At 36.6% G+C, this 170,122-nt stretch carries 175 protein-coding genes, 1 tRNA gene, 4 pseudogenes, 2 riboswitches and 4 other annotated features (1 of these 186 only partly in view); of the genes and pseudogenes, 38 read left to right on the forward strand and 142 right to left on the reverse strand.

Features of this window, described 5'->3' with window-relative positions; translation table 11 throughout:
* The 3 genes from AC3WVA_RS02735 to AC3WVA_RS02745 all read left to right on the forward strand — a co-directional run.
* Positions 1-122, forward strand: the 3' end of a protein-coding gene (locus AC3WVA_RS02735; protein ID WP_098088693.1) for a helix-turn-helix transcriptional regulator. 574 nt of this gene lie to the left of the window's left edge; only the last 122 of its 696 coding nucleotides appear in the window; the start codon falls outside the window, past its left edge; the stop codon is at positions 120-122.
* A 125-nt stretch (positions 123-247) separates the two neighbouring features.
* A complete protein-coding gene (locus AC3WVA_RS02740; protein ID WP_000440714.1) occupies positions 248-490 on the forward strand; it encodes a DUF2626 domain-containing protein in 243 nt (80 codons plus the stop codon).
* Positions 491-597: 107 nt separating this feature from the next.
* A complete protein-coding gene (locus tag AC3WVA_RS02745) occupies positions 598-1,992 on the forward strand; it encodes an L-cystine transporter (RefSeq protein ID WP_001094339.1) in 1,395 nt (464 codons plus the stop codon).
* A gap of 156 nt (positions 1,993-2,148) precedes the next feature.
* On the opposite strand, the gene AC3WVA_RS02750 is transcribed toward AC3WVA_RS02745, so the two are convergent.
* Entirely contained in the window at positions 2,149-2,556 is a 408-nt protein-coding gene (locus tag AC3WVA_RS02750; protein WP_048531153.1) for a hypothetical protein, read from the reverse strand.
* A gap of 87 nt (positions 2,557-2,643) precedes the next feature.
* Complete coding sequence (locus AC3WVA_RS02755; RefSeq protein WP_141539416.1) at positions 2,644-2,859, reverse strand: DUF3912 family protein; 216 nt, start codon at positions 2,857-2,859, stop codon at positions 2,644-2,646.
* Positions 2,860-3,112: 253 nt separating this feature from the next.
* On the opposite strand from AC3WVA_RS02755, the gene AC3WVA_RS02760 reads away from it, so the two are divergent.
* Entirely contained in the window at positions 3,113-3,424 is a 312-nt protein-coding gene (locus AC3WVA_RS02760; protein WP_001093241.1) for a hypothetical protein, read from the forward strand.
* 38 nt (positions 3,425-3,462) lie between these two features.
* Here the strand turns inward: AC3WVA_RS02760 and AC3WVA_RS02765 are convergent, their stop codons facing one another.
* The 6 genes from AC3WVA_RS02765 to AC3WVA_RS02790 form a co-directional block, all read right to left on the reverse strand.
* Positions 3,463-3,951 carry a hypothetical protein gene (locus AC3WVA_RS02765; protein WP_141539417.1) on the reverse strand — a complete coding sequence of 163 codons (489 nt, stop codon included), beginning with the start codon at positions 3,949-3,951 and terminating at the stop codon, positions 3,463-3,465.
* A 79-nt stretch (positions 3,952-4,030) separates the two neighbouring features.
* The gene (locus AC3WVA_RS02770; protein ID WP_098344869.1) at positions 4,031-4,405 is read right to left on the reverse strand and encodes a nucleoside 2-deoxyribosyltransferase; all 375 of its coding nucleotides are present in this window, start codon (positions 4,403-4,405) and stop codon (positions 4,031-4,033) included.
* 97 nt (positions 4,406-4,502) lie between these two features.
* Positions 4,503-4,763, reverse strand: a complete 261-nt coding sequence (locus tag AC3WVA_RS02775) for a DUF3966 domain-containing protein (protein ID WP_000817964.1) — start codon at positions 4,761-4,763, stop codon at positions 4,503-4,505.
* A 96-nt stretch (positions 4,764-4,859) separates the two neighbouring features.
* Positions 4,860-5,918, reverse strand: coding sequence for an undecaprenyldiphospho-muramoylpentapeptide beta-N-acetylglucosaminyltransferase (gene murG / locus AC3WVA_RS02780; protein WP_098519988.1), 1,059 nt, complete (start codon positions 5,916-5,918; stop codon positions 4,860-4,862).
* Positions 5,919-5,936: 18 nt separating this feature from the next.
* Complete coding sequence (gene metH, locus AC3WVA_RS02785; protein ID WP_098519989.1) at positions 5,937-9,335, reverse strand: methionine synthase; 3,399 nt, start codon at positions 9,333-9,335, stop codon at positions 5,937-5,939.
* Positions 9,335-11,167 (reverse strand): bifunctional homocysteine S-methyltransferase/methylenetetrahydrofolate reductase, encoded by a 1,833-nt coding sequence (locus AC3WVA_RS02790; RefSeq protein WP_098345062.1) that lies wholly within the window; start codon positions 11,165-11,167, stop codon positions 9,335-9,337. The genes metH and AC3WVA_RS02790 overlap by 1 nt, the downstream gene beginning before the upstream one ends.
* 70 nt (positions 11,168-11,237) lie before the next feature.
* Positions 11,238-11,347, reverse strand: a riboswitch (SAM riboswitch).
* Positions 11,348-11,550: 203 nt separating this feature from the next.
* Positions 11,551-11,660: riboswitch (SAM riboswitch) on the forward strand.
* Between the two features lie 93 nt (positions 11,661-11,753).
* Here AC3WVA_RS02790 and metI point away from each other — a divergent pair.
* The 4 genes from metI (at position 11,754) to AC3WVA_RS02810 (ending at position 15,429) form a co-directional block, all read left to right on the forward strand.
* Positions 11,754-12,866 (forward strand): cystathionine gamma-synthase/O-acetylhomoserine thiolyase, encoded by a 1,113-nt coding sequence (gene metI, locus AC3WVA_RS02795; protein WP_098344867.1) that lies wholly within the window; start codon positions 11,754-11,756, stop codon positions 12,864-12,866.
* Positions 12,863-14,026, forward strand: a complete 1,164-nt coding sequence (gene metC / locus AC3WVA_RS02800) for a cystathionine beta-lyase (RefSeq protein WP_492321775.1) — start codon at positions 12,863-12,865, stop codon at positions 14,024-14,026. Before metI ends, metC begins: the two co-directional genes overlap by 4 nt.
* Positions 14,027-14,192: 166 nt before the next feature.
* Positions 14,193-14,705, forward strand: coding sequence for a cysteine hydrolase family protein (locus AC3WVA_RS02805; protein ID WP_071757277.1), 513 nt, complete (start codon positions 14,193-14,195; stop codon positions 14,703-14,705).
* Positions 14,706-15,138: 433 nt separating this feature from the next.
* On the forward strand, positions 15,139-15,429 hold the full coding sequence (locus AC3WVA_RS02810; protein ID WP_000894375.1) for an ArsR/SmtB family transcription factor: 291 nt from the start codon (positions 15,139-15,141) through the stop codon (positions 15,427-15,429).
* A gap of 144 nt (positions 15,430-15,573) precedes the next feature.
* Here AC3WVA_RS02810 and AC3WVA_RS02815 read toward each other — a convergent pair whose 3' ends face one another.
* Complete coding sequence (locus tag AC3WVA_RS02815; protein WP_098344866.1) at positions 15,574-16,686, reverse strand: class I SAM-dependent methyltransferase; 1,113 nt, start codon at positions 16,684-16,686, stop codon at positions 15,574-15,576.
* A 9-nt stretch (positions 16,687-16,695) separates the two neighbouring features.
* Entirely contained in the window at positions 16,696-17,325 is a 630-nt protein-coding gene (locus AC3WVA_RS02820) for an MBL fold metallo-hydrolase (protein WP_098344865.1), read from the reverse strand.
* A 170-nt stretch (positions 17,326-17,495) separates the two neighbouring features.
* Here AC3WVA_RS02820 and AC3WVA_RS02825 point away from each other — a divergent pair, with 170 nt between their 5' ends.
* Positions 17,496-17,669 (forward strand): DUF2759 domain-containing protein, encoded by a 174-nt coding sequence (locus AC3WVA_RS02825; protein WP_000524846.1) that lies wholly within the window; start codon positions 17,496-17,498, stop codon positions 17,667-17,669.
* 81 nt (positions 17,670-17,750) lie between these two features.
* On the opposite strand, the gene glcK is transcribed toward AC3WVA_RS02825, so the two are convergent.
* The 14 genes from glcK to AC3WVA_RS02895 all read right to left on the reverse strand — a co-directional run bounded on the left by glcK (position 17,751) and on the right by AC3WVA_RS02895 (position 32,115).
* On the reverse strand, positions 17,751-18,734 hold the full coding sequence (gene glcK / locus AC3WVA_RS02830; RefSeq protein WP_048531179.1) for a glucokinase: 984 nt from the start codon (positions 18,732-18,734) through the stop codon (positions 17,751-17,753).
* Positions 18,735-18,753: 19 nt separating this feature from the next.
* Complete coding sequence (locus tag AC3WVA_RS02835) at positions 18,754-18,954, reverse strand: YqgQ family protein (RefSeq protein WP_000253699.1); 201 nt, start codon at positions 18,952-18,954, stop codon at positions 18,754-18,756.
* Between the two features lie 102 nt (positions 18,955-19,056).
* Complete coding sequence (locus tag AC3WVA_RS02840) at positions 19,057-19,635, reverse strand: 5-formyltetrahydrofolate cyclo-ligase (protein ID WP_098344864.1); 579 nt, start codon at positions 19,633-19,635, stop codon at positions 19,057-19,059.
* A gap of 104 nt (positions 19,636-19,739) precedes the next feature.
* On the reverse strand, positions 19,740-19,889 hold the full coding sequence (rpmG, locus tag AC3WVA_RS02845; protein ID WP_001265616.1) for a 50S ribosomal protein L33: 150 nt from the start codon (positions 19,887-19,889) through the stop codon (positions 19,740-19,742).
* Positions 19,890-19,958: 69 nt separating this feature from the next.
* Positions 19,959-22,313 carry a sugar phosphate nucleotidyltransferase gene (locus AC3WVA_RS02850; protein WP_087956957.1) on the reverse strand — a complete coding sequence of 785 codons (2,355 nt, stop codon included), beginning with the start codon at positions 22,311-22,313 and terminating at the stop codon, positions 19,959-19,961.
* A gap of 354 nt (positions 22,314-22,667) precedes the next feature.
* Positions 22,668-23,324 carry a phosphate signaling complex protein PhoU gene (phoU, locus tag AC3WVA_RS02855; RefSeq protein WP_195755949.1) on the reverse strand — a complete coding sequence of 219 codons (657 nt, stop codon included), beginning with the start codon at positions 23,322-23,324 and terminating at the stop codon, positions 22,668-22,670.
* A gap of 315 nt (positions 23,325-23,639) precedes the next feature.
* Positions 23,640-24,455, reverse strand: coding sequence for a phosphate ABC transporter ATP-binding protein (gene pstB, locus AC3WVA_RS02860; RefSeq protein WP_000226683.1), 816 nt, complete (start codon positions 24,453-24,455; stop codon positions 23,640-23,642).
* A 28-nt stretch (positions 24,456-24,483) separates the two neighbouring features.
* The gene (gene pstA, locus AC3WVA_RS02865; protein WP_195755948.1) at positions 24,484-25,350 is read right to left on the reverse strand and encodes a phosphate ABC transporter permease PstA; all 867 of its coding nucleotides are present in this window, start codon (positions 25,348-25,350) and stop codon (positions 24,484-24,486) included.
* A gap of 1 nt (position 25,351) precedes the next feature.
* Positions 25,352-26,302 (reverse strand): phosphate ABC transporter permease subunit PstC, encoded by a 951-nt coding sequence (pstC, locus tag AC3WVA_RS02870; RefSeq protein ID WP_195755947.1) that lies wholly within the window; start codon positions 26,300-26,302, stop codon positions 25,352-25,354.
* A 27-nt stretch (positions 26,303-26,329) separates the two neighbouring features.
* A complete protein-coding gene (gene phoX / locus AC3WVA_RS02875; protein ID WP_195755946.1) occupies positions 26,330-27,247 on the reverse strand; it encodes a phosphate ABC transporter substrate-binding protein PhoX in 918 nt (305 codons plus the stop codon).
* A gap of 330 nt (positions 27,248-27,577) precedes the next feature.
* Positions 27,578-29,704: a peptidoglycan D,D-transpeptidase FtsI family protein gene (locus AC3WVA_RS02880; protein ID WP_195755945.1), complete on the reverse strand. Its 2,127-nt coding sequence runs from the start codon at positions 29,702-29,704 to the stop codon at positions 27,578-27,580.
* Positions 29,705-29,813: 109 nt separating this feature from the next.
* Positions 29,814-31,091, reverse strand: coding sequence for an MFS transporter (locus tag AC3WVA_RS02885; protein ID WP_492321776.1), 1,278 nt, complete (start codon positions 31,089-31,091; stop codon positions 29,814-29,816).
* Positions 31,092-31,208: 117 nt separating this feature from the next.
* Complete coding sequence (gene sodA, locus AC3WVA_RS02890) at positions 31,209-31,820, reverse strand: superoxide dismutase [Mn] (RefSeq protein ID WP_001052031.1); 612 nt, start codon at positions 31,818-31,820, stop codon at positions 31,209-31,211.
* Positions 31,821-32,041: 221 nt separating this feature from the next.
* Positions 32,042-32,115: transfer RNA gene (locus tag AC3WVA_RS02895), tRNA-Ile, on the reverse strand.
* 241 nt (positions 32,116-32,356) lie between these two features.
* Here AC3WVA_RS02895 and AC3WVA_RS02900 point away from each other — a divergent pair.
* The 3 genes from AC3WVA_RS02900 (at position 32,357) to ispG (ending at position 34,815) form a co-directional block, all read left to right on the forward strand.
* On the forward strand, positions 32,357-33,115 hold the full coding sequence (locus AC3WVA_RS02900; RefSeq protein WP_048531197.1) for a DUF1189 domain-containing protein: 759 nt from the start codon (positions 32,357-32,359) through the stop codon (positions 33,113-33,115).
* A 72-nt stretch (positions 33,116-33,187) separates the two neighbouring features.
* On the forward strand, positions 33,188-33,553 hold the full coding sequence (locus AC3WVA_RS02905) for a hypothetical protein (protein WP_098344858.1): 366 nt from the start codon (positions 33,188-33,190) through the stop codon (positions 33,551-33,553).
* A gap of 164 nt (positions 33,554-33,717) precedes the next feature.
* Complete coding sequence (gene ispG, locus AC3WVA_RS02910; protein WP_013246550.1) at positions 33,718-34,815, forward strand: flavodoxin-dependent (E)-4-hydroxy-3-methylbut-2-enyl-diphosphate synthase; 1,098 nt, start codon at positions 33,718-33,720, stop codon at positions 34,813-34,815.
* 78 nt (positions 34,816-34,893) lie between these two features.
* Here the strand turns inward: ispG and AC3WVA_RS02915 are convergent, their stop codons facing one another.
* The 4 genes from AC3WVA_RS02915 to AC3WVA_RS02930 form a co-directional block, all read right to left on the reverse strand.
* Positions 34,894-35,307: a Fur family transcriptional regulator gene (locus AC3WVA_RS02915; RefSeq protein WP_001054512.1), complete on the reverse strand. Its 414-nt coding sequence runs from the start codon at positions 35,305-35,307 to the stop codon at positions 34,894-34,896.
* 13 nt (positions 35,308-35,320) lie between these two features.
* Complete coding sequence (locus AC3WVA_RS02920; RefSeq protein WP_048531201.1) at positions 35,321-36,154, reverse strand: metal ABC transporter permease; 834 nt, start codon at positions 36,152-36,154, stop codon at positions 35,321-35,323.
* Entirely contained in the window at positions 36,154-36,924 is a 771-nt protein-coding gene (locus AC3WVA_RS02925; RefSeq protein WP_195755943.1) for a metal ABC transporter ATP-binding protein, read from the reverse strand. Before AC3WVA_RS02925 ends, AC3WVA_RS02920 begins: the two co-directional genes overlap by 1 nt.
* A 234-nt stretch (positions 36,925-37,158) precedes the next feature.
* On the reverse strand, positions 37,159-38,037 hold the full coding sequence (locus AC3WVA_RS02930; RefSeq protein WP_000435958.1) for a YitT family protein: 879 nt from the start codon (positions 38,035-38,037) through the stop codon (positions 37,159-37,161).
* Between the two features lie 149 nt (positions 38,038-38,186).
* On the opposite strand from AC3WVA_RS02930, the gene AC3WVA_RS02935 reads away from it, so the two are divergent.
* Positions 38,187-38,441, forward strand: coding sequence for a DUF2624 domain-containing protein (locus tag AC3WVA_RS02935; RefSeq protein WP_048531205.1), 255 nt, complete (start codon positions 38,187-38,189; stop codon positions 38,439-38,441).
* A 26-nt stretch (positions 38,442-38,467) separates the two neighbouring features.
* Here the strand turns inward: AC3WVA_RS02935 and AC3WVA_RS02940 are convergent, their stop codons facing one another.
* Together AC3WVA_RS02940 and AC3WVA_RS02945 are read right to left on the reverse strand one after the other, a co-directional pair.
* Positions 38,468-39,364 (reverse strand): deoxyribonuclease IV, encoded by an 897-nt coding sequence (locus AC3WVA_RS02940; RefSeq protein WP_048531206.1) that lies wholly within the window; start codon positions 39,362-39,364, stop codon positions 38,468-38,470.
* A gap of 134 nt (positions 39,365-39,498) precedes the next feature.
* Complete coding sequence (locus AC3WVA_RS02945; RefSeq protein WP_048531209.1) at positions 39,499-40,809, reverse strand: DEAD/DEAH box helicase; 1,311 nt, start codon at positions 40,807-40,809, stop codon at positions 39,499-39,501.
* A gap of 180 nt (positions 40,810-40,989) precedes the next feature.
* On the opposite strand from AC3WVA_RS02945, the gene vrrA reads away from it, so the two are divergent.
* Together vrrA and AC3WVA_RS02955 are read left to right on the forward strand one after the other, a co-directional pair.
* Positions 40,990-41,721, forward strand: a complete 732-nt coding sequence (gene vrrA / locus AC3WVA_RS02950) for a VrrA/YqfQ family protein (RefSeq protein ID WP_195755942.1) — start codon at positions 40,990-40,992, stop codon at positions 41,719-41,721.
* 89 nt (positions 41,722-41,810) lie between these two features.
* Complete coding sequence (locus AC3WVA_RS02955; RefSeq protein ID WP_048531213.1) at positions 41,811-42,761, forward strand: 4-hydroxy-3-methylbut-2-enyl diphosphate reductase; 951 nt, start codon at positions 41,811-41,813, stop codon at positions 42,759-42,761.
* Positions 42,762-42,801: 40 nt separating this feature from the next.
* On the opposite strand, the gene AC3WVA_RS02960 is transcribed toward AC3WVA_RS02955, so the two are convergent.
* From AC3WVA_RS02960 to gpr, 32 genes and pseudogenes are all read right to left on the reverse strand, one after another.
* Positions 42,802-43,923 (reverse strand): Nif3-like dinuclear metal center hexameric protein, encoded by a 1,122-nt coding sequence (locus AC3WVA_RS02960; protein WP_098344856.1) that lies wholly within the window; start codon positions 43,921-43,923, stop codon positions 42,802-42,804.
* A complete protein-coding gene (locus AC3WVA_RS02965; protein ID WP_098519992.1) occupies positions 43,920-44,627 on the reverse strand; it encodes a tRNA (adenine(22)-N(1))-methyltransferase in 708 nt (235 codons plus the stop codon). The genes AC3WVA_RS02960 and AC3WVA_RS02965 overlap by 4 nt, the downstream gene beginning before the upstream one ends.
* A gap of 165 nt (positions 44,628-44,792) precedes the next feature.
* Positions 44,793-45,149 (reverse strand): cytochrome c550, encoded by a 357-nt coding sequence (gene cccA / locus AC3WVA_RS02970; protein ID WP_048531220.1) that lies wholly within the window; start codon positions 45,147-45,149, stop codon positions 44,793-44,795.
* A 385-nt stretch (positions 45,150-45,534) separates the two neighbouring features.
* Positions 45,535-46,662 (reverse strand): RNA polymerase sigma factor RpoD, encoded by a 1,128-nt coding sequence (rpoD, locus tag AC3WVA_RS02975; RefSeq protein WP_000764060.1) that lies wholly within the window; start codon positions 46,660-46,662, stop codon positions 45,535-45,537.
* 59 nt (positions 46,663-46,721) lie between these two features.
* Positions 46,722-48,518: a DNA primase gene (gene dnaG / locus AC3WVA_RS02980; RefSeq protein WP_000528216.1), complete on the reverse strand. Its 1,797-nt coding sequence runs from the start codon at positions 48,516-48,518 to the stop codon at positions 46,722-46,724.
* A gap of 139 nt (positions 48,519-48,657) precedes the next feature.
* Positions 48,658-48,738 (reverse strand): annotated as a pseudogene (locus tag AC3WVA_RS02985) (DUF188 domain-containing protein); the annotation flags it as partial.
* 634 nt (positions 48,739-49,372) lie between these two features.
* Entirely contained in the window at positions 49,373-50,185 is an 813-nt protein-coding gene (locus tag AC3WVA_RS02990) for a pyruvate, water dikinase regulatory protein (protein WP_000368943.1), read from the reverse strand.
* A gap of 29 nt (positions 50,186-50,214) precedes the next feature.
* Complete coding sequence (gene ccpN / locus AC3WVA_RS02995) at positions 50,215-50,847, reverse strand: transcriptional regulator CcpN (protein WP_000583758.1); 633 nt, start codon at positions 50,845-50,847, stop codon at positions 50,215-50,217.
* A 107-nt stretch (positions 50,848-50,954) separates the two neighbouring features.
* On the reverse strand, positions 50,955-51,701 hold the full coding sequence (gene recO / locus AC3WVA_RS03000) for a DNA repair protein RecO (RefSeq protein WP_000487010.1): 747 nt from the start codon (positions 51,699-51,701) through the stop codon (positions 50,955-50,957).
* A gap of 33 nt (positions 51,702-51,734) precedes the next feature.
* Complete coding sequence (locus AC3WVA_RS03005) at positions 51,735-51,878, reverse strand: YqzL family protein (RefSeq protein WP_000883924.1); 144 nt, start codon at positions 51,876-51,878, stop codon at positions 51,735-51,737.
* 176 nt (positions 51,879-52,054) lie between these two features.
* Positions 52,055-52,960 carry a GTPase Era gene (gene era, locus AC3WVA_RS03010; protein WP_048531222.1) on the reverse strand — a complete coding sequence of 302 codons (906 nt, stop codon included), beginning with the start codon at positions 52,958-52,960 and terminating at the stop codon, positions 52,055-52,057.
* The gene (locus tag AC3WVA_RS03015; protein ID WP_001086293.1) at positions 52,953-53,351 is read right to left on the reverse strand and encodes a cytidine deaminase; all 399 of its coding nucleotides are present in this window, start codon (positions 53,349-53,351) and stop codon (positions 52,953-52,955) included. The genes era and AC3WVA_RS03015 overlap by 8 nt, the downstream gene beginning before the upstream one ends.
* A gap of 99 nt (positions 53,352-53,450) precedes the next feature.
* Positions 53,451-53,804, reverse strand: a complete 354-nt coding sequence (locus AC3WVA_RS03020; protein WP_048531224.1) for a diacylglycerol kinase family protein — start codon at positions 53,802-53,804, stop codon at positions 53,451-53,453.
* A complete protein-coding gene (gene ybeY, locus AC3WVA_RS03025) occupies positions 53,801-54,271 on the reverse strand; it encodes an rRNA maturation RNase YbeY (protein ID WP_048531226.1) in 471 nt (156 codons plus the stop codon). The genes AC3WVA_RS03020 and ybeY overlap by 4 nt, the downstream gene beginning before the upstream one ends.
* Positions 54,268-56,412, reverse strand: a complete 2,145-nt coding sequence (locus tag AC3WVA_RS03030) for an HD family phosphohydrolase (protein WP_048531228.1) — start codon at positions 56,410-56,412, stop codon at positions 54,268-54,270. Before AC3WVA_RS03030 ends, ybeY begins: the two co-directional genes overlap by 4 nt.
* A 192-nt stretch (positions 56,413-56,604) precedes the next feature.
* Complete coding sequence (locus AC3WVA_RS03035; protein ID WP_071757260.1) at positions 56,605-57,564, reverse strand: PhoH family protein; 960 nt, start codon at positions 57,562-57,564, stop codon at positions 56,605-56,607.
* Between the two features lie 3 nt (positions 57,565-57,567).
* Positions 57,568-58,767, reverse strand: a complete 1,200-nt coding sequence (gene yqfD, locus AC3WVA_RS03040) for a sporulation protein YqfD (RefSeq protein WP_048531232.1) — start codon at positions 58,765-58,767, stop codon at positions 57,568-57,570.
* A 181-nt stretch (positions 58,768-58,948) separates the two neighbouring features.
* Entirely contained in the window at positions 58,949-59,242 is a 294-nt protein-coding gene (gene yqfC / locus AC3WVA_RS03045; protein ID WP_000732266.1) for a sporulation protein YqfC, read from the reverse strand.
* A gap of 108 nt (positions 59,243-59,350) precedes the next feature.
* Complete coding sequence (locus AC3WVA_RS03050) at positions 59,351-59,794, reverse strand: GatB/YqeY domain-containing protein (protein ID WP_048531234.1); 444 nt, start codon at positions 59,792-59,794, stop codon at positions 59,351-59,353.
* Positions 59,795-59,809: 15 nt separating this feature from the next.
* Positions 59,810-59,983 carry a 30S ribosomal protein S21 gene (gene rpsU, locus AC3WVA_RS03055; RefSeq protein WP_000048061.1) on the reverse strand — a complete coding sequence of 58 codons (174 nt, stop codon included), beginning with the start codon at positions 59,981-59,983 and terminating at the stop codon, positions 59,810-59,812.
* Positions 59,984-60,467: 484 nt separating this feature from the next.
* Positions 60,468-61,820 (reverse strand): tRNA (N(6)-L-threonylcarbamoyladenosine(37)-C(2))-methylthiotransferase MtaB, encoded by a 1,353-nt coding sequence (mtaB, locus tag AC3WVA_RS03060; RefSeq protein ID WP_098344853.1) that lies wholly within the window; start codon positions 61,818-61,820, stop codon positions 60,468-60,470.
* Positions 61,821-61,826: 6 nt separating this feature from the next.
* On the reverse strand, positions 61,827-62,576 hold the full coding sequence (locus AC3WVA_RS03065) for a 16S rRNA (uracil(1498)-N(3))-methyltransferase (RefSeq protein WP_048531237.1): 750 nt from the start codon (positions 62,574-62,576) through the stop codon (positions 61,827-61,829).
* A gap of 144 nt (positions 62,577-62,720) precedes the next feature.
* Complete coding sequence (gene prmA, locus AC3WVA_RS03070) at positions 62,721-63,659, reverse strand: 50S ribosomal protein L11 methyltransferase (RefSeq protein ID WP_088314367.1); 939 nt, start codon at positions 63,657-63,659, stop codon at positions 62,721-62,723.
* A 28-nt stretch (positions 63,660-63,687) separates the two neighbouring features.
* Positions 63,688-64,803, reverse strand: coding sequence for a molecular chaperone DnaJ (gene dnaJ / locus AC3WVA_RS03075; RefSeq protein ID WP_098344852.1), 1,116 nt, complete (start codon positions 64,801-64,803; stop codon positions 63,688-63,690).
* A gap of 203 nt (positions 64,804-65,006) precedes the next feature.
* Entirely contained in the window at positions 65,007-66,842 is a 1,836-nt protein-coding gene (gene dnaK, locus AC3WVA_RS03080) for a chaperone protein DnaK (RefSeq protein WP_000034700.1), read from the reverse strand.
* Between the two features lie 26 nt (positions 66,843-66,868).
* A complete protein-coding gene (gene grpE / locus AC3WVA_RS03085; protein ID WP_492321777.1) occupies positions 66,869-67,435 on the reverse strand; it encodes a nucleotide exchange factor GrpE in 567 nt (188 codons plus the stop codon).
* Positions 67,436-67,549: 114 nt separating this feature from the next.
* The gene (hrcA, locus tag AC3WVA_RS03090) at positions 67,550-68,566 is read right to left on the reverse strand and encodes a heat-inducible transcriptional repressor HrcA (RefSeq protein ID WP_061658308.1); all 1,017 of its coding nucleotides are present in this window, start codon (positions 68,564-68,566) and stop codon (positions 67,550-67,552) included.
* A gap of 133 nt (positions 68,567-68,699) precedes the next feature.
* Positions 68,700-69,839, reverse strand: coding sequence for a radical SAM family heme chaperone HemW (gene hemW, locus AC3WVA_RS03095; RefSeq protein ID WP_071757253.1), 1,140 nt, complete (start codon positions 69,837-69,839; stop codon positions 68,700-68,702).
* A gap of 51 nt (positions 69,840-69,890) precedes the next feature.
* Entirely contained in the window at positions 69,891-70,265 is a 375-nt protein-coding gene (locus tag AC3WVA_RS03100) for a winged helix-turn-helix transcriptional regulator (protein WP_001293536.1), read from the reverse strand.
* A gap of 151 nt (positions 70,266-70,416) precedes the next feature.
* The gene (lepA, locus tag AC3WVA_RS03105; RefSeq protein ID WP_001030955.1) at positions 70,417-72,240 is read right to left on the reverse strand and encodes an elongation factor 4; all 1,824 of its coding nucleotides are present in this window, start codon (positions 72,238-72,240) and stop codon (positions 70,417-70,419) included.
* Positions 72,241-72,450: 210 nt separating this feature from the next.
* Positions 72,451-72,813, reverse strand: a complete 363-nt coding sequence (locus AC3WVA_RS03110) for a YqxA family protein (RefSeq protein ID WP_048531249.1) — start codon at positions 72,811-72,813, stop codon at positions 72,451-72,453.
* Positions 72,813-73,916, reverse strand: coding sequence for a GPR endopeptidase (gene gpr / locus AC3WVA_RS03115; RefSeq protein WP_048531252.1), 1,104 nt, complete (start codon positions 73,914-73,916; stop codon positions 72,813-72,815). Before gpr ends, AC3WVA_RS03110 begins: the two co-directional genes overlap by 1 nt.
* 181 nt (positions 73,917-74,097) lie before the next feature.
* Here gpr and rpsT point away from each other — a divergent pair, with 181 nt between their 5' ends.
* A complete protein-coding gene (gene rpsT, locus AC3WVA_RS03120) occupies positions 74,098-74,355 on the forward strand; it encodes a 30S ribosomal protein S20 (RefSeq protein WP_001274011.1) in 258 nt (85 codons plus the stop codon).
* Between the two features lie 84 nt (positions 74,356-74,439).
* On the opposite strand, the gene holA is transcribed toward rpsT, so the two are convergent.
* Complete coding sequence (holA, locus tag AC3WVA_RS03125; protein ID WP_098344850.1) at positions 74,440-75,450, reverse strand: DNA polymerase III subunit delta; 1,011 nt, start codon at positions 75,448-75,450, stop codon at positions 74,440-74,442.
* 346 nt (positions 75,451-75,796) lie between these two features.
* On the opposite strand from holA, the gene AC3WVA_RS03130 reads away from it, so the two are divergent.
* Positions 75,797-75,931 carry a YqzM family protein gene (locus AC3WVA_RS03130; protein ID WP_000997609.1) on the forward strand — a complete coding sequence of 45 codons (135 nt, stop codon included), beginning with the start codon at positions 75,797-75,799 and terminating at the stop codon, positions 75,929-75,931.
* Positions 75,932-75,960: 29 nt separating this feature from the next.
* Here AC3WVA_RS03130 and AC3WVA_RS03135 read toward each other — a convergent pair whose 3' ends face one another.
* From AC3WVA_RS03135 to AC3WVA_RS03145, 3 genes are all read right to left on the reverse strand, one after another.
* Positions 75,961-78,282 carry a DNA internalization-related competence protein ComEC/Rec2 gene (locus AC3WVA_RS03135; RefSeq protein ID WP_098880557.1) on the reverse strand — a complete coding sequence of 774 codons (2,322 nt, stop codon included), beginning with the start codon at positions 78,280-78,282 and terminating at the stop codon, positions 75,961-75,963.
* A gap of 14 nt (positions 78,283-78,296) precedes the next feature.
* A complete protein-coding gene (locus AC3WVA_RS03140; protein WP_048531258.1) occupies positions 78,297-78,854 on the reverse strand; it encodes a ComE operon protein 2 in 558 nt (185 codons plus the stop codon).
* Between the two features lie 63 nt (positions 78,855-78,917).
* The gene (locus AC3WVA_RS03145; RefSeq protein WP_492321778.1) at positions 78,918-79,517 is read right to left on the reverse strand and encodes a helix-hairpin-helix domain-containing protein; all 600 of its coding nucleotides are present in this window, start codon (positions 79,515-79,517) and stop codon (positions 78,918-78,920) included.
* Between the two features lie 77 nt (positions 79,518-79,594).
* Between AC3WVA_RS03145 and comER the strand changes: the two genes are divergently transcribed.
* Entirely contained in the window at positions 79,595-80,422 is an 828-nt protein-coding gene (gene comER / locus AC3WVA_RS03150; RefSeq protein ID WP_098344846.1) for a late competence protein ComER, read from the forward strand.
* A 172-nt stretch (positions 80,423-80,594) separates the two neighbouring features.
* Here comER and AC3WVA_RS03155 read toward each other — a convergent pair whose 3' ends face one another.
* The 8 genes from AC3WVA_RS03155 to AC3WVA_RS03190 form a co-directional block, all read right to left on the reverse strand.
* On the reverse strand, positions 80,595-81,344 hold the full coding sequence (locus AC3WVA_RS03155; protein WP_048531264.1) for a class I SAM-dependent DNA methyltransferase: 750 nt from the start codon (positions 81,342-81,344) through the stop codon (positions 80,595-80,597).
* A complete protein-coding gene (rsfS, locus tag AC3WVA_RS03160) occupies positions 81,341-81,697 on the reverse strand; it encodes a ribosome silencing factor (RefSeq protein WP_048531266.1) in 357 nt (118 codons plus the stop codon). The genes AC3WVA_RS03155 and rsfS overlap by 4 nt, the downstream gene beginning before the upstream one ends.
* Positions 81,694-82,263, reverse strand: coding sequence for a bis(5'-nucleosyl)-tetraphosphatase (symmetrical) YqeK (gene yqeK / locus AC3WVA_RS03165; protein WP_098344845.1), 570 nt, complete (start codon positions 82,261-82,263; stop codon positions 81,694-81,696). Before yqeK ends, rsfS begins: the two co-directional genes overlap by 4 nt.
* The gene (gene nadD, locus AC3WVA_RS03170; RefSeq protein ID WP_048531269.1) at positions 82,253-82,822 is read right to left on the reverse strand and encodes a nicotinate-nucleotide adenylyltransferase; all 570 of its coding nucleotides are present in this window, start codon (positions 82,820-82,822) and stop codon (positions 82,253-82,255) included. The genes yqeK and nadD overlap by 11 nt, the downstream gene beginning before the upstream one ends.
* Positions 82,823-82,959: 137 nt before the next feature.
* The gene (yhbY, locus tag AC3WVA_RS03175) at positions 82,960-83,253 is read right to left on the reverse strand and encodes a ribosome assembly RNA-binding protein YhbY (RefSeq protein WP_000955224.1); all 294 of its coding nucleotides are present in this window, start codon (positions 83,251-83,253) and stop codon (positions 82,960-82,962) included.
* 5 nt (positions 83,254-83,258) lie between these two features.
* Positions 83,259-84,092, reverse strand: coding sequence for a shikimate dehydrogenase (gene aroE / locus AC3WVA_RS03180; RefSeq protein WP_088314377.1), 834 nt, complete (start codon positions 84,090-84,092; stop codon positions 83,259-83,261).
* Between the two features lie 15 nt (positions 84,093-84,107).
* Positions 84,108-85,214: a ribosome biogenesis GTPase YqeH gene (gene yqeH / locus AC3WVA_RS03185; protein ID WP_000140795.1), complete on the reverse strand. Its 1,107-nt coding sequence runs from the start codon at positions 85,212-85,214 to the stop codon at positions 84,108-84,110.
* A gap of 3 nt (positions 85,215-85,217) precedes the next feature.
* Positions 85,218-85,730 carry a YqeG family HAD IIIA-type phosphatase gene (locus AC3WVA_RS03190; protein WP_000765309.1) on the reverse strand — a complete coding sequence of 171 codons (513 nt, stop codon included), beginning with the start codon at positions 85,728-85,730 and terminating at the stop codon, positions 85,218-85,220.
* A gap of 247 nt (positions 85,731-85,977) precedes the next feature.
* Here AC3WVA_RS03190 and AC3WVA_RS03195 point away from each other — a divergent pair, with 247 nt between their 5' ends.
* Complete coding sequence (locus tag AC3WVA_RS03195) at positions 85,978-86,133, forward strand: sporulation histidine kinase inhibitor Sda (RefSeq protein WP_000850094.1); 156 nt, start codon at positions 85,978-85,980, stop codon at positions 86,131-86,133.
* Positions 86,134-86,279: 146 nt separating this feature from the next.
* On the opposite strand, the gene AC3WVA_RS03200 is transcribed toward AC3WVA_RS03195, so the two are convergent.
* Together AC3WVA_RS03200 and sigK are read right to left on the reverse strand one after the other, a co-directional pair.
* The gene (locus AC3WVA_RS03200) at positions 86,280-87,068 is read right to left on the reverse strand and encodes a phosphatidylserine decarboxylase (RefSeq protein WP_098344844.1); all 789 of its coding nucleotides are present in this window, start codon (positions 87,066-87,068) and stop codon (positions 86,280-86,282) included.
* 290 nt (positions 87,069-87,358) lie between these two features.
* Positions 87,359-88,072 (reverse strand): RNA polymerase sporulation sigma factor SigK, encoded by a 714-nt coding sequence (gene sigK / locus AC3WVA_RS03205; RefSeq protein ID WP_000051382.1) that lies wholly within the window; start codon positions 88,070-88,072, stop codon positions 87,359-87,361.
* A gap of 187 nt (positions 88,073-88,259) precedes the next feature.
* On the opposite strand from sigK, the gene AC3WVA_RS03210 reads away from it, so the two are divergent.
* On the forward strand, positions 88,260-88,946 hold the full coding sequence (locus tag AC3WVA_RS03210) for a hypothetical protein (protein WP_492321779.1): 687 nt from the start codon (positions 88,260-88,262) through the stop codon (positions 88,944-88,946).
* 55 nt (positions 88,947-89,001) lie between these two features.
* Here the strand turns inward: AC3WVA_RS03210 and AC3WVA_RS03215 are convergent, their stop codons facing one another.
* Both AC3WVA_RS03215 and rpmG (AC3WVA_RS03220) read right to left on the reverse strand, forming a co-directional pair.
* A complete protein-coding gene (locus tag AC3WVA_RS03215; protein ID WP_098345276.1) occupies positions 89,002-90,501 on the reverse strand; it encodes a YcdB/YcdC domain-containing protein in 1,500 nt (499 codons plus the stop codon).
* An 89-nt stretch (positions 90,502-90,590) separates the two neighbouring features.
* Positions 90,591-90,740, reverse strand: a complete 150-nt coding sequence (gene rpmG, locus AC3WVA_RS03220) for a 50S ribosomal protein L33 (protein ID WP_001265617.1) — start codon at positions 90,738-90,740, stop codon at positions 90,591-90,593.
* Positions 90,741-91,077: 337 nt separating this feature from the next.
* Between rpmG (AC3WVA_RS03220) and AC3WVA_RS03225 the strand changes: the two genes are divergently transcribed.
* Positions 91,078-91,728 carry a GTP pyrophosphokinase gene (locus AC3WVA_RS03225; protein ID WP_000456215.1) on the forward strand — a complete coding sequence of 217 codons (651 nt, stop codon included), beginning with the start codon at positions 91,078-91,080 and terminating at the stop codon, positions 91,726-91,728.
* Positions 91,729-91,853: 125 nt separating this feature from the next.
* On the opposite strand, the gene AC3WVA_RS03230 is transcribed toward AC3WVA_RS03225, so the two are convergent.
* Together AC3WVA_RS03230 and AC3WVA_RS03235 are read right to left on the reverse strand one after the other, a co-directional pair.
* A complete protein-coding gene (locus AC3WVA_RS03230; RefSeq protein ID WP_048531282.1) occupies positions 91,854-92,321 on the reverse strand; it encodes a hypothetical protein in 468 nt (155 codons plus the stop codon).
* Positions 92,322-92,375: 54 nt separating this feature from the next.
* Positions 92,376-93,761, reverse strand: coding sequence for an alkaline phosphatase (locus AC3WVA_RS03235; RefSeq protein WP_492321780.1), 1,386 nt, complete (start codon positions 93,759-93,761; stop codon positions 92,376-92,378).
* 260 nt (positions 93,762-94,021) lie between these two features.
* On the opposite strand from AC3WVA_RS03235, the gene AC3WVA_RS03240 reads away from it, so the two are divergent.
* Positions 94,022-94,855, forward strand: a complete 834-nt coding sequence (locus AC3WVA_RS03240; RefSeq protein ID WP_098345274.1) for a GNAT family N-acetyltransferase — start codon at positions 94,022-94,024, stop codon at positions 94,853-94,855.
* 15 nt (positions 94,856-94,870) lie between these two features.
* Entirely contained in the window at positions 94,871-95,755 is an 885-nt protein-coding gene (locus AC3WVA_RS03245) for an alpha/beta fold hydrolase (protein ID WP_048531289.1), read from the forward strand.
* Between the two features lie 41 nt (positions 95,756-95,796).
* Here AC3WVA_RS03245 and AC3WVA_RS03250 read toward each other — a convergent pair whose 3' ends face one another.
* From AC3WVA_RS03250 to AC3WVA_RS03260, 3 genes are all read right to left on the reverse strand, one after another.
* Positions 95,797-96,297, reverse strand: a complete 501-nt coding sequence (locus AC3WVA_RS03250) for a DoxX family protein (RefSeq protein WP_048531291.1) — start codon at positions 96,295-96,297, stop codon at positions 95,797-95,799.
* 263 nt (positions 96,298-96,560) lie between these two features.
* A complete protein-coding gene (locus AC3WVA_RS03255) occupies positions 96,561-97,097 on the reverse strand; it encodes a delta-aminolevulinic acid dehydratase (protein ID WP_048531294.1) in 537 nt (178 codons plus the stop codon).
* Between the two features lie 18 nt (positions 97,098-97,115).
* A complete protein-coding gene (locus tag AC3WVA_RS03260) occupies positions 97,116-97,718 on the reverse strand; it encodes a histidine phosphatase family protein (RefSeq protein WP_098345273.1) in 603 nt (200 codons plus the stop codon).
* A gap of 170 nt (positions 97,719-97,888) precedes the next feature.
* Here AC3WVA_RS03260 and AC3WVA_RS03265 point away from each other — a divergent pair, with 170 nt between their 5' ends.
* Positions 97,889-98,227 (forward strand): hypothetical protein, encoded by a 339-nt coding sequence (locus AC3WVA_RS03265; RefSeq protein ID WP_000871278.1) that lies wholly within the window; start codon positions 97,889-97,891, stop codon positions 98,225-98,227.
* 69 nt (positions 98,228-98,296) lie between these two features.
* Positions 98,297-98,419 (forward strand): DUF4023 domain-containing protein, encoded by a 123-nt coding sequence (locus AC3WVA_RS03270; protein ID WP_000071861.1) that lies wholly within the window; start codon positions 98,297-98,299, stop codon positions 98,417-98,419.
* A 41-nt stretch (positions 98,420-98,460) separates the two neighbouring features.
* On the opposite strand, the gene AC3WVA_RS03275 is transcribed toward AC3WVA_RS03270, so the two are convergent.
* Positions 98,461-99,699 carry a TolB family protein gene (locus tag AC3WVA_RS03275; protein ID WP_098345272.1) on the reverse strand — a complete coding sequence of 413 codons (1,239 nt, stop codon included), beginning with the start codon at positions 99,697-99,699 and terminating at the stop codon, positions 98,461-98,463.
* Between the two features lie 229 nt (positions 99,700-99,928).
* Here AC3WVA_RS03275 and AC3WVA_RS03280 point away from each other — a divergent pair.
* The 3 genes and pseudogenes from AC3WVA_RS03280 to AC3WVA_RS03290 all read left to right on the forward strand — a co-directional run bounded on the left by AC3WVA_RS03280 (position 99,929) and on the right by AC3WVA_RS03290 (position 105,471).
* Positions 99,929-102,682 (forward strand): annotated as a pseudogene (locus AC3WVA_RS03280) (S8 family serine peptidase).
* Between the two features lie 69 nt (positions 102,683-102,751).
* Positions 102,752-102,980: a binding site (T-box leader), on the forward strand.
* A 51-nt stretch (positions 102,981-103,031) separates the two neighbouring features.
* Positions 103,032-103,259 (forward strand) — a binding site (T-box leader).
* A 162-nt stretch (positions 103,260-103,421) separates the two neighbouring features.
* Positions 103,422-105,176: an aromatic amino acid hydroxylase gene (locus AC3WVA_RS03285; RefSeq protein WP_098345271.1), complete on the forward strand. Its 1,755-nt coding sequence runs from the start codon at positions 103,422-103,424 to the stop codon at positions 105,174-105,176.
* On the forward strand, positions 105,157-105,471 hold the full coding sequence (locus AC3WVA_RS03290) for a 4a-hydroxytetrahydrobiopterin dehydratase (protein WP_098345270.1): 315 nt from the start codon (positions 105,157-105,159) through the stop codon (positions 105,469-105,471). The genes AC3WVA_RS03285 and AC3WVA_RS03290 overlap by 20 nt, the downstream gene beginning before the upstream one ends.
* Before the next feature lie 16 nt (positions 105,472-105,487).
* Here the strand turns inward: AC3WVA_RS03290 and AC3WVA_RS03295 are convergent, their stop codons facing one another.
* Positions 105,488-106,345: a VOC family protein gene (locus AC3WVA_RS03295; protein WP_098345269.1), complete on the reverse strand. Its 858-nt coding sequence runs from the start codon at positions 106,343-106,345 to the stop codon at positions 105,488-105,490.
* A gap of 21 nt (positions 106,346-106,366) precedes the next feature.
* The gene (locus tag AC3WVA_RS03300) at positions 106,367-106,771 is read right to left on the reverse strand and encodes a DoxX family protein (protein WP_048531309.1); all 405 of its coding nucleotides are present in this window, start codon (positions 106,769-106,771) and stop codon (positions 106,367-106,369) included.
* 157 nt (positions 106,772-106,928) lie between these two features.
* Between AC3WVA_RS03300 and AC3WVA_RS03305 the strand changes: the two genes are divergently transcribed.
* On the forward strand, positions 106,929-107,474 hold the full coding sequence (locus AC3WVA_RS03305) for a helix-turn-helix domain-containing protein (protein ID WP_001020700.1): 546 nt from the start codon (positions 106,929-106,931) through the stop codon (positions 107,472-107,474).
* Between the two features lie 33 nt (positions 107,475-107,507).
* On the opposite strand, the gene AC3WVA_RS03310 is transcribed toward AC3WVA_RS03305, so the two are convergent.
* The 13 genes from AC3WVA_RS03310 to AC3WVA_RS03370 all read right to left on the reverse strand — a co-directional run bounded on the left by AC3WVA_RS03310 (position 107,508) and on the right by AC3WVA_RS03370 (position 119,344).
* The gene (locus tag AC3WVA_RS03310; protein WP_048531311.1) at positions 107,508-107,885 is read right to left on the reverse strand and encodes a hotdog family protein; all 378 of its coding nucleotides are present in this window, start codon (positions 107,883-107,885) and stop codon (positions 107,508-107,510) included.
* Positions 107,886-107,995: 110 nt separating this feature from the next.
* Complete coding sequence (locus AC3WVA_RS03315) at positions 107,996-108,454, reverse strand: GNAT family N-acetyltransferase (RefSeq protein ID WP_048531313.1); 459 nt, start codon at positions 108,452-108,454, stop codon at positions 107,996-107,998.
* A gap of 56 nt (positions 108,455-108,510) precedes the next feature.
* Entirely contained in the window at positions 108,511-109,017 is a 507-nt protein-coding gene (locus AC3WVA_RS03320; protein ID WP_048531315.1) for a GNAT family N-acetyltransferase, read from the reverse strand.
* Positions 109,018-109,326: 309 nt separating this feature from the next.
* Positions 109,327-109,722: an ankyrin repeat domain-containing protein gene (locus tag AC3WVA_RS03325; protein WP_001258431.1), complete on the reverse strand. Its 396-nt coding sequence runs from the start codon at positions 109,720-109,722 to the stop codon at positions 109,327-109,329.
* The gene (locus tag AC3WVA_RS03330) at positions 109,689-110,507 is read right to left on the reverse strand and encodes an ABC transporter ATP-binding protein (RefSeq protein WP_048531317.1); all 819 of its coding nucleotides are present in this window, start codon (positions 110,505-110,507) and stop codon (positions 109,689-109,691) included. Before AC3WVA_RS03330 ends, AC3WVA_RS03325 begins: the two co-directional genes overlap by 34 nt.
* Positions 110,494-111,522: a FecCD family ABC transporter permease gene (locus tag AC3WVA_RS03335; RefSeq protein ID WP_071757236.1), complete on the reverse strand. Its 1,029-nt coding sequence runs from the start codon at positions 111,520-111,522 to the stop codon at positions 110,494-110,496. The genes AC3WVA_RS03330 and AC3WVA_RS03335 overlap by 14 nt, the downstream gene beginning before the upstream one ends.
* 5 nt (positions 111,523-111,527) lie before the next feature.
* Positions 111,528-112,475, reverse strand: a complete 948-nt coding sequence (locus AC3WVA_RS03340; protein ID WP_492321781.1) for a helical backbone metal receptor — start codon at positions 112,473-112,475, stop codon at positions 111,528-111,530.
* Positions 112,476-112,632: 157 nt separating this feature from the next.
* Positions 112,633-112,860, reverse strand: a complete 228-nt coding sequence (locus AC3WVA_RS03345) for a YrhC family protein (protein ID WP_048531321.1) — start codon at positions 112,858-112,860, stop codon at positions 112,633-112,635.
* A gap of 126 nt (positions 112,861-112,986) precedes the next feature.
* On the reverse strand, positions 112,987-115,590 hold the full coding sequence (gene adhE / locus AC3WVA_RS03350; protein ID WP_098345267.1) for a bifunctional acetaldehyde-CoA/alcohol dehydrogenase: 2,604 nt from the start codon (positions 115,588-115,590) through the stop codon (positions 112,987-112,989).
* Between the two features lie 261 nt (positions 115,591-115,851).
* Positions 115,852-116,985 carry a bifunctional cystathionine gamma-lyase/homocysteine desulfhydrase gene (locus AC3WVA_RS03355; RefSeq protein ID WP_048531325.1) on the reverse strand — a complete coding sequence of 378 codons (1,134 nt, stop codon included), beginning with the start codon at positions 116,983-116,985 and terminating at the stop codon, positions 115,852-115,854.
* A gap of 3 nt (positions 116,986-116,988) precedes the next feature.
* Positions 116,989-117,912, reverse strand: a complete 924-nt coding sequence (locus tag AC3WVA_RS03360) for an O-acetylserine dependent cystathionine beta-synthase (protein ID WP_048531326.1) — start codon at positions 117,910-117,912, stop codon at positions 116,989-116,991.
* 82 nt (positions 117,913-117,994) lie between these two features.
* Positions 117,995-118,690 carry a 5'-methylthioadenosine/S-adenosylhomocysteine nucleosidase gene (gene mtnN / locus AC3WVA_RS03365; protein ID WP_048531328.1) on the reverse strand — a complete coding sequence of 232 codons (696 nt, stop codon included), beginning with the start codon at positions 118,688-118,690 and terminating at the stop codon, positions 117,995-117,997.
* 15 nt (positions 118,691-118,705) lie between these two features.
* Entirely contained in the window at positions 118,706-119,344 is a 639-nt protein-coding gene (locus AC3WVA_RS03370; RefSeq protein WP_048531330.1) for a class I SAM-dependent methyltransferase, read from the reverse strand.
* A gap of 136 nt (positions 119,345-119,480) precedes the next feature.
* Between AC3WVA_RS03370 and AC3WVA_RS03375 the strand changes: the two genes are divergently transcribed.
* A complete protein-coding gene (locus AC3WVA_RS03375; protein ID WP_000010984.1) occupies positions 119,481-119,696 on the forward strand; it encodes a YrzA family protein in 216 nt (71 codons plus the stop codon).
* A 35-nt stretch (positions 119,697-119,731) separates the two neighbouring features.
* Here the strand turns inward: AC3WVA_RS03375 and AC3WVA_RS03380 are convergent, their stop codons facing one another.
* The 12 genes from AC3WVA_RS03380 to alaS form a co-directional block, all read right to left on the reverse strand.
* The gene (locus AC3WVA_RS03380) at positions 119,732-120,379 is read right to left on the reverse strand and encodes a YrrS family protein (RefSeq protein WP_098345266.1); all 648 of its coding nucleotides are present in this window, start codon (positions 120,377-120,379) and stop codon (positions 119,732-119,734) included.
* 116 nt (positions 120,380-120,495) lie between these two features.
* Positions 120,496-122,250: a peptidoglycan D,D-transpeptidase FtsI family protein gene (locus tag AC3WVA_RS03385; RefSeq protein WP_098345265.1), complete on the reverse strand. Its 1,755-nt coding sequence runs from the start codon at positions 122,248-122,250 to the stop codon at positions 120,496-120,498.
* A gap of 92 nt (positions 122,251-122,342) precedes the next feature.
* A complete protein-coding gene (greA, locus tag AC3WVA_RS03390) occupies positions 122,343-122,819 on the reverse strand; it encodes a transcription elongation factor GreA (protein ID WP_000179964.1) in 477 nt (158 codons plus the stop codon).
* 279 nt (positions 122,820-123,098) lie between these two features.
* Positions 123,099-123,737, reverse strand: a complete 639-nt coding sequence (udk, locus tag AC3WVA_RS03395; protein WP_000537078.1) for a uridine kinase — start codon at positions 123,735-123,737, stop codon at positions 123,099-123,101.
* A 17-nt stretch (positions 123,738-123,754) separates the two neighbouring features.
* A complete protein-coding gene (locus AC3WVA_RS03400; protein WP_000217970.1) occupies positions 123,755-125,035 on the reverse strand; it encodes a peptidase U32 family protein in 1,281 nt (426 codons plus the stop codon).
* 18 nt (positions 125,036-125,053) lie between these two features.
* Positions 125,054-125,983, reverse strand: a complete 930-nt coding sequence (locus AC3WVA_RS03405; protein WP_098345264.1) for a peptidase U32 family protein — start codon at positions 125,981-125,983, stop codon at positions 125,054-125,056.
* A gap of 7 nt (positions 125,984-125,990) precedes the next feature.
* Positions 125,991-126,632, reverse strand: a complete 642-nt coding sequence (locus AC3WVA_RS03410; protein WP_000389094.1) for an O-methyltransferase — start codon at positions 126,630-126,632, stop codon at positions 125,991-125,993.
* Between the two features lie 202 nt (positions 126,633-126,834).
* Positions 126,835-127,905: an endolytic transglycosylase MltG gene (gene mltG / locus AC3WVA_RS03415; protein ID WP_098345263.1), complete on the reverse strand. Its 1,071-nt coding sequence runs from the start codon at positions 127,903-127,905 to the stop codon at positions 126,835-126,837.
* A gap of 217 nt (positions 127,906-128,122) precedes the next feature.
* A complete protein-coding gene (locus tag AC3WVA_RS03420) occupies positions 128,123-128,401 on the reverse strand; it encodes a DUF1292 domain-containing protein (protein ID WP_000392245.1) in 279 nt (92 codons plus the stop codon).
* A gap of 12 nt (positions 128,402-128,413) precedes the next feature.
* On the reverse strand, positions 128,414-128,827 hold the full coding sequence (ruvX, locus tag AC3WVA_RS03425; protein WP_001221193.1) for a Holliday junction resolvase RuvX: 414 nt from the start codon (positions 128,825-128,827) through the stop codon (positions 128,414-128,416).
* Positions 128,828-128,830: 3 nt separating this feature from the next.
* A complete protein-coding gene (locus AC3WVA_RS03430) occupies positions 128,831-129,097 on the reverse strand; it encodes an IreB family regulatory phosphoprotein (protein ID WP_000348590.1) in 267 nt (88 codons plus the stop codon).
* A gap of 76 nt (positions 129,098-129,173) precedes the next feature.
* A complete protein-coding gene (gene alaS / locus AC3WVA_RS03435) occupies positions 129,174-131,816 on the reverse strand; it encodes an alanine--tRNA ligase (RefSeq protein ID WP_098345262.1) in 2,643 nt (880 codons plus the stop codon).
* A 40-nt stretch (positions 131,817-131,856) separates the two neighbouring features.
* Positions 131,857-132,073, reverse strand: a binding site (T-box leader).
* 222 nt (positions 132,074-132,295) lie between these two features.
* Between alaS and AC3WVA_RS03440 the strand changes: the two genes are divergently transcribed.
* Positions 132,296-132,640 (forward strand): PH domain-containing protein, encoded by a 345-nt coding sequence (locus AC3WVA_RS03440; RefSeq protein ID WP_098345261.1) that lies wholly within the window; start codon positions 132,296-132,298, stop codon positions 132,638-132,640.
* Positions 132,641-132,678: 38 nt separating this feature from the next.
* Here the strand turns inward: AC3WVA_RS03440 and AC3WVA_RS03445 are convergent, their stop codons facing one another.
* On the reverse strand, positions 132,679-133,746 hold the full coding sequence (locus tag AC3WVA_RS03445; RefSeq protein ID WP_048531346.1) for an AI-2E family transporter: 1,068 nt from the start codon (positions 133,744-133,746) through the stop codon (positions 132,679-132,681).
* Between the two features lie 176 nt (positions 133,747-133,922).
* Here AC3WVA_RS03445 and AC3WVA_RS03450 point away from each other — a divergent pair, with 176 nt between their 5' ends.
* On the forward strand, positions 133,923-134,135 hold the full coding sequence (locus AC3WVA_RS03450) for a hypothetical protein (RefSeq protein WP_048531348.1): 213 nt from the start codon (positions 133,923-133,925) through the stop codon (positions 134,133-134,135).
* Between the two features lie 35 nt (positions 134,136-134,170).
* Here the strand turns inward: AC3WVA_RS03450 and AC3WVA_RS03455 are convergent, their stop codons facing one another.
* The 7 genes from AC3WVA_RS03455 to cymR form a co-directional block, all read right to left on the reverse strand.
* Positions 134,171-134,299, reverse strand: coding sequence for a YrzQ family protein (locus AC3WVA_RS03455; protein WP_001053553.1), 129 nt, complete (start codon positions 134,297-134,299; stop codon positions 134,171-134,173).
* A gap of 18 nt (positions 134,300-134,317) precedes the next feature.
* Positions 134,318-134,506, reverse strand: a complete 189-nt coding sequence (locus AC3WVA_RS03460; RefSeq protein ID WP_000469281.1) for a YrzR-like zinc ribbon domain — start codon at positions 134,504-134,506, stop codon at positions 134,318-134,320.
* A 127-nt stretch (positions 134,507-134,633) separates the two neighbouring features.
* A complete protein-coding gene (gene recD2, locus AC3WVA_RS03465; protein WP_071757229.1) occupies positions 134,634-136,970 on the reverse strand; it encodes an SF1B family DNA helicase RecD2 in 2,337 nt (778 codons plus the stop codon).
* A gap of 96 nt (positions 136,971-137,066) precedes the next feature.
* Positions 137,067-137,726 carry a tetratricopeptide repeat protein gene (locus AC3WVA_RS03470; RefSeq protein ID WP_098345259.1) on the reverse strand — a complete coding sequence of 220 codons (660 nt, stop codon included), beginning with the start codon at positions 137,724-137,726 and terminating at the stop codon, positions 137,067-137,069.
* A 110-nt stretch (positions 137,727-137,836) separates the two neighbouring features.
* Entirely contained in the window at positions 137,837-138,952 is a 1,116-nt protein-coding gene (mnmA, locus tag AC3WVA_RS03475; protein ID WP_048531354.1) for a tRNA 2-thiouridine(34) synthase MnmA, read from the reverse strand.
* 16 nt (positions 138,953-138,968) lie between these two features.
* Positions 138,969-140,114: a cysteine desulfurase family protein gene (locus tag AC3WVA_RS03480; RefSeq protein WP_098345258.1), complete on the reverse strand. Its 1,146-nt coding sequence runs from the start codon at positions 140,112-140,114 to the stop codon at positions 138,969-138,971.
* A 35-nt stretch (positions 140,115-140,149) separates the two neighbouring features.
* Complete coding sequence (gene cymR, locus AC3WVA_RS03485) at positions 140,150-140,566, reverse strand: cysteine metabolism transcriptional regulator CymR (protein ID WP_000704116.1); 417 nt, start codon at positions 140,564-140,566, stop codon at positions 140,150-140,152.
* A gap of 292 nt (positions 140,567-140,858) precedes the next feature.
* Here cymR and AC3WVA_RS03490 point away from each other — a divergent pair, with 292 nt between their 5' ends.
* Together AC3WVA_RS03490 and AC3WVA_RS03495 are read left to right on the forward strand one after the other, a co-directional pair.
* The gene (locus tag AC3WVA_RS03490) at positions 140,859-142,145 is read left to right on the forward strand and encodes a replication-associated recombination protein A (RefSeq protein ID WP_098345257.1); all 1,287 of its coding nucleotides are present in this window, start codon (positions 140,859-140,861) and stop codon (positions 142,143-142,145) included.
* Between the two features lie 37 nt (positions 142,146-142,182).
* Positions 142,183-142,824, forward strand: coding sequence for an RsfA family transcriptional regulator (locus AC3WVA_RS03495; protein ID WP_098345256.1), 642 nt, complete (start codon positions 142,183-142,185; stop codon positions 142,822-142,824).
* Between the two features lie 442 nt (positions 142,825-143,266).
* On the opposite strand, the gene AC3WVA_RS03500 is transcribed toward AC3WVA_RS03495, so the two are convergent.
* The 13 genes and pseudogenes from AC3WVA_RS03500 to AC3WVA_RS03560 all read right to left on the reverse strand — a co-directional run bounded on the left by AC3WVA_RS03500 (position 143,267) and on the right by AC3WVA_RS03560 (position 158,796).
* Complete coding sequence (locus AC3WVA_RS03500) at positions 143,267-144,034, reverse strand: tRNA threonylcarbamoyladenosine dehydratase (protein WP_048531362.1); 768 nt, start codon at positions 144,032-144,034, stop codon at positions 143,267-143,269.
* Between the two features lie 501 nt (positions 144,035-144,535).
* On the reverse strand, positions 144,536-146,311 hold the full coding sequence (gene aspS / locus AC3WVA_RS03505) for an aspartate--tRNA ligase (protein WP_098345255.1): 1,776 nt from the start codon (positions 146,309-146,311) through the stop codon (positions 144,536-144,538).
* A gap of 12 nt (positions 146,312-146,323) precedes the next feature.
* Positions 146,324-147,595, reverse strand: coding sequence for a histidine--tRNA ligase (hisS, locus tag AC3WVA_RS03510; protein ID WP_000027087.1), 1,272 nt, complete (start codon positions 147,593-147,595; stop codon positions 146,324-146,326).
* Between the two features lie 69 nt (positions 147,596-147,664).
* Positions 147,665-147,895 (reverse strand) — a binding site (T-box leader).
* A 54-nt stretch (positions 147,896-147,949) separates the two neighbouring features.
* Positions 147,950-148,126 (reverse strand): hypothetical protein, encoded by a 177-nt coding sequence (locus tag AC3WVA_RS03515; RefSeq protein WP_098452440.1) that lies wholly within the window; start codon positions 148,124-148,126, stop codon positions 147,950-147,952.
* An 85-nt stretch (positions 148,127-148,211) separates the two neighbouring features.
* A complete protein-coding gene (locus AC3WVA_RS03520) occupies positions 148,212-148,403 on the reverse strand; it encodes a hypothetical protein (RefSeq protein WP_048531370.1) in 192 nt (63 codons plus the stop codon).
* Between the two features lie 78 nt (positions 148,404-148,481).
* Positions 148,482-148,810: pseudogene (locus AC3WVA_RS03525) on the reverse strand (DUF2568 domain-containing protein).
* 266 nt (positions 148,811-149,076) lie between these two features.
* A complete protein-coding gene (locus AC3WVA_RS03530; RefSeq protein WP_071757225.1) occupies positions 149,077-149,517 on the reverse strand; it encodes a D-tyrosyl-tRNA(Tyr) deacylase in 441 nt (146 codons plus the stop codon).
* 17 nt (positions 149,518-149,534) lie between these two features.
* The gene (gene relA / locus AC3WVA_RS03535) at positions 149,535-151,718 is read right to left on the reverse strand and encodes a GTP diphosphokinase (protein WP_001262809.1); all 2,184 of its coding nucleotides are present in this window, start codon (positions 151,716-151,718) and stop codon (positions 149,535-149,537) included.
* 210 nt (positions 151,719-151,928) lie between these two features.
* Positions 151,929-152,441 carry an adenine phosphoribosyltransferase gene (locus AC3WVA_RS03540; RefSeq protein ID WP_000346214.1) on the reverse strand — a complete coding sequence of 171 codons (513 nt, stop codon included), beginning with the start codon at positions 152,439-152,441 and terminating at the stop codon, positions 151,929-151,931.
* Between the two features lie 47 nt (positions 152,442-152,488).
* Positions 152,489-154,828 carry a single-stranded-DNA-specific exonuclease RecJ gene (gene recJ, locus AC3WVA_RS03545; RefSeq protein ID WP_492321782.1) on the reverse strand — a complete coding sequence of 780 codons (2,340 nt, stop codon included), beginning with the start codon at positions 154,826-154,828 and terminating at the stop codon, positions 152,489-152,491.
* Positions 154,829-154,929: 101 nt separating this feature from the next.
* Positions 154,930-155,823, reverse strand: coding sequence for a cation diffusion facilitator family transporter (locus tag AC3WVA_RS03550; protein ID WP_098345253.1), 894 nt, complete (start codon positions 155,821-155,823; stop codon positions 154,930-154,932).
* A gap of 153 nt (positions 155,824-155,976) precedes the next feature.
* Complete coding sequence (secDF, locus tag AC3WVA_RS03555) at positions 155,977-158,241, reverse strand: protein translocase subunit SecDF (RefSeq protein WP_078417872.1); 2,265 nt, start codon at positions 158,239-158,241, stop codon at positions 155,977-155,979.
* Positions 158,242-158,511: 270 nt separating this feature from the next.
* Complete coding sequence (locus AC3WVA_RS03560) at positions 158,512-158,796, reverse strand: post-transcriptional regulator (RefSeq protein ID WP_048531380.1); 285 nt, start codon at positions 158,794-158,796, stop codon at positions 158,512-158,514.
* Positions 158,797-158,968: 172 nt separating this feature from the next.
* Between AC3WVA_RS03560 and spoVB the strand changes: the two genes are divergently transcribed.
* Complete coding sequence (gene spoVB, locus AC3WVA_RS03565; RefSeq protein WP_048531383.1) at positions 158,969-160,528, forward strand: stage V sporulation protein B; 1,560 nt, start codon at positions 158,969-158,971, stop codon at positions 160,526-160,528.
* Positions 160,529-160,557: 29 nt separating this feature from the next.
* On the opposite strand, the gene AC3WVA_RS03570 is transcribed toward spoVB, so the two are convergent.
* Positions 160,558-161,205, reverse strand: coding sequence for a DUF421 domain-containing protein (locus AC3WVA_RS03570; RefSeq protein WP_048531385.1), 648 nt, complete (start codon positions 161,203-161,205; stop codon positions 160,558-160,560).
* 103 nt (positions 161,206-161,308) lie between these two features.
* On the opposite strand from AC3WVA_RS03570, the gene AC3WVA_RS03575 reads away from it, so the two are divergent.
* Positions 161,309-161,692, forward strand: coding sequence for a TIGR04086 family membrane protein (locus tag AC3WVA_RS03575; protein WP_098519954.1), 384 nt, complete (start codon positions 161,309-161,311; stop codon positions 161,690-161,692).
* Positions 161,693-161,728: 36 nt separating this feature from the next.
* Here the strand turns inward: AC3WVA_RS03575 and yajC are convergent, their stop codons facing one another.
* The 6 genes from yajC to ruvA are packed head-to-tail and all read right to left on the reverse strand — an operon-like array spanning position 161,729 to position 166,062.
* Complete coding sequence (gene yajC / locus AC3WVA_RS03580) at positions 161,729-161,989, reverse strand: preprotein translocase subunit YajC (protein WP_048531388.1); 261 nt, start codon at positions 161,987-161,989, stop codon at positions 161,729-161,731.
* A gap of 27 nt (positions 161,990-162,016) precedes the next feature.
* Positions 162,017-163,156 (reverse strand): tRNA guanosine(34) transglycosylase Tgt, encoded by a 1,140-nt coding sequence (tgt, locus tag AC3WVA_RS03585; protein WP_000125362.1) that lies wholly within the window; start codon positions 163,154-163,156, stop codon positions 162,017-162,019.
* A gap of 12 nt (positions 163,157-163,168) precedes the next feature.
* On the reverse strand, positions 163,169-164,221 hold the full coding sequence (gene queA, locus AC3WVA_RS03590; RefSeq protein ID WP_048531391.1) for a tRNA preQ1(34) S-adenosylmethionine ribosyltransferase-isomerase QueA: 1,053 nt from the start codon (positions 164,219-164,221) through the stop codon (positions 163,169-163,171).
* Positions 164,222-164,240: 19 nt separating this feature from the next.
* Positions 164,241-164,441 carry a DUF2905 domain-containing protein gene (locus tag AC3WVA_RS03595; RefSeq protein WP_000138162.1) on the reverse strand — a complete coding sequence of 67 codons (201 nt, stop codon included), beginning with the start codon at positions 164,439-164,441 and terminating at the stop codon, positions 164,241-164,243.
* Positions 164,438-165,439, reverse strand: coding sequence for a Holliday junction branch migration DNA helicase RuvB (gene ruvB, locus AC3WVA_RS03600; RefSeq protein WP_048531393.1), 1,002 nt, complete (start codon positions 165,437-165,439; stop codon positions 164,438-164,440). Before ruvB ends, AC3WVA_RS03595 begins: the two co-directional genes overlap by 4 nt.
* A gap of 5 nt (positions 165,440-165,444) precedes the next feature.
* Positions 165,445-166,062 (reverse strand): Holliday junction DNA helicase RuvA, encoded by a 618-nt coding sequence (ruvA, locus tag AC3WVA_RS03605; protein ID WP_000464511.1) that lies wholly within the window; start codon positions 166,060-166,062, stop codon positions 165,445-165,447.
* Between the two features lie 188 nt (positions 166,063-166,250).
* On the opposite strand from ruvA, the gene AC3WVA_RS03610 reads away from it, so the two are divergent.
* Positions 166,251-167,195, forward strand: a complete 945-nt coding sequence (locus tag AC3WVA_RS03610) for an iron-hydroxamate ABC transporter substrate-binding protein (protein WP_098345251.1) — start codon at positions 166,251-166,253, stop codon at positions 167,193-167,195.
* 11 nt (positions 167,196-167,206) lie between these two features.
* Here AC3WVA_RS03610 and AC3WVA_RS03615 read toward each other — a convergent pair whose 3' ends face one another.
* Positions 167,207-167,737, reverse strand: a complete 531-nt coding sequence (locus tag AC3WVA_RS03615) for a BofC C-terminal domain-containing protein (protein WP_098345250.1) — start codon at positions 167,735-167,737, stop codon at positions 167,207-167,209.
* 441 nt (positions 167,738-168,178) lie between these two features.
* Between AC3WVA_RS03615 and AC3WVA_RS03620 the strand changes: the two genes are divergently transcribed.
* Positions 168,179-168,613: a branched-chain amino acid ABC transporter substrate-binding protein gene (locus AC3WVA_RS03620; RefSeq protein WP_141539409.1), complete on the forward strand. Its 435-nt coding sequence runs from the start codon at positions 168,179-168,181 to the stop codon at positions 168,611-168,613.
* A 33-nt stretch (positions 168,614-168,646) separates the two neighbouring features.
* On the opposite strand, the gene AC3WVA_RS03625 is transcribed toward AC3WVA_RS03620, so the two are convergent.
* Both AC3WVA_RS03625 and exsA read right to left on the reverse strand, forming a co-directional pair.
* Positions 168,647-169,294 (reverse strand): YhcN/YlaJ family sporulation lipoprotein, encoded by a 648-nt coding sequence (locus tag AC3WVA_RS03625; RefSeq protein WP_048531401.1) that lies wholly within the window; start codon positions 169,292-169,294, stop codon positions 168,647-168,649.
* Between the two features lie 179 nt (positions 169,295-169,473).
* Positions 169,474-170,122, reverse strand: a pseudogene (exsA, locus tag AC3WVA_RS03630) (spore coat assembly protein ExsA); the annotation flags it as partial.

Below are 170,122 nucleotides of genomic sequence, written 5' to 3' on the forward strand. Positions count from 1 at the left end.
GTAATATGCACGGAGATATGATGAAAGGGATTTTTGAAATCCTATTCCCTAACACGGAATTAACACGAAACGATAGTCTACTAGATGGATGTAAATCTTGTAATTATAAACTAACAATTTAATTTCTCATATAAAAAGAAGCCAGTTATAATTGGCTTCTTTTTATATGAACGAATATTTACAATAGTAAGAAAAATAAACTATAATGAAGTGAGGTTTACTTTTTTTAGAAAAGGAGGGAGATGGCATGGAGCGCATGTTTCGCGTTCTCGGCTTTTGGACTGGAATTTTCTCGGTTATGTTTTATGTAGGGGATATGCATTCGACCGCACTACTATTTTTAGGACAAACAGGATTCTTCGTACTTTTAAGCTATTTAAATTTAACAGAGCGTATGTATATATACGTATTTGGGGCATATTTAACTGTTTTCTTCATAGGATTTACATACTACACGACGTTTTTACTTGTCCCTGGGGCTGGACATTAAAAGATGGCATTTTGCCATCTTTTTTTTAATCCCGCAATTTCCTAGTTGACTTATAGGTTTTATTACTTTATATTCTATATAACAGATTGGAATTAGGGGGAATCAACATGAATACACTGCTTGTCGGAATTAACGTTGCAGTCATGCTCATCTTAGTTGGCGTATTATATTATATGCAACGTAAGCATGTATCTTTTAATAAACGTGTATTTACTGCTTTAGGAGTCGGAATTATATTCGGTCTTATATTACAATTTATTTATGAACCAACTTCTAAAGTAATTATTGAATCAAATACTTGGTTTGGCTTAATCGGTAACGGTTATGTGAAATTACTTCAAATGATCGTTATGCCACTTATTTTAGTATCTATTATTTCAGCCTTTACAAAATTACAGTTAACGAAAAACCTTGGTAAAATTAGTGGTCTTATTATCGGAATTTTAATTCTTACTACAGGAATCGCTGCAGCTGTCGGTATCGCTGCAAGTGCAGGATTTGATGTATCAGCAACAGGCCTGCAACAAGGTGATGCAGAATCTGCTCGTCTGAAGCTAGTTGAAGAAAGATTTACTTCTATTGAAAAAACAACAATTCCAGATAAATTATTAGAGCTGTTACCTACAAATCCGTTTCTTGATTTAACAGGTGCTCGTCCAACATCAACAATTTCTGTTGTAATATTTGCAGCCTTTATCGGTATCGCCTTTATAGGTGTAAAACGAAAATATCCAGAACAAGCAGAGCTATTTAAGAAAATGCTTGATGCTGTATATGCAATCGTAATGCGTATGGTAACATTAATTTTACGTCTTACTCCATACGGCGTATTAGCTCTTATGGCAAAAACAGTTGCTGGTAGCGACATAAATGCTATTTTAAAACTTGGTAACTTCGTGTTAGCGTCTTACGTAGCACTTATCGTAATGTTCGTTATCCACTTATTATTAATTGCTCTATCTGGTTTAAATCCAATTCAATATTTGAAAAAGGTATTCCCTGTATTAACATTTGCATTCACATCTCGCTCTAGTGCTGGTGCAATGCCATTAAATATTGAAGCGCAAAAAGAAAAACTTGGTATTTCAGAAGGAATTGCCAACTTCGCAGCATCATTTGGAGTATCTATCGGTCAAAACGGTTGCGCAGGTATTTATCCAGCAATGCTTGCAATGATGGTCGCTCCAACTGTAGGAATTGATCCATTACAACCACAATTTATATTAACTTTAATCGCTGTCGTTGCTATTAGCTCATTCGGTGTTGCCGGTGTTGGTGGCGGTGCAACATTCGCAGCGTTAATCGTACTATCTACAATGAACTTACCAATCGGTATTGTCGCTCTTGTTATCTCAGTTGAACCATTAATTGATATGGGTCGTACAGCTCTTAACGTAAGTGGTTCTATGACAGCAGGTCTTATTTCTAGTAAATGGCTTGGTGAATTAGATCAAGATACGTACAATCAAGATGATACAAAAACTGGTGAAATTGCTTCATAATGAAAAGGACGCTAACAAAAACTGTTAGCGTCCTTTTTTAGTTCTTTTCATCTTTCTCTTTGTCTTTTAATACATAAGGCATCACGTATAGATATAACAAAAATATACCATTTTTCATTTTTTAATAACTATTAATTTTAAACTAAAGACTAACTATTATTCCTCATCTGCAAACTGTAAAAACTCTTCCAACCGCTCCTTTAACTCCTCCTCTATCTCACAATAAGATTCATCAACAAGTTCACCACTTAACTTACTTCCCCAAATCCTTATTTGAAGCGGTACTCCTAAAAAATAATTACAACATTCCCAGATAGGAACTGTATAAAATTCAATCATCTTCCCTTCTTCATCTAATACAGCTATCGAAATGGATGAAGAATATCCTGTTTCAAAAGGATATTCTTTATCTCTGATGAGTTCTATAAATAATTCCATGTTTTTTTCTATGTACAAATGTGAATGCTCTTTAAAAAGTTTAAATGATATTCTCTCTATTTCCTTCTCCATGCATTGAATTTTCTCTTTCAATTCCAATGTAAAATCTCGTTCTTTATACTTCATTGCTATCTCCTTACACATAGAAAAAGAGAATACAATTACATATTCTCTTTTCTCAAATATATTTCATTATCTCACAGCCCGTCCTTTTCACAAATAACCATTTTGTTCGCACCATTTATGAAATTGTCCTACGTCCACCCCAACTAACACGATATCCTTTAGCTCTACATCAATGATTTGCTCTCCAATTGCAATAGCAAACTGTGATTCTAATTTTGTCTCGTTTTTCTTTACAATTCCAATTCGGTTCCGATGCGGTCCATTTTTTATATATGCTTTTTGTCCTACAATATCAAAGTTCAAGATTTTCACCTCTTTTACTGCGCTCAAATTGGAAATACGATCTCCACCTCGGAAAATTTCCTTTCATTGCACTATTTCTCTATATATATGACGAAACAATAAAAGAGTCCTCCCTTCTTTACAATTATTTTTTCTTTGTTTCATTTTTGTGATTGAAACGTAAAGTTTATAATAAAATACACTTGGAAGCGCTTTCCCTGTAATTTTTTATGGTATAATGTATAAGTAGAACTTCGTAAAGAGGGTTAAAAAAATGAATACAAAAATGATTAAAAAAGTAATTGAAGCATTAAAAGTATATGGCTTTCAGAATGTATCATTCTGTGATAAAACGAAACAATTTTTATTTCATAACGAAATGGATATTATGAGCGGCTATGCAGAAATAACATATAGTAGTCAATTTGAAAAATTCAACGTACAAATTCATCCGATTGAAACACATCACCAAGCAGAGTTGCAAGAGGTTGAAAGACATATACAGGCTTGTATAAGAAAAGTAGAATATTTAAACGCACTTCTTAGCGGGCAAACAAAACTAGATGACAAAATTATTATAATGTAAAAAAAAGAACGTGAGGTAATCACGTTCTTTTTTTTACATTATACGTTCATCTTTTCCTTCAGTTGTAATCCTGTAATGGACTCTAATACATCCATTGCTTCTCCAAATTTCATATCAAAAATTGTCTTGTCCTCTATGTATGGAAATTGTCTAAAACGCTTTTCTAACGTTTTCACGGCGTCTGACGTAAAGTTTGCACTATCAATGCCAAATTCTGTTTCAAGAAGAACGATCCAATCTAACACATGAAAACCTAATCCATTTACGAATGAAATAAGTTTTTCTTCTGGCTGTGAAGATAAGAATACGTATCGTTCCATCTCACTAAAAAGTTCTTCTCCTAAAATATCAGCTAATTCATCATCATGTTCGCGGTTAATGATTTCTTCATAGCCATAATCATCAACAAGCTCCTCAACTTCTTCACTATCCTCACAAAGCAATTGACTAAGCTGTGCATCTTTCTTAAATTCACTATTTTGTACGACTTCTAAAAAGCTCGTTTCCCATCCATGTTCTAATTTCATATTATGTACTCCTTTATATATGTTTCTTATCATCACTGTACCCAAAAGATCCCTTTTATAACCTTTTAGGTGGTTACTATTATTTCACATGATTCACAACATAAGATGCAAATTCAGTTGCATCTCCTTCAAAAATATTTATTTCTGGCAAATGATAGAACGTTGTTTGGAGCGGATTTCTTTCATGATATACATATATCTTTTTCTCTAGCGCAATCGCCATTCCAAACTCTGTATGGCTCCCGTTTCCACCATCTAATATAAGTAAAAATACATCCGCTTCTTTAATAGCATTCTTTTCTGCCTGACCAATTTCTCTTAATTGTTCTTGATTCAATGCTCTTTCGTTTTTAGTCCAATCATATGTATGGTTCCATCCTGCATGTTCCAGTTCATTTGCTATAGAACGTACAAGGTGTTTATTTTGGAATCCTGAGGCGATATAAAAATTCATTTATATACACTCCTTCATTATATAAGGGGGAAACTCCATTTTAGCGTTATTTGCTATAAACATAATAAAGAACAACTTCAAAAAAAAATCCCCACCTTTAAAACTTATTTGCGTTTAAATGATGGGATGCCTCATGGTCTTCTTTTATTTTTTGTTTTTTATAACTTTCATCAGCTAACATTTCTAGTTCAGCTGTTATTTCTGATTTTTCAAGCTCTCTTTCTTGCGAAAACTTCCTTGAAATATAAACAATAACACTACCAACGTACAACACAAAGCATATAATAAGTGCAGTATTTTCATAGAGACTTAGCTCCAACACAGTCACTCCTAATCCATTCGTATTTTCACGCTTCATTAATTGGAATTTCCCTACTAATCCATTTGTTATTGTAACATAAAAACACCGTTTCTTGGAATCTTTCATCCTAGTAAAAGAGGCATGATTGTTTCATCATGCCTCTGAAATATGTTGAATGATTGTTTGAATTGCTTCTTTTCCATTATATTTTTTTAGAGCTGTTTTATACATCTCATTATTTTGATTTAATTCTTCGACATGCTTTATAAGAGAGTTCACAGTCACATCTTCCTCATACAATACGGAAGCATATCCTTGTCTTTCAAAAGACTCTGCATTTAGTATTTGATCTCCACGGCTTGCAAATTTTGATAGAGGAATTAAAAGCATCGGCTTTTGCAATGTTAAAAACTCAAAAATGGCATTAGAGCCCGCACGTGAAATAACAAAATCTGTTACCGCTAATATGTCTGGTAGTTCTCCATGTACATATTCAAATTGTCTATATCCTTCTTTATTTTGTAAGCTTTCATCAAGATTACCTTTTCCGCAAAGATGAACAATTTGATACTTTTTCAGAAGTTCTGGTAACGCTTCTCGAACCGTTTCATTAATTTTCTTCGCGCCCAAACTTCCTCCCATAATTGTAATAACTGGCTTTTTACGTGAAAAACCTAAAAATGCTAAACCTTTTCCCAAATTTCCCTTTAGCACTTCTTCACGTACAGGAGAACCTGTATAGATTACTTTTTCTTTCGGTAAATGTTTCGCAGCTTCTTCAAATGTAACAAATATTTTCGAAGCAAAACGGAGCGCAATTTTATTCGCTAGTCCTGGCGTCATATCAGATTCATGTAATAAAACAGGGACTCTATTTAGCCATCCTCCAATTACGACTGGTACAGATACGAAACCACCTTTTGAAAAAATCACATCCGGTTTTAGTTTTCGAATCCTTACATATGCATCCATAACACCCTTCATTACAAGAAAAGGATCTTTTATATTTTTTAAATCAAAATAACGGCGTAGCTTTCCGCTTGCAATACTATGATACGGAATGCCTTCCTTTTCTATAATCGTTTTCTCAATTCCTTGATGAGAACCAATATAAGAAATATCCCAATTTTGTTCTTGTAAATGCGGAATGATGGCTAAATTAGGTGTTACATGACCTGCTGAACCGCCACCTGTAAAGACTATTTTTTTCATACGTCTCCCCCTTCTACACTATAATACACTAAAATATCTTGCCTCAGGGTGAGAAAATACCATAGCCGTTACAGATGCTTCTGGCTCCATCATAAATCCTTCCGTTAATGAAATACCTATTTCTTCTGGATGAATAAGGCGGAATAATTTTTCTTGATCCGCAAGTTCTGGACATGCTGGATAACCGAAGGACACGCGTATTCCTCTATATTTCGTACGGAAACGTTCTTCCATCGTCAGTTCTGGTGAATCCGGAATACCCCAGCGATCACGAATAAGCATATGTGTTTTTTCAGCAAGGCCCTCTGCTAGTTCAAGTGCTAACGATTGAATGGCATGACTGCGTAAATAATCACCCTTCGCTTTCCATTCTTCAGCAATGTCCCTAACACCTTCCCCAACCGTAACAGATAGGAAAGCAACGTAGTCCATTTCATCTCCAACCGGGCGTAAATAATCACCTAAAGTACGGTATGGTGCTTTTCCTTGTCTCGGGAATGTGAAACGTTCTATAACACGCGTATGATCTTCTGGGTCATATATTACAATGTTTTGTCCATCACTTTGCGCAGGGAAAAATTGATACACTGCTTTCGGCTTTAACCAAGATTGTCCTTCCTGCAATAATTCGTCAATTAAATCATTTAATTCATGCGCTCTTTTATCTCCCTCTCGCAAAAGCTTCTTCACACTTCCTTTTAATCCAAGGTGATGTCCAAGTAGCATTTGTCTATTTAAAAATGGAGCGAGATGAAGGGCTGGGATATCGCGTAATACGATTCGTTTTGTTGAATCAGGCACTATAACTTCGGCCTTCGGTAATGGTTCAATTACTGCTGGAATTTCTACTTTCTTCTCTTCTTTTGTTACGATATGAAGATGACGTTCTTTCTTATCTTGTTTCATCTTCTCACGCTCTTCTTCTTTTTGAAGCTTATTAATAATATCAAGACCAGTCATCGCATCACTCGCATAACATACGAGCCCTTTATATGATGGTGAAATACGATTATCTGTAAATTTTCTCGTTAACGCTGCCCCGCCTACAACGATTGGAATATCAATATTTGCCGCTTTTAAATCTTCAGCAGTCGTTACCATTTGTTGCGCTGATTTTACTAATAAACCAGAAAGACCAATAATGTCAGGCTTCTTTTCTTGTACTTCTTGAACAATTCGATCCGAGCGAACATTGATCCCTAAATTAATAATCTCATATCCGTTATTCGATAAAATAATTTCAACAAGGTTTTTCCCGATATCATGTACGTCACCTTTAACAGTTGCTAATAACACCTTCCCTTTTTTCGCACTATCACTAGATTCCATATGTGGCTCTAAATAACTTACAGCAGCTTTCATACTTTCAGCACTTTGCAATACTTCAGCAACGATAAGCTCATTATTATTAAATAATCGTCCTACCTCATCCATTCCTGTCATAAGGGGACCATTAATAATATCCAAAGGTTTTCTTTCTTCTGTAAGCGCAAGACTTAAATCTTCGTGTAACCCTTGTTTCGTACCTTCTACAATGTAATTTGCGAGCCTTTCATCAAGAGTTAATGTTTCTTGGATAACGATATCTTTCTTTTTTGCCACGCGATAAAAGTTTGTAAATTTTTCTAACGTCTCTTGCGTTGTTTCAAAAAGTAATGCATCTGCAAGACGTTTTTCTTCATCAGGAATTGACGCATAGCGCTCTAATTTTTCCGTATTCACAATCGCGTAATCTAATCCTGCTTTCGTTGCATGATATAAAAAGACGGAATTTAATACTTCTCGTCCAGCTGGTGGTAAACCAAATGATATGTTACTTACACCTAAAATCGTTAAACACTCTGGTAACGCTTCTTTAATAAGGCGAATCCCTTCTATCGTCGCGGCCGCCGAGCCAATATATTCTTCATCACCTGTACCTACAGGAAATACAAGTGCATCAAAAATAATATCTGACGGGCGTATACCATATTTCGTCGTTAATAACTCGTAACTTCTTTTCGCAATTTCTAGTTTTCGTTCTGCACTTACTGCCATACCATCTTCATCAATTGTTCCAACTACAATTGCAGCACCATATTTCCGAAGAAGCGGTGTCACTTTTTTAAATCGTTCTTCTCCATCTTCTAAATTAATTGAATTAATAACAGCTTTTCCTTGAATATAAGTAAGAGCTCGCTCCATCACATTTTCATCTGTTGAGTCAATCATGATCGGGACTTTTAATACTTTCGTAACTTCTGCCAAGAAGTTTTCCATATCTTCTATTTCATCCCGGTCCGGGTCTGCCATACAAATATCAATAATATGAGCATTTTTCTTCACTTGCGCTCTAGCGATTTCAGCAGCCTCTTCGAATTTCCCTTCTGCTACTAATCGTTTAAATTTGCGTGATCCAATAACGTTTGTTCTTTCACCAACAAATAACGGTCTCATAGAATCATCATATTGAAGTGCCTCTAATCCACTAACCCCGTGTCCAGCTCTTTCGTGGTGTTCACGCGGCTTAAGAGACGCTAGCGCAGATTTCATTGCTTTTATATGTTCTGGTGTTGTACCACAACAACCACCGATAATATTAACCCAGCCTTCTTCAGCGAATCGTTTCACTTTCTCAGCGAGAGAAGATGGAGATTCATGATAATGTCCATCTTCATCAGGAAGACCTGCATTTGGATAGCAAGAAATGTAACACTCCGACAAATCAGATAGAGAACGAATATGGTCTCTCATAAACTCCGGACCAGTCGCACAGTTTAATCCAACAGATAATGGCTTCATATGCTCTATCGATAAGTAAAAAGCCTCAATTGTTTGCCCCGCCAAAGTCGTTCCCATCGGTTCAATCGTTCCCGAAATCATGATAGGTACTACTTTATTTAGTTCGTCAAAAGCTGCTTGAATTCCAATATAAGCAGCCTTCACGTTACGCATATCTTGACTCGTCTCAACGAGTAATACATCTACTTCTCCATTCAATAATCCTCTTGCCTGCCGCGTATAAGCTTCAATTAATTCTTCAAATGTCACACCTCCAGTAACACTAATCGCTTTCGTTGTCGGCCCCATCGCTCCCGCAACATATACTTCCTTCCCGCTTTCTTGGACCGCTTGCTTCGCTAAACGTGCTGCCTTCTCATTTAGTTCCTCATCTAAATGAGACAAATCATAATCACTTAATACAATATTTGTCGCCCCAAATGTATTTGTTTCAATAATATCCGCTCCAGCTTCAATATAAGCTTTATGAATCTTTAAAATAACATCAGGCCTTGTTTCTACTAAATATTCATTACAACCTTCGTACTCTTCTCCTCCGAAATCTTCCGCCGTTAAGTCCTCTTGCTGGATCATTGTTCCCATTGCACCATCTAATATTAAGATGTTATTTTGTAATTTTTCTTCTATACTTTTCATCAATTAATACCTTCTTTCACTTCTTGCTTTTCTCTCACATATTTAACGAGGTGTTCTGTAATTTCATATTTTAGAAATGGTGTAATAAGATAAATGCCGTTAAAATATTTCATCGCCGCGTCGATCAATTCTTGTGAAATACGAATCCCTTCCTCAATTGCTGCTTCTTTCGTTTCATGTCCATCCATTCTCTCTCTTACTTCTTCAGGTAGCGTAATACCTGGCACCTCAAAATGAAGGAAATCTGCGTTCCGTTTACTTATTAATGGCATAATCCCAATAAACATAGGTTGTTCTAAATGCTTTGTCGCTTCATACACTTCTTCAATTAACGCGATATCATAAATTGGCTGCGTTAAGAAATATTCCGCTCCAGCATCTATTTTCCGTTCCATCCGCTTAACCGCCGCTTTTAAATGTCTTACATGCGGATTAAAAGCACCTCCCACTGAAAACCTTGTTGCTGGCCCTATTGATTTCCCTAAAATGGAGCGCCCATCGTTCATTTCTTTAATCATTTTAATGAGCTCAATAGAGGACAAATCATATACAGAAGTGGCACCTGGAAAATCACCGACGCGTGCTGGATCACCAGTTAAAGCTAACACTTCTTCCATGCCTAACGCCGATAAGCCTAGTAAATGAGATTGTAGTCCGATGACGTTATGGTCTCTACACGTTAAGTGCGTCAATACCGGAATATCGTGCTTCGTTAATAATGCTCCCATTGCCATATTCGAGACGCGAGGCGACGCCAATGAATTATCTGCTAGAGTAATAGCATCTGCTCCAGCTCTTTTCAATGCTCTTGCGCCTTCAAAAAACCGCTGCGTATCTAACGTTTTCGGTGGATCTAATTCCACTACTACTGTCGTTTGTTTTTTTGCTTTCTCTGCTAAAGTGACATGAGCTTTCGAACGTTTCTCGTGTGTATGAACTACTTTCGGCCTTTGAATCGTATCCTTCTCTATTACAGGCGTAACATTTAGAGCAGCACGTTTCATGCTTTCAATATGTTCTGGCGTAGTGCCACAACAACCACCCAATAAACGAATACCTTGCTCAATAAATTTCGGTGTCATCGTTTCAAAATAAGCCGGACTTCCCTCATATACGTAACGTCCCTCCACATAATTCGGGAGACCTGCATTTGGGTATGCTGATAAATAACCATCTTTCGGAATCGATATCATTTTAAAAGCTTCTGTCATATGAAGCGGCCCTAGTTGGCAGTTCAATCCAACGACATTTGCACCATAATCTAAAAGCTGTTTTAATATTTCATTTACATCATTTCCATTTTGAGTCGTACCTGCCTCATGTAACGCTAATTGAGCTACAATTGGAATATTCGTTTGTTTTCGTAACACCTGAACAGCATGAAGTAATTCAAACTCATCATAGAAAGTCTCTAACAGCAGTCCATCCACCTGTTCTTCTAGTAATGCACTTGCCTGTTCCAGTAACATAAATTCTCGCTCCATATCAGTTGTCGTAACAGCTCCGATATGTTTCATACCACCAATTGTTCCTAAAATCGCATTTTTTTCTGTAACAGATGCTTTCGCCAGTTTGACTGCCGCTCTATTAATTTCAGTAACTTGATTTTCTAAGCCATACATACGTAATTTCGCTTCATTTGCTCCGTACGTATTTGTTTGAATTACATCTGCCCCAGCAGCTACATATTGCTTATGAATCGATATAATTAAATCTGGATCAGATATATTCAATTCTTCAAAACTGCTTTGCAAGCCATGTGAATGTAATAACGTTCCAACCGCACCATCACCTATTACAATTCCTTTTGATAATAAATCTAGTAATTTCACCAATCTCCCTCATTTCTATCAATATAAAAACCCCCTCTTCACTTTGAAGAGGGGGACATAATCGATCCTCCTCTTATTATGCAAAACATTCGTTTTGCAGGTATTAGCACCGTTTCAAACATTTCGTTTGAAGGTTGCCGGGTTTCACAGGGCCTTTCCCTCCACCGCTCTCAATAAGAGTTTGTCTTTATTATTTTATTTATGTAGCTAAAAGGAAATGCGTTCCCCTTTTAACAATGTTTGTTAATTTTTTAATAAATTTAGCACGCACAAATGCAAAAGTCAATGACACTTGCGGAAAAATAAAAATTATTTAAAATAAAGTTGCAATTCAATTATCTTTTGTTGTAAAGTTAAAAACATAATAAAATTTCATACGAACATTCTTATCTAGAGAGGTAGAGGGACTGGCCCTATGACGCCTCAGCAACCATTAACATTTGTTAATAAGGTGCTAATTCCAGCAAATTGTGAAAGATTTGACAGATGAGAAGAAGACTCTATTCAAACCGAAAGCCTTCTTCTTAGAAGGCTTTTTTTATTTTACATTCACTTAATTGTTCATTTAAAAAGGAGGAATTTTTACATGTCAACTATTGAAACAAAACTAGCACAAATCGGAAATCGGAGCGAAACTACAACAGGAACTGTTAACCCGCCTGTTTATTTCTCAACTGCTTATCGTCACGAAGGAATTGGTAAATCTACTGGCTTTGACTATTCAAGAACTGGAAATCCAACCCGTGGTCTTTTAGAGCAAGCAATCGCAGACTTAGAATACGGCGAACAAGGTTATGCCTGTAGCTCTGGAATGGCGGCTGTTCTCCTCGTCCTTTCGCTATTCCGTTCTGGAGACGAACTTATTGTATCTGAAGATTTATACGGCGGGACTTATCGATTATTTTCTGAGCATGAAAAAAAGTGGAATGTTCGATGTAGATACGTAAATACACAATCTATTAAACAAATTGAGCAAGCTATCACAACTGAAACGAAAGCTATTTTCATAGAAACTCCAACTAATCCATTAATGCAAGTTACTGATATTGCCGCTGTCGCAACTGTAGCGAAAAGACACGGACTACTTCTTATTGTAGACAACACATTCTACACACCTTATATACAACAGCCATTAACAGAAGGCGCCGACATTGTAATTCATAGCGCAACGAAATATTTAGGAGGACATAACGACGTACTAAGCGGACTTGTCGTTGCAAAAGGAAAGGAACTTTGTGAGGAAATCGCCCATTATCATAATGCATCAGGTGCGGTCTTAAGCCCATTTGACTCATGGTTATTAATCCGCGGTATGAAAACATTAGCGCTTCGCATGAGACAACATGAAGAAAATGCAAAAGCAGTTGTCGCTTATTTAAAGGATGAAGACGGTGTGACAGACGTATTTTATCCTGGAAGAGGCGGCATGATCTCATTTCGTCTAAAAGATGAAACGTGGATTAATCCATTCTTACAATCTTTATCCTTAATTACATTTGCTGAAAGTCTCGGTGGTGTAGAGAGTTTAATGACTTATCCAGCAACGCAAACACATGCTGATATCCCTGAAGAAATCAGAACAGCAAACGGTGTATGTAATCGTCTTCTTCGATTTTCCGTTGGCATTGAAAATAGTAACGATTTAATTCAAGACTTACAGCAAGCCATTAAACTTGTAAAAGAAGGTGTAAGAATATGAGTTATTCTATAGATACACTCTTACTACACAACCAATATAAACATGACTCGCAAACAGGAGCTGTTAACGTTCCCATTTATAATACATCAACATTCCACCAATTTGATGTAGATACGTTCGGGAAATATGACTATAGCCGCTCTGGTAATCCAACACGTGAAGCGCTTGAAGATATCATTGCTTTATTAGAAGGCGGAACAAAAGGTTTTGCCTTCGCATCAGGAATTGCAGCAATTTCTACTGCATTCCTCCTCCTTTCACAAGGTGATCACGTACTCATTTCAGAAGACGTATACGGAGGGACTTATCGAATCATAACTGAAGTTCTCTCCCGTTACGGTGTTTCACATACATTTGTTGATATGACCAATTTAGAAGAAATAAAACAAAACATTAAGCCAAATACAAAACTCTTTTATGTGGAAACACCTTCTAATCCACTTTTAAAAGTGACAGATATTCGTGCTGTTTCTAAACTTGCAAAATCTATTGACGCCCTTACTTTTGTTGATAATACATTTTTGACACCACTATTCCAGAAACCACTTGATCTTGGCGCCGATGTCGTTCTTCATAGTGCTACAAAATTCATTGCCGGGCATAGTGATGTTACTGCCGGATTAGCGGTTGTAAAAGATGCCGAACTCGCTCAAAAACTTGGATTTTTACAAAATGCATTCGGCGCGATTTTAGGCCCGCAAGATTGTTCTCTCGTACTTCGCGGTCTAAAAACATTGCATGTACGCCTTGAGCATTCAGCGGCTAACGCCAATAAAATTGCACACTATTTACAAGACCACACTAAAGTTCAAAATGTCTATTATCCTGGCTTACAAACACATATGGGATTTAATATTCAACAATCTCAAGCTACATCAGCAGGAGCTGTCCTATCTTTCACTTTACAATCAGAAGACGCACTCCGCCAATTTTTATTAAAAGTTAAATTACCTGTCTTTGCGGTTAGTTTAGGAGCTGTCGAATCAATCCTTTCCTACCCAGCTAAAATGTCACATGCAGCACTATCGCAAGAAGCTCGTGATGAAAGAGGGATTTCGAATTCATTACTTCGGTTATCCGTCGGCCTTGAAAATGTTGACGATTTAATATCTGATTTTGAAAATGCCCTTTCTTATGTAGAAGAACCTGTAAATGCATAGAGCGAAAAAAGATATGAAATTAAGTTTTCATATCTTTTTTATGTTGTCTATCCTATTCGTTTTAGCCCTTTTCTAACTATATAGTTCATTAAAAAATAAAATTATATTATCTATTTCGGAATAGTGGATTAATTGATATATTAAGAAATAAAAAGGAGTGAAAATAATGGATACTTGTGCAGATGTTTTAATCGTTATCGATTTACAAAATGGAGTATGTTATAGCGGGGAGCATTTATTCGATTTACAAAAGCTACTTACAAAAGTAAATAAAAGAATTTCTTCATACAGAAAATCAAATAAACCAATCATTTTTGTTCAACACTGTGATGATGATTTAGTTCCCGAAAAAGAACTTTGGGATATTCACGCTGATTTAGATGTTCAAGAACAAGATCTTTTTGTAAGAAAAACACATGCCAATTCATTTTATAAAACAAACTTAAAAGAGATTTTAGAGCAATTATCTGTACAACGTATTGAATTTTGTGGTGCCCAAACAGAGTACTGCATGGATGCTACGATTAAGTTTTCCCATGGACTAGGATACGAAAACTTTATGGTACAGAAAGCTACCTCTACGTTAAATAATCCATTTATGTCCGCAAAAGAGACAATTGATTTTTATGAGAATATATGGAACCACAGATTTTTAAAGTTGATGCAAGATGAAATCTAGAATACATAATTAATGTATTGGTAATTCTAAGATTTATCAGCTATATTCAAACATTTCATTTTCACCATAAAGAAGCTGATTACATTCAGCTTCTTTTCTTTTAACCTGTTTTATATTCTATATATAACATTATAATTCCTTTGTCATATTATTTTAAAAATTTTGTATATTCATTTGAAAGAATAAGAAAATCATGATAAAATTGTGTTACAAATATATCTATATCTTTCAATTTTTAAAACGCATCGAAATTTTCACCCAAAAATGTCATTTTACAAAACCATGCTAAATCATCTACTTTATTTACATCAGGGTCTCTTTTCTTACAATTTCTTTACTTTAGGACTTTTTTTCTGCAACAACTGTTTCCTTTTCTTTAATTTTTTGGTATGTATAATATGGTATAACAGCTCACACGGAGGTGGAAAAGAACATGTTAGAAACCTTTCAAAAAGAAATTGAACTATATGAAAGCAATGCAGAATTATTGAAAGTACTTGCTCATCCTGTTCGCTTATGTATTGTAAAAGGATTAATTGAACGTGGTCCAAGCAACGTTTCTACAATGTACACTGGCTTAAACATGCCACAATCTACAATTTCACAGCATTTAGCAAAATTAAAAAGTGCTAAAATCGTTTCAAGTGAAAGAAAAGGATTGGAAATTTATTACAAAGTAGAAAACGAGACTATTATTCAACTCGTTCGCGTATTATTGGGTTAGGGACTCATAAACAGAGAAAAAGGACGTATTCTATATTTTTCATCTCATATCTTTAATATAAATATATATCATGAGAGGAAATATATGATGCTACATAAGTCGTATTAAAAAACAAGACACAGAAATATGCTGTGTCTTGTTTTTTTATATTTTCAAATACCGATTCAATTGTAACTGTTCCATATGTTTCGTATGTATAACAACATCAAATGCACTCCCTAACCCTCCGCTCAAAATCATAGAACGAACTGCTCGATTTTGTTTTTGAGTTTCAGAAAAAGGATTCCTATCTTGATGATTCGTAAGCTGCTCTAATATTCCTGCTGCCAACAAAAACTCAGATTGCTTCTTATGCCATACTGTATGCATACCTTGCAAGCTAAACATCTCTTTCAGTTCGTCCCAATGAATATGAGTAGTAAGATCCATTTCACCTGGATGTACTAAAGGATTACGGATTAACTTATGATCGTAATATCCTCTTAAACTTCCTTCCTGATGTGCAGGATGCATCCATTCTTCTTTTGTATATCCATAATCAACTGTAATACATACACCTCGTTGAAACCATTTCGCCATTTCTTTTATATATTCTTCCATCGCAATTGGCACTTCAAAACGTTGGCCTTCAGCAAGATGAATATTATATTTCAATAAGTATCGACCAATTCGTTTATGTAACGGTCTACATACTTCTGCAAGTTTCCCTTCTTCTGTGTACGTAACACGTACTTCATACAATATTCCATTTCTCTTCTCAATTACTTCAACAGGAAATGCATCAAATAACTCATTCGAAAAAAGAATCCCTTCGAACGATTCTCCCATTTCACTATGCGACGTATAATACGAAACATTAGAAAACGAATAAAGATTTTCCTGCTGTAATTTTCTATGAAAAGGGCTCATTTCAATCATTGAATAGTTTAAATCCATAAAGGTTTCTGGAGATAATTGCTTCCACTCTTGTAAAACATCATAGGCAAACCTTCCTGTTCCCCCACCAATCTCACAAATATTCGGAGCAACTTCACCACTTTCAACAAGACGAATAAAAAACTTAGCAAAGGTTTTTGCAAAAACAGAGGATACGTTGCTACTTGTAAAAAAGTCCCCTTGTCTGCCGATTTTTTCACGTTCTTTCATATAATATCCATGTTCCTCTGCGTATAATGCGAGGTTCATATATGTACTGTATGAAATTGAATAATCCTTTTCTTTTTCCATCCACTTTTTTAAAACGAGCTCCATCTCCATATTAGCTCCTTACTGTAAAAATGGATTATTTTCTTTTTCAAAACCAATGCTTGTTTCTGGACCATGTCCACATAGCACCGCTGTTTCATCAGGTAATACAAATAATTTTTCTTCAATACTTCCAATCAATTCAGCAAAACTTCCACCAGGTAAATCTGTTCTTCCGATGCTCATCTGGAACAATACATCTCCAGAAAATACAGCATTCACCTCTTTACAGTAATACGAAATACTACCTGGAGAATGTCCTGGCGTTTCAAAAATTTCAAAATTAAATGAGCCAATTGCTAATGCACCTTCTGCATCAATAATATGATCTGCTGGTTTTGCTGTAATGCTGCGATTCATCATAAAAATTTGAGACCCATTTACAGTTGCATCTCCTAACCAATCTGCTTCTTCTTTATGTACGTACACAGGAATATGAAAAGCGTCTCTTACCGCATCAACAGCTCCAATATGATCAAAGTGAGCATGTGTTAATAAAACAGCCAGTGGCTTTAATTGTTCTTCTTTTAAATATGTAACGAGCTTCTCTCCTTCATGACCAGGATCAAAGATAATACACTCATTTTGATCATTCATTAAAATATAAGCATTCGTTTGTAATGGGCCTAACGGCATTTGTATCCACTTCATATGAAAATCTCCTCCAATTATTAAACTTACTTTCAATGATACAACATTTTTTTCTCTTAGGAAAAGAAAGGATGCTATCTCGACAATCATTTTTAAAACATGTACAATATAAAAGAGTTAATATTCTAAAAACTCATATTTAGGAATGGGTAGACAGAGGAGGATATTGTATGGGCCTTGTTATTATTTTTGCACTAGTCACTCTGTTAGCTGTATTTGCTACGCTTAGAACACTTCGTGAAAAGAATTTTTTCGCAGGCGGCTTTGCAATTGCAACTGTACTCGTTTTCGGATGGTTTACAATTATGACTGTTCTATATAACGGGTACCCACCAGCAGCTTAATTCATTTACATGTTATTCTTCATCAAGATCTCACACAAAAAGAGGAAGGGGATTCCCCTTCCTCTTTTCATAGTTCACAACTTATATCATCTTCGCTTCGTATTTGTGCTTTTTTACAAGCCAAGCTCCTCCGATAACACCTGCATCGTTACCAAGTGTTGCAATCGCTAACTTCGTGCTCTTTACAGCACGTGAGAAAGCATATTGCTCGAAATAACGTTGAATTGGTTCTAATAGTGCATCTCCAGCTTTAGAAACGCCTCCACCAATAACAATTTTCTCTGGGTTCAACGTGCTAGAAAGGTTCGCTACAGCTAAACCTAAATAAGAAGCTACTTTTTCTACTACTTCGCCTGCTAGTTCATCGCCTTGTCCATGTGCTTCAAATACGTCTTTTGATGTAATACGTCCTTCTTCTGCTAACATAGAACGTAGAACACTTTCTTTATCAGTCTCTTGTATTTTTTGCATAGCAACACGCACAATACCCGTAGCAGATGCTACAGTTTCTAGGCAACCAGACTTCCCGCAATTACATGGGAAAGCATTCTCTGTAACGACTGTAATGTGTCCAATCTCACCAGCAGCACCGCTTACGCCGTGTACAATCTCACCATTGGCAATTACACCGCCGCCAACGCCAGTACCAAGAGTCATACAAATTAAATCTTTCGCTCCTTCACCAGCACCTTTCCACATTTCACCAAGTGCTGCTAAGTTTGCATCATTATCAATAACAACAGGTAATCCTGTTTCTACTTCTAATAAATCTTTTAACGGATAGTTTTTCCATCCTAAGTTAACCGCTTCATAAATCATTCCAGACGCCACGTGTACAGGACCAGGAGCTCCCATACCAATACCGATTAACTTACTTTTTAATTCGCCTAACTCTTCTAACTTTTTATCAATAGCTTTCGCTACATCAAGTGTAATATGTTTTCCTTGCTCATTTGTATTCGTAGGGATTTCCCACTTATGTAAAATTTCACCGTACACATTAATAAATGCTAATTTAATCGTTGTACCACCAAGGTCAACACCAACTAACCATTTCTCTTCCATGTTGCTTACCTACCTTTATCTAATTCTTATTTAGCTCTTTTTGAATTTCTTGCTTCAATAAAAATAAAGCTGTTTGATAGTCTTGTGGATCGATTAGCTGTGATTGATTTAATTCACGCAATTCATCTTGCATTAATTGTAAATCTGCAATTCGATCACCCGTATAAATAATCGTACCAAATTTCTTTAGCAATTGCTGAATATCATAAATAGATACCATTTCATCACCCTCTATGCTCACTTACTATAAAAATTATAATAAGAAAACGTTCACATATTTTATTATAATCAAGAAGAAAAAGTCCCGTCAATTTTTATTTGTCTATACAAGCCCATTTTTAACCATCGTTCCTTTTTCTGTAATAATTTTTTCTACATTTTTATCAAACGGCTCTACTGGAATATGATCTACCATTTGAAAACTATAAGCTAATGATAGCGTTTTCCCTTTATAATGCACGAGATAACGATCATAATAGCCACCACCATATCCAATCCGTTCTCCTCGCGCTGTATAAGCTACGCCCGGCACGATTTGAAGATCAATTTCATCTGCATTCACTTCTTCCGTAAGTGCTGGAATTGGTTCACGTAAATTCATATACACCGTTTCTAATTGATCAAAATTACTAATTTGCCTAAAGGACATTGTTCGTGTTCCTTTATTACACTTCGGGACAACAACTTTCTTGCCCTCTTCCCAAGCTTTTTCGATAATAGGATATGTATTCACTTCATTTTCCATTGAGAGAGTGATTCCGATTGTTTTAGCTTCAGTCCACTCTTTTTGCGCATACAACGAACATGCAATTTGCTCTGATAAAGTTGTATACCGTTCTTCTGATAAAGAATTCATGTGCTCTATTATTCGTTTACGTAAACGTACCTTCTCTTCTCTCACACATTTTCCCCCTCACAGTGATACTTTTCTCTACGATGATAGTGTATCACTTTTAACAGAGGAATCGAATAAAAAAAGAAACAGTAGGAAAATATTCCTACTGCTTACTTTGTTTCACGGTGTAACGTAGACTTCTTGTCACGCTTGCAATACTTTTTAAGCTCGATACGCTCAGCGTTGTTACGTTTGTTTTTCTTTGAGATATAGTTACGATCTCCGCATTCTGTACATGCTAGAGTAATATTCACACGCATTCTTATTTCCCTCCAGTACTAATAACTTAAATCAGACTATACTATAATACCACTTTTAAAATAAAAATTCTACACCTTTTGATATTGTCTAATTTTTTCTATAAGATTTTTCATGTTTTCCCTTGCTATTACTGGGTTTCTAGCATGTGAATACACTAAAAATTTCGGTTGTTTTGTGTCAGAAACGATATAAGACCACTCTTTTTCCGTATATTTGAACTGTACTCCTTCAAATATACCGTCTTCCTTTCTTTCCATATCAGCCAATAATTTCCTCATCACTTTCCCTTTTTCATTCCATGAACATACAACTTCATCACAAAGTAGATAGAGCGGAGGCGATTGCTCTACTATGCTGAGAAACGTTTTTCCCTGCAATGCTATTAGCTCAAATAATTTTCCTATTCGATATAAAATATCTCGTTTCCATCTCGCTTGAAACGACTTTTTTTCATCCTGCGTATAAAATAGAAGGTAACACTCTCCTAATTTCAAAGACATTGGGTAAATATTTCCTGTTGATTCAAGTAATAAATCTGGAATATCTACCTCTTCAAAATCTGTCCCTTGGTAAATATTACTATGATTATCATATAACTCGAAATAATTTCCTTGCTCTGAAAACATAAGCGCCATATTTGCTTTACTTGATTTCATCAAAGCTTTCACATGATCCTTTTGTTCGCCCGCGTAAATCCACGTAACTGTACATCCTAGCCTTTGTAAAAAGAGCATAAGTAAATGTTGTAACATATCATTTCTCTTATTAATAAGAAGATGAAACTTCTGTTTTTGTATTTTCTCAATATCAATGCGTTCTAATACAGCCTCTATATAATCATGTAAAGAAACGTGGACTAGCTTATTCCGCCCCATTTCCTTCTCACATACGTAATAAAACGACTCAGACATATATACTTGTTCTATCGCTTTTTGCTGCTTATACGTTAATTGTACCCCATCCTTGCCATACAACTTTATAACAACCTCTTTTTCATTTTCTACTTGAATGAAAACCCCGCCTGCACATTGTAAATCCTGAATACTATACTGAAAAAGAGACTCGTTCATTTCTTTGCATTCCATCGTATGAACTCCGATACCATGAATCGCATGAAGAAAGAGATTTTTATAAGAGGTCGTTTCTATATGTTCTTGACTCCCGATTAATATACTTTCTCCTTTGGCAAAAAGAGATCCGTACGCCATCGCAACCTTTACAATAAATTGAGGAGTGATTTCAACATTACCTCTTCCTACAATGCGGCTTTTTTGCAACCATCCTGCACTCTTTTCACTTTCTTGAACACCAGCCGACCCTACTACCGAATAGCTGTCAATCGCCTTATATGGCCATAGTTTTCCCTTTTGCTTAATTACCGTACTCTTCCCTATATGACAATGATCCGCTACAATGCTTTTTTGAAACAATGTAACGTCATCTTCCACCATTGTATGCTCTCCTATTGTCGTTTCTAATAACTCGCAATACTGTCCTATGTGAGCATTTGCAAAAACAATACTTTTTTGAAGATGAGAATAGCTTGAAACAATACTATTTTTCCCGATAATAGAGTACGGTTCAATTACAGCTCCAGCACCAATCTTTGCTCCTTCTCCAATAAAAGAGGGACCGTGAATTTTCGTTCCTTTTCCAATCGTCACCCCTTCTCCCATCCATACCATCGGCAATACTTCCGTGTAAGGAATAGGTACTTGTAATTTTTTCGTTAACAAATCAAATTGTGCTTGTCGATATTGATCAAATGTACCGATATCTAACCAATAGCCTTCTGACAAATATGCAAATAACGCGTTCTTATTTGCCAATAATGGAAACACATCTTGACTGAAATCAAAAAATTCTCGGGGCGGTATGTAAGAAAAAATTTCTGGCTCCATAATATATATACCTGTATTCACAATATTAGAAACTACCTCATTCCAACTCGGTTTTTCTATATATCGTGTAACCTCTTGTTCTTTGTTCATTACAACTAAACCGAATGAGAGTGGATTTTCTACTTCCTTTACAAACATAGTTACCATTCTTTTCTTTTGTTCATGAAACGCAATGCCTTCTGATAATTGAAAATCAGTTAACGCATCCCCGCTTATGACAACAAACGTTTCATCCAAAAATTTTTCCGCTTGTTTAATACTTCCTGCAGTACCAAGCGGTGGAGAGTCTTCAAAGTAGTACAAATTGACGCCCCATTTGCTACCGTCACCAAAGTATTGTTTAATGGCCGTACTCATATACTGAACAGTAATGGCAATCTCACGAATACCATGCTGACGTAATAATTCAATATTGTATTCCAAAACTGGCTTCTCTAATAATGGCAACATCGGCTTTGGAGTATTACATGTTAATGGTCTAAGACGTCGTCCTTTTCCTCCAGCTAAAATAACCCCCTTCATATACTTCAGCCTCCACTTATATAATGTTCAGTAACTTCATATACGATATGTATATTATCTATCCCACATTAAGTAGCAGTATAAAATGAAACTTTAAATAGTAGAGATTTTTTCATCTCCCGTTGATGGCTGACAAGCAGTATAGCTCCCAATATACACGTACCTTTTAAACACAAGAGAAAGCGCTTACTATTAACTTAGTAAAATATTACCTACTAAACGAACAACATATATGTCCTATTTTTTCCATTATATTATGATACATCTTATCATCATAAACTAAAGTAAACAATGAGCTTTTTTTGTCATGTTTTGACTAAAAAAAGCAGGTGATGTTTCACCTGCTTTTTTTCTTTATTCATTTAATAAGTAATGCTTTCCTTTTACTAAATAAAAAACATTTTCAGCAATATTTGTAATATGGTCTGCTACACGCTCAATATATCTCGCTACAAATGATAATTGCGTGATTTGCGTAATTGCTTCTGGTTGTTCTGGGACTGATGATATAAATTCACGAATCGCTTTCCCATATATTTCATCAACTGAATCATCCATTTCGGCAATTTGTTTCGCAAAAGTTAAATTTTCTTGCTCATATGCATCTAATGCTAACTGTAACATCTTATTTGCAATTGCAAACATTTCATCAAGATTGTGTAAACTAACAACCACTTCTTTTTCCCCAAGACGAATTGTTGATTTCGCAATATTAACGGCATGATCTGCAATACGCTCTAAATCTGTCGCTGTTTTAATTGAAATAAAAATCCTTCTTAAATCACTTGCTACAGGTTGCTGCTTCGTAATAAGCATAAGTGCAAGATCATTTATTTCTTCTTCTAAATTATCCATACGATAATCACCATCTATTACCTCTAACGCTTTCTCTACATCCCTTTTATGAAGACCTTCCATAGCAAGCAATAAAGCTTCCCTCGCTAGTTCACCAAGATCAATTACCTTTTGCTGTAACGTTTTTAAATCACATTGAAATTGTTCTCTTACCATTGTGTCTTCCCCCTCAATATTGTGTGCCATTATATATAAATCTCCTATGTAAGGCCTCTTATCTCTGTAATCAACCTTACATAGGAGAAATATTCCTTCTCAATAAAGTGAAACTTTAATCAGTGAGGATTTTGTTCATCACCCACTGATTATCAGCCCTCACCAATCGGGCTTTTACGGGCAGCCCGTCCCCCGCCTAACTTCTTTGCTTTCGCTGAATTTTGAGGTGGGGGGCTTACTGCCCGGCGAATAGCGGGATAAAACAAGAAATACCCTCTGTTAAGAGGGTATTTGCTCTTAGCCTTGCTAGCGACATCAACCGAATCGGCCTGTAATATAATCTTCTGTACGCTTATCTGAAGGTGTCGTAAATAATTTATTTGTATCTGTATACTCCACAACTTCTCCACTTAAGAAGAAAGCAGTTTTGTCTGAAATACGTGCTGCCTGTTGCATGTTATGCGTTACGATAACGATGCTAAAGTCTTTCTTTAATTCTTGAATTAATTCTTCTACTTTTAATGTTGAAATTGGATCTAGTGCCGATGTTGGCTCATCCATTAAAATAACGTCTGGTTCAATCGCTAAACAACGTGCGATACATAGACGCTGTTGCTGTCCACCAGATAAACCGTATGCATTATCGTGCAAACGATCTTTTAACTCATCCCAAATTGCTGCTCCACGTAAACTTTTTTCAACAATTTCATCCAATGTTTTCTTGTCGCTAATACCATGAATTTTCGGGCCGTATGCTACATTTTCATAAATAGATTTTGGAAATGGATTTGGCTTTTGGAACACCATTCCTACATGTGTTCGCAATTCTTCAACTGGGTATGATTTATCAAATATATTGCGCTCTCTATATTCAATTACGCCTGTAGTTCGCACGATTGGTACTAACTCTACCATACGATTTAATGTTTTTAAGTACGTAGATTTACCACAACCACTTGGTCCGATAATTGCTGTAACTTCATTCTCATGAATGCTTAAATTAATATCTTTTAAAGCATGGTCTTCTCCGTACCATAAATTTAAGTTTTTCGTATCAAATACTACTTTCTTTGGCGCAGTCTCGATTTTCTCCTCGTTTTTCACCTGTACATTTACTACTGTTGCTACCATTTGAATTCCCCTTTCATCCATTTCCAACTTATTTTCGATTTCGTAACCATAGGACAAATATATTGATAAAGAGCAACAAACCTAACAAAACAATCATTCCAGCAGCTGCTACATACTGAAATTCTTCTTGTGGTCTACTCATCCAATTAAAAATTTGAATTGGTAAAACTGTAAATCTATCAAACATACTAAATGGAACATAATTTGCAAATGCAAGTGCCCCAATAACTAATAGCGGTGCCGCTTCTCCAATCGCTCTTGATATCGCTAACGTACAACCCGTTATAATTCCTGGGAAAGCATATGGCAATACAACTTGATACATCGTTTGCCACTTCGTAGCACCTAATCCGTAAGAAGCTTCTAATAATGAACTTGGTACAGATCGTATCGCTTCTTGACTTGCTACTACAACTGTAGGTAAGACGAGTAAACTCATCGTCAGTGCCGCCGCAATAATACTCTCACCTAGATGAAAAGCATATACAAAAATAGTTAAGCCGAGTAATCCAAATACGACGGAAGGTACTCCTGCTAACGTTTGATTATTAATTTCTATTACCTTTTTAAATATAGATTCCTTCGCATATTGCTCTAAATAAAGAGCAGTCCCGACTCCAAATATAAAGGAGACTGGTATAACAATGCTCATAAATAATATCGTTCCTGACAATGCTGCAGCAATCCCAGCTTCTTTCGGATTACGCGAAGCAAAGTTTGTAAAGAAATCTAACGAAAGATAACTTATACCTTTTTCAAAAATTTGAAAAAGCAAAATAAGCAGTATTACTATTGAAAACAAAATAGCTATATAAAATAACATTTTGTAAACTCGATCTTTAAAAAAACGTGATGCCATATTTTCTTGTATTTTTTTATGATTCAACATTCGCATATTATGTCACCTTCCTAAAGCGGCGCATAATAAACTGCGAAATGATGTTCATGATAAAAGTAAACAAGAATAAAGTTGCGCCTACAGCGTACATGCTGTAATACGTAATTGTTCCATGCGGAGCATCACCTAAACTCACTTGCACAATATAAGCTGTTAGCGTTTGAATAGAGTGTGTCGGATTAAGCGATACGTTCGGCGTAGATCCCGCTGCAATTACAACGATCATCGTTTCACCAATTGCCCTGGAAGCAGCTAATATGATCGCTGCCATAATCCCTGTAAAAGCTGCAGGAAACACGACTTGTTTTACCATCTCAAACCGAGTTGCTCCAAGTGCTAACGAAGCTTCTTTCGTTCCTTTCGCTACAGCTCTCATCGCGTCTTCAGATAGAGACGCAATTGTAGGTATCATCATAAAGCCAATAACAATACCTGGACTGATCGCATTAAAAAACTGTAAATCTGGTATAATCCGTTGTAAAAGCGGTGTGACAACTGTTAATGCAAAAAAACCATATACAATTGTCGGAATACCTGCTAATAGTTCTAACATCGGCTTTAATACTTTCCTTGCACCGTTTGAAGCATATTCGCTTAAAAATACGGCACACGCTAAACCGATAGGAATTGCTACGAACATAGCGATTGCTGTTACAAGTACCGTTCCACATATAAGTGGTAATATACCGAATTTAGGATCTTCAAAAAAAGGTAACCATTCTTTCTCTGTCAAAAAGGAGAGTAATGGTATTTTTTGAAAAAACATCAATGTTTCATTTGCCAATGTAAAAATAATTCCAAGTGTCGTTACAATAGACACGCTAGCAATTATTTTTAGTAATAATGGAACAATTTGATTGATTCGCTGCGTTTTTTTTCTTTGTTTTGTATTTCTTTCAATCAAATGTTGTACAGAAAATGTAATTTGACTTTTGTCATTATGAGCCAAAGATGAAAACCCCTTTCCACCCTGACATTACCTTTTTATTTCTGTTAACATCCGCAGCTGTTCATTGTATTTTTCTTTTGGTAATTTTACATATCCTACTTCTTCAGCAAGATTACCAACATGCTGAATCATAAACTCAACATAATTTGCTACATTCATTTTATTTCGGATAGATGCATCATTCACATAAGCAAATAGCGACCTAGATAATGGCTTATACTTACCTGATTGAATGGTATCTTTCGTCGGAAGTACACCATTCACTTTTATTGCTCTCACCTTATTTCGATTGGCCATATAATAAGCATATCCTACAAAAGCAATGGCATTTTTATCATTCATTACCCCTTGCATAATAACTTGATCATCTTCAGACAAAGAGACTTTTTTTACAATGCGAATATTTTGTAAGATGACGTTTTGAAAATAATCATACGTACCAGAGTCTACACCTGGCGCATAAAACTTCACCTGTTCACGTGGCCATGATGAATGAATTTGTGACCATCGCTTTTCGCTTCCATCTTCACTCCATAATAGACGTAACTCGTCTACCGTCATATTGTCTACCCAAGTATTTTGGCGATTTACAACGATCGTAAGACCATCGTAAGCGACTTCAAACGGTGTAAACTGAATGGAGTTTTTCTTCATTTCATTTTCTTCCACTTGTTTCATTGCTCTCGAAGCATTATTTATATCTACTTCTCCTTTACTGAAACGATTAAATCCTCCTCCTGTTCCAGAAACACTGATGGAAATTTTCACGTTCGGATGCACCTTTGTATATTCCTCCGCTACCGCTTCTATAATAGGAAAAACCGTTGAGGATCCATCAACTCTCACTTCTCCCATTTCATTCACAGCAAATGCAGTAGACGTGCCAACATAAAGGAAACATGTCGACAGTATGAAAACTTTAATCGATGCACTTATCCATTTCACGTGTTCTTCCTCCTAGAAGTAACCGGAAATAACAGGATTACAGATATAAGAATACTGCTAAACTATTAATTCGGTTTTAATTGTTTGTAAAAGTTTTGTAAAGTTCCACAAGAATCAACATAAAGTAAACTTGAATCCATATCCACCGTTCCTCTTCACAGATAATTTGCCCCGTAAAATCGGTATCCTCTAGGTGCTTGTGTAAGTATCATTTGTGAGATTTCTTATTTTTTTCGATATAATATGCTTGTCCACCTTATTAAAACGTATGCATGAATCATAAAAAAAGCACACTATCTTTTCAGATAGTGTGCTTTTTTTACAACTTTTTTATTCATCATCTTGCTCTTTATTTTTCTTATCTATTTCCTCTTGTGTAGCTTCGCCATTTTCTACTTTTTTCAAATCAAAGTACGCATCCATAATGTCACGGCTAATATATCCGTTAATACCTGATTTATCATCTACCCAAGGTACAACAACAGAAAATGCTACTTCAGGGTCTTCAAGTGGCGCATAACCTACTAATGTTAAGTTATATGTCTCTTTACGCTCACCCTTTGCATTTCTACCAATCTCTTTATCTCCGCCATACACAGTTTGAGCTGTACCTGTTTTACCAGCAGCTTTATATTGTGCGCCTGTAAAGTATTTCGCAGCTGTACCACCAGACTCATTAAATACTTGTCTAAATCCTTCCTGAACACGTTTAATTTGTGATTCAGGCATATCAACACGATTTAGTACTTTCGGCTCCATTGAATGAACAACTTTTCCTACTTCATCTGGTTTCGTTGACGGTTGACGAATTTCTTTTACAACTTGCGGCTGCATACGGTAACCACCATTTGCAATTGTTGAAACATATTGTGCTAATTGAAGTGGTGTATACGTATCATACTGTCCAATTGATAAATCTAATAAGAAACCTGGCATTTTATCTGTTTTACCTCTTTGTCCAGCCGTTTCATTCGGTAAATCAATTCCAGTTTTTACACCAAGTCCAAATTGACCGAAATAGTAACGCATCGTATCGTATGATTTTTGTTGTATATCTAACGTACCGCCTCGTACATAAGGAACACCAGCGATATTCATCGCTGTTTTAAACATATATACGTTAGAAGACATTTTTAACGCTGTAAGATCATTAATATAGCCCATTGTCTTCCAAGAAGATTTTTTTAGCGGTCCTTTTAATACAATTGGTTCATCGAGTTGAACGGAACCTGGCTGAATCGCGCCTGTTTGATATCCTGTAAGGATTGTCGCACCTTTTACAGTCGATCCCATCGGATAAGAACTTGTCATCGTTCCTAATGCGAAATCTTGTACTTTCGTTTCGCCATTTTCTTCCACTAACTGTTTCCCTGCCATAGATAAAACTTCACCATTTTTTGGATTCATCATTACAACGAATGCACGATCTAGAAGCGGTTGCCCACCTTTATATCTCAATAAACTTTTCGTGATAATTTCTTCTACACGCTTTTGTAATTCCATATCAATTGTTAAATTCAGATCATTACCACTTTTCCCTTTTGATACATTAATCGTTTCTAAAATATTACCGTTTTTATCTGTAATATTTTTCACTTCTGCTTTCGTACCGTGCAAACTATCTTCATATTGCTGTTCAAGATAACTTTTTCCTACTCGTTCATTTCGATTATAATCACGAACAAGATAGTAATCTAGTCTTTCTCTCGGTAAACCTTCATCAGACGTTGACACCCCGCCAAGTACACTTCGGAATAAATCACCATCATATGCATATTTTCGTTCCCAATCGACACTTGTATCTACACCTGGTAATGTTGCTAGGTTTTCACTAATAATCGCATATTCTTTTTCTGTGGCATCCTTCTTAATGACTTGTGGCGTCATCGCATATCCGCCGTCCATTTTACTTTTAATCGCTAGTACTTCTAAATCTTTTGCGGATAATTGATTCACTTCTTCTTCTGTCACGCGATTTCGTTGACGCTCGTCTAATTCTTTATCGTCAATTTTTTTATCTTTAAACGCTTGACGATCTTTATCCGTAATTTTTTCTTGCGCTTCCTCTTTATGAATAGCAAGCCAATAATCTTTTTTATCGCGATCTGTTAATTTATCTGTCGGTACTTCAATCAAATCTGCTAGCTTTTTCGCTGTTTCTAAGCGAGCCTCTGCAGTTGATCCTTTCATTTTTGTAAATGTAATCGTACGTACAGCTGCATTATCTACTACAGCTCGCCCATAACGGTCAAATATTTTCCCACGTGGTACAGGATTACTGATCGTCGAGTTCTCTTTCCTCTCCACTTCATTCTTATATTCCTCACCGCGAACAATTTGTACATAACCAAGCCTTACAATAACCGCGGAGAACATTAAAAACACGCAGAAAAACAGCACGTTTAACCGAAAAGGAACGTGAGTCTTTTTCTTTTGTTGTTTCTGCTTCTTGCCCATACAAACCCCCTCTACCAACAGCTATGTAATGTGAAAGGGACACCTTCATACAGGTGTCCTCACTGCTGTCTTACATCTTTTTCTATTCTAGCATAAAACAACCGAGAAGTTAACCTTCTGGTTCTGTTTGATTCTGCGTGGTTCCTTGCGTTACAATACTTGTTTTACTCGCAGTTCCCTCATTATATTTGACATTTTTAACTGCAAAATAAATAAGAAAATGTCCTGCACCTAAAATACATAATAAGTAAGGTAAACTTTTTTCAGGCGAGAAGAATAGTACAGCACATAAAAAACTTAAAATCGAGCAAATTCTTCCTGCATTTAACCACAATTCCCGGACAACTACATACTCAACTCGCCACTCTCTCGCATTTTTCGCTCTACCAATTACATCATATGTCATGGATCCGTACGGAACGAGTAAAATGGGGTATGCAATCGCGATACACGCTGCATAAATAAGTAATTTTGTGTATGTAACGTTGAATATAACTAAAAATACGACAGCATATAAAATAATGCCTCCAAGCAAAATTGCTTTTTTCCGCCATTCCTTCTTTAACATACGAGTGACTAAGTAGTAACATACAAATGATACTGCCGAATTTACTAAGCTATATTTCCCTAATGCAAGCTCGCTATCAGTTGCTAAATACACGTACACTGAAATAACAAAAATAAACGTTCCCTCTCTTAACCCTTGAAAAAAATGTGCACGTGTAATTCTTCCCCAATTTTTATCAATTTGCCGCTCTTTCAATACTTGTACAATTTCATACCGACCTTCACATTCTCTCTTAGATACAAAAAAGCTTAAAATGACAGCAATTGCAAATAACAGTAACGAAAGAAAGAATATGACCGTATAGCCACTCCATTTTTCCATACGTGAAATTGTGTATCCAGCTGCTATCGGTCCAATCATGCCAGAGAAGGATGTAAGAAGTCCTAGAAACCCGTTAAAGAAATCTCTTGTTTCTGGTTCTGTAATCTCAAATGTTAATAAGTTAAACGCGAGCCAGTAAAAACCATATCCGACTCCTAAAAGAGCCCCCATTAATAAAATATAGTGAGAAGCGCTTTTTCCCGTTACTAAAACAACGATAAAAAAAACTGCTAACGTGCCTACGCCTATTCGCAACAAGATTGAGCGATCAATACGCTTCGCTAATTTCCCACCTATAAGAAATGTGAGAGGCTGTAATATAACGCTGGCCAAATTATATAAGCCAAGATTCACATAATTTTGCGTTTGTTTCCATAAATAAATGTTAACAAACGTATTCGATAAAGAAATTGCGAGCGTGTATAAACCTCCAATAAGGAGCAATAACACTAAATCCCGATTCACTTCAACGTCACCAATTACATGTTTCCACTTCATACACAACTCTCCTTTACTTCATGTTCTAGTCTTCCAAAGACAAGCACAATTATGTAAAAGGAGAGCATAGAAAAAAGCTAGGAGCATTCTCCTAGCTTTTTTCTATCGTTATTGCAATTATTTTGCTTCTTGGTAACGTTTTTCAGCAGCGTTCCAATCTACAACATTCCAGAATGCACCGATGTAATCTGGACGACGGTTTTGGTAATTTAAGTAGTAAGCATGCTCCCAAACATCTAAACCGATAACTGGAGTTTTACCTTCAGTTAGAGGAGAATCTTGGTTTGGCGTGCTTGTTACTTCTAACTCACCATTATTTACTACTAACCAAGCCCAACCAGAACCGAAACGAGTTGCGCCAGCTTTTGCGAATTCTTCTTTGAATGCATCGAAGCTACCGAATTTCGCTTCAATTGCAGTTGCAAGTTCGCCTACTGGTTGTCCGCCACCGTTTGGAGATAAGATTGTCCAGAAGAATGTATGGTTAGCATGTCCGCCACCATTGTTACGTACAGCTGTACGGATTGCTTCTGGTACTTCGTTTAAGTTTGCAACTAATTCTTCTACGCTTTTGTCAGCTAATTCTGCATGACCTTCTAAAGCAGCGTTTAAGTTTGTAATGTACGTGTTATGATGTTTTGTATGATGGATGTTCATTGTTTCTTTGTCAAAGTGAGGCTCTAAAGCATCATACGCATAAGGTAAATTTGGTAATTCGTGTTTTGCCATTGTTATATTCCTCCCAGTTTATGTATTGCCACTTAAGTGACATACAACTTCATTCTACCCTAATTGCCATAGGGTGCAAACAAATAAATCACATTGTCTTGCTATCATTAAAGTAGCAAAATTCCCACTTCTTTTCAATTAAAATGCTCATATATTCCGTAAAAAAAGCTCCCTTCTACAAGGAAGCTTCCTGCTGACATAATAAACATGTGAAATGGATATGGACCCTGTAGGACTCGAACCTACGACCGGACGGTTATGAGCCGTCTGCTCTAACCAGCTGAGCTAAGGGTCCACAATTATGTATGTAACAATATATCAAATATAGAATTCCTATCGGATATATTCTTCAAGAAATGTAAGATAAATTTACCATATAGAAAAGAAAAGTGTCAATTGTATTTTTCTCTTTTAAAAGAAGAAAAATAATAAAAAGAAATTTAGTTATCTCTACTATATGTAAATATAATATATCTTGAGCTTCCCTAGATTCCTACGTTACAATGATTTTATACATACATAAAGGAAGTGAGTCTATGTCCATATTTACCCAATTAGCCAAAAGCGTATATTCGCCTAAAGATATGGCGTTATTCCGTTTTCAAAAAATCGGAAAAACCATTTTGTATATTATGCTACTTTGTCTAATCACTACTATTCCAAGAACGTTCTTTTACGGTAGCTTTATACAAGATAGTGTTACCATGGTAAATCAAGCAATTGAAAAAGATTTACCTGATTTTAAAATCGAAAATGGTGAACTAAAAGCTGATATTGAACAACCTATTCAAAAAGAAGAGGGAGATGCTCTTTTCGTATTTGATCCAAATACAACAGATATAGAACAATACCAAAATAAAACTGGTTTATTTATTTTAAAAGATAAAGTAGTTTCTATAGGAAATGGTCAAACACAAACATACTCCTACAATGATTTATTAGGGACATCTCTTGAGAAGAAAGATTTGCAAGATTTCATTTCTGTATTCGATAGTATTTATCCAATTTTATTAGCTGTTATCGGCGTGTTAGTGTACCTATTCCAACTGTTTATTACTTTCTTAGGAATTACTTTACTTGCGTTTATAGGTTCCGCTATGAGTGGTCAACGTAAATTATCTTATAAGCAAGTATGGACTTTAACTGCTTACAGCTACACAATCCCAACCATCTTCTTTATGATTATGGATTCATTCAAAATTGTTGTACCTGGTTCAACATTCATTTATATCGCAGTTGTTTTAATTGTTCTATACTTAACGATTAAAGAAGTTCCAAAACCGAAAGAAAAATAATAACGAAAAAAATGCCTAAATAGGCATTTTTTTTTTGGACAAGCATATATTCCTAGCAAAGGAGTGAAGAATATGAAAAGATTAGGTGTATTCTTATTCGTGCTTGTTCTTGGTTATATATTTTATTACGATATAAAAATCGGCACTTTACCGATGTTAAGTTCATATAAAAAAACAACTGCAGCCCAAACGATAAAACAAGAAAGTACAGATACAAAACAAAAGAAAGAGAACAAAGCAGAAAAAGAAACAGATGTCTCCTATAAAACAATTGAAGTCAAAACAGGTGAGACAGTTCTTTCTATTACCGAACAAATTAACAAGAAAAAAATCCCTTCTATTGAAAAGGTAATTGATGACTTTAAACAGCTGAACAAAAGTACATCTGCTACAAAAATCCAAATTGGAAAGTCTTATAAATTCCCGTTATATCAATAAGCAATCACTTAATCCTTGTCAATTACATAAAGGCGCTGATACAATAGTAAAAGTGAAACCGAGCACTTCGGTTTCTATAGCCCTGTGTCACGTGTACTATCCTTGATATAAGGGACTAAATAAGAAACTTCTTTTATAAGGAGAGCGATCTATTCGTGAATGAAATGACTCATCGTACAAAAACACGTCCAGTTAAAGTCGGTAATTTAACAATTGGCGGTAATAATGAATTAATTATACAAAGTATGACAACAACAAAAACACATGATGTTGAAGCAACAGTTGCTGAAATTAAACGTTTAGAAGAAGCTGGCTGTCAAGTCGTGCGTGTTGCTGTTCCAGACGAACGCGCAGCAAATGCTATTGCTGATATTAAAAAACAAATCAACATTCCACTTGTTGCTGATATTCATTTTGATTATCGCCTTGCTTTAAAAGCAATTGAAGGTGGCATTGATAAAGTACGTATCAATCCAGGTAACATTGGTCGTCGCCATAAAGTAGAAGCTGTAGTAAATGCAGCAAAAGAACGCGGTATTCCAATCCGTATCGGTGTAAACGCAGGTTCGTTAGAGCGTCACATTTTAGAAAAGTACGGATACCCAACTGCAGATGGTATGGTCGAGAGTGCCCTACATCACATTAAAATTTTAGAGGACTTAGATTTCCACGATATTATCGTATCTATGAAAGCCTCTGATGTTAACTTAGCAATTGAAGCATACGAGAAAGCTGCACGTGCTTTTGATTACCCATTACATTTAGGTATTACAGAATCTGGAACATTATTTGCTGGAACTGTAAAAAGTGCCGCTGGTCTTGGAGCAATCTTAAATAAAGGCATCGGAAATACATTACGTATTTCATTAAGTGCTGATCCAGTTGAAGAAGTAAAAGTTGCGCGTGAACTATTAAAGTCATTCGGCCTTGCATCTAATGCAGCAACACTTATTTCTTGTCCAACTTGTGGTCGTATTGAAATTGATTTAATTAGCATCGCTAACGAAGTGGAAGAATATATCTCTACACTACAAGTACCAATTAAGGTTGCAGTACTTGGCTGCGCTGTAAACGGTCCTGGTGAAGCTCGTGAAGCTGATATCGGTATTGCTGGTGCACGTGGAGAAGGACTATTATTCCGTAAAGGGCAAGTCGTTCGTAAAGTACCAGAAGAAATAATGGTAGAAGAACTGAAAAAAGAAATCGACGTAATTGCTGCTGAAATGGCTGCTGAACGAGAAAAAGAAACACAAGAACAATAAAAAGAAGGTTGCCACAGTATTTGTGGCAACCTTCTTTTTTACGTAAAAAAGCTCGTCAGTTATGTAACTGACGAGCTTTTACTTTGCACATTTTGGACAACGGCCATATATTTCAAACTTATGACCCGTTACTTCATAACCGTTAAAATCTTTATTCATAAAATCCATCGGGCAGGAAGTAATCTCTTTCGTCCCTCCGCAATCTAAACAAATAAAATGATGATGATGTTCCATAATAGAACATGTAAAACGAAAATGTTTTTCACCGTTTAATTCTGTTTGTTCTAAAACACCGATTTCAGCAAACACCGTTAAGTTACGATAAATCGTATCAAAGCTAAGACCTGGATAATCATCCTTCATATGCTCTAAAACGTCTTTCGCCGTTAAATAACGATTGTGAGCTGCAAATAACCTGAGCATTTCTTCCCTTTTCCCAGTATGTTTGTATCCTTTATCTTTCATTAGGCGTAAAGCTTCTGTTAGATTCATATCTATCCCTACTTTATGCAGTTTTTTTCTTCTTCCATAAAATCGCACCAATTAAAATAAGAACTGCTATCATAACAATTGTACCACCTGGTGCTAGATCAAGTTGATACGAAGCAAACATTCCACCAATTACTGCAATTTCCCCAAATAAAATGGAGAAGAAAATTGTTTGTTTAAATCCATTCGCAATACGAATACTTGCTGCAACTGGTAACGTCATTAATGATGATACGAGAAGAACCCCTACTACACGCATTGATACTGCAATGACAAGAGCAACCAATATAATGAAAATAAAGTGAATCCACTTTGCACTCAAACCAGTTGATACAGCATATTCCTCATCAAACGATAGTAAAAATAACTCTTTGTATAATAAAGTAATCGTTACAATAACGGCAATTGCTACAATACCAATAATGATTAAATCTGTACTTGTTACAGCACTTACACTACCGAATAAATAACTAAATAAATCTGTGTTAAATCCATTTGCAAGTGAAATAAAAATAACGCCAATCCCCATTCCTGCTGAAAGAATAATTGGAATTGCTAATTCTTGATAATGTTTATATACAGTACGTAGTTTTTCAATTAGTAACGCCCCGCCAATAGAAAAAAACATTCCCATATATAACGGATTTAAAAATCCCCCTGTGAAAATTGTTTTTTCTAGTAGTAAACTTGCAGCAATACCCGATAATGTCACGTGACTTAATGCATCTGCAATAAGCGACATACGACGAATGACAACAAATACACCGATAAGCGGTGCAACAAGTCCTATTAAAATCCCTGCATATAAAGAGTTACGTAAAAAGTCATATTGTAAAAAATCTTGTATCATTATACCCTCCCGTGATGCTCATGCTCGTGTTCTAAACGATGAACATGATGTCCATATAAGACGGACATTTCTGCATCTTCTAACTCTCGGAACTTCTCTACATTTCCATGGAAATGTAGATGTTGGTTTAGGCATGCAACATGTGTTACTTTCTCAGTAACAGCTCCCATATCATGCGTAACGAGAATTAATGTGATTCCTAACCTTTTGTTTAAATCCTCTAATATCTCATAAAAACTTTCTACATTCTTCACATCGATTCCAACAGTAGGCTCGTCCAAAATAAGTAATTCAGGATCACTAACGAGCGCACGAGCAATAAATACACGCTGTTGTTGTCCACCAGAAAGTTCTCCGATATTGCGCCCTTGAAACTCATTCATTCCTACATCAGCAATTGCTTTTTCTACTTTTTCCTTATCGCTTTTCGTGAAAAAGCGAAACAGCCCTTTTTTCGAAACGAGTCCCATTGACACAACTTCAAACACAGTTGCCGGAAAACCAGAATTAAAGCTATTTGCCTTTTGCGACACATAACCAACTTTGTTCCATTCTTTAAACTTCTTACTATCAACACCAAACAAACGAATACTTCCCTGTTTTGGCTTTAAAACACCTAATAAACATTTTAGTAACGTTGATTTCCCAGAACCATTTGGTCCAACTAAACCTAAAAAAGCTCCCTTCGGAACTTGCAAGTTAATATCTTCTAACACATTTCGATCTTCATATCGAAATGACAATCCTTCTATTTCTAATATATTATTCATAGCATCTCACCTATTTTAATTCAGAATGATTCCGATTTATATCTATTTGAATTATAGTATAGCTTATTATAGTTGTAAACCAATCTGCCTAAAATATATCTACTTTTTCAAGAAACCTTATTATTATAACAAAAAGCAGAGAAAAATTCTCTGCTTTCGAAAAATATTCCTATAAAGTGCAACCTTAATGAAATGAGTCCATCCGATGGGCGAAGGCTGTTACCGAATACATTTTTAGTGAATAGCCGATTTAAACTTACCACCATTTGTCTCTTGTGTACTCATAATTGTAACAAACGCATTCGCATCAATTTCATACACAATTGATTTCAGCTTTGTCACTTCTAGACGCGTTACAACTGCATAAATCACTTCTTTTTCTTTATCCGTGTAACCGCCTTTCGCTACAAGCTTTGTCGTTCCACGACCAAGACGATGCAAAATCGCATTTGATACTTCCTCATATTGATCTGATACAATTAAAACTGCTTTCGTTTCATCTAAACCTTGAATAACTGTATCAATTGTTTTGAATGCGATATAGTACGTCATAACAGAATACATAGCTTGTTCCACACCAAATACAAATGCTGCCCATGCAAAAATAAATAAGTTCACAAACATTACAAATTCGCCAACGGAGAAAGGTAATTTCTTCGTTAATAAAATACCCATAATTTCTGTTCCGTCCATTGATCCACCGTGACGAATAACAAGCCCTACACCAAGGCCTAAAATAAGACCACCAAACACTGTTGCTAAAATCGGTTCTGTTGTAAATGGCGGAACAGCATGTAACGTTGATTCAATAAACGCTAAAGCTACAATACCGAATGCCGAAGATAACATGAACGTTTTTCCGATTTGCTTATAACCCGAATACATAAATGGGATATTGAGAATAACGACTAAAGTAGAGAAACTTAACCACCAAATATTAGGAGTAAGATAATCTAATATAAGAGAAATACCAATAATTCCACCATCAATAATTTTATTTGGCATTAAGAATAGTTCAATCGCTACCGCTGCGCATGCTGCCCCAAAAATAATCATAACTAAACGATAAATAAGATGGATAACACTTTCTTTTCGATGTTGCTTCTGCTCCATAAGTCCTCCTTATACTCTTTTTCTATATTTTTGTTCTTATATTATAACATACGCTTCTTTTTCTCATGAAAAAAGAAACTCTATACGAATATGTACAAGCTACGTACTCATATATTTCGATAGAAGAACGAGTGAAGGAGGATAACTCGATGAATCTCATTAAACAACTTGTAAATAAAAAATTAAATCATATTTCTACAAAAGAGTTATTGAAATATAGTAAAGAGTATGAGGTTTCTATTACGACTGCACAAGCTGATCAAATTGTTGGACTTATGAAAGGAAAGAATATTAATATTTACGATAATGACGAACGACTAGAGCTCTTAAAACAAATAGCAAAAGTAACCTCCCCTGCTACTGCCCAACAAGTAAATACTTTATTTCAGCAACTACTAAAATAAGGAGGGGAAAATCCCCTCCTTATTGCTTATTGCGCTTTAATTTTCTCAAGAATTCCTTCATCAAAAGTACCATTTTTCAGCATTTCGATTTCTAATTTATATGGCGGCTTCTTATCTTTTTTATCTTCACCTACATATGGCGTTTCAAGAATTTTTGGTACGTGCATTAACTGTGGATGATGTACAATATGATGCAACGCTTTATAACCGATATGACCGAAACCGATATTTTCATGACGGTCCTTTCCTGCGCCGCGTACATTTTTACTATCATTAATATGAAGTACTTGTAAACGATCAATACCAACAATCTTATCGAATTCGTTTAATACACCGTCAAAGTCATTTACGATATCGTATCCTGCATCGTGCGTATGGCACGTATCAAAGCATACGGATAGTTTTTCATTATATGTTACACCGTCAATAATCTTTGCAATTTCTTCAAAGCTACGACCGCATTCTGTCCCTTTACCTGCCATCGTTTCTAACGCGATGTTAACAGTCTGATCTGGCGTTAATACTTCATTCAACCCTTTAATAATTTGTTGAATACCAGCATCCGCTCCTGCACCAACGTGCGCACCTGGGTGAAGAACGATTTGTTTCGCTACACCTAATGCAGATGTTCTTTCAATTTCCATGCGAAGGAAGTCTACACCTAATTGGAATGTTTCTGGTTTCGTCGTATTTCCGACATTAATAATATATGGCGCATGTACGATAATTTCCTCAATACCGTTTAGTTCCATATGTTTTCTTCCTGCTTCTATGTTCAATTCTTCAATTGGTTTTCTTCTTGTATTTTGCGGTGCACCTGTATAAATCATAAACGTTGTTGCACCGTATGAAACAGCCTCTTCACTTGCTGCTAATAACATTTTCTTACCACTCATAGAAACATGAGATCCAATCTTTAACATACAATCACCTCTTCAATATACAATAGATATAATGATAGCATAATTTGTAGAAATATGTAGCGAATTGTTTTTCCATTCTCCACTCATTATTATCCCCCGTAAATAGCGGGATAAAAAAAGATAAGGGAAATCCCTTATCTTTTTTTATTGCTATATTTTTTCTTCACTTTGTCACGTTCTGTTGCAAGTTTACGTTTATAGTTTGGTTTTACTTTTTTCGGCTTTTTAATAACTTTCGTTGCCATAACGTCAAGTTCATCATTTGGTTTCTTACGGCTCTTACGACGACGGCGTTCACCTAAATCCGCCCACTCATCTCCGCGTAAATCTACATGTTTGAACTCAATATGACGTTGTTTTTCTAAACTATCTAACGCTTCTTCGTTTGCTGGATCATAAATCGTCACTGCAATACCTGAATGTCCTGCACGTGCTGTTCTTCCAACGCGGTGAACGAAGAAATCTAAATCTGATGGAAGTTCGTAGTTAATAACATGACTAATTCCTTCAATATCAATACCACGTGCTGCTAAATCAGTTGCAACAATATATTGGAATTCAAGGTCACGAATTTGTTTCATCATTTTTTTACGGTCACGTGGTGATAAATCACCGTGAATTCTTCCAACTTTTAAGCCACGTTCCATTAATCCGTCAGCAACCTGATCCGCCATCTTTTTCGTATTCGTGAAAACAACTGCTAAATACGGTTTAAATTGTAGCAACATTTTGTTCACTAAATCGATTTTGTTTCGATGTTTAGAAGGTACTAAATAATGCTCAATATTTCCAGCCGCAACTTGTTTTGGATTGATATGAATATGCTCTGGATTCTCCATATATTTCTTCAGAAACGGTTTTAGTTTTTGAGGAATTGTTGCAGAGAAAACTAGCATTTGCAAGTTTTTAGGCATGCGTGCTGCAATTTTGTCTACATCATGAATGAATCCCATATCAAGCATTAAGTCTGCTTCATCGACAATGATCGTATTTGCTTTATGAACAAATAGTGCTTGTTCTTCTACTAAATCTTTAATACGTCCTGGTGTTCCAACTACAATATGAGGTTGTTTTTTCAACTTTTCAATTGAGCGTTGTTTATCAGTTCCACCAATTAAACAACGTGCTGTAATCATTTGATCTTCCGCACAGAACTTTGTTAATTTCACGATTTCTTCGTAAATTTGTTGTGCTAACTCACGAGTAGGCGCTGTAATAACAAGTTGTACTTCTTCACGACTTGCATTAATTCTGTTCAATGTAGGAAGTAAGTATGCATGTGTTTTCCCAGAACCTGTTTGGGATTGTCCAATTACACTTACACCTTTTTTCACGACTGGGAAAATTTTCTGTTGAATTCCTGTCGGCTCTGTAAAGCGTAGTTCACGAACTGCATCTATTAAAAATGGTTTAAAATCATACTGTGTAAAAGTTTGTTGTGTCATAAGTTACACCTTCTTTCTAAATTTCTACTGCGCGCACAAATCAGTCAAGTCTACATTATATCGAAATCTACAAGTAAAATCCATCTTTAGTTTAGGTTTTTCCTTCAAAAACTAACCTTCTTCCCCCTTATTGCATATTGTATGTGTATATACCTAACTGAAGAAAGGAGGATTTCTCACATGTTTCCAAAATCTCCCGCAAGACAAATGTATCCGAATCAAGGACAGCAACCTTATACACCATATCCAATTCCACAGCTACCACCGATGGCACAAAAAAAGAAAGGGTTCCTTGCTAAACTCTTTAAAAAGCACGATCCAACCGAACCTTACATGCAAATGGTTCCGCCTTATCGACAAATGGAAGGAGCACCGCCAACGATGCACCAGCACCAGCAACCGCCACCACAATATCGACAGTACTATCCACCACAATACCAACAGCAATACTCACAGCAATATCAACCATATATGCAGCATCAAGAGCAAATGATCCCCCCTCAAATGTATGAATCAAATGAAACGCGTGGTGGTGCAGCCACTACAGCGGCATCAAGCAGTGGTATCGGCAGTTTTTTTGCGAATTTGATTTCGAATCCAACTAATATGATAAACAATATTGAAAAAGTATCCCAAGTTGTTCAATCTGTAAGCCCTGTCGTCGAACAGTACGGTCCCATTATGCGTAACCTACCAAGCATTGTTAAAATCCTCACCTCCGGAAAAAGTACGGAAGAAGATCAAGCCGAAGATCAAACGGAAGACGTAGCAGAGAAGGTTGAGGTAGCAACTCCACCTCCTCCACCAAAAAAAAGAAAAAGAAAAAAAATAGTGATTGAGCCCGTCATAGAAAAAGAAGTACGAGAGGAGCCTGTGCAAAAAATAGCAACAAAACCAAAACTATATGTGTAACAATCCTTTGTTTTCTATCCACTCCTCCTTTATAATGTAAAAGACTATGCACAAAAGTATCCCTTGTTTAGAAGGAGAGGATTACTCATATGAAAATTGTTAAAATTTCCCCTCGTGGTTATTGCTACGGTGTTGTGGACGCGATGGTTATTGCACGTAACGCCGCATTAGATACATCATTACCAAGACCTATTTATATTTTAGGTATGATTGTTCACAACAAACATGTAACAGATGCGTTCGAAGAAGATGGCATCATCACACTAGACGGCCCAAGTCGATTAGACATTTTAGATAAAATCGATTCTGGTACTGTTATTTTCACTGCACACGGTGTTTCTCCAGAAGTTAAACAACGCGCAAAAGAAAAAGGTTTAACAACAATCGATGCCACTTGCCCAGATGTTACAAAAACACATGACCTTATTGAGGCAAAGAAAGCTGAAGGTTACCATGTCATTTATATCGGCAAAAAAAATCATCCAGAACCAGAAGGCGCAGTTGGTATTGCACCTGATATCGTTCATCTAATTGAAAGAGCTGATGATTTAAAAACATTAGAAATTCCAACGGATAAAATTTTAGTTACAAATCAAACAACGATGAGCCAATGGGATGTTCAACATTTAATGGAGGACATTCAGAAGAAATTCCCAACAGCAGAATTCCATAAGGAAATTTGTTTAGCAACTCAAGTTCGCCAAGAAGCTGTTGCTAAGCAAGCTGATGTTGCAGACTTAACAATTGTTGTCGGTGATCCGAAAAGTAACAACTCAAACCGTTTAGCACAAGTATCACAAGAAATCGCTGGTACGAAAGCATATCGCGTTGCAGATGTAAGTGAAATCAAACTAGAATGGCTACAAGGTGTAGAAAACGTAGCTGTTACAGCAGGTGCTTCTACACCAACGCCAATTACGAAAGAAGTTATCGCTTTCTTAGATCAATATGATCCAATGAATCCCGCTACATGGGAAAGAGTTCGGAAAGTACCTTTACAAAAAATATTACCTCGTGTAAAAGTGAAAAAAGAACAATAATAAAAACCGTTGCCCATATGAGCAACGGTTTTTAATTTTCTTATACAAATGTAAATGGATCTGTATGTAACTGCGAAGCATGAATGTGCACATTCAGTTTCTTTGCATCTACTTTTTCTTGTAATTGCTTCTGTACACCTTGCTTCATTACCTTTTCAACGTTATGTCCTGGGTCGACTATATTTAAACCTAGCATCATCGCATCATGGGCAACATGGTAATACATGTCACCTGTTACATATACATCCGCTCCTTTAAATTTAGCTTGATTGATATATTTGTTACCATCGCCACCAAGTACAGCTACTTTGCGCACTTTATCATCTAATTTCCCAACAACACGCGCACCCTTTACATCTAATGATCGTTTTACATGTTCTGCAAACTGCCCAAGTGTCATTTCTTCTTGTAAATAGCCTATTTTTCCAAGCCCTAACGTTTCACCTTTATTATCAAGTGGATACACATCATACGCTACTTCTTCATATGGATGTGCCGTTAATATTGCCTTAATCACTTTTCGCTGTAGTGAAGCTGGAATAATCGTTTCGATTCGCACTTCTTCTACGCGCTCTAACTGCCCAGTTTCCCCGATATAAGGATTTGTCCCCTCTTGAGGTACAAACGTACCTGTACCCTCGCTATTAAACGTACAGTGGCTATAATTGCCTATATGACCCGCACCTGCATCTCCTAATGCTTTGCGTACTTCTTCTGCATGAGTTACTGGCACAAACACAACAACTTTTTTCATTTCTTCTGCATATGTCGGTGCCAACACTTCTGTATTTTGCAACCCTAACGCCTCAGCAAGTAAATCATTTACCCCGCCCTTCGCAACATCCACATTTGTATGTGCTGCATAGATTGCAATATCATTTTTAATACTTTTTTCAATAATTTTCCCATACACCTTATCTGTATGAATCGCTTTTAACGGGTTAAAAATTAAAGGGTGATGTGCAATAATGACATTTGCTCCTAATTGAATTGCTTCATCTACCACTTCTTCCGTTACATCTAACGCAATTAATACGTGCTGCACGGGTTTATTAAGCGCTCCAATCTGCAGGCCAATCTTATCTCCTTCCATCGCCAAATGCTTTGGATACATACTTTCAAATAAAGAAATAATTTCATGGCCATTTGGAATTTTACTCATGATAAAACCTCCTCTATCATTTTCATTTTCGCTTCTACTTCTGCACGCTTCGCTTTTGTTTCTTCAGAATCAGTCGCACGTTCTAACTGCTTTAAAATATTTTGGAAATTTTTCAATTCTCCTTCCCATTTTTCAACGAAAGCTTCGCTTTTTTCTTTTATTAAAAATGGTCCCATAAATAATTCAGCTTGTTTATTTTTAGAATAAGGCGACGCGATGTTTCCTCGCTCTCCTACTAAAATCTCGTAAATTTTCCCATCTTCTTTTACGATTTTTTCATGGATAAGCTCCCATCCATTCTCAATAAACCATTCACGAATATGATGCGCTGCAATATTCGGCTGTAAAATTAAACGCGTTACACCTTCTAACTTTTCTTTACCACTTTCTAAAATGTCACGAATTAACGCTCCGCCCATTCCGGCAACCGTAATTACATCTACTTCTCCTGGCGTGATAACAGCTAAACCATTCCCTTTACGCACATCTACTTTATCTTGTAAGCCACTTTCAGTTACAGTTGCTTGCGCAGAGCGAAATGGCCCCTCTACAACCTCTCCTGCAACTGCTTTTGTAGCAATATTATTTATAATTGTATAACACGGTAAATACGCATGATCTGATCCAATATCAGCAACTGTAGATCCTACTGGTATTTCACGCACAACTTCTTCTAATCGTTTTGAAAGCTTTACTTCATTCATGTATTTCCATTACTCCTTCTCTTGTCAGTCTGTCTCCATGATAATGAATTTATAGTAGTTGTTGCAAGCCCATAACAACAATTCACTTCTCTATCATTTATCGTATTTTAGAAAATATAGAAAAACAAGCCCTTTGCATAAGCAAAAGACTTGTCATACGGAACTTTATTTTTTCTTTGATAACCAATCAGCTACTTTAGCGGCTTGATCAGCTGGAACTAAATTAGGTGGCATGTTTCCTTTTCCTTTCGAAATAACTTCTTGAATCTCTTCTTTCGAAAGTTTTCCACCAATTTTTTGTAAATTAGGTCCTACTGCCCCTTGTAGCTGATCACCGTGGCAGCTCGTACAGCTTTGCTTCACAATATCCTCTGGCTTTGATGCTGTTTGCGTTGGCTTCCCGCCATTTTTTGCATCAGCTAACTCTTTAGATTTATTTAGCCCCTGAAATGAAAATACAAACATAACGATAATACCTAATGCTGCAATAAGAGCGAACGGAATCAGCGGATTACGTTTCATATCTCTTCTCCCCCCTCTATACCCCTAAATAGTTAGATGATTCAGTCATTTCCATTGTACTTGAAAACGCTCTATCAGAAAAGAGCAAACTAATAATCGTTAAAAATATTCCATAAATTCAGTTTATTGTTTTTTATTGTTATATCGCTTATTATTTCGATAATTATTAACGTTTCTCATCATATTTTTCACTTTTCTACATATATTTTTGTATAGAATAAACAAAATTAATCGAAAAATCGAAAAATGAGCATTTGCAAATCAAAAGACAATTCTGTAAAATAAATTACAAGAAATTGTAATCGTTGCTGATAGCTAAATTTTAACAAAAATTAACAAAATAAAAAAGTTTACTTCACAAAGGTGAAGTAAACTTAAAAGTAGCCTATTCTAAGAAATCCTTAAGACGCTTACTACGGCTTGGATGTCTTAATTTACGAAGTGCTTTTGCTTCAATTTGACGGATACGTTCTCTCGTTACGCCGAATACTTTCCCAACTTCTTCAAGCGTACGAGTTCGTCCATCATCTAAACCAAAACGAAGACGTAGAACATTTTCTTCACGATCTGTTAGTGTATCTAACACATCTTCTAGTTGTTCTTTTAGCAATTCATACGCTGCATGGTCCGCAGGCGATGTTGCTTCTTGATCTTCAATGAAATCACCTAAATGGGAGTCATCTTCTTCACCAATTGGTGTTTCAAGAGAAACTGGCTCCTGTGCAATTTTTAAGATTTCGCGTACTTTTTCTGGAGCAAGATCCATTTCTTCACCAATCTCTTCAGGAGATGGTTCACGTCCTAAATCTTGTAATAATTGACGTTGTACACGAATTAACTTATTAATCGTTTCAACCATATGAACTGGGATACGAATTGTTCTTGCTTGGTCTGCAATCGCACGTGTAATTGCTTGGCGAATCCACCAAGTTGCATACGTACTAAATTTGAAACCTTTACGATAATCGAACTTTTCAACTGCTTTAATTAGACCCATATTCCCTTCTTGGATTAAGTCTAAGAAAAGCATACCACGGCCGACGTAGCGCTTTGCAATACTTACTACTAGACGTAAGTTTGCTTCTGCAAGACGACGTTTCGCTTCTTCATCGCCTTCTTCAATACGCGTTGCAAGTCGAATTTCTTCTTCTGCAGATAGTAAATCTACACGTCCAATTTCTTTTAAATACATACGAACTGGATCGTTGATTTTAACCCCTGGTGGTACACTTAAATCATTGAGGTCGAATTCTTCTTCCGATTTTGCTATTTGGCGATTATTAGGGCCTTCGTCGTTGTCATTGTCGCCAACTAAGTCAATCCCTTGTTCACCTAAATATTCATAGTATTCATCCATTTGATCGGATTCAATTTCAAATCCATTCATGCGTTCTGCAATCTCTTCATATGTAAGAACGCCACGTTTTTTTCCGAGCTCAGTGAGTTGTTCTTTCACTTGCTCAAGGGTCATTTCAGTTTCAATTTGTTTAGAACGAGCTGGTTTGTCAGCCATCTGTTCCCCTCCTTACGCGAGATACAAACATTCATTATACTAAAAATTTATCAAAAAAGCTATTTTCTCGCTTTTTGATTTTGTAAATATGCTACATAATATTTAGCAGCCTCTACAGGATCTGTTTTTTCCATTTGTTTTATCTTGAAGATGATTTCCATCTTTTCAAGTTTTTCTTGATGACGTCTAAGCGTCTCCAAATGACCTTGTAACACTTCTTCTGTGTATTCTGGATTAATAAATTCATCCGTCGAAATATCAGTAATAATATTTTTCAACTTTTCATCAGAGAGCCAACTTAAAAATGTTCCGACTGAAGGTTCATTTCCCTTTTCATAATATGCGTATAGTTCATATAAAATCCCTTTATGTTCTTCTGTATGAAAATCTTCTATGTGGGATTCCATACGAACGGCCACTTCCGGACTTTGCAACATATGGTAAATAATTTCTCTTTCTGCCCTTTCAAAACCTGTTAACTTCGGTTTTGTTTGAACAATTTGAGACGGCTTAGAAACCTGCTTTACTTGTTTTTGCTGTACCTTTTGTTCTTTGCGATATTGGTGCAATTGATTCAAAAGTGTTTCCATTGAATACGAAAATTCTTGCGATAATGACTTCAAATATGATTCTGCCTGCATCGCATCTTGTAACAACGATAACTCTTTTAAAACACTTTTCACATACTCTTCTTTGCCAGACTCATCTTGCAAATTTTTCCCTAAACGCAAATAATTTATTTTAAAACCAACAAAACTTATACTTGATTTCACAAGATTTTCAAAAGCAGTTGTCCCATATTGTTGCACATATTCGTCAGGATCAAGCTTATCTGGCAAGGATGTAACTTTCACTTGGCAACCAACTTGCAACAATAATTGCCCTGCTTTCATCGTTGCTTCTCGTCCTGCTTTATCACCATCATAGCAAAGAACAACAGTTTCAACGTTACGTCGCAGAAGTTTTGCTTGTTCTTCAGTTAAAGCTGTTCCCATTGTCGCAACAGCTTCTTCCACACCACTTTTCACCGCAGCTAGTACGTCGGCATATCCTTCAAAAAGAACCACTTGCCCACGTTTTCTAATAAACGGCCTCGCTTGGTGGAAGTTATACAACAATTTACTTTTGTGAAAAATCGGTGTTTCTGGGCTATTTAAATATTTCGGAGTGTCATCTCCTAACGCCCTTCCACTAAACGCTATCACTTTACCTTGTAATGTATAGATTGGAAACATAACCCTTCCACGGAAGCGATCATAATGACTACCATCTTTCTCGCTTCTTATGAGAAGACCAGCTTGTTCCATACTAGACAGCGATAAACCTCTTTTTTGTAAAATTTTCGTCGCTGCATCCCAAGCAGGTGAGGCATAACCAATTTCAAACTTCTCAATCATCTCTTTTGTAATACCGCGTTTTAACAAATACGAAAGTGCTTCATTTCCTTCTTCTGTATTTACTAATAAATGATGATAATACTTTTTCAAAAGTTCATGAGCCTGTTGCATGATGACAGTGTCATCAGATATGTCTTCTTGTTGTCCTTGCCCTGATGTATACTCTGCAACCGCAATTCCATTTCTTTCACCTAGCTTTTGAACAGCCTCAGTAAAAGCCAGTCCTTCCATTTTCATTAGAAAGGAAAATACATTTCCGCCTTCTCCACATCCGAAGCAATGAAAAATTTGCTTATCAGATGAAACAGAGAATGAAGGAGAATTCTCACCATGAAACGGACAAAGGCCGAAATAGTTACGTCCCTGTTTTCTAAGTTGAACGTATTCACCAATTACTTCGACAATATCGGATGATGTCCGAATCTGTTCAACAACTTCTTCGGGAATTCTGTTCCCCATAAATCCATCTCCGTGTCGTATTTTGTATTCGATATAAATTAAAAAATTCCTTTATAATTCGACAATATTTTTTCTAAACTTATTAGAAAGTGTTGTCGATTACGTTATCAAGCGATTTTGCAGGCCCTTTTCTGCGTCATTTCGCAGATACGTACCTACTATATAAAATTGTATCCATTTGCTCATCTGTTACAAATGTATCTCTTTTGAAACAATACATATGCACTTTTTTCACAAGAAGACTAACAAGCACCTTATCCTATGTGATCACGAGATCTGTTTCTTTTGCAAGTTGTTACGTATGTAAATATCAACTTGCGCTTATTCAGCATCTACATAGATCCAAATTCCCTTGTTGCTTCCTTAAATGATGAGCATACGATGTGATAAACAAAATTTCGACATGAAATTTCGTCCCAACTTGCACAATTTTCAGCATTCACAGTATATGCATTTGCATCAATTAATACGATATTGATGTTTTGCATATTTCTGTATTCTACATCCCTTCTGCGAATCCTTCCATAATGTGCGTTTTCTTGTATAGATTTTGTCGATTTAACGTAATTACATGTCTTTTCGTAAATCCTATCCCTAGTTTATTCTGAAAAATTAAAGTCTAAACGTAAAATATAGGTTTTTATCACAATTTTTTATTATAATATATTTTCTTCAACTACGCTACATATCCCTTTATTTTTTCATCTTCTATTTCAGGATAACGAAACCATGCTTTAACATAATAAAAATCGAGAAGAATATAAGTATAACCACTTCGCTATCATCTATTACGAAATCAACAGGCATCGTGTTTCTCACGAGCGAAAAAAGCACATTCACCTTTGGTAAATGTGCTAAAACATTTTTTGGTTTTGCACTGCATTCACAATAATGTTAGCCGTTTCTTCAATCGCTTTGTTCGATACATCAATTACTTGACAATTTATTTTACTAACTACATTCTCAAAGTGATCAATTTCTTCTTTAATACGATTAATATTGGCATATGTTGCACCGTCACTTAGTCCAAGTGATTTCAATCGCTCTTTTCGGATATGATTCAACTTCTCTGGTGTAATTTTCAAACCGAAGCATTTTTCTTTAGCCACTTGATATAATTCTTCAGGCGGATCTACTTCTGGTACGAGTGGTACATTGGCAACCTTCAAACGTTTGTTATGAGCTAAATATTGAGAAAGTGGTGTTTTTGATGTGCGCGAAATGCCAATCAATACGATATCTGCTTTCAAAATACCACGTGCATCTCTACCATCATCATACTTTACAGCAAACTCAATCGCTTCAATCTTTTTAAAGTATTCTTCATCTAATCTACGAACAACACCCGGCTCATATCTCGGCACTTGCCCTGTAATTTCTTCGATTTGATCGATAAGAGGCCCGATAATATCATACGCCTCTACGCCTTCTTTTGCAGCCTCTGTCACTAAATACTGACGCATGTCAGGCTTTACTAACGTAAAACAGATAAGCGCTTGATTGCTCTTAGCAATCGAAATCACTTCTTTTAATGTCCCTGTATCTTCAACATACGGTACACGTCTAATATCAGGAGCAAATGGGAATTGCCCCATTGCCGCTCGAACAACCAAATCAGCCGTTTCTCCAACAGAATCAGATACGACATATACGATTTTATTATCCATTACATTACCTCACTTTAAACAAATTACACTTACTCGTTATTTACTAAGTTTACAAACGCACGTGTAATATTTGTTTTTGTAATTCGTCCAATCACTTCTAAACCTTGTTTCGTATCTTTTACAACTGGCATCGCATCAATCTGTCTTTCTATTAATTCCATCGCAATATCATATAAAGAATCTTCTCTACGACACATCGCAATGTTTGGCATCCTTGTCATGATAATATTAACCGGAAGAGAGGTTAAATCCTGCTTTCCTAGGCTAGCTCGTAATAAATCTTTACGAGATACAACACCAACTAATAGAGTCGATTGATCTACAACGAATAATGTACCTACGTCCTCTAAAAACATAGTACAAATCGCATCGTATACTGATACATTTTTATCAATTACAACTGGTCTAGATTGATAATCTTGCACTTTAATTTTCTTAACAGCTTCAGATAATAGCTGCCCCCCAGTTTTACCCGTATAAAAATAACCTACGCGTGGACGCGCTTCTAAATAACCAGCCATCGTTAAAATTGCTAAGTCTGGTCTTAGCGTTGCACGTGTTAACCCCAATTGCGCAGCAATTGACTCCCCTGTAATAGGACCGTGATCTTTTACAATCTGAATGATATGTTCTTGCCGTTTATTCAGCTCTATGATAATCACCACCTTTAATGCACAACGAAAAAAGTTATACTATCTCTTAAATATTATATACTAAATATGCTATTCGAAAAAGATAGGATGTAAAAAGGACCGTATACGGTCCCAAATTATATTTGAAACTTATCAAGTTGTTCTAAGAAACGTCTTGATTTCAAATAAATCCCGCAATATTCATCATAATATGTATTCAATACTAAACGCATTTGTTTTTTTGTGCTATCCTTCACTGATACATTGCCAAGTCTATGTAGATCGAAGTGGTAAAAAAGACGCAATAATTTATGAACAGCTTCCCCCACCGGTATACGATACTGATCTTGTTCAGCATGACGAGAGCACAGAAAACCGCCTTCCCGGACAGAGAAGGCGACAAAATCTGTTTCTTGATGACAAATCGCACATGTATCAAAGTACGGGCGCATCCCTAATACCGGAAGCATTTTCGTTTGATAAATCAATGATAATACTTCTGGGTCAACACCCTCACACATATAATGCAACGTTTGATATAACATTTCAAATAAATACGGATTATGTTTTTTATCTTCTGTTGCTTTATCAGTTAACTCAACAATAAATGATGCATAAGCAGTTAAAAATATATCCTCGCGAATTTCTTTCATGGTTGAAATAATCTCGCCTTGTTGCAGAGTTCCAAGTCCAGATCCCATTTGAATAAGGAAATGACCATGTGTCATAAGTTGCGAAACAGATGCTAACCGGCTTTTCGGTTTTTTCGCTCCTCTTGCCATCGCACTTACCTTACCCAATTCTCTTGAGAATATTGTAACAATCTTGTTCGTTTCTCCGTAATCTGTCGTACGGATAACGATGCCCTCAACTTTTTGAAACATGTTCGTCACCATCCAAGGTTTGAACAAAACGGGTCAAGAAATTGGAGAGTCTAGATGCGCTAGCTCCTCTTCATGTTGATCCATCTCATCGTTTACGTCTTTTTCCATTTCTTTCAAAAGCAAGTACGTCTCAATGCTTCCTGTTTTGGAGAAAAACTTCCAGGTAAAATCTAGCATAAGAATCCACCTTTCTCAATAAGCGTAGCCTATAAACCAATTTCCTTTGTTGTTATTAAATTGACCCATTTTGTCCATTTTCATGTGAGAAAAATTTTTCCTAATTTATCAAAACTCATAAAAACCAATAATCAGCGGATGAACAAAGCATCCGCTGATTACAGCTTTACTCTATTTTAATACTCGTCTTCGCGGAAACCAAGGTCACGAAGCTGAGACATTTTATTACGCCAATCTTTTTGCACTTTTACCCATACTTCTAAAAATACTTTAGAACCAAGTAATGCTTCAATATCAAAACGAGCTCGCTTACCGACTTCTTTTAGCATCTTCCCTTGTTTCCCGATAATAATCCCTTTTTGCGATGGACGTTCAACAACAATCGTTGCATTGATATAAACTGCGCCGCCTTCGCGTTTTTGAATTGCATCGATTACAACAGCCACAGAATGCGGCACTTCTTCACGTGTTAAATGTAGTACCTTCTCACGAATAAGCTCTGCAATAATAAATCTCTCCGGATGATCCGTTACTTGATTATCTGGGTAGTATTGTGGTCCTTCTGGTAAATACTTTTTAATTGTTCCAATTAAAGCGTCCACATTATTACCGTCTAATGCAGAAATCGGTACAATCTCTGCAAACTCATGTAGTTTGCGGTATTGGTCAATTAACTCTAATAACTGCTCTGGATGCAATTGGTCAATTTTATTAATAACTAAAAATACTGGTTGTTTCGTCTCTTTTAATTTCTCAATGATGAATTCCTCACCACGACCAAACCCTTCAACCGCATTAACCATAAACAGAACGATATCAACTTCTTTTAATGTCGTTTGCGCCATTTTTACCATGAAGTCGCCTAGCTTATGTTTCGGTTTATGTATTCCTGGTGTATCAATGAAAATTACTTGTGAATCATTTTCTGTATATACGCCTTGAATTTTATTACGAGTTGTTTGTGGTTTATCACTCATAATGGCAATTTTTTGGCCGATAATACGATTTAAAAATGTAGATTTCCCAACATTCGGTCTGCCAATAATAGAGACAAAACCTGATTTATAACCTTTTCTATTCATGTAAATCCTCCGCTAAAAATGCTCCTGGTAACAATTCTCCGACTGTCGTCTCTTGAACGTCACCATGTAAGTTTGATAGGTATACTTTCGTATCCTGTTTACATAATTCTACCATAACTTGTCGACATGCTCCACAAGGAGGTACTGGACGCTTTGTATCCGCCACAACTGCGATAGCTACAAACTCTTTATCTCCTTCAGAAATCGCCTTAAACAAGGCTGTTCTTTCTGCACAGTTACATAAGCCATATGATGCATTCTCAACATTACATCCACGATACACTTTTCCATCCTGTGTTAATAATGCTGCACCTACTTGAAATTTAGAATATGGTACGTACGCTTGTTTACGCGCTTCGATTGCTTCTTGAATTAATTGTTTACTATTCATATTCCCGCATCCTTCCTGTTCACAGCTGTGAATAGATACACTCTCTGATTAAAGGCCTTTACGGCACTTCCAAAGCTTAATAAAAGCTTTGGAATGCAACTATACCACATACGGTAAAAAGATAATAGCACCAATTATAACAGCTATTATCGCAAACAATAAAACCGCTCCCGCTGCGACATCCTTTGCAATTTTTGCAAACGGATGTATATCCGTAGTCGCTAAATCTACTGTTTTTTCCACAGCCGTATTTACCATCTCTAAACTCATTACAATTCCTATTACAATAAGTACTACCATCCACTCTACTTTCGTAATATGGAAATAAAAACCGCAGCATATAACAATGACTGCGGCTAAATAATGAATTTTCATATTTCGTTCATGACGAAGACAAAAGAATATACCTGCTATAGCATATCCAAAACTATTTATAAGTTTTCCTTTTTTCATCGTCCTAATCCAAATGCTTCTAAAATTTCTTTTTGTCTTCCGAACATTTCTTTTTCATCCTCTTCTGTCATGTGGTCATAACCAAGCAAATGTAAAAAGCCATGTAACGCTAAAAAGCCAAGTTCACGATCAAAAGAATGTCCATACTCTTCAGCTTGTTCTTTCGCTCTCGGAATAGAAATAATAAGGTCACCTAACATGCGAGGCATCTCTGCGCCTACAATTTCCATTTCTCCTTCTCCCATTTCTTCCATAGCAAAGGAAATGACATCAGTAGGCTGATCCTTATCTCGGTAATCACGATTAATCTCGCGAATGCGTTCGTTATCTACAAATGTCACGGATAACTCAGCACCATCCTCTATTTTTTCCATTTGAGCCGCTGTTCCTAATATCTCACGAATTAAATTCACATATTCTTCTTTCACTTCTTCTGTTTCATCAATGAAATCAATTAATAAACTCATTCTTTCTCCTTCTCTTCCGGTGGTTCCGGATATGTAATACGCGAATGGAAAATACCATTTAACGTTTCACATAACGTTTTTCCAACGATTTGTAGTTCCTTAAATGTCAAATCACATTCACTAAATTGCCCATCTTGCAGGCGATCTTTAATAATACTTTGTACTAAATTATTAATTTGATCTGGCGTTGGGTGATTCATAGAACGTACCGCCGCTTCAACACTATCAGCAATACCAACAATTGCCGATTCTTTAGAAGTTGCTTTGGATCCTGGGTAACGGAACATCTCTTCTGTATATTTTTCTTTATCTTCTTTAATCGCTTTATAATAAAAATATTTAAGGAGCGTTGTACCATGATGTTGTCCAGCAATATCGATAATCTCTTGCGGAATATGGTATTCTTCGAGCATTTTCACTCCATCTGTTACATGAGCAATGATAATATCTTTACTCGTCACAGGATCTAATTTATCATGCGGATTTTCAATTCCCATCTGGTTTTCAATAAAGAATTGTGGTTGTACCGTTTTTCCTACATCATGATAATACGCTCCTACACGTGCTAATACACCATTTGCTCCAACTGCTTCACAAGCCGACTCAGAAAGGTTCGCTACCATTACACTATGGTGATATGTTCCTGGCGCTTCTAACAAAATTCTACGCAAAAGCGGATGATTCGGACTTGATAGTTCCATAAGTTTCATGCTTGATACTATTCCAAGTCCACTTTCTAAATATGGTAATATTCCCATAGCCAAAACAGATGAGATAATCCCTGAAACGGAAGCCATCAATAATTGCGTACCAATTTCAAGAGGTGAAAAATTCCCATTACGTAATAATAATAACGCCGCCAAGACGACTACATTTAAGATAGAAACGAGTATACCAGCTTGCAAAATCATCGTACGACGATTTTTTTCTCGTAAGAAAATACTTACTGATAATGAACTTAATAACACATAAATACCTACACTATAATTCAGTGTACTTGTTACCCCTTCATTAAACATAATACTTCCGCACACAGAAAAAATCATACTTGTTAAAAATACAAATCGATCACCAATCATTAGTTTTACAAGTATTGTTCCCATCGCAACAGGGACAACATACGCAATTCCTGCATATTCAAGCTTTTGAAACAAACTAATAATTTTCATTAAAACAATCGTGATAGACAAAATTGTAATATATGCTAAAATGTACGGTCTGTCTTCTCTTTTCCGCTGTAAAAATACTTCAAACTGCTTATGCATAAAGTATAGTAACACACCAATGAGCACCGCTAATCCAACGTAAGGCTGAAAACTATTACCTTTCTCTAATAAACCGACTAATTTCAACTGATTATACATATCACTTGAAATTGTTTCACCTTCTCTAACGATAACTTGTCCTTGAAGAATATAAACAGGTGGAACTAAATCTTCTTCTGCTTTCTTCTTCTCTTTCGTTACAGCTGGATCATAAAAGTAATTTGCTGTAATCGCATAGGATCCTAGCGCATTCACAGCTTCCTTTAATCCGCTATTCACATTAAGGCTCTTCATTTCATTAACAAATCGCTCTTTCGCTGCCATTTCTTCGGACATTTTAATATTTCCACCCATAATAACACTAACAGACGTTAAAGCCGCATTCTTTGCTAATTCTAATTGATCCGGTTCTGCATTGATAAAGTACAATAAATTCTCATCCGATAATTCCTTTGTTAAATTAGATGGCAACTTCTTCTTCAATTTTTCTAATTTATTAGCATCGGTCATCTTTTTTTGCTCTTCAGGTCCAGCAGCTTTCATCTCCTGAATGACTTCATTTACCTTAGCAAAAACATCATTTACAATATCTACTCTATTTTGTTTATATTCACTTCTATATGTATATTGATCCCCGACTTTTTGAGCGGCCTCTTGTTTTTTCCTGTCCGTTATAACCTTATCTTCAATTTTAATAGGAGAATGAATTGTTTTTTTCGCAATAGAATACATATCAACATCTAATTGCTCTGGTTTCACATTATTCATCAGTGCAAAAAACAGCACTGCTCCTAATAAAACGTAAGAAATCCAACTTAGTTTTTTCGAATGTTGTAAATTACGAAACCACTTAGAAATTTCTTGAGATCTTAACATGATTTCAATACCTTCTCCTCTCCAGAAATAAAGTGAAACTATTTATAGCTTTCATTTCTTTTAGCCAACGATACTTTTAGGTAACATTTTATACACCAGTACCTATAGTTTATTTCTCTTATCTTTTATGATAGTAAAAAATATGCCGTTCGCCAACCTTAATACAAAAAGAAATGATCCTGACAAATAGGATCATTCCATTTTATCATATGCCTCAATAATACGTTGCACCAGTGGATGCCTTACAACGTCCGTTTGTTCTAATGTAATGAATGAAAGACCAGATACACCAGATAAAATGTTAGAAGCTAGCGTAAGCCCTGACTTTACTCCTTTTGGTAAATCTACTTGTGAAGGGTCTCCCGTAATAACCATTTTAGAACTAAAACCTAATCTAGTTAAAAACATTTTTATTTGTGCACCCGTTGTATTTTGCGCTTCATCTAAAATAACAAATGAATCATCGAGCGTACGTCCTCTCATATAAGCAAGAGGCGCGATTTCAATTACACCTCGTTCCATCATACGCTGCGTATATTCTTGTCCAAGAATATCGTGCAGGGCATCATATAATGGACGTAAGTACGGATCTACCTTCTCTTTCAAATCACCTGGTAAAAACCCTAAACTTTCTCCAGCTTCTACAGCTGGTCTCGTTAAAATGATTTTCTTTACATACCCTTGCTTTAAAGCCCTTACAGCCATTACTACAGCTAAATATGTTTTCCCAGTTCCGGCAGGCCCTATTCCAAATACAATATCATTTTTCTTCATTGCATGAATATATCTTCTTTGCCCCATTGTTTTTACACGAATGGATTTACCTTTTGCCGTTTTAAAGATTTCTTCTTCATATAACTCTTCAAATTGAGCAATTTTCCCTTGTTGTGCGAGCTGAATTGCATACGCAACATCTCTTTCTGTAATTGATACACCTTTTCGAATAACAACAAGTAATTGCTGTAAGATTTTTTCTACGAGTGCCACAGTTTCAACTGCTCCAGATGCATGAACAGTTTCACCTCTAGTTACAATCGATACATTCAGTTCACGTTCAATTACTTTCAAATGAGCATCATTGACTCCAAAAAGAGCGATTGCTTCGTTAGTATTTTCCAATTGTTGGTTCATTTCTACTAATTGTTCTGCCATTACTCAGTCTCCTTGAATATCGGATTCGGATATTGGTTGTGACTCTGCAATATTTTCAATCACAGTATAATGCAATGTGACTTTTAGTTGATCCGCCTCAACCTCTTTACTCAAAATCTTATCACTTACAATCATAGCATGTTCATCCAATTTTTTCTTTAGTTCTTTTTCAGCCATCTCTTTCGCTACTTTTATTGCCTGTTTTTCTGTATATTCTCGATTTGCTTCTTCCTCTTCCCGTACTATATCTTTTTCGTATGCAATCGGTAATGTAAAACCAAATAATTTCACATCATGCTTTACACTTTCAGTACGAGAGCGTTTATACTTATCATGCTGAAATCCCCATATTTTTATTTTCGTACTCCCAAATGTAAGGTAATGCTCATTATATGCATTTCCCGTATATACTTGAAATTGTGTCTTTAACGGCACAGTTACATTAGATGTATACCACGTTTCCCCATATACAATACCTTTCGCCGAAACAATCGTCGGACTCTCCTCATTACCGTATATCCCTGATACGAGAAGTTGCCCTTTTTCTACATGATCATTTTTTAAAACGACTGGTTTTCCTACTTCAACAAATGTTTTTGTAACAATCGCCTCTTTTTTCGCCACTAAATTTTGCGGTCTTTGTTCCTTTTCTTTTTTCGGCTCGTTTTTTTCAACTATTTTAAAATGGTACGTCGTTCCTCTTATTTCAAGTCCCGCCCAAGTAATCGCATTAATATTATCAGTCAAATGACGCTGTACATCTTCTACATTAGGCATTTGGAATTGTAATTTTCCCTTTTTAATACCCATTTTGTCCAATTCTTTCATCAATATATATTCTGTTTCAGGTTTCGCTCCTGTAATTTCAATTTTCCAAACCATATTCGATAATGCAATCATACCAAAAAAGAAAATTAAAAAACCAATTAAGAATCCACTATTTTTAATTAAACGCTTATTCCAAAAAGGAAAGCCATAGCGCCCAATAAAATATAATTTACATTCATTTTTTCTATAAATCGGCTTGATTTTTTTCACATCTCGTAATAGCATGCAAAATACTAACGTTTCATCAGCTATTTTCTTAACGTCCCAAACTAGTAATTTCCTACGCACACATTCGTTAACGAACCGTTCCGCTCCTCTACCTTCAATTCGTACCTTTACATATCCAAGCCACTTTATAAACCATTTATTTTTCATCTACCACCTTCACTACCTTTCCAAAAGTAGACACACTACTTTTCACTTTAATTAGCAAAATAGCTCGTACGAAAATGAAATAAAGAGTTTTATTTTCCATAACATAAATAGCGGGACAAACTAAATAGTAGGTTCATATCATTAGAATAAAGAAGAAAAACTTCACATACGGAAGTTTCCCTTACTTCTCTTTCTGTTCGTCTTCTAAAAACGTTACTTGCTCAATGATCCCTTCAAGCAAAAGTTCTTCCGGAAGGATTGTTTTAATAACAAAGGACTGCCCCTTAATTAATAACTGACCATGCTTTAACAACAATCTTACTTCTTTATCTGAAAACACTAATAAACCTCGATGATTTTCTATATAGATATGCACTTGCCCAACAAGCGTGATCCGAGGTAGATCCATTAGCACATCCACTGGTAGGTCTATTTGCTTTGTTAACCAATTCTTCATTTGTTCTAATTTTTTCATCCCAAAAGACCCCCTCTCATCCCATATGTATGAAAAAAGAGCTTGTAATATCACGTCCAAACTGAAAAAAAGCATAAAAAAACGTCTCATACGAAATGAGACGTTTTTTTATGCTAATAGCTGGACAACCAGCTTATTCACAAGTGATCCGTCTGTTTTACCTTTTACTTTCGGCATAACAGCAGTCATCACCTTACCCATATCTGCTTTCGAAGTTGCACCAACTTCAGAAATAACTTGCTTGATTATATCAGCTAATTGTTCTTCCGTTAATTGCTCCGGCAAATATGCGCTTAAAATCTGAATTTCACTTTGCAGTTTATTAACAAGGTCTTCACGACCAGCTTTTTTAAATTCAAGGAGGGAGTCCTTATGCTGTTTTACTTCACGAGCTAAAACTGTTAGTTCCTCTTCTTCAGTAAGAGTATGCTGTAGTTTAATACCTTCATTTTGTAAAGCAGCCTTAACCATACGAATGACGGTTAATTTTTCTTTTTGTTTATTCTTCATCGCTTGTTTCATATCATCGTTTAAACGACCGAGAAGACTCATAACTTACACCCTCTCTTAGAATTTACGCTTTCTTGCCGCTTCAGATTTCTTCTTACGTTTTACACTTGGTTTTTCATAAAACTCGCGCTTTCTTGCTTCAGCAAGTGTACCAGTTTTAGAAACCGATCTTTTAAAACGGCGAAGTGCATCCTCCAAAGACTCGTTTTTACGAACGACTGTTTTTGACATTCTCTTTCCCTCCCTCCGAAACATCACACTTACATACTAACTTCAGCATGCAAAAAGAAACACTTCTTCAGCATGTCTTTTACGATTATAATACATTTTATCACTTCAGGTCAACTATTTGGCAGAATAAAAGCAGAATAGATGCTCTTCCTTTTTCAAAAACTATGCAGATATCTGTTATCCTTTCACCTAAAGCCAACTATATTTTTATCATTACACCTTTTTTCATGCAGGAATGTACGAAAAAACTTCTCATTTCTCACATTTTTTAGTACTTAACTTCTCCACTAAAAAAGAAAGCATGCAAATCGTTTCCATTTGCATGCTTTTTTTACCCCGCTATTCGCCGGGCAGTAAGACCCCCACCTCAAAATTCAGCGAAAACAAAGAAGTTAGGTGGGGATCAGGCTGCCCGTAAAAGCCCGATTGGTGAAGGCTAATAATCAGCGGGGGGATGAACCCCCCCGCAGATTAAAGTTTCACTTTATGCGCTTGCTGATTCCTTTTTCACATCATCTTCAAGGACACGAACAAATTGCGCTTCGTTATATGGATAACCGGCTTTAGTAATTTTCACTTTCACTAGTTTACCAATTAATTCTTCTGATCCTTCAAATACAATCTTCAAGTAGTTATCTGTATAACCTACATATAACCCTTCGCGGTCGCCCTCTTTAAATTGCTCTTCTGGAATGATTTCAAGTACTTCACTTTCAAACTGTGACGCATACTCTTTCGCTAATTGATTAGATAGTTCAATTAAACGATGAACACGATCATTCTTCACATCTTCAGGAACTTGATCTTCCATACGCGCTGCAGGTGTTCCTGTACGTTTTGAGTACGGGAATACGTGTAATTCAGAGAAGCGATTCTCTTTAATGAAATTGTATGTTTCCATGAATTCTTCTTCTGTTTCACCTGGGAAACCAACGATTACGTCCGATGTAATCGCAAGACCTGGTAACGCTTCTTTCAAACGATCTAAGCGCTCTTGGAAAAATTCCATCGTATACTTACGACGCATACGCTTTAATACAGTATTAGATCCAGATTGCAGCGGAATGTGTAAGTGACGTACAACTACTTCAGACTTATCTAACACTTCAATTACTTCATCTGAAATCTGACTCGCTTCAATAGAAGAAATACGAAGACGTTTTAATCCGCCTACTTCCGCTTCCATATCACGAAGTAATCCAGCTAAGTTATAATCTTTAATATCTTCACCGTATCCACCTGTATGAATACCTGTTAATACGATTTCTTTATAACCTGCATCTACTAATTGCTGCGCTTGTTTAATAACTTCTTTCCCATCACGAGAACGCATTAAACCACGCGCCCAAGGAATAATACAGAATGTACAGAAATTATTACAACCTTCTTGTATTTTTAAAGATGCACGTGTACGATCCGTGAAGTAAGGTACATCTAGTTCTTCGTATACACGTGTTTTCATAATGTTGCGGACAGCATTAATTGGCTGACGCTCTTTACGGAATTCTTCGATGTATCCTAACATCTTTTCACGATCTTGTGTACCAACTACAATATCTACACCTGGAATCGCCATAATTTCCGCTGGAGATGTTTGTGCATAACATCCTGTTACACAAATAACCGCATCCGGGTTTTGACGAACAGCACGTCTAATAACTTGACGACTTTTCTTATCTCCCGTATTCGTTACTGTACACGTATTAATTACATATACATCAGCTTTCTTTTCATATTCTGTTCTTTCATATCCACCTTGTTTAAACAATTGCCAAATGGCTTCTGTTTCATAGTGGTTTACTTTACAACCTAACGTATGGAACGCAACAGTTGACATTGATCATCACCCCATCAATTCAAAATGATACGAAGCAGCACTTAACGCGTATAACGGCGCCGTTTCTGTTCTTAAAATTCTTGGTCCTAAACTACATGGTACAAATTTATGTTCACGAAGCGCTGTAATCTCTTCCTCAGCTAAACCGCCTTCTGGGCCAAATACAATCAATAGCTTTTGACCTGGTTTCATAGTCGTTAAAGCTTTTGCAAAGTTAGATTTCTCACCTTGTTTTGCTTCCTCTTCGTAAGCAACAAGACAAACATCATACTCACCACTCATTGAAAGTAATTGTTTAAACGATGCTGGAGCATGTACTTCTGGAACTTCGCTTCTATGTGATTGTTCCGCAGCTTCTTTCACAATTTTTCTTAAACGCTCAACTTTTTTATCAGCTTTTTTCGCATCCCATTTTACGATAGAGCGAGATGCTTGAAATGGTAAGAATGCAGCTGCCCCAAGCTCAGTTCCTTTTTGGAAAATTAACTCTAGCTTGTCTCCTTTCGGCAGTCCACTTGCAATCGTCACGAAAACAGGAAGTTCACTTGACGCCTCTACCCATTCTACAATAGCTGTATTAATAAATTCACTGGTAATTTCATCAATTGAACATACGGCTGTTTTTCCATTTACACAGCAATAAATGTGATCACCAGCTGACATACGCATCACTCTTGCGATATGATGTACGTCATCACCTACAATGCGAATATTTGTCTCATTTACATATTTCTCTTCTACAAAATAACGTTGCATATAATCACCTTAGTAGAGTTTCGTTCCTTTCGTAAGTCAACACTTACGAAAAGAACGAAACGTTATCATTTTTCATATAACAAACGGCAAGTCCCTCACCTTATAGTGAGAGACTCCCCTTTTCATTATAGACTAAAACCTATATTACGCATTTCGTGCAATAATTGCTACCCAATCTTCCATTCGTAACACTTCTTCAATTGTAAATCCGGCTTTTTCTAACGCTTCAGAAATTACTTTTTCCTTCGCAGCAATAATGCCCGATGTAATAAATAATCCACCTGTCTTCACAACTCTCGCTGCATCTTCAGGGAATAATAAAATAATTTCTGCTAATAAGTTAGCTACGATTAAATCAACAGGACCTTCAATACCTTCTAAAAGACTATTTTGCCCAACAGACACGATATCATCTGTTTTATTTAAACGTACATTCATTTCTGCACTTTCAACCGCAACCGGATCTAAATCATACGCTTGAACAGAAGACGCACCTAATTTTGCTGCTGCAATACTAAGTACACCAGAACCTGTTCCTACATCAATGACAGTGTCACCTGGCTGAACTGTTTTCTCTAAAGCACGAATACACATCGTTGTTGTTGGATGCGTTCCTGTTCCAAACGCCATACCTGGATCTAATTCAATAATTTTTTCTTCCGGAGAAGACGGTGTATATTCTTCCCACGTCGGCACAATTGTGAATGTATCAGAAATTTGTACTGGATGGTAATATTTTTTCCAAGCAGTAGCCCAATCTTCTTCATTGACTTCGTTAACGGTAATATTTCCAGTACCAATTTCGATGTCGTAAGATGGAAGCACATCAATAGATGATTTTACACCTGCAATCGTTTCATGTAAAGAATCCGTTTGCGGGAAATATGCTTTTATTAATACACCTTCCGCCGGATATTCATCTGGGTTCAATGCATAAATTTCACCGTATTGTTGCTCGCGCTCTTTCGTCAACTCTGCTGGATCCTCAATCGCAACTCCACTAGCACCAGCTTCATGTAAAATATGAGAGACAGCTTCTACTGCTTCTTCTGTTGTATGAATACTAATTTCTGACCATTTCACAATTTACCAACTCCATTTTTCATTTCCATTATTCCCCTTTGAAAGCACGTTTAAGCTTTCCAAATAAACTATCATCCTGCTCTTCTTGTCCCGCAAATTCACGCAATAAATCTTTTTGATGTGAAGTTAATTTCGTCGGTACAACAACACGAACGACTACATATTGATCTCCTTGACCGTATCCACGTACGTTCGGAGCACCTTTCCCTTTTAAGCGGAATTCTGTTCCTGTTTGTGTGCCTGCTGGAATTTTCAGCTTCACTTTCCCATGAACAGTAGGAACTTCCACTTCAGCACCAAGTGCCATTTGTGCGAATGTTAATGGCATTTCGCAGATAATGTGATCTCCTTCACGTTCAAAGAATTCATGATTTCTTACATGAACAACAACATATAAATCTCCTGCCGGTCCGCCATTTACGCCCGCTTCACCTTTTCCAGATACACGGATTTGTTGACCATTATCGATACCTGCTGGAATTTTAACGTTGATTTTTTTACGTTTACGTACTTTACCAGAACCGTGGCATGTCGTACATTTTTCTTTAATCATTTGACCAGTTCCTGAACAATGACCACAAGCTTGACGGTTTACGATACGACCAAATGGTGTATTTTGTTCTACACTTACTTGCCCTGATCCTGAGCAATGTTTACATGTTTCTTTTGAAGTTCCTGGTTTTGCCCCGCTACCTTTACAAGTATCACATGGATCTTCTACCGGAATCTCGACATTTAATTCTTTACCAAAAATAGCTTCTTCAAAATCTAAAGTGACTTGATATTGTAAGTCAGCACCTTGGCGCGGAGCATTTGGATCACGACGTCTGCCGCCACCGCCGCCAAAGAATGAACTAAAGATATCTTCAAAACCGAAACCACCGCCGAAGTCTCCTCCGCCGCCAAAGCCACCGAAGCCTTGATTAGCACCAGCATGACCAAACTGATCATATTGCGCGCGCTTTTGATCGTCGCTTAACACTTCGTATGCTTCTTGTACTTCTTTAAACTTTTCAATTGCATTTTCTTCTTTACTTACGTCTGGATGGTATTTTTTAGCCAAACGACGATACGCTTTTTTTATTTCATCTTTTGAAGCACCTTTGCTAAGTCCAAGGACCTCATAATAGTCTCGTTTACTCATAAATTTACAACCCCCGAATCTTTCACATAAACGTAATTTTAACACCGAAAGAAAGTGCTTTGCAACAAAGTTTCCTCACTTACAGTATGCAAAGTAAAAAATTAAGAACCTCACACTTTTCTTCTCATTCGTGAAAAAAGCCAAAGTCAAGGCACGCTTGACTTTGACTTTTTGTCATCTTACTTATTATGTTTACAGTTGAATTACTTGTCTTCTTTTACTTCTTCAAACTCAGCGTCTACTACATTGTCTTTCTTAGCGCCAGCATCTTGTGCTCCTTGTGCACCTTCTGCTTGCCCTGCAGCTGCTTGAGCTTGCTCGTATAATTTAACAGTTAATTGTTGTACGATTTCTTGTAAAGCGTCTTTTTTCGCACGGATTTCCTCAAGCTCGTTTTTCTCAATCGCAGCTTGTAATGCTTCTTTCGCTTCTGTTGCTTTCGCAACTTCAGCAGCATCCACTTTACCTTCTAAGTCTTTTACAACTTTATCTGTTTGGAATACAAGTTGGTCAGCTTCGTTACGAAGTTCAACTTCTTCCTTACGTTTTTGGTCAGCGTCAGCGTTTGCTTCTGCTTCTTGTACCATACGTTCTACTTCTTCATCAGAAAGACCTGAAGAAGATTGGATCGTAATAGCTTGCTCTTTGCTTGTTCCTAAATCTTTTGCACGTACGTTAACGATACCGTTCGCATCAATATCGAATGTTACTTCGATTTGTGGAATACCACGTGGTGCCGGTGGAAGGTCTGTTAATTGGAAACGACCTAATGTTTTGTTGTCAGCTGACATTGGACGCTCACCTTGTAATACGTGAATGTCTACTGCTGGTTGGTTATCAGCAGCTGTTGAGAATACTTGTGACTTACTTGTTGGAATTGTAGTGTTACGCTCGATTAATTTCGTGAACACGCCACCCATAGTTTCAATACCTAAAGAAAGTGGAGTTACGTCTAATAATAGTACGCCTTCTACATCACCAGTAAGTACGCCACCTTGAACTGCAGCACCTAATGCTACAACTTCATCAGGGTTTACACCTTTATATGGTTCTTTACCAGTTTCACGTTTAATAGCTTCTTGTACAGCTGGGATACGAGTAGATCCACCAACAAGGATAACTTTATCTAATTCGCTTGGAGCAAAACCAGCGTCTTTTAATGCACGGCGAGTTGGCTCTAACGTTCTTTCAACAAGACCAGCTGAAAGCTCTTCAAATTTCGCTCTTGTTAATGTTAATTCTAAGTGTAATGGACCAGCAGCTCCAGCACTAATGAATGGTAATGAAATTTGTGTTTGTGTTACGCCAGAAAGATCTTTTTTCGCTTTTTCAGCTGCATCTTTCAAACGTTGAAGTGCCATTTTATCTTGGCTTAAATCAATGTTATTTTCTTTTTTGAACTCAGCTACTAAGTGGTCAATAATAACTTGGTCAAAGTCATCTCCACCAAGACGGTTGTCACCAGCAGTTGAAATAACTTCGAATGTTCCGTCTGCTAACTCAAGGATAGATACGTCAAATGTACCGCCACCTAAGTCATATACTAAGATTTTTTGCTCTTCATCTTGTTTTTCTAAACCGTAAGCAAGTGCTGCTGCTGTTGGTTCGTTGATAATACGCTCAACTTCTAAACCAGCGATACGACCAGCATCTTTCGTTGCTTGACGCTCTGCATCGTTGAAGTATGCAGGTACTGTAATAACAGCTTTCGTTACTGTTTCACCTAAGTATGCTTCAGCAGAAGCTTTTAAGTTTTGTAAAATGATTGCAGAAATTTCTTGAGGTGTATAATCTTTACCCTCAACTTCTACTTTGTAGTCTGTACCCATATGACGTTTAACAGACATGATTGTATTTGGGTTTGTAATTGCTTGACGCTTTGCAACTTCCCCAACTTGACGCTCTTCATTTTTGAAAGCTACAACAGAAGGTGTTGTACGGTTTCCTTCTGGATTTGGGATAACCTTTGGTTCTCCACCTTCCATAACAGCTACACAAGAGTTTGTTGTACCTAAGTCAATACCGATAATTTTACTCATGGCGAATCCTCCTACTTTTATGTAAATTATTGATTTACTTTTACCATTGATGGGCGAATCACACGGTCTTTTAGTTTATAACCTTTTTGGAATTCTTCAACTACCGCGTTTGATTCAAATTCATTGTCTTCTACTTGCATAATAGCTTGGTGCTCATTAGGATCAAACTGGTTACCAACAGCTTCAATCACTTCAACACCTTCTTTAGACAAAGCTTCTAGCAATTGACGATGTACCATTTCCATACCTTGTAATAAGGATTTCGTTTGCTCATCAGTTGCTTCCACTTGCATCGCTCTTTCAAAATTATCAAGAGCTGGCAAAATATCTGAAACTAGGCTTTGTGCTCTATATTTTTCAGCAGCCTGTTTATCCATTTGGACACGGCGCTTATAATTTTCAAAATCAGCTTGTAGACGTAATGTGCGACCTTCCGTTTCCGTTAGTTTCGCTTGTAGCTCATCTACTTTTTCTTGTAAAAGAGCAGCCTCACTTTTTTCTTCTACAGTTTTTTCACTGTTTTCTGTCGTGACAGCTTCTTCAACTTGCGCTTCTTTTACTTCTTCTACCACTTGTTCGTTACGCTCTTCCACAATATTCACCTCCTTAAAAGGTATTAGGTATTATGCATAGCACAATTACCTAAGCATTATATATTACACACAGCAATGAAAAGTTCATCGCTTGAGCGAATGTATTACTCTCATTTACTTTTTAAGCCCATCTGTAAATTGTCTCGTAAATAACTGTAACAAACTAATTACCCGAGAGTATTGCATTCTTGTCGGACCTAAAATAGCAATTGTTCCAAGTTGTTCTTCTCCAATCGAATATGTTGCAGAAATTAAACTACAATCTTCCATGGCTGTCGCAGAGTTTTCCCTACCAATTTTCACTTGAATACCTACTTGTTTATGACGCAAAATGTCATAGAACTCGGCTTCATTATCAATCATCGTCAGCAAGGATCTTACTTTGTGAATATCATGGAACTCTGGTTGCGAAAGCATATTTGCTTTTCCTCCAAAGTATATCTTTTCCGATAAAGGAACTTGAAATGTACCATCTAACATTTTTATTGCACTATCGTAATTATGAACATACCCACGTAAAACTGTAACAATCTCTTTAAAGATTTTGTTATGGAGTTCCGACATTGGTACGCCTGATAGCTTTTCATTTAAAATATTAACCATTTTTTCTAAATCTGATAAATCAACAGATTCCGGAACGGTAATCGTTTTGCTTTGTACATGCCCTGTATCCGTTACAATAATAGCGACTGCAGTTTGACGATCAAGCGGAACAATTTGTACGTTTTTCAATTTATTTGTGCTTAACTTCGGTCCAAGAACAATGGCCGTATAATTTGTAAGCTCTGATAAAATTTGAGCCGATTGCTGTGCAATCTTTTCTGCTTCAAAAATTCTTTCAGCAAATAAATCTTTAATTTGTACAATTTCATCGTTCGGCAAGTTTTGTGGTGCTAAAAGATGGTCTACATAAAATCGGTATCCTTTCTCAGAAGGAACACGTCCAGAAGAACTGTGCGTTTTCTCAATAAATCCTAGCTCCTCTAAATCAGCCATTTCGTTTCGAATAGTAGCTGAACTAAACGTAATTTCATCTTTCTTAGCCAACGTCCTTGACCCAACAGGTTGCGCTGATCCAATAAAGTCATCAATAATTGTTTGTAAAATTAAGAGCTGACGTTCCGTAAGCATCTCATCATCACCTCTGTTAGCACTCTTTGTCTTCGAGTGCTAAATCTATTAATAACTTACCAAAATTGACATTCAATTGTCAACGGAAACGTCACGAAATAATGAAACTTTTTCACGTTAATGGAACATTTAATTAGTCAATCAAAAATGATTGGAATACTTCATTCCCTAATAATTTTCCTTTTCGCGTTAAACGGACATATCCATTGCTCTCTTCAAGCAACCCTTGTTCTTGGTTATTTTGTAACTGCTTCGCGAAAACTTGATCCATCTCCATATTAAATTTCTTTTGAAACGCTATTTTAGATACACCTTTTGTTTTTCGAAGCCCTAAGAACAACTCTTCTTCCATTTTTTCTTTCTCCGTCACCACGTGAACATCTAAATATGGAAATCCGGTTTCATCGATTTTATTGAAATATTGCTTGAGTGGCCCTACATTTTGGATACGTTCTCCATTTACATAACTATGCGCTCCAGCTCCAAATCCATAATACTCTTCATTATTCCAGTATGTGAGATTATGTCTACTTTCATTATCACCTTTTGAGAAATTACTAATTTCATACTGGCTATAGCCGTGTTTCTCCATTTCATCCATTACCATTTCGTACATTTTTGCTTCATGGTCTTCACCTGGAAGTCTTAATTTCCCTTTATTCATTAAGTTATAAAATACTGTTTTCGGTTCCACAATTAATGAATAAGCCGAGAAATGTTGTACACCAAGCGTAAAAGCAATATCTAACGTTTCTTTCACATCTTCTATCGTCTGCCCTGGCAGAGCATAAATAATATCTACATTTATATTTTTAAAGCCTACTTCCTGCGCTTCTCTAATTGCTACAAAAGCATCTTCCCTCGTATGCTTACGTCCAATTTTCTCAAGCAATTCATCTCGAAATGTTTGCACACCAAAACTAATTCGGTTTACTCCACCTTCTAGCAATACATTTAACTTCTCTTTCGGTAAATCACCCGGATTCGCTTCAAATGTTAATTCACAATTCGGGGCAAATGGACGTAAACGACGATTTATAATATCGAGTAATTTTTTTGTCTGTTCCATATTTAACGCTGTCGGAGTACCCCCGCCAACAAAAATCGTTTTCATACTATCAAACGGTACCTTTTGAACTGTATTTATTATTTCTTTCTCTAAATACTCTAAATATTGATCGACCGGTTGGCGTTCAATAAACACTTTATTAAAATCACAATAGTGACAAATATGCTGACAAAAAGGAATATGAATATATGCAGCTTGCACCAAAAATAACTCCTACCTTTCTAAAAAGAAAACCTCCGCGCTCGGGAGGCTTCTTTACTTCTCTAACGTATTACGAATTTGTTCCATTCGCATTTTTCCCCAATCATACATCATTTCAACGATTGGTAAAAGCGACATGCCTAATTCCGTCATATAATACTCCACTCGCGGAGGAATTTCTGGGTATACTGTCCGGTCAACAATCCCATCTTCCATTAACTCTTTTAATTGATTTGACAAAACTTTATGAGAAATGCTTGGGAACAATCGTTGTAATTCACTAAAACGATGAGGCCCTTCCACACCAAGATGCCACAGTATTACAACTTTCCACTTTCCACTAATAATAGAAAGCGTCAATTCCTTTTCACAATTAAAATTTCCATTTTGTATTTTCTCGTGAATATCTTTTCGAATATTTTCGGACATTAACAAACTCCTAACTCTATATGAACTAAAAAGCTCTCTCACCATTGTAAATGAGAGAAGCCACGTTGTCTAAAAAGTAATCGATATAAAAAAGAAGCCGTATAAACGACTTCTCTTTTTATATCGATTCGCATGAAATAACAATCAATTATTAGTTGTCATCCATTTTCAGTACAGCCATGAACGCTTCTTGCGGTACTTCTACAGAACCAACAGACTTCATACGTTTTTTACCTTCTTTTTGCTTATCAAGAAGTTTACGTTTACGAGAAATGTCACCGCCGTAACATTTCGCAAGTACGTTTTTACGCATCGCCTTAATTGTAGAACGCGCTACAACTTTGTTTCCGATTGTCGCTTGAATTGGCACTTCGAACTGCTGTCTTGGAATTAAATCTTTTAATTTTTCTACAATCACTTTACCACGGTCATACGCTGAATCACGGTGTACGATAAATGATAGAGCATCGACTTGTTCGTTATTTAAAAGAATATCCATTTTCACAAGTTTAGATGGTTTGTAGCCAATTAACTCGTAATCAAATGATGCATATCCTTTTGTATTTGATTTCAATTGATCGAAGAAATCATATACAATTTCTGATAACGGGATTTCATATGTTAATGTAACACGTGTTTCATCTAAATATTGCATATCAATAAACGTCCCACGTTTACCTTGGCAAATTTCCATTACAGCTCCAACATAGTCATTTGGAACCATAATTGAAGCCTTAACAAACGGCTCTTCTACACGATCGATAGACTGTGGATCTGGCATATTAGATGGGTTATCAACAATAACATCTTCACCATTTGTTAAATACACTTTATAAATAACGCTTGGCGCCGTTGTAATTAAATCAATTTTAAATTCACGTTCAATACGTTCTTGAATGATTTCCATGTGAAGAAGTCCTAAGAAACCACAACGGAAACCAAATCCTAGCGCTTGAGATGTTTCTGGTTCAAACTCAAGAGCAGAATCATTTAACTCTAATTTTTCTAACGCATCACGTAAATCATTGTAACGTGCAGAATCAATCGGATATAAACCACAGAATACCATTGGGTTTAATTTACGATAACCTGCTAACGGCTCTGCAGCCGGACGTTTCGCGTGTGTAATCGTATCACCAACGCGTGTGTCACCAACATTTTTAATCGATGCTGCTAAGAAGCCTACATCACCTACTGTTAACTCATCACGTTGCGTAGTTTTCGGTGTGAATACACCTACTTCTGTTACTTCAAACTCTTTTCCAGTTGCCATCATACGTACTTTATCGCCAACTTTTACCGTTCCGTTAACAACACGAATATATGCAATTACACCACGGTATGGATCATATAAAGAGTCAAAGATCATACATTGTAACGGCTCTTCTGAATCTCCTGTTGGTGCTGGTACTTTTTCAACGATTTGTTCTAAAATCTCTTCAATACCAATCCCAGCTTTTGCAGAAGCAAGTACAGCTTCTGATGCATCTAAACCAATTACATCTTCTACTTCTTGGCGTACACGCTCTGGGTCTGCACTTGGTAAGTCGATTTTATTAATAACTGGTAAAATCTCTAAATTGTTATCAAGCGCTAAGTATACGTTTGCTAACGTTTGTGCTTCAATACCTTGCGCTGCATCTACTACAAGAATCGCACCTTCACAAGCCGCTAAACTACGAGATACTTCGTACGTAAAGTCGACGTGTCCTGGTGTATCAATTAAGTGAAGAATATATTCTTCACCGTCTTTTGCTTTATAGTTTAACTGTACTGCGTTTAATTTAATTGTAATACCACGCTCACGCTCTAAATCCATAGAGTCAAGCAACTGAGCTTTCATTTCACGTTGTGTTAACGCGTTTGTTTTCTCTAAAATACGGTCTGCTAACGTTGACTTTCCGTGGTCAATATGAGCAATGATAGAGAAGTTACGAATTTTGGACTGTCTTTTTGCTCTTTCTTCTTTGTTCATCTATGTTCTCAACTCCTAATAGTCTCGCCAATATACACTAGCACTGATTATATCAATAGAGCAGCAAAGATTCAATGAAAACTCGTGCTGCTTACAATACAAATCATTCTATCTATATCTTATGCGAACAAACCATAAGAGACAAACCTTTTTCAAATTAAAAAACGGCTGTCTTACAAATCTGTAAAACAACCGTCCCCCGTTTGACTCTTAACTAAAAATTTCTTTTACTTTCCCGACAACTATATCTGTTCCAAACTTTGTTATTTCATAGGCAACACTTGCTATCGCCATACCCATTCCTTCTACAACATTAAAACTTCTTAAGCTTTCTAATTGTTTTTGTTTTTCAGTAGCAGAAAACGAGCCTTCCAAAATTTCTGATTCAGCAGCCTCACCTTTTGTTCCTGTCATATGAGCGATTTGTTCATACGACATTTGCTGATAACCTTTCATACTTTTCAAACCGTGATTAGCAAGTGCCACCCCCGCTATCACCATAAGTAAGCATATGGCCGCACTACATATACATAAAAGCGAAAAGCGGCTTAAATCATTACCCTCTCTTCCCATCAATGTGTATATGCTCCTGTATTATCTTGGTCAATTTGATGATGCAGCGCTGCATTTAAACCACTTGCTATTACATTTGCCATATCCTCTATGAAAGCATCCACTTCTTTCGGAGTCACCATTAAATTATGTCCAAGAGGAGATAACACTTCATAAATTAATTTTCTCTTCTCTTCATCTTCCAGTGTACCTACAGCACCTAAAAACATATTTCGGCTCTTTTCATCCGGCATATCTTCTTCTGTTAATTTTTTCTTTTCTCCAAATGTAAAGCCAGCTGGTAACAAAGATTTTGAAGGTTTGTTTCCTTCTTTCATCTCCCGGCCAAAATGTTTCAAAATAAAATCAATTGTATCGCTTGTAATCGAAACGGCATCCACCACAGTCGGAACACCAATCGCGATAACAGGTATGCCTAATGTTTCTTTACTGAGTTCCTTACGTTTATTCCCAACACCTGATCCAGGATGAATCCCCGTATCAGAAATTTGTATCGTACTATTTACTCGTTCAATAGAACGGGCAGCTAAAGCATCAATTGCAATGACAAAGTCTGGCTTCGTCTTCTCAATGATTCCATAAATGACATCACTCGTTTCGATTCCTGTAATTCCCATTACCCCTGGCCGAATTGCACTGACAGGCCTAAACCCTTCTTCTACACTTTCAGGCTGCAATTGAAACAAATGTCTCGTTACCAATACATTTTCTACAACTATCGGCCCAAGCGCATCTGGCGTTACATTCCAATTCCCAAGCCCAACAATTAAACAACTCGCTTCTTTCGTAACGCCAACCTCTTCTAAGAAATAAGAAAATTCTTTTGCAAAAATGCGCTCTACTTTTTGTTGCAGCTCTGTATCTTGTTGACGTATACCTTGTACTTCAAGCGTTAAATAATTTCCAGGTTTTTTACCCATCGAGTCAGAGGCAACTTCATCAATCGTTACTTTCGTAATGGTGATACCTTCTTCTTCCCTCTCTTTTACAATAACTCCTTGTATTCCTTGTTGCTCTTCTTGACGCTCTTGCAACATTTGATGTGCCTCTACAGCAAGGTCCGTTCTAACACTATATTTACTTAAATCTAATGGTTCTTTCATCGTATCTCCTCCGTAATTCATAGTAAATATCGTTAGATTTCCCAAAGTTATATAAGGTCATTCTTTCCTTTACGTGAAATTTCATGGATATACTATTGCAATTCTCTTCACCGTTTGATAGAATATCACTTGTTCTATGTTATGAATCGAGTCATTCGATTGCACCAGGGAGGTGAAAAGTATGGCAAACATCAAATCTGCTATCAAACGCGCTAAACTTAGCGAAGAGCGTCGTGCACATAACGCTTCTATCAAGTCTGACATGCGTTCTGCTGTTAAAACTGTTGAAGCTTTAGTTACTAATAACGATCTTGAAAATGCTAAAGAAGCTTTCAAAACTGCTTCTAAAAAACTTGACAAAGCAGCTCGTAAAGGTCTTATCCACCAAAACGCTGCAGCTCGTCAAAAATCTCGCTTAGCGAAACAAGTAAACGCGTAAGGCGTTTAAAAAACGATCCATTTGGATCGTTTTTTTATATACAAAAAAGTTCCCGCGCTAAGCACGTGAACTTTTTTTGTTTCATTACATATGATTTAACCGCATTAAGAAAAACTCAAGCACAAGTTTCTTATCCATTTTTCCTGTCTTCATACTATAATCAGCTTCCGCTAATTCTATAATCACTTTTTTTAATTCTTCAAAAGAGAAAAACTTCGTTTGATTCATCGCTAACTTTACACGATAGGGATGCACACCAATATGAGACGCGACTTGATTCTGTCCATAACCACGTTGCTGTAACTCTTTCACTTGATGGAGCAAACGGAATTGACTTACTAATAATGCAAGTAGTTTAATCGGTTCCTCTTGCTGCGTAAACAATCCATCCAAAATTTGCATTGCGCCCGCAATATCTTTTTTTACCACTTTTTCTGTCAAAGCAAACACATTTTGTTCAACTGATTTTGGCACAAGCTCCGCAACAAGTTTTTGGGTAACCTCTCCGCCCATACCAACGTATAACGTTAACTTGTCCATTTCCTTCGCCAACATCGTTACATTACTTCCCACAAGCTCTAGCAACAAACTAACAGCCGCATGATCAATATGTACATGTACTTCATCCGCACGAGCCACAATCCACTTCTGAACATCTTGCACTTGCATCGCATTCGCTTCTACTACATCCGCTGTTTTCTTTAATAGTTTTGTAATTTTTTTTCGTTCATCAAGCTTTTCGTAAGGCGCAACAAAAACAAGAATAGAAAAAGGAGAAGGCTCCCCAATATATTCTTCTAAAATTTTTATATTTTGTTCTAACTTTTCTTTTTGTGAAGTTAGAAATAGTGGTGATTTTATTAATAGTACTTTACGCTCTCCAAAAAAAGGAAGTGTACGTGCATCCTCAACCACATCTTCTAAATACGCTTCTTCTAAATCATATGTCACAACATTAAACTCGCGATCTTCCTCTTCAAGCGCTTCTGTTGTAATAAGCTTTATCGTTTCATTTATAAAAAACGCTTCCGTTCCATACAGTAAATACAACGGCGAAAACTGCTTCTTTTTAATCTTTTTATGTATATCACTCATACTTTTTCCTACTCCCTAACTTGGCAATATATATTTATACTAATGCCCTAGCTTTTGTTTTACAAGTACAAAGGAACAGGCTGTATAACCCGTCCCTTTATTTATATTAAACGCCACGCAATAAGCCCCGGGTTTCTTATTGGTGTGCGGTAATCACCTTCCCTTTATTATTCACAATAAAAATTCGAGTATAAGTGCCAACTGTTAACATGCTTGGAAACAAAAAACTCACATTACTTCATGATCTAAAAGTAGTAAAAACGCTCTATTTCTCTTCCTATATAAATTGTAGATTTTTTTCTGACAATATTTTATACTAAAGTGGAATGTTGGGGAGGGATTCTAAATGAATGATTTTGAACAAAATGTTCAAAGTAAACGCAATGACGCTATTGATTCAGGGGTAGGATTTATCGTCTCATTTGGTTTTTTCGCAACACTTTTCATCATTGCAACTGTTATTAAATTTATTGGTTCTTAAAGACTGCTGCTTACTGGCAGTCTTCTTTTTTATCGATTATGTGTTTCATCATATGTGATTTTGCTACGAAAGGTTCCGTTTTCCCCTTTAAAAACATAGGAAATAGCACCTTGCTTATCCGTGCGCCATATTTCAATCCCCATCTCCTCCAAACGCTCTATAACTTCTTTATGAGGGTGTCCATACCTATTACGCTCACCGGCAGAAATAATCGCCATATTAGGCTGTACAGCGCTCAAAAAAGGCGTTATAGATGACGTGTTACTCCCGTGATGAGCAACCTTTAAAACGTCCGCCCGTAGTTCTGAATACGTAGCTACTAAAAACTTCTCTCCTTCTTCTTCTAAATCACCTGTAAACAACCACGTTAGTCCTCCTAATTTTGCCCACACTACAATTGAAGCGTTATTTTCACCTCTTTCCTTTCCTGTTGGGGCTAATACGAAAAATTCCGCTCCATTTATGCTCCAACTCTCTCCTTCTCCCACTTCTCTTATTTTCACTTCCTTTTCTAACGCCTGTTTCTTTACTACTTTTTCTAATTCCGCATCTTGTTCCTTTCGGCCAAATACGACTTCTTTTACGATTATATTTGATAATAACTCTTGCGCAGCACCTATATGATCCGCATCACCATGCGTTACGATTAATTTATCGATTTTTTTAATACCTTCCTTTTGTAAATACGGAATCAAAATATCATTTCCGACAGAAAATTCATGTTTTTTCTGTTGCCATTCTTCCTTGTTTACACGAATTGTTCCACCAGTATCGATGAGGTAAACCTCTTTATCGTACGGGAGACGAATTAATATCGCATCCCCCTGTCCAACATCAAGAAATGTAACACTTCCGCCTTCCCGAAAATACGGATATACATAATGACATGTACTAATAAATAGAAATATACCCGAAGCTATACACATAATCCCTTTCGACATTCGCCTTTCCCAAACCATCAATACACTAATAATACTCACACAATATAGGGTTACAAGAAGTATAGGTGTTTGCCCAAAATTAAGACGGGTAAATGGCAAGTTTTCACAATAACTTAAAAAATAATTAGAAAGATTCAAACCTATTGATAGTACATTCGCAAGTCCTTTTGCAAGAAACGGAATGATCGGTATACATACCAAAATAACAATGCTACATGGCAATACAATAAGAGATAAAAACGGAACGTATAGGATATTTAGAAAAATACTATATGGAGAAAAATAACCGAAGTGATATAACAAAATTGGGGTACTAACGAGCTGTGAAATAAAAGAAATATAAATAGAATTTCGGATTACCCCATTACTACTCTCTAGTAACAGCGGGGCAGATAAAAGTAGAGCAAAACTACCAACGAAAGAAAACTGAAAACCAATATTAAACACGAGATATGGATCAAATATAAGCATACATATAGCTGTTACACTTAAAGCATCTAAGCTAGATAAACGAATAGAACACATAAAAGCAATCAACATTAAAACTCCTGTTATAGAAGCTCTTATCACAGACGGTGACGCTCCTGCTAAAATCATATATAGAGGAATACAGAAGATAAGACATACTGTAGCTACCTCCCTCGTCACACCACTTCTTAGCAAAATAAAATACACGATCACCATTAACAATACGATATGCGATCCTGAAATCGCCAACAAATGTACAAGACCAAATTGTTGATATTGCTCTTCAACTTCATATATCATTTGTTGTCTATCACCAAATACTAATGCATTCATAAAAGCACCTGATTGTTCCGGAAACATTTCTGTAACTCCCGAGATAGCTTGCTGCCTTAAAAGAAGGATCCATTGCACGGATGACAATGATGTTTTATAGCATTCAGAAATATATGTAGCTTCCAATATGAAATGAATATTTTGCTTATACAAATAATCACGATAATTAAAACCATGAAAATTCCGAGCTATTGGTGGTTCTTTCCTCTCACCTTCGAATACACACGATGCTCCTGCATGTAATCGTCGCAGTTGTTTCTTTTCCGAGGCTGATTTAATTTTGTAACTTAACTGCACTATATTTTTATACTGATCTTCAACTTGAAATGATAGGCGATCCCCGTCAATAAGAGGTGTATTGTATATCACCCCTCTTATAGCTTCGTAGGACTCTCCTAGAGGTTTGTTTTGCCCTTGAACATACGCAGTGTACATAGCGCCACTAAAACACGCTATCATACAACAAAGGAAGGTTTTACGCGAAGTACGATACAAACAAAAGATAACATATAGAACGAGACAACACATCAGCAATAAAACCGAAGAGGAGAAGGCAATTGCAATCCCTATTATAAATGAGATTGCAACATAGCCCCATTGTCCATGCAACCTATACTCACTCCTTATAGCATCATTTTTGCTTTCGTGAATACATGCTGTAATTCTTCCATTGATAAATTCTCTTTTTCTAAAGATGCAAATAGTTCTTTTAACTCCATATGACGCTTTTGATCCTCTAATGCCGCAATATCATATTCTAGCGGAACGTGTTTCACTGTTACATTCGCTTTTTCAAATAACTCTATGGCATATGGATGATTTTTATAATCCTGTGCATAATAAACCGCTGTAATACCACTTTGAATAATCGCCTTACAACATTGTAAACAAGGGAAATGCGTAACATAAATTTCCGCTTCCTCCGTTTTCACGCCAAACTTTGCACATTGTAATAAAGCATTCATTTCTGCATGAATTGTACGAACACAATGATTATCAATAACGTAGCATCCATCATCTATACAATGTACGCCACCTTTAATTGAACCATTATATCCACCAGCAATAATTCGTTTATCACGAACGATTGTCGCGCCTACTGCAAGCCTTGTACATGTACTACGTAAAGATAGTAAATGGCTTTGCGTCATAAAATATTGATCCCATGAAATTCGTTCCATATTCTTCACCTACTTTTTTGTCTACTTGTAGTGTAGCGAATGAAGAAAAACTTCGTCAATCTTTTACGGAATAATAATTTGATCTTTTATTTTTTCCAAAGACTTCGCACCAATCCCATCAATCTCTAACAAATCCTCTATTTTTTGAAATGGACCATGCTCCTCTCGATATTTCAAAATACTTTCTGCTTTCCGAGAGCCGATACCTGTAATTTTTTCAAGTTGTTCTTTAGAAGCTGCATTTATTTGAACTTTCCCCTCTCCCTTTGAAACAGCAGCTTCTCCTTGCACTTGTTCGCTTTTATTCGGTACGTAAAGAAGCATTTGGTCTTGTACCATTTGTGCTAAATTTACCTTTATCCTATCTGCCTCAGGCAAAAAACCACCTGCCTTCTCAATGGCATCCTTGACCCGTTCCCCTTCTTTCATTTCATACACTCCCTCTTTAACAACAGCCCCTTTCATATCAATTACAATTATTTTTTTCTGCTGCTTTGTATCCGATATTTTCGGTTTACTTTTTTTCTCTATCTCTTTCGCTTGAACATCCGTTGCAATGATTGATCGCTCTGTATGCCCATTCATTTTCCAGAAAAAAAGAAAAAGTACAGTTCCAATAATAGCTACTAATCCTAACCATTTCTTTGGAAAATCCCACATCATTTTTCACCTCTAATCATAATTTTATAAAATCATTCATATTGTTTAGGAGAAAGCTGTTACGAAGGAGGGATGAAACATTGAACATAGGAATTATAGGGACAGGAAACATGGGGAATATACTAATCGATGCATTTTTAGAAACCCGTGCTGTCAAACCTTCGTGCCTTACAATCATTAATCGAACGCCCGCCAAAGCATATCATATAAAGGAAAAATACCCTTCTGTTCATATAGCCAAAACTATTGATGAGGTAATTGAACGATCACATCTTATTTTTATTTGCGTAAAGCCGATAGATATATACCCGATCCTACAAAAATACGCTGAACATTTTTCTGATGAAAAGTGCTTAGTTTCTATCACAAGTCCAATATCCCCATCACAATTAGAGACACTTGTACCTTGCCATGTTGCACGTATTATTCCGAGCATTACAAACCGCGCCCTATCTGGCGCATCACTATTTACATTCGGAAGTAAATGCTCTGAAGAGTGGCAACAAAAACTATTTCGCCTATTCAAAAACATTTCTACTCCCCTTGTAATAGAAGAAGATATAACGCGCGTTTCATCTGATATAGCAAGCTGCGGCCCTGCATTCTTTAGTTATTTATTACAATGTTTCATTAACGCTGCTGTAGATAAAACAAATATTACACATGAAGAAGCCACTACTTTAGTAAGTGAAATGGTCGTCGGAATGGGGAAACTACTCGAAAAAGGGATTTTCACATTGCCTACTTTACAAGAAAAAGTATGTGTTAAAGGCGGCGTTACAGGAGAAGGTATTCGTGTTTTAGAAGAACATGTTGGGGATATGTTTCACAAATTAATTGAGCGGACACACGAAAAATTTGATGAAGATTTAAAATGCGTTGATCAGCAATTCAATAAACACACATAATAAATACGTCATCGTCATTCCAAATCCTTTTTATAAATACTTAATTTTTTCACATTACAAATTCACTTAACCTAGCATTTTTACAATTCACGTATATCATCTTCGTATTATGCTAGAGAAAAAATTACAGTTTCTTTACAAAACAAAAGCAACCTTCTCGGTTGCTTTTGTTTTATCCATTTTTCTTCGCCATGAAGAAAATACGCTCTGTTTGTTCTGTAACTTCAAGTCTCTCAAAGTCACCAGTTACGCGAAGCACTGTAAAACCAGCTGCTTCAAGCCATTTCGTTAACTCTTCAACCGGATATGCACGTTGCACGTGACATTCGTCAAAGCGATGGTACACATCTTCTTCTGGATCTTGAACAAAGAATGTTAAATCATGTTCTACACTATTTGATTCTTCACCAGGGAAGCAATTCCAAATAAGAGATATTTCTTCTCCATTTACTGTGTATGTTTCATTTTGAAATACATGATGTATTTTATATAAAGAATGTACATCAAATAAAAACAAACCATCTTGACGTAAATGGTGAAACACTCTTCGAAATGTTTCTTGCACTCCATCTTCTTGCAATACATAATTTAATGAATCACAAAAGATCGTTACACAGTCAAACTCACCCGGAACATCAAGCTCTCGCATATCTTGTTGATAAAAAGGAATAAAATATCCTTCCCCGCCTAGTTTTTGCTGAGCAACTGCTAACATTTCTTCTGAAAGATCGACACCGATTACATCGTAACCCTTTTGTACAAGCGGAAGTGTTACATTACCAGTACCGCATGCTACATCAAGAATTTTCGCCTCTTTCATATCCGCTTGCTGTAAGCTTTCCTCTGTGAATTCTACCCATTTATCATAAGGGACATCATTCATTAGTTCGTCGTACAGCAATGCAAATTGTTCGTAATTCATTGGCCTAGCTCTTCTGTAATGTCTTCACGTGGCACATCGCCCCATAGACGCTCTAAATTATAGTGATTACGCTCATCTTTATGGAATACATGAGCAACTACATCTCCAAGGTCAACTAATACCCAGCGCGCTTCGTCAAAACCTTCCATACGTTGTACGTCGATTTGGAACTCGTGTGCTTTTGCTTTGATTTCACGTGCAATTGCTTGCACTTGCTTATCTGAGTTACCATGACAAATAATGAAATAATCTGCAATTGGTGAAATACCTTGCATATTTAGGACAACCATATCTTCTGCTCTCTTATCATCAGCTGCTTTTGCCGCTAATACTAACAAATCTTTATCGTTCATTTACTAATTTCCTCCTTGATAACTGCGTTGTATGTTTGGAATGTTAATGGATAAATCGTTTGATTTTTTTCCATTAAAAATTGAATTGTTCTCTTTAATGCAAATACTAAAGCTTGATTTATATCCGTATATGCGAGTTTTCGAGCTTCCTCCACTCCTGGAAACTTTCGACCAGGCTCAATGTAATCAGCTACATAAATTACTTTATCTAACATCGTCATTTTCTCATGACCACTTGTATGATATGTAATAGCTTGCAGGATTTCAGGATCCGTAATGCCTACTTCTTTTTCTACTAAGTATGCCCCAACAGGTGCATGCCATAACTCTTTGTTATAACAAAGTAAATCTTTCGGCAAACCTTCACGTTTAATAATCTCTTCCATCTCTGGAATCGCTCTACACTTCGCATAATCATGGAATATAGCTGCAACTTCAGCCTTTTTTTCATCCACACCGTATAACTTAGCAAGTTCAATTGCTGTTTCCATTACACCAATTGTGTGTACATAACGTTTTTCATGCATTTGTTGTTTGACAATATGAAGTGCTTTCTCACGATTCATACAACCCATTCCTCTCAATATATACCTGTACTTTTTCAGGAAGTAAATATTTGCATGTTTTCTTCTCTTTATATCTCTCGCGTAATAAAGATGAAGAAACGGCAAACTCCGGAATTTCCACAGTGGTTATAGGATAAGGTGTATGCAATGTATAACCAGGTCTTGCAACCCCAACAAACGTCACAAGATCAAGCAACGCGTCAATGTTATACCACTTCGGTAAATACTCAACCATATCTCCACCAATAATAAAGTGAAACTGCACATCCGGATGCTTCTTCGTCAATTGTAGCATAGTGTCATACGTATAAGATGGGCCCTTCCTGCTTAGCTCTTCTAAACAAATAGAAAAATGTTCCTCTGCCTCAGTCGCAAGCTCTAACATTTGTAAGCGACTTTCTACACTTGTAATATTTCGCCCTTGTTTATGCGGCGGAATTTGGTTCGGTAAGAACCATACTTCTTCTAAATTCAAAGCATGATATACTTCATTTGCAATGAGCAAATGTCCATAATGTGGCGGATCAAATGTACCGCCAATGATGCCAATTTTCCTCAAAAGAAACGCCCCTTCCTTTTACGTACAGCAACTCTCTTCGGTTAGGAATGAAGAGAGTTGCTATTAATAAAAGTTCAATTGGTTTCGCTCTCTACATCATTACGCATCTGCGATAAAAATAGCTCATGCTAATCTTTTTATCGAGGAAGCTTAATTTGTTTATTTTCTCTTGATTCTTTGTATAAAACGATCGTGCTTCCAATTACTTGAACGATTTCAGCACGTGCACCTTTTGCAAGTTCTTCTGCAACTTCACGGCGATCGAATTCACAGTTCTGTAGCACACTTACTTTAAATAGCTCACGAGCTTCTAAAGTATCTGCGATTTGTTTAATCATATTTTCATTTACTCCGCCTTTTCCTACTTGAAAAATTGGTGTTAAATGATGTGCTTGTGCACGTAAAAATCTTTTTTGTTTTCCTGTTAACATATATGTTAGCCTCCAAGCTTTCTTATAACTAATTGTTTCATTCGTTCGATATTTGGCGCGCGGCCTGTCCACATTTCAAACGCAAGTGCACCTTGATAAACAAACATATCAATACCATTTTGAATGATTGCACCTTGCTCTTTCGCCTCACATAAAATTTTCGTTTCAAATGGGTTATAAATTATATCTGATACAATCGTCCCTTTTTTTAACGAAGAAATTTGTAATGGCGTATGTTCAACACGTGGATGCATACCTATCGTTGTCGTCTGAATGATAATATCATAATTTCCTTGTTCTTCTGTTGCTTTTTCTAAAGATAAAGGAACAGAATGAACAGTAGCCGTACATGCAGCAATAAGTTCTTTCGCCTTATCCACTGTACGATTAGCTACATCAATCTCTTTCACACCTACATCGGCAAGAGAAAAATAAATCGCTCGACTAGCACCACCTGCGCCAAGTAATAAAATACGTTTCTCTTGAAGTGGTTCACTACTAATGGACTGCAATGCTCGGACAAAACCAATTCCATCTGTATTGTAGCCAATCAACTTTCCATCCTTATGAACCACTGTATTTACCGCACCAATTTGTTTTGCTAGCGGGTCAATCTCATCCAAATAATCCATAATCGCAACTTTGTGCGGAGTTGTTACATTAAATCCTGAAATACCTAATGCTTTTAAACCTCTTACTGCTTCCCCTAGCTCTTCCTCTTTAACAAGAAAGGCATGATAATGGGCATCCATATTCAAGTGTTCAAATGCATCGTTATGCATAACGGGTGATAATGAATGTCCAATTGGATTTCCGATTACACCATATAATTGTTTCATAAATCCCTCTCCATATTAAATTAAAGATTTACGCAATGAAACACTTACTCCTTTTGGTACGTGTGCAACAATTTTTGCTCCCGGTTCGTTCACAGTAACCCATCCTAATCCAGAGAATACAACATCCGTTTTTGGTTCACGAATATTAAACTCGTATTTCACTAGCTCTGGCATATTTTCTAATTCTTCTGGTGTTGGCGGGCTTAGTAAATCTCCAGCATGATTTTTATACAATTCATCTGCTTTCTCAAGCTTTGTACGATGGATTGTTAAACGATTCGAGAAGTGACAAGTAAATGCACGACGACCGCCACTTACATAATCAAAACGTGCCAGTCCACTAAAGAACAATGTTTGTTCTTCATTTAATTGGAACACCATTGGCTTAATTTCTTTTGTTGGTGTAATAAGCTTTAAGCTTTGTTTTCCAACATAATGAGCCATTTGGTGGTGGTTAATAATACCTGGCGTATCATATAAAGAAGATTCTTCGTCTAACGGAATATCAATTAAATCCAGCGTTGTTCCTGGAAAATGAGATGTTGTAATTACATTTTCAGTCTCATCACTAAACTCTTTAATCATACGATTAATAAATGTTGATTTCCCTACATTTGTACATCCAACAACGTAAACATCTTTTCCGCCGCGGTAATACTCAATCGCATCTGCCAGCTCAGCAATTCCCTGTCCCTTCGCTGCACTAATTAAAAAGACATCTTCTGGCTTTAATCCTAGCTGCTTTGCACTATAGCGCATCCAATGCTTTACTTTATCATGTTTTACTGACTTAGGAATTAAATCAGCTTTATTCCCAACAAGTAATACTTTATTATTTCCCACAAAACGATGTAAGCCAGGTAACCAGCTACCATTAAAGTCAAAAATATCTACAATCTTAACTACTAACGCATCCGATTTTCCAATACCGTTTAGAATACGTAGGAAATCATCATCTGTTAATGATACATCTTGAATTTCATTATAATGTTTCAAGCGAAAACAGCGTTGGCAAATTACTTGTTCTTTTTCTAAAGATGAGGCAGGAGCATATCCCACTTCATTTTTATCTTCTGTTTGAATTTCTACACCGCAACCAATACATTTAATTGTTTCAGTCAAACTTTATTCCTCCCAGTTAATTAAACCTTTTTTCTTCATATTTCTCATAATTCTTCGTTCAATTTTTCGATTAAAGCGCGTTACTAATCCGTCCGTTTGTGCTACCGGTACAACTAAAATCGTATGAAGTCCTACTCGATTTCCACCTAAAACATCCGTTAGTAACTGATCCCCAATTACTACAACTTCATCTGGTTGCAATTGCATCTCTTGTATCGCACGCTTAAATGCACGAACAAATGGTTTACGCGCACTATGAATAAATGGAATGCCTAATGGATCAGCAAAGTCTTTTACTCGTTGCTCATTATTATTCGAAACGACCGTTACTTGAATGCCTTGCTCTTTCATTTTCAAAAACCATTCTTCAAGTTGTGGCGTTGCATTTGGACGATCCCATTCAATTAAAGTGTTATCTAAATCAGTAATAACACCTTTAATTCCGCGCTTTTTCAAATCTTCTGGTTGAACATGATATACATTTTTCACATATTCATTTGGTAAAAATAGTTTCAATTTCTTTCACCTCTTTGAGGAGTTTTCATAAAAATTTTTCGACAACATATTTCGATATATGACCTGTGGATAAAATTGTACACATTTTCCACATTAATCTTTCAGTCAATTTGGAATTTACTAACAATCTATACACATTTTATCCACCTAGGTATGTGGATAACCACTCATTTGTGACTGTCATATTTTTTTGGTACATTAAATGCAACAACGAATCAATCCTTATATTATTAGGAGGTGACTCACCTTGAAAACAAAACATATGGAACAGTTATCTACTGAGTTACTCACTGAGTCTTATTATAAAGCAAAAGAACTAAAATTAAATCCCGACTTCATTTTACTTATAAAACAAGAAATTATTAGACGCTCATTAGAGGACAAGCTTGTCAAATCGTCTTGATTACATATAAAGTGAAATTTTAATTAACTAACTTGTAAAAAGAGCCATCCTGCGATGGCTCTCGAATAAACAAGTACTCCCATCTAGGGAATTTCATCATTACGCATCTTTGTCCATAAATCTTGCTTACAGTTATGAAATCTTTTTTAATTATGAGCCAATCGAGTAGCAATCTTTTCACCAAGGCGAAGCTCTTGTCCACTCTTCAATTCTTGCACTACTTCTATCATATCTTTTTCAAACAATAACACAACTGTTGAACCGAATGTAAAGTATGCCATTTCTTCACCTTTTTGAACAGTGTCTCTTTCATGCAGCAGCTCAATACTATTTACAAACATAGCTCCTACTTTTACAAGCGCCATATGTTCACCGTCACTATTCACTTCTGTAACAGAGCGATAATTTTTTGACAATGGTTCTTTCCCGTATTCCATACCAGCTGCATTTACCGGATATGATTTTCTACCGAGTACAAATCTTTCAGTCACAGAACCAGAAAGCGGACTATGAATACGATGATAATGACTTGGGCTTAAATAAATAACCATGTATGTACCACCTGCATATCGCTGTGCACGTTCTTCATTACCTAGCATATCCACAATCGAATAACGCTTGCCTTTAATGTCAAATGTTTTTGTGTCCTCAATAGGACCGTGATCAGCAAAAACACCATCAACCGGACTAACGATACTTGATGCATGTGTATCAATACTACGCTTTCCTTCTTTTAGCTTACGCGTAAATAATTCATGCAATGTTCTATATTCCTTCAAACCCTTTTCCATCTCATCTTGATTAATTTGAAACACTTTCGCATACGATGGAATAATGATAGAGCTCAAACGAGATTGTGCAAATTTACGTAATATATAAGAAGTAAAACGACCATTTGTAAGTTCGATCATAAGTCGATATAATGTACGTCGCAAATTGCGGAACCTCCTAATCAGTCTATAACTTTAGCTTCCCCTTCTTTACCTTCTATATCATATGTAAAATTGGTTCTTATTCCCATATAACATATAGAACTGTTTCAGTATACATGCAGAAAACTAAGTATGGTATTATTCTTAAATTGTTTAGCACCTTCTAATATTACAGATAGAATCCGTCATTTTCAACAGTGAACATGGATTTCTTCTGAACACCACTCTTTTTCTTTCCTTATTTACAAAAAGGAAAGCAGCCTATTTTAAAATAAGGCTGCTTGCAATGTACATTATTCTTTTGCTTTTTTCTCTTTCTCTGCTCTTACAAATTCATGGAACATTTTCATTAAAGCACGCTTTTCAATTCTTGATACGTAGCTTCTAGAAATACCAAGTGCCTTTGCAATCTCTCGTTGCGTTTTCTCCTTATCAAGCCCCAGTCCAAAACGCTTCACGATTACTTCTTTCTCCCGTTCGTCTAAAATATCGATATACTCTTTAATCTTTTCTAACTCCATACTAAGCTGAATCATATCAATTACATCTTCAGACTCTGATTTTAATATATCAATAAGCGATATTTCATTCCCCTCTTTATCTTGCCCGATCGGGTCATGAAGTGAAACGTCCTTTTTCGTTTTCTTTAGTACACGTAAATGCATCAAAATTTCATTTTCAATACAGCGTGCTGCATACGTTGCAAGTTTCGTTCCTTTTCCTGCCGAATAACTCTCGATCGCTTTAATGAGCCCAATTGTACCAATTGAAATTAAATCTTCTGCATCTTCCCCAGTATTTTCAAATTTTTTAACGATATGAGCTACAAGCCGTAAATTATGTTCAATTAACAAATTCCTCGCTTGAGCATCACCTTGCTCCATTAACTCTAAGTACTTTCTCTCATCGTCTGATGATAACGGCTGCGGAAACGCATTGTTCTTCACATAAGAAACAAAAACAAACACTTCTCGAACCATATATCCAATTGCGGCGAATAGACTCAAACCTTTCACCTCCGCCAAAATAGTGGTCTTTACTATGTGTATGTGGGCGTAAGGTTGTTTGTGTCTGTACGATATAAATATGGATTCCTTAGCTTTTTGTCGAGCGAAATAAGTCTTTTATACCTTGCATATTTTTTCCAATGTATTACAATATGTAAGATTCCAAAATTTTGAAAGAGGTGTTTTCATGCGATACGCTACATCACAAATTAGAAACCTTGTAATACTCACATCATCATTTTTCTTACTTTCAGCTTGTGGACAACAAACGTCTCCTACAAAAACTGAAGCTACTAAACAAGATACTGCCGTATCAAAAGACGGTACAAAAACGGAAGATAGCCAAAAAACTGAAGACAGTGCAAAAGCTGAGAACAACGCAAAAACCGAGAACAACGTAAAACCTGAGAACAACACAAAACCTGAGAACAACACAAAACCTGAGAACAACACAAAACCTGAGAACAACACAAAACCTGAAAACAACACAAAACCTGAAAACAACACAAAACCTGAAAACAACACAAAACCTGAAAACAACACAAAACCTGAAGCAGAATCTAAAAACACGCAAAAAGAGCAACAACCAGCTAAGCAACCAAATAAACAAACCGATACTATTACATTCACAAGTGAAGATGCTATAAAAGTTCTAGAAAAAAGAATGGGAGCTCGCTCAAATGAAATCCGTTACAGCTCCAGCGAAGACAAACTAATTGGCACAATAAATGGCATTAAGCTATACGACGTATTATACGGACGCGAATCTGCTGAGAACTCTCGTGCGCTAAATTTTGCAGTGGGATCTGATGGAAACCTATATAATTGGTCAAAAGCCCAAGATGGTATTCTTCAACCACTTAACGGCAATTAATAAATAATTGTAAGAACATAGTAAAAGCCAATCGATACGTATCGATTGGCTTTTATTAATATGCACTCCAAATTTTCTTCCCTGTATTGGCATCAATATAACGCAGTTCTCGTCTACAATCGAAGGGTTCTTTATAATTTTCATCCGTTGTTTGTTTATACAGTAGTTCATAGCTTGTTTCCTCCACATCATTCTCTAAAAACCATTCTAAATGAACTCGCATGGCCCCTCTGTATATTTCTAACGCTTTTTCCTTTGTTACTTTTGGTGTTGTTTCATATGTGGGTAATTCTTTTATAATGTTGCTAGATTCTCCTGAATAATGCATCACAGCACCATTTTCTGCATTGATGTTGATCATAATATATTTTCCCTCTACTTGAATGTCATTTACATATATTGAAAAGGAGAATCTCTCAATTCCATCTTCCTCTTCTTCACGTTCTTCCCAAAGACGTAAATATTGTGTAACATTTGGAATAACTCGTTCCAAAAATTGAAGTGCTTTGTCTAAACATTGCTCTCTTGATAAGATTGTTCTTCTTTTTTTCTCATCCTTCCACATAAAAAAAGAAAGCAATTGACTTGTTTCTTTATCTAGAGTAATTACAACAAATTCATCATGCTTCAGCATTGGAACATGCTTTTTATAGAACTCATCCATTGAACATGGATCCTTCTCTTTTATTTCTTTTTGTAATTCTTCTTTTAATACAAATTTTATCCAGACTTCATCCTCATCTACTTTTTTATCTAATTTTACAAATTTCTCCTTGTCCCAATCAAATAGATCAAGCACGTCTTTTTTCGGACTACTCTTTAGCGGTTTATCAATAAGTACTGTAGAAGGTAATTTATAATGATCAGGCCCATATAAATCTTTACCTGTACTTGCTTTAATAAACGCATGGCTAGGTTCTGGTTCATATACAAGATGGTACCCTTTTACTGCCTCTCCATTTTCATACTCACATGAAGAGTGTGTTAAATCCACAAATATAAGTCTCATATCTTGTCTAGCTTTCAAATTTTCTAAGACGACGTTCTCCGCAACAATTCCACTTGGCCATACCGTTTTTTCATCAATAGCTTTTTGTCCATTATAATGAAAATGCATAACATTCCCTGAAGGATGAACTTGCACGACACACCCTGTGTTCGGCAATGGATAGCCATTCACTTCTTGCATATAATTTACTTCTTTCCAACCACGCCTGTCGTCCTTAACCGTTACATATGTATAAAATTCATATCCTTCTTTTGTATATTTTTTTAAAAATACATTTGCAATCTCTCTGGATTTATTTTCCTCTATCGCTGCCTTACCACTTGAAAAATAATTTTCATCACCTATCCTAAACTCTATTAAATTACCAGTATGTCTATTCAGCGTAATTTGTATCGTTCTCTCCTCATCCTCTTTATGCTCCCACCATAATAGATGATACGGGTCATCTACGCCTTCTTGATCGTCTACTACAAGTCTATAATCATCTGGAATGTTAATTATATGAGACACTTGTTCTTTTCTTCCTTTATCTTTTGGATTCATCATACCGCTCCCCTTATTACAATTTAAGGTAATTATAACAAACACAACCAAAAAATATATAAACAAAAAAGACTAGAGATATGTCTAGTCTTCTACTTCGTTTCACGATGTAACGTTACTCGCTTTAATCGTGGACAATATTTTTTTAGTTCGATGCGCTCTGGATTGTTTCGTTTATTCTTTTTAGAAATATAATTACGATCACCGCACTCTGTACAAGCTAATGTAATATTTACACGCATACGTAATTCTCCTTTCTTTTAAAGATCGCAAACTAAATCGTAATGATTACGGTTTATATATTATATAACTTCATTCTATTTGTCAATTGCAAAAAAAGACAAAAAGCTGAAACAATTAGTTCATACGAAATTCACACGAATCTATTACTATAGGAATTGTACATAGTGAACTTATTAACAATCACGTTTATTTATATAGAATTTTAATCGAAAGGAGCTGAAATTATGAAAACTAAATATCGTTTTATGATCTCATCATTTGCTGCTTGCGCCTACATGATTTGGTGTTTAGTATAATAACAACCTCACTTGTAAATAGGAAAAGGTGTGTATATAAATGGAATATAATCAATCAACAGTTAACTACTGGAAAGCTTTTGTACTACCATATACATTTGCTTTAGAAGAGTTAAAAACTAAATTTGAAATTATGAACCGGGAAGCCCAATTTTTAGAGGATTACAACCCGTTTGAACATATAAAAACAAGATTAAAACAACCTGAAAGTATTATTAAAAAGCTTGAGCGTAAAAATTTATTACCGACAGTTGAAAATGCACAAACGCATTTACAAGACATCATCGGCATTCGTATTACATGTTGCTTCGTCGAAGATATCTATCATTTGAAAGAAGTCATTCAAAAGCGTGAAGATATGGAAATCATAGAGGTAAAAGATTATATCGCTAATCCAAAGGGAAACGGCTATAAAAGTTTACACATGATTATTAAATATCCTTTATCACTGAATTCTGGTACAAAAGAAGTCTTTGCAGAGATTCAATTACGTACGCTAGCAATGGACTTCTGGGCGAGTTTGGAACATAAACTTTATTATAAATATGAAGGGAAAATACCTGAGTATTTAAAAGATGAACTACATGATGCAGCAATGAAAGCTGAAGATCTTGATAATAAAATGGCAACCATTCGCCAAGATATTGATGATATCGAAGCATGCTCAAATCAAATTATGTTACCACTATAAAGTGAAACTTTAATCAGCCCTCACCAATCGGACGTTAACGCGGGATAGAAAAAGGTTCTCGCCAATGAGAACCTTTTTTATTTCACTATTTACAGGCAGCAAGACTCCCAGATTAAAGTTTCACTTTATTTCTTCTCTATCGTGCGAACCTCTTCAATTTTCCAACCATCCTCTTCTTTCCCAAGTGCGTACTGTACTTTTTTCTGAAGAGTGATTTCTCCATCTATTTCCTTTTCTTTTGTTTCAACAACAACATACCCTGCTTTACTAGCTTTTATGTCTATATGTTCCAATTCAATATTCTTATTTCCCTTTTGAAAAGCTGCTTCTTTTTGCGTTTTTAAGTCTTCAGCACTTGGCATCTTCTTTGAAAATAACTCCATATGTTCAGCAAGATTTTTTTCATTTGTCGTCAGTACAAATTTCTCCATAACATCTTGAATCAATTTTTCTTCTTCTTTCGTTATTTGTACCTTTTCCTCAGCTTTTGTAGTAGTAGCTTTTTGTTCTATCTTATTCTCTTCGGATTGACATCCAACTAGCAATAATACACCTATTAGAAGGGATCCTATTCCCATGAAAAAAGCCCTCATCTTCCCATCTCCTAAAAAGAAAAGTGAGGCATTTCGCCTCACTTTCATTTATAATTAGCGTCTTCCTTTATTCGGATCGCCACCGCCAACGATATCAAAGACACGTTTAGCGATATTTGTATTCTCTTGAACGCCAGAGAACAAGTATTTACCAGGTCCAAATGCATATACGTTTACATCTTCCCCTGTATGTCCACCTGTTGTCCATCCTGTAACTGAACGCTTATTGAAAATATCCTCAATCGCATTATCAATCTTTGTTACATCTTTTGAAGGAGCAATATCATTTACCGCTTTAATTTCTTCAGGTGTTAATTGTAAATCAATATATTTTTTCAATGTTTCTTCTACATTTGCACCTTTTGCAATCTCATTTGCCATGAAGTCCGGTGTGCGTTTTGCAGCTTTAATTGGATCTACTTTAAAGTTGTACTCACCATTCGCACCTAAAGATAACCCGCCTGTAGCGTGGTCTGCCGTTGCAACGACTAACGTATTTTTATCTCTTTTCGCAAACTCAATCGCAGCTTTAAATGCTTTTTCAAAGTCTTCCATTTCACTCATTGCACCAACGATATCATTATCATGTCCTGCCCAGTCAATTTGACTTCCTTCAACCATTAAGAAGAAACCTTTTTTATTTTTGTTCAAACGCTCAATTGCTGCATTTGTCATTTCTTCTAATGAAGGTGTCTTCTCATTGCGGTCAATCATTTTATCTAAACCGCCTGGTGCAAATAAACCAAGGATTTGATCATTTTTATCATTTAACAATTGATCTCGATCTGTTACGTAGCTATAACCAGATTTCTTAAACTCTTCTGTAAGATTACGATCTGTTCTAACAAAGTTTTTTACGCCGCCGCCAAGCATAACATCTACTTTATGCTTCCCTTTAACTTTCTCATCAAAATAATCATTTGCAATTGCATCCATATTTTTACGACTAATGTCATGCGCACCGAAAGCAGCTGGTGTTGCATGTGTAATTTCAGAAGTAGCAACGAGTCCCGTTGATTTCCCTTTTTCTTTCGCTTGTTCAAGAACAGTTTTCACTTCTGCTTTATCATTATCAACTGCAATTGCCGCATTATATGTTTTAATTCCTGCTGACATAGCTGTTGCTGCTGATGCAGAGTCTGTGATATTTTCATGTTCATCTTCCGGATATGTCTTTTGTGTTCCTACAAGATGTTTATCGAACTCTGTAGATTCCATCTCGAATGTTTTCGGATTATCTTTCATATAACGATGAGCCGTCATGTATGAAGGACCCATACCATCCCCAATTAACACAATAACATTTTTAATTTTTGCATTGCTTCCGCTCTCATCTGCATTTACTTCACTAGAACGTGTAAAATTCCATGTTGCCACCGAAGTAACTGCTAACGACGCCACAACTGCAAATGGCCATGCTTTTTTCACAAACTTTTTCACTGTCTTGTCCCCCTAATTAGGTTATTCATTTCCCACTATCAAATTTAATAGAAGACTATTAAGAGAAAATTAGTTATATGTAAATTTTTTGTTAACTTATGTAAATATCAGTTATAATTTGTATAAGTTTGTCTGTTCGTATCAGCCTTCTTTCCCTTTACAATTAAATATAAACAAGTTGGATTTCATTTAACGTAAATCTCTTATTTAACATTTTCAATCTACTTTTATGAAAATTAATAGAAATGTGGGGAGTATTCATGAAAACAATAAAGCTAGATGAATCTTTTATTTTTGATTTACTCGACCTTTGTAAAGCTATTGGATGGTTACAAGATAAAACATTTATGAAAAAACAATTCGAAATGTATCTTTCCCTTGGCACACTTATCGGTTATATGCATGAAAATAAACTGATTGCAGCTGGAGGTGTATTTCCTTTTAAAGATAGTTTTTCTACTATTGGCATGTTAATCGTCCATCCTAATTTTCAAGGCCAGGGCATCGGGCGTATTTTGCTTAATCGTTGCTTAGAACAAACCCATCCAAAACAACCAATTGCACTTATTGCAACAAAAGCTGGCGAGCCTCTTTATACATCATGCGGATTTCAAACAGTAACGACGATTCATCGTTTTGAGAAACAAACTACTAAAACACATATTACTCATACGCAACAAGTGAAAGAAGAAGATCTTGTATCACTTATTTCTCTTGATCAAATTACAACTGGTACTAATCGTTCTTTCCTTTATTCATCGCTATTACCAAGAACTAGCCACTCTTTTAAAATTGAGAGAAATAACTGTATAGAAGCTTTTTCCTTATGTATACAAAAAGGTAATATATTATGCGTCAATCCACTTATCGCAAAGCAAGGGAAGGATGCTATTCAATTATTCAAGACGATCTGTGAATGTTGGAGTGGCACAGTAAGGATTGATGTCCCCCATTCACAATTTTCATTTCGTAAATTTCTTCAAACAGAAGATTTCCAAGAAATGCTCCTTTCACCTCTTATGATAAAAAATGGTAGCCAACTTCCTGGAAATCGTAATATGCTATTTGCTATGATAGATACAGCGTTATGTTAGAAAGGGGACACCTAATTGAAGCGATTTAGCTATTTTATGGTAGGTTGTCTTACTCTTACACTATTAGTAGGATGTAGTGCAGCAGAAAAGCCAGTAGAACAAGTAAAACAAGTTAAAAATACACTTACAGCGAAACTAGCTACCGAGGAAAAAATGGTAGAAATAGATGGGCAAACCATTTACTTTAAAAAGATTGGTAATGAACAGCCACCTTTACTTATGATCCATGGATTTGGAGGATCGTCAGATGGTTTTCAAAAGATTTATTCAGACTTAGCGAAAGATCATACAATTATTTCTGTAGATGCTTTAGGATTCGGACGCTCATCTAAACCGATGGATTTTTATTATTCTTTCCCAACCCATGCAAATTTGTATTATAAATTAATGAAAAAACTAGGTTATGATTCGTTTGCGATACTAGGACACTCAATGGGCGGAGAAATCTCCCTTAATTTAACATATTTATATCCTGAAGCCGTTACCCACCTTATTTTAACTGATGCTACAGGCGGTCCTCATACATTCGTTAATAAACAAGGTTCACCAAAACCACAGTTGTCGACCGATTTAAATACCGTTTCTGCTATTGCAGATTATGATGAGAGCAAAGTGAAATTTAAACGTAACGATGAAGAGCATTACAATAAAATGAAATTATGGCCGAGACGTCTTCAAATCAATGCAAATGAACTGAAACAACCAACCTTAATTATATGGGGAAGACATGATAGTAGTGTTTCTTGGAAAGAAGGAGAAACGTATCATCAATTCTTAAAAAATAGTACTTTCCATATTATCGAAAAAGGTTATCATGCACCATTTCGTCAAGAGCCACAAGAATTTGTAGGATATGTAAAAGAATTCTTTAAGAACAATCCAATCAAAGTTGAAAAATAACATAAGCGGGTATCTCATTTTGAGATACCCGCTTTCATATATTAAGCAGCTTGCTTTTGGCGTTTTTGAGTTTTTGACCCTAATACTTTCGGAATAACGAAACCATCTATTCCAAATTTACCAGCATTCATGCCAGAGACTAGAACGAACATTGATAGAATAACCATTTCAGGGTTTACACCAATTGACCCACTAAGCATATAGGAAAAGTTCATTACAAGGCCGAAAAAGACCGCCGTTTTTGTTAAACAGCCTACAATTAAACCAATTCCAACTAAAATTTCTCCCCACATTACAAGTGTATTAAATAGATCAACGTTTGGAATTGCGAAATCTTGTAAAAATGATGCCCACCAAGATTGAACAGCCGGTTGTGCTCCTTTAGATTTTTCAATTGCACCTTGTAAATAACCAGTTGCATCGAATCCTTTTCCTTGTAGTTTACCGATTCCAGCCATTAACCATGTGTAACCAAGATACACTCGAATTACTGCTAACACAAAAGAAACTGCTTTGTTTTCTCTTAAAAATTGAATAACCATATCTTCCTCCTAAAGTTGTAATTAAGTTAGTTACAGTTAATATAATAACATTAGTTACTTATTTTACAAACGTTAATTATGAATAATTCGTGACATGTGTATGAAACATTGAAAACTAACGTTTATATAGTAACTTCTATTCCCCGTAAAAACTTGAACATATCATACCATAAGTGATAATGGTTTTCATTGAAGAAAATGTAAAAAAATTGTGAGTTAAATGTGAAACACGTTTATTCGAATATAGAATAAACGTGTTTTTTCTATTTATAGAATTGAAATGTACGTGTCTCCTCATCGATTAATTTCGCCTCTTGAAAAGCATCTTCTAACGTTTTTTCATAGCTAATAAGCCCATAAAATAAGCGTATTGTAAACATAAGTGCTGCATTCCCATCTACATAATCTATCGATCCAATATACGATTTCGCCCCACTACGCAAAAAAGATTCTGCTAGTTTTTGCTCCCCTAACGTACACCCGCTATTTACAATATGTGTATTATGCAATTTTGCATATTTATAAATTTCTTCTGCACCAAAGTATCCTCTCGGTTCATCTTGTTCATATATATCTTCACCTAACTCCTCCATGACAAACTTTCCTTCCTCACCATGAAAGCAAAAAACCAAATAATTTATATCGTTATACAAAGCATTTCCAGAAAGAACATCTATGAAATCTTTTGGCCTACCAATCCAATATGTAACAACTTTTGCCCCAAAATATTCAAGTGATGCCCGGATTGATTGCGCCTCTAAATCAGAATTAAAGCCAACTACTAATGCAATATTCAACATACAACCCCCATCCTATAATCAGCCCTTATCAATCAGAATTTTATGAGATAAATCCATTTCATATATGCCCGTTTCTTTCAAAAAATCTGATCTAGTTAAAACGACTTTCTGTAAATATTGCCTATATGCTGTAATTGTCCCGTCGTGAGATACAATGCAAATTCTTTCAGCGCCTAGCTCACAACACCAAAGAAGAAATTCATCTACGATTTGCTGAAAACGATTCTCTGAAATAGTATTTATACCTTCCGTCCATAGCTGTTTATTTGTACTTTTCTCTATCGAAAAATGTGGAAATAAATTTGTTATTACCCCCTGATCTACTATGTGGTCACATGGTAATGTTTTTGCTCCTTCTCGATAAGGAAAAATACGTGGAGATGCATATGGATGGACGATTTTTTGACAAGCTACTTTCTCACTCCATATCGCCGCCGTTTGTAAAGTTCTAAGTGTAGGGCTAACGATTAATATATCCGTTTCCTGTAATGGTACATTGTATTGAATGAATCCAGCCTGATCCCTTCCCTCATCCGTTAATGATGGATTCAGCATTTGTAAACTTGCCGGCAAATCTTTTGTATGTTCTCCTTCACCGTGCCGAACAAAGACGAGTTTCATACCCATTCTCCTCTCACTATGAAATCCTCTTACATATTTCTTCCCTATTTGATCCTTTATTCCTGCTATATACAAAACTGATATGTAAAAAAGGTTTGACACAACAAATTGGAAAACATTACAATTATATATGTAAAATACTTTTTACAAGAGAGAGGAGAAGCATACATATGAAATGGATAACCATCTTAATTGGCATGATTATATGGGGATATATAAACGGATTTTTTAGCAGTGATAAAACTGCTAATCCTTGGATTACAGATGATGAACGTGAAACAAAAATTAAACAGAAAGCAATTATTGCAAGCTGGTCCGGTGTTTTTATGTTTTGTACCATTAACCTCTTAAACAAATGGTTAGGTGTAGAAACAAACAATACATCACCTTACTTACCATCTTCTATCGCAACTATTTTAAAAGAAAATATAGAGTTACAAATTTTATTTATGCTATTTATTACGTATGGCATCTTTTACATATACTACCGAAGAAAATTAAGCGCTTAACTTTTATCTCATGATTGTCCTCCTAAATGGTTATAGTAATTAGGACGAAATGAAAGGAGGGATAGAAAAATGAGTAACTCGAATGATTTTTTAGATACGCTGCATGAAAAACAAGCAAAAGATGAACAAAATAGAAAACGCCAGGGGAACGGAAACCCAGCGAAAAAGAAGCCAAATAAAACACATAAATAACAATAAAAAACCTGCCTAAAATTATCTTTTAGGCAGGTTTTCTATTCTTCTTTCACCGAGATAACATGTTGCCAATTCCATTTCTCGTAATACCACTCTGGTACATCTATATTTTCAATCCACTTCATTTCATGCTTTCCATCTTTATGAGCAAGCCATACATCCGCTTTCTTACGGTCTGAACGTATCCATATTAATTGATTACTCTTATTCATGAAGAGCGGATGATAATCTCCTTGCCTATGAGGTGGCTTTGTGATTCGATGTTGTTCGTCGCTTGTACTATCAATCTCATATAAAGATGGTAGTGGTCTTTTTTCTGGTGGAGTTTCTATCCCCGCCTCTTTTGCTCGTGAAACGATAATTACGTTATCGTTCTTCCATGTAAAATCCCAATCGACATATCCTTTCGGTGTAAATGCGTTCTGCTGAAGTGCTGGCAATTCTTTTACTTTTAAATGTTTATTCTCTAACGCAACTCTCCCGCTTCCTTCAATATAGGCCAATATATTGTTGGCTGGCGCCCATTTGAACCATTGTGTGTTTAATAACATTTGATCTACCTTTTCAAAACGACTACCATCTGCACAAACTAAGCAAAGCGTATTGCTATCAGCTGACCATGAAGCTGTCGGTACTGCTAAAAATGAAATCCACTTTTGATCTGGCGACCACTGAAAGCCACTTGCAACTAATGCTAGGAAATCATCATGTTCATTTGGTAATGCATACAAATGCTTCATTTTGTGAGGATTCATATGTGCATCTTTTTGCACTTCATATAGCTGAGCCCCTGTCCATCCTGTTGGAAGTAAGTGTGCTTCAGAGGATACAAAAAACTTCTTTCCATCAGGATACCATGCATAATCTCCTACACCTGCCGATACATTTTCAAAATCTGTATTCTTTTTTTCTACATCAAATGTATTTAATGTACCTGTAGATATAAATGCAATTATATTTTCTGTTGGTGACCATTGATAATTGGATGCTTCTGAGTGAAACGGCGTAACTTTCTTTCCATCTTTCAGCCGATATAACTCAAGACTACCTTGTTTCTTTCCTTTTACATATGCCAACCACTCTCCATCATGAGACCACTTTGGCCCTGTTATATACTCTCCTTTTGTAAGTTGTTTTTCTTTTCCATCAACTTTAATCCAGAGGTCATGATGACGAATAAAAGCAATTTTCGCTTCATTATTTTCTGCGCTACTATTAATGGTTGAACATAAAAATACGACTAACATTGTACCAACGCTTACTATGAACCGTTTCATAACACCCCTCCATTTCCCTCATAGCATTCCTCAATGTCCACCTACAATATGTAAAACATACCTATTCGACATAATCAGAAAAAATTTCCCAGGAAATTTTAAATTCATAGAGGATTGGTATGAATTATGTCGAAAATATATTTTAGCTAACATCCGATTATGTAATTCGAGAGAAATTTGTAAGATTATTTTTCGGAATATTAGCACTTTTTTATTAGGGGGAGTTTCAATGAAAAAAACTACATCTACACTATTAAGTATGGCGCTCGTCTTTTCCAGTTTTGGAGCTTTAAGCGCACATGCTGAATCGCTGCAAAAGGAGAAGCAATTTAGTCCACAGTTAAAGGCCAATATTGAGCAATGAGGAGAAAACAAAATCGCGCAAAATGTTGAAACAAAAACATCAAAAGAAATTTCAGTCATTGTAGAATTGCAACATGCTCCGCTCGCTTCACAAAGTAACATTCAGCATGCTCCAGATTTACAAAATAATAATGCACAGTCTTATCATGCCGAGCTTAAAAAAGCACAAGAAGATACGACTAAGAAAATAAAAGAAAAAGCACTTGGTGCAAAAATTAAAGAAGTGTATAATACATTATTTTCTGGATTCTCTATTTCAGTTCCTGGAGATCAAATTACCGCTCTTGCTTCTTTACCCGAAATAAAAGCAGTCTACCCGAACTTAACATATAAATTACATGAAACATCAAAAAGCACTACTAATGAAGAAGCACCAAATATCGGCGGACCGACAATTGGTGCAACTGAAGCATGGAATTTAAAAGACCCATCTGGCAAACCGCTTGATGGAAAAGGTATGAAAGTAGCGATTATCGACTCTGGTGTAGACTATACACATCCTGACTTAAAAGCAAATTATATCGGTGGATATGACACAGTTGATGAAGATAACGATCCAATGGATGGTAACGTACATGGTACTCATGTAGCTGGAATTATTGCTGGTAACGGAAAAATTAAAGGCGTTGCTCCAAATGCTTCTATTCTAGCCTATCGTGTAATGAATGATGGTGGAACTGGTACAACTGAAGATATTATTCAAGGTATTGAACGAGCAATCCAAGACGGTGCTGACGTTTTAAATTTATCTCTTGGACAAAGCTTAAATACACCTGATCAACCTGTAACATTAACATTAGAACGTGCAGCAAAACTTGGGGTTACTGCAGTTGTTTCAAATGGAAATGATGGCCCACACCCTTGGTCTGTTGATGCACCTGGAAATGCAAGCAGCGTTATATCAGTTGGAGCATCTACTGTTTCTATCCCGTTTCCAACGTTCCAAGTAGCTGGTTCCAGCAAAACATATCAAGGGTTACCGTTATCAAAGTCCGATTTCCCAATAGGAAATGATTCCCCTCTTGTATACGTTGGCTATGGTAATCCAAGTGATTATGCAAAACAAGATGTGAAAGGGAAATTTGCACTTGTTTTACAAGGTACTTCTAGTACGTTAGTAAAAGCAGAACAAGCGAAACAAGCTGGTGCAGTTGGTGTACTATTAATTTCTACAGAAAAAGAAACCAATATTATGCCAGAATATTTTATGCGTGAAAATCTAGCTCTTCCTGTTATGCAATTATCAAATGCAAATGGTGAAGAATTAAAAAACTTAATTACAAAACGTAAGAAAAATATAAACATTGGCCAACCAAATCCAACTGAACTGATTGCTAACTTTAGTTCTAGAGGACCGTCACAAGGAAGTTGGCTTATAAAACCAGATATAATTGCACCTGGCGTACAAATTACGAGTACAGTACCGAGAGGTGGCTATGAATCTCACAACGGAACCAGTATGGCTGCGCCTCAAGTAGCTGGAGCGGTTGCCCTCTTGCGTCAAATGCATCCTGATTGGACGACAGAGCAATTAAAAGCATCCCTTGCCAATACCGCAAAAACTTTAAAAGATGTGAATGAAAATACATATCCTATTATGACACAAGGATCTGGTTTAATTAACATCCCGAAAGCAGCTCAAACAGATGTATTAGTCAAACCTAACAATGTGAGCTTCGGTCTTATTAAGCCAAACAGTGGTAAAGTAAAACTGACGCAAAATATTACGTTACAAAATCTATCTAGTAAAAAGAAAAGTTTTTCAACTCGTGTGGAATTGCTAGATACAAACACAAAAACAAAAGTAAAAACTTCTGTACCTTCATCGATTAGCATACAGCCGAATAGTAGTACAGAAAAACCATTTACTATCACTGTCGATAGTTCGCTACCCCAAAGTGTCTATACTGGGAATGTGTATGTAAAAGAACAAGGTAAGAAGGAAGAAACTCGCATTCCATTTACATTTAGTATCGATCCTAAAGATTACAAACGTATAGATGGGCTCGAAATTATTAATTCTACGTTTAGTCCAAATGGTGACCAAATATTAGACGATAATCTCATCAACTACTATTTAGTTGCACCTGTGGATGATGTAACATTGCATGCAAATTTAGTTACAAAAGAACGTGTAACGTACCAAGGGATTATCCATCAAGCTAAAAATGAAAAAGCTGGATACAAACCTTTCAAATGGAATGGTACAAAAGCAGATGGTACTCCGTTAGCTGACGGTCTATACCAAATCGAAGCAGTTGCCTCTAATTCTGGTGGGGAAACAAAACAAACAGCTGCTGTATTTCTTGATAGAACTGCACCTAAGTTAACATACGAAGTTGACCAAGAAAACCTTGTAATCACAGGAAAAGTGGATGATATCTTACTAGATTGGATGACAGAATCTGGTTGGGTAGCACCTGGAATTCCAGTGAGACTACAGTATGAAATCAACGGAAATGGTGTATGGGAACAGGCATTCCTAAACCCTTGGGAGAAAAGCTATGACATTTATTTAGATCGTACTCAATTACAAGAAGCTAAAAATACAATTCACATTGTAGCAACAGATGCAGCTGGAAATACATCTAATTTAAATGTTGATTTAGATGTGAAATAAAAAATTATTGTTGACAATTTTTTAAATATAGTTTTATAATACAAAACATAGTTTAGTTGAACGAATTATATATCGGCTTTGAAGGAATACTAGTAGCGACTTATATCCCTGTCTCAGAGAACTGATGGTTGGTGCAAATCAGTACATATACAAGCGTGAATTACAATTCTGGAGCTTCTTTCCCGTAATGCTTTTTATGCATGAAGAGAAAGACGGATCTTTCCGTTATCCTAAAGTGAGTGGTAAACAATTACTTGTTTACAAATAGGGTGGTACCGCGATTTTTATCGTCCCTATCGGATTTTCCGATAGGGACTTTTTTGCGTCCATCCTTTTACATAATTTCATAATATACGCATTGAAAGAATCGCAGTAGTATCTTATATCCCTGTTACAGAGAGCTAATGGTCGGTGGAAATTAGCACATATATAAGTATGAATTACAATTCTGGAGCTTCTTTTTCGTAGTGCTTATAGGCATGAAGGAAAAGACGGAGTTTTTCCGTTATCATTAATTGAGATGTAAGTATATTTTCACTTACAAATAGGGTGGTACCGCGATGCTTTCGCCCCTATCGGATTTTCCGATAGGGGATTTTTCTATTTCTCACAGAAACAAATGTTAAATAATTCCGAATCTTATGATAAAATTTTATAAGCGCTTACAATTTTGAAAGGGGGTGATACAAGCTATACGAAACCGATACTTAATTTTATTTAAAAAAAGGAGGATGTCTAAATGACAAAGAAAACAGAAATTCCATCGCATTTAAAACCATTCGTATCCACACAGCATTATGATCAATACACACCGGTGAATCACGCTGTGTGGCGTTACATTATGAGACAAAATCATAGTTTCTTAAAAGACGTTGCTCATCCAGCCTATGTGAACGGATTACAATCATCTGGTATTAATATAGATGCAATTCCAAAGGTAGAAGAAATGAATGAGTGTTTAGCACCAAGCGGCTGGGGTGCTGTAACGATTGACGGGCTTATTCCTGGCGTAGCCTTCTTCGATTTTCAAGGACACGGATTATTACCAATCGCAACAGATATTCGCAAAGTAGAAAACATCGAGTATACACCTGCTCCAGATATTGTACACGAAGCTGCAGGACACGCACCTATTTTACTTGATCCTACATATGCAAAATATGTGAAACGATTTGGACAAATTGGTGCAAAAGCTTTCTCTACAAAAGAAGAACATGATGCATTCGAAGCTGTTCGTACATTAACAATTGTAAAAGAAAGCCCTACTTCTACTCCTGATGAAGTTACAGTTGCTGAAAATAATGTACTTGAAAAACAAAAGTTAGTTTCTGGCTTATCAGAAGCAGAACAAATTTCACGTCTTTTCTGGTGGACAGTAGAATATGGATTAATCGGAAATATAGATGCTCCAAAAATATATGGTGCTGGTCTCCTTTCTTCTGTTGGCGAAAGCAAACATTGCTTAACAGACGCTGTAGAAAAGGTTCCATTCTCTATAGAGGCATGCACAAGTACAACTTATGACGTAACAAAAATGCAACCACAACTATTTGTTTGCGAATCATTTGAAGAATTAACAGAAGCACTTGAGAAATTCTCTGAAACGATGGCCTTTAAAACAGGTGGTAAAGAAGGATTAGAAAAAGCAATTCGCTCTGAAAATCATGCAACTGCTGAATTAAATAGCGGATTACAAATTACAGGTACATTTACCGAGACAATTGAAAACGATGCGGGTGAATTGATTTATATGCGAACAAGTTCGCCAACAGCATTAGCCATTCACAATAAACAGTTAGCGAATCATTCTACGGCTGTACACAGTGACGGCTTTGGAACACCGATTGGATTACTCACTGAAAATATTGCATTAGAAAATTGTACAGATGAACAACTACAAGTATTAGGAATTACAATTGGAAATATTGCTGAGTTTACTTTTGAAAGTGGTATTCATGTAAAAGGAACAGTAACAGATATTGTAAAAAACGATAATAAAATCGCTCTTATTTCCTTTATCAATTGTACAGTTACTTATAACGACCGCATTTTATTTGATGCTTCATGGGGCGCATTTGATATGGCTGTTGGTTCAACAATTACTTCGGTATTCCCAGGTGCCGCAGATGCTGCAGCATTTTTCCCAATGGATGAAGAAATCCAAGAAATTCCTGCTCCACTTGTACTGAATGAACTTGAACGTATGTATCAAACAGTTCGCGATATCCGAAATGAAGGTATTTTACACGACGCGCATATCGAGCAATTAGTAGCAATTCAAGAGGTATTAAATAAATTCTATACGAAAGAATGGTTACTTCGCCTTGAAATATTAGAATTGCTTTTAGAACATAACAAAGGGCACGAAACATCAGCAGCATTATTACAACAACTTTCTACTTTCACAACGGATGAAGCTGTAACACGTCTTATTAACAATGGTCTTACGCTACTTCCAGTAAAGGATGTGAAAAATGATGCTACGATTAACTGAAGAAGAAGTTCAAGAAGAATTATTGAACTTAGATAAATGGGTAGTAAAAGATGAAAAATGGATTGAAAGAAAATATATGTTTTCCGACTACTTAAAAGGAGTCGAATTTGTCTCTGAAGCCGCCAAACTATCAGAAGAACATAATCACCACCCATTTATCCTTATCCAGTATAAAGCAGTCATTATTACTTTGTCATCTTGGAATGCAAAAGGTTTAACGAAACTCGATTTTGAGCTTGCGAAGCAATTTGATGAACTATTTGTCCAAAATGAAAAAGCCATTATAAGAAAGTAAAAAAGAGAAGCCTTTATTAGGCTTCTCCTTTTATTTTGAAATGGATACAATGTCCAAATGGATCCTCTACTTGTAATATTCCATCTTTGTACGTAGCAATCTTGCCAATATTTTTTAAGCTTTTACATACTTGCTCTTTTTGTTTTTCATCCGCTAGTACAATTGTGAAATATTTCAATCCAACGGAATTTGGCATTTGCGGTGGTATCCCTTCACCTTGCCACGTATTTAAACCGATATGGTGATGATAGCCGCCTGCTGATACAAAGAGCGCTCCATTGCGAGCTGGGATTGTTACTTCAAAACCAAGACCATCCACATAGAAACGTTTCGCTTCTTCTAAATCAGCTACATGGAAATGAACATGCCCCATCACAGTACCAGCTGGGAAACCATTCCATGCACTTCCTTGCTGTAATAATTCTTCACCAGCTAACGGGTTACTAACAAATGGTAGTTCTCCATTCTCATTACGCCAAACTTCTTTTTGGCGATCATGATAAATTTCAATCCCGTTTCCATCTGGATCAGCTAAATAAAGGGCCTCACTAAAGTAATGATCGGCTCCGCCGTGCAGTGGATACACCATTTCTACAAGATGACGAAGGATATTCGCTAAATCTTGTCTGCTCGGTAATAACATTGCGTAATGATATAACCCCGTTCTCCCTCTTTGTTTTGGTAAAGCTTCTTTCTTTTCTTCAATGATAAGGAGTGGTTCGTTATTTTCATTACCAAATGTAACGGCCATTTCATCTTGTTTTAATACTTTCATACTTAGTACTTCTGTATAAAACTCTAGTGATTTCTTTATATTTGATACATATAAATGAACAACATCAAGTGTTGTGTCGGGATGAAGTTGAAAACTCATCTTGTTAGCCCCCCATGTAATTTAGTTCTTCTTTGACATTTTCTCTTTGATGAAATTATCTACAAAACCGTCTGCTTTCGCAACAAATAAGTACGCACCCATCGCTAACAATGCAAGCTCTAATTCGAAGCCAGGATTTTTCCCATCTCCTAATAAACCAGCTGACCATTTTACTTTTACAATTGCGCCAACCATAACAAGTGCGAATAATAATCCAATATATCTTACACCTAAACCTAGAATTAATAATAGACCACCAACTACTTCCGCTGTTGCTACACCGTATGCAAGTCCTCCTGGTAAACCAATGCTTGTGAACCACCCTGCAATATTGTCAATCCCCGATTGGAATTTTGTTAAACCGTGCATAAAGAACGTTACCCCTAACACGATACGAATAATTAAGTTACCGATATGTTGATTCATTTCTTTCTCTCCTTTATAGTTTTCTTATACAAAACTTTTATTTACATTACAAAACATACACTAATTTTTTTTATTCGTCAATTCATTTTCACTGGGAAAAAATATATTTTTTTTGCTATGATACAAATAGTTGTTTACAAAAAAGGAGCTTGATTTTATGAATATTGGTTCTGCAATACGTGAAATTCGTCAACGTAGAGGCATAACAATCGCACAAATTTGTGAGGGAACAGGTCTTTCTAAAGGATTTATGAGCCAAGTTGAAAATAATAAAACCTCACCATCTATCTCAACTTTAGAAACGATCTCCAATTTTTTAAACGTTCCCCTTCCCTATTTATTATTAGAACAAAAAGATCGACTGAAAGTTGTCAAAAAGGTAGAGCGTAAATACAGTGTATACGGAAAAGATGAACAGAGAATTGAACATGTGGCAGAACAAGGTGGCCTTCGCCTAAATCTCGTAGAAATTCCTGCTGGGTTTCCAAAAGAAAACACACCAAATGCCCATGAAGGGGAAGAGTGTCACCTTGTATTACGCGGAAAACTAGAAGTTCAACATGGAGAAGATATTGCAATTGTAGAAGAAGGTGATTCTTTCTCCTGGAATGCATGTGTTCCTCATATCGTTCGTAATATAGGGGAAGAAACTGCATTATTACTCATCTCTAGTCATGCAGAAAATCGAAAACGTGTTTATTAAATAAAAAAGAAGCCTGCAAATCAGGCTTCTTTTTTATCCCCTTATAACTCCATAGCTTGTCCCAACTAGTACAGTTTTTTCGTCTTGATTGCGATAAACTGACTCGATTGAAACCTTTTTGTACCCTTCCATCTGTTCAATATTTGTTAAAGTTAATTCACAAGTGATCGTATCTCCTGTAAAAACTGGTCTAATAAACTCACTTACTAATTCTCTTGCTATGTAATGTAATTCTTCGCCTACTTTCGTTCCAATGCTAGCAGTCAATAAACCATGAACCATTAAACGTCCATTTTCATCATATTCCATATGATGTCTGCCTTTATCTCCTGTAATATTTGCAAATTCAAAAACCTCTTCTTCAGTAAATCGTCTTTCGTATTTAAATACATCCCCAATTTTTATACTCATTTTTATCCCCCTAATAATAAACAGAATTTTCTTTTATTTTATCATAAAATGAGCCTCAATTCAGTTTATATTATTAAAATATCGAGCTTTTTCCATGCTACTTTTTCTCTTTATCGATGCCCATCTTTTTTTGCTATTTGATACCCATAATACGCACATGTTCCATTTCTCGATAGCTCTCTCACCTCAAAACCACAACTTCTATAAAAATCAAAATTACTCGCGGACGTATGTGCAAACCAGTCGCCATGCGGCAATTTTTGCAAACAAAGAGCGACAAGTTTCTTGCCTAATCCCTTCCCTCTATATTCATATTTCACAACTAAATTTACTATGTTCGCGACCATGATTCCATCAGAAATGACCCTAACCATCGCAACCATCTCTTCCTCATCCCATATCGTAAATGCCCATGTTGAATTTTCAAATGCTATCGTAAATTTTTCAATTTGCCAAGAAGGGATATTATCATTGCTCCAACCGGCATCTTCGAATAAGGTTTTAATTGCATATGCAGGTACACCATTCGTTCCCTCGCGAATAATAAGTCCATTATGATAAATATACATGTAATCCCTCCTTTATTTTTATATACCATTCTTCAAAAGATGCAATTTACCTTTTTTCATCCAACACGCTTAATGGAATAAACGAGAACATCCATCCCATGAAATGAAGTTGTTTTCTCATAACTAAGTCCTGTTTTTCTAGCAACAAATATTGAGGCGGGGTGGTCTGGATTAATAAGAGAAATTAATTTATTCATTCGTAACGCTTGGAAGCCATAGTCTCGAAATGCTGCCGCAGCTTCTTTCGCATACCCTTTTCCCCAATACTGAGGTAATAACCAATAACCAATTTCAATTTCCTCTTTTCCATCTATTTGCTGCTTTACTAATCCTGCATGACCAATTCGTATTCCCGTTTCCTTTTCAATCAATACAAATAAACCGAGACCGTTTTTATAGCTAGGAATCACCCACTCCTCCAAACTTTTTTTACATTGCATATATGTTTTTAACGTCCCATTTCCAATATATCGCATTACCTTCTCATTTCCCCATAGTGAGGCGTAGAACTGTAAATCATCCATCGTATATTTGCGAACTTGTAAACGATCTGTATGAAACATCTCTACACTCCTTCCCACGAATTTGTACTTACCTACACGATCATGTTTTGGATATATACTAAATGTTACTATCTATTATAAAGGAACCAAAGACTAAATACAGAATATTCAATCTCGAAAGAATTAAAAAAAGACAGTAGACAAATGTTGTCTACTGCATCCATATCATAACTAGCATAAAGAAAACTACAATTGAGGGGGGTGTAGGATTTTCAATTATACTAGATACTTATCCCGTTCTAACGGGCGGTAAACTTTTCAATTATATGAAAGTGAAAAGTTTACCGCACATAAGAACTTTTGCGGTCATTAAGAGAGCACTGTTAAATACTCAAATACACGCTGTGCTTTTTCTCCACCCATTCGTGCATGCTGAAGAAGGGAAATACCATGTGGACCAGATGCACGTAATGCTTCTGGTTGTGCTACTAAAATAGCTTGTACAACTTCTAATTCACCAAGCATAGCCGCCGCGAAAATATCCATTCGAGCGCCCTTTTCTAATAAATAAAGAGCAATATCTTTACGACCTACATGTGCCGCTGCTCCTAACGCACTTTCCCAATCTGATCCTCCCCAATTGTAAGAGGCATGAAGTAAGCTTGGCGATTCAGCCAACAGTTCTTGTACTTTTTCTAAATCTCCGTGAGCTGCCATAACAAATTCCCTTACTAACTCAGTGGTAATACATTCTTCTGTTCGCATCTTGCTTCTCCTCCTTTAGAAATTCGTTTCGGTGTAAAAAATGGCTTGTCGCTTCCTTGAAAAATATCTACCTCGATGCCGAACACACGTTGAAACATTTCATGACATAACACTTCTTCTGGTATACCGTCATACTGAAGCTTCCCTCGCTTTAATACGAGTAAACGATCACTATATTGAGCCGCTTGGTTAATATCATGTAAAACCATTATAATTGTCATACCAAACTCCTCGTTTAACCGTTTCACAAGTTCCATTACTTCCAACTGATGCACGATATCTAAAAAGGTTGTTGGCTCATCCAATAATAAGACATTTGTACGTTGTGCTAACGTCATTGCAATCCAGGCCCGTTGTCTTTCTCCTCCTGATAAAGATTGTAAAAGACGATATTCATACCCTTCAAGATTTGTAACAGACAATGCCCAATCAACAATTTCTTTATCTTCTTTATTTAAGTGACCTCTCCATGATTTATGAGGACCTCTTCCAAATTCAATTAACTCTTTCACTGTTAAATCTAATTGATGATCATGCATTTGTGGTAACATCGCTAATTGCTTCGCTACATCGGCACTTTTCATCGTATGAATACTTTTTCCATCTAAAATGATATCCCCTTCGCTTTGTTTAAGTAGTCTTGCCATTAAACGAAGCAAAGTAGATTTCCCCGATCCATTCGGCCCAATTAAACTAACGACCTCTCCAGCTTTAATATGTACATTCATGTTTTGCATTTGAAATCTTTCAGAATGTGCGTAAAACACTTTGTTAACGGAAATCACGCTGTTTTCCTCCCCTATGAATTAAATATAAGAAGAACGGGCCGCCTAAGAAGGATAATAGAATACCAACAGGCAATTCAATTGGATCGAACCAACTTCGGGCTATCGCATCCGCGAAAACAAGTAATATCCCTCCGCCAAGGCATGATAATGGCAGTAAATATTTATAGTCATTTCCAACTAATAAACGTAACATATGTGGTACGACAAGACCGACAAATCCAATAAGACCAGAAACACTAACTGCAATTCCAGCTAGTAACGTACTTACTACTATTAAATAAAACCGGCTTCTCTCCACGTTATGACCTAATAACTTCGCCATTTCATCTCCTAGCATTAATACTCGAATATGCTTAATACCAAAGAAGGCTAATATAATAGCGAATATTGCATAATAAACAATCATGTTTAAATGTGCCCAGCTTACACCACCAATGCCGCCCGCTAACCACGGTAACACGGATTGCACTTTGTCACTATGTAATAACATTAGCGCTGACGTTGCTGCACCAATTAATGCATTGATTGACACACCTACTAAGACAATTCTTGAAGGTGGTGCCCCTTTTTGCCATGATAAAGCATAAATGACCATCGCCGTTATGAAAGCCCCTAAAAATGCCCCGAGTGGTAAGAAAGCCATATGCTGAGGAAATAAAATCATAATTACAATTGCTACAAGTCCTGCACCAGATGAAACGCCGATAATACCAGGGTCTGCAAGAGGATTTCTCATAACCCCTTGCAGCAGTGCACCAGATGCAGCTAAACATGTTCCTACTATAAATCCAACGAGCACTCTCGGTATACGAAGGTCCCATACAATTCGATGAACTGTCGAATCTTCATCTTGTATCCCCGTTAGAATATCTCGTAAAGAAAAGGATAGGCTTCCTGCGAAAAGACCGTAAAAAAGACCTAGAATCGTTAATACAACTAATGTAACTGCTATTATCCACCTTTTTTTCGCAAAAGGATGTTCCTTTTCCCTTACTACTTCACTACTATCCATACTTATCATTTCCTTACATCTTGTATACTTTTATACATAAAGTCCATCGCTTCTGTAACTTTTGTTCCAGGATTTGATCCGAATAAATCTGGTGGCAAAATAACTACACGATTTTGTTTTACTGCATCTAAATTTTTCCACGCTTCATTTTTCATCATTTCGCCTTCAAATGCCTTTTTAACGCTATTTGGATCTCCATGTGTAATTAAATAAATCACATCTGGATTCGCCTCAATAATACGTTCTACACTTAGCTGCGCATATTGCGGATATTCCTTCATTTCTGGAAAATTAGCTGCAATATTTTTTCCACCTGTTTTTTCTAAAATATCACCTGATAAAGATGTTGGTAATGCCGCTAAATAAGTACCCGGTGCTCCATACACTAGCAATGCTTTCACATCACTCTTTTTCTCATATGTCTTCATTTGATCCGCAATTTTTTGGTTAAGTTCTTTTGCTTTATCTTCTTTCTTCATTATCGTTCCATATAGTTCAATATTCTTTTGAATATCTTGTACGGAATTCGCAGAAGAAATCATTACTTTCGTTCCTTGTCCTTCAACCGTTGGAACATTCTTTTGGAACCCATTGTTAGCAATAAGTACATCCGGCTTTAAGCTAGCAATTTGCTCAAAATTCGGTTGATGTGCATTCCCGATTACTTGTACTTTCTTTATATCCTCTGGAAGAGTTATTTTTGCATCCGGACGACCTACTATTTTCCCGCCTAACGCATGAATAATATTCATATCTCCCATACTTAATGTCGCAAAAGTCTCTGGTACTTTATCGAACGTTACCTTTCTTCCTGACAGGTCGGTAACTTCTATTTTCTCTTCTCCTTTCTCTGTTTTTGTTGCAGATGCTTTTTCGTCTCCTTTTGCACTGCAACCTATTAATAAGAAAAAAATAGATAAAATCGCTGTGAATAGCGTAATAGATTTTTTCATTCTTCCACCTCTAACTGATAATGATAATCATTAACTACTACTCTACTTTAATTGATAAGGATTATCATTGTCAATATAAACCGCATACATTTTCTAGAAAAAAACAAAAAGCGTTACAAAAAGATCCCTTCTTTTTGTAACGCTTTATTTACCTATATTATTCACATTCGTTTCCCTCTAACTCGTCTCGCATTACTTTCACACGCTGAAAGAAAAAGAAAGATAAACTTAAAAATATAACGATGCTCCCCATCATAACAAAAGGTTGTATTGCTTCTTTTGCTTCATTCGGAATCAATAAGCCAACCATTAACAATGTACTTACAGCGAGAAGAACTTGTCCGAAACGAGTATAATCTTCTATTTTTTCTTGTAATTCTTTCATTATATTCTCACTCCTCCATTTCACTGTATCATATTCTATTACACTTAAAGACAAGTAAATACAGCCATTCTGGGAGATGTTTTCCAAAAGAAAAAGAGCCGCTTTATGGCGGCTCTTTCATAACCATTACTCACCTTTATATGCTTTCATATAAATTTCTTTCAGCTCTGAAATGAGAGGGAGTTTTGGATTAGCTGTTGTACATTGATCTTCAAAAGCTCTTTCTGCTAATAATCCAACAACCTCTTCAAATTGGTCTTTATCTACTCCTTGTCCTGCAATACTCATATTAATATTTAAGCTTTTTCCAAGTTCAATAATTGCTTGGACGAGTGATTCCACACCTTCTGCCGCCGAACTTGCTGGGAGCCCGAGCATTCTCGCAATATGTGCATAGCGTTCATCAGCTACAAAGTGCTCATATTTTGGGAACAATGCGTGTTTTCTTGGCTTAATAGCATTATAGCGAACTACGTGCGGCATAAGGATTGCATTCGCACGACCATGCGGAATATGGAATTCTGGTCCAATTTTATGTGCTAAACTGTGATTGATACCTAGAAAGGCATTGGCAAATGCCATCCCTGCGATTGCAGAAGCATTATGCATTTTTTCTCGTGCTTCTTCGTCATTTCCATCTTTAAACGCTCTTGGTAAATATTTAAATACGAGATCGATGGCCTTTAATGCTAATCCATCTGTATAGTCATTTGCCAGAACAGACACATACGCTTCAATTGCATGCGTTAGTACGTCCATCCCAGTGTCTGCTGTTACATGTGGTGGTACTGTCATTACAAATTGCGGATCAACAATTGCTACATCTGGCGTTAATTCATAATCTGCAAGTGGATACTTTATATTATTTTCCTTATCTGTAATTACCGCAAATGGTGTCACTTCTGATCCTGTTCCTGATGTTGTTGGAATGGCAACAAACTGTGCCTTACTTCCTAATTCCGGATATTTACATGTACGTTTTCTTATATCTAAAAATTTCTGTTTGATTCCATAGAATGTTGTTTCTGGATGCTCATAGAAAAGCCACATCCCTTTGGCTGCATCCATCGCTGAACCCCCACCAAGTGCAATAATTACATCTGGCTTAAAACTTCTCATCATTTCCGCACCTTTAAACACAGTTTCATCTGATGGGTCCGGCTCAACCTCAAAGAAAACTTCCACTTTCACATCATTTACATGTTTACGTAAATAATGCGTAACCGTATCTACATATCCATGCTCAACCATTCCTGGATCCGTTACAATAAATGCTCGTGAAATGTTAGGCATATTTGCTAAATATGCTGTCGCATGTTTTTCAAAATAAATTTTTGGTGGTAATTTGAACCACTGCATATTCTTTTTTCTATTTGCCAACCTTTTTATATTTAATAAATGCGTCGCTGTTACGTTTTGAGAAACTGAATTTTTCCCATACGAGCCGCAACCAAGCGTAAGTGATGGAATAAATCCATTATATATGTCACCGATTCCACCTTGTGATGAAGGAGCATTTACAATAAGGCGGCAAGCTTTCATACGTAACCCAAATTGCTTTTGCACTGCTTTATTTACAGAATGGATGACTGCTGAATGTCCTAAACCACCGAGATTTAACATTTCTTCGCAATATGCAAATCCTTCTTCTAAGGAATTCGCTTTTACACAAGCTAATACTGGGCTCAGTTTCTCACGAGATAGTGGATACGCTGCTCCGATACCTTGTATTTCAGCTACAAGCATTTTTGTATTTTCAGGTACAGTAATCCCAACTAATTCGGCAATATACTGTGCTGATTTCCCAACAATATCACTATTTACTGCACATGTATTTTCGTTAATAACAAGCTTTTCTAATTGCCTTCTCTCTTCTTCTGTTACAAAGTAACAATTGTTTGCAATCATTTCTGTTTTCACATCATCGTAAATTTCCTTATCTACAATGATTGCTTGCTCAGATGCACAAATCATACCGTTATCAAATGTTTTTGATAAAATTAAATCATTAACTGCTCTTTTTACATGCGCCGATTTCTCTATGTAGCATGGTACATTACCAGGGCCTACACCTAGCGCTGGTTTCCCAGTAGAATAAGCCGATTTCACCATACCAGCCCCTCCAGTTGCCAAAACAAGTGCAACTCCTTCATGATTCATTAATTGTTTCGTTGCTTCGACAGAAGGTTTTTCAATCCACTGAATACAATGTTTTGGTGCTCCCGCCTTCACTGCTGCATCATATACTGTTTTCGCCGCTGCAATGGAACATTTTTGTGCGGAAGGATGAAATGCGAAAATAATTGGATTTCTCGTTTTTATCGCGATTAATGCTTTAAACATCGTTGTTGATGTTGGATTCGTTACTGGCGTTACCCCAGCTACTACACCGACTGGTTCCGCAATTTCTATTATTTCTTCATGAGGATCTTCGTGAATAATCCCTACTGTTTTATCTTTCTTTATGCTATGCCAAATATATTCAGTAGCAAAAATATTTTTAATGCATTTATCTTCGTATACACCACGCCCTGTTTCTTCAACAGCCAACTTTGCAAGTAGCATATGTTGATCAACACCCGCTAATGCCATTTCATGAACAATGTTGTCAATTTGCTCTTGTGTAAAACTTTCTAATGCTTGTAAAGCCTTCCGACCGTTATTCACTAACGTATCAATCATCTCTTTTACTTCCTGCATTTCATTTACAACTTTCTCTTTGACTACCATGTAAATTCCTCCTATTCTGCTATCTTGGACTAAATAAGACCCTATAGGTCATCACAAGTCCCGATTAGCGCAAAAAAAATAGAGTTGCTTTCCTACATGAACTTCATTGTTTGTGAAATATTTCACAAGTTTGTTCGTGAGTAACACTTCATGAATTCAATATACATGAAATCATTTCATTTGTGTATGTCTATTTTGTGAAAACTTTCACAAAAATAGTGTAATAAAAACGCACTGCTCTATATTAGCAGTGCATTTTTACTATGCTAGCGCTTGTGCTAAATCTTCAATTAAATCTTCACCGTCTTCAATACCGACAGAAATTCGAATTAATGTATCTGTAATTCCTAACTCTTTACGACGATCTGCTGGGATTGATGCATGTGTCATTTGAGATGGAATAGAAATTAAACTTTCTACTGCTCCTAAACTTTCAGCAAGTGTAAAGTATTGTAATTTCTCAAGTACTTTATTTAATGTTTCTTCACTATCTACATCAAATGAGATAATAGCACCAAATCCATTTGCTTGTTCTGTTGCAAGTTCATGGTTTGGATGTGATGCAAGGCCTGGGTAATATACTTTATTTACTTTTGGATGGTTATTTAAAAACTCAGCAATAGCGCGTGAATTCGTTTCATGCTCTTCCATTCGAATTCCTAATGTTTTTAAACCACGAAGTAGTAAGAAGCTATCTTGTGGGCCAAGAATGCCTCCTGTTGAATTTTGTACAAAGTGAAGGTCTTCTGCTAATTGCGGGCTATTTACAACTACTAGACCTGCAACTACGTCACTATGACCTCCTAAATATTTCGTTGCACTATGGAGTACAATGTCTGCTCCTAAAGAAATCGGCGACTGCCAATATGGCGTCATGAATGTGTTATCAATAATTGTTAATAAATCTTTCTCTTTAGCAAGAGTAGATATTTTCTTAATATCAGTAATTTTCAGTAATGGGTTCGTTGGTGTTTCCACGTAAATCGCTTTCGTGTTTGGACGAATTGCTTCTACAACTTCCTCTAAGTTTGTTGTATCTACAAATGTATGCTCAATACCGAAGCGGTTTAATACTTTCGTGATAACTCGGTACGTTCCGCCATACACATCATCTGTTAAAATAACGTGGTCACCTTTTGAGAACAGCATAATTGTAGCTGTAATAGCAGCCATTCCTGAACCAAATGCAAAACCAGCATGACCGTTTTCTAATACAGCAATCATTTCTTCTAAAGCTGCACGTGTTGGGTTGCCTGTACGTGAATATTCATATCCTTGATGCTTACCAACTGCTTCTTGTTTGTACGTACTTGTTTGATAAATCGGTACATTTACAGATCCAGTTGAAGGTTCTCCTATGCGAATACCATGAATTAACTTTGTCTTTGCTCTCATTTTTTATTCCCATCCTTTGTATATGTCTTTACTTAAATAGCGCTCACTACTATCAGGAAAAATCGTTACAATATTTGTACCTGGCGCCGCTTTCTCAGCCTCAAGCAAACTTGCATGAAATGCTGCTCCTGAAGAGCTGCCAACGAGCAGTCCTTCTTTTTGCGCTAATTCCTTCACTCTTAAAAAAGCATTTCGATCAGAAATTGTATGAATGTCATCAAAATAAGATGTTTTCAAAAATGGCGGGATAAATTCCAGGCCAATCCCTTCTGTTTCATGCGATCCAGCTTTACCACCATTCAAAATGGATCCTTCTGGTTCTACAATAACCGTTTTTATATCTATATTTTTTTCTTTCAAATAAGATGCAGTCCCCATGAATGTACCACCAGTTCCTGCTCCTGCAACGAATATGTTAATCTCTCCGTTAAGTGCCGACCACAGTTCAGGACCTAGTGTTTTGAAATAAGCACGCGGGTTTGCTTCATTCGCAAACTGACTTGGAGAGTATGAATTCGGTATTTCATTCACTAGTTCTTTTGCTTTTGCAATTGCACCAGTCATTCCTTGCTCAGTTGGTGTATGCACAACCGTTGCGCCTAGCGCTTTCATTAATTCTTGTTTTTCAATACTAAATTTCTCTGGTACACAAACGATAACGTGTAAATCATGTTGTAACGCTGCAAGTGCCAGTCCAATACCAGTATTCCCCGCAGTCGGTTCAATAATTGTTCCGCCCTGTGTTACAAGCCCTTTTTCTAGCGCATCTTCGATTAATTCTCTTCCTAGCCGGTCCTTAACGCTTCCACCTGGGTTATAAAATTCAAGCTTTGCAAATAAACGGACCCCTTCTGGAAGTGAAAAACGAGTAATTTCTACAATTGGTGTATGACCAATTAATTCATGAACTCCACGATATATATTCATCGTGTTCTCCCCCTTATTTGCCAATAAAGAAAAGGCAACTGTATGTATTTTCTTTATATGAGACAGTTGCCTTTTTGTTACATTACTTTAACTCTTCTAGTACTTTTACGATAAAGTTTGTAGAATGAAGAGCTGCTTGATCTAAAAATTGATCAAATGAAACATTTGATTCTTTACCAGCAATATCAGAAAGTGCACGAATAATAACAAACGGAACTTCATATTGGTGGCATACTTGCGCAACAGCTGCTGCTTCCATTTCTACTGCATAAAGATCTTCAAATTTATCACGAATTGCTGCAACGCGGTTCGGATCACTCATAAATGAATCGCCTGTTGCAATCATACCTTTTACAACTTGAATATTTTCTTCAGCTTGCATACATTTCTCAGCTAATGTAACTAATGCTTCATCAGCCTTGAATCCAGGCGGCATTCCTGGTACTTGACCATACTCATAGTTAAATGCTGTTACATCTACGTCATGATGACGAACTTCTGTTGAAATAACTACATCTCCAACATTTAGAGAATGATGGAAGCCACCAGCTGAACCAGTATTAATTACTTTTTCAGGCTTATATCTTTCTAATAAAATTGTCGTTGACATCGCTGCATTTACTTTACCAATACCAGACTTTAACAAGATTACTTCATGTCCTGCTAATTGTCCTTTCGTAAATTCACAACCCGCAACCGTTTCTGTTTCTGCTTGTTCTAATTTGTCACGTAAAATACGTACTTCTTCTTCCATTGCTCCAATTACAGCAATTCTCAATCTAATTCCCTCTTTCTATCGCTTAGTTGCCTCCATTATCCAAACGAAATGATTTAATCTCGTAAACGTTACATGGAAGCCATTGTTTTCAAAAATAGATTGCATGACCGGAATACGTGTATAGTATTCTGTTTGCAAATCGTTTGCTAAATCGTGAAAACCTCTTTGTTTTGCTGCTTCAACAGTTTTATCATATGCATCTTGATCTGCAAATATCGTATCAGCAAACACTATTTTACCACCTTTGTTTAGTAATTGACTATACTTCGCAATCGCTACATTTTTTTCATCATCTGTTAAATGATGAAATGCATAGGTGCTTACAATGGTATCAATTGAATTTGGGACTTCAAACGAAAGAAAATCACCTTCTGTAATGGAAAACTCTTGCGGCAATTTCTCTTTTGCAATCATGCGCATTTCACGTGACGGCTCTATACCGTAAACTGTGCGGCCAGCAAGTAATAATTTATTTGTTAAATTACCAGTACCAACACCAAATTCTAATACATTACCAAATGACTTGTTAACTACATCCTCTAGAATGTCCTCATAATGGGCGAAAACTTCTTTATATTGTATATCTTCGCCTTGTACAAATGAATCGTACGTATGAGCCCACTCATCAAATAAACCATTAAATTCTGTACCCATAAAAATCCCCCTTTTTCTTATCGGTTTTATCAGTATGATATTCCCTCTTTCTAAAAATGTCAATTGAAATGTACATGGTATTTCCTTCTTTTCTTTGTTACACTATAGTTGATTACATAGGAGAGGGGCCGTCTTCATGTCATTTACCTTTGAAATGTTAGAAGATAAAGTAGAGTTTTTTGAAGCGGGAGACTTAGCTTCTTTAGAACGAAAAATTAGTGAACAAATTGATAATAATAAAGCACTTATGCTTGAAGTTCATCACATCTCACATCAAATGGTTATGGATCCCGAAAGTAAAAGACCGTATTATAGCGCAGTTGTTCATTTTAAATTAAAGAAATTACGCTAATAAAAAAGAGAAGCTCCTAAGGAGCTTCTCTTTTTTTAGTTTAGAGTTTGAACAAGTACTGGTTTCCAGCCCTCATTTTCTACCCAATCAATATTTACGTAATATCTTTTACCTGATTGTTTATCTTGTACGTTACCGTAAGCTTTATTTTTACCGTTATTTCCGATTCGATGAATAACTAATTGCTCTACTGGAACGTCAATTGCAGCTGAAATTGCTTGGTTCATCTCATTCCAATCTGCTGTACCTTTTTTAAACGTCATCGCAGGTGTTGCACCTTGCTCTGTACCTACTGGCTTCCAAGAAGACTTCGTATAAGCGTCAGTTGCCTTTGGCTGTGTTTTTTCAGCTGGTACTTTCTCGTTAGCTTTCGCTTCTTCCTCAGCTTTTTTCTGTTCTTCTTCAGCCTTTAGCTTCTCTTCTTCTTTCGCCTTAGCCTCTGCCTTCTCTTGCTCGTTCTTCTTCGTCTCTTCTTTGCCCTTAGTTTTCTCAGACTTATTCTCTTTCGTTGTTTGCTGAGATACTTTTTTGTCACTAGGAGACGCTTCTTCTTTTCTTTCAGGAACAAACAATTGATAGGATACAATAGCTACTAATATTAATACAATTGCAATTGCAATATTTAAAACACCGTTTTGACGACGTTTTTGTTGTTTCTGTTGGAATCTAGATCCTCCTGCCATTCTTCAAACCTCCATGCAGTTTTTCATACTTGCTATTGTAACATTAAATCTAGAAAGGTTGAACATTTACAATAATATTTTCATGAAATGAAAACATTTCACTATGAATTGCAAGATTACTTTTCCTTCTCTAATCGATAGATTGATTCTACGATAGCTTTGAAAATAGGTGTAACTTTATTTACATTGCTATTCGTTTCTATATCCACGACAACTAAAGCGTATCTTGGATTTTCATATGGAAAGTAACCTGCAAACCAACGATTCTCTTTCGTCCCTTTTCCTGTTTGCGCTGTCCCAGATTTTCCAGCGACAGTTAGTGGTAACGACCTGAATGCTGCTCCTGTTCCTTTCTCCGTTGTTACAACGCTCCTTAATAACTGTTGTAATGTTTTCACTGTTTCATACGGAAGCTGTTTTCCACCTAATGCATGGTTTTCAAATGTATAAAAGTCCGTTCCATTTTTATACATTATCTTTTCAACAGCTTTCACTTCCATCTTTTCTCCATCTCTAGCAATTGTCGCCATCATATTTGCGATTGCTAGAGGTGACATACGTACATCTTTCTGCCCAATTGCTGTTTGTGCTACCGCTTTTTTACTATTCTTATTCCCTTCATTCCCCCAAATCGTAACACTCTTCTCCTCTGGCATTTGCTCAAAATGAGTTGTATGAAATACAGAACCTCTCCATCCAACCTTATCAGCGGCTCCTAAAGCTGCTACGTAAGTTTCTAACACCATCTTATCCTTTTGTATTAACTCGTTACCTAACTCTGAAAATGCCCTATTACAGCTTCTAGCAAAGCTCTCTTTAAAACTAAGTGTCCCCATCATAACTTGTGGGTGGTCTTCGCCATATAAATCTTTATTACAATTAAAACTGCGATTAAAAACATTTTCATTTTGATCGATCATTGCGGCTGCAACTATTGTTTTAAAAACAGAACCAGGAAAATGTGGTGTTAACATTTGATTTTCAAGTGTAGTTTTATATAGCCTTTCATCTTTCACCTGTACAGATGGTTTGCTGACCATCGCTAAAATTTCATTTTTCTTTACATCAAGTAACACTAATCCCCCCTTCTTTATTTCGTTTGCTTCAACTACTTCTTCTGCTTTTCGCTGTAACTCGTTATGTAAAGTAGTTTGAATCTTAACTGGGTAAAACGGATTTCCAGGCGACGTATATTTCGCTTGTTTTCCAAAAATCGGTTCTCCTTGCCGATCCACCTGATACAATACTTTCGTCTCTCCATCAGTCAAAAGAAACTCATCAAATGATTGTTGCAATCCTGAAATACCAATTGGCGTTTGCTTTGAAATTTTTCTTACTTCTCCGTATCGTTTTTGAAATTCTCGTTCATTCTCACCCACATTGCCAATTAAATGATTCACCCTGCCAGTTTGCTGTAAACGAACTTCAGCCGCTACAATACCTAATACATTTAATTGATTTACCTTCTCCATCTGCTCGCGTGCCAATCGAAATGGTCCATCTCCCCTTCGCATGATAAATGCACTTTTCTTATCTTTCATTTGACTTTCAATCTCTTGTCTCGACACACCAATGATATGCGCAATTTTCTCTAACATGTCATTTTTTATTTGTAGAAATGGAAAAACAATTAAAACGGGGTACTTTTTCTCGCCTATTTCCTTACCGTTTCGATCTATAAAATGACCTCGTCCATCATCTACCGTAATGGATTGCGTCCGTTGTGTAACACTTTTTTCAATTAAATTAATCTTACGATCCGTAAATGACTCCGTATCTATAATTTGTATTTGAATTAAACGACAAAGTAATATAAACATGACACTTATAAAACAAATTAAAACAATTATAATTCTCCGGTTTATTTTCATCAAAAAACACCTCGTCTACTATAGTTTGGACGGAGTGTTTCATCTTTTATACAAATAAAAAAATCACTCGCTTTTATACGAGTGATTTTTAATTATTTTACAGAGATAATCTCTACTTGCATTTCTCCACCTGGAGTTTGGATTGCTACCTTCTCACCAATTTGCTTACCTAATAAGCTTTTTGCGATTGGAGAATCGTTAGAAATTCTTCCTTCAAATGGGTCTGCTTCTGCGCTACCTACGATTGTGTAAGATTCTTCATCTCCACCTGGTAACTCTTTAAATGTTACTGTTTTACCTAATGTAACAACTGTAGATTCTTCACCATTATCTGTGATGATAACTGCGTTACGAATCATGTTTTCTAATTGTGTAATACGTCCTTCTACGAATGCTTGCTCATCTTTTGCTGCATCGTACTCAGAGTTCTCAGAAAGATCTCCGAAGCTACGTGCAATCTTAATGCGCTCTACAACCTCTTTACGTTTTACCGTTTTTAAATCCTCAAGTTCGTTCTCTAGCTTTTGCTTACCCTCTTGCGTCATAGGGTATGTTTTTTCTGTTGCCATATTTTCCACTCCTTTTATATACCAATCCCCCGAAAAAAAAGAGGAGTTCCATATGAAAACTCCCCCGCTTATATGTAGAGCGGAGGTTTCTAGCACGCCTGTACTAGCGGAGTTGTCACATACAACCCCGTATTCCCAATTCTTCTTTATATAAAGAAGATATGTATGGAAAGTTGATATAAATATGCCCTCACCTATATATAGATGAGGTTGCATGTTTCATTGTATTCGATAGGAAGGGAAAAAATCCCTTCCTACCGCATATCTTTTACTATGCTATTACAAATTTACTTTTTGTTCAAGAATTGTTGCAATTTTTGTAACCATAATATCAATTGCAACGTGGTTTTGTCCACCTTCAGGGATAATAATATCCGCAAATTTCTTAGAAGGCTCAATAAATTGATTGTGCATTGGACGTACAACGTTTACGTATTGATCAATAACTGAATCCATCGTACGACCGCGTTCTTTAATATCACGCTGCATGCGGCGTAAAATACGAAGATCTGCATCTGTATCAACGAATAACTTAATGTCCATTAACTCACAAAGACGTGGGTCTTCTAAAATAAGAATTCCTTCTAAAATGATTACATCTTTCGGCTCAACTGGAATAATTTCTTCTGAACGCGTATGCAATGTATAGTCATATACAGGCTTATCAATTTGCTCATATGCAAGCAACTGCTGCAAATGTTCAATTAACAGATCATTATCAAACGCAAGCGGATGATCATAATTTGTTTTTAAACGCTCTTCCATTGGTAAATGGCTTTGATCTTTGTAATAATAATCTTGCTCCAAGATTAAAATAGAATGACCTTTAAAATGGTCAAAAATCGCTTTCGTTACACTCGTTTTACCTGATCCCGAACCACCAGCAATTCCAATTACAACAGGCTTATTCGTCCCCATTCGACTACCACTCTTTCTTATTGAAGTATGCTTTTGCGCATCATATTATTCACATACACTCGTTGATCCACTTTGAATTTCACGATTTGCAACGGATGTCTCGCTGCATCTAATTCGTTTCCATCCTCATCCCAAATTTTCTCCACCGTTTGTGTAAAGTTTTCTATTTCTGGTCCAAAGAACTCCACTTCATGTCCTGGTTTGAAATGATTACGTTGCTCAATCGTTACGATGCCCGTTTCTTCATTATAATCTAACACTAAACCAGCGAAATCATACGTTGTTTTCTTACTATGATTTCCAAACATTTGCTCTTGATGTCCTGGAACCCCTTCAAAGAATGCAGGAGCTGTATCACGATTTGCACATTTATCAAGCTCATCTAACCACTCTTGTTTAAACTCAAAGTTATCAGGATCCGCACAATATGCATCAATTACTTTACGATATACTGTCGCTACAGTCGCTACGTAATGAATTGATTTCATACGTCCTTCAACTTTTAAGCTATCTATTCCAATTTCAATCATTTTCGGAATTGATAAAATTAAATTTAAGTCTTTTGGACTCATTGCAAAGTGAGCATCTTCTTCTTGGAATAAAGGAAGCTCTTTTGCATCTTTATGTTGTGATACTGTTTGAACTAAATCATAGTCCCAGCGACACGATTGACAACAACCACCACGGTTAGAATCACGCGCCGTCATATGGTTACTTAACGTACATCTTCCTGAATAGGCGATACACATTGCACCATGGACGAATGCTTCAATTTCAATATCCACTTTTTCTTTAATTTCTTTCATTTCTTCATAGCTTGCTTCACGAGCTAATACAAGACGATGTAAACCTTCTTCTTTCCAATACTGTGCTGCTTTCCAGTTGGATAGTGATTGCTGTGTACTTAAATGCACCTCAACAGAAGGCGCTACACGTTTACACGTCTCAATAATAAGCGGATCAGCAACGATAATTCCCGTTACGCCAGCTTTTTCAATCCCTTTTAAATATTCCTCTAGCCCGTCCATATTTTCATTATGTGCAAAGATATTTGTTGTTACATATATTTTTGCTCCATATTTCTTTGCAAATTCCACACCTTCTGCCATTTCTTCCAGTGTAAAGTTACCTGCATTCGAACGAAGACCAAATTCTTGTCCACCTAAATATACAGCATCTGCCCCGTAATGGATAGCTACTTTTAATTTTTCTAAGTTACCCGCAGGGATTAACAGTTCAGGTTTCTTCACAATAACGCGTTTGCCATCGATCACTCGTGAAATTTCTTGTACAGTCATTTCCTACACCCTCCTCGTTTAGTAAACCGTCTCTTTAAAGAAGAATCCCGTATCTAACGGACGATTTACTGGTTGCATTTCTTCTATCTCTTTATATAAATCGTCTTTCACGTCATAATACGCATCACGATCTTCTACACATAAATCAATTGCTTTACGATATTTCTTCGTTACCTCAATAATGTATGCAGAGCTTTTTAGTACACCATCAACTTTTAAGCTATCAACTTCAGCATCAATTAACTCTTCTAACTCATCAATGAAACAAATATCGTTTGGACTCATAATGTGAGTACCATTTTCATCTTCATAAATTGGATATTTGTTGTTACGCTCTGGGTCATATAAGAACATATTCTCTTCATATTTTTTCTTTTCAATGTCAAGATTACGTCCTTGATATTCAAAGTAGTTTCCTACTAATGAACGCTTCGATTGGAACATACAAGTCATACCGTGAATTTGCACTTCAAGTTCCACTTCAGCATTTTCTTTTAATTCAACAATTTCATCTAAGCTAAGCTCACGAGCTAATACAGCACGTTTTGCTCCTCTTTGTCCCCAGTAGTTACAAGTAAACCAGTTTGTTGCTGTCGTTTCTGTATTCCAGTGCAATTGCATATTTGGCGCTACTTCGCGAACCGCCATTAATACTGCTGGATCTCCGAAAACAATTGCATCTACATGTACTTCGTTTAAAAATGCAACATAATCTGTTAATTCTTCTACTTTATCATTGTGGAACATTGCGTTCATTGCTACGTATACTTTTACACCATTTTCATGTGCAATCTTCACAGCTTGTTTCACATCTTCACGTAAAAATTCCCCTGCTAAACGTAAACCAAACTTTTGCTCACCGATCATTACCGCATCTGCTCCTGCTTTCGCAAGAGGTTCGATATCCGCCACTGCTTTTGGCGTTACTAACAATTCAGGTTTCTTCATACCTTGGTCACCCTCTCTTTTTACTAACAGCTACTCCATCACCAATTGGGAAAATCGTTGTATCATATCCTTCATGGTTCATAAGCCATTCATTGTACGTCTTAATACGACGGATTAAACCACGTGTACGTCTGTTTTCAATTTTCTCTTTCGTCGTTACAAGGCCATGGTACATAACATTATCTGAAATAATTACGCCACCAGGATTTAATAACGGTTCATATAAGTCAAAAAAGCGACGATATTGTCCTTTTGCTGCATCAATAAAAATAACGTCAAATGTTCCGTGTTCTTCTACTTGTTCGCCTGTTTCTAACGCATCACCGTAAATAACGGAAATACGCTCTTTAACTGGTGAACGTTCTATATATTCAAGTGCTTTTTCATATCGCTCGCGATTGCGCTCAACTGTCACAATGCGAGAATTTGGAATAGCTTGCATCATACGAATACTAGAATAGCCAATTGCTGTACCAAGCTCTAAAATGCTTTTTGGTCCAATTAAACGTAAAAATTGCAACATAAATTCCATTCCAAGTCGATCCATAATCGGCACATGGTTTTCTTTCGCATAATCTTCCATTTCAAGAATTAATTTATCTTTCGGATCAATAAATGATAATAGGTACTCGTTAACTGCATCCTCCATAATGGTCCTCCTTATTTACATGGAGAAGTGCCTCTATGACGTCTTTTCACACATAGAATGCAATAAAAATACAAGCCAGCTTTACCCTTAGCTTGTACGTCCCGTTTTGATATTAAAAACGATTCTTCTGCCAGTTTTTAACCCGATATATTTTACCACAAAAAAGAGGGATGTGCGACCTTTTTCGCTATCCCTCCCCATTTCACTGTTTTTTCGTAATATATTTTTGCTTTAGTGCATTATGCTCTTCCAAAGTTTTCGCATAGTACACTTCACCAGTTGGTGCAGCTAAGAAATAATAATAATCTGTTTGAGCAGGCTCTAACGCTGCTTCCACTGAATGTTTACCAGAATTTGCAATCGGGCCAACTGGCAATCCTTTTACAACATACGTATTGTACGGTGAGTTTATCTTTAAATCTTCGTATAATACACGTTGCTTATGCTTTCCAAGTGCGTATAATACCGTTGGATCAGTTTGCAGAGGCATACCTTTCGCTAAACGATTATAAAAGACACTAGAGATCTTTTGACGATCTGTAAAGCCTGTTGCCTCTTCTTCAATAAGTGAAGACAAGGTTAGAAGCTGATGAACATCCCAGTTCTTTGCTTTCATTTTTGCCTCGTTTTGAACAATGATTGCATTCGTTTTCTCAAGCATTGGAATTACAATTTCTTCTAACGTCGTATCTTTTTTATAGAAAGAGTACGTCGCAGGATATAAATAACCTTCTAATGGATATTTAATATTGCTATCAAAGATTTTATCCGTTAACAACTTCGGATACTTTTGCTGCATTTTTTGAATAAATGCTTTATCGTTCAATTGACGTACAACATCATCTTTATTCCACTTTAATTCGTTTGCAACCGTATTTGCAATTTCAGTTACTTGCGCACCTTCTTTTATCGTCACTTTATAAAGAGCTGGACGATGTACATTACCCGATGACATTTGCTCAATAACATCTGAGGCACTCATTGAAGGATTTAATAAATATGTACCCGCTTGTAAATTTTTAGATTTAGCCTTTGTATAAAAACTAAAAACTGTACTGTTTTTCACAGCACCTTTTTCTTCTAAAATCTCACCAATTTTACTAGTAGATGATCCCTTTGGAATTTCTACTTCAATCTCTTTTTTATTCCCGCTATCAACTGGTCCTAATGCGGATGAAATATACGCATAGACTGAACCACAAACTAAAAGCAGTGCAATAATCGAAAATAAAAAAATGCGTCTACGCTTCTTTTTCACTTGATTCTCTACCAAAACTCTTCCTCCTTATTCAATTGTAGGCCATATGTACATCTTTCTATACAACACAATGAAAAATCACAATAAACTTACCTATCATTTTTGACAGATACTTTATTTTTCTACAATCCGTCTCATTATACTACAAAGGATTGCGCAGTTTCGACAAAAAATCTTTCATTTTACATATAAAAAAAGGTGGACGATATATCGTCCACCTTTTCAGTACTTATTATTCAGCTTCTTGCTCATCAGCTAGAGTGTTGAACATTTCTTGTACCATTTCCCACTCTTCTTCAGATTCGATTGGAAGTAAACTTCCGCCCTCTTCTTCATTTTGCTCATAAGCCATTGCATCATAAATTGGGTCTCCATCTTCGTCTACTTCACCGATTGGAGAGAAGACTACGTATGATTTTTTGCCAAATTTTTCAGCATCAAAAGTGAAAATAATTTCACATAAATGTTCGTTACCTTTTTCGTCTACAATTGTAATTTGATTTTCTTCCATTTTGGTCACCTCTTATTTACTATCTAAAAATCCTTGTAAGATTACGACTGCAGCCATCTTATCGATTACTTGCTTTCGCTTCTTACGGCTTACATCAGCTGAAATGAGTAAACGTTCCGCTGCCATCGTTGACAAACGCTCGTCCCACATTACAACGTCTAATTGTAACAGTTCTCGTAGGTTTTCTGCAAATTGTTGGCATGCTTCACCACGCGGGCCAATTGTACCATTCATATTTTTAGGTAAACCTACTACTATTTTGTCCACATTGTACTGCTTTACTAATTCAGAAATACGGTCAAAACCAAAGTGACCACGTTCTTCGTTAATCTTGATTGTTTCAAGTCCTTGCGCTGTCCAGCCCATTTCATCGCTAATTGCAACTCCGACTGTTTTTGTACCTACATCTAAACCTAATATCCGCATAAATTACTCCTCACGATGATGTTTCAAGTAAGACTTCACAAGCTCTTCAATTAATTCATCACGTTCAAGCTTGCGAATGATGCTTCGTGCATCTTTATGGCGAGGTATGTATGCTGGGTCTCCACTTAATAAATAACCGACGATTTGGTTAATCGGATTATAGCCTTTTTCTTGAAGTGCATCATACACAGTTAAAAGTACATCATTAACATGGACACTCTGTTTTTCATCTTGAATGCTAAACTTCATTGTTTTATCAAAACCGTCCATTTCAAGCACCTCACTTATATAGTAAGTATAGGGAGAAGAACTTCTCCTCTCCCTACCATTGTACACTACTATCTCTTTATTTTGAAACAGATTTAACGTACTCTTGTACAAATGCTAAAGCTTCCTCAACTTGCGCTGGGTTTTTACCGCCCGCTTGTGCCATATCAGGACGGCCACCACCGCCACCGCCACAACGAGAAGCTACTTCTTTCACAAGTTTACCAGCATGGTATCCTTGGCTAATTAAATCTTTCGTTACGCCAGCTAAGATGTTTACTTTGTCATCATTTACAGACGCTAATACGACAACTGCAGATTCTAATTTATTTTTTAGGTCATCCATCATCGTACGTAAGTTGTTCATATCTGCAACATTTACTTTTGCCGCTAATACGTTCACGCCATCAACTGTCATTACTGAATCAGTTAAGTTTCCAGCTTCAATATTGCTTAATTTCGCTGCAAGAGATTCGTTTTCTTTTTGAAGTTGTTTTACTTCAGCAAATAAACCATCTACTCTTGTTAAAATGTCTTTCGGATTTGTTTTCATTTTTCCTGCTGCTTCTTTTAATAAACCTACTTGGTCGTTCATTAATTCATAAGCAGACTTACCAGTTACCGCCTCAATACGACGAGTTCCTGCACCGATACCAGACTCAGCAACAATTTTGAAAATACCGATAGAAGCTGTGTTATCAACGTGACAACCACCGCAAAGCTCTAAGCTGTAATCGCCAACTTGTACAACGCGTACGACATCACCGTATTTTTCACCGAATAATGCCATTGCACCCATTTCTTTCGCTTCTTCGATTGCTTTTTGAGAAATCTCAACATCAATACTTTCCCAAATTTTCTCGTTTACGATACGCTCAATTTTTTCTAATTCGTCAGCTTGTACTTGACCGAAGTGAGAGAAGTCAAAGCGTAAACGTTCAGAAGTTACTAGAGAACCTGCTTGGTTAACGTGCGTTCCAAGTACATCTTTTAATGCTTGGTGTAGTAAGTGAGTTGCTGTATGGTTTTTCACAACGCTACCACGGTTTTTCGTATCGATAATAGCTTTCACAGCTGCATCTTTCGTTAATGTACCTTCTTCAACAACAACTTTGTGCAAGTTTTGACCGTTTGGTGCTTTTTGTACGTCTTTTACAAGAACTTTCACACCGTCAGCTAGAAGGTAACCACGGTCTGCAATTTGTCCACCGCTCTCAGCATAGAATGGTGTTACATCAAGCATTAATTGTCCTTCTTCACCAGCTTGTAAGCTGTCTGTGTATTCGCCGTTTTTCACAAGTGCAACAACATTACTTTCTGTTGCAACTGTACCGTAACCAACGAACTCACTCGCTACTTTCACTTCTCCAAGGACACCGCCTTGAACTTGCATAGAATCAACGTCTTGACGAGCAGCACGTGCACGCTCACGTTGTTTTTCCATTTCATTTTCAAAGCCTTCCTGATCAACTGTCATACCAGCTTCTTCTGCATATTCTTCTGTTAATTCAATTGGGAAACCGTATGTGTCATATAGACGGAACGCATCTACTCCAGAAATAACAGTTGTTTTTTCTTCTTTTGCTTTTGCGATAACTTCAGCTAAAATTGCCTCACCATCATGAAGTGTTTCGTGGAAACGCTCTTCTTCATTTTTCACAACTTTTGCGATGAAATCTTTCTTTTCAAGTACTTCTGGATAGAAGTCTTTCATTACTTCTCCAACAACCGGTACTAATTCAAACATGAATGGACGGTTGATGTTTAATTTCTTAGAGTAACGAACAGCACGGCGTAATAAACGACGTAATACATAACCACGGCCTTCGTTAGATGGAAGAGCGCCGTCACCAACAGCGAATGTTACTGTACGGATATGGTCAGCGATTACTTTAAACGCCATATCTTTTTCTAAGTCACCATTGCGATATTTCTCACCAGAGATTGTTTCTGTTGCACCAATCATTGGCATGAATAAGTCTGTGTCAAAGTTTGTAGGTACATCTTGAACGATAGATGTCATGCGCTCTAGACCCATCCCTGTATCGATGTTTTTCTTAGGAAGCGGTGTATATGAACCATCTGGATTATGGTTAAATTGAGAGAATACAAGGTTCCATACTTCTAAGTAACGCTCGTTTTCTCCGCCTGGATATAATTCTGGGTCACTAAAGTCATTACCGTAAGCTTCTCCGCGGTCATAGAAAATCTCTGTATTCGGTCCACTTGGTCCCTCACCGATATCCCAGAAGTTTTCTTCTAAACGGATGATGCGCTCTTTTGGAACTCCCATTTTCTCATTCCAAATTTTGAATGCTTCTTCATCTTCTGGATGGATTGTAACCGATAGTAATTCTTTATCGAATCCGATCCATTTGTCGCTCGTTAAGAATTCCCAAGCCCAAGTAATTGCTTCTTCTTTAAAGTAATCACCGATTGAGAAGTTTCCTAACATTTCAAAGAATGTATGATGACGAGCTGTTTTCCCTACGTTCTCAATATCGTTTGTACGAATTGATTTTTGAGCATTTGTAATACGAGGATTTTGCGGAATTACACGTCCATCAAAATATTTCTTTAATGTTGCTACACCACTATTAATCCATAAAAGAGATGGATCTTCATGTGGAACTAGTGATGCACTAGGTTCTACTGCATGCCCTTTTTCTTGGAAAAAGTCTAAAAACATTTGACGAATTTGTGCGCCTGTTAGTTGTTTCATTGTATTTTCCTCCTTAAATATAAAAAACTCCCGCCCCTATAAAAGGGACGAGAGTTAACTCGCGATACCACCCTAATTATGAATTGATTATAACAATCAATTCATCACCTCATGGTGCCGTAACGTGGCAAGACGGCAGTGATTAGCTGCTCTCAGGATTAGCTTTCTGTTACCCTTCATTTAAAGCTTCTTTCAGCCATATGGAAGCTTCTCTCTATAAATGGACTGTAACGTACTTGTTCCGTCATTGATTTAATGTATTATATGACTAAATATAATAGAATTCTCTTAAGTTTGTCAATGTAGATAATCATTTATATTATATCAATTGCTTATTAATCATAGCTATTCTACTATTCATTCTTAACAGCCTTTTCATATATTATGCATGTATTACTAAATTGTACTATCTCTACGAACTTTTCTGAACATTACATTTTTGTTATAATTAAATTATTAATAATAAAGGAGCGATTATAATGACAACCTTATTGAACAAAGCTAAAAATATGTTAACGACTGACGAAAAAATATTATTTTACGTGGCCTGTTCATTAGATATATATATTTATCGTTCCGTCGCAAGACCAGGACTGTTAATTTTAACGAACAAACGCCTCTTCTTTTATGGACGAGATATAGGTAAGAATCCATTATTTGAGGAGTACTCTTTCGAAAAAATTTCTGACCTAAAAGAACAAACGCGTCTTTTCAGCAATCAAATTATCTTTATGTATGATAATGAATGGAAAAGAATAAAACATATTCAAACAAATGATATAAGCACTATCGTTCAACAAATACACGAGCAACTCTCTAAATAATCATAGCCCTCTACTCTTATAAGTAGAGGGCTTTCCTATTACACATTTTCTTTTTTCCAAAGAGGCCTTACATGAACAATCACTGTACGAATGACCGCTAAAATTGGAACTGATATTAATAATCCTACAATCCCTGCCACTTCTCCCCCAACTAGTAATGCAAGCATAATAATAACAGGATGCATGCGAAGCGACTTACCAACGATATAAGGTGATAAAATGTTACTTTCCAAAAATTGCAAAATAGCGATTGTAATCCCCGCCTTAATAAGTAAACTCGTTGATACCGTTGCTGCAATCATTAATGTCGGGATCGCCCCTAAAATAGGACCGAAGTACGGGATTATATCCGTTACCCCAATAATAATGCCGAGTAATAATGGATATTTCATACCGATAAACCAAAAAGAAAGAACAGATACGCCCCCTAATACTAAGCAAACAAACAACTGTCCTCGAATATAACTTCCGAGTGATTTATCAATTTCTTTCGCCAGCATTTGCCCCGTACTCCGCCACTTACTTGGGACTAGTTTCCAAAAGATATGATAAAACTCACCGTAATCTTTTAATATGTAAAATACAATGAACGGAATTAAGAAAATAATGAGTAACGAATCTAGCACACCACGAGCTGTGCTCATCACTTTATTTAAAAGTGCCTGTATCTTCGTTTCTACCCCGACAAAAATTTGTTTCACCTTTTCATGAATAAAGGACGGGAAATTCGCTGTTTGTTCCGTAACGCCATCCATCCAAGAATCATACATTTTTGTAAACTGCGGGAATTGTTCATTGATTTCTTGTAATTGCTTAATCACAACTGGCGTTCCTTTATAAATGCCATAACCAATTCCGCCAAAGAAAAGGATGTAAATGAGCAAAATAGCGAGTGTGCGCGGCATCCCTTCCTTATGAATTTTTTCAATTAAAGGGTGCAATAAATACGCGATAAAACACGCAATAAGGAACGGTGTAATGGCCACTTTACATACAAAAATAATCGGTGCCCATAGCGGCTTAATTTTTAAAAAGACGAGCAAACAAAGAAATACAAGTAATAATAATCCTAAACGATATATCCAAATGATTTTAAGATTCTTCACACGAAAAACCTCCTCCACCTTTATTTTGAAAATAAATAGGGTAGGTTATGTGCAAAAGTTTTAAAATCTTTTCGTGCAGACCATACTGTTTTGTAAAGACATACATATACATAACATAATAAGGACAACCACCCCTGAGAATGCAGCTTGAAATAATATAATCAGGAGGGCTCATAATGGTTTTATTTATGCTCGTATTATCAGCACTTTTTATGATTCTTGAATGGGTTTGTATCGGGTTTGGTATTTGGAAAGGTTTCTTTATTCGTTCCTCACGAAAAGAAAGAGCGAAGCAATTATTTCATTACGGGATGCTTGGCGTTGGATGTTACGGTCTATCTTATCTCTTTTCTGAAATTGGACTTTTATATTTGCATACAAGTGTATAAAAAAACTCCCTTATGATAAAGGGAGTTTTTTACGCTTATAAATAAGATTTAATCATCTTACGTGCTTTTTTCATATTGCGTTTTGAAAATACATCTTGTTTGCGCGCATATTGATACGCTGCTGCTCCAACACCTAATGCGATTAATGAATTGCGTAGATTCAAAGTAAATCCCCCTTTTCGTTATCCGATCGTTCTTTCGTTCTCATCAAATAAATCATCAAGAGAGCTTAATGAACCATCTTCTTCTACTTGATGCGTATGGATTTTCCCTTTTGAAACCGATAATTCGATATAACAATTCCAGCAATAAAATTGGTTGACACCTATTTTTCCAATGTCTTTCCCTTTGCAATTTGGACAAATGAACATATGGCTTTCATCTCCTTACAGTCTCCCAGATTCTATTCGCCATTATGTCCAAACCGCATTCATTTATACATTGCTGGAGCCTTTCAACGTTATACGTTTGAAAGTTTCACTATATAATTTCACCTTGTTACATGAAATCATACGGTGAAATGTTTTCCACGTCCATTTCTTCGCCATTAACTGTTACCATTTGTACTTCTCCTTGTGATTCTTGCAAGCGATTTGCTAAAGTCGTTTGACGCATTGCATCATCAAGGCGATTTACACCAGATTGGAAAGCCGCTTCCTCTCCGCAAATAATAAGGAACTTCTTACTTCTTGTAATGCCAGTGTAAATTAAATTACGACGTAACATACGATTGTAACTTTTTACTATCGGCATAATCACGATCGGAAACTCACTACCTTGCGATTTATGAATCGAACAGCAATAAGCATGTGTAATTTGATTTAAGTCCGGCTTTGTATATGTTACCTCAATTCCATCAAATGAAACGATAATCATATCTTGTTGCTCAACGTTTTCTTTCGCATAAAACACCGAAACAATTTCGCCGATATCACCATTAAACACTTGGCTCTCTGGCTGATTAACGAGTTGCAATACTTTATCGCCTCGTCGGTATACGACATCACCGTAAGCAATTTCTTTACTCTTTTCCCTTTTCGGATTAAACACTTCTTGCAACGCTTCGTTTAGTACGTTAATACCGGCAGGGCCACGATACATCGGCGCCAATACTTGTACATCTCTTGCGCTAAAGCCTTTTGTCTTAGCATTCTCACAAACCTTCTTAACAACCTCAACAATTTGAGCTCCTGTACAACCGATAAATGAACGATCTTTTTGATTTTGCGCTAAATCTGGCGGGAGCGTTCCATTTTTTATCGCATGGGCAAGTTGAATAACTGATGAGCCCTCCGCTTGACGATAAATTTCAGTAAGCTTTACCGTTGGAACTGCACCTGCATTCAATAAATCTTTCAGCACTTGTCCAGGTCCTACAGATGGTAATTGATCTTCATCGCCTACAACGATAACTTGAATGTTAGTCGGCAATGATTTAAACAACTGATTGGCAAGCCAAATATCAACCATTGAAAATTCATCAATAATGAGCAATTTCCCTTGTACCGGATCCGTTTCATTACGCTGGAAAGACCCTTCTGGCGTCCAGCCAAGTAAACGGTGAATTGTACAAGCTGGAAGCCCTGTTGATTCACTCATTCGCTTCGCAGCTCTTCCTGTTGGAGCCGTTAATAATATCGGAAATGGATTATCATCACTGTATTCATTCGGATTTAACGATAGCCCGTGAAGTGACGCATACATTTCAACAATTCCTTTAATAACTGTTGTTTTCCCTGTTCCTGGTCCACCTGTTAATAACATCATCGGTTTATGAAGTGCCGTTTGAATTGCTTCTTGCTGAAATGGTGCATACTGTACATTCAGTTGTTCTTCAATTTCACCTAACGTCTTTAACACTTCTGCTTCAGGAAATGAAGGTGTTTCCTCTTGATTCATAAGCCTACGAATAGACTTTACAACACCTTTTTCAGAGTAGAATAACGATGCTAAATATATCCGTTCTTCTTCTATGATGACTTTCCCTTCACTTTGCATCATTTCAATGCAACCTATAATGTCTTCCTCTGTCACTCTTCCTTCTTGATTATTTAAAAGTGACATCGTTTCTCTTACAAGTTGATCTTTTCCCATATAAACATGGCCAAGCTGCAATGATACATTTTCTAGCGTATAAAAACATCCCGCACGTACACGGTCGTCATGATTACCCGATATCCCTAACGCACGTCCTATATCGTCGGCTCTTCCAAATCCAATCCCATCCACTTCTTCAATAAGCTGATATGGATTATTACGAATTACTTCTAACGTCATCTCTTTATATTGCTGGTAAATTTTAATAGAAAGCTTCGTTCCAAAACCGTAACCATTTAAAAAACTCATTACTTTCTCTAGTCCTTGATGTTCAACAATTGTCTCATATATTTCTTGTGCTTTTTGCTTGTTGACAACACCATTTAACGCGTCAGGATCATCCATAATTTTAGAAATAGCATGTTCCCCAAGATGGTCCACAATTTTTTCAGCTGTACGCTTTCCTATCCCTTTAAATAAATCACTCGCTAAATATTGCACCATACCAGCTTTTGTTTGCGGCAATTCTTTCTTAAACGTTTCAACTAAATATTGTTTCCCGTACTTTGGATGATCTTTAAAATGGCCTGTTAATGTAAACACTTCATCTTCATGCATGCGGGGAAAATGACCGTTTATCATCACTTTTTTTTCGTCGTACGTTTCATTTGTTTCAATGACTTTCATACTAACAACGGAATAGAGGTTTTCTTCGTTGTGGAAAATGGTATGAAGAACTTGTGCTTTTATAAACTTTTTCTCTTCTTCAAACAAATCCATTGCATGTTGATTTCCCATCTTTCCTCTCCTTCCCGGTTTCATTTCACTTTAATGAGCAGTACATCCCCCACCTCTTTAGATGAGGGATAACTACCCATTAACTATATTTTCATCTTATTCAGCTTCTTGCTCTAATAAACGAACACCATTACCAGCTAAAAAGTGATCTGGCTGAATTTCAGTTGCTTTCTTAAATAAAGCAAGAGCCTTCTCGTTATTTTCTTCAAATACGTACGTAACGCCTAAATTATAATACGCATCTGCATGCTCTTCATCCATTTCTAATACCTTTTCAAAATAAGGTTTTGCCTCTTGAATATGTTCTAGTCGTGCAAAGCAAAGTCCACACTGGAACACAGCTTCTACATCGTTTTCATCTAATTCTGTTGCTCTTTGTAAAAACGGCAGTGCAAGACGATCATTTCCAAGTTGCACATGTGTAATACCTAGCATAAATGTTACATCAGCTGATTGTAATCCAGCTTGCATCGCCTGTTCAAATACAGCTTTAGCCTCTGCAAATTGCTCTTGACCGTAATATACGTTTCCTAATCCATAATAAGCAGCCGCAGATTTATCATCTAACTCTAATGCACGTTTATAAAACAAAATGGCTCTCTCACTGTCACCTAGTACATCTAATAAGTTTGCAAAATTAATATATCCAAGCGCATCTTTCGGATTTTCTTCGATTGCTTCTGTGAAATTTTTAGCAGCTTCTTCCCAGTTTCCTTCTTGCATATATTGAATACCTGTTTCAAGTTTGTTTGACATGTCCTTCACCTCTACAACAAATTATAACAAAGAATGTATTTTCCAAGCGAACGAAAATTCGCTTTATGTAAAAGAAACCTCTAACCGCGAATCGGCAGAGGCTTCTCGTTTTATCCTAAATAATCCAATTTCTTACCGCTACGGTACACTTCATCAATTGTAGCACCGCCTAAGCACTCATCTCCATCATAGAAAACGACTGCTTGTCCTGGTGTAATTGCACGAATTGGCTCATCACAAAGAATACGAACTGTATTTTCATCAACGATTTGAACCGTTACTTTATTGTCTTCTTGACGATAACGGAATTTCGCTGTGCATTTAAATTCTTTTTCTTTCGCTTCATTACTTACCCAACCAATATTCGTAGCAATAACTTCATCACCATATAGAAGTTCGTTATGGAATCCTTGATCAACATATAAAATGTTTTCTTTCAAGTTTTTCCCAACAGCAAACCACGGATCCCCGTTACCACCAATACCAAGGCCATGACGTTGTCCAATTGTATAGTACATTAAACCGTCATGCTTTCCTTTCACTTCACCAGATAATGTTTGCATCACACCTGGTTGTGCTGGTAAATAGTTACTTAAGAAATCTTTAAAGTTACGCTCACCAATGAAGCAAATACCAGTACTATCTTTTTTCGCTGCTGTCGCTAAACCGGCTTCTTTCGCCATTTCACGAATTTGTGGTTTCTTCAGTTCACCAAGCGGGAACATTGTTTTTGATAATTGCTCTTGGCTTAATTGATTTAAGAAATACGTTTGGTCCTTATTATCATCAACGCCGCGAAGCATTTTATATTCGCCGTCCATATAAGCAACGCGTGCATAATGACCTGTTGCTACATAATCAGCACCAAGCGCAATGGCATGCTCTAAAAATGCTTTAAATTTAATTTCTTTATTACACATTACATCTGGGTTTGGTGTACGACCAGCTCGGTACTCATCTAGGAAGTACGTAAATACTTTATCCCAGTATTGTTTTTCAAAGTTTACTGCATAATATGGAATGCCAATTTGGTTACACACTTCAATTACATCATTGTAATCTTCAGTTGCTGTACAGACACCATTCTCATCTGTATCATCCCAGTTTTTCATAAAAATTCCGATTACATCATAACCTTGCTCTTTTAATAAAAGAGCCGCTACAGATGAATCGACGCCACCGGACATTCCGATGACAACGCGTGTTTCTTGAGGTAGTTTGTTCATCATGTCACCTCCCATGCTAATTTTGTGTTAATCGCTTCACGATTTTCACTGTTTCGTACGCCGCTTTCTCAATTTGCTCTTTCGTATTTCCAAGTCCGAAACTAAAGCGTACGGATGAACGTATTTGATCGGAATCTTTCCCGAACATCGCTACTAATACATGTGATGGATCAATCGAACCAGCTGTACAAGCCGAACCACTTGATACTGCAATGCCAGCTAAGTCTAAGTTCACAAGAAACGGTTCAATGTTCATTCCTGTAAAACTAATATTAAGCACATGTGGTAAGCGATATTCTAAGTTTCCGTTTACCTCGAAAGTAATGTCTTCATTTTTGAAGACAGATACCATTATATCTTTAAACTCTTCATATTGGGCATTTTTTTGCTCACGAGTTTTTTCAGCTAACAAAATAGCATGCTGGAGTCCAGCGATACTCGGTACATTTTCCGTACCAGCACGGCGTTTTCTTTCTTGCTCCCCGCCTATTAATAACGGTTCAAATTTCACATTTGCACCAGCGTATAGGAATCCGACACCTTTCGGCCCGTTAATTTTATGAGCTGAAATCGATAATAAATCAATACCAAACTCTTTCACATCTATTTCTACTAAACCGTAAGCTTGTACCGCATCTGTATGGAAATAAGCTTGATGCTCTTTTAACAACTTACCTATTTCCGCAATTGGCTGCATCGTCCCAACTTCATTATTCCCAAACATAACAGATACGAGAATTGTCTCTTCAGTTAATGCCTTTTTTATGTCAGAAACTTGAACGCGTCCTGTTTCATCGACAGGTAAATATGTCACTTCAAACCCTTCACGCTCTAACAGTTCACACGTATGCAAAATTGCAGGATGTTCAATTTGCGTCGTTATAATATGGTTACCTTTATGACGGTTTGCACGCGCTACACCAATCAGTGCTAAATTATCAGCTTCTGTACCACCGCTCGTAAATATAATTTCATTCGGATTCGCATGAATGCTACGTGCACACGCGCGTCTCGCCTCATCTACTACCTGGCGCGTTTGACGTCCATAAAAGTGAATACTAGATGGGTTTCCGAATGTTTCTGTCATATATGGAATCATCTTTTCGACCACTTCTGGGTGAGTCGGAGATGTCGCAGCATGATCTAAGTAAATGCGTTCCATTAAATCTCCTTCTTTCCAAATCGTTTCACAAGGAATTAAATGTAAAACATATAGCCCCCGTGATTTTCTTCCTCATAACGTACTAAATCTTCTAACGTTGTACTATCTAACACTTCTTGCACCGCATCACGAACACGCATCCATAATTGGCGTTGTGCTGGTTCTTCTTCTTCTATCATTTCTACAACACTAATTGGACCTTCTAATACACGGATTACATCCCCAGCTGTAATGTTAGCTGGCTGATCTGATAATACATATCCACCATATGCCCCGCGCGTACTCTTTACTAGACGAGCGTTACGAAGTGGTGAAATTAATTGCTCTAAGTAATGTTCCGATAAATCATGTGCCTGCGCAATTGATTTTAAGGAAATTGGACCTTCACCAAACTTTTTTGCAAGATCGATCATAATTGTTAAGCCGTAACGGCCTTTCGTTGAAATCTTCATCTATTTTGCACCTCTTTTCAAATTTTCACTTCTATTGGTTATATCTTATTTATAAAAGAACACAATTTAAAATCCTATGAAATTATAGCATAATATAGTATTATAAGAAATTTCAACTTGTGTATCAAAATGATAACATAAAATCACATTGAAAAACTCGGAAATTATTACAATTGAAAGAAAAATGAAAATATTCATATTCATTTTTCCCACAAAACAGCATCCTATTTCAAATTCCACTAAAAAAAATGATACGATAGAAAGAGATTATACTTTAAGGGAGACGGTAAAAATGAAACAACCACTCGCACATCGAATGCGCCCTACAAATATTCAAGAAATTATCGGACAACAACATTTAGTTGGTGAAGGAAAGATTTTATGGCGAATGGTCCAAGCAAATCATTTTCAATCTATGATTTTATACGGTCCTCCAGGTACTGGGAAAACATCCATTGCGAGCGCAATTGCAGGAAGTACCGGAACCCCTTTTCGCTTATTAAATGCTGTTACTCATAATAAAAAAGATATGGAAGTTGTCGTACAAGAAGCAAAGATGCATCGACACCTCGTTTTAATTTTAGATGAAGTACACCGTCTAGATAAAGCAAAACAGGATTTTCTATTACCTCATTTAGAAAGCGGACTTCTTACCTTAATTGGGGCAACGACGAGTAATCCGTTCCATGCTATTAATTCTGCTATTCGAAGTCGTTGTCAAATCTTCGAGTTACACGCATTAACAGAAGATGATCTTTTAATCGGCTTAAAACGAGCACTTGAAGATAAAGAAAAAGGTCTTGGAGAGTATGATGTAACCGTTACGCCTGAAGCATTACATCACTTCGCAAATGCATCAGGCGGAGATATGCGTTCCGCTTATAACGCACTTGAACTAGCTGTTTTATCCAGCTTTACAACGGATGACAAAGCTGCGGAAATTACGCTAGAAATTGCAGAAGAATGCTTGCAAAAAAAGAGCTTCGTTCATGACAAGGGTGGAGATGCTCATTATGACGTATTATCGGCATTTCAAAAATCAGTGCGCGGAAGTGATGTAAATGCAGCACTTCATTATTTAGCACGCCTTATTGAAGCTGGTGATTTACAAAGCATTGGTAGACGTCTTCTTATTATGGCATATGAAGATATCGGACTTGCTAGCCCGCAAGCCGGACCGCGTACGCTAGCAGCTATAGAATCCGCTGAACGAGTTGGGTTCCCAGAGGCACGCATACCACTTGCAAATGCTGTTATCGAGCTGTGCCTATCACCAAAATCAAACTCAGCTTATAAAGCACTTGATGCTGCATTACACGATTTACGTAACGGTCAAACAGGCGACATCCCAAGTCATTTAAAAGATAGTCATTACAAAGGCGCAGAATCACTTGGAAGAGGCATTGGATACTTATACCCACACGATCAACCAAATGGTTGGGTAGAACAACAATACTTGCCTGATAAAATAAAAAACAAACAATATTATAAACCGAAGACGACAGGAAAATTTGAGCAAGCACTTTCTACTGTATATGAAAGATTACAAAGTTCGAATAAAACGAAAAATAAAGGGTAACATAAGCGAAAACGTCACCATTACGGAGGCTTCGCTTATGAAAACACGTCAAGATGCATGGACAAAAGAAGACGATCTCCTTTTAGCAGAAACTGTTTTACGACATATTCGCAGCGGCAGTACACAAATAAAAGCATTCGATGAAGTCGGCGATGCATTAAACCGTACTTCAGCCGCTTGCGGATTTAGATGGAATGCTGAAGTAAGGCCGAATTACGAAGATGCGGTACAACTTGCAAAAAAACAACGTAAAGAATTAAAGCGTTCTGAAGCAAAAATAGAAAAAGAGCATTTCACGAAAACGAAACAACTCGTAATCGATGCCGAGTTTTCAGAACATATTATGCCAAACCAGCAGGATCTTACAATGCAAAATGTGATCTCGTTTTTGCAAAACTTAGAGCACAATAACCCTTCACTCGCAAAGTTACAAACTGAAAATGAAGTATTACAAGCTCAGCTCACGACTTTGAAAAAGACGAATCATGAACTGGAAGCAAAATTAGCGGTACTCTCAAAAAAACAACAAGCAATCGAAGAAGATTATGCAATGCTCGTTAGAATTATGGACCGCGCTCGAAAACTCGTTTCAGTTGAAGAACAAGAAGAACAGATCGCTCCAATTTTCAAAACAGATCAAAACGGAAATTTAGATATTATATATTCTGCAGAGAATTAAAAAAGGGATGTCACTTTTTTGACTGAGTGGCATCCTTTTTTTATTCGTTAATGAGTATATTGGTACATGAAATTATATCGACGATTCGACAAGGAATATCGATTTACCGACAAAAATTGACGAAATATCCATCCCTGCCATACAAGGGAAATATCGATACTAATTAGATATTTTTTACTAAAATGTTATTATAAACATATACCTTTAAAGGGAGCTGGTTACTATTTCTTTAATAGTCTTCAAAATAACACTCGGTGTTCTCGTCCTAACTTTAGCTCTTTTCACCATTAACAGTTTAAAAAAGACGTCCGCCTATACATCAGATAAATATGATCATTACTTACTAGCATTGCTTACATTTGAACTAGTAGTAATGCAAATGTCCCTATTTCTTTAATGCATATAGAAAAGCATATATCCGAAATGGATATATGCTTTTCTTTTATTCTTGCCCTACACGTTTCACTTCTACGTTTTTAATGCGTTCACGTACAACGTGACTTGCCATAATTAAGCCTGCCACAGATGGTACGAATGCGTTTGATGAAGGTGGTAATTTCGCTTTACGAATTTTTGCATTTTCGTCTGGTACGATTTCTTTACGTACTTCTTCACGAATTACGATTGGGTTTTCGTCAGAGAAGACAACTTTTACACCTTTTTTAATACCCTCTTTACGAAGTTTCGTACGAATTACTTTCGCAATTGGATCTGTATGTGTTTTAGAGATGTCTGCAATACGGAAACGAGTTGGGTCCATTTTATTTGCTGCACCCATGCTTGAGATAATTTTAATTTTGCGACGTAAACATTGTTTAATTAAATGGATTTTGAACGTAATCGTATCAGATGCATCCACTACGAAGTCTAAACCGTGTTTAAAGAACTCTTCATATGTTTCATCTGTATAAAACATTTCTAGTCCAATTACTTCACAATCTGGGTTAATGTCTGCGATACGCTCTTTCATTAATTCTACTTTTGAACGTCCTACAGTAGATACTAAAGCGTGAATTTGACGGTTTACGTTTGTAATATCGACAACGTCTTTATCAACTAATACGAGACGTCCTACGCCAGAACGCGCTAGCGCTTCAGCCGAAAAAGAACCTACGCCGCCAATTCCTAAAATACCGACTGTACTATTTTTTAATATTTCAAGTCCTTCTTTACCGAAGGCTAATTCATTACGTGAAAATTGATGTAACATTCAGCTCTACACTCCTATTACAAAAATGGTCTACCATGTATTCTAGCGTTTTTCCGACTATTTGTATAGAAAAAGTTATAGAATTCCTAAAAATACATATTTCGAAAATGAAGACATAGTGTAAACCGACTTTTATTTCTTCCTATATACACGTTTAAAAAGGAGGATTTAGAGAACCAAGCAGCTCGAGGCACGTATGCTAGGAAGAGCGCAGTGTAGCGGTACTACTCGAGCACCGGACTGGCATACGTAACGATGAGATGCGACAGTTATCTAAACCGGACTTTTTAAACAACCCTTTCAATATACGTTTAAAAGGAGGATTTAGAGAACCGAGCAGCTCGAGGCACGTATGCTAGGAGGAGCGCAGTGTAGCATTACTACTCGAGCACCGGACTAGCATACGTAACGATGAGATGCGACAGTTATCTAAACCGGACTTTTAAACTTCCTCTCAAAAAAAGCCTAGATGGTATTAGTATAACCATCTAGACCCTATTCTTACTTCTCTTCTTTTAAGCTTAATTTTAAGTTTAACTCTTCAAGCTGTGCTTCTGCAACTGGGCTTGGAGCTTCTGTTAATAAGCAGCTTGCGCTTGCTGTTTTCGGGAATGCAATTGTGTCGCGAAGGTTCGTACGTCCTGCAAGTAACATAACAAGACGGTCTAAACCTAATGCGATACCGCCGTGTGGTGGCGTACCGTATTCGAATGCTTCTAATAAGAATCCGAATTGCTCTTGCGCTTCTTCTTGTGAGAATCCAAGTGCTTTGAACATCTTTTCTTGTACGTCACGCTCGTAAATACGAAGTGATCCACCACCAAGCTCATAACCGTTTAATACAAGGTCATATGCTTGTGCACGTGCTTTTTCTGGTGCTGTTTCTAATAACTCAACGTCTTCACGGAATGGCATTGTGAATGGGTGGTGAGCTGCGAAGTAACGATCTGCATCTTCATCGTACTCAAGAAGTGGCCAATCCGTTACCCATAGGAAGTTAAATTTACTTTCGTCAATTAACTCAAGCTCTTTACCTAGACGTAAACGAAGTGCGCCTAAGCTATCTGCAACAACGCTCTTCTTATCTGCTACAAATAGTAATAAGTCGCCAGCAGCAGCGTCTAATGTAGTCATTAACGCGTTTGCATCTTCTTCACCGAAGAATTTCGCGATTGGTCCTTTTAGGCCATCTTCTTCCACTTTAAGCCAAGCTAAACCTTTTGCACCGTATACTTTTACGAATTCAGTTAATGCATCGATATCTTTACGAGAGTATTTGCTCGCAGCACCTTTTGCATTAATTGCTTTTACTTGTCCGCCGCTCTCTACAGCACTTGTAAACACTTTAAAACCACAACCTGCTGCAAACTCAGATAAGTCTGTTAGTTCCATTTCAAAGCGTGTATCTGGCTTATCAGAACCGTAGCGAGCCATTGCATCAGCATATTTCATACGAGGGAATGGTGCACTCACTTCTACACCTTTTGCATCCTTCATAACTTTCGTCATCATGCGCTCCATCATATCTAAAATTTCATCTTGTGTTAAGAATGAAGCTTCGATATCGATTTGCGTGAATTCAGGTTGACGGTCTGCACGTAAATCTTCGTCACGGAAACAGCGTGCTACTTGATAGTAACGCTCAAATCCGCCGACCATAAGAAGCTGTTTAAATAATTGCGGAGACTGTGGTAACGCATAGAATTCACCGTCATGTACACGACTTGGTACTAAATAATCACGAGCTCCTTCTGGTGTGCTCTTCGTTAAAATTGGTGTTTCCACTTCTAAGAACTCTTCTGTGTCTAAGAAGTTACGAATTGTTTTTGTTACGTCGTGACGCATTTTGAATGTGTTAAACATTACAGGACGGCGTAAGTCTAAATAACGATATTTTAAACGCACATCTTCTGATGCATCTGTATCATCAGCAATAATGATTGGCGTTGTTTTCGCTGCATTTAATACATTTACTTTCGTTGCTTGTACTTCAATACGACCAGTTGCCATATTATCATTAATCGCACCTTCACCACGCTCAACAACTGTACCTTCTACGTGTAACACGTATTCGCTACGAATTGTTTCTGCTACTTCTAGTGCTTCTTTTGATGTTTCTGGGTTAAATACAACTTGTACGATACCTGTACGGTCACGTAAGTCGATAAAGATTAATCCACCTAAATCACGGCGTTTTTGTACCCAACCTTTTAATTGAACTGTTTGTCCAACTGCTTCTACTGTTACTTTTCCACATGCATGTGTTCTTTCAGCCACTGTAAGTTCCCCCTATATTAATTTCTCTGCTACATATGAAGCAAATACATCTAATGCTACTTCTTCTTGTTCGCCTGTTGCCATATCTTTTAAGTTAATGATACCTTTATCTAGCTCATCTTCTCCTAATACAGCTACAAATTTCGCTTTTAGACGATCTGCTGATTTAAATTGCGCCTTCATTTTGCGGTCTAAATAATCTTTTTCAACTGATAATCCAGCTTTACGAAGATCAAACGCAACTTTTGCAGCATGGTCTTTCGCTTTCTCGCCAAGCGCTACAACATAACAATCAATGCTATGTTCAATTGGTAATTCAATGTTTTCAGCTTTTAGCGCCATAATTAAACGTTCGATACTCATCGCAAAACCGATACCTGGCATTTCTGGTCCACCGATTTCTTGTACAAGTCCGTTATAACGGCCACCACCGCTTAATGTAGTGATCGCACCGAAACCTTCTGCCTCACTCATAATTTCAAATACAGTGTGTTGGTAGTAGTCTAAACCACGTACTAAGTTCGGATCTTTTTCAAATGGAACATCCATCATCGTTAATAGTTCTTGAACTTTTTCGTAGTATACTGCTGAGTCTTCGTTTAAGTATTCTGTAATAGATGGTGCTGTTCCCATTAATTCATGGTTACGGTCCTTCTTACAATCTAAAATACGAAGAGGGTTCTTTTCTAAACGAGATTGACAGTCAGAACAGAACTCGCCGATACGTGGCTCAAAGTGTGCGATTAACGCATCACGGTGTGCTTGACGGCTCGCCGCATCACCTAAGCTGTTTAATACAACTTTAATATTTTTTAAGCCCATACCACGGTAAAACTCTACAGCAAGTGCAATTACTTCTGCATCAATTGCAGGATCGTTACTACCGATTGCTTCAATACCGAATTGTACGAATTGACGATAGCGACCTGCTTGTGGTCTTTCGTAACGGAACATTTGACCGATATAGTATAATTTCGTTGGTTGTGTTGCATCACCGAACATTTTGTTTTCAACGTAAGAACGTACAACAGGTGCAGTACCTTCTGGACGTAATGTTAAACTACGCTCTCCACGGTCTTGGAATGAGTACATTTCTTTTTGTACGATATCTGTCGTATCACCAACACCACGTAAAAATAGCTCAGTGTGTTCAAAAATTGGTGTACGAATTTCTTTATAATTGTAACGACGGCAAATTTCGCGTGCTTGCCCTTCGATATACTGCCATAACTCAACAGTGCCTGGAAGAATATCTTGCGTTCCGCGTGGAATTTGAATAGACATATTCAGTTCCTCCTCAAATTGTTTTAATCTTAATAAAAATAAAAAAACTCCCGCCTCTACTGTTTGAACAGTAGGGACGAGAGTATTATACCCGTGGTGCCACCCTAATTGAAGCACGTATGCTTCCACTTTTTTAATAACGCTTAAATGTGCGTTCATCCCTACTAAGCGTATATGCCGTTCAAGTTGAAACCTCTAGAGTGTCATTCAATCAGTCATCATGTAGAAATGTTTTCAGCCTAAGACATTTCTTCTCTTTCCATGTGTGTCTCATTTACTCTTCTCTATCAACGGTTATATTCATATGTAAATATAAAATTACTATACGTTTGTTCAGTAGGATTGTCAAGTGCTCTAAGAGCGTTCAATCCGCTTCTTTAGACGCTTTACATCTTGAAGAGAAATCCCAAACTCAGAAGCAAGCTCCATTGAAGTATTGTTTTGCTCTTTCGAAATAAAATCATGAAAATTCACGTTAAATAATTGGTTTGCACCATTTGTAACAGAATGCCCTTTTTCATTCATACGCATACGTATATCCCTCACATTCAATATGGATGTTTTACTTTTTATTGTTCCATATTGATTAGAGAGTTATACGTATAAACAAATAACGTTATTCCATACCACTCTTATATAAGTAATTAGCTCTTTGAATCATAAAGAATGTTACAACCATCGCTGCCATTACAAATACTACCCAAGTGCCGTAACTTAACACTGCGAAAGTAACTCCTAATGCGTGTAAAAAAATTGCTAGACTAAACCGCAATGAAAATTTCAAATCTTTAAAGATTGACCAATTCATATACTATCTCCCCTTATCACACATACACCCGAATTTTTTACCATTTTTTTCATTATACTATATAATTAATGACCTGAGCTATTGATTCCAAACAAACATTAACATTCATTCACAACAATAATGTTAGCCAATCCATTCGCCAGCATAGGATGCTTCAAATAATACAACGCTGCAAACTTGATAATTTCTAACAATATATGAAATATACCTTTTACTTCCCATTTTGCATGCGAAGCTCCAAATAGCCCCCAAAAATGACAACAACAACAACAACAATTGGAATAATAATAGCAATTATACTTTCTATAGCAGTTGTGGTTCCTACTCAAAACCCCCTAGTATCCAACAATCCTAAGAATACATAGCCCTAGCATAAAACATAAAGCTATATTAAATTCTTGAAGCATGCTACATTTTCCTTTCCTTTTATTCCCTTCAAATTAACCCTACGATAAAGTGAAACGTCAATCATTGGGATTTTGTCCATCCACCACTCATTATTAGCCTCACCAATCGGGCTTTTACGGGTTCCCGCCTCCCAACCTAACTCCCTCACAGTTGCCGAATTTTAAGCTAGGAATCTTACTGCCCACAAATAGAGGGATAAATGAACAAAACATACAACAATGTATGAAAAAGAGAGGATGATATCATCCTCTCTTCTTAAGCAACACTATTTACTTTCCACAATTAAGGTCACCGGACCATCATTGATTAAAGAAACATCCATCATTGCTCCGAACTTCCCTGTTTCTACATGCAATCCTTGCTTACGTACTTCCTCATTAAAGAAATCATATAAACGCTCTGCATAGTCAGGTTTGGCAGCATCCATAAAGTTTGGACGTCTTCCCTTACGGCAATCTCCGTATAATGTGAATTGCGAAATTGATAGAACTTGTCCTGCTACATCAAGTACAGAATGATTCATCTTTCCGCTCTCATCTTCAAAAATACGTAAGTTCGCAATTTTTTCTGCAATGTAAGTTGCATCTTTTTCTGTATCTTCATGAGTAATGCCAACTAGTAATGTTAAACCGAACGGAATTTGTCCTACGATCTCACCGTCTACTGTGACAGACGCTTCTTTTGATCGTTGTAAAACAACTCTCATCTTTTCTACACTCCCTATTAATGCATCATGCGTCGTACTGCATAAATTTCTGGAACACGTTTAATGCGTTCTACTACTTTTTTCAAGTGTTGTAAGTTACGAATAGAGATTGACATATTAATTGTCGCCATCTTATTACGGTCACTTCTACCAGAAACTGCCGAAATGTACGTTTTCGTCTCTGTAACAGCTTGTAGCACTTCATTTAATAAACCACGGCGATCGTAACCTGAAATTTCAATATCAACGTTATACTCAATTTCTTTTTCAGGGCTACCTTCCCACTCTACTTCTAATAAACGTTCTATAGCTTCTTCTGTATGAACATTTACACAATCACGGCGGTGAATCGATACACCTCGGCCTTTCGTAATATACCCAACGATATCATCACCTGGTACTGGGTTACAGCATTTTGATAAACGAATTAATAAATTATCCGCACCACTTACTTTAACGCCAGAGTCCCATTTTCGAATTTTCATCGGTTTACGAACTTCTTTAACTTCAACAATTTCTTCTTCTTCACGTTGCTTACGGAACTTGTCCGTTAGTCGCGTAACAATTTGTGATGCAGTAATGCCATTATATCCAACTGCTGCAAACATATCTTCTTCATTTGCAAAATTGAATTTTTCAGCAACACGTTTTAAATTGTCAGGAGCTAACACTTCTTTCATCTCATACTCTAGGCTACGCACTTCTTTCTCAACAAGTTCACGGCCTTTTTCAATATTTTCATCTCTACGTTGCTTCTTAAAGAATTGACGTATTTTGTTTTTCGCATGAGATGTTTGAGCAAGCTTCACCCAGTCTTGACTTGGTCCATACGAATGTTTCGATGTTAAAATTTCAATGATGTCACCTGTTTTTAATTTATAATCAAGTGTCACCATTTTCCCGTTTACTTTTGCACCAATTGTTTTATTTCCAATCTCTGAATGCACGCGATATGCAAAGTCAATCGGAACAGATCCAAGTGGCAATTCCATTACATCGCCTTTCGGTGTAAAGACGAATACCATGTCAGAGAATAAATCAATCTTTAATGACTCCATAAACTCTTCTGCATTAGAAGCTTCATTTTGCCATTCTAATATTTGACGGAACCATGTAAGTTTCTTCTCTAATGTACCCGTTGTTTCTGCTGTTTTTCCTTCTTTATACGCCCAGTGTGCCGCGATCCCAAATTCTGCAATCTCATGCATTTCTTTCGTACGAATTTGTACTTCAAGCGGATCACCTTTTGGCCCAATTACAGTCGTATGAAGAGATTGATATAGGTTTGCCTTTGGCATTGCTATATAATCTTTAAAACGCCCTGGCATCGGCTTCCAGCACGTATGAATAATTCCAAGTACCGCATAACAATCTTTAATACTATTTACAACGACACGTACAGCTAATAAATCGTAAATTTCATTGAACTGTTTATTTTGCAGTGCCATTTTACGATAAATACTGTAAATATGTTTTGGTCTTCCAGAAATTTCAGGTTGAATTGCAACTTCGTCTAATTTCTCACGAATACCAGTCATTACTTCGTCTAAATACTCTTCACGTTCTGCACGTTTACGCTTCATTAAATTTACAATACGATAATATTGCTGTGGATTTAAGTAGCGAAGTGACGTATCCTCTAGCTCCCATTTAATAGTACTAATTCCGAGTCTATGCGCTAAAGGTGCAAAGATTTCTAACGTTTCATTCGCAATGCGACGCTGCTTCTCTTGAGGCAAATGTTTCAATGTACGCATGTTATGAAGACGGTCAGCTAGTTTAATTAAAATAACTCGAATATCTTGAGCCATTGCAATAAACATTTTGCGATGGTTTTCTGCTTGTTGTTGCTCATGAGATTTATATTTAATCTTTCCGAGCTTTGTCACACCATCAACAAGCATAGCAATTTCTTTGTTAAATTCCCGTTCAATATCTTCTAATGTAATCTCTGTATCTTCTACTACATCATGTAAGAAACCTGCCGATACTGTAGCTGGATCCATGTGTAAATCAACTAAAATACCTGCAACTTGAATTGGATGAATAATGTATGGTTCACCCGATTTTCTGTATTGTTCGCTATGTGCATCGCGTGCATATTCATAGGCACGTGCTACTAGCTCAATATCTTCATCCACTAAATATTGACTTGCTTTCTCGAGTACCTGTTCAGCTGTTAGTACCTGCTCATTTGCCATCGAATCACCTTTTATTGAAAATTGACTTTATCTTTAATTAAATAGAATAAATTATATTCTATCATTATAACCCAATGATTGTGAATTGTGAAAAGGAAAAGATTTTACTGACATTTCACTATAATTTTTTGTTCAATTATACAAAAGTACCCGCTCCTCTCCAAGAGATTCACGGGTACTTTTTATCACCGTAGTTTTACTATATAGTGATTAGTATTTTTCTAATACTAATACATCGTAACCATCTAACATTTTACGACCATCTAAGTAAGTAAGTTCTACTAAGAATGCAATTCCTGCTACAACTCCGCCTAGCTCTTCAACTAACTTAATTGTCGCTTCAATTGTTCCGCCTGTAGCTAATAAGTCATCTGTAATTAATACGCGTTGACCTGGCTTAATTGCATCTTTATGGATTGTTAAAACATCTTTACCATATTCTTTACCGTAGTCAACTGTAATTACTTCACGTGGTAATTTTCCTAATTTACGAACTGGAGCAAATCCTACTTCTAACGCATAAGAAACTGGGCAACCGATAATGAAACCACGAGCTTCTGGTCCTACTACAAGATCGATGTCTCTCTCTTTTGCATACTCAACGATTGCATCTGTTGCTGCTTTGTATGCTTTACCGTCGTTCATTAACGGTGTAATGTCTTTAAACACAATACCTTCTTTTGGATAATCCGGTACAATTGCGATATGTTGCTTGAAATCCATATTTCTGAATCCTCCTCAGATCTAAAAGGTTTGTAAATACAAATCCTTTACCCTAACTGTTCTACTTCTTTATGATTACGAATCGTTTCAAACCATGTATATAGTTGCTGATATGTGCTATAAACCAATTCTTTTTCTAATTGTAAGTGGTTCATTTTCTCACGATATGTGTTCGATTCAATTAAATCACGCTTTTGTTTTTTGTCTGCCATAAAAATGACGCCATCTTTTATTGTAACAAATTCTAACTCAAAAAACACCTGTGTCATGAAATTTACTGTATCTTTTGACCAACCTTTATGTTGACATAGTTGCGCACCATATTGTCTTAAAGAAAATGGTGCTTTTTGGCTCAAGAACGAATAGTACCATTTAAAGTGTTCTCTCGTTGGAACAGTACTAAATAAATGATTATTCTCTTGGTAAAATAGTGTATAAATTCGCGATGGGAACCCAACTTTAAATAGCTCCCGTAATTCATCTGTTCCTTTTGGTAAATCAAGGAACACGACGTATTGTTCATCTAACTCAGTTACTTCTGATGCATGCATCATATGCTCTTTATAGTCTTCTAAAGAAAATTTATTCAATACCTCTTCAGAAAAATACACCATCTTTACTTTTTCTTTCGAAAGTTCTGCTACATTCGCTTCTACGTTACGCATACTACGCCAATCAAATAATTGCCATGCCTCTACAGCAATATCTTGTACCATTAATTGCGGCTTCTTAAAATTATTCCATTCATTGATAGATGCTTCCCCTATTACAGATACCTTTGCAACTGGAGAAATTTCTTTCGCATACGCACCAAAACCAAATCCGATTGTATCCAGTGTTGCTTGTCCATCACGAAGAGCCATTTTCAAATGAGAACCGTCGGATCCGATTGCTCGAATACTTTCTAGTTCTGCATCCTTAACCGCAATACGTGGTTTTGGATTTCCAACACCAAATGGCGCTAACTTTTGCATATCTTCTATTGCTGCAAGTGTTACATCCTCCACCTTACAAAAGACATCAACTGATGTAATCGGAATAAAATCTTCTTCCGTTAAAATTGTATCTGCTTGTTCATTTAAGCGGCGGCGTAATTCATCTACATCATTCATATGTAGCGTCATTCCCGCTGCCATCGGATGCCCTCCGAAGTGTGGCAATAACTCTCTACAATCTGACAAGTTTGCAAACAAATCAAATCCCGCAATACTACGTGCTGAACCTTTTGCCGTTTCCTTGACAGGATCAATGCTTAATACAATCGTCGGACGATAAAAACGTTCAACTAATTTAGAAGCGACAATTCCAATTACACCTGGATTCCATCCTTCTTTTGCAAGCACTAATACTTTATTGTCTTCTGGCGGGAAATTATTTTCCACTTCAGCGATAGCTTCTTCTGTAATTTGCTTTACAATATCTTTTCGTAATTTGTTCAACTCATCAATTTCTTCAGCCAGCTCTTTCGCTTCTTCTGGATCCTCTGATAATAAAAGATGTACAGCCGGTGTAGCATCTTCTAAACGTCCAACAGCATTAATACGAGGTGCGATTGAGAAACCAATACTCTCTTCGGTAATTTCACTTTGCGAAACGTTAGCAACTTTAAATAGCGCCTTTAGTCCGATATTTTTCGTCATGCGCATATGTTTTAAACCGCGCTTCACTAGCAATCTATTCTCACCATGAAGTGATACTAAATCAGCCACTGTACCAATTACTGCAATTTCTAATAAATGTTCTGGTACACGGCCCAGTAGTGCATGCGCAACTTTAAACGCAACACCAACGCCCGCTAAATAGTGAAACGGATACACACCGCCATCTAATTTCGGGTGAATAATCGCAAGTGCTTCTGGCAATTCTGGTGGCGGCTCATGGTGATCTGTAATAATTAGATCTATCCCCAGTTCCTTCGCTACTTTCGCTTCATGTACAGCTGCGATACCAGTATCGACAGTAATAATGAGTGAGAATCCTGCGCTATGTGCCCAACGAAATGCGTCTTCGTTTGGTCCATATCCTTCTGTAAAACGGTTTGGAATATAAAATTCTACATCTGCACCTAATTCTTGCAAGGCAAGATATAACACAGTCGTACTACTTACTCCGTCCGCATCGTAGTCACCAAATATTAATATTTGCTCTCCATTTTGAATCGCCTTATTTACACGTTCTACCGTTCTATCCATTCCTTCTAATAAAAATGGATCATGAAATTCTTGATTTTCTGTATTTAAAAAATCTAAAATTTTATCTTCTGTATCTAGTCCTCTACCGAGGAATAACGAAACGACAAGTGGTGATAATTGTAATTTACTTGCTAATTCACTCACTCGCTCGCCATTATATTCTTTTTCTTTCCAACGCGTCTTCGGTTGTAACACGAAATCACCCCTTAACCTGTTCATTATACAAGACAGATTAAGGGGTGACAATATCATGCAAACTACGATGCAATATCTATATACTAAAATGTTAATAATATTTAATTTGGAGAATACGGATTTATATGTACAAACACATTTTGTACGTTATCTTGTTTCATAAGCGTTTCTTTCACATGCTTTCCAATGCGGTGCCCTTCTTCTACAGTAATGTATGGATCTACAGAAACTTTAATATCAACAATAACGTAATGACCATGCTCCCTTGCATATAAAGAACCAATTTTTTTCACACCATCGATTTGAAGTACGGCTTCTCTAAGAGGAACAACATCTTCCTCATGCAGAACATGATCAAGCGTTGCATGAATTGCTTCTGCCCCAATACTCCACGCCATTTTTGCTACAAGAAGTGAAACAAATAATCCTGCAATTGGATCGGCATATACAAGCCAATCTAACCCGAACTTGCCACCGATAATCGCTGCACAAATACCGATTAAAGCTGCAATTGAAGAAAATACATCCGAACGGTGCTCATATGCATTTGCAATAATTGCATCACTATTTACCTTCTTCCCTAATCGGAATTTATATTGAAACATTCCTTCTTTCACGATAATCGAAAGAACAACAGCAAAAATCGTAATTCCTTTCGGTGGTTCTAATTCTTGCGAAAAAGCTTTTATAGACGAAATCGCTATCTCGATCCCTACAATAAATAACAATACTGCAACAATAATCGCTGAAATCGATTCCGCTTTACCATGACCATACGGATGATCTTCATCGGGCGGCTGCTTTGCTGCTCGCAATCCAAACAGTACAGCTAGTGAACCAATTACATCTGACGCAGAATGCACCGCATCCGCTAATAGCGCTTTACTGTTCCCAATATAACCAATTACTGCCTTTACAATCGCTAATATAATATTACCAACGATCCCGACAATAGCACCGAACTCGGCCTGTTTAAAACGTTCATCTTTTTCCATAATTAAAATCCCTTCTTTTCTTAACCTATCTTTTTATTGTAACAAAAACAGCGATAACATCACCACTTTCTTCCATTTTCACTTTTAAAAGTTGCTACCTTATTGTATCCACAAACGAAAAAAGAGATGCCTCATAAAGAGACATCATCTTTTTTATACTTGCGGTTCAGATTCTACTTTCTCAACCTTCTTCTTGTTTTTGGCTTTTTTCAAACGACGGTTTTCAAGCATTAACCAAATTTGAGAAGCAACGAAAACAGAAGAGTACGTACCTACAACTAATCCAACAAGTAATGCAAACGAGAAGTTACGTAGTGACTCACTACCGAAGATAAGTAACGCAATTACCGGGAACAACACTGTTAATACGGTGTTAATCGAACGACCAAGTGTTTGACGAATACTTGCATTTACGATTTCTTCTAAGTCTTTTATATCGCGAACTCGTTTTTTCTGTTTGTATAATTCACGGTTTCTATCAAATGTAACAATAGAGTCATTAATAGAATAACCGATGATTGTTAATACCGCAGCGATAAACGTTAAGTCTACCTCTAATTGGAAAATACTAAATATAACAATCATAACAAATGCATCATGTAATAATGCAAGTACTGCAGATAATGCGTACGTAAATCGGAATCGAATACTTACGTATAAAATGATAACCGCAGAAGCGATTAATACAGCGATAAACGCATTTCGTGCAATTTCTTTACCGATTGTCGGTGAAACTGTACTTACGTTTGGATCTGTACCATATTTGTCGTGGAAGAATGTTTTTGTTTTCGCAATTTCATCTTTTGATAGAACACCTAATGTACGAACTGCGAATCCTTTATTGTCATCTCCAGTCGGTACAATGTTTTCTTCCTTCACATCAATGTTCAATTCTTTAAAATCTTTATGAACATCCGACACAGTCACTGCTTGTTTTGATTGCAAGTCGATACGTGTACCACTTGCAAAGTCAATACCAAGATTCAATTTGAAAATTGGCAAGATAATTGCGCCTGCAATTACAACTACAATCGAGAAAACAAGGAATTTATGACCGATATTTACGAAGTTAATACGATCAAATCTTGTCGGTGGATGTACTACACCTTTTGTTAACGGAATAATATCCTTTTGTTTCACACCAAAGTATCCTGGTTTTTTATCGAAGTAACGGCTCTTTACTAGTAATCCCAGTAAGAAACGAGTACCGAATACGTTCGTAATGAAACCGACTAAAATACTTACAATTAAACTTGTTGCGAATCCTTTTACAGAGCTATTACCATAAACGAATAACACACCAGCTGCTGCAAGTGTTGTAATGTTCGCATCTAAAATCGTTGCTAATGAACGATGGTTACCAGCGCGGAATGCTGACATCATTGACTTACCAATTTTCAGCTCTTCTTTCAGTCTCTCGTACGTAATAATATTCGCATCAACTGCGATACCTACCCCGAGCACTAACGCCGCAATACCTGGCAGCGTAAGAACTGCATGCATCCAGTTAAAGACAAGTAATGTAACGAAAATGTATAGACCTAACATAATAACCGCTACAAGTCCTGGTAAACGGTAGAATACAAGCATAAATAAGAAAATAAGAGCGATACCAATCGCACTAGCGAAAATCGTTTGCTCTAACGCTTGTTGACCAAACTTCGCTCCAACAGATGTTGAATACATTTCTTTTAAATCAACAGGAAGTGCACCTGCATTTAATAAAGATGAAAGTTGTTTCGCACTTTCAACTGTGAAGTTTCCACCTACGATAGATACTTCAGCTTGGTTAAACACTTGGCTTACTGTTGCTGCTGATAAGAACTTCGGATTTGGTTTTGCAGATTCTGCTTTGTATGAATCTTTTCCTTCTTCAAAATCAAGCCAAATTACCATTAAATTCGTTGGTGGTGGCATTTTTGAAATTTTTTCAGTTACTTCACGGAATTTTTCAGCGCTTTTTAGTGTAAGACCAACGCTCGCACGGCCTTGCTCATCAAATGTTTGCTTCGCTCCACCGCCTTTTAAATCCGTTCCGTCCATAAGAAGGTTGTCATCTACATCACGGAATGTTAATTTCGCTTGTGTTGATAACATTTCACGTGCTTTTTGCTGATCTTGTACACCAGCAAGCTGTACGCGAATGCGGTCTTGCCCTTCAATTTGAATGTTCGGCTCACTTACACCGAGAACATTGACACGATTTTCAAGAGCACCTACTGTACTTACAAGTGCCTCTCGGTCAATTTTATCACCTTTTTTGGCTGGTTTTACTTCATACAGAATTTCAAAACCACCGCGAAGGTCTAGTCCTAGACTAATTCCTTTTGCTATGTCTTTTCCTGCCGCACCAATTACTCCACCGATCAATAATACGATGAGGAAAAAGGCGGCAATTCTCGTACCACGCTTTGCCATATGTACCCTCTTTCTGCTACTAACACTTTAAATAAATCTCTTACGATTCACTTTTACACGTTTGCATACGCCTAGTTAGTAGACTTCCTTTCTATAATTTTGCTAGTTCATCACTAGCTGTGTCGATATAGTTTTCACAATACCTACACTTTCATCATTTATTTTCTCTCTTCACTACCCCCTTTATATATGATCTTAGACATAATTATTTCCTCATTATCAATACCTATCATTATACTGCAAAAGGAAGAACAAACCAATTGCAGGCGGTTATTTATTTTCATATTCATCAAACGACCAAAGTGGCGCTTGATATGCTTCAACAGTTAAATACGTCATATATTCATTAGCACTTACTGTTAATACATCATTAACTAATTCATATAATCTAACGTCACTGTCTATCTTCTTCCACTTTTTCGTTTTAAGAAACTTCCAAATGTCATCATCTGTTACTCGATCATAACCGAACATGTGGAACTCTTCTACTTTACTTTCTAAAACGACTTGTAACTGTCCGCGGTATGATTCTACCAAAGCCTCTTTTTCTAACATACATAACATCTCCTTCTGATTTCAGCACGAAAAGTCGCTTTTAATCCCGCTCTAATGGACAGCAATAACTACTTTCAAGAGCACTCTCTTAAATGCTTGTCATTCTTGTCTCATACGTGCATATAAATTATTGTAAATCATTCCACTGATTTTGAGAAGGTAGGAGAAGACCATGACGAGACAAAGCTTTTTAAAAGGCGCATTTATTTTAATGATAGCCGGCTTTATTACCAAAATCCTTGGATTTATTAACCGGATTGTAATGGCACGTATTTTAGGGGAAGAAGGCGTTGGCCTTTATATGATGGCCGTTCCTACATTCATTCTAGCAATTACATTAACACAAATCGGCCTTCCTGTCGCAATCGCAAAATTTGTAGCAGAAGCGGAAGCTGTGAACGATAAACAAAGAGTTAAAAAAATATTAACAGTTTCATTAGCTGTTACATCTGTTATTAGTATCATTTTAACAATCGGAATTATGCTTCTCACACCTATTTTAGCAAAAACATTATTAACTGATGAACGAACATACTATCCATTAATGGCAATTTTGCCTGTCGTTCCTGTTATTGCTGTTTCTTCTGTTTTACGCGGTTATTTCCAAGGGAAACAAAATATGAAACCTAGCGCTTACGCCCAAGTTATAGAGCAAGTTGTCCGCATTACAATTATCGCTATATGCATTCAATTATTTTTACCATATGGCGTAGAATATGCTGCAGCTGGCGCTATGTTATCAGCCGTTCTCGGTGAAGTTGCATCGTTATTATTTTTACTCACTTTATTCCAGCGCGAAAAGCATTTATCTATACGCTCTGGATTTTTCACTACTGTAAAGGAAAGCAAGGGGACATTTTATTCTCTTATGGATATTGCACTTCCAACTACAGGAAGTCGATTAATCGGTTCCGTTTCCTATTTTTTTGAACCTATCGTCGTTATGCAAAGCTTAGCGATTGCCGGCGTTGCTGCCTCCGTCGCAACCCAGCAATACGGTATATTAAACGGGTATGCCTTCCCACTTCTTTCACTGCCAGCCTTTATTACATACGCTCTTTCTACAGCACTCGTTCCATCTATTAGTGAAGCAATGGCCAAAAGACAGCATAAATTAGTAGAACACCGCTTGCAACAAGCTCTGCGCATCTCATTAATTACTGGTGGCTGGTCAGTTGTTATATTATACGTATTTGCTTCTCCTGTTTTAACTCTTATGTATGGATCAGACAGTGCAACAGCATTCATCCAGCTTCTTGCACCTTGCTTTTTATTTCATTACTTTCAAAGTCCACTTACCTCTGTTTTACAAGCTTTAAACTTAGCACGTGCGGCGATGATGAATACATTTATTGGCGCAATCGTAAAATTAATCGTTATTTTCGTACTAGCTTCAAGACCAGAGTTTCAAATGATGGGAGTTGCACTCGCTATCGCTGCAAATATAGTAACCGTAACATTTCTTCATTACGCTACTGTTTTAAAGAAAATTACATTTACCATTTACGCAAAAGACTACATTTTCGGCGGACTTGCCATCGGTATTGCAGGCTCCTTCGGTTTTTACCTTCATAAGTATATGATTTTTTCTCATTCACTTGGCATACAAACATTATGGGAAATCACTTTAACAACACTCGTTTATATTGTGCTCCTCTTCACTTTCAAGCTCATTCGAAAAGAAGAGTTAAGTCGGCTCCCTATCATTCGAAAACTTTCATTTTTGAAGTAAACAGGCTTACTATTTCATATAGTAAGCTTCTAGTTTTCTTTCAAATCAACAAAGAATTGTCCATTTTGAAAACTGCAATATAGAATTTGCGCGATATCGTTATAACCTAAGTTTTTTAATTTCCCAATAAGCCATTCATCTGTATGTTCAATCATTTGTAAATGACTCGATTGAATTTCTCCATCGATAATAAGAGGAAGAGTAAACTGCAATGCATCCTGTTCACCTTTTTGTTTTTGAAAAACAGATAACTTACCAGATGGTTCTAAAATAGCATATTCTACATCCCTAATATCTCCGACTCCCTGCTCCCTTAATTGCATCATTAAATCATCTATATTATATCGCTGGTTTCTCATCTTTTTTTCATCAATTTTTCCAGCATTAATAATAATCGCTGGTTCTCCTTCTATCAAATGTCGAAATCGTTGAAACTTTAATGAAATGACTGACAAAATGATTTGTATACACATAAGGAAGGTCATCGGAACTAATTGATGCCAAAGTGATTTGTCGGTATTTTCAATTGCTACTACGGCCATTTCACCGAGCATAATAAATACGACTAAATCTAATACACTTAATTCTCCTATCTCACGTTTACCCATAAAACGAAAGATAATTAAAATGATAATATACAAAAGCATCGTCCGGCCAATTACCGATATCCATTCCATTTCTACATCTCCTTTTTTACATATAGGCTCCCCTTTATAAAAGAAACTAGTCTAACTTAGGAAAAAGGAAAATATGCTTGTATTAAAAAGGGGGAATGTATAAATGGATGGAACGAAAAAATTATCAACTGCAATTGGCTTCGGTATCGTTACCCTATTAATTCTCGCAACAATTACTAGCATGATTATGGCTCTTTTATTAAAGTTTACAAATATGAATGAAGGCACATTAGCTGTTACTATTTTTATACTAGCTCTTTTATCTATGCTTATATCCGGATTTACTGCTGGTAAAAAAGCACAAGGAAAAGGTTGGCTAGTAGGCTTCACTACAGGACTTACATTCACCGTACTTGTTTTTCTAGTTAACTATTTAGGCTTCTCTCAAACTTTATCGAACTCACAGTTAATTTACCAATTAGCCTTAATGGGTGCGAGTACACTCGGTGGTATTTTCGGTGTAAATATGTCCAAACAAAACAACTAAAAAAGGCCCTGCACATTTCATGCAGGGCCTTCCTCATTAGTTTTTCACAACTTCACGAATCGCATTGCGATCGAAAGTTAAGTGTGAACCACCAGATTTAATAACGATTTTCGTATCATCTACTGATTCGATTGTACCGTGTAAACCACCGATTGTTACGATAGCATCACCTTTTGCTAACTCACTTTGCATTTGAGCAACTGCTTTTTGACGTTTTTGTTGCGGGCGAATTAATAAGAAATAGAAAATCGCAAACATCGCAACGATCATAACGATATTCATCATACCTGGATTCATCTTTTGTTCCTCCTTTTAAATTATGTATTAGAAGTTTTTAGCATTCGGTTTATTAAAGCCATACTGTTCAAAGAACTCTTCGCGGAAATCGCCAAGACGGTCTTCACGAATAGCTTGTCTCACCTGCTCCATTAAGTTTAACAGAAAATGAAGGTTGTGATAAGACGTTAAACGAATTCCGAACGTTTCATCACATTTCATTAAGTGACGAATGTACGCACGAGAATAATTTTTACATGTATAGCAATCACAATTTGGATCAAGCGGACCGAAGTCTCTTGCGAATTTCGCATTTTTCACAACAAGGCGACCTTCACTTGTCATACATGTACCGTTTCGAGCGATACGAGTTGGAAGTACGCAGTCAAACATATCAATACCACGAATTGCACCATCGATTAATGAGTCAGGAGAACCTACTCCCATTAAGTAACGCGGCTTATTATCTGGAAGAAGTGGTGTTGTAAACTCAAGTACACGATTCATAATATCTTTCGGCTCACCTACAGATAAACCACCTACAGCGTAACCAGGGAAGTCCATTGAAACAAGATCCTTTGCACTTTGACGACGAAGCTCTTCGAACTCTCCGCCTTGTACAATACCGAATAAACCTTGGTCTTGTGGACGTTCATGCGCTTTTAAACAACGTTCTGCCCAGCGGCTTGTACGTTCTACAGATTTCTTCATATATTCAAAAGTAGCCGGGAATGGCGGACACTCATCAAATGCCATCATAATATCTGAACCTAATGCATTTTGAATTTCCATCGCTTTTTCTGGTGATAAGAATAATTTATCTCCATTTAAGTGGTTACGGAAGTGAACGCCTTCCTCTTCAATACGACGGAAGTCACTTAAACTGAATACTTGGAAACCACCAGAGTCCGTTAAGATTGCACGATCCCAGTTCATAAATTTATGCAAACCGCCTGCTTCACGAATGATTTCGTGACCTGGACGTAACCATAAATGATACGTATTACTTAAAATGATGCCAGAATCCATTGCTTTTAATTCTTCTGGTGACATTGTCTTAACTGTTGCAAGTGTACCAACTGGCATAAATGTCGGTGTATCAAATGAACCGTGCGGCGTATGTACACGTCCTAAACGCGCACCCGTTTGTTTACAAGTTTTAATAAATTCATAACGAATTGCTGTCATAATTTACTCCTTTTATTTGTTTCCCATCTTAGCGTGAGATGCAACAAACATTGCATCACCGAAGCTAAAGAAACGATATTTTTCTTTTACTGCTTCATTATAAGCATGAAGTACATTATCTCTGTTTGCAAATGCACTTACAAGCATAATTAATGTTGATTTCGGTAAATGGAAGTTTGTAATCAAACCATCAATTGCTTTAAATTCATAACCTGGGTACATAAAAATGTCTGTCCAGCCAGAAGCTGCACAAAGCTTTCCATCGTGATCTGTCGCAATTGTTTCTAACGTACGAGTTGAAGTCGTACCTACCGTAATAATACGTCCACCATTCTCTTTCACACGGTTTAATAATGCCGCTGTCTCTTCAGACATATGGTAATATTCTGCGTGCATATGGTGTTCTTCAATCGTATCAGCAGAAACTGGTCTAAATGTTCCAAGCCCTACGTGAAGTGTGATGAAAGCTAACTCGACGCCTTTTTGTTTTAACTTCTCTAGTAACTCTTCTGTAAAGTGAAGTCCTGCAGTCGGCGCTGCTGCTGAACCGACCTCTTTCGCATATACTGTTTGATAGCGATCGCGATCTTCTAGCGTCTCTTTAATATATGGAGGAAGTGGCATTTCTCCAAGTTCATCTAAAATTTCATAGAAGATGCCGTCATATGAAAATTCAAGCTGACGTCCACCTTGATCTGCAGTTCCTGTGCAAGTTGCTTTTAATTTCCCTTCGCCAAAAGAGATAACAGTTCCTTCTTTTACACGTTTTGCTGGCTTAACAAGCGTTTCCCACTTATCGCCTTCTTCTTGTTTTAAAAGAAGTACTTCAATGTGCGCGCCTGTATCTTCTTTCACACCATGCAAACGAGCAGGCATTACTTTTGTTTCGTTTAAAACTAAGCAATCCCCCTCATGTAAGTAAGAAAGAATGTCCGTAAAATGTTTATGCTCAATATCACCTGTTTCACGGTCTAACACCATTAATCTTGATGTTTCACGTTCTTCTAATGGGACTTGTGCAATAAGTTCTTCTGGTAAATGAAAATCAAACAGATTAATATCCATAACTATATCCACCTATTTCTTATTTAAATCGATTTATTATATACATAATAAAAGATAATACAATACTTAACACAATACATGTAATGATAGGAAAATAAAAGGTAACGTTTCCTTTTTTCACAAAAATATCGCCTGGAAGTCTTCCAATGAACTTCCAAGCTAACCCAACAACGATGAGTAAGATACCTGCTGTAATAAGCAATTTTGGCATCTCCGTCATACTTTTGGCATCTCCATTCCGAAATGCTCATATGCAAGCGGCGTTACAATTCGGCCTCTTGGCGTTCGTTGTAAAAAGCCAATTTGTAATAAATACGGCTCATACACATCTTCAATCGTATGAGATTCTTCACCGATCGTTGCGGAAACCGTTTCTAACCCAACTGGGCCACCGCGGAATTTCTCAATAATACCAAGCAATAATTTATGATCGATATGATCTAGACCTAATTTATCTACTTGCAGTAGTTCTAACGCCATTTGTGTAATTTCCATCGTAACTGTTCCGTTACCACGAACTTGCGCGAAATCACGTACACGTCGTAATAAACGATTTGCAATACGAGGTGTACCACGAGCACGTCTTGCAATTTCTAGTGCGGCTAACGAATCAATTTCAACTTCAAATACTTCTGCTGTGCGTTCAACAATCTCAGAAAGCTGATCTACTGTGTAATATTCTAATCTCGAAAGTACACCGAAACGGTCACGAAGCGGCGCTGATAATGCTCCCGCACGTGTCGTTGCTCCAACTAATGTAAATGGCGGTAAATCTAAACGTACAGACCGTGCTGACGGTCCTTTTCCAATTACAATATCAAGGCAAAAGTCTTCCATCGCAGGATATAGCACTTCTTCAATCGATCTATGCAAACGATGAATCTCATCAATAAATAATACATCCCCTGGCTGAAGCGCTGTTAATACGGCTGCTAAATCTCCTGGCCTTTCAATTGCCGGACCTGAAGTTGTTCTCACATTTACGCCCATTTCATTCGCAATAATATTGGCAAGCGTCGTTTTACCAAGCCCTGGCGGTCCATATAGAAGCACGTGATCTAACGTTTCTTCACGCATTTTCGCTGCTTCAATAAATACTTCTAAATTATGTTTTGCTTTATCTTGGCCAATATACTGACGGAGCGTCTGTGGCCGTAATGAATATTCTAAATCCGCATCTTCAAATGCAGATTCCCCTGAAAGGAGACGTTCGTCCATTATACTCACCTCTTACCATTTAGTAAAAGACTAAGTGCCTTTTTAATATACTGATCCGTCGTTAATGATTCTTTTAATAACTCTGGTACAACGCGAGAAACTTCTCTTTCTGCGTATCCAAGTGCGCGCAGAGCTTCCAGTGCCTCATCAAGCTCAGCTGATGAACCTTTCTTCTCATCAAAACGTTCTGTGTCTGAGAATAAATCAACAAATGCATCTGGTACGACATCTGCTAGTTTTCCTTTTAAATCTAAAATCATTTGGCGTGCTGTTTTCTTTCCGACGCCTGGGAATTTCACTAAAAACTTCTCATCTTCATGCTCAATCGCTTGAACGACCTGTCCTGTTTGACCAGAAGCTAATATTGCAAGAGCTCCTTTTGGCCCAATGCCAGACACGCCTAACAACTTTGTAAATAATAAACGCTCTTCACGTGTTTTAAACCCGTAAAGTGCCATAATATCTTCTCTCACATAATGATATGTATAGACACGGATTTCTTGCTTACTTCTTTGAAATACATACGGATTCGGTGTGAAAATTTGATAACCAATTCCATTATGATCAATTACGACATATTCCGGCCCTACATACTCCACGTAACCTGTAACATATTCAAACAAAATACGATCTCTCCCTCTTAAATCATGTATTCCATTTTAACATATTTAATGATAGAAAAGCGAGACTGCCCCAACAAATGTTCTCCACTTAAAACTTCTGTTATTTTCCATTGACAGAAAGGTTAAAGCACCTTAATATACAGAAGTCGATAATGATTATCAATACTAATTAAAGGGGTTACATCAGGATGAAACGTAAGCTATTTATTTTATTTACTATTATGCTCGTTGTTCTTTCTATCGTTGGCTGTTCTTCTCAAAAAGAAGAATCGAAAGCAAAAGAACAACCGAAAACAAAAGTTGTAAAACATGCTAAAGGTGAAGCTACAATTCCAGTAAATCCAAAGAGAATTGTTGATTTATCTGGATCAACAGAAGAATTATTACTTCTTGGACACAAACCTGTTGGTACAGCAAACACATATAAAGATAAAATCCAAAATCACTTAACAAAAAAATTAGATGGCGTAAAAGCAGTAGGTTGGTACTGGGCACCTAAAGTTGATTTAGAAGCTGTTACTGCTTTAAAACCAGACTTAATTATTTTAAATAATCGTCAATTGAAGATTTATGATCAATTAGAAAAGGTTGCACCGACAGTTGTTCTAGAAACAAACTTAGAAGACTGGCGTGGTAAGTTTAAAGAAGTAGGCAAACTATTTGACGAAGAAAAGAAAGCAGACAAATGGATTGCAGACTACGATAAAAAAGCAGACTCTTTATCTAAAAAAATTAAAGAAAAAACAAAAGATGAGAACTTTATGTTCGTCGCAGTTACACCACAAAACTTCCGTGTATACGGTAGCTTCGGATACGGTGACATCATCTTTAACGACTTAAAACTTCCAGCAACAAAAGGTACAGATTTAAAACAAACGATGGCACAAGTATCACTAGAAGGTCTTGTTGCATTCCAACCTGATCAAATGTTTATTGTAAACTTTGGCGGCGAAGCTGATAAAGTTTACGAAGACTACAAAAATAGTGCTGTTTGGAAAGACAATAAAGCAGTTAAAAACAATCATGTATATGAAGTATCGAATGAAGTCTTCAATACGAAAGCGTTCAATCCAATCGGAAAAGACATGCTAATCGATGAAATCGCAAAACAAATTTTAGATAAAAACAAGTAAAAAAAAGCAGCTCACCATGAGCTGCTTTTTTTCTTATTTTGCACTGCGTATTGTTTCATTTTTTCAATCGTCTTCACAAAACCTTCTTTTGATTTAATACGAATACCACGCTTCAATTTCGCACGATCATAACTCTCAAGCTTTTTCATATCAATTTGAAAGAAGGAATGAATCGCATTATCACTTTTCGGTACACCTTTAAAAATTTGTAATATCCCTTCCTCTGACACGCCAAAATAACCGCTCGTCTTTAATAACGGAGAAATATCATCAACTTTCTTTTGTAATACGATTTGTACATCATCACGATCAACGAGCTGCCATTCTTTATATTGCTGTAAAAACTTTTCTAAATCCGCTACTTTTTCTGTAAAGATTTCCTCACTTACTTCTCCATCAACATACATACGCTCTAATAAAATTGTAACTTGCGGCTCTTTTTCTGTTATTTTTGGTACTGTCCCTTCCGCCTTCACATTCGTTTCATAAAAGAAACAAAACATCATAACGAAAGCTTGCATCGCAATCAGTATCCATCTCATTTCCGTTCACCTCTTTTAGGCAAGATCAAACTTTCATTAGTAGTTTTTCCGGAAGTGGGGGTTTTATCCATATAAACAACCACATTATAATTCTCTTGAAAATAAAAAATGCAGATAAAGTTTTATCTTTATCTGCATTAGCATTTGTTTTTATATAAAATGAAAGACGCCTGCAAAGCAGGCGTCTTGATGCGTTTACGGCGAGAGACCAGGCGACCACATTCGCGTGTTTAGCACTTAAGCATATCTCTCGTCTTACGTAAATTAGCTCATCGCTTTGCTAATATAACATTAATAAAGTATAAGTGCAACATGTTTATAAAAATATTTTATTTCCTCTTTCATCCAAACAAATTATATGTAAATTATAAATTGATAAATGTAATATATATGTTACAATTGATATGACAGCGAAATCATAATAAACAGGAGATGGATATTGTGAAAAAAATAAAGGATGAACGTCTCATTCTACAAACATTAAAAAACATACGCATCGCTTTTCTTTTTCAATCACTCGGTATAATTGGCATTTTAGGCTATATTGGATTAACTGAAGGAATGGATCAAATTACGAAATCTCCATTATGGCTATTATTCATACTTACGAGTATTGTGCTTTCTTATTTACAGTTAAGCGTTTCTATCGATGTAGAAGAAAGCGAAAAGGAAATAAAATTAACTCCTTATTACAAAATTGTTTTACGTTCTCTTATTGTAGGAATCGTTATGGCTATTATTTATATTATTTTCAGTCCAGAAAGACCTCTCTTTGAAGCTATTTTAACAGGTGGTATTCTCTTTATATGCTTTTTAGGTTCTTATTCCGTTAGTTATTTTATAAAAAAACGTCGTTTACAAGACGACGATGAATAAAGAGGAAGGGCTCCCCCTTCCTCTTTTGTTTTACTATCGCATAGTACCAGTTAAACCGTAACGGATGTCTCGGAACATATTTGTTATGTCACGGTTGAAATCGTTTGTAACTGTACCGTTACGCAGTCGTGTACTCATTGCATCGACACGTGTAAACATGTCATTTCTTACAGAAACATATACGTTTCTGTTTCCAACTTCATTTGCAACAGCTTGACGAACTTCATTTGCAAGCGCTGTTTCATTCGATACTGGATTACGTGGTTTTACCGCAATCGCCACATCGTTTCCATATACAACTGTAGACACACGGTCTACGTTATTCATACGTTTCACACGATTTGTTATTTTTTCTGCTGTTTTACCATCATTGTTAATGTATGAATTGTTCATTGTAATATTACGTGTTGGATGCGGATTAGCAATTTGACCGTTGTAATTTACATCGCGGTAATAATTGTTATATCCTGTACCGTTACGACCATTTCTATATGTTACATAATCTGTATAGCGATCATTACGCGTTACATTATCACGATACTGGTGTGTATCATTATAAGATGTACGCTCGTAATTGTAGTTACGTCCATCCATTGCATTGTTATCTTTTGGTGTACCACATGCAGCTAATGCACTGGTAACTAACAAAGAAGCAGCAATCACTTTTACTTTCGTATTCAATACAAAAACCCCCTCTGTTAGAATGAACTTCTCTTCTGAAAAGCTCCCTCTTATGATGAGTAACAGAGAAGGTTTTTACACTGTTAATATTTCACTGGGGATTTTCTAACATTTGATATAAATCTTCCATTTCCGGAACAACTCTACATACAAAAAAGGTGGGAATAATCCCACCTTTTTTAAACTTCTTCATCCTCTTCTTCTGAAACTGGCTCCCCAAATACATTTGGTGGATCTGGTTGATAATACATCGTTCCTGGCTGTGGTGCATATGCCGATTGAGTTGGTTGATAATATAAAGGATTCGCGTATTGTGGTCCTCCAGGTTGCGGACTATATAGCCTACTCTCACCTCCGCACCCACAATCTTCCTCTCCTTGCACGAGCGGTGGCATATTATTATCCATTGGCATCATATTTGGATTTGGCATAGACGTATATTGCGGTCCAAACGGTGCTCCTTGCTGATACGGCATCTGATATGGATTTGGTGGTTGATGATACGGATTCGGCGGCATCATAGGCTGTTGGTATGGCATTTGATATGGCATCATATTCGGTGGTTGATTATTATCCATGATTGGCATCATATTCGGCATTTGATTATTATCCATGATTGGCATCATATTCGGCATTTGGTTGTTATCCATGATCGGCATAATGTTGGGTATTGGGTTATTATCCATAATTGGCATGATATTTGGTGGTTGGTTGTTATCCATGATTGGCATGATATTTGGTGGTTGGTTGTTATCCATGATTGGCATGATATTTGGTGGTTGGTTGTTATCCATGATTGGCATGATATTTGGTGGTTGGTTGTTATCC

Source organism: Bacillus sp. EB106-04-02-XG92, assembly GCF_058791995.1.

Excerpts from the sequence above, each read along its gene's own strand:
- AC3WVA_RS02740 (WP_000440714.1), top strand. The coding sequence starts at position 248 with ATGGAGCGCATGTTTCGCGTTCTCGGCTTTTGGACTGGAATTTTCTCG.
- AC3WVA_RS02745 (WP_001094339.1), top strand. The coding sequence starts at position 598 with ATGAATACACTGCTTGTCGGAATTAACGTTGCAGTCATGCTCATCTTA.
- AC3WVA_RS02750 (WP_048531153.1), bottom strand. The coding sequence starts at position 2,556 with ATGAAGTATAAAGAACGAGATTTTACATTGGAATTGAAAGAGAAAATT.
- AC3WVA_RS02760 (WP_001093241.1), top strand. The coding sequence starts at position 3,113 with ATGAATACAAAAATGATTAAAAAAGTAATTGAAGCATTAAAAGTATAT.
- AC3WVA_RS02765 (WP_141539417.1), bottom strand. The coding sequence starts at position 3,951 with ATGAAATTAGAACATGGATGGGAAACGAGCTTTTTAGAAGTCGTACAA.
- AC3WVA_RS02770 (WP_098344869.1), bottom strand. The coding sequence starts at position 4,405 with ATGAATTTTTATATCGCCTCAGGATTCCAAAATAAACACCTTGTACGT.
- AC3WVA_RS02775 (WP_000817964.1), bottom strand. The coding sequence starts at position 4,763 with ATGAAGCGTGAAAATACGAATGGATTAGGAGTGACTGTGTTGGAGCTA.
- murG (WP_098519988.1), bottom strand. The coding sequence starts at position 5,918 with ATGAAAAAAATAGTCTTTACAGGTGGCGGTTCAGCAGGTCATGTAACA.
- metH (WP_098519989.1), bottom strand. The coding sequence starts at position 9,335 with ATGAAAAGTATAGAAGAAAAATTACAAAATAACATCTTAATATTAGAT.
- metI (WP_098344867.1), top strand. The coding sequence starts at position 11,754 with ATGTCAACTATTGAAACAAAACTAGCACAAATCGGAAATCGGAGCGAA.
- metC (WP_492321775.1), top strand. The coding sequence starts at position 12,863 with ATGAGTTATTCTATAGATACACTCTTACTACACAACCAATATAAACAT.
- AC3WVA_RS02805 (WP_071757277.1), top strand. The coding sequence starts at position 14,193 with ATGGATACTTGTGCAGATGTTTTAATCGTTATCGATTTACAAAATGGA.
- AC3WVA_RS02810 (WP_000894375.1), top strand. The coding sequence starts at position 15,139 with ATGTTAGAAACCTTTCAAAAAGAAATTGAACTATATGAAAGCAATGCA.
- AC3WVA_RS02815 (WP_098344866.1), bottom strand. The coding sequence starts at position 16,686 with ATGGAGATGGAGCTCGTTTTAAAAAAGTGGATGGAAAAAGAAAAGGAT.
- AC3WVA_RS02820 (WP_098344865.1), bottom strand. The coding sequence starts at position 17,325 with ATGAAGTGGATACAAATGCCGTTAGGCCCATTACAAACGAATGCTTAT.
- AC3WVA_RS02825 (WP_000524846.1), top strand. The coding sequence starts at position 17,496 with ATGGGCCTTGTTATTATTTTTGCACTAGTCACTCTGTTAGCTGTATTT.
- glcK (WP_048531179.1), bottom strand. The coding sequence starts at position 18,734 with ATGGAAGAGAAATGGTTAGTTGGTGTTGACCTTGGTGGTACAACGATT.
- AC3WVA_RS02835 (WP_000253699.1), bottom strand. The coding sequence starts at position 18,954 with ATGGTATCTATTTATGATATTCAGCAATTGCTAAAGAAATTTGGTACG.
- rpmG (WP_001265616.1), bottom strand. The coding sequence starts at position 19,889 with ATGCGTGTGAATATTACTCTAGCATGTACAGAATGCGGAGATCGTAAC.
- AC3WVA_RS02850 (WP_087956957.1), bottom strand. The coding sequence starts at position 22,313 with ATGAAGGGGGTTATTTTAGCTGGAGGAAAAGGACGACGTCTTAGACCA.
- phoU (WP_195755949.1), bottom strand. The coding sequence starts at position 23,324 with ATGGTAAGAGAACAATTTCAATGTGATTTAAAAACGTTACAGCAAAAG.
- pstB (WP_000226683.1), bottom strand. The coding sequence starts at position 24,455 with ATGGTAGCAACAGTAGTAAATGTACAGGTGAAAAACGAGGAGAAAATC.
- pstA (WP_195755948.1), bottom strand. The coding sequence starts at position 25,350 with ATGCGAATGTTGAATCATAAAAAAATACAAGAAAATATGGCATCACGT.
- AC3WVA_RS02880 (WP_195755945.1), bottom strand. The coding sequence starts at position 29,704 with ATGGGCAAGAAGCAGAAACAACAAAAGAAAAAGACTCACGTTCCTTTT.
- AC3WVA_RS02885 (WP_492321776.1), bottom strand. The coding sequence starts at position 31,091 with ATGAAGTGGAAACATGTAATTGGTGACGTTGAAGTGAATCGGGATTTA.
- sodA (WP_001052031.1), bottom strand. The coding sequence starts at position 31,820 with ATGGCAAAACACGAATTACCAAATTTACCTTATGCGTATGATGCTTTA.
- AC3WVA_RS02900 (WP_048531197.1), top strand. The coding sequence starts at position 32,357 with ATGTCCATATTTACCCAATTAGCCAAAAGCGTATATTCGCCTAAAGAT.
- AC3WVA_RS02905 (WP_098344858.1), top strand. The coding sequence starts at position 33,188 with ATGAAAAGATTAGGTGTATTCTTATTCGTGCTTGTTCTTGGTTATATA.
- ispG (WP_013246550.1), top strand. The coding sequence starts at position 33,718 with ATGACTCATCGTACAAAAACACGTCCAGTTAAAGTCGGTAATTTAACA.
- AC3WVA_RS02915 (WP_001054512.1), bottom strand. The coding sequence starts at position 35,307 with ATGAATCTAACAGAAGCTTTACGCCTAATGAAAGATAAAGGATACAAA.
- AC3WVA_RS02920 (WP_048531201.1), bottom strand. The coding sequence starts at position 36,154 with ATGATACAAGATTTTTTACAATATGACTTTTTACGTAACTCTTTATAT.
- AC3WVA_RS02925 (WP_195755943.1), bottom strand. The coding sequence starts at position 36,924 with ATGAATAATATATTAGAAATAGAAGGATTGTCATTTCGATATGAAGAT.
- AC3WVA_RS02930 (WP_000435958.1), bottom strand. The coding sequence starts at position 38,037 with ATGGAGCAGAAGCAACATCGAAAAGAAAGTGTTATCCATCTTATTTAT.
- AC3WVA_RS02935 (WP_048531205.1), top strand. The coding sequence starts at position 38,187 with ATGAATCTCATTAAACAACTTGTAAATAAAAAATTAAATCATATTTCT.
- AC3WVA_RS02940 (WP_048531206.1), bottom strand. The coding sequence starts at position 39,364 with ATGTTAAAGATTGGATCTCATGTTTCTATGAGTGGTAAGAAAATGTTA.
- AC3WVA_RS02945 (WP_048531209.1), bottom strand. The coding sequence starts at position 40,809 with ATGACACAACAAACTTTTACACAGTATGATTTTAAACCATTTTTAATA.
- vrrA (WP_195755942.1), top strand. The coding sequence starts at position 40,990 with ATGTTTCCAAAATCTCCCGCAAGACAAATGTATCCGAATCAAGGACAG.
- AC3WVA_RS02955 (WP_048531213.1), top strand. The coding sequence starts at position 41,811 with ATGAAAATTGTTAAAATTTCCCCTCGTGGTTATTGCTACGGTGTTGTG.
- AC3WVA_RS02960 (WP_098344856.1), bottom strand. The coding sequence starts at position 43,923 with ATGAGTAAAATTCCAAATGGCCATGAAATTATTTCTTTATTTGAAAGT.
- AC3WVA_RS02965 (WP_098519992.1), bottom strand. The coding sequence starts at position 44,627 with ATGAATGAAGTAAAGCTTTCAAAACGATTAGAAGAAGTTGTGCGTGAA.
- cccA (WP_048531220.1), bottom strand. The coding sequence starts at position 45,149 with ATGAAACGTAATCCGCTGATTCCGTTCGCTCTTATTGCAGCATTAGGT.
- rpoD (WP_000764060.1), bottom strand. The coding sequence starts at position 46,662 with ATGGCTGACAAACCAGCTCGTTCTAAACAAATTGAAACTGAAATGACC.
- dnaG (WP_000528216.1), bottom strand. The coding sequence starts at position 48,518 with ATGGGGAACAGAATTCCCGAAGAAGTTGTTGAACAGATTCGGACATCA.
- AC3WVA_RS02990 (WP_000368943.1), bottom strand. The coding sequence starts at position 50,185 with ATGGATAATAAAATCGTATATGTCGTATCTGATTCTGTTGGAGAAACG.
- recO (WP_000487010.1), bottom strand. The coding sequence starts at position 51,701 with ATGTTTCAAAAAGTTGAGGGCATCGTTATCCGTACGACAGATTACGGA.
- AC3WVA_RS03005 (WP_000883924.1), bottom strand. The coding sequence starts at position 51,878 with ATGCTAGATTTTACCTGGAAGTTTTTCTCCAAAACAGGAAGCATTGAG.
- era (WP_048531222.1), bottom strand. The coding sequence starts at position 52,960 with ATGAATAGAAAAGGTTATAAATCAGGTTTTGTCTCTATTATTGGCAGA.
- AC3WVA_RS03015 (WP_001086293.1), bottom strand. The coding sequence starts at position 53,351 with ATGAATAGTAAACAATTAATTCAAGAAGCAATCGAAGCGCGTAAACAA.
- AC3WVA_RS03020 (WP_048531224.1), bottom strand. The coding sequence starts at position 53,804 with ATGAAAAAAGGAAAACTTATAAATAGTTTTGGATATGCTATAGCAGGT.
- ybeY (WP_048531226.1), bottom strand. The coding sequence starts at position 54,271 with ATGAGTTTATTAATTGATTTCATTGATGAAACAGAAGAAGTGAAAGAA.
- AC3WVA_RS03030 (WP_048531228.1), bottom strand. The coding sequence starts at position 56,412 with ATGTTAAGATCTCAAGAAATTTCTAAGTGGTTTCGTAATTTACAACAT.
- AC3WVA_RS03035 (WP_071757260.1), bottom strand. The coding sequence starts at position 57,564 with ATGGCAGAACAATTAGTAGAAATGAACCAACAATTGGAAAATACTAAC.
- yqfD (WP_048531232.1), bottom strand. The coding sequence starts at position 58,767 with ATGAAAAATAAATGGTTTATAAAGTGGCTTGGATATGTAAAGGTACGA.
- yqfC (WP_000732266.1), bottom strand. The coding sequence starts at position 59,242 with ATGAAAAAATTAGAACAAATGAAGAATTGGTTAACAAAGCAAATAGAC.
- AC3WVA_RS03050 (WP_048531234.1), bottom strand. The coding sequence starts at position 59,794 with ATGAGTCTTCTCGGTCGTTTAAACGATGATATGAAACAAGCGATGAAG.
- rpsU (WP_000048061.1), bottom strand. The coding sequence starts at position 59,983 with ATGTCAAAAACAGTCGTTCGTAAAAACGAGTCTTTGGAGGATGCACTT.
- mtaB (WP_098344853.1), bottom strand. The coding sequence starts at position 61,820 with ATGTCAACTGTTGCGTTCCATACGTTAGGTTGTAAAGTAAACCACTAT.
- AC3WVA_RS03065 (WP_048531237.1), bottom strand. The coding sequence starts at position 62,576 with ATGCAACGTTATTTTGTAGAAGAGAAATATGTAAATGAGACAAATATT.
- dnaJ (WP_098344852.1), bottom strand. The coding sequence starts at position 64,803 with ATGAGTAAACGAGACTATTATGAGGTCCTTGGACTTAGCAAAGGTGCT.
- dnaK (WP_000034700.1), bottom strand. The coding sequence starts at position 66,842 with ATGAGTAAAATTATCGGTATTGACTTAGGTACAACAAACTCTTGTGTA.
- hrcA (WP_061658308.1), bottom strand. The coding sequence starts at position 68,566 with ATGCTTACGGAACGTCAGCTCTTAATTTTACAAACAATTATTGATGAC.
- AC3WVA_RS03100 (WP_001293536.1), bottom strand. The coding sequence starts at position 70,265 with ATGTCCGAAAATATTCGAAAAGATATTCACGAGAAAATACAAAATGGA.
- lepA (WP_001030955.1), bottom strand. The coding sequence starts at position 72,240 with ATGAACAAAGAAGAAAGAGCAAAAAGACAGTCCAAAATTCGTAACTTC.
- AC3WVA_RS03110 (WP_048531249.1), bottom strand. The coding sequence starts at position 72,813 with ATGGGAAGAGAGGGTAATGATTTAAGCCGCTTTTCGCTTTTATGTATA.
- gpr (WP_048531252.1), bottom strand. The coding sequence starts at position 73,916 with ATGAAAGAACCATTAGATTTAAGTAAATATAGTGTTAGAACGGACCTT.
- rpsT (WP_001274011.1), top strand. The coding sequence starts at position 74,098 with ATGGCAAACATCAAATCTGCTATCAAACGCGCTAAACTTAGCGAAGAG.
- holA (WP_098344850.1), bottom strand. The coding sequence starts at position 75,450 with ATGAGTGATATACATAAAAAGATTAAAAAGAAGCAGTTTTCGCCGTTG.
- AC3WVA_RS03130 (WP_000997609.1), top strand. The coding sequence starts at position 75,797 with ATGAATGATTTTGAACAAAATGTTCAAAGTAAACGCAATGACGCTATT.
- AC3WVA_RS03140 (WP_048531258.1), bottom strand. The coding sequence starts at position 78,854 with ATGGAACGAATTTCATGGGATCAATATTTTATGACGCAAAGCCATTTA.
- AC3WVA_RS03145 (WP_492321778.1), bottom strand. The coding sequence starts at position 79,517 with ATGATGTGGGATTTTCCAAAGAAATGGTTAGGATTAGTAGCTATTATT.
- AC3WVA_RS03155 (WP_048531264.1), bottom strand. The coding sequence starts at position 81,344 with ATGAATTACGAACAATTTGCATTGCTGTACGACGAACTAATGAATGAT.
- rsfS (WP_048531266.1), bottom strand. The coding sequence starts at position 81,697 with ATGAACGATAAAGATTTGTTAGTATTAGCGGCAAAAGCAGCTGATGAT.
- yqeK (WP_098344845.1), bottom strand. The coding sequence starts at position 82,263 with ATGAATCGTGAGAAAGCACTTCATATTGTCAAACAACAAATGCATGAA.
- yhbY (WP_000955224.1), bottom strand. The coding sequence starts at position 83,253 with ATGTTAACAGGAAAACAAAAAAGATTTTTACGTGCACAAGCACATCAT.
- aroE (WP_088314377.1), bottom strand. The coding sequence starts at position 84,092 with ATGAAACAATTATATGGTGTAATCGGAAATCCAATTGGACATTCATTA.
- AC3WVA_RS03210 (WP_492321779.1), top strand. The coding sequence starts at position 88,260 with ATGCGATACGCTACATCACAAATTAGAAACCTTGTAATACTCACATCA.
- AC3WVA_RS03215 (WP_098345276.1), bottom strand. The coding sequence starts at position 90,501 with ATGATGAATCCAAAAGATAAAGGAAGAAAAGAACAAGTGTCTCATATA.
- rpmG (WP_001265617.1), bottom strand. The coding sequence starts at position 90,740 with ATGCGTGTAAATATTACATTAGCTTGTACAGAGTGCGGTGATCGTAAT.
- AC3WVA_RS03225 (WP_000456215.1), top strand. The coding sequence starts at position 91,078 with ATGGAATATAATCAATCAACAGTTAACTACTGGAAAGCTTTTGTACTA.
- AC3WVA_RS03230 (WP_048531282.1), bottom strand. The coding sequence starts at position 92,321 with ATGAGGGCTTTTTTCATGGGAATAGGATCCCTTCTAATAGGTGTATTA.
- AC3WVA_RS03240 (WP_098345274.1), top strand. The coding sequence starts at position 94,022 with ATGAAAACAATAAAGCTAGATGAATCTTTTATTTTTGATTTACTCGAC.
- AC3WVA_RS03250 (WP_048531291.1), bottom strand. The coding sequence starts at position 96,297 with ATGGTTATTCAATTTTTAAGAGAAAACAAAGCAGTTTCTTTTGTGTTA.
- AC3WVA_RS03255 (WP_048531294.1), bottom strand. The coding sequence starts at position 97,097 with ATGTTGAATATTGCATTAGTAGTTGGCTTTAATTCTGATTTAGAGGCG.
- AC3WVA_RS03260 (WP_098345273.1), bottom strand. The coding sequence starts at position 97,718 with ATGAAACTCGTCTTTGTTCGGCACGGTGAAGGAGAACATACAAAAGAT.
- AC3WVA_RS03265 (WP_000871278.1), top strand. The coding sequence starts at position 97,889 with ATGAAATGGATAACCATCTTAATTGGCATGATTATATGGGGATATATA.
- AC3WVA_RS03270 (WP_000071861.1), top strand. The coding sequence starts at position 98,297 with ATGAGTAACTCGAATGATTTTTTAGATACGCTGCATGAAAAACAAGCA.
- AC3WVA_RS03275 (WP_098345272.1), bottom strand. The coding sequence starts at position 99,699 with ATGAAACGGTTCATAGTAAGCGTTGGTACAATGTTAGTCGTATTTTTA.
- AC3WVA_RS03285 (WP_098345271.1), top strand. The coding sequence starts at position 103,422 with ATGACAAAGAAAACAGAAATTCCATCGCATTTAAAACCATTCGTATCC.
- AC3WVA_RS03290 (WP_098345270.1), top strand. The coding sequence starts at position 105,157 with ATGATGCTACGATTAACTGAAGAAGAAGTTCAAGAAGAATTATTGAAC.
- AC3WVA_RS03295 (WP_098345269.1), bottom strand. The coding sequence starts at position 106,345 with ATGAGTTTTCAACTTCATCCCGACACAACACTTGATGTTGTTCATTTA.
- AC3WVA_RS03300 (WP_048531309.1), bottom strand. The coding sequence starts at position 106,771 with ATGAATCAACATATCGGTAACTTAATTATTCGTATCGTGTTAGGGGTA.
- AC3WVA_RS03305 (WP_001020700.1), top strand. The coding sequence starts at position 106,929 with ATGAATATTGGTTCTGCAATACGTGAAATTCGTCAACGTAGAGGCATA.
- AC3WVA_RS03310 (WP_048531311.1), bottom strand. The coding sequence starts at position 107,885 with ATGAGTATAAAAATTGGGGATGTATTTAAATACGAAAGACGATTTACT.
- AC3WVA_RS03315 (WP_048531313.1), bottom strand. The coding sequence starts at position 108,454 with ATGTATATTTATCATAATGGACTTATTATTCGCGAGGGAACGAATGGT.
- AC3WVA_RS03320 (WP_048531315.1), bottom strand. The coding sequence starts at position 109,017 with ATGTTTCATACAGATCGTTTACAAGTTCGCAAATATACGATGGATGAT.
- AC3WVA_RS03325 (WP_001258431.1), bottom strand. The coding sequence starts at position 109,722 with ATGCGAACAGAAGAATGTATTACCACTGAGTTAGTAAGGGAATTTGTT.
- AC3WVA_RS03335 (WP_071757236.1), bottom strand. The coding sequence starts at position 111,522 with ATGGATAGTAGTGAAGTAGTAAGGGAAAAGGAACATCCTTTTGCGAAA.
- AC3WVA_RS03340 (WP_492321781.1), bottom strand. The coding sequence starts at position 112,475 with ATGAAAAAATCTATTACGCTATTCACAGCGATTTTATCTATTTTTTTC.
- AC3WVA_RS03345 (WP_048531321.1), bottom strand. The coding sequence starts at position 112,860 with ATGAAAGAATTACAAGAAAAAATAGAAGATTATACTCGTTTCGGACAA.
- adhE (WP_098345267.1), bottom strand. The coding sequence starts at position 115,590 with ATGGTAGTCAAAGAGAAAGTTGTAAATGAAATGCAGGAAGTAAAAGAG.
- AC3WVA_RS03355 (WP_048531325.1), bottom strand. The coding sequence starts at position 116,985 with ATGAGAGCAAAGACAAAGTTAATTCATGGTATTCGCATAGGAGAACCT.
- AC3WVA_RS03360 (WP_048531326.1), bottom strand. The coding sequence starts at position 117,912 with ATGAATATATATCGTGGAGTTCATGAATTAATTGGTCATACACCAATT.
- AC3WVA_RS03370 (WP_048531330.1), bottom strand. The coding sequence starts at position 119,344 with ATGGGTACAGAATTTAATGGTTTATTTGATGAGTGGGCTCATACGTAC.
- AC3WVA_RS03375 (WP_000010984.1), top strand. The coding sequence starts at position 119,481 with ATGTCATTTACCTTTGAAATGTTAGAAGATAAAGTAGAGTTTTTTGAA.
- AC3WVA_RS03380 (WP_098345266.1), bottom strand. The coding sequence starts at position 120,379 with ATGGCAGGAGGATCTAGATTCCAACAGAAACAACAAAAACGTCGTCAA.
- AC3WVA_RS03385 (WP_098345265.1), bottom strand. The coding sequence starts at position 122,250 with ATGAAAATAAACCGGAGAATTATAATTGTTTTAATTTGTTTTATAAGT.
- greA (WP_000179964.1), bottom strand. The coding sequence starts at position 122,819 with ATGGCAACAGAAAAAACATACCCTATGACGCAAGAGGGTAAGCAAAAG.
- udk (WP_000537078.1), bottom strand. The coding sequence starts at position 123,737 with ATGGGGACGAATAAGCCTGTTGTAATTGGAATTGCTGGTGGTTCGGGA.
- AC3WVA_RS03400 (WP_000217970.1), bottom strand. The coding sequence starts at position 125,035 with ATGACTGTACAAGAAATTTCACGAGTGATCGATGGCAAACGCGTTATT.
- AC3WVA_RS03405 (WP_098345264.1), bottom strand. The coding sequence starts at position 125,983 with ATGAAGAAACCTGAATTGTTAGTAACGCCAAAAGCAGTGGCGGATATC.
- AC3WVA_RS03410 (WP_000389094.1), bottom strand. The coding sequence starts at position 126,632 with ATGGAGGATGCAGTTAACGAGTACCTATTATCATTTATTGATCCGAAA.
- AC3WVA_RS03420 (WP_000392245.1), bottom strand. The coding sequence starts at position 128,401 with ATGGAAGAAAATCAAATTACAATTGTAGACGAAAAAGGTAACGAACAT.
- ruvX (WP_001221193.1), bottom strand. The coding sequence starts at position 128,827 with ATGCGGATATTAGGTTTAGATGTAGGTACAAAAACAGTCGGAGTTGCA.
- AC3WVA_RS03430 (WP_000348590.1), bottom strand. The coding sequence starts at position 129,097 with ATGGACGGTTTTGATAAAACAATGAAGTTTAGCATTCAAGATGAAAAA.
- alaS (WP_098345262.1), bottom strand. The coding sequence starts at position 131,816 with ATGAAACAACTAACAGGCGCACAAATTCGTCAAATGTTTTTAGACTTT.
- AC3WVA_RS03440 (WP_098345261.1), top strand. The coding sequence starts at position 132,296 with ATGACAACCTTATTGAACAAAGCTAAAAATATGTTAACGACTGACGAA.
- AC3WVA_RS03450 (WP_048531348.1), top strand. The coding sequence starts at position 133,923 with ATGGTTTTATTTATGCTCGTATTATCAGCACTTTTTATGATTCTTGAA.
- AC3WVA_RS03460 (WP_000469281.1), bottom strand. The coding sequence starts at position 134,506 with ATGTTCATTTGTCCAAATTGCAAAGGGAAAGACATTGGAAAAATAGGT.
- recD2 (WP_071757229.1), bottom strand. The coding sequence starts at position 136,970 with ATGGGAAATCAACATGCAATGGATTTGTTTGAAGAAGAGAAAAAGTTT.
- AC3WVA_RS03470 (WP_098345259.1), bottom strand. The coding sequence starts at position 137,726 with ATGTCAAACAAACTTGAAACAGGTATTCAATATATGCAAGAAGGAAAC.
- mnmA (WP_048531354.1), bottom strand. The coding sequence starts at position 138,952 with ATGAACAAACTACCTCAAGAAACACGCGTTGTCATCGGAATGTCCGGT.
- AC3WVA_RS03480 (WP_098345258.1), bottom strand. The coding sequence starts at position 140,114 with ATGGAACGCATTTACTTAGATCATGCTGCGACATCTCCGACTCACCCA.
- cymR (WP_000704116.1), bottom strand. The coding sequence starts at position 140,566 with ATGAAGATTTCAACGAAAGGCCGTTACGGCTTAACAATTATGATCGAT.
- AC3WVA_RS03490 (WP_098345257.1), top strand. The coding sequence starts at position 140,859 with ATGAAACAACCACTCGCACATCGAATGCGCCCTACAAATATTCAAGAA.
- AC3WVA_RS03495 (WP_098345256.1), top strand. The coding sequence starts at position 142,183 with ATGAAAACACGTCAAGATGCATGGACAAAAGAAGACGATCTCCTTTTA.
- AC3WVA_RS03500 (WP_048531362.1), bottom strand. The coding sequence starts at position 144,034 with ATGTTACATCAATTTTCACGTAATGAATTAGCCTTCGGTAAAGAAGGA.
- hisS (WP_000027087.1), bottom strand. The coding sequence starts at position 147,595 with ATGTCTATTCAAATTCCACGCGGAACGCAAGATATTCTTCCAGGCACT.
- AC3WVA_RS03515 (WP_098452440.1), bottom strand. The coding sequence starts at position 148,126 with ATGCGTATGAATGAAAAAGGGCATTCTGTTACAAATGGTGCAAACCAA.
- AC3WVA_RS03520 (WP_048531370.1), bottom strand. The coding sequence starts at position 148,403 with ATGAATTGGTCAATCTTTAAAGATTTGAAATTTTCATTGCGGTTTAGT.
- AC3WVA_RS03530 (WP_071757225.1), bottom strand. The coding sequence starts at position 149,517 with ATGAGAGTTGTTTTACAACGATCAAAAGAAGCGTCTGTCACAGTAGAC.
- relA (WP_001262809.1), bottom strand. The coding sequence starts at position 151,718 with ATGGCAAATGAGCAGGTACTAACAGCTGAACAGGTACTCGAGAAAGCA.
- AC3WVA_RS03540 (WP_000346214.1), bottom strand. The coding sequence starts at position 152,441 with ATGGATTTCAAGCAACATATCGCAATTGTACCGGATTATCCAAAAGAA.
- AC3WVA_RS03550 (WP_098345253.1), bottom strand. The coding sequence starts at position 155,823 with ATGGAAAAAGATGAACGTTTTAAACAGGCCGAGTTCGGTGCTATTGTC.
- secDF (WP_078417872.1), bottom strand. The coding sequence starts at position 158,241 with ATGGCAAAGCGTGGTACGAGAATTGCCGCCTTTTTCCTCATCGTATTA.
- AC3WVA_RS03560 (WP_048531380.1), bottom strand. The coding sequence starts at position 158,796 with ATGTTAGAAAAAGAGGCTTTGGTAGAATCATACCGCGGACAGTTACAA.
- spoVB (WP_048531383.1), top strand. The coding sequence starts at position 158,969 with ATGACGAGACAAAGCTTTTTAAAAGGCGCATTTATTTTAATGATAGCC.
- AC3WVA_RS03570 (WP_048531385.1), bottom strand. The coding sequence starts at position 161,205 with ATGGAATGGATATCGGTAATTGGCCGGACGATGCTTTTGTATATTATC.
- AC3WVA_RS03575 (WP_098519954.1), top strand. The coding sequence starts at position 161,309 with ATGGATGGAACGAAAAAATTATCAACTGCAATTGGCTTCGGTATCGTT.
- yajC (WP_048531388.1), bottom strand. The coding sequence starts at position 161,989 with ATGAATCCAGGTATGATGAATATCGTTATGATCGTTGCGATGTTTGCG.
- tgt (WP_000125362.1), bottom strand. The coding sequence starts at position 163,156 with ATGACAGCAATTCGTTATGAATTTATTAAAACTTGTAAACAAACGGGT.
- queA (WP_048531391.1), bottom strand. The coding sequence starts at position 164,221 with ATGGATATTAATCTGTTTGATTTTCATTTACCAGAAGAACTTATTGCA.
- AC3WVA_RS03595 (WP_000138162.1), bottom strand. The coding sequence starts at position 164,441 with ATGACGGAGATGCCAAAATTGCTTATTACAGCAGGTATCTTACTCATC.
- ruvB (WP_048531393.1), bottom strand. The coding sequence starts at position 165,439 with ATGGACGAACGTCTCCTTTCAGGGGAATCTGCATTTGAAGATGCGGAT.
- AC3WVA_RS03610 (WP_098345251.1), top strand. The coding sequence starts at position 166,251 with ATGAAACGTAAGCTATTTATTTTATTTACTATTATGCTCGTTGTTCTT.
- AC3WVA_RS03615 (WP_098345250.1), bottom strand. The coding sequence starts at position 167,737 with ATGAGATGGATACTGATTGCGATGCAAGCTTTCGTTATGATGTTTTGT.